Consider the following 230,686-nt stretch of genomic DNA (forward strand, 5'->3'; position numbering starts at 1 on the left):
TCATCAAACCCACTTTTTCTTCAGGGGTGAGCAGTGAAATGAGGTTTTCAACACGCTCCTCGTTGGATAACTGCGGATTGCGGAACGGATAATAGGTGGCTGGTGTCGCTCCTTCGTTTACTACGGCCTCTACCGACAGTGCGCCAAGAGTCTTGCCCTTGTCGTCGAGAAGCTCCACGCTGCGGAAGCTTTTGCCGATGGATTTGGCGGGAGTGAACACCACCATCACCTCGGCGGTGCTTCCCGGAGCAATCGGGGTGGTGGGGTATTGTGCCGATATGCATTCGCAGCTTGGTATGGCCTTGCTGATGCTTACCGGTTCCTTTGATTTGTTTTTTAACTTAAAAGTGTGGCATACAGCCCCCTCGGCTGCATTCACTTTGCCAAAGTTCCATTCATAGGAGTCGAATGAAACTGCGCTTTTTTTCTGTGCCTCCATGGGAAATGCAAGCAGCATGGCACAGGCACATGACAAAATTATTTTCTTCATTGTCGCGGTATTTATAATGATGGTTTAAAGTTAAAAGGCTCACAGGAGCGGAATGTACAAATTTAGTTATTATAACTCAATCAAACAATATTTTCATTAATTTTGTTAATCGGCGTTATGTCAAGTGCCACAATGCACTCATCGCGCAGAATTACTGCGTTGTTGTGGAGCTCGTCATGTGCCCCGTACACAAAAGTTACAATCGGATATTGCGATATTTCATTTACAAACGGAACGAAGTCGGGCGATGCCTTCAATTCATCGCGATAACGCGTCATGAATTCATTCCAACGATGGTCGGGGTCCTCGTGAAACCATTCGCGCAGATCGTTTGAAGGCGCGATGTTCTTGGCCCATTGTTTACAGTCAAGTCTTTCGTGGCTGACTCCACGGGGCCACAATCGGTCGACAAGTATTCTGTAGCCGTCGGCAGGAGCGGCTTCTTCATAGGCTCTTTTGATTTTTATATCAGTCATGGCTTATGTGTTTTAAAATTGTCCTATTGAAAAAACACTCTACGACATATTTATGTTGGAATGGGGGCAATTAAAAAAAGAGCGCAACCGCTCGTGATGCAGCTGCGCCCTTCTCTCTCTCTCTGATATTGAATTTAGATCTCTTTATAATCAATGGCAATCAATACACCGCTCTGCGCTTGGTAGTTTTGCGTTTAGGAGTGTATAGGTTTTCGTTGGGCCTGTTGGTTATGTTGGTGATTCTTGCCGAATTGCGCTGAACCGAGCCGTCGGCTGTTTCTATGGTTATAAGTCCAGTTTCGTAGTCTTGCTCCACGATAAGTCCCTCAAGGGGTTTCAATCCGGCAAATGTGTAGGTCGAAATGAGGGGGCTTTGACTCAAAATGGACTTTTCGGGGTCGAGCGGACGGCGGCTGTAGATGACGATGTCATCCCATTTCAACATGTGGACTTTGTTGTCGAGTGTCTTGAATCGGATGCCGCTTACGGGGTTGTTGCGGATGATGTAACCTACATACTCAGTGTTGTCGCCAAGCACTATTACATCGAGTATGCCGCCCAGCGAGGTGTTGCGCTCGATATAGTTTACATCGTCCCAATTCAATCGGATTTCCGACGGATTGTCAACCGCCTCGACAACTTCCACTGAATCGACCAATGAGAAATCGACAGGCTCGACGACGACCTCGGCCACGCTGTCGCACTCAACCACAGTTGAATCGGCTACCGTCATGTCAAGCGGCACTACCTCTACAACTGCCGTGTCGGCGATACACGTATCAGCTTCGACATACTGTTCCACCGGCTTGAACGTGAAGAACTCCGAGTTATTCTGACTAACAATGTAGCCCGACACTTTATCGCCGCTTTTCAATGTGATGGTTTCATAGTTGAGCGCATCGTCAAAGTCGGCGGCAAAAGCAACCGAGGTGGCCAATGCCAGTGTTATTACGGGTAATATTGTCTTCATGTTTTGAATAAGTTTAAAAATCTACAAAAAATGGAGTGACGGGATTCACCTTGAAGTACGATGTCTTTCCCTCGATGCTCACTGCTACTGTTTTGGATGAAGCCACAGTGACATTGTTGAAGGCGGTAGATATCGAGCGAGATGATTTTTCGGGGATGGTCAAAGTCTTGGTGACCGGGGTGAGATTTTCACCGGTTACCTTCACTTCGATCGTCACTTCATCGTCGGTGGGGTTGCTGATGCGTACGGTTATGGGTGCGCGGTCGTTTTTGTCGGCCTTTGAACTTTTTGAAACCGAAATGCGCATCATGTCGGCTGTTTCCATTCTGGTCTGCACATCCTCATTGGCCGACCACAGAATCAGGTTGGACGACATTAGATAGAGCTTGTAGTCAGATTCCGGAGTCTTTATCTTGAATTGTCGCGTGGCTCCTGATTCCGAGGTTTCCTCGGTCTTCTGTCCGTCGGCATCTATTACCATCGACAGCGGTGTGTCGGCATATCCGGCGGGAACGGTGACATTGTATTCAACAACTTCGTCGACATTTTTTCGGCGTTTTACGACGATGCGTTTTGTCACATCGAATTTGCCGTCGCTCAAAGCCAAAATTCCCCAAAAGGCACCGCTCTTTACGATTGCGTGGCCGTTTTCAAACGGGTAGGCGTAATTGAACTGGGGCACGACTACTACACTTCCCTTAGTCGAGCGATAGCCGTATTTACGGTTGTCGAAGAAGGGTTGCGGTCCCGAGGCCTTTACAGGTTGTGCGACATCGTCATCGCTCACTACCGAATATCGGTCGTCGAAGGTGAGATCCTCATTGCCAAGGCGCTTTATCATTCGTCCTTGTGTATTGATGACGAAAAAGTTGCCCTTTGTGTCCTCCACAACGCTTTCGCCGTTGAGAAACGTACTACCCATCGTTATGTTGCCTATGTCCTTCTGGAGCTTAAGCTCTTTTCCGTGCATGTCAATGAAGTAGACGCGTGTCTTTCGCTTTGTAATGTTATTGGCAAGGTCGCTGACCTTGTTTTTTACTGAACCGAGCATTCCTGTCGATACTTTGCTTACCGATGCAAGTCCTTCGGAAAATGGATGGATGTTGCGGTATTTGAACTCAATCGCGAGTCGACCTTCATCGTCGATGTAACCATAGTAGCCCTTTTTGTTGTAGACGGGGAGCATGCCTTCGGAGAAGAAGGGATAGTCGCCTACAAAGTATTCGCCGTCGACATTGACTATGCGCTGATTCTCGAATATAATGCTACGCAGACGGAAGTCATTGCCGTCGCGGGTGAGCAGGAGCGACTTGCCGTCGACCATGGGGGTGATGGAGTCGAGTGTCATGGGTATGACCTCCTTGCCGCTTGCATCGATTATTGCCGAGCGCGCACCTTTCTCGACGATAAACAGGTCGTCACTAAGACGGGTGATGCCGTTGTACTCGGGCAATACTGACCATACAGCAGTTTCGGCGCTGACCGAAACTGCTGCAGTTATTAGAATAGTAAAAAGTAACAGACGCTTTATCATATATTACCTACTTCTTCGTCATACAATCGCTTAAGATACTTGGCCTGGCAGGCAAGACCGTAAGTGGCACCGGTGGTGTATCCACCCCACAGTACACCTACGAGCTGGAATGTTTCGGCATTGAAGATGGGTGAGCCACTGGCTCCTCCAAGTGATTCGCCCTGGAACTCAAATGAGTATTTGCTCGGAACCTTTGAGCAAACTGTGTTGCGTATCTGAGGCTCGATTGAGTGGGTTATCTGGTCGCGAGCCATCATATTGCCGCGAGGATAGCCGATCCACATGAGCTTGTCTTTCTGTGGTTCGAGAGTGCCGGTAAAGAAGTTCTCGGGTGAGAATACAAACTTGACAATGTCGGGAGTGCGCTTCTTGTTGAGCTGCAGGATAGCTATGTCCATATCGTCGGAAGGCGACACGGCGACAACATCGCAACGGTCGTATTCATCCTCATGAGTATAGTTGATGCCTGCATATCCTACCGATATCGAGAGCATATTGCCGGTGATTGATCGCTTGCAGTTCTTAAGCTGACGAATAAGGGAGTCGATGTAGCCGTAAAAATCGGAAATCTTGCCTTGTGCGTAGAGATTCTGGGCCTGGGTATAGATCATGCCCCAAAGCATGAATTTGGTCGGACTCATCTGATAGGCCGCATTGTAGGTGTCGACAAGGTCACGTCCCACTTGGTTGATTTCAAGAGGCAGTTGCTCATTGACCATTTTCTCCATTTCGGTTCTAATCTCAGCTCTTTCACTTGCCGGGAGGTATTCAAGCTCCCACGGCGACGCTACATGGCGGTTGGTTGCCATGCGACCTTCGCGGTCAAGGAAGAACGCTGTTGCGCTATAGCTTTGAATCTGTACGGGAAGTTCGCCGGTGTCACAGTTGCCGATGTTGGGATAATGGGCCCTTATGACGGCATTCCATATTTCAGGATGTATCGGGCAGTCTTCAAAGCGGGTATTCAGCTGGAATGATGCAGTCACGTATACTACCGAGGTGCGAACATCGGCGATGGTAGGTTTGGCACCGCCAAGGCCGATCTCGGTTCCGTTAAGAGCCCTGTATCCGAAATATCCGCCTACCAGTACAGCCGCTGCGATAACCACGGCAGCTACAATCTTAAGCCATGGGCACGGAACGGGAATCACTCCCTTGATTTGGTCGGTGATGTCGATGTTGCCAAGGTTTACAGTGTCTTTATACTTTATGGGCACCCATTGATTGGCGGGTATCTTTATTCCGTTAAGCAGCACTCCGTTCTTGCTCTTGAGGTCCTTGATGTAGGGCTTGCCATTCTTGTCGATTTTCAGGATGGCATGATAACGGCTTACATAGGGATCGGTAATCTGAAGCTCGTTACGGAAGTTGGAGCCGATGTTGAGAACCTTTTTGCAATCAGTGAATTTTTCATGCTGAGGAATGGCATTCCAGTTCAAAGGCGTGTCGCCGAATACGATTTTGTCGCCTCTTACTACTGTTATTTCCTTAGCGCCTTCGATTTTTTTACCGTTTACGGTCGTTCCGTTGGTGCTGTTTTTGTCCTCCAGGATGAAGTTGCCTTCAGGTAGAGAAGTGAGTTCGGCATGAAGTCCGCTTACATAGGGCGAATTGAGCACTATGTCACACTTTGAGTTGCTGCCGATTTTAAAAAGTTTCATAGCTTTTTTATGTTATTGGTTTATTTTGTTTTTTCATTGTTACATTGTGCCGCGACGGCGCGTGGGCTCCTTCTTGGCTTTTGCAGCTTCGGCCTCTTTCTTGGCCTTTGCTTCAGCTTCCTGCTTGCGCTTGGCCTCCTCCTCTTTTTTCTTCTTCTCGCGTTCAATCTGTTCGCGCTTCTTGCGGTCGACTTCATTGAGAATGCGAGAGTCGGGAGCCAGTTTTATGTCGCTTGACGATGCTTCTTCCTGATTAGGTTTTTCAGGTTGGGCGGTTGTGCCGTCGGGCTTGGCGGTAGCATTGCCGTTGCCCTGAGCGGGTTGCTCGGTATTTTCATAGACCTCGATGCCCTGTGATGCACCTGAGTCGGATTTACTTGCCGGCAGATGCGAAACTACGATTCCTGCAATAGTAACGAGCACCGAAGCAATGAACACAATGATGATGATCATGCGAGGCTTACGTGACGGGTCGGGAATCTGGCTCCAGTCAAGGGTCTTGGCATGAGCAAATGACACTGCGTCCTTGCGATGTATCTTTAATGGGGTGTTGCTTACGATTCGGGTGCCGTTGATAAACGTTCCGTTGCTGCTATAGTCGATAATCTCGATTTTTCCGGTGCCGTGGAGGCGCAACACTGCGTGTCGGCGGCTTATTAGGTTGTCATCGAGCACGATATTGCATTCGGGGTCGCGTCCTATGGTAATTACTTTCATGATTGGATGTTGTGATTAATGAGTGCGGATAGCGCTTTGTATCTGACGCATGCGCTTGGTTATTAATGTATATTGACCCTTAACGCCTTTTTCCGACGGATTGCGGGTGCATATTTCCTTGCCCAGTTCGGTGACTACATAATTGATGTCGGCCTGAGGCACTTTCAATGCTTCGAGCTGCGGGGTGAGTTCCTTCACTTGGTTGATGGTTTTGTTTATTTCAGCCTTTTTGTCCTTGCCCGCTTTCATTTCCATGAGCGTGTTGAGCTGGGCGATAAGCTGATCGAGTTTTTCGAGCACCTTGAGGTTTTCAAGAGAGTTGCCTATTGACTTGGTGGCTTCCTCAACCTTCTTGTCCTTAAGCATCTTGTCGATTTGGTCGAGCTGCTCACGATTCTTGGCTTCAAGCTCGCGCATTCTCACCTCTATTATTGAGTCGATTGTTGCCTGCTCGATTTGTGCCGGGGCAGTTACCGTCACCGGCGTTTCCTGCTTCTCCTTATCCTTGCCTGAGCCTCGGGTAAGCAGTACGATGTTAAGTATTACGCTGACGGCCGCAATGGCGGCAAGTGCTATCAACAGCTTTTTCACAGTTGGTGACATGGGAATTTTCAATATAGAGTTAGAAGTTGTATTTACTATGGCTATTGTGAGGTTGTCGTGGTGACCGCCTTCGCTTGCGCCGATGTCGTCGATTTTCACGACTGCTTCTTCAACGGCTCCGGCAGGATTGCTCACACCTCCTATTATCTTTATAAGCTCTTTTTCGGGCATGGCTCCCCATATACCGTCGGTGCACAGCACAAAACGGTCGCCTTTAAGGTAGGGAAGCTCCTCGATGTCGGGGACGGGGCTTTCGCCGTGTCCGAGTGCACGAGTGATGACATTGGACTGCGGATGCACGCGCGCCTGCTCTTCGTTGATGCGCTTCAGCTTCACCATGTCCATTACCATAGAGTGGTCGGTTGTGCGGAATACGCGGTGTCCGTTGCGGAATTGGTATATTCGGCTGTCGCCTACGTGGGCCACCATCGCCGACTGTTCGTTGAGGAGCAGCAGCGTAACGGTTGTGCCCATCCCTTTTAGCTGTGGATTGGCCTCTACTGCATCGAGAAGTGCTTTATGCGCGGCTTTGACGGACTTGAGGATCATCAGCTCGCGGTCGTCGTCGGGCTTCGTGGCGAGGAGAGTGTCGGAAATGGTCTTGGCGGCGAGCATCGACGCTGTCTTTCCGCCGGGACCTCCGCCCATTCCGTCGCACACAAGAACCAGAAGTCCCAGCGGAGTGTCGACATAGGCACAGGTGTCCTGGTTCTCGCTGCGTCCGCCGATTCGTGACTCGGCGTAGCCTTCAGCCGGATATTTTGTGTTGAATTGTACCATTATTTACGATTGTGTATGATAATGAGTTCTATAGGATTAACTTTGAAACAGGCGAACATACCATGGCTTGGCGGGTGCGAGAGCATTGCGTAACGCTGCAATCATGGCGTCGGCCGAGGGATATCGGTCGTCGCGCGACTTGCGCAGAGCCTTGTAGAGCACTTGCATTATGGGCTTGGGGACACCGGGAATTGCCGGAGGATTGTCGTCGCCCTGACGGTTGGTCAGTGATTTGTCGCCTCCTAACAGCTCGTAATAGGTCACGGCGAGCTCGTAAAGGTCGGTGCGCGGGTCGATGTCGAGCGGCTCACCGGGTTTTACGTACTGCTCGGGCGCGGCATATCCCGGCGTGCCGAGAATGCCTGCCGATGTTATCTCGGTGGCGCTGCGCACGTTGCAAATGCCGAGGTCCATCAGTCGAATGTTGCAGTTGCCTGTTTCCACCATGATGTTTGACGGCTTTATGTCGAGATGCACGATGTTTTTCTTGTGCAGATAGGACAGGGCCTCGAGCACGGGAAACGCCGTGGCGATTATCTTGTTTATCCTGTCGGGCAGGTGATTGAGGTTGTCCACGACATGGTCGTCGAGCGTTATGCCTCTTATGTATTTGCTCACGATGAAGAGAGGGCCTTCGACCGGATGGTTTTCGCAGTAGCCGAGCATCTCGATGAGGTGGTTGTGGCCGTATTGCAGGCTTCCTTCCTGTCGGGCCCGTCGGCGCACGGTGGGGATGGATGCATATTCGGCCTTGACCAGCTTTATCGCCACAAGGTCATGGTTGTTGTTGAGGTTTCGGCCAAGGAATACCGTGCCCATGGCTCCGCTTCCGAGCGGGCGCGAGGTTATGTCATACCAGTAGATGTCGCGCCCTACCGTAAGATATATCCGATTGCCTTGTTGGACTATTGGGGTCATGGTGTCGAGATGCGTTTATTTTATCTGCTCAAGGCGTATTGTAGCTTTGTTGATAAACTCCATGTCGCCGTTTTTGCGGGCTTGGTCGATGCACTTGTTATAGAAGTAAGCGGCCTTGTCGAGGTCGCGCACAACCATGCCTCCGGTGCGGCTTTCGCCGGCGTGGTAGGCTTGTCCCATCTCAAACAGTGCACGCACATTGGTGCTGTCGAGCTGCAGGGCGAGGCTGTTCATCTCAAATGCCTTTTGCGGAGAGGCCGGTTCGGAGTAGGATTTCCCGGGGAGGGCCTTGTCGTCGCCCGCATAGAGTCGTCCTGAAATCCATGCGGCTTCCGATGCCGTGGGACCGCCGAGGGCTATGACCTGCTGCAGGGCGTTGTTGGCCTGGTCAAATCCGATGGTTTCGTCGCTCATGATTTTTTCAACTGCCTCCTGCGCGTTGTCCTTGGTCACGGGATCGTTGATGGAGTAGGGCTTGGCGGGCTTTGCCGGCTCGATGGCTGCAATATCTTCAACGGTTGTAGTGTTTTCGGCCTGCTCGTCGGAAGAACCGCCTCCCGACATAACCGCTACGCCTATGACGAGCGCAATTACGGCTGCGGCGGCCGAGCCTATCACTGCGAAATTAAGCTTGGGCTTTGGGGCGGGATTGCGAGCTATGTTCTCAAGCGCCACGCGGAATTCGGCGGCCGACTGATAGCGGTCGCTCTGCTTCTTGGCTGTCGCTTTTTGGATTATTTTGCGCAGCTCCTTGTTCCGGATGTCCTTCAACGGGATGCTCTTGTGCAGCTGCATGTCGAGGACTTCATGTGTGGCTCCTTCAAACGGGGTGCGCCCTGTGAGCAGCTGGAACAGCATTATGCCTATGGCGTAAATGTCGGTCGTAGCATTTTGGTGCACGACATCGCCCACTACGAGTTCGGGAGCAGCGTAGGCGGCTTTCCCCATGAACTGTCCGGCGGTTGTCAGCTGACGGTCCTGGGTGCCGAGTGTATTTATTTGCTTTGCTATTCCGAAGTCGATTATCTTTATCTTTCCATCGGAAGTCACGAATATGTTGCTCGGGTCGATGTCGCGATGTATGTATCCCTTGTCGTGCAGTGCCATGATTCCCGACAGTACATTTATGGAAATGTCGAGGGCAAATTTAGTGCGGTCGTTTTGTGCCAGTTCATAAAGCTGACTTGCATAGGGTACCTCTTGTCCTTGCTTGTCGACGATGTTGCCTTCAAGCAGGTCCTGGAGCATCACGCCGTTCAGGAGTTCGCTTACTACGTGGTAGCGCTTGCACACTCCGCCGTTGCCTACAGGCTCCTCGACGGTGATGAAGCCGAACATCTCGATGAGGTTCTCATTGCTTATTCGTATAGATGCTTCGCGTTGGGCGCGTTCGATTGCTCCTGCCGACAGGTCGTCAAAGAGGAATTTGATAGCTACATCGCGAGCCACTCCCGTGCGGGAGTCTATGCGCGTTCCCTTAAACACCTGGCCCATACCACCTACGCCAAGAGGTTGCTGGTTGGTGTCGACTTCGTAGTGTATCCCGTTTAGCTTGTCTTCGGAGCTTTGAATGATTATTTTTGCCATGATCGGTAATTGGGATGATGTTGGTCAATGAAATGATATGACACGTGAAGCCACATCCCGGTGGCTCATGTGCCCGCTAATGTCGTTGTGGGTTTCAGTTAGAGGAATTGGGTGCCTCCTGCGTTGAATCCTGATGTTCCGTCGTCCATGCCCACGGTGCCGCCGGTATTGCGGTTGGTGTGGTCGTAGAAGCCTCCTGTTTTGTCGCTGTTGTCACCTGGAATCGGGGGAATCGGTCCTGATGTTTCGGTCGGGATAAACTCTTCGGCCACCGACAGCCCGTGTTCCTTGGCGTTTATAAGGATAAGCAGCAGCGAGTAGTTTTTGCCTATGCGCAGGATGTTGCCGCTTTCGCACTGGAAGTAGTCAAATCGTAGCTCGTTGTTGTCGACCCATACTCCGTTGGCCGAGCCTGCGTCCTTGATTTGCGCGAGAATCTCACCGGTCGATTCCATCTGCTTGATTTGCAACAATGCGTGTTCGCCTGATACGGTGGCTTCTTTCAGCACGATGTCACATCCTTCGTTGCGGCCTATTGTGTTGGTGCCGGGGTGCAGAGGCCAGTATTCGCCCACTCCTTTACGCGATATTGAGTATAGGAATCCTACTACCGGCCTTTCATATTGAGTGTTGGCCGGTCCAATGGGACGCATCGGGTCGTTTGGATTGCTTCCGGCATTCTTATTGTGCATTTCGGGCACGATAGTGCCGTTTTGAGGGGAATTAGAGCGGCTATAAAAATTGCCGTTCCCGTTATTTGCTTTGTGGTCAAACATTTATGTGGAAATATTAATGATTAGTTTGATTTGGTAAAAAACTTCCAATAGTGTATTTAGCAAAGATAATCTAAAATATTGCAATATCATAATAATTATTATTAAAAATGGAAGCAAAAATATTTATAATCAGGAGCAAATGTTAAATTTTAGATATAATGTTAATAATTTCGGTTAGTTTTGAACTATAATATGCCGAAGTTCGTTGAAAATATTGAATTTATTTTAATGAGAATTTATTTTATAACTTATAAATACTATAGATTATGATTAAGGCGATGTTAATTGCAGGAGCGGGTGGATTTGTAGGCACCTGTGGCCGTTATCTCATAGGGAAATGGTGCTCTGGAATGTTTCATGGCGCTTTCCCGCTGGGTACATTCATGGTGAATATCATAGGCTGTTTTATCATCGGATTGTTTTTCGGTCTTCTTGAAAAGGCTCATGTCATGACTCCGGGCGAAAACGTGCTGTTGATTACCGGATTCTGCGGCGGGTTCACTACATTCTCTTCATTTGCCGATGACATGTGGGTTCTGGGCAGCAAGGGTGAGTGGTCGACATGTGTGCTTTACCTTGCAGCGAGCGTTGTACTCGGTGTGCTCCTTGTTTGGGCCGGCCGTGCTCTCATACGTTGATTTTGATTTGTACCGCTTATATATGCCGGACCGCTTTAGGGTGGTTCGGCTTTTTTTGTGCAATGACTACTGTTTGCGCCATTGGGCGAAGTGACGGCGATGACTAAGGTAGTCGAGGTCGTTGCCGTGACGGTAGGCTTCGCGTTCAAATGCGATGTTGTAGTAGGCTCTTCGTGTATTGCCTCCGTAACGCACAATGTTTATAAGCCATTCGATGACATAGATGATGTAGAAGGGCAGGTAGAGCAGCTCGCGCATCTGCCGGGAATGGATCATCTCGTGGTTGATGACTTCGGGAGTCACGGTCATGTTGTGCTTGGCAAACAGAATGCCGAACAGGTTGATGGCTCCGTAGCCTTTACCGAATGGGATTATGTCGTTACGTATTACTTTCATGCTTTTTGCAAAGTTAGCGAAATAAAATGGAACTGCTCTTAACAAACGTTTGTGGAATGAGGTCTTACTTTGTCGGCCGGTGCCTGCTGATGGGGTTAAGGTTTTGTTTTTTAACATAAAAAGTGAAGATAAGTCAATTTGCATGAATAAAATCATTACATTTGCATATTCAACCAAAATCGTTTAACCTAATAAACTAAAAAGTAAGAAACATGAAATCACTACACAGTCTTGCATTGGCACTCTTGTGCCTCTTGGCATTCGGAGCCAAGGCAGCCGACCGTCATGCGCCGACGGAGGATGAAATGAGCGCCTATCTGTTTGTATTCTTCAGCGACCCCACTCATGGCCTTTTCATGGCAACGAGCGATGACGGCTACACATTCACCGTGCTCAACGACGGCAAGCCCATAATAGCCGGTGACACAATCGCCGAGCAGAAGGGTGTGCGCGACCCGCACATCTCACGTGGCCCCGATGGCGCATTCTATCTTGCCATGACCGACCTGCACATATTTGCAAAGCAGCGTGGATTGCGTGAAACTCAGTGGGACCGTCCTGCCGAGGACTACGGCTGGGGTAACAACCAGGCTCTTGTAATGATGAAGTCCTACGACCTGATCAACTGGACACGCAGCAACATGCGCATCGACAAGACTTATCCCGAGAAGTTTGGCAATGCCGGCTGTATATGGGCTCCCGAAACTATATATGACCCGGTTGAGGGTAAGATGATGATTTACTTTACATCGAGAATGGGTAACGGAGGCTCAAAGCTCTACTATGCTTATACCGACGACGACTTCACTACTCTTGTTACCGAGCCAAAGCTTCTGATGGAGTATCCCGACGAGAACATCGAGGTGCTTGATGCCGACATTTCACGTATGCCCGACGGACGCTGGTGCATGGCTTACGTTGCACAGGAAAAACCCGGTGGAATTAAAATCGCCTATTCCGACAATGTGAACGGCCCCTGGGAATATCTTCCCGACCAGGTTGACTTTGAGGACGGTGCCTGCGAGGCTCCCAATGTGTGGAAGCGCATAGGTGAAGACAAGTGGGTGCTGATGTATGACATTTTCAGCATTCGTCCCAATAACTTCGGATTTGCTGAAACTACCGACTTCAAGACATTCAAAAATCTCGGACATTTCAATGAGGGCGTGATGAAAATCACCAACTTCACATCGCCCAAGCACGGATCGATCATCCCCATTACTGCTGAGGAGAAGGCTCGTCTTGAGAAGCACTGGAGTGCCGCCAAGTAATGGCATACCTATATAAAAAGAGCCACCTCCCCCGTAATTGGGGAAGGGGGCGGAGAAGGCTATCTTAATTTTGGGATTTGGCTTTTTAATAAAGCCAGAAAAATACCTTCTCTACATCTAATAACCTTTCTGCGATAAAATAGTTCACCGCCACCGCCGTAATCATCAATTATGGCGGTGGCTTTGTTTATTAATCGAAATTGTCAATCACGGCTATCGAAACAAAGCGTAATCGGCACATAACTTTGTTCGTGAGAATGATGTTATTTTGTGCGATTAAAAAATTTGACAGTTTATGATGACGACTAAGATTCTATGGATTGTTATTGTAGGTGCAGTCGTACTGGGATTGATTTTCTACTACCTGTATCACGAAGAAAATTTGCTTCCGGGATTGAAGCATCGTTTTATTGAGATTGAGCATAATGACCGTTACTATGATGACGACGACTGTGACGACTATGAATAACGGTGCCTCTTCACGTGACGACGATTGCCGCTTTTTAGGCGACTATGCGTCATATATGCTCGGATGCGGTGCCACGTGTGAGCGAATCACAAGAAATGTGGCCCGCATGGCAAATGCCGTGGGCGCGAAGGCCGACCTGATGATACTGCCCTCGCACATTGTCGTCACCTTGATCGATAACTGTAGCGGAGAGCGGTGTCAATGTTCCACGGCTCGCACGAGTGTGCCGGTGAGCTACAATATAAACACACGTTTGAGCAACCTTAGCTGGCGTGTCGCCGAGGGCCGTTGCTCTATGAGTCATGCCAGGCGGCTCTTCGGCCGCATCATCAACATCAAGCCCGTAAATGTGTGGCAGGTGATGTGGCTCGTGGTTATAGCCAACGCATCGTTTTGCCGGCTCTTTGGCGGCGATGTGACGGCTATGGGTATAGTGGCGTTGGCAACCATGCTGGGGTATTCGTTGAAAAACATTCTCATGTCGCATCATGTCGACGGCAAGGCGGTGTTTCTCTTCTGCTCATTCGTTTCGGCGGTCACGGCTACAGCGGGCCATGTGTTCTCGCTGTCGTCGACGCCTGATGTTGCGTTGGCCACCAGTGTGTTGTATCTGATTCCCGGGATTCCCTATATAAACAGCGTGAGCGACTTGTTGACAGGGCATTACCTCTGTTCACTGAGCCGATTCATCGACGCTGCGTTGCTGACGGCGTGCATCGCTCTCGGGTTGACGGGTGCTTTTTTCATAATGAACCTTAAGGTGTTTTGAAGCAATGAGTATCATATTGGATATATTGGAGGACGGAGTGTTTGCGGCACTCGCGGCTATCGGATTCGCTGCTATAAGCAATCCTCCCCGCATGGCGTTTAAATATTGTGCGCTTATAGCGGCAATGGGGCATGTGAGCCGCTATTGCCTGATGAACCTGCTTGGACTTGGCATTGTGTCGGCAAGTCTTTCAGGGGCCCTTGTCATCGGGCTCATGTCGATAATCATGGCTCCGCGAGTTAAATGCCCTCCTGAAACTTTCTGCTTCCCGGCACTGCTCCCTATGATTCCGGGAATATATGCCTACCGATCGGTACAAGCCTTTGTGCTTGCATTATCAACCTCATGCGAAAGCGAGTTTTCCCACTATTTTTATCTCTTTGAGTTCAACGGAGTCACGTGTGTGCTTGTTATACTCTCAATGGTAGTGGGCGAAATGTTGCCTATACTCGTTTTCAGGAAAATATCTTTCAGCGCTACGCGTTGACTATATAAGGAATGTAACATTGATCTCGTATGGAACTACGACAACTTAGATATTATGTAACGGCGGCACGCACGCTCAATTTCTCACAGGCGGCTCAGCAGCTCGCCATTTCGCAAAGCACGCTGTCGCAGCAAATTCAGCAACTTGAGGCGGAGCTTGGCGTGCAACTCTTCCGTCGAAACAGTCACAGCGTACTCCTCACCGAGGAGGGGCGTGAGCTCCTGTCATCGGCTGTCGACGCGCTTAGTGCCGCCCAGGCTTGCAAGGAGCGGCTGGCCGATATAAAAGGGCTGTCGGTGGGCACGTTGAACATCGGCGTCACCTATTCGTTCAGTCCCATCCTCACCGAAACCGTGATAACATTCATGAAGAAGTATCCACGCATAAAGTTGAATGTGTTCTACAAGACAATGGAGGAGCTGATGACGATGCTCGTTGCGCGTGATGTGGACTTTGTGCTGGCATTCAAGCCGTTGACTACACGTGACGACATCGACTCGCATGTGCTGTTTGACACGCATCTATCGGCTATAGTAAGGCCGGGGCATCCGCTGGCCGATTGTGACAGCGTGAGTCTTGCCGACCTTCAGCGTTATGAACTTGCCCTGCCGTCGTGCGGATTACAGGCACGTAACGCATTTGATTCCCTGATTTCAGGCAGGGCGCTTGACTACAAGGTGCGCATTGAGCTGAACGAAGTGAATATTCTGTTGAAACTGGTTAAGAACACCGATATCGTTACTGTGCTGTCGGAAGCTACCGTCTACGGCGACAATCAGGTGAGGGCGTTGCGCATAATGGACCAAGGCAACAACATGACGGGATGTATTCATACGTTGCGAAATTCCTATCGTAAGCGTTCGGCCGTCGAGTTTCTCAAGCTCCTTTCGGAGTCAAATGCCGTGCTTGAACGTCGAAACAGTTGGATAAACGGATAAGAAAAATCAGGCTGCGATAGCTGCCGTCTATAGCGGCTATCGATTTTGGCGATGAATGGATTGGCTGTCGTACGATCGGATGTATCGTGACATAAATCTAAAAATTATATAACGAAAGAGGGTAAATCGTCACATTCCTTCAACTTGTTTTGTGGGAGTCACCACATTTTGGTAACTTCGCAGGGTCTTGTAGATAACATTTTATGATACGATTTACTTTTTTCAGGTTGTTGCCTATTGTGGCTATGTTTATGGTGGGCCTTGATGCGTTTGCCGCCGATGAAGTCGATTACCGGCCCAATGTACACGGAACTATACGCTCACGGTTTGAAGTGGCAACGGAGTCGGGCGACTATCGTTTTCAGGTGCGTAACGCACGAGTCAGCATCGACGGCATGGTTGCGCCTTCGATAAACTACTACATCAATACCGATTTCTGCGACAGGGGAAAGATAAAGATTCTTGATGTGTGGGCGCGAATGCGCATAATGCAGGGATTGTCGATTCAGGCCGGACAGTTCAGGATGCCCTTTGGTGTCGATCCGTTCCGTGGTCCCAACAGTTACTATTTTGCCAATCGCTCGTTCATAGGCAAGGATGTGTGTAATGTACGTGCCGTAGGTGCTAAATTGTCCTACGACTTCTCCGAGATACCGCTTTTGGTAGAGTTCGGAGCCTTCAACCCCACTACCATAGGCGATCATTCGGGATGGAACAAGTCGCTTGCCTTTGCCGGCAAGGCCACCTATACACTTGGCAATGTAAAGCTTTCGACAGGCGTTCAGTCGGTAATTCCCGATTCGATACGTGCCAATCTGATTGATGGCTGCGTAAGCTGGAGTGCCAACCGCTGGATTGTGGAGGGCGAATACATGTACAAGCACTACACCAACAGCAGTCACAAGCCATGTCACGCCTATAACTTCTTTGCAAGTTACTATATGCCCATAGAGGCCGGTGTGTTCAACCGATTGTCGTTTCAGGGCCGCTTTGACGGCATGACCGCTCACAGCAATGGCAAGCGCAACGACGACGGAGTGCTCATAACCGATAATCCTCCCCGTAATCGCGTTACGGTGGGTGCTACTATAAGTTACTATCGATCCAAGAATCTATTTGTCGACCTTCGCGCCAACTATGAGTGTTATTTCTATCATCATGATGCGGTGACTACACCCGACACCGGCGACAAGGCAGTGGTAGAACTCGTATTGCGATTCTGATTTGTCACGGATTTTTAGTAACTTCGCGTAATGAACAAAACTCCATAATTAAACACAGCCGAGTTATGAAAATAGGTATAATCGTGGCCATGAGCAAGGAGCTCAACCTGCTGCTGCCGCTACTCAGCGATAAAAGTGAATTGACGGTCAATGACATCGTGTTTCATTGCGGAACCCTCCACGACAAGGATGTGGTGGTGATGCAGTGCGGCATCGGAAAGGTCAACGCTGCGATAGGCGCATTGACGATGATCGACAATTTCGGTCCCGATCTCATCATCAACAGCGGTGTTGCCGGCGGTACCGGTTCCGAGGCAAAGATACTCGATGTAGTCGTGGGCGAGCGTGTGGCCTACCATGATGTGTGGTGCGGCCCGTGTGCCGAGCGGGGCCAGATTCAGGGCATGCCCAAGTTCTTCACCGCTCCCGCCGAGATAATCGAGCTTCCGTGTCTTGAACGTGACGAGCACATAAAGCGAGGCCTTATAGCATCGGGCGATATGTTTGTCGACAATCCCGAGGAGGTGTCACGCATCAAGAGCCTCTATCCCGATGTGCTTGCAGTTGACATGGAGTCAGCTGCCATTGCTCAGGTGTGTCACATCAAGCAGGTGCCCTTTGTGAGTCTTCGCGTAATCAGCGACACTCCCGGAGAGAGCGACGACAATACCGCACAGTATGAAAACTTCTGGGAAACGGCTCCGTTGCACACATTCAACATTCTCAACACTTTGCTGTTTAATCTTTAAAGACAGCTTATCTTTATGGAAAAAATTGCAAGTTTCAAGGTTAATCACCTCACGTTGCTTCGCGGTGTGTATGTGTCGCGAAAGGATACCACGCCTTCGGGCGATGTCATTACAACATTTGATATACGCATGACCGAGCCTAATCGTCAGGAACCTCTGTCGGGAAAGGCTCTCCATGCTATTGAGCATCTTGCCGCAACTTATCTGCGCAATCATCCTCAGTGGCGTGACAAGGTGATATATTGGGGTCCGATGGGATGCCGCACCGGTAACTATCTGCTGCTTAGCGGCGACTATGAGAGTGCCGACATTGTTCCGTTGATGAGGGAAACATTCCGCTTCATTGCCGACTTCGAGGGCGACATTCCCGGTGCATCACCGCGTGACTGCGGCAATTACACCTACATGGATCTTCCCGAGGCCAAGAAGGAAGCCCTTAAGTATCTTGAAGAAATTCTCGACAATATAACTCCACAGCAACTTAACTACCCCGACTGACACCTATTGGCGTGCGATGAAGGATATAAAGGCGATTAAGGGTAAATATTACATTCACAGCCTCATCAGTGAGGGCGAACATGAGCATCAGGACTTTAAGTTTGCCATAACCGATGCGGCCAAAATCGCACATTCCATATCGGCGTTTGCCAACAACGACGGCGGACGGCTTCTGATAGGTGTAAAGGACAACGGTAACATTGCCGGTGTTCGTAACGAAGAGGACATATATGTAATCGAACAGGCGGCTCAGATGTATTGTCACCCTCCGCAGGATGTGAAGATGACAGCCTTTTCGGTCGAGGGTGGGGCAATGGTGTTGCGTGCCGAGATTATGCGTGCCGAGCGTCGGCCGGTTTTTGCACGTGACATCGATGGAAAGTTCCGTGCCTACTATCGTGTAAAGGATGAAAACATAGTGGCTCCGGCGATTATGGTTCGCGCATGGCAGCGCAAGCAGGCCGATGACGGATGCATATTCTCGCTGTCGGATGCCGAAACGGCTTTGTTGCGTTATCTTGACGAGTGGGGCATGACCACGGTTGACGACTATATGCACGGCGCTCACATAAGCCGTGAAACAGCCGAAGAAATTATCGTGCGATTGTGTGCCATGGATGTGCTGGAGTTTGTATATACCGGCTCGGAATTCAAGGTTGTGAGAGCCGAGTAATCGGAATTGATTAGATATAGTGATGAAAACGGAGTAAAATTACTTGTTTTTAGGTATGGTGAAGGTTGTATATATGGAGTAACTTTGCATCCGGATAATTATACGAATTGGCGCGGGCTTCATTTTCATTCATGGAAATCAGGTCCGCGTTCTTATTATATAGGTAATGTTTTTGCCTTAGGATGTTAGGGCATGGGTAATTTTTGTTAATGACAAAACCAATCGACGGGTAAATCCATTTTTTAATTATAAGTTTAATTTTAAATGATTGGATTTTATGGATTACAATGAAGTTATCAATAGCGAGCCCGTAGTACTTGTTGAGTTTTATGCATCGTGGTGCCCTCACTGCCAGCGCATGATGCCGGTAGTTGAGCAGGTGAAAGAGCTGCTCCAGGGACGCGTCAAGGTATATCAGTTTGACATTGACGAGAATAAATCGAAAGCAGGTGAAGCCGATGTGGAATCGGTGCCTACATTCATCATCTATCGCAACGGCAAGGAGATGTGGCGTAACAGCGGAGAGATGGAGGGCGAAGTTCTGCTGAGCAAGATTGAATCGGTTCTCTGACAGCAACTGCCATGTCACACAAGTCGGGCACTACATTATTCTCCGATTTCCTTGAAGAGTTGGGCGTAAGGCACACTGTTGAATACTCTGACCGACAATTCAACAGCATGCCCTTCAAGTCGTTGTTCGGCTTGTCGAAGCTGTTGCAGCAGTATGGTGTCGACAGCGAGGGCGTGCAGCTTGGCGACAAGAGGGAGATCATGAAGTTGTCGACCCCGTTTCTGGCTCGTACCAAGGGCGGATTTGTAATCGTGACCCGGGTCACGCCTGTTGCCGTGAGTTACGTGACGCAAGGCGTGAGCGAGTCCATGTCGTTGGGCGAATTCATGAAGGTGTGGTCGGGCATGGTGTTCCTTGCGTTTCCCGGCGACAAGGCCATTGAGCCCGATTATGCAGCTCATCACCGTGACGAGCTGCTGACAAAGGCCAAAGGATGGTTGATGTGGGGCGGTATCATAGCACTGTTCTTATATCTTGTGATAAGCAACGGCATATATCGTCACATCTCTACCGTACTATTGACTATCCTTGACATCGGGGGACTGTATCTGACCTATCTGTTGCTTCAGAAGTCGCTTAAAATCAAGAATCCCACAGCCGACCGAGTGTGCGGTGTCCTTCAGGAGGGAGGATGTGACAGTGTCCTTGAAATGAAGGCCTCCAAGTTCTTCGGCATCTTCAGTTGGAGCGAAGTCGGGTTTGCCTATTTCTCGGTAAGCCTGCTTGCTCTGCTCATGTTTCCTCAGTGGATACGTTATCTTGCGTTATGTAATGTGTGCTGCCTCCCGTTTACATTCTGGAGTATATGGTATCAGCGATTCCGCGCTCACAAGTGGTGTACGCTGTGTGTCAGCGTACAGGCTACGTTGTGGCTGTTGTTTTTCTGCTATCTTTCGGGCGGGTGGCTCAAAGGCGTTTTCCCGTTTAGGATAGAGTTCTTTGTGCTGGGCGTCACCTACCTGACGGTGCTGTTGCTGCTGAACAGGATTATGCCTCAATTTGACAATACGGTTATAAATTATGAAAGTAATGAAACGAATAGTCAAGCCTGAACTTACCGATGCCAAGGTGCTGTCGCCGCTTGAATTGAATAAGTATCGATTCTCCGACAAGCACACCGTGCTGACTCCCGATCAGCTTGAAAAACTTGCCGCCTCGGATGCTGATGTCGAGGAGAGTAAGCCGCAATAAATGCGTTACATTGCAAAAAATTGCTTACTTTTGTCACTGCATAACATTATTTATTGGAAATGATATATTTTGACAGTGACTACATGACGGGGGCACATCCCTTGGTTCTTAAGCGTCTTAATGAAACCAACAGCCTGCACACCGTGGGCTATGGGCGTGACGAGTTTACAGCCGGGGCAAGGCGCATGATTCTTGATGCTTGCGGAATTGATGACGGCGAAGTCTATTTCCTGGAGGGCGGCACTCAGACCAATGCCGTGGTAATCGATCGCCTGCTTGACCATAACGACGGCGTGATTGCAACCGATACCGCCCACATCAACGTGCATGAGGCGGGTGCGATCGAGGCTACGGGACACAAGGTGTTGGCGTTGCCTAATCATGATGGTAAACTGAGAGCCTGTGACATCCGCGACTACATTGCCGATTTCTATCGTGACGACACGCATCACTACATGGTGCGTCCCGCCATGGTCTACATATCTTATCCCACCGAGCTTGGCACCATATATTCGCGTGACGAGCTTGAAGCCATTTCAACTGTGTGCCGCGAAGCCGATGTGCCGTTATATATCGATGGCGCTCGTCTTGCCTATGGACTTGCCGCCGATGGAGCCGACCTGTCGCTGAAGGACATTGCGTCATTGTGTGATGTGTTCTATATCGGAGGCACCAAGTGCGGTGCGCTCTTCGGCGAGGCTGTGGTGACTCGCCGTCCCGAGCTGTTGCCTCGATTCGTGTCGCTTATAAAGCTTCGTGGTGCCACGCTTGCCAAGGGGCGTTTGCTCGGTGTGCAGTTCTCGACCCTGTTCACCGATGATCTGTATTGCTCAATAGGGCGTCACGCAGTGGCACTTGCCATGAAGTTGAAATCGGGATTTGTCAATAAGGGCTATCGATTGTACATGGATTCACCCACCAATCAGCAATTTTTCGTCATGCCCAATGATAAGATTGACGAGTTGAGGGAAGTTGCGTCATTTGAGCTGTGGGGCCCCAAGGGCGATGTGGAAACACCGGTGCGATTCGTTACCGACTGGGCCACTACCGAGCGTGACATAGATGAGCTGATCGCTGCGCTTTAAGCCCCCGTTCTCCAATATTTGAACTGAAAATATAATACCGGCCGACGGAGTGATTGTCACTAACCCGTCGGCCGGTATGTTTTTATTCTACAGTTAAATAGCGTTGCTATTCCACGCCAAGGTCCTTGAATGTGCGTGGTGCGGGAACGGGAGGCAGGGGCTTGCGGCTCTTAAGCTCTTCAAGTATTACTTCGATTGCCTTGTCGAGTTGCTGGTCGATACCCATCTGCTCCTTTATGGGGTCGTTGTCGATGAGAATGTCGGGGTCGACACCGTGATTCTCCACAATCCACTGGCCGGTCTTGGCATCGTAATTGGTGAAGAAAGGAACTCTTACATCGGTGCCGTCCATGTAGGGAAGCGAACCGCTGATGCCGATTATGCCTCCCCATGTGCGGGTACCTACCACCTTTCCAAGACCGGTGGCCTTGAAGCTCCACGGGAAGAGGTCGCCGTCAGATGCCGAATACTTGTTGATAAGCAGAACCTTCGGTCCCACAAGTGTTGCATCGGGTATTGTTCCCACTTTGGATGATGTGCGGCTCATGGTCATGCGGTAAGGTTCGCGCAGAAGTCGCTCGATGAGCATGGGCGACACGTTGCCGCCACCATTGGCGCGGTCGTCGATAATGAGTGCCTCTTTGTCGAGCTGAGGATAGAAGTAACGCGCAAACTCGTTAAGACCCTCGGGTCCCATGTCGGGAACATAGATGTAACCTACGCGTCCGTTGGTGGCTTTCTCTACTTTCTTGATGTTGTTTTGTACCCAGTTGTAGTGGTAGAGCGGCTCTTCGTCGGCTATAGGCTCCACTACGATTTTGTGGGCTCCATTCTCCGACGGTGTAGAGTTTACGGTGAGCTCGGTGAGCACGTTGGCTTTGCCTGTGAGCAGGGTGTAGATGTTGTCGGTTTCGGTGGTGGGCACGCCGTCGATAGCTACGATGTAGTCGCCTTCGGCTACATCTATTCCGGGTTCGGCAAGCGGTGAGCGTAACGAGCGGCTGTAGACGGCTCCGGGTATTATCTTGTCGATGCGGTAGTAGCCGCTCTTGTCACGGCTGAGCTCGGCACCGAGAAGTCCCATGGGAATGCGCTTGATAGTCTTTATCTGACCGGGGTTTACGTATGCGTGACCGCATGCGAGTTCGGCAATCATCTCGCCTATGATGTAGTTGAGGTCATAGCGGGTCTTGGCATAGGGCAGCAGCGCTGCATATTTTTTCTTTATTGCGTTCCAGTCGACTCCGTGCATGTTTTCAAGATAGAAACCGTCGCGGAAAGCACGCCATGTTTCATCGAATATCTGAGGCCACTCCTGGGCATAGTCTACAGTAGCTGTCATGTTGCTCAAGTCGACGCTCTTGCCGAGCTTGACATTTGACATCGGAAGATCGGTGATGTAGAGGTTGCCGCGTGAATAGAATGTCGCCTTCTTGCCGTCGGGTGACACTGACATCGAAGCGCCGTCGGCAATATTGGTGTTTTCACCTTTTTCGAGGTCAAACATGTTCACGCTTCCGCCGTTGCGGTACCACACCTTCTTTCCGTTGGAGTATATGGGGGTGTAGTTGCCCGACGCGAGAGGAAGCTTTACAAGTCGTGACGGGAGCCCGTCGGTATCGATGTTCACTGTAGGTGAAGCCTTGGCAGGTTCGTCGGCTTTTGCTTCGGGAGCTTTGACCGGATCCTTGTCATCCGATGGAAGCAGCGGTGACGGGGTGGACTTGTCAAGCAGTGCGATGTAGACACCTCCCATGCGGTTGTAGACATGGTTCCACTCAGTCTGGCCGTAGGTGGGGTTGAAGTCACGTTCCGATGTGAATATGATGTAACGGCCGTCGGAACTGAAAATGGGCGACGATGAGTCATACCACTTTTCGGTGACGGGATATTCCTTGCCTGAAGTGAGGTCGTAGACATAGACGACGCTCATGTTGTTGGCTCCCGATTTGGTGTAGGTTATCCATCGGCTGTCGGGGGAGTAATTTACCTGATAAAATTCGCCTTCGGGGTTCTGCATTGTTGTGCGCTTGCTTCCCGAAGCGGCGTCGACCTCCACGATGCGGTTCTTGCGGTCGGTGTAAAGAATCTTCTTGCTGTCGGGGCTCCATTTGATTGAACGAATGTAGGTGTCGTTGTCCTTGGTGAGCTGACGCGGCTTGCCGCCTTCGACATCCTGCAGCCACACTTCGGTTTCACCCGTGCGGTCGCTTATGTAGGCGATGTGCTTCCCGTCGGGACTCCATGATGCGTCACGCTCGTTGGCTCCCGGAGTGCGCGTTATGTTGCGTGTCACGCCCTTAGATGCCGGCACGTCAAATACTTCGCCACGGGCCGTTACAGCCAGTCGGTGAGCGTCGGGCGATACCGAATATCCGCTTATGAAATCCTCAACGGGCATCATCTCCTTTCGGGCGATGGTATTGTCGGAGGCAAGCGTTATGTTGATTTTCTGCGGTTGTGCGCCTGAGCGCGGGTCATACTTGTAGATGTAACCTCCGTTTTCGTATACGATTATGTTGCCGTTGCTGCTCGGGAACTTGATGTCATATTCGGTGTAGTCGGTCACCTTGCGGGTTTGTCCCGACTTTGTGTCGTAGGCAAACAGGTTCATCGTGCGGTCACGGTCGGAGATGAAGTATATCTCATCGCCAATCCACATCGGGATTATGTCCTGTGCCACATTGTCGGTGATGTTCTTTACGGTCTTGGCTGCCGGGTCGTAGATCCAAATATCGTCGGCCATGCCTCCGCGGTAATACTTCCAGTTGCGGAACTCTCTCATCACGCGGTTGTAAGCAAGTTTTTTCCCGTCAGGCGAATAGGAACAGAATCCGCCTTCGGGCAGGGGGATGGCGGTCGGCATTCCACCTTCGGGCGACACTGTCCACAGTTTCCCTTCAAATCCACTGCCGATGCGATTGCGGTACACGATGCCCTTGCCGTCGGGCTGCCATGTCATGACGATGTTGTTGGGCCCCATGCGGTCGCCGAGGTCATCACGTGAGTTTGTCGAGGTGTAGGTGAGTCTTTCGGGTTCGCCTCCGTTGGCGGGAATCAGATAGACTTCGGTGTTTCCGTCATATTGGCCGGTAAAGGCTATTGATTTTCCGTCGGGCGAGAATCGAGGGAATATCTCATATCCTTCATGTGATGTGAGTCGACGGGCTTCGCCTCCGTTCAATGGCACGGAGTATAGGTCGCCGGCGTAACTGAACACGACATCGTTGCCGTTGGTTGCCGGGAAGCGCAACAAGCGAGCTTCATCGGCTGCGTTCAGCGAAATTGATGCTGAAAACGCGATTGCAAGTAGGAGTGATTTCATTGCAGTTGGTCTTTTGGGTAAAAGTTTCCGGGTATTGGTGTTAAAATATTTTCAAATATACTAATAATATTTTTAAGAATGGTTTTGCAGGGCTATTTATGGATGTATATAGGGACATATATCGAAAAATTTGGCTAAGTTTGCACACTTAAATTGAAAAGAAGGAATGAATAAGTATGATATTTGTTGTGTAGGACACATAACGCTTGATAAGATTGTGACACCAAAACATACAGTGCACATGCCCGGAGGGACATCGTTTTATTTCGCTCACGGTATAAGCGCTCTTGACCCGTCGAAGTTTGTACTGGTGACATCACTTGCTGAAAGTGAAATGGGTGCTGTTGACGACATTCGCAAAAAGGGAGTTGAGGTAAAGGTTCTTCCGAGTCGCAATTCGGTATATTTTGAAAATATCTATGGAGAAAATCAGAATAATCGCACGCAACGTGTTCTGGCCAAGGCCGACCCTTTCACAGTGGAGGGACTGAAGGATGTCGATGCACGCATCTACCATCTCGGCAGTCTGCTTGCCGATGATTTTCCGCTTGAATTGGTTAAGTATTTGTCGACAAAGGGTGTGCTGTCGGTCGACGCTCAAGGTTATCTGCGCGAAGTGCGTGGCGACAAGGTGTTTCCTGTTGACTGGGTTGATAAGCGCGAGGCTCTTAAATACATAACGGTGCTTAAGGTCAACGAGCATGAATCGGAGGTGCTGACCGGTGAGAAAAATCCGTATACCGCCGCTCGAATACTTGCCGATTGGGGTGTCAAGGAGGTGTTGCTTACGCTCGGCAGCAACGGATCGCTGATATATGCAGGCGGCAATTTTTATGAGATTCCGGCTTTTGAACCCGAAGATGTGGTCGATGCAACCGGATGCGGCGATACATATATGACCGGATACCTGTATATGCGCAACAAGGGTGCGTCATATATGGAAGCGGGAACCTTTGCTGCAGCAATGTGTACAATCAAGCTTGGCGCCTCGGGCCCGTTCAGCGGCACCGAGCGTGATGTGCTCGATATTGTCAATGTAGCTTCCTTGGCATGACGGTTAAGGAGTACAAGAGGACGAATATATAGCCTGCGCAGGGTACAAGGAATGCAGTAGACATTGATGTGACATCGGCCATTAAGCCCATGAGAAGCGTGCCTACGGCTCCGCCAAGTGGCGACATCATGAGAAATGACGATGCAATCTTGGTCGACGATCCCGCAAGACCGCGTATGGATATTGCAAATATGGTGGGGAACATTATTGCTTCGAAGGCATAGCAGGCAAATAGGCTGATGCGTGACATCAATCCTATGTCGAGTGTCACGATCAGAGATGCGATAACAGTCATTATTGCGCAAAAGCATAGTACTTTTTCTGCTGCTATGCGGCTCATTATCCAGCTTCCTGTTACTCGGGCTGCCATAAACAGGCCAAGACCGCCGAATGACAGCACCACGGCTGCCGTTTTGGAGGTCATCCAACCGCCGTCGGTGACATAGTTGATGAAGAAGCTGTTGATGGATATTTCAGAAATCTCATAACAGAATAGTGCCGAAACACCGAAAACAAACCGCTTGTTGTGGAGCAACTTGGATATGACCGTGCCGGTTGATTGTGCATCATAATCGCCCGCTGAGGATCCATCGGTTATTTCAGGCAACTTTACACGACTGAAAATCAATGCTACTATCAGTACTACAACGCCCATAACCGAGTAGGGAAGCGCTACGTTGATGCCCTCGTCGCCGGTAAACAGTATTTGTCCCATTATCAACGGTGCGAGAATACAACCGAGGCCGTTGAACGACTGCGCGAGATTCAGGCGGCTTGCCGCTGTGGATCGGTCGCCCAGTTCGGTCACGTAAGGATTTGCGGCTGTTTCGAGCACGACGAGTCCGCATCCGATTATAAATAGCGACACGAGAAAGAAGTTAAAAGAAACAGTCAATTCGCTTGGAATGAACAATAGCGAGCCGAAGGCAAAAAACATTAGCCCTAACACAACACCACGTCTATATCCGAATCGGTTAATGAATAATCCGGCAGGAAGAGCCATTATAAAGTATCCAAGGTAGGTAGTGGCCTGAATCATAGCCGAGCGTGTTATGGTTATGTCCATCGTTGTCTGGAAATGCTTGTTGAGGACATCGAGTATGGCTCGTGCAAATCCCCACATGAAGAATAGCGATGTCACAAGTATGAACGGTATGACATATTGTCGGGCAACCAATGATTTTGTAGAATTTCTCATTTATATGATTAGTTTCAGAAGTTTGATAGCTCCAAATGATGCTGCAAAAGTAGCTATTTTATATAAAAAAGAGTATCTTTACAGTCTGATTTGTGATAGTTGAATTTCTTAATTGGAATAATTATGGACTCTCGTAAAGCGAAAGGCTATATACTTGGATTTGTTGCAGCAGCTACCTATGGTTTGAACCCGTTGTTTGCGCTACCGTTGATGAATGACGGCATGGATACCTCATCCATATTGCTGTTCCGATATTTACTTGCCATTCCTATTGTAGCTTTGATGATGGCAGTTCGCGGCCGTTCGTTTGCCGTGACATTCCGTCAGTTGGGGCTGCTTGTTGTATTTGGCCTTTTGCTCGGCATTTCATCGATTTCATTATTTGAAAGCTATCGTTACATGGATGCCGGCATTGCATCCACGTTGCTGTTTATCTATCCGTTGATAGTGGCTGTGATAATGTCGGCCTTTTTCCATGAACGCATGTCACGCCTCACCATTATTTGTCTTACTGCGGCATTGGCAGGTATAGGGTTGTTGTATAAGGGCGAAGGAGGAGGCACGTTAAGCCCGGTCGGTACGGTTATCGTTATGTTGTCGGCTCTTACGTATGCCGTCTACATAGTCGGTATAAACAAGACGCAGCTTGCCAAAGTTCCCACTCTAACCGTGACATTCTATGTGCTTATATTTGGCATGATAGTATTTGCCGTTAATTTGCTTATGAAAGGTTATGTCAATGTGCCTTCGGATATTGGCCAATGGCTTGGTGTGGGAGCGTTGGCGTTGCTGCCTACTGCTGTGTCGTTCCTGTGTACGACTATGGCTATAATATATGTAGGTTCAACTCCTACAGCTATACTTGGCGCAATGGAACCGTTGACGGCGGTTATCATAGGCATAACGGTGTTTGGCGAGCGCCTTACAGTGCGTGATGTGCTGGGGCTTTCATTGATTGTGATAGCCGTGACGCTGGTTGTGGTAGGGGGCAGCGTAAGCAAGAATCTGACCAATATAAAGCGGTTGTTTCCCCGTGGGAGAAGAAGAAACAATCGGTCGCAATAGTCATGGGTGACAGTTGCGACCGATAGGCTAATCATGGATTAGATATTATAATCAGTTGACTTTCTTGAGCAATCGCACGCAATTGCCGTAGTTGCGCGGCCGGGTTGTGACTATTACTTTAGTGCTTACTAAATCAGAGCAGGATATGCAAAGAGAATATCCGTCAGCTGTCTTTTGTTTCCCATCACTGCTGACTCTGAATACTCCGGAAGAGTTCCAATAATAGGTAGTTATATTTACATCTGTCTCATGTATTGATGCATCTTTTCCATAACCTACAATTGGAAGAAATACCGAGTTCATTGCTGTCAATTGGTCGTTGGAGTCAAGGACTATTTTGGTGTAATCGAGGGCGTCTGTCTGACCGAGTTTTATAGAAGAGATGTCATCCTGACTTATTCCGGCTGTTGACAATATCTCATTTGCCTTGGTTGCGTCACTGTTGTCGCATGGCAATATCAGCAGACCTTTTATGCCGTTGACCGTGCCGGGATGAATGAAGAAGGTGCTTAGTATCGTATTCCACTCATCTTTTGTAGGAGTCACATAGGTGCCGTCATCGACTGACAGTTGTCGGCCATAGGCGGTTCCCCAATCATATTGTGTCGCCTTGATTTCGATTATTTTCTGATTTTCGGTTTCCTGTGTTGATGGATAGAGAGTTTTGTCAGCGTCCCAGTATTCGGGTTGGCGGGCATTGCCGATTCCTGTTGCGCCCCATCCAAACAGGTCGATTATCTCGGCAGTTCCTTCGTCCCAGCCCCTTTTTGTGACATATTCGGTCTGGCTCCCAAATACGCCCCATTGACGGTTTTTGGTGTTGAAGAACAGGTTGCCTCCTGTGAAGCGGTATTTATTGTAGCCGAGAGTTATCTCAGGGCCTATAAGCGTCGCTTCGGTGGATGGTGTGTTATCATTTTCCCCGACGGCATCCATCGTCACCTCGATTCCCTCGCCTTGTGCCATGCGGAAAAAGCGGTTGGCGTTGTAGGTGCGTGATGGCAGGGTGCCCGAGTAGCTGTTGCCGTCGACGGTCACCGTGAATGTCAGTGCCATGTCACGCTCGGGAATTATTGTGAGGTATATGTCGCCGTCACTATTCTCAACTGTTATGTCACCGGGAGTTTTATCAGCAATCGAGCCGTCGAGATTGAACGTGCATCGGTTGTAAAGGTTGGTCCCTGAAACTGTGACCCGGTTGCCTGACAGCGTTGTGCCGTCGGTGAAGTTCAGCTTATAGTGGGCAAACCCCGTGCTGCGCGTGACAGTGAAACTGATTGTGGCTTCGCTGCCTGTCACGTTGGCTGAAGTTGAGGCAAACATCATATCGGTGTTACGTAACGAGGTCAGCTTGCCCTCCTGCGATGAGATGTCGAGCGACAGCAGCGATGACGCATCGGTGGCCGAAGCGGACAATGCGTCACTTGAGCCAAAGTGGTAGATGTTTATGTCGTTTCGGCCTTCATCGAGTCCGGTGAGAGTTCCTGAGAAAGTGCCCGATCGGGCATTGTCGATGTCAAGGATGCCTAATGTCGTTCCTGACGCGTCGGTGACCAGTAGCCGGTCGTCGCTGCTCCATGCAAAGGCGATTGACCCGTTTTCCTCCGACAGGGCGGAGCGTGAATCATCGCCGTGATCCACCGATGCCTTGGCCGTCACCTTTACGGTTTTGCCTGACGACGGGGTGTCGAGTGCATCGCTGGTACACGATGTTAACGCCGATAATATTGCGGCAGCAAGAAAGTTTTTTATCAAGCAGTGATTCATGACAGATGGATTTATGGGTTATCGTGTTTCGTGCTTATGATTCGGGCCCTTCGCCTGCGGCATCGGTGCCTGAGCCGCTAATGCTTCCCTGTGATTCCGGGGATTGCGGGCCGTTGATGTCGGTCGCTGTGTCTTCTCCGGGAATGAAGTCTTCGGTCGATATGTCATAGTCGATGCTTGACAATATCGATATGGGATTGGACGGATCGGGCGTGTAGCCGCCGTTGCTTCCCTTGAAGAACCTGAATGTGTAAACGTAACGCACTCCCGGCTTCCAGTCGATGGCTACGGGCACGGCAATGTAGTCGTTATAGGCCAAGGTGTTGCCGTTGTCGGTCATTTTCACTTTCACGAGGAAATAGGAGCCGATGTAGTTATCCGATTTGTTTTCGGGATTCCATGCCGTCACTTTCTGTGGAATCAGCAGCAGTGAACCGTCACCTCCTTCCGATGCGTTAACTCCCGTGAGTTCGGTCTTTTCCGATGTCACGCTTTTGGCGTTGAACGTTACCGAATAAATGGCTGTAGCCGATGATTCGACTCCTGACCAAGAGCCCGTGACATCAGTGCCGTCGGTGTCCTGTGAGGGAAAGGAGAATGTGGCTTGCTGATGGATGTTGCCTATCTTTACTTCCGAAATTTCGATGGCATATTCGGAGTTGTTGACGGCACTGAATGTCACTTGGGCAAGTGCGTGACGGAAGTTTAGTCTTACGGTTTGGCGCGATAGGTTGGTCTTTACGGCGTACATCAGGTCGAGTTGACGTGACGCTTCGGCGTCGGGCTTGAAATCCTTGAAGCGGGGAGTGCCCTCGCTGTATTCATAGAATCCGCTGCCATTTACATGGGCATGGAAGTCAAGCGTATAGGCCGGCCAGTAGCGGGTTGCCGATGATTCCCACGTGACGGGGCTATTGCTTGTCTTGTTGATGATGTCACCGTTGATGTAGACTTCCGATGTGCCGCTTTTGGCGGCATAAACTGTGAATGCAGCCGGTGGATTACTGCTGCTGTAGGATGCCTGTGAGCGGGCGGTGTTGGAAGTCGTTGCCTCAAAGGTGATGAGATTGGTGCCGTCGTGCATGTCGTCCTGTGTACAGGCGGTCATGACTACGGCAAGCATTGCAATCGTGATGGATAGACTGTGTTTCATTACATTTTCAATTAGAGGAGTCATTTATATGGTATTATTTATATGTCAATGTCGGTGTCTACTATCGGCCAGTCGTCAATGTCGGGGGTGTAGCCGGTGCCTTCGGGGTCGTGGGATTGCGGAATCTCAAGGCCGTTGACAGTCAATGTGACGCTGCCTGATTCGCCCGATTGATGCAGCTTTTCGGTCATGTCAAATCGGGTGTCGGAGCCGCCCAGGCAATGCAGCTTTCCGTCGTCGGTCCACACGTAGAGCATTAAATGGTGTGACGCATTGCAGCCATTGTCATGCCTGAATATTACAAACTCGCCGGTGATGCGTGACATGCCGTCGCTGACTGCTTCGCTTACAAGTGTCGCACACTCCGAGCCGGGATTTCCGTCACATAGGAGCAATGACGAAGTCATGCCTGAAATGGACGCAAACACCGATGTCACGCGGCCTATGTTGGTAACATCGGTTATTTCGTAACGGTAGGTGTCGGTCAATCGGCGTGGCTGCAATGCGAGCGTTACATCGTTGCTTTTGAGTGACACGTTGCTTATCGAAGTGCCCGTCATGGGGTCGGGACAGATGAGGAGCTGTTCATCCTCGGCTCCGGGTGCCACGGGGAGGTTATTGCCGTCGGGCGATTGGATGACGGTGCTTGGGCGTGTGTAGGCTTCATGGGTGTCATAACGGCCGGTGTTGCGGAAGTCGACCCCGTGAGTGTCGTTGTTGTAGCATATTACACTGTATCGGCCCGGCTTGATGTCGATTTTGCCGCCCGTTACGCCTTTGAAGTCAAAGCGTCGCGCTTCAAGGCTTTCATCAATGGGGTAGAGGAACAGACTCATCCCTGCCGGAGGCGGATTGCCGACATAACGCATGTCGAATGTCACGTTGACGGAAACCGTGTAATCCATCACATCATCGCCCGCAGCGTCACTCTTGCTGCATCCGATAGCCGACAGGATGGCGAGCAATGCGGCAATGATGGTCGCGCGACACGTAACGGCGCTTGGCATTGCCGTTACATGTGATGGTTTGAGTCCTTGACTTGCCATTGAAATGTTAATGAGCAATAGGGAAGATGAAAAACAATAGGCGGTAACCTTGAGCCGATGCGGCTACCGTGCTGGCTTAAGGATATTTTTCCATGGCGGTAAAACGACGGAAACAGGGGGAGGATATTGCCTTGCCTCCGCTGGGGCGGAGAGGTAATATAGTCGCTGCTACATGGCTAAAATAGTCGGTTGATCAAGGCCGGCTGATTACTTATTGCTACACTAATTTTCGAGAGAGCTACTTGATAATACTTTTATTTCAGCTATATAACTTATTCAGTGTGAGCCGGTCGATGTAATGGCGCAAATAATTAAGGTTTACAAGCGGAGCAGGTGCAAGACTGCATTTATCTACATAACTCACACTGCCAAAGATAGAATAAGTTTTGAAAATAAACAAATGTTTTGCGATAAATTTATACAAATATTTTCAGATTACCGCAAAATAGAGTAAATGTATGTCGCTGCCGACGGTTATTTGCCTCCTACAAGCTTGTAGAATGAGCCGGGAACGGGGGTGGTGAAGTTCATGTCGCGACGCGTTGAGGGATGTGCAAACCTCAGTGTCTGGGCATGCAGTGCAAGGCGATGTATCATCGATGCTTTTGCTCCGTATTTCCTGTCGCCCGATATGGGGTGGCCGAGTTCCTTCATGTGGACTCTTATCTGATTCTTGCGGCCTGTGTCAAGCTCGATTTCAAGCATTGTGTGACCGAGTCCGCGCTTCAGCACCTTGTAACGTGTCACGGCAAGTTCGCCCTCTTCGGGATTCTGGGTTGAGTAGACCTCATACTGTGATGTTTCGGCAAGATAGCTGCGTATCTCGCCCTCGTCCTTCTCGACTTCGCCTTCGACCACGGCGATGTACCTGCGGCTCAGCACCATGTTGTTCCAGTTGTGCTGCATGGCGTCCTTTGCCTCTTCGGTTTTGGCGAGCATCATCAGTCCCGAAGTGTCACGGTCAAGACGATGGACGATAAACAACTTGTTGCGCGGATTGGCCCACTTAACGTAGTCACGCATTATCGAGTAGGCGGTCCCGTCCTTTACGCGGTCGGTTCCCATCGAAAGCAGTCCATAGCCCTTTTCGATGACGATAATGTCGTCATCCTCATACACGAGCTTTACGCGGCGATTGGAGAAGACGCGGAATTCACGTGAGAGGTTCACCTCGACCTTGTCGCCTTCATGCAGCTCACGGTTGAATTGCGTTACGGGCATTCCGTTTACCGCAACCTGATTGTGCTTCAGCAGCTCCTTGACTGTGGTGCGCTTGCGTTGAGGCATCGAGTCAAAGAGAAATTGAAGTAACTGCGAGTCACCTTTTACGGGATATGTTTCGATTACATCGGGACGAAACGGCGCGTTATGCGCTCCCGGCTTGCTTGTATAGCGATTCTGTCGAGGCATGGCTTGATGGTTGTAATAGTTTATTTCTTGCGTGCCGATGTGCGGCGTGCAGGTTTCTTGGGCTTGGCTTCGTCATGTTCGATAATCTCACGACATTGCTCAAGAGTGAGATTTTCGGGATCCTTAACGGTGCGAGGTATCTTGTAGTTGGACTTCTTGTAGGAGATGTAGACACCATATCGGCCGTTGAGAATCATCAGGTCGGGCTCCTCGTCAAATGTCTTGACCACCTTCTTGCTCTCGGCGTCGCGCTTGGCCGTGATGAGTTCTTCGGCCTCAGTCAATGTGATGGCAGCCGGAGCGATGTCCTTGGGGATGGATACGAATTTGCCGTTATGCTTTATATAGGGGCCGAAGCGGCCTATGGCTACAGTGACTTCGGAGCCTTCAAATTCACCAAGCGTGCGGGGGAACTCAAACAGCTTCAAGGCTTCGTCAAGAGTTATGGTGCCAACCGACTGGCCTTTAAGCAGCGATGCAAACTGAGGTTTCTCGTCGCTATCGCCGTCACCTATCTGCACAAGCGGGCCGTAACGGCCTATCTTCACGCTTACGGGCTTGCCTGTGGCGGGATCGTTTCCGAGAACGCGCTCGCCCACTTTGTGTTCAAGCCTAATGTTTAACGCATGGTCGACATCGGGATGGAACAGGGCGTAGAATGTTCCTATCTCCTTGTCCCATTCAAGCTTGCCTTCGGCTATATCGTCAAACTTTTCCTCCATCTTGGCGGTAAAGTCGTAATCAAGAATTGAGGGGAAGTATTGGGTAAGGAAGTCGTTGACCACGATGCCTATGTCGGTGGGGATGAGCTTGCCCTTTTCCGAACCGGTGATTTCGGTCTTTACGGTTTCTTTTATCTTGCCGTTCTTGAGCTGCAGTACCTTGTAGTTGCGCGGTTCGCCCTCTTTTTCGCCCTTTTCCACATATTCACGAGCCTGGATGGTGGATATTGTGGGGGCATAGGTCGAGGGTCGGCCAATTCCGAGCTCCTCCATCTTCTTTACAAGCGAAGCCTCGGTGTAACGTGGCGGCTGCTGGGTGAATCGCTCGGTGGCGGTGATTGAGGCGAGCGACAGCGACTGTCCTTCGCTCATTGCGGGAAGCAGCGATGAGTCCTGCTCGTCGGCATCGTCGTCGTTACTTTCGATGTAGACATTCAGGAATCCGTCAAACTTGATTACCTCTCCGGTGGCGGTGAAGTGCTCGCTTCGTGTCGAGGGATGTATGTCGACAGTGGTCTTTTCGATTTCGGCATCGGCCATCTGTGACGCTATAGTGCGCTTCCATATCAGGCTGTAGAGCTTTTTCTCCTGTGCCGTGCCGTCGATAGTGTGCTTGTCGATGGATGTAGGACGGATTGCCTCGTGAGCTTCCTGGGCACCCTTGGAGTGGGTGTGATATTTTCGTATTTTCAGATATTCCTTGCCAAGCTTGTCGGTGATTTCGCCGGCGATTGCATTTACGGCGAGTTCCGACAGGTTGAGCGAGTCGGTACGCATGTAGGTTATGTGTCCCTCTTCATAGAGGCGTTGAGCCACCATCATGGTTTGCGACACTGTGAATCCGAGCTTGCGTGACGCCTCCTGCTGCAGTGTCGAGGTGGTGAAGGGGGGAGCCGGTGACTTGTGTACGGGTTTTACCGTCACATTGCCCACGGTGAATGTGGCGTCGGTGCAATCGGAGAGGAACAGCATGGCCGCCTGCGTGTCGGGAAGCCTGCGGCTGAGCTCGGCGCGCAATTTTGAATTGTCATCGGTTGTGAAGTCGGCGTTGATGCGGTAGTAGTTTTCGGTCTTGAAGTCCTTTATCTCCTGCTCGCGCTCAACAATGAGCCTTACAGCCACCGATTGTACTCGTCCGGCCGAGAGGGCGGGTTTTATCTTCTTCCAAAGCACGGGCGACAGCTCGAAGCCTACGATGCGGTCGAGCACGCGGCGTGCCTGCTGGGCGTCGACACGGTTCAGGTCGATAGCTCGCGGATGCTTGATGGCATCCATTATTGCGTTTTTGGTTATTTCGTGGAATACGATGCGCTTGGTGTTTGCAGGATCGAGGCCGAGTACTTCGCAAAGGTGCCATGCTATGGCTTCACCTTCGCGGTCCTCATCGGATGCGAGCCACACCGTCTGTGAGTCCTTGACCGCCTTTTTCAGGTCGGCAACAAGCGCCTTCTTGTCATCGGGAATTTCGTACACCGGAGCAAAACCATGGTCGATGTCGATGCTGAATTTCTTCTTGTTGAGGTCGCGTATGTGACCGTAGCTTGACATGACTTTATAGTCCTTTCCAAGGAATTTTTCAATGGTTTTGGCTTTTGCCGGTGACTCTACAATGACTAAATTTTTCAGCATGATTTCGGTGTTAATTCAAAATTATCGGCAAAATTAGGAAAAAGTTGCATATATTAATGTAGAAATTTACATTTTCTCGACTTTTTACTCTCCTAATTCCCCAATATAACAAATCTACACCTTAAAAGGTCGCCGGCGGTGTGCGTTACTTTAAGCAATCGGCATCACAGCATGGTGAGATGCAGGTCGTCGATGACATTGTTGAGGTAGGGATACTTGCGGCGCATCAGCGAGTAGACCTCGCCGTCGGTAAGCGAGGTGGCTGTAGCCTGACCCTTGTTTAGCGTTATGTCGAGCGTCACAAAGTCGTTGTCGAGGCGGTTGTGCAGCTCCTCGAGCAGCATGGGCATAGATTGGACGATGCTGTCGCGTATTGCCTCGCTTTCGACCGTGACACCGTAACGCGCTCCCTCGATGCGCTGCGGATGGGCCACACGCATGGCGTTGATGAGCAGGTGCTCCTTGGGGTGCGAATCGATTACGCCCTGCCATGCCGCGACAAACTGCGCGTCGGTGAAATCGGTAGAGCGGCGAGGTGTTTCACGCACGTATTCGGCTGATTGTTCGTTGGCCTGCGTCACGGTACTCTTAAGCGACAATCCGGGTGTGCGCAGTCCTTGATGACGCCGAGGGGCGGCGGGCTGGGGAGGGGCGGCTTGAGGTGCCACTGCCGGTTGCGGGTTGACAGGGGCTTTCAGCGGTTGATTACTGACGGGCTGTGGTGTCGCCTGATTAGCGGGCTGTGGTGTCGCCGGTGCTGCCTTGGGCGGTGTAGCGGTGGTTTTCAGCGGCTGATTACTCGCTGAGGCCGGTTGTGAGGCGGTGACGGCCGACAGCTTATTGCCCGAATCACCCTCGGGCTTGATTTGTTGGCACAGCTTAATCAGTGTAAGCTCGACGAGGAACTGCTTGTTGGATGCTACGCGGTAGTTAAGGTCGGCGTCATTGCACAGGTCCATTGCCTTATACAGGAATTGGGGCGTGCATTGCTGAGCCACCTTCGCCATTGCCTGCCGTGACTCTTCATCGGCTTCGAGCAGTGAGATGGTCGACGGGTCGCGCGCCACCATAAGGTCGCGGAAGTGCGAAGCCAGTCCGGTGATGAAAAATTGTGAGTCAAATCCTTTTTCGCGTATGTCCTTATATATGAGCAATGCCTGTGGCACATTGCCTGTCAGCATTGCCTCGACAAGGCGGTCGTAGTACTCGTGGTCGAGGATGTTGAGATTTTCGACTGTCGAGCGATAGGTGACATTGCCCATCGACGATGCAGCCACCTGATCAAATATGGACAGGGCGTCGCGCATGGCTCCGTCTGCTTTGCGCGCTATAACGTTGAGTGCGGCCGGTTCGGCGGTTATGCCCTCCTGCGTTGCCACGTAAGCGAGATGCTCCACCATGTCGTTGATGGTGATGCGGTTGAAATCATAGATTTGGCATCGTGACAGGATGGTGGGTATGATTTTGTGCTTCTCGGTTGTGGCAAGGATGAAAATCACATAGCTCGGCGGCTCCTCAAGTGTCTTCAGGAAGGCGTTGAAAGCTCCCGACGACAGCATGTGTACCTCGTCGATGATGAATACGCGGTAACGAGCGTGGACCGGAGGCACCTGCACCTGGTCGATGAGGTTGCGCATATCGTCAATGCCGTTGTTGGATGCGGCATCAAGTTCGATGATGTTGAGCGAGCGTCCTTCGTTGAACTCTCGGCATGAGGCACATTCGTTACATGCCTCTCCGTCGGGAGTGCGATGCTCACAGTTGATTGTCTTGGCAAATATTCGGGCGCATGAAGTTTTGCCCACTCCGCGTGAGCCTGTGAACAGATAGGCGTGAGCCAGACGCTCCTTGCTGATAGAGTTGCGGAGTGTGGCTGTCAAGGCCTTCTGTCCCACGACGCTTGCAAAGGTCGACGGACGGTATTTGCGTGCTGATACAATGTAATTTTCCATGTTCCTACAAAGATACGATAATTTCTCGTGCGACAAAGCAATGTGACGATATAAAATCACTCCCGACAACCATTCCTTAGAGGACGGTTGCCGGGAGCGTTATTATTTACGGCAAGTGGTTATGCGCCGTCAGGGATTGATTTCGGCGTATTCGTCGACTGTCGGCTCAAATTCTATTGCATCGAGCACTGAAGGATTGTTGATGGCGATGTTGTAGACATAGGAGTATCCCATTTTCCATTCATCGACATTGGATGTTTTCAACGGGAATATGATTCGTCCAAGGTCGGTTTGCGGTACAAGCATATAGGACGGAGTGTCAGACTTAGGCCACAGCTTGGCTCCGCTCGAAGTGTCGAAAATTTCACAATCGACCTGAATGAAGTTACCCACGTAGTCGTTGCCGGCAAGATCAACCTTGGAAAGTTGTTGCGGCAAGAAGAATTGTACGTTAAGCGTGCCTTCGGTGAGGTTTGCCGGATGCGAGTTCAACGTAATCTGCGATTCATTGTCGATGGCATAGAATATGAGCAACTTCTGGTTGGCCTTCAGGTCGGCCCAAGAACCCACGGCCTCAGGATCGGCAGGTGATGTAGTTGCTTGCGGGAAGAGGAATGTGCCGGTTGTGTAGATGTTGCACAATGACACGTGACTTACCTTGACCTGAATGTCGACATTGGTGCTTGACAGCATCACATCCACTTTGGAGAATGCGTGACGGAAGTTGATAGCCACTGGTGTGGGCTTCTCGTATTCTCCGATGTTGACGGCATAGAGCAAGTCGATGTCGCCGCTGTTAACGTAGCCGGGAATCATGTTGGAGCCTACGCCGGTGATTTGTGAAGAATTGGATATGTCGGGGCTGAATGCATAGAAATTTACAGGTGTTTCAGGCCAATAAGCGATAGGGGTGTAGGTCCACAATCCGCCGTCGCGTGACACGGTTACATTCTCCATAAGGGGCTTGGAACCGGTGAAGGCATATACTACGAAGCTTTTTAACGAAGCCGTGGTAGTTGCAGCCGAACGCGGTTGCTTTGATGCAACGGCGTTGAACGATATTGCATGTTGTCCGTTCATCCCGGCGGGTGCTTCATTGTCGGAGCAGGCATTTGCCGCAAGCAACAACGTAGTTAGACTTAATAATGCAAAAGCTTTCATAATCAATAGGTTTTTTTGTTAGTTTAATAACGGTGATTTATACTACAAAGTTCACAACGACATGAGTCCATCCGTCTACTGAAGGGTCGAATGTCCCTACTGATTCACCGGGAATTGACTCCGGCAATGACAGTGAATCCACCACTACATGTACGTTAAGACGATCGGGCGCATTTACGATTTGCGATGTTACATCAAACTCATAAACGTATCGGCGGCCATCGGTGAGCCATACGAAGAGATACAATAAGTTGGGGGCGCGGGCGGCACGAGGAAGCCCGAAAGTGAAGAATTCCCCGGCTATGGTGTTGTCGCCGCTTTTTACCGCTTTTATGGGAAGCGTTACGGCTTGTGAGGAGCGTAGTCCGTTGTTGACGCACAATGAGGCCGCAAGTCCGCTCATGGCCGCGCACATTCTCTTGACTCCGCTGAGATTCTCTACATTGACGATTTCATAGGAGTAGGTCGACACAATCTGCTGCGGGCGGGTGACCAACTGCATGGGATTGTTCTCGGAAAGGCGCGAGGTGTAGGTGGCGGTGGAGTCGGAGTAGGTGAGCTGGTCGTAGGTGACGATTACATCGGAGTAGGAGCCCGACCACATCATGTCGGGGCATATCAGCACCTTCTCACGCGTATAGGTTATGGTGTCGCTTGCGCTCCATCCGGGAAGGCCTTCGAGAATATGTCCCGGGCGGCTTGTGGCAACCATGGTGCCGTCGTCGCCCGACTCAAATCTTACGCCCGAGGTGTCGTCGTTATACATCAGAAACCGGTAGTCGCCGGTGGGAAGTATCACTTTGCCTGCCTCTCGCCCCGGGAAGTCAAATCGCCAATGATCCTTCACTCCGTCGATATAGAATGTATAGGCTATACCTTCGGGATCGGCATCAGGCGCCAGCGCCCAGTCGTTGACAATCGTAATGTCGACCTCCTCGCCTAAGCAGGGCTTCAGGTCGTCATATATGCAGCCGTTCATTGCCATGCTCGATGTAGCGGCAATCAATATCGAGAAGTATTTGGTCAACTGCGGATGCATTATGTTTAGTAATTGTTGCTAAAGGTTAACGCTTTTGCATCATGAATGGTTGAATTGTGGTGAAATATAGTTAAAACGGCTGATTAGGTTAACTCTTTTTGACCCTGGCGGTCGGCTTAAGGATGGAAATTTTGTTATATCAGAAATGTTTATCGCAAGTGTATTGAAAGTTATGCAGAATATAATTATAAAGAAGGCAGGTGTGGAGCAGTTGAATCTGCTGCTTGAATGGCGCATGATGGTGCTTAGAGAGGTGTTTTCATTGCCTGAAAGTTACGATACGGGCCGATTGCGTGAATCATGCAAGGCCTATTATGAGAAGGAGTTGGCCGCCGGAGGTCATGTGGCCTGCTTTGCATGGGTCGACGGACTGATTGCGGGATGCGGAGGCATGTGCCTCTATGATGAAATACCTTCGCCCGAGAATCCGTCGGGCAAGTGCGCCTATCTGATGAACATATACACGCTGCCCGAGTTGCGTCGTCATGAGATAGGGCGATGCATAGTTGACTGGCTTGTGGCGCGTGCCCGTGAGCGGGGTATAGTGAAGATATATCTTGAGTCGACGCGTGCCGGTCGCAGGCTCTATCATGATGTGGGATTCCGAAACATGTCGGATATGCTGAAACTTCCCGGTCTTCTCGCCTGACACTTAAGAGCCGTTAACATTTATTGTCGAGCCGGCTCTAAGACAATCGCATATAAAAAGCGGAAGCATCCTTCATGTGGGGATGCTTCCGCCGTTATATTATCGCTTCGTTTATGCGCGTTATTTAGCGACGATGACAAATCCGCTTGAGGGGAGTATTGTCACAGGAACTTCGGCAGGCTTCTTCACCTTCAGTTCGCGCTTCTCGATCACGCCGGGAGTCATCGATTTAAGCTTGGCCGGGTCGGCGTATATCTCGACTACCTGATCCTTGGCGAGCATGGGGAGGTCGAGCTTCAGCTTAAGAGGCTCCTGCTCGGCGCTCACGCCTGCTATGTACCATGTGTCGCCATGACGGCGTGCAAGCACTACGTAACGGCCGGGGTATCCGTCGATGTAGAGTGTTTCATCCCAAGTCGTGGGTACGGCTTTCATGAATTCTATCGCTTCGGCCGGAGCGTCGGTGAGATTGGTAGGCGACAGTGCGAAGTTCTGCACGGCGTTCTGGTAGAGAATCGATGTGGCAAGCTGGAATGCATCGCTTGTGCGGCGTGTGGTGCCGCCGTCGTTGCCACGGTTGAGGCGCTTGTTGAGCACCGTACCGCCATACTCCATACTTCCGGCTGCGTTACGGATGAAGGGGTGAAGGGTGGCGTTGTAAGCTTCCTGGTCGCAGAATCCCTGGCTGAACACGAGGTTTTCCGATGCAAGCACGGCTTCGCTTCCAGCATAGTTGGGGTAGAGGCGTTCCCATCCGCGAGGCATTGTACAGCCGTGGAATATAACGTTGATGCCGTAGTCGTTGGCGTCGCTCAGGATGTCCTCATAGAGGCGCATGGTTTCCTGCTTGTCGCCGCCGAAGAAGTCAACCTTTATGCCCTTTATGCCGAGGTCGTGGAGCCACTTCATCTCCTTTTTGCGGGGAATGGGGCGTGACATGAGGCTTGTGGGGCCTTGCACGATGTCGTTCCACCATCCGCTCGACGAATACCACATGAGCAGGTTCACTCCCTTGCTGTGGGCGTATTTAACGAGCTTCTCGATGCCTTCGCGGCCAATGTTGGTGTCCCACCAGTTGTCGACAAGCACGTTCTCGTAGCCCATTGCAGCGGCGAGGTCGATGAATTTCACCTGGTCGTCATAGTTGATGCTGTTGTCCTGCCACAGAATCCAGCTCCATGTTCCGCGACCGGGCTTGAACGGCTCGGTGGCCTCATATAGGGGTTCGACAACGCTCCAGGGAATTGTTGTTTCGACGATCGGGGCGAGGTCGGAGCCCACTGTTATTGTGCGCCAAGGTGTGGCTCCGGGAAGTGCGATGCCGGGCGATGCCGAGCCGTTGCCGTTGTTCTCTTCGGGCATAGGATAGGCTATGGTGTACATGCCGTCGGTGTAGTCGCTCAGTCGTGAGGCGCAGTAGCTTCCGTCGACACCGGTTTCGGTGAGTAGCACCCATCCGTCGTCGCCTACGTGGAAGAGAGCGGGGAAGGTATAGCCGTGTCCGTACATCGACTTTTCATTCATGGGTGCATCGGGCTTATAGGGCTCCTCGTAGCTGGGCTTGGTGCGCTTCCAGCCTATCATTGCGTGGCTCTGGGGAGTGATGAACGTAGTAGTGTAGGAGGGGAACTTGAATCCGGTAGCTTCTTTCTCCACTACGAGGCTTCCTGTTTCGCCGCCTTTCTGGCGAGGGATTATATATCGGAATGCAACATCGTTGTCGCTAACCTGCCATTCGATGCTCATCTCCTGTCCGGCTTCGTTCTTGAAGGTGGTGACGAGGGTGTTGGCGTTGTAGTCGACATGGCTCTTCTTGATGCGGTCCTGGTTGTAGCTCTTTGACACGTTGCCGGTCTTGGAGTCGGTCATGGTCATTCCGCGCGAGAAGTCGCCGATGTTGGTGACGAATCCGAGCGGCGATTGCTCGATGAGCTGCTTGCCGTCGTAGGTGACGCTATACTGGGGAACTCCGGCTGCAACATCGGTCGTTACAACGAGTTTTCCGTCGGGGCCTGTGACATTGACCGCGGCTTCGGCTGAAAATGCAGCTGCCACTGCGATGGCTGTCAGTAATAATGATTTGTTTGTCATGCGATTAAAAGTTATGTGATTTGATTAGTTTCGTCCCTTTGCCTTGGCTGAGATACCGGTAAGCCTATACGCTGTTATGTTATGCGAGGCGATGGTATTCTTGAAGTATTCAAAGATACGAAAAATTTTTGCAAGGGTCACCCTTATTGTCGCAGTAATTGAAATAGGGGCTCGAATTAATCACAATCCAAGCCGTCGTTACTTAAATGTTGTTGTACGGGGTCTTAACTTGTTTTTGTTTTATAAATTCTATAAAACGGGTGTGCTTTCCTGTGCCATGAAGTCAAAACTCCACGGCATTTTTACATGTTTTCAACAAATGTATGGAAAAATCGCTCTCTCAATTATTTAACATATATTATGATGCAAGGGCTACTTTGAGGCCGAGGTGACGGGGCTGCTCAATAGCGGCGGTAACGGCGTCCGATGACCGACAGAATGATGCCGCGGGTGAGCAGATAGCAGATGAATGCGAGCCAAAGCCCGTGATTGCCAAGCGAGGGAAACGCCAGAGCGTAGGTGATGAAGAATACGGCTGTGGCCGCGGCCATCGACAGGAGCATGGAGCGTGTGGCGGTGGCGCCGATGAACACGCCGTCCCATGTGAAGGCAAGGAATCCGGCGACGGGTATAGTGATTATCCAGTAGATGTACTCGTGAGCATGAACGATGACATTCTTTTCGGAGCTCAGGAAATTGAGAAGCAAGTCACCGCCCACGGCGTAGATGACGGTGAAGGCCACGGCGAGTCCGGCTCCCCATCGGCACAGCGCATCGATGCTTCGGCGCAGTAGGGTGCGCTCGCCTGCTCCGATGTATTTGCCGCAGATGGCTTCGCCGGCAAATGCGAATCCGTCCATGAAGAAGGAGAAGAGGGTGAAAAACTGCATGAGCAGCGCATTGACGGCAAGCATCTCGGTGCCTTGGCGTGACCCCGTGCGGGTAAACCACAACGTGACGGCAACGAGGCATAGCGTGCGCAGGAATATGTCGACATTTATGCGGAAAAAGTGCTTCAGCCCCTTTATCTCGACAATCTCCTTGAATGTCGACAGCACGATGTCGTACCTGATGAGGCATATCGAGCAGGCAAGCATGAATCCGCCCCATTGGGCCACAAGGGAGCCTACGGCCACACCGGGTATGTCGTAATTGAAGCAGTATACGAGCACCAGGCTCACCGCGATGTTGCACAGGTTGATGAATATAGATACCCACATGGGCGCGCGGGAGTTCTGCATGCCGAGAAACCAACCCGACATAACGTAGGTGCCGAGTACGGCGGGAGCGCCCCATACGAGAATTTCAAAGTAGGTGCGTGCGAGTACGGCGGTGTCGGCCTCGACATCCATGAACCATAGTACGGCTTCGCACACCTGATGTCGCAGGACTATCATTGCTATTCCGGCAAGCATGGCCACGAGCAGAGCCTGCTGCAGGATGCGTGACTGCGCAAGGTGGTCCTTGGCTCCGAAAGCCTGTGCCGTCATGCCGCTTGAACCCATGCGCAGGAATCCAAACAGCCAGTAGAGCATGTTGAACATTGAGCCGCCTATGGCTATCGCGCCTATGTAGGCGGCCGAGCCCATGTGTCCCACGATAGCCACATCCACCAGCCCCAGCAGGGGAGTGGTGATATTGGTGACTATCGAGGGCAGGGACAGTGATAGGATTTCGCGGTTTACCGATAGGTTGTGTCGTTGTTTATTCGTCGTCATTATCGGCATTTGCGATTATAGCTTCTTGGCTCGCATGCAGTCAACTATCAGATAGATGATGAGGAGCAGATACATAACGCATCCGAGTGCCTGCGAGGTTGTCATCGATAACGGATTGGTGTACTCAAATCCCATGTAGTTGGTAAGCGCGGCAAATACGCCAAACAGTGCGCCGCCGGCTATGAGGCCCGAAGCGATGAGGGTTCCGCGATCGCGGCGAGCGTCGTTGACAGCCGAGTCGGTCGAGCGGCTTGAAACGAACCATGAGATGGCACCACCGATGAGCATGGGAGTGTTGAGTTGCAAGGGGATGAACATTCCGAGGCAGAATGCGAGTGCCGGAACACCGAGCCAGTTGAGGATGAGTGCGAGGATGGCACCTACCATGTAGAGAATCCACGGAGTGTCGCCGCCCATCATCAGGGGCTCGATCACCTTGGCCATGGCGTTGGCCTGCGGAGCCACGAGTGCGTCGGGGCCTGAGAATCCGTAGACATCGTTGAGCACGAGAATTACACCACCCACTGTGGCGGCTGAAACGAGTGTGCCGAGGAACTTCCAGCTCTCCTGCTTGCGGGGAGTGGAGCCCAGCCAGTAGCCTATCTTGAGGTCGGTCACGAAACCGCCGGCCATTGAGAGCGCGGTACACACAACGCCGCCTATCACCATTGCGGCAACGATGCCCGATGTGCCCTTAAGACCTATTGCCACGAAGATTGCCGATGCGATAATCAGCGTCATCAGCGTCATGCCCGACACGGGATTGGAGCCCACGATGGCGATTGCGTTGGCGGCAACGGTGGTAAAGAGGAATGCTATCACCACTACCACGAGCCAGGCCACGAGAGCTTGCCAGAATGTGTTGATGACTCCGAAGTAGAAGAAGGCGAGCACTGCTATGAGGGCTATGGCGATGAGGTAGACGATGTGCTTCATCGATATGTCGAGCTGCCAGCGCACCTCCTTTATGTCGCTGCTTTTGCCCTTGAGCTCACGTGCGGCGAGGCCTATTGCCTGAGCTATTATCGACCATGACTTCACGATGCCTATGACTCCGGCCATGGCTATGCCGCCGATACCGATGAGGCGGGCGTAGTCGCTGAAGATGGCTCCGGGCTCCATCGAGGCTATTTCGGGTGCGCCGTAGGTTCCCATGAGGGGAATGATGATCCACCACACGAAGATTGAGCCGGCAAAGATGACGAATGCGTACTTCAGGCCCACGATGTAACCGAGTCCGAGCAGGGCGGCACCGGTGTTGACGCTGAACACGAGCTTCGTCTTGGCGGCAAGCGCCGTTCCCCATTCCGAAGCTATTGAGGTGACATTCTCGGCCCACCACTTGAACGTGGCAAGCACGTAGTCGTAGATACCTCCTATAAGTGACGCTATGATGAGTGTCTTGGCCTGTGATCCGCTCTTTTCGCCCTTGCCTTCACCGCTCACGAGCACCTGGGTGGTGGCTGTGGCTTCGGGGAAGGGGTATTTGCCGTGCATGTCCTTAACGAAGTATTTGCGGAAGGGGATGAAGAAGAGTATTCCCAATATGCCTCCGAAGAGCGAGCTGAGGAATATCTCGAAGAAGTTGACCGCAATGTCGGGATACTTGGCCTGAAGGATGTAGAGCGCGGGCAAGGTGAATATGGCACCGGCCACGATCACTCCCGAGCAGGCGCCTATCGACTGGATGATCACATTCTGTCCAAGAGCGTCCTTCTTGCCGAGTGCGCTCGATAGTCCCACGGCGATGATGGCGATAGGTATTGCGGCTTCAAACACCTGGCCTACGCGCAATCCGAGATAGGCGGCCGCCGCACTGAATATGACGGCGAGGAGCAGTCCCATGCCCACGGAGTAGGGAGTCACCTCGCGGTAGTCGCGTGCAGGGTGCATTACGGGATGATACTGCTCGTCGGCGGCGAGCTCTCTAAACGCGTTTTCGGGTAGTCCGGCCACGCCGTTGTCGTTGGTCGCCGGGTCGATGCCGTTGACGGCATCGTCTAAGTTTCGGTTGTCAGACATGTTGTAGTTTAATGTGATGGTGATAAAAGTAACGTTTTGCGAAGTTAACAATTATTATCATCAACTGCAAGAGGGCTGTGTTAAAACGCATATAACGCCGACAATGGCATTGCGTGACATGGCGTCACAGCGTGTAGCCGAGCAGCTCCAGGATGAAGGGGGTTAGCAGGGCGGTGAAGAGGCCGTTGATGGTGAGCCCGAGCGACGAGAATGCTCCGTAGCGATAGCCGGTTTCCATGGCTACCGACGTGCCCACGGCGTGGGCGGCCGTGCCCATCGAAAGTCCTTGGGCAATGGGGCTCTTGACGCGCGACAGCTTCATCATCCTGAAACCTGTCATGCCGCCGAATATGCCGGTACACACCACGACGGCGGCAGTGAGCGCCGGAATGCCGCCTATGGCTTGCGTCACCTCGATGGCGATAGGGGTGGTGACCGACTTTGATGCGAGTGACATGACCACCTCACGTGACGCTCCGAGTATCTGTGCCACGATGACAACCGACGCTATGCCCACGATGCATCCCGCGACTTCGGCAAGGAGGATGGGCAGAAACTGCTTCTTTATCGACTCGAGCTGACGGTAGAGCGGTACGCCAAGCGCCACTACGGCGGGTTTGAGCCAGAAGTCGATGAACTCGCCGCCCTTGGAGTAGGTGTCGTAATCGATGTCACACACGAGCAGAAACACGATTATCGCCACGGTCGACAGCAGGATGGGGTTGAGCATCGATATGCCGGTGCGACGCTGTAGCAACTGTGAGGCCACATAAATAATAAATGTAAGGGCCAGCAGGAAGTATTGGTTATCGAGAAAGCTCATGATGCGGTGCTGAAAGGCGGCGCACAAGCTGGTGAACCCAACCGGTGACGGCGATGATTAGAAAAGTGCTTACTATCGATGCCCCGATGATGGGGAGCCACTGGGCTTTGATGAGCCCGAGGCAGTTGATGAGGCCCACGCCTGCGGGAACAAAGAAGAATCCGAGGTTCTTCACAAGAAAGTCTGACACGCGGTCGACCCACATCAGACGCACTATGCGCAGCTTAAGGGCGGCCGTGAGCAGCAGCATCCCGATGATGCTTGATGGTACAGGCACCCCTGTGGCCCATACGATAAACTCGCCGATTGCCAGGAAAGCAAACAAGACGGCACATTGTAGAATCATAGTTCTGTAAGAAAAAAATTAAATATAGATTGTAAATCGGGCGCAAAATTAAGTCTATTTCTCAAACTGTCAATGTTTCTGTGTCGATTTAACGTTGGAAATGACTAAATTGTCACTTTGAGGCGATATCGGGCGATGATTTGCGATGCATAAATATGCGTTTATGCGACTTTTGAACAGTTTTTAACTCTTTTGGTGTCTAAAATTATACTGCTGAAAATCAATGCAATGACAAATTTTATATGTTAAAAAACATAGTTTTATTGCATTTTTCTTGAAGTTGACCTAACTTTGCAGCGTTTTCAAGTGTATATAATAGCAAAGGTCCTGAAGAGTCAGGCCAATAAAAAATTGTTTTAGGTAATTAAAAAGTTAGTATTATGAACAAGATGATTCAGTTGTTTAAGAGTGGTATCAATGCTTACGTTAAGGTTGTCAGCGACAATCAGGTGATTCGCCTCTCGGCCAATCATTCGGCTTTCAACCCCGAGAAGCAGTAAGCCACGTTGCAAACCCCGGGATTCATATTCCATGAACCCCATTTTAAAAAGATATTAAGGCCGAAGAGTCGGATGTTGAATATTGTATAATTAAAATTTTTACAGTTATGAACAAGATGATTAAGTTTTTCAAGGAGAGTGTCAACTCATACGTTGAAAATGTGGGCCGTCATCAATATTTCCGTGTGACCGGTGATTGCTCACCTGTGTTTGACGACAAGAACTGATAATGCGGATTTCTCTCTCTCTTTATAAAGAAAAGTAAAGTGGACGATTATAAAATAGAAGTGTTATGAAAAAGTTTTTGAAGAAGGTACTTACGTGGTACTTTGAAGCATCTGCAGAGATGTATCGATAAATGTAGAGTGTATCTGATTTTTTTCCATTCCGCAGGGAATGGGTGATAAGAGTAGATTAATTTTTTAGGAATCGTGAAAATAATTCACGATTTTTTTTGTGCCCGGGCGAGTGCAATCCCGAGGGCTACGTAGTTGCCCAATAAGTGTCGGCAACATGGTGTAGCGTTTTTATTGGGTAGCTAACGCAGCCCTCTTTTCTTATATATAATGCTTTTATACCCGTGCAGCGGACGCATATCAGCGTCCTTGCGCGTGCCTAACGTTGTTAAGCAGCTATCGCAGCTTTTGCGCTAACGCGGGGATTTGATAATGGAGGGAATGCGCCCTACGCTGACGCGGGGCGAGTGCCCGGGTTGCATGTCACGCGTGGGTGTCGGCGGGTGAGGAGGCCGGAGCAGACTCCGAGGGTGCGCAACCGCAGGCCGAGGCCGAGGGGCCGCAAGGGGCGGTGAGGGCGGCGTTTTCGCGGATGAGCTGTTCGATGCGCTCGTCCTTTTCGCGAATGAGCGTCAGCAGGGCTTCAATCGAGGGGTCTTCTTTACTCCCCCCTATTGTTAACAAATTTTCACATATCATGTCGCCTTCTCCGGTTATAAGCCAATGAGCGTTGAGCCAATCAAATGTTTGGACTATCTTCATGATGAAGTCAAAGCCCGGCTTGTTGCGGCGCATGGCCACCACGCCTCTAACTGTTTGGTCGCCAATGCCTATTTTACGGGCGAATGACGCGATGTTTAGATTCTCGTGCTTTATGATTTCGTTTATTCGGTCGCAAATGTCCATAAATACGTTAAGAAATTCAATTATTTATTTGGTAGATTCAAATAAATGTTTGATATTTGTACCCAAAATAGCTTTGTGCTTTTACAAATGTAGTAATTTTTGCCGATATTTTAAGGCTATTTAAAACACTTTTGAAGCGTATAAGCTTAATAATATATTATTAATTTAACAGTTTACTTAATTATGAGAAAAACTTTTTTGAAAGTTTCGCTATTCTCATTTCTTGCACTGGGAATGTCAACTGCTTTTGTTGGCTGTAAGGACTACGATGACGACATCGACCAGTTGAGAACTGAAATAGCAGCAAACAAGACTGCGATTGAGGCTATCAATCAGAAGATCTCGCAGGGAGCTATCCTTAATTCGGTTGTACCTACTGAGGACGGCAAGGGTATCGTTATCTCCGTTACTAAGGACGGTAACACTCAGACCTACACCATTAAGAACGGCGAAAACGGACAGGACGGAACTACCGCTCAGGTTTGGGACATCCGCGAAGTTGACGGAAAGGCTTACTGGTTCAAGAATGGTGAAAACACCAACATCCCCGCTCAGGGCAAGGATGGCGTTGGAACCACTGGTGAAACAGGCGCTCCCGGTAACTACTGGGCTCCTAACGAAGAGGGCACAAAGCTTGAAGAATATGCTTGGAATGCAGATGCTAAGAAGTATGAAAAGACCGGTAAGACAGTTGATATCGCAATCACTGTAGAGGGCGACAAGACTCCCGGCATCACTGCTGTTGCTGACGCTAACTACGTTTACTTGACCGGCGTTCAGACCGGTACCGACGAAGCCGGCAAGCCCGTTTTCGGCACTGTAGCTATCTCTCGCAACGGTCTTCTCCGCGGTATAGTTTTCAATCCCGATCTTTATCTTGACGGTGTTGAAGGCACACGCTATGCTTATGCTGACGGTGTTTATAAGACTCCCGGAGCAGGTGATGCAACCGGTGAAATTACTGTTAACGCAACAAAGGCTAACTTTACAATTCCCGTCGCATCTAACTGGCATTATGTAGCCGGTGCTGCAACTGATGCTTATCAGCTTGGTGAAAACGCTACTACAAGCTATGTCCTCAATCCTAACAACGCTAACATCGACGGTGTTGAGTTTAGCTTCCTCCCCATCGATAACAAGGAGCAAGTTGCTACATCACGTGCAGCTGAAGTTGCTGTTCCTGCACTCGTAGTAAAGGATAAACCCGCTATGAAGGACGGTGAGTTGAAGGTTGTTTACAATATTGTTAATCCTAAGTCGGTGGTTTACACTGAAGACAGCAAGAATACTCTTCCTGTTACCGCTCTTCAGGCAACTCTCGCCGGTAAGGATGTTGATGAAGTGATTACTTCTGACCTCTTCAGCCTTGTTATGGCTACAGTTAAGTTCACAGCTCTCAGCTATGTTCCCGCTGCAGAATCTACAGCTGATGTTCACCTTGATACTGACGGTAAGACTGCTGCTGAATCAGCTTCTGATTTCATTATAGCTTACAATCAGAATCCTGAAAATCTCTTCGATCTTTCTACTAAGATTCGCGTATGCTACACTATCGCTGACTTCGGTAAGACCACAACTACTGAAAGCCAGATGACTTTGGCTGAGGCTGCTTCTCGTTGGGGCTTGACTGCAAGCTATGATCCTATGACCTACTATGTAGGTACCAGCGAAACCGATGAGTCTAAGTATGCCAGTGTTGCTGCTGACGGTAAGGTAACTCTTAAGTACATCAAGGATGGTGCTTGGGTTAACTGCGGTGACAACGAAGCTTCTCGCTCAGCTATCGGTAAGCACCCGATCGTACGCGTAACCCTTAAGAACGGTGACAAGGTTGTCCTCGTTGGTTATGTTAAGCTTGAGATCGGTGACAAGGCTGCTGTTCCTCCCACAATCGCCAACACTCCGATAATCCTTGCTAATGGTACACTTCCTCTCCTTTGCGAGGCTAAGGACGACGCTGTAGTAAGCACTTGGCAGACTACCAGCGATAAGGTTCTTGCTGAACTCGGATTGAGCGAAGCTGAATTCAAGGCTAACTATGCAATCGAAGGTAATGCCGCTACCGGCGCAACTTATGTAGAAGGCACTACTGAAAATACATTCGTAGCTGTAACCGGCAACACTTATGGCAACCTCGAATACGACGCTGACTCTGAGGCAGGTCCTACCAACGGTTTCTTGACTTGGGACTATGCAGTTGCTAACGCTAAGGCTATCGCAGCTCTTGAAGGCCGCAAGGTTAAGCTGTTCCGTAAGTTTGTCAACAACAACGATGCAAACATCATCCTCTATCTTGGTGTTGAAATCTCTATCGCTGCTGCTCCTTCGGTAACATTCGGTACTCTTAGTCCCTTATTCCTTGCTGTAGGTAAGACCGACGAAGTAGCTATGCGTGTTCCTCAGGCTAAGAATACTCTTGGTATGGATGTTTACGACTTCTATGCACTTCTCAAGGACTACTATACCGACGATGTAATCAAGGCTTCTTACACTGTAGCTCCTGCTACCGGTTATCCCGCAATAGCTGATCTTGGTGTTGCTCAGTCTTACAAGTTTGCTGCTGCTGCCGAGCAGATGGAAGGTCTTGCTGTAAGTGCCGACGCTCTTTCACTCCTTTCAGGAACTGAAGTTATCGCAACTATCGGTGCTGCTGACGGTAAGGTTACTTACAGTAACAGCGAAAAGGCTAAGGAACTCCTCAATGCAGGTACTTCTGACTACAACGTATGGGCAAAGGTAGAAATCACTGCTACTTATGGCTCTTGCAAGCTTCCCTTCGCTGCTCTTGCAGGCAACAAGGTTCGCATCGACTTCAAGCGTCCTATCGTACTTAAGGGTACTGAAGGCTATTCAATCTATCCCAACGGTATCGATCCCAGCCAGGAGCCTCTCGGTGACTTCTTCACTATGAAGGATTCTTTCGGTAACGGTAACGCTCTCTTCGCTCTTCAGAATAACGCTTACGCCGATGTTAACGGTATCTACAGTTTCTATAAGGTAGCTACTCTTTCTATCGACTTCAGCCAGGTTGCTGTTAGCGGTGTTACATTCAAGATGATGGCTGCTGCGGGCTCAAGCGCTACTGTAACTCAGGACGCTACTAACAAGAACCTCTACACTGCCGACATCTCTAGCGTTGATGCTCTCAACGAAATCATGGTAGTATGTGACTACGGTAACGAAGTTCTTGAAAAGGATCAGGTTGTTAAGCTTCCCATCACAGTTGCTTACAGCTGGGGTACTCAGAGCGTAGAAGCTCAGGTTACTATCAAGGCTTTCCCGCAGAACTAATTTGATACGATTGTTTAATCCCTGATAACGATAAGAGCACTGATTGTAACAATCAGTGCTCTTTGTTACATAAAATCCTGTCGATATGAAAAAAATATTTGTATTCATTGCCGCATCGCTTCTCATGTGGTCGTGCTCCAAGTCGAGCAAGGAGTCAAGTGACTATGTGACCTACGAGGATGCCGAGGCCGAGTTTGCCGCCACTCTGTCGGCGAGCGACACCACCGAGGTGCTTTCGGCCGGCAACGCGTTGATGGACAGCCTGCGTGCGGGCAACATCGACTATGCCCTGTCGCAGCTCCATTCGGCCGACACCAACGGAAATGTCGCTGAGATGAGCAACGAGCTTCGCGAGCGTATGCGCGCCCGCTTCGAGCGCTTTCCCGTGGTGGAGTGGGAGATCGACTACTACGACTTCTCGCTCCCCGGACTTAACGACCTGAAATACCGCACCTACATGCGCGCCCGCGACGGCAAGAGCGGTGTTCCCGCCATGTCGCTGATGCTCAACCCGGTGAAGAAGGACGGCAAGTGGTATCTGTGTGTTAAGGATGCCGAGATGCCCGCCAAGGACGCCGCCAACGCCATCAATCCCAAGCAGATTATAGGCGAGCGATAGCGGCTCGGGCCGTGCGCCCGGTAATCGCAATACATTATATTTTATAGATTCACGGCTCCATGTCGCATTTCCCTGTCGATGGGATATGTTGCATGGGGCCTTTCTTGTAGCTGCGCTCCGGGGCGTGCGATTGTTAATCCGTTAACCTAATATCGTTAAATCGGAACGTGACAATACAAATGTTTGATTTTGTAAATAAACATTAACTCATGTTTGCAAAAATTAACTGGGGAGGGGTATTTTATCCATTACTTTTGCTTAATTTTGCATTGCAAAAGAACATTAAACGTGAAAGACTATAATCTTGATATATAGATTATCTGCCTTAGGTACAATTAAAAAGGAAAGTCGCATTTCTCAAATTCGTCGTTTTGCATTTATTTACATTCTGACCAATCATTTGCGTGTATGAACCCACTATATGTAATACTATCCGTGATGTTGGCTTTGGCCGCCAATGTCGGTGCGTCAGCTGCATCGATCGAGCATGAAGCCGCAAGCGTCACCCCCGCAGCCTCCGAAGAGGCCAAGACACAGAATTTCGCACTGAAGACCAATCTCATCTACGATGCCCTGCTCATGCCCAACGTGGAGCTTGAATGTCGAATCAACAACCGCTGGTCGCTCGCCGCTGAGGCCGATGTGGCGTGGTGGAAAAACGACGGTCGTCACAAGTACTATCAGATAATGAACTTCGCAGCCGAGGGTCGCTACTGGTTTCACTCCTACAAGCCATGGCACGGCCACTACGTGGGGCTGTCGGCCGGCGGAGGAAAGTTTGACCTCGAAGGCGGTCGCACAGGCTACAAGGGCGAGGGCTTCCTCACCGGGCTGTCCTACGGATTCATGTTCCCCGTGTCGAGCTGCCTGTCGTTTGACGCCGAGGTGGGCTTCGGCTACCTCTACGCCCAGTACAAGGTCTACAAGCCCCAGGACGACCACTATCTTTTTCAGCACAAAAGCCGCACCAACTACTTCGGCCCCGTCAAGGTGAAGTTCAGCCTCGTGTGGCGGTTTAACGCTTTCGACTCGAAAGCCGGTAAATAATCCCCCTCTTATCTTGATATAGATGAAACTTAACATTCACAATACACTCCTCGCCGCATCGGCGCTCATTATAGCCGCCTCCACATCATCGTGTCGCAAGGATTTGTGCTACAATCACTTTCCCGAGGCAGGCGTGACGCTATCCTACGAAAACGAGTGGGAGCGTGACTACGGCATGGGATGGCTGTCGGGCTGGGATGCCGACCTTTACGGCTCGACCTACGACAATCTGCGTCCCGGCAACCCCGAAGGTGTCACCATGGTGGCCTACCACCCCGACGGCATCACGGAGTTCTACATGAGCACCGCCGGCGGCAACGTGTCGTTTGGCGCAAGCGTCCACTCGCTGCTCTTTTACAACAACGACACCCAGTACATCATTCTCAACGACATGGCTTCGCTGCCCTCGGCACGCGCCACATCGACATCGCGTTCACGCGCCACTCTCGGCGAACTTCATGCCGGTGAGCGCACCATCAATCCGCCCGATGTGCTCTATGCCGCCTATTCGCCCGAAGTGCCCGAGCTGAAGATGCACGAAAATGTGCCCCTGCCGGTGCGCCTGCAACCGCTCGTCTACACTTATGTGATCCGATATGAGTTTGACTACGGACAGCAGCACGTTGCGCTTGCACGCGGTGCCGTGGCTGGAATGGCTGAGTCGGTCTATATGCGCGACGGAGTGACATCTGACGAAGCTGCCACCATCCTTTACGACTGCACGCTCACCCCCTACGGAGCACGTGCCGAGGTGGCTTCATTCGGTGTTCCCGGATTTCCCGACGAATACTACGGCCGTGACGAGTCGTCGCGTCGCGACACCCCGCGCCCCTATACGCTCAATCTTGAGGTGAAGCTTACCAACGGCACCCTGAAGAGCTTTACATTTGACATCACCGACCAGATGCAGCGTCAGCCCCGTGGCGGTGTGATAGTTGTGAAGGACATCCGCATCGAGGACGATGAAAATCTGAGTGACTCGGGATTTGATGTCGACCTCGAGGACTGGGGATTGCTTGAAGATATAATAATACCGGTGCATCCGGTGTAATAAACGATTTACATTCAATCAATTTAATTAATATTATTCATTAACAAAATTTTTCTGACAATGAAAAAAAGTTTTATTATTCTCTGCTGCTATTTTGGCATTGAGTTCATGTTCCAATACCGATGTGTTGGAAGAAGGTAACATCCAGCAGACCAACGCTATCGGTTTCCAGACATTGGTAAACAAGGAGTCACGTGCGTTGACCAATGCGTCATTTGGAAAATTCTGGGTCTATGGTACTTATCATAAATCAGGCCAAGCTGCCAACAAAGTTATTGTGTTTGACGGTGTTAATGTTTTGAAAGGCAACACTGAGCAAGGTGCCTCTACAGGATGGGGATATTCGGGTACTCGTTACTGGGTTGATGGTGCTACATACAATTTCTACGCTTATAGCTGTGACAACGAACCCTTAACTACTTATGGACGAGCTAATCTTGATGAAACTTCAAAAGCGCTAAATATAGCAGAGTTCATTTGCGATGAAACCCATCAGCACGATTTGGTTTTTGCAAAATCTACGGATATTCAAGGTAAAGCGACCGGCAATGAGGCTGTGAAGTTCAGCTTTAAGCACATTCTCTCAAAACTTAATGTTACTTTCGTCAACGAATATCCCGCCGATTACGAGCTTACTATTTCAAATGTAAGAGTAAGCAATGTGCGCAATAAAGGTAAATTCCTTGGTGAAAGCGGAGAGTGGAATAAATCGGATGTAGTTCGCTATCCTGAGATAAATTCAACGCCTGTTGTTTCATTGGCTCTAAAGAATGCTACTGATGGCAGCATTACTTTGAAAAACACTGCTGATGTAAAAGAGTCAAACGGCTCTACTGATTGGGGATATGTTATTCCTTTTGCTTATGAATCCAACAATGTGGATATAATATTTACATTGCAGGTTAAGAATCCTCTTGGCGATACAATTATCAACCAGACAATAAAGGGTAATTGGCAACCTGATTGGAAGCCCGGATACTCTTATGCCTACACTGTTAAATTGACAGGAGGAGAATCAGGACTTGAGCCTATTGTATTTGGTGTGAATGATTGGACTGAAGGCGACGGTTGGACGGCCGGATCTGCTTCTACTATTACTTTCTCTCCTGTTGCAGGCAACTAATTCCTGTGGAATGTCATTTGCAATCAAATTATCAACAATCAACTTAATTCACGGTAGCCGATCGTTTCGGTCGGCTACCTTTACTCACTATCTCGCCTCACAATCTATAACAAGCATCTCCCCTCAATCGACATCGGCCTTTAGCCGGCAACAGCTCGATGAAGCCGATGTGACAAGAAACAAAACATCCCAACCAATCCAAGCTATGTGGAAACAATCTAAATTACGACACATCCTAAGCCCAAGGCTTAACATATATACAGCCGCATGCGTTGCCGCGGCTGCCCTCGCGCTGCAGTCGTGTTCGTCGACATCGAGCGACGACGATGTAGCCGCCGGAGTCGAGTTGCGCTTCAGTGCCTCAGCTGCCGACGGCTCGCGTGCTACGACGCTCACCACCTCGGCCACGCTCAATGACTTTAAGGTGTGGGGCACCTACCGCACTAAGGTAGGCGGCTCATGGAGCGCTCAGCCTGTCAATGTGTTTGCCGGCGTTACGGTCAACAAGGGCGGTGACGGCAACTGGACCTATGCGAGCGCATCCACCCCGCTGCAGTACTGGTTTCCCGGTTGCTACTACACCTTCCGCGCCATCCACCCAGCCACGGTCAATGCCGCGTTTACGCCGGGTAGCGATGCAGCGTCCGACCGCCTTAGCGTCACCTCATTCGATGCCATCAAGGGTGTCGACCTCGTGGCCGCCACCCACACCCGTGAGTCCTTATTGCAGGGCAACACCGTTGTGAGCCTCGACTTCCGCCACCTGTTGTCGCGCGTCGACATTTCGGCCTCGGTCGACAAGGCTGTCACCGGCACCTTTGTTATTACGGGCATAAAGCTCTACGGCTTCGACACCGTGGGCTCGTGGAGCAGCGACGGCATGACCACCAACATCTACGGCAAGTGGGACAATCTGTCGGGCCGCGACAACGCCCACACCGTCAGCGGACTTGACATCACGCTCAACTCCGAGCCTCAGTCGCTGCTAAGCGGCGACAATACCGTGCTGATGCTGCCCCAGGTCATCCCCGTGGGCGCAAAGGCCGACATAACCTATACCGAAAACGGAACGGAGAAGACCGTAACCGCCGACATCTACAAGGCATCCTACAGCCTTACAGGCGGCTACCAGCCCTCGCGCACCTACCGCTACTCCTTCACCATAGGCCCCGACCAGTACATCCTGTTCAGCCTTCCCACCATTCAGGACTGGGAAGATGCCGAGGGCGGAAACTATTTGCCTCAATAAGTAAAAAACAAGTAAGATGATGAATAATTATATACGACGAATCACCGTTGCCGGAGTTGTTGCATTGACGGCTGCCGTAATGTCGGGATGCTCCGATGATTCCGACAACCTGACACCGGTCTACGACCCCGCCGATTATATAACATTCGGCACCCCTTCATTTGTGTTGAATGGCGGCGACGGGTCGGCAATGTCGCGCTCTACGCTGGTCGATAAGTTTGGCGACGGAGGCGTGACCTCGTTTAATGTGTGGGGCTATTGTGTGCCTCGCACCATCGATGGTAATAGCGATGACTGGAATGCCGCCTACAATGTCAAGTGGCCTCAGAAGTCGTCCTATTCCACTCCTGATGTGTTTAAAAATCAGGTAGTCACTGTCGACGGCTCTATGATGTCCTACACTGATCCGAAGCAATGGAAAGCAAAAAGCAACTCCACTGCCGATGTTGAAACATCTTATGGCTACACTTATACCTTTATAGCCTGTGCCAATGGCGGTAATGGCACATTTACAATGTCGCCTGCTTCGGGCATGGGTGTTCCCGTCTTGAAGTTTGAGATGCCGTTTAGAGGCGGAAGCTTGGGTGACAATCCTACGCCTCTTGACCATAAACTTATCAACGATGCACTTATTGCAGCGAAGTTTGATCACACGCGCCGCAACGGCAAGGTGGATCTGGTATTCTCCCATATATTGACCGGTATACGATTCCGCTTCCACAACCACACGAGCAATGACCTGGTTATAAAGTCGCTATCTTTTCAGGGCCGGTTTTATCGCATGGGTGAGTTCGATTTCTCAGGCGCAGATGCAAAGCGGAGTGTAAAGACGCTTAGTGAGGATTCGTTCAGCGGTCGGTTTAACTTGATGACGGAACCGCAGACGATTCCGGGCGAAAGCTCGCAATTGATGGGTTATTCGATCGATAATCCCGATGGAACCACATTGCTGTTGCTGCCCAATCCTGCTGCCAATCCCACCTCTGATGTGCTTGCTCTTGGTGATAACAAGACGATTATTGTCAACTATACATTGAATGGAGAGGAGAGGGAATGGCGATATGAGAACTTTAAGCTATCCTATGTGCCCGGTGCAAATGTGCGTCACACCGCCAATCTAAACTTCGTGGGCAATGAATTTACTCTCATATTCCAAGCCGACAATGACTTGAACTGGGAAGATGGGTCGGATAACGATATTGACATTAACTAAGCTGAATATATGAAAAACCTTATATTAAAGAACCAATTTTGCTATGCCATTGTCGCCGCACTGTCGATTGTCGCTATGACGGGCTGCAGTGATGACAATGAATTGTGGGACGAGCCTGAAATCTCGGGCCCTTTAACCATCGTGGCTCAGAGTGTCGACATGATTGAGCCGTTTTCGATGCCCGAAGTGTTGTCGAGGGCCAATGATCCCAAAAACGAGGCCGAGAAGAGAATCAACACTCTTCACCTCTTTTTCTTTGACAATAACGGCCAATTTATTACATCCAATGCCGATAACTTCAAACCCTATATTCCCAATGTGAAGAATTTCATGTTTGTGGTCAAGGATGAAGCCTATAAGACGATGACCGATGTCACAATCGTGGCCATTGCCAACATCAACGGTACCGACAACGAAAGCGCAAACTATTTTACGACCGAATATCCTGACGGTACTGTCATAACTGCAGGCGGCGAGATTGAGAGCGGAACACGAATCAATCCCGGAGAAACGCGCAATCCCAACCCATACAAAATCACATGTCTTGCCGACCTTCAAAAGTGGGTATATGCCCCGAAATTGCGAACCGCTGAGGGAACCGACATTACGCAGCTGCCCAAGGCCGGTATGCCTATGATTGGAATGTTGAAGGGCGTTGATTTAAGTAAGGCTTCCGGTAATACTATCATCCCTATGAAGGCGTTGATGGCCCGTGTCGACATACGCGTTACGCTCGACCCCAATCAGGAGAGTACCGACGGACGCCTTCCGCAGTTGACAATCAAGGAGTATGGTGTTATGAACATGCCCACTACCGTGCCTTACACCATGCCCGACACTGTTGCCCAAAAGTCAACCCCCGTACTTGGAGAGGGTGAACTTGAAAAAGAGATTAAGGTGACGCTTGAAAATCCCATAGTGATTAACAAGAACACCCACGATCAGGATGTGTTCACCTACTATACCTACGAGAATATACAGTATCCCGATAAAGGAGCTATACGCGCCGATGGCACCCATGCATATAATGATGATGGAGTATTGACCTTCCCTGCAGGAGTGACTACCGCCAAGGAGAAACAGCGTTGGAAGCCGACTATCGCCTATAAAGACCGCGCATCGGCAATGGTGCTGCGTGGCTCCTATGTAACTCATCAAGGCCTTACCTACGAAGCCGAGTTCAAGGTGTTTATGGGTCAGAATACGATTGACGACTTTAAAGTTAAACGTAATCACAAGTATGTCAACAACATCACCATTCATGGTCTTGACTATGTGCGTAATTCCGACGACAATACCTATACATTTGACGGTCGTGTAAATGTTATGACCGACAACCCCGTGTATCTTGCCATCGTAAACGAGCGTAAGGTTGATGCTCATGCATCGGTGCGCCCGATGGATGTGTGGTTCCTCCTGCGCGAGCCATCTAAGAGCGGTGAGCCATTGAAAAAAGTTGATTGGTATTCTGAGGTGGAGGTTTCGATAGTTGACCCGGATAAGTGTGGTTGGGTACGTATGGAGTTGGTGCCCCGTTCCGTTATGGAAAAGGCCGGTTTTAAGGCCGGTACGGGAACTCGTGATTATTTTACAACTGATTTGGTTACCAATACTTTAGCTGGTAATGACAGGGCAATAATCAGAGCTGACAAAGATAATAATGATCCTAACTACGAACAATCACGTTCGCGTGTCTATTTTTATATTGACGAAAATGTTACCCCTAATGCACAAGGTGAGATTCTTGATAGAATTGCAAAAGTAAAAATAGTTTATCGAAAGCGAGAAAATGAAAATGGCCCAATATTGGACGAAAGAGAAAGGATTCTTGAAATCGAGCAACGAGGATTGAAGAAGATAACCTACAGCCATCCGAGCGGTGGAACTATTGACGATACCTACATGGAGTATTATGAGGAGTATCTTGAACACTATGACCCATTGGACCAGCACACTATGCCTGGTGAACTTTATAAAGGTATGCCTTGGGGTGTAAAAGGAACAAGATATGACCGAGTGCCAACAGGAAATTTTTGGAATCCATATGATTATTATAGTGGAGAACGAGCAGATAACGGTCTGTCGACGCGTACTTTTGATTCTGTTCGTGATTATGGCCTTCAGGCTACTCAATGGGTACTGATTAGGAGAAGTGGTACTGATGGTTACGTGTCAATGAGTACGGTAAAGTTATATAATGATGCTCCTCCGGTAACTGCGTTCCATTATTGTTATGGAAAGAACAAACGTAAAGCTGATGGAACTGTTGATGGCGCATCTGATTATAACGATGTGAGTCGTGGTGGTTGGTATCTTCCCGGTATACGAGAACTTGAACGTGCGTTAACTGAATACTATTTGACATTCTCAGACTTTAAAGGGAATTTTTATTGGTCAGCATCAGCAGCTCAAAACATGGAAAATAGCGAGGCATCTCAGCTAGCTCGTGCAACCAAGGCGATAGTCGAAGGTTCTTCAGTTCGTTATGCCGAATCGGGAGGAAGTACTGATGCAAATAATTATCCCGGAACAAACAATGACAAAGGTCGAGCTGAAAGAAGTGAAACCTTTCGCGTTAGGGCATTCTATAAGTTGCCGAAATAAGCAAGTCAGGTCAACATTAACATCATAATCATGATTCGTCCCGGTGAGGTCATTTGTACAGAACGACCTCATCGGGACGAGTTGTATATGTGCATTTTTGTCGGTGCGTTACGTGAGGTGGTGCGCAAAAACGAATTTAGATGAAAACTTCAAGATTTTTGTCTAAATTTGTCCTATGACAACAACTATTGAGATCAACCGATTGAGGTTATACGCTTTTCACGGGGTGTTACCTCGTGAACGTGAGGTGGGCAACGAGTTTGAGGTGACGCTGCTCCTGGAGTGTGACATGACCGAGGCCATGACCTGCGACCGCCTCGACGGCACGGTGAGCTATGCCGATGTCATCGAGCTTGTCAAGGCCGAGATGGCTGTGCCGTCGCAGCTGCTGGAGCATGTGGCATGGCGCATAAAGTCGGCCGTGGAGCGTGACTTCCCCAAGGTGACGGGCGGATATATAAAGGTGGCCAAGCTGCGTCCGCCGGTGACCGCCCAGCTTGAATCGGCTGCCGTAACGCTAAAATGGAATAACAATGGCTGACAACTATCTTGAACGCAAAATGGAGGAATACCGCTCGGGAAAGGGCGTGACCTACCGTCATCGCACTACTCCCACCGGGGCGCGACCGGGCACCCTTAATGTAAAATTCCCTTCGCGGCGCGTGCTTGTCACGGGCGGTGCAAGCGGCATAGGCCGCGCCATTGTCAAGGCGTTCTGCGATGCCGGATGCCGCGTGGCGTTCTGCGACATCGACAGCAAGGCGGGAGCGGCTACGGCCCAGGCCACGGGGGCACAGTTTCATCCCGTCGATGTGCGTGACGCCGCCGCTCTTGAGCGCTGCATGGATCGCCTGCTGGAGGCGTGGGGCGACATCGATGTTATTGTAAATAATGTGGGCGTGAGCGCGTTCAAGCCGCTTGAGGAGAGCAGCCTCGAGGAGTGGGACGACATCATGTCGATCAACGTGCGCCCCGTCTACATCACTTCGCGCAAGCTTGCCATTCATCGTCGCGACATGGGTGGTGAACCTCATTACGGACGCATAATCAACATGGCCTCGACCCGACAGTCAATGAGCGAGGCCGGCACCGAGGCCTACTCGGCATCCAAAGGGGCCGTCGACTCGCTCACCCACGCTTTGATGATGTCACTCGCTCCGCTTGGCATAACGGTCAACTCCGTGTCGCCCGGATGGATCGAAACCGGCGACTATGACGCACTCAGCGAGGCCGATCACTCCCAGCATCCGTCACGCAGGGTGGGGCGTGTCGACGACATTGCACGAGCCTGTATTTTCATTGCTTTGCCCGACAATGACTTCCTAAATGGTGAAAACATTGTGATAGATGGCGGAATGACACGTAAAATGATATATATCTGATATGATAATCACTCAAATGTTTGTGAAATTCAATCAAATGTTGTAATTTTGATGCGTAAAACATCAAAATACAAATAGGATTGAATAAGATAAACCGAATAATAGCTTCAGCGTTGTTGCTTGTCACCGGAATGAGCGCAATGGCCGACGATGTCGCAGACAACAGAGGTCGTATGCTCTCCCCCGAGCGAACTGAGTTTGCGCCTTATTGGTCGTTGCGGCTTCAAGCCGGAATAGCCGAAACACTCGGCGAAACATCGTTCAGCGACATGTTGTCGCCTGCAGCAGCATTGAGTGCGGGCTATCACTTTGCTCCCGTATGGAGCGTGAGGCTCGGAGTTAGCGGATGGCAGGCCAAAGGCGCGTGGGTATCGCCCCGCCGTGTCTACAAGTATGACTTCATCCAGGGCAATGCCGACATCGTGATGTCGCTCTCCAACATTATAGGCGGCTTCCGCCCCGACCGGCGTGTCGACTTCTACGCCTTCCTCGGTGTGGGAGTTATCAACGCATTCAACAACGATGAGGCTGCCAACGGACTTGAATATGCCGACCAATTGAAATATCTGTGGACCGGTCACAAATGGTTTGTCGCAGGACGGGCCGGCGTGGGCGCCGACATAAACCTGAGCCGTTATGTGGCATTCAATGTCGAGGTCAACGCCAACATGATGTCGGATCACTTCAACTCCAAGCGCGGAGGCAGTGTCGACTGGCAATTTAACGCTCTTGCCGGTTTCACCTTCAAGTTTGGCAAGGGAACCCGTAAGGTTCCTGCCGTGTATGAAGAGCTGCCGCCGGCTCCCGTAGCCGCCGCTCCCGTAAAGGAGGAGCCCAAAGTAACGCCTAAACCCGTTGAACAACCTAAGCCTGAGGTGAAGGTTGAAAAAATTACTGAAAATATATTTTTCCTCATCAACTCTTCCAAGATTAGAGCATCGCAGGAGGGCAAGGTCGCAGCTGTAGTCGACTACATGAAGCGTAACCCAGGCGCGACAGTGGTAGTTACCGGATATGCCGACAAGGCCACCGGAACATCGCGCTACAACAAAACGCTTTCAGATCGTCGTGCCAAGGCTGTTGGCGATGCATTGCTTGATGCAGGAATTTCGGCCGACCGCATTTCGATGTCGGGCAAGGGCGACAGTGAACAACCGTTTGTACAGAACGATGACAACCGTGTCGTCATAATGATAGCCGAATAATAGCGACAAAATAGACTATACTACATTTTCGAGAAGAGAAAAACAATAATTTACGATTAGGCAAAGTCTGTCCGTGAGGATGGGCTTTGTCGTTTTATATAGTCCCGGCGTCAACAAATATTAGAGCCGGTTCGGCAATAAGGCGCTTTTTTTACAATTGGCAAGGTTTTTTTGGAATTTTAAGAACAATTGTCTACATTTGGTTTTATTAATATATACATAACCAAAAAACTATGCAGCAACCGATCGAAAAAGTCAATCCCGTAGTGAGAGTGTGGCATTTTTATCGCGACGGCTTCCGCGCCATGACGGTGGGCCGTTATCTGTGGGCATTGATATTGATAAAGCTGTTTATCCTCTTTTTTGTGTTTAAGCTCTTCTTTTTCCCCGATCTGCTTAAGCGTGACTACGACAACGACCGTGACCGCGCGCAGGCTGTGAGAACTACATTGACCGATGATCGCCGGTAGGCATGTTGTCGTACTATTGTTGAGATTAACCTAACAAAATTATATTATATGGATGACTTAATTAGTGTTGTAGACTGGTCGCGATGGCAATTCGCGCTGACGGCCATGTACCATTGGCTATTTGTTCCTCTCACGATAGGACTTGCGTTGATAGTCGCTATCATGGAGAGCGTATATGTGAAAACGCGTTCGGCCAAGTGGTTGGCAATGACGAAATTCTGGATGCTCCTTTTCGGCATCAACTTTGCCGTGGGTGTTGCCACCGGTATTATCCTTGAATTTGAGTTTGGTACGAATTGGTCCAACTACAGCTGGTTTGTAGGCGACATATTCGGTGCCCCGCTTGCAATAGAGGGTATTGTGGCATTCTTCATGGAGTCGACTTTCATCGCAGTGATGTTCTTCGGCTGGAAAAAGGTAAGCCCCCGGTTCCACCTCACCGCTACATGGCTCACTGCCATAGGCACCGCCTTGTCGGCGTTGTGGATTCTTATCGCCAACGCATGGATGCAGCAGCCCGCGGGAATGGAATTCGACCCGGCACAGATGCGTAACATCATGGACGACTTCTGGGCACTGGTACTGTCCGATACGGCCGTTGCCAAGTTTACTCACACCGTAGCCAGCGCATGGACACTCGCCGGAGTATTTGTAATAGGGGTGAGCTGCTGGTTCCTGTTGCGCAAGCGCAATGTCGAGATGGCCATGTCGTCGATCAAGGTAGCCGGCTGGGTGGGATTTGCAGGTATTCTTACCACGCTTGCCACCGGTGACTTGTCGGCAGTGAATGTGGCAAAGCATCAGCCCATGAAGCTTGCCGCCATGGAAGGCCTCTACGACGGAAGTCGCGGGCAGGAGCTGGTGGCCATAGGAATTCTGAATCCCGACAAGCGATATGACAACGACGAGAATCCCTATCTGTTCCATATAAGCATACCGAAGGGACTGTCGTTCCTCGCCACTCACGACTTCAATGCTTTCGTTCCCGGAATCAACGACCTTATCGAAGGTTATGAGATCGACGAGAACGGAGAAACCGTGACATGCGTAGGCTATGCCGACCGCATAGCCATAGGAAAGGAGTCGCATGAGGCACTCCGCGCCTATGACACAGCGATGGCCGACGGCGACGTGGCCGGCATGGAGGTCGCGCTCGAGAAGCTGCGCTCGACCTATAAATATTTCGGCTACGGCTATCTCGACAGCCCGGCCGAGGCTATACCTCCTGTTGCGATGACATTCTATACGTTCCGCATCATGGTTATTGCTGGAGGTTATCTGCTGCTCTTCTTCATCGTTGCCCTCTTTGCCGTCTACTATCGCGAGCAGTGGCTCCGCAACAAGGTGGTGCAGTGGATAGGCATGCTGTCGATAGCGGTAGTGTGGGTGTGCTCTCAGAGCGGATGGATAACCGCCGAAGTGGGCCGTCAGCCCTGGGTGATTCAGGATCTGCTTCCCACACGCGCCGCTATAAGCGACATCTCGTCGGCTACCGTGCAGGTGACATTCTTCATGTTTGCCGCCGTGTTCACGATTCTGCTCATCGCCGAAATAAGCATCATGCTGTCGCAGATAAACAAACATTCCAAAGAAGACATTGAAACAATCTCTAAAGACTAACGACTATGGCACTTGAACATTTACAGATATATTGGTGGCTTATCATCTCAGTGCTGGGTGCGCTGTTGGTATTCCTGCTTTTCGTGCAGGGAGGGCAGTCGATGCTTCTCGACACCCGTAACGCCATGGATCGTACACTCATGGTAAATTCGCTCGGGCGCAAGTGGGAGCTTACATTCACCACGCTCGTGGTATTTGGCGGCGCATTCTTCGCTTCGTTCCCGCTCTTCTACAGCACCAGCTTCGGCGGTGCCTACTGGTTGTGGATGCTCATCCTGTTCAGCTTCGTGGGGCAGGCCGTCAGCTATCAGTACCGTCGCAAGAGCGGTAACATCTACGGCACGCGCTTCTACGACTGGCTGCTGTTTATCAACGGCTGTGTGGGCTGCTTCCTTCTCGGCGTGGCAGTGTCGATGTTCTTCTTCGGCGCAGAGTTTACGGTGCGCATGGGCAACATCCTCGATCCCGGTTCACCCGTCATTTCGCAGTGGGTGCCGTCACATGGCTTTGAGGCCATCTTCAGCTGGCGCAACTGGATCCTCGGACTGGCCGTGCTGTTCCTCGCCCGCACTCAGGCTTCGTTGTACTTTATGAACAACATTGCCGGCGATGACAGCTTCTTCAACCTCAACAAGCGTCGCGTGCTCGTGAACGGAGTAATATTTGTGGTATTCTTCCTGGCGTTCACAGTGCTCCTGTGGACCTATGACGGATATAACTTCACCCCCGACGGCTGGGAAAGGCTTAAAGGCAAGTATTTCTACAACTACATCGAGATGTGGTGGTGCATAGTACTGTGGCTCATCGGAGTCGTAATGGTGCTCTACGGAGTGCTTAAATCGGCTTTTGCCAAGCACTACACCAAGGGTATATGGTGGTCGGGCATAGGTACGGTGCTTGTGGTGCTCACCCTTTTCTGGGTGGCCGGATACAACAACTCCGCCTACTATCCTTCGCTCATCGATCCGGCAAGCTCGCTGACAATCAACAACAGCTCGTCGACCGAATTCACTCTCACGGTAATGAGCTTCGTGTCGATACTTGTGCCGTTTGTCCTCGCCTACATCTGGTATGTGTGGTACAAAATGGACCATAAGCCCATCACTCCCTCCGAAATGGAAGGCGACGGCGAGCACGTATATTGATCATTAACATTTGTAACCTACGCCCATAATCCCTAACTTTGTAGAAAAGTCAAGGATTATGGGCGATACTTTTTATACTCTTGAATCTCCGGCCGAAGGGTGGTATAAGGAGAAGATGAGCAAGTTTCTGGCCTTTGCCGTCCCGGTTACGACGGCTGAGGAGGCCAAGGATGTGATTGTGCAGTATCAGAAAAAGTATCACGACGCCCGTCATGTGTGCTGGGCCTACATGATAGGTGCCGCACGCGAGGAGTTTCAAAGCAACGACAACGGAGAGCCGTCGGGGACGGCCGGAAAGCCCATACTCGGTCAGATAAATTCATTCAACCTCACCAATATCGTAATAGTGGTGGTGCGTTACTTCGGCGGCATAAAGCTCGGCACAAGCGGCCTTATCGTGGCATATCGCGAAGCTGCCCGCGAGGCGATAACCGCCGGAGCCATAATCGAGTGCCACGAGCAGCGGGTGATAAACTTTGTGTTTCCCTATCTCGCCATGAATGATGTGATGCGAGTAGTGAAAAATCCCGAGGTCAAAATTCTCGAGCAGGCATTTGACAATGCGTGCCGGATGAGCATAAGAATACGCGCCGACCATGCCGGGGCATTGTCAGCGCGTTTACTTGATATCGACGGCGTAACGCTGTCGGATGACGATGCGTAAGTGATTGTCAGAGAATCAGCATTGCGTCACCGTAGGCTCCGAAGCGATACTTCTCCTTTACAGCCACTTCATAGGCGTGCATCACGAGGTCGTAACCACCAAATGCGGCAACCATCATAAGCATGGTTGAGTAGGGCATGTGGAAGTTGCTTACAAGCGATGTGGCTACGGTGAAATCGTAGGGCGGGAAGATGAACTTGTTGGTCCAGCCGGTGAATGTCTTCATGTGGCCGCCCATGCTCACTGCTGTTTCTATTCCGCGAAGCACCGAAGTGCCTACGGCACACACCTGCTTGTTGTCGTCCTTGGCCTTGTTTACCATGTCGACAAGTTCGGGAGTCACTTCCATCTCCTCGGAGTCCATGCGATGCTTTGTGAGGTCCTCGACATCGATCTCGCGATAGTTGCCAAGGCCCGAGTGCACGGTGAGGAATCCTGTTTCGATGCCTTTTATCTCCATGCGCTTCATCAGTTCACGGCTGAAGTGCAATCCTGCGGCAGGAGCCACCACGGCACCCTCTTTGGCTGCGAATATGCACTGATAGCGCTCGGCATCGGTGGGAACGGGTTCGCGCTTGATATAGGGGGGCAGGGGAGTCTGTCCGAGCTTGTACAGGGCATCCTTGAACTCCTCATGGCTTCCGTCGTAAAGGAATCGGAGAGTGCGGCCGCGCGAGGTGGTGTTGTCGATAACCTCGGCCACCATCGACTCATCGTCGCCGAAGTACAGTTTATTGCCGATGCGAATCTTGCGTGCAGGCTCTACAAGGACATCCCATAGCTTGTTTTCTTCATTGAGCTCACGCAAAAGGAATACTTCAATTTTTGCTCCGGTCTTTTCCTTGTTTCCGTACAATCGAGCCGGAAACACCATGGTGTCGTTGAGGATGAACACATCGCCGTCGCCGAAATAGTTGATTATTTCCTTGAATGTGTGATGTTCGATTTCACCGGTCTTACGGTTTACAACCATGAGGCGTGACTCGTCGCGCACGGCACAGGGCTCTGTTGCGATGAGCTCCTCGGGAAGCTTAAATTTGAATTGAGAAAGTTTCATATATACCTTTTTTGGAGAAATTATCGTAGTTAATAGTTGGGAGCGGTTATTTCCGCTGTGTGTCGTCTTCGGGCATCTCAATGTCGATTACCTGAAGAATCTCTATCGCCTTGTCGAGCGGCAGGCAATCCTCGACATTTATGTCGCCCACTCTTGTACGGCGCAATGCCGTGAGGTGTCCGCCCGAGCCGAGAGCCTTGCCGATGTCGCGCGCAAGAGCCCTGATATAGGTGCCTTTGCTGCACACGACCCTGACAACGATGCTTTCGGGTGAAAATTCAAGCAGCTCAATCTCGTCGATTACGAGTGTCTTGGGCTTTATGTCGACATCGCCGCCCTTGCGTGCTATGTGGTAGGCACGCTGACCTGCTATCTTGCAAGCCGAGAAAGCCGGCGGTACCTGCTCTATGGCTCCCTTGAACTGCGATAGGGTCGACTCTACGAGCTCGCGCGTGATGTGCTCCACCGGATAGCGGGCGTCGATCTCGGTTTCGAGGTCAAATGAGGGTGTGGTGGCTCCGAGAGCTATAGTGGCAACATACTCCTTGGTGTGAGCCTGGAGGGTGTCTATAAGCTTGGTCGCCTTTCCGGTGCAGATGGCCATTACTCCTGTTGCGAGCGGATCGAGCGTACCGGCGTGACCCACTTTCAAGCGTTTCATCCTCATGCGTCGCAAAAGGGTGCCGCGCACCCGCTTCACGACATCAAACGATGTCCATCGATAGGGCTTGTCTATATAGAGGACTTCTCCGTCGATAAAGTTCATAGGCTTACCAACAGATGCAGATTATACCCATGATGACGCAGTAGACGGCAAACCAAACGAGTTTGCCCTTCTTGACGATGTTGAGCATCCATTTGCAGGCAAGGCAGCCTACGATGAAAGAGGCGATGAAGCCTATCGTGAGGGGGAGCATACCTACATTGCTCGATGCGGCAGGCTCGGAAATCATGTCCTTTATGTTGAGCAATGTTTCGCCAAGGATGGGGATTATGACCATCAGGAATGAGAATGAAGCTACTTTTTCGCGCTTGTCGCCGAGGAGTATACCTGTGGCGATGGTGGTGCCTGAGCGGCTAAGGCCGGGAAGAACGGCGATAGACTGCGCTATGCCGATGACGAATGCGTCGAGCCAGGTGATGTCGCGCGGGCGATATACGCGGCCCGTGAGCTTGTTGGTTTCCTCGGGTTTTGTGCGGAAAAAGTAGGCAAATGCCAAAAGTGCGGCCGTTATGCATAGGCATATTCCCACTGTGGTGAGATTGCCGCCAAAGAAGCTTTCGACAGTGTCCTTGAAAAACAGGCCAACGACGGCTACGGGAATGCACGAGATGAGGATTTTGCACACGTAGTAGAAATTGTCGTCGCGCTTTATGGTGAAGAAGCTGCGGCATAACGGGAAAAATTCATTCCATAACACAACGAGTGTCGACAGCACGGTGGCGGCATGCAGCATGACATCAAACTCAAGAATATCCTCATTGGGCAAGTTTATGCCGAGGATTTCACGAAATATCTCAAGATGTCCGCTGGAGCTGATGGGCAGATACTCAGAGAGTCCCTGCACAATGCCTAAAATGAGGGCGTCAAGCCATTCCATATATTATTGATTGTAGATTTACTATGTTAAAAGTTGGGTTATTTGTCGTTTTCGGTGGCCTCGGCGGCGCTATTCTCTTTTTTGCGTGGACGATATACAATGGCCACGCCCATGAATATGAAGCCGAGAAAAGCCATGGTGGGGCCGACCACGATGCGGCGAGTTGAGAATATGTCGGGATTGAACTCGTCGACGGTTGAGCTGCCGCCGAGCATAAGTAGGAATCCGAGTACGATTATCAGACCGGCAACGGCCATGAGGATGAAGTTGATCTTTACGAGCGGAAATTGCGAATAGGATTCGCGCTCGATGCCGTTGTCTTCAACGGCCGGCTTGAAATTGTTATTTGGTTTTGCCATATTCTTTATATTTCAGTGTGAGAGTTGTTTATCGGAACATGTCGTCATAGTCAAGACGAAGATACTTGTTGGTCGCAAATAGCGCTGCAACGGCGCATATTATTATTCCTATAATAAGAATTCCGGCGAATACGCACGCCGCTTGGGGCCAGGTTATGGCCGATGCGATGCCTGAGTCGATTCCTTGCAGGTAATAGAGTGTGCCCGCGAGGATTGCGCTTGCAATCAATGCCGAAACGATGCCGCTCACCACGTTGGCGTTGATGAACGGACGTCGGATGAACGATCCTGTGGCTCCTACAAGCTTCATAGTGTGTATGATGAAACGTCGCGAATATACCGTAAGACGCACCGTGTTGTTGATGAGTGCAAATGAAATGAAGAGAAGCGCACAGGTTATTATTATTAAAATCAGTGAAACAGAGTTGATGTTGCGGTTTATGGAATCGACAAGCTCGGTGTGTACATTGACTTCGTGTACGTAGGGTAGCGACTTCAATGGAGTAATGATCTTGTTGATGGAGTCGGAACTTGCATAGTCGGCTTTAACTTTGACTTCAAGCTCTCCACTGAAGGGATTTATCCCGAGAACATCCATAAGATTCTCCCCTGTTTCTTCTTCCCAATTCATGAGTGCGTCTTCCTTGGAGTAGTATCGCACGCTTGCCGTATAGGGAGATGCTGTCCATTTGCTTTTGAGCTGATTGACTTCAGCATCGGTGGCAGTATCGGTCAGCACGATGTCAAACCCGATATTTTCCTTTATATTCCGGGTTATTGAATGTGCGGCTATCCCGAGCATGGCGATTATGCCTATCAACAACAATACAAGAGCCACACTGATTGTGGCTGTAATCTGGGCAGAGAATGTAGATATGCCTTTATTCGGTCTTTTTTCCATAGAGGGTTGTTAACGGGCGTATTTGCCCAAAAGACTTACAAAGTTAATATATAAAACCCCCGTTGTCAAGTGATTGAAGTAAAAAAATATTGGCCGCAAAAACCATTGCAGGTTAATGCGGCCAATAAATATCTGGGAATAAGCTGATTATGCGAATTTAGCCCAATCGGTCTTTCGCATGTCGCCTTCGTTGGCAAATGTGGTGTGGAATGCGAGTGCGGCGTTGAGCGAGTGGGGTGTCTGACCGCCCTTGCCCATGCGCAGGTAGTCCCAAAGGAGTTCCTTGTAGTCGGGATTTACGCAATTCTCGATGATTGTTTCGGCACGCTGTACGGGGTCTTTTCCGCGCAGGTCGGCTACGCCCTGATCGGTGATGAGCACATCGACCGAGTGCTCGCTGTGGTCGAGGTGAGAAACCATGGGGACGATTGTCGAGATAAGACCGCCCTTGGCAACTGACGGACAGCTGAATATCGAGATGTAGGCATTGCGGGTGAAGTCGCCCGAACCACCGATTCCGTTCATCATCTTGGTTCCTACAACGTGGGTTGAGTTGATGTTTCCGAATATGTCGGCCTCAAGTGCTGTGTTCATTGTGATGACACCGAGTCGGCGAACAACCTCGGGGCTGTTGGATATTTCTCCGGGACGGATTAGAATCTTGTCGCGGAAGAAGTCGATGTTGTTGAACACTTCGGCCATCTTTGCATCGGAGAATGTGAGCGAGCATGTAGATGCGAATCGGCATTTTCCGTGTTCCATAAGGTCAACCACTGCGTCCTGTATGACTTCGGTGTACATGTCGAATGCGGGAACTTCATTGGATTCACCAAGGCCGAAGAGCACGGCATTGGCCACATTGCCCACACCGCTCTGCAGGGGCAGGAACGAAGGAGGTATTGCTCCGCGACGAAGTTCTTGGATGAGGAAGTTGCACACGTTGTTACCTATCATCTGAGTGGTTTCGTCAAGCGGTGAGAAACCGTGAACTCCGTCGGTGAGGTTGGTGCGTACGACTCCGACAATCTTTGCGGGGTCTACCTTCAGCAAAGTAGTACCGATGCGGTCGCTTGGCTTGTAGATGGGTATTTCGCGACGATAGGGAGGATCGAGCGGCATATATATGTCATGAAGGCCTTCGATTGTTTCGGGAATTGCCTCGTTGAGCTCAATGATGATCTTCTTTGCGAGATGGGCTACGGTGGGCGACATTCCTAAACCGGTGCCGAGAAGTATTTCTCCGTTGTCGCTTACGCGTGCGGCTTCAATTATGGCAATGTCGATGTCGCCGAATGTTCCGTAACGCACCTTTTGAGCCAGCTCCGACAAGTGAAGGTCGAAGTAGTGGGCGTCGTGAGAATTGATGCGTTTGCGTAAGTCGGGACAGCTCTGATAGGGGGTGCGAGTGCCAATGGCATTTGCGCGTGCAAGGGCGCCATCGACATGGTCGTTGGTTGATGCTCCCGAGAAAATGTTTACCTTGAAGGGGCGGCCTTCGGCATGCTCTTTTTCGGCTTTTGCTGCAAGCGCCTCGGTGACTACCTTGGGGGTACCGGCAGCAGTGAAGCCTGAGAGTCCAATGTTGTCGCCGTTCTTGATAATGTCGGCGGCTTCCTGTGGGGTGAGAATGGGAAATGCCATAATCTTGTGACGATAATTGATTATATATTTGATTTTAAGAAAAATACATGGTATGTAGCGCTTAAATCGGAAGCCTGTGGCTTGACGGTTTCGGCGGTTTTTCGTATTTTTGCACAAAAATAGCTAAAACTCTCCTACTATCAAAATTTTTTCGCATCTGCCGCCGATGTAACGCGGGGCCGATGCTATGAATACAAAAAGAGAAGATGAAACAGAATGACGATGCACGGGCGCATTCCGATAAGCGCCTGTATATAGAAACCTACGGATGCCAGATGAACGTAGCCGACAGTGAGGTCGTGGCTGCGGTGATGGATACCGTGGGATATGTGATGACCGACGATATAGACATGGCCGACGCCGTGTTGCTCAATACATGCTCGATACGTGACAATGCCGAGCAGAAGATCCATTCACGCCTTCAATATTTGGCTTCGTTGAAACGTAAGCGTCACGGCCGGCTGACAGTGGGCGTCATAGGCTGCATGGCCGAGCGAGTGAAGGATGACCTGATTGAAAACCATGGCGTAGACCTTGTGGCCGGACCGGATTCCTATCTCGACCTGCCTGCGCTGTTTGCTTCGGTGGAGTCGGGGGAGAAGGCTATAAATGTCAAACTTTCCACAACCGAAACCTATCGTGACATAATACCGATGAAGATTACGGGCAACCGTGTTTCGGGCTTCATCAGCATCATGCGCGGATGCAACAACTTCTGCTCTTACTGCATAGTGCCCTATACCCGAGGCCGTGAGCGCAGCCGCGAGGCCGAAAGCATATTGCGCGAATTGGCCGATTTGCGTGAACGTGGATTCAAGGAGGTGACGCTGCTTGGTCAGAACGTGAATTCCTATAACTATACGGGCTCCGACGGCGTTACGGTCGACTTTGCCGCATTGCTCGCAATGGTGGCCGAGGCCGCTCCCGATATGCGAGTGCGATTTACAACGAGCCATCCCAAGGACATGAGCGATGAGATAATCGCCACGATGGCCCGATACCCAAATATATGCAAGCACATACATCTGCCGGTACAGTCGGGCTCCAATGCCGTGCTGAAGAGCATGAACCGAAAGTACACGCGTGAATGGTATCTTGACCGCATAGCCGCCATTCGTCGTGCCATGCCCGATTGTGGAATATCCACCGACCTGTTTACCGGATTTCACGACGAGAGCGAGGCCGACTTCGAGATGACGCTTGACTTGATGCGTGAGGTGGGATTTGATTCGTCGTTCATGTTCAAGTACTCGGAGCGTCCCGGAACACTTGCTTCAAAAGTTATGCCTGATAATGTGTCCGAAGAGGTAAAAATAGACCGTCTTAACCGCATGATAGCTCTCCAGAACGAATTGTCGGCTGCATCCAACCGCCGCGATGTGGGACGGACTTTTGATGTGCTCGTGGAGGGCGTGTCGAAACGCTCCAAGGAGCAGATGGTAGGCCGCAACCAGCAAAACAAGACTTGTGTGTTTCCGCGTGGCACATTCCGCATTGGCGACACTGTAAAAGTAAAGGTAGTCGACTCATCATCGGCTACCTTGATATGTGAATTGGCCTGACGCTCTTGTCGCTCGGTTTTTATTCGGCTGCTGTGTTCAGTATGTCGAGCAGGCTGTCGCGTGAATTGATGCGGATTTCATTGTTGTTGTATTCGATTATTCCGCGATTACGCATGCTCTCAAGCGTGGCGAGGAATGATGTGCGTTGCACTCCGAAAAGTGAGTACAGGTCGCGTTGGCGGCATGTCAGCGCTATGTCGGTTCCTCCTCGCTGTGTTAACGAGATTATCCAGAATGCTATACGCTCTTCAAGGCTTCCGGTTGTGATGGCCAGGATACCGTCGACTGCCTTCTGGGCGTTCTTCGATAATATGTTCAGGAAATTGAACAGGAATATCTCATCGGTGTTGAGTATCTTTATGTAGTCGCTCTTGGATATCTGAAGTATTCCGGTGGCTTCTATCGCTTCGGCTGTGCACGGATAGAATGGAGCACGGCCGAAAAGGAATTCGGGGGCTATTACGTTGGGCGCTTCAAGAGTCTGCGATACTTTGAATCGGTCGTCGGAATTGGCTATAGTGAGTCGGGCTTTCCCTGAAATGATAAACTTTATATGCGTGCATTGGTCCCCCGCATTGAGAATAATCTCATTGGGAAGATATTTTAGGAAGTGGAACTTGGCCATGCCAACTATCTCCGATATTTTTTCATGGCTGACTCCCTTGAATAGCGGGAGCCCCATCAATATCTCGTACATGCTGTCCATAATGGTTGTATATTAGGTACTATTATTAACATTTGCCGTGGCGTAAAAGTTTTATTTTTAACTTATTGTTTCTCTTTTTGTCTTAAAATACAATTGCATGGAATTTATTGTATTCTGCCATGCGACATAAGCCGCCGGACCCACCGACGCAATCGGGTTAAGATAGGTCAGTGCCATCCATATAGCGAGCACGGTGTTCTTTTGTCCGAGCCCTTGCGCCCCTGATATCTTGTCGCCGAGTCGTGCGCCCACGCGTCGTCCTATCCAGAACTGTGCGCAGCACACCACAAGCGACGCCAGCGCGAGCAGCAGCATCTCGGGTATCTTCTCGGCCGGTTCTTTCATTATGAAGCTGACGGCATTGCCCACGACGATGATGAGCGCTACGGCCCAAATGTAGAACGATAGCGACTGGCGCGAGGCTATGGCGTCGTGTACGCGTGGCATGAATGCCTGAAACAGCAAGGCGAGTGCGAGCGGAGCGAGGATAAGTGGGAACACTCGTGTGCTTATGGCAAAAAACGACTCGGCAAATGTCAAGTCGGCATCGGTGCCCATATAAGTAAACAGTAACGGAGCGAGAATGGCTACCGCTATATTGCTGAACAGCGAGTAGGTGGCGAGGCGAGGTATGGAGCCACCGAGCATTCCCGTAATTACCGGTGCGGCCGTTGCCGTGGGGCAGAATACACAGATGAATGCTCCCTGGGCTATGTCGCCGCTGAATGGAAGAAGTGCGAAGTAGACACACAATGCTCCGAGTACCTGAACGGCGAGAAGTGCCCATATAAATTTTGTAACCTTGAACTCATTGACCGATACTCGGCAGTAAGTTATCAACAGCATTATGAAAATGATGTAGGGCGATAAAAATGCTATTTCACCTATTGAGTCGTGAAACAATACTCCGCACAGCATTGCGATGGGAAGCATCCAAGGTTTAAGCAACTTTTGAATTTGTGAAACTTTCATGGTGCAAAGTTACTGCAAATATTGTAAGTGTTAATCGGGCTGAAATATTTTTTTGAAAACACACAAATATTTTATATCTTTGCATTGTGTCGTTACGAAATTGGTGAAACGGCTACAATCGGAGGGCTCAAAGCAGCCCTCAAAAGGAAATAGTAATAATCAAACAAGTATATGAATACTTGTACAATTTGTCTATATTCAAAATGCCATTTTGGCTGATTATCAGACATATTTTTCTATATTGATTATGAAATTATTTAGATGCCTACTATATGAGTTGTGCGGAATAATGTATAAATGATAATTTTGCGCTACAAACGACTCAAAACAGTATAGGAAAAATAAATTGGTATTTATATATTATTTTAGGGTTAGTATAGATTGTTAGAATCATTAATGCGACGAATGTAAATAGTGCATAATAGTAAATGTGTTTTATGTTAGGTTTGGAAGTCTTTTTATTAAAAAAAAGGCAACAAAATAGGCCGCTTCGTGAGAAATGGCCTATTTTGTTGTATGTATATGGGCGATTTCCTTTCTATATTGGACTAATATACGTATATTTGTTGTGCAATATAAAAACTAATCTATAATATCCTTCAGATGCCCATCGGTCGTTTCAGTTTTTTGAACAGGATTGTTGTGTCGTTACTGCTGCCGCTCATGTTTTGCGCAGTGTGTAGGGCCGACGATTTACCGGCTACGCTTGACGAAGCCATCAATCGCCTTGACAAGGCTTTGCCCTTGCGCTATGAAAAAGTGGCTCGACGATTTGCCAGGATTGATTCGATGAGGGATGTCGTAGAGAGTGTCGGCGGCGTAAAGAATGCCGATCTTTCCGTTGTTGAAACCATCGGCGTTGAATATAGCTCGTTGAACATCGATTCGGCTTTGTCGGTCTTTGACGCGGGCTATAAGGCGGCATTGGAGCGCGGTGACTCGGCGACGGCCGTCAGGTTCCGTTTGCGAATGGCCCGTATATACCCGCTAAAATCCATTGTAAAGGAAACGATAAACATATATGAATCCATTGATGCGCTGGAACTTGACTCGGCGGAGCGGCGATTGTATTACGACAGCGGGCGCTTCTCCTATGTGCTTATGGCTTCGATGTACTCGTCAACCGAGTTTGCCGGCGAATACTTTGAGCGGGCATGCCTCTTCAATGATTCGTTGATGACGCTGATAGGTGAGAATGACAGTATTTATAAGCTCTATCTCGGTACCGATTACCTTAATAAGAAGCAATATTCGCTGTCGATTGCCGCGTTGAACGACTTGTTGGAAACGCTGGAAATGGACAATGCCGTATTTCCTGAAACTGCATTGTTGCTGTCGGCCAATTATTCCGCGCGTGGGCGTGCTGAGCAGGCGTTATATTATACCGCGCTTGTTGCCATTTCCGACATAGAATGCGGATATTTGAGCAGCGAGGCGTTGAGGCGGCTTGGCACCGGGCTCTATAGCCGTGGCGATAACAAGCATGCTCATAAATATCTGCTTGCTTCACAGGAAAATATTGCTAATTCGGGAGCTGTGATGCGAAGTAGCTTGGTGGCTAAGTCGTTGCCTATGATTGTAGGGACACATCGTGGCGAGGAGCAGCGTTTTACGCGTATGCTTATAATCATTATCGCGTGTCTGGTGCTCATTTTGGCACTCATTTTTGTAATAATGTATAACCACTATAAGAGCATAAAGCGGTTGCGCATGATGAAGGACAATCTTGAGCAGGCCAATCAGATAAAGGAAGTGTACATTGGACGTTTCCTGTCGTTGTGCTCTATTTGCATGGACAAACTCGATGATTTCAATCGCATAGTGGGACGTAAAATCGTTGCAGGTCAGGTGGATGAGCTTTTGTCTATGGTTAAGTCGGGAAAGATGTCTGATGAGTACAGCCACCAGTTTTATGAAGTATTTGATGATGCATTTGTAAATATCTATCCTACATTTGTCGATGATGTAAATAAGTTGCTTGAGCCCGACAAGGCTATATCGTTGTCGGAGGACGGGCATCTGCCACCCGAGTTGCGAATCATTGCATTGATGAGGCTTGGTCTTGATGACAGTGCGCAGATGGCAAGATTCCTCGGACTGTCGCTTAACACTGTTTACACCTATCGTAATCGAATAAAGAGCAGGGCTCGAAATCGCGATACTTTTGACAGCGACATAATGAATATTGGTATATTGAGCTAAAACTAACTCTATATTGTTTGTTTATGGGGCTATGATTAATCGCTTGTAAATCAATGAATATATTTTATATCGGTTTTGTAAGTATTTATATTGAAGTGATACTGTGTTGAAATCAATGCAGCTGTTGAGTAATTTTGCATTCAATAATTGAATATGACAATTTTTACGTATGGTTTTGGAAAAACGGTAACACAATAGGTATAGTTAATGGTAGAAGACCGAAACGTGTATTTTGCGGTCATTTAGATTAGTTTTATGTTAGTTAGTAAAGTAGAGCCCCTATTTGGAGGGTCATGGAATGAGCGGCGTCGAGAGATGTCGCTCTTTGATTTTATATGGGATGTATTGCGATTAGTCCCAATTACTCCTATTGCAATTTTGCCGGCCTGACTGATTAGTCTTTGTGATTGATGTTGTCGGTGTCGACTGATTGATTCGGGTTGGCATTACGACGCTCGTCCCTCTTGCTCTCGAAGATCTGTGGCGCACGATTATTTAGTGTGGATATCATGTGAATTTTGCTTGCATCATTCTCTAAGATTGCCTGACAAATTAATTTTTAGGCTTGATATCCTTAGAAAATGGTTTATATTTTTCGTTGGCTTGTGAATGTCTAATGTGTTGTATAATAATGATATAATTGTCATGCTCTGTCTATTTGTTTTATATCGCATCTCAATGATGTAGTTTCGGGCGTTTCGATGGCGTAAATTTGCAATGTGTAAAATAATTAATCAGTCTTTTGTAATATAGGATATAACATTAAGGTAGTTTCTTATTTAGGTTTTTAAAGTGTTTTTTGATTAATGATGTTTTAGGTTAATGGCTCGGTAATCCGAGATATAACAATAAGGGTCACTCGCGAGAGTGACCCTTATTGTTTATTGTCCTTTTATCGGTCTATCATGTCGAGAGGCCGTCGTTGAAACGCATCTACAAAAGAGCCGGGGGTCGAGTTGTAAACGTTGGCGCCTATGTGGCGTGCGTAACGCTCGATTGTGTAATAGGAGCGGAATGCAACAACCATGCTTTGCAATATCTTGTGCAGAGGCAATCCCATGCTAACTGCTTTTGTCCGGGCCAGTTCACTGTCACTGTCTTTGTAGAAATGAGGTTGTATCGACACCACTTCATTGTTATCATTGACGCTGAGTGTACGTGTCCAGGAATGGTCGGCCCCTACTATGTACACGTTTTTAAATCCAAGAGCAAGTGCTGCCATTATCGAAGGAATGAGGACGTTTCGTGGACGCGGCATCCCTCTCATTGATTTGAATGCTGCATTTTCAAGCCATTGATAACCTTCAACACCCACAGCATTGTAGGTGCGCAGGTCAATGTTGCCGTTGCCGGCTCCCGGGGCTTTGGCAGTATATTGTGTCGGAACGAGCAGTGTCATCGGCCAGTCAACTGCCGACAGATTTTCGTGAAGCCGCTTTACATTGTCATTGTCGTTGGATGTGAAGAAGTGAGGGTCGGCTAAAACGTAAAATCGAGGCTTTAACATGAAAAACTCCGGAGTGTTGGCTGCAAAGTTGACTGCCATGGTGGGGTGCTTGGTCAACAAATCGCTGTGCCGGGCTATCGTGTCGGCGAGCGATGGTCCGTTGCCCATTACGATTATCGAATCGGCATTGTCGACAGGTTTCAGTGTCGCGCGATGTGTCTGGAGGACTATTTTGGCTATTGATTTCAGCGAATCGCCTGTACGCGATGCAAAATCGGCTATGGTGTCAAATGTCATCTTCGCTGTATTTATGGGTTTTAAGATATTCGGTTGCACTCATCGGTTCCCATGCCGTATGTTTTGATATGGCGAATGAATTAAATGTAAGCGTTGTCGTCCTCGCTTTCAACTTCTTCCTGGTCCAAGGCAGTGCGCCGAAAGTAAGATCACCGAGCAATGCAAGTGCCTTGGCTGTCTTTAATCCGATGCTGAAAAGCCGTTTATTGCCCAATCGATAGGCTATTGCATCGGCCAGCTGTTCTATGGTGGCACCGCTTCGGTCGGTGAGATTGTATATGCCTTCGATGATTGAATCCTGCTTGTCGGAAACGGCTCTTACCGCTTTGGCCACATCGATTGCGTGGACAATGCTGCGCTGTGCTTCATTGCCTTTCACGTGCATATAGCTGCCGTTGTTTACATCACGTGCCAGCCGGCCTGTGAATCCTTCCATTCCCGTGCCCACCACATCGGCCGGACGCAGTATTGTGCATGCCGCACCTGTGGCTTTGCAGCGCTCCTTGATCCTCTCCTCGATTGAGGCAAGATGGCGCGAAGCATTGCCGGTGGGCTTTATCGGAGCAGTTTCGTCGATGTTTTCGCCCGACGAGAGCCCATACACGGCGGTCGACGACACTACCACTACATGCTTGGGCTTGGTGTCGTCAATCAGCTTCACGGCATCATCCTCGGTCATCTCTCCGGGATCCGATATTACTGTCAGCTGGCACAGGGCAGGAGGCTCGTAGTTGTTGCCGTGTCCCAGCTCGCGGGCTATGTATCGTCCCATGAATCCGTTGCGATGCGAGATGTACGCATCCCTTAGGCGGCGGGGCTTGCTTTCGTCATTATTTGATGTTGTCATAGAGTGTTACGTATTGTTCGGCGGCTTTTGAGGTGTCGTCGTTGCTTATTATATATGTGGGATGCCCGTCGAGTCCGTTTAGGATGGCGCATTCTGCGGTGTGCTTGCTGTCGCACACGATATGAAGCAGATCCCACGCTCTAAACGTGCTTTCGATTGTCTTGCGTCGGAATTTTCCTCGTTTTATCAGCGCGTTATGTCCGGTACCGGGTATTGTGTCCTCGGTTAATGATAATACAACGGGCATTTTGCAGCGCATCATTACGTAGGCCATAAACGGAATGTTGAGAAATGCGTTATTTGAACCTACCAGATGCACTACATCGGGATTAAGCGCTATGATGCGGTCGAGAAGCGATGCCGTCACTCTTGTCGAGTGCATGCCGTGAGTGTCGCTCAACCATCCGAGCGCATTGTGTACCGCCCGGTCGATGCGATTGCCTATCTTCAGGTCGACCACGTTATGTGGGCTATTGCAGCCGTTGCCGGTTGCAGTGGCTGTAATGAATTGATGGCCAGATTCGTTTAGCCTCGTTGATATCGCCGACATAAGCGGAGTGAAACTGTAGTTTATTAGCGCTATTTTCATACCGACCTCAAAATTAGTCAAATAATTTGAGAATAAGAAATTTGTGTTGCGGCTCGCAAATCACGCGAACCGCAACACTTTAATGCGACGAAAAATAGTTGGATTTAAGTATCTCCTACTTAGAGATACTTTTGCAATTTGCACAGTTACAACGTATTAACCTATTTATTAAATATGTTTACACAAATAGGCATATATAAATTTAAAAATGGCAAATGTTTGATTGTAATCAATTCTAAACGCTGTCAGCATGGTTAAAGAGGATTAAATTTTAATATCAACTCAAGCGAATCTTAGTTATAGCTGCTATGATATCAGATAGTTATATTGATTATAAATATTTAGCCTGACATTTTTTAACAGTGACAATGGTTAAAATGTTTTTGCCATTTCAAATAAATGTTTTATCTTTGCGAAATCTAAAAAAAAGTATCTCTAAGTAGGAGATATTTTACTATGGAGCTATCGATGTGTGGAAGGATATGTGTTTCCTTTATCTGCTTGGAAGTTAGTGTTTTATTTTATTGTGTTTATGCCGTAGGTGAAGGGAACGCACATTGTTTTTGACATGGGGTAGCTGCTATGACAGTGCTTAATATTGAATTAATATAACATAATCTTTACATCAATGAAAAAGAGGATTGCAGTAGCGTTATTGTCATTACTGGCAGTTATGCAATTCAGTGCATCAGCTCAAGAGGTGGCTGTTAAGACCAATTTGATATATGATGCCACACTGACCATCAATGCTGGAGTCGAGGCTCGCTTGGCGCCAAAATGGACTTTTGACCTGTCGGGCAACTTCAACGGCTGGAAGGTCAATGAACACTATTGGAAACATTGGCTCATTCAACCCGAAGCCCGTTATTGGCTATGTGAAACATTCCAGGGCCATTTCTTTGCCGCTCACGCATTGGGCGGACAGTTCAATCTGGGCAACATCCACAACTCAATCAAGTTTCTCGGAAGCGATTTCAGCAAGCTCACCGACCGCCGTTACCAAGGCTGGATGGTAGGCGCCGGAGTGGCCTACGGTTACTCTTGGATTCTAAACCGTCACTGGAACATCGAGGCTGAGTTTGGATTCGGTTACATCTACACCCATTACGATGTATATCCCTGCGCCAAGTGCGGAACAAAGATTGCCAAGGATCGCTCCCACAACTATGTCGGCCCCACAAAGGCGGCAATTAATCTTGTTTACACATTCTAATTCACGATTTCAACAAGCAAAATCATTTCAGCATTTACAACAATGAAACTCAAGAATATCATCATGTCATGCGTAGCGCTGTTCATGGGCCTATATGCCCAGGCTGCCGCTATATCGCTGCTTGCCGGCTCTGTGAAAATCGACGACCTTAAGGTTGAGCGCTCCGAGAGCCGTTTGTTGGTGTCGATGAATATCGATGTCGCCGCCTTGAAGCAGGGCGCGAGCAGGGAAACCGTCCTAACTCCCGTCCTCAAGGATGACGAGGGCAACCGTGTCGCATTCCCCTCGGTTACCGTTGCCGGACGCAATCGCTATTACAGCCATCTCCGCAACGACGGCAACAATCCCACCCCCAATCTATTCCGCTCGGGCAAGACTTCAGTTATTCCCTACTCGGCCAACGTGGCCTACGAGCAGTGGATGGAGCGGGCCGAGCTCGCAATTGAGGAAGATGAATGCGGATGCGCAGGCCGCACTCTCCTTTCGTCCGACGAGCTACTGCAGCAGCTCGATTTCAAGCAGCGCGTATTCGCTCCCCAGTTCGTTTTCATTACTCCCCAAGCCGAAATGGTTAAAGCTCGCGAAATTAAGGGTTCAGCCTACATCGACTTCCCCGTCAACCGCACTGAGATATATCCCGACTATCGTCGCAATCCCGAGGAGCTTGCCAAGATTCGCAAGACTATCGATGTCGTGCGCAACGATGCCGACACCCGCATAACCGCCCTCTCAATCAAGGGTTACGCTTCGCCCGAAGGCTCCTACTCCAACAACGTGCGCCTCGCCAAGGGCCGTACCGAAACATTGAAAAACTACGTGCAGAGCCTCTACGCCTTCGAGCCGGGACTCATACGCACATCTTTCGAGCCTGAGGACTGGGAAGGCCTCCGCCGTTATCTCGAAACATCAGGCATCGAAAACCGCGACCTCATTCTCGCACTTGTCGACAGCGACCTCGAGCCCGACGCCAAGGACGCCCGCATCAAGCGTGACTTCCCCAAGCAGTATGCATTCCTTCTCGCCGAAGTATATCCCGGACTCCGTCACTCCGACTACACAGTCGAATACGTAGTGCGCTCCTACACCGATGTCGAGGAGATAAAGGCCCTCATGCTCACCGCCCCGCAGAAACTCTCCCTCCAGGAGCTATTCCTCGTGGCTCAGTCAATGGAGCCCGGAACGCCCGAGTACATGGAAGTGTTTGAAATCGCCGTGCGCATGTACCCCGACGATCCCGTGGCCAATCTTAACGCCGCCAACTCCGCAATGCAGATTGGCGATTACGCGAAAGCCGCACGTTACCTCCTCAAGGCGGGCAACGATCCTCAGGCCATCTACGCGCGCGGTGTCCTTGCCGGACTTCAGGGCGATTACGATGCCGCCGAGCGCTACCTCAAGCAGGCCGCTCGCCTGAAAGTTGCAGTCGCTCCCGATGCCGTAGAGCAGCTTGAAGAGATGAAAAAGTACGACTCTAAAAAGTGACCAATCACAATTAACCCGATATAAATACTATAGCAAATAAAAAAATCAAATCATTTAACGAATCATTATAACGATGAAACACTTTAGCAAATTATTCGTAAGCGCATTCGCCGCCTTCTCAATGGTGGCTTGTAGCGAAGACCTTCCCGAGGGTGGCAACAATAATTTCTATCCCGGAAGTGAAGACGACAAGGCTTATATTCAGGTTGATGTTAAGCTTCCCTCTGCTCCCGGCAGCCGTAGTGAAACCATTCCCGGTGGTGACGGCAGTCAAAGTGATGCTGGTGTTGAAGTAGGTAAGGACTATGAAAACAACGTACACACAATCCTCCTCGTTCTTGCCACTCCCGATGGCGGGTATGTTGCCCACGGTCTTGTAGGCGGTCTTGGCACCAACGACAACAACAATCCTTCTACTGCAGTGAAGCCCAACGTAAAGGCTACTGCCTCTATTTCGCGTTCCAATTTGCAGGCTTTCTATGACAAAGATAACGTAAACCTGCTTCCTGAATATTCTGAAGGAATAAATGTATATGTTATCTGCAATCCTATGCAGGAAATGATTGAAGTTCTTAACAAGGCTACTCGCTTATCTACTGAATGGCTCGATGCAAAATATAAGATAAAGGATGATGTCAACAGTGCTATATGGGCCAAGAAATCATTCCTTATGGCAAGCCATGATGTTGCCAAGCGTAAACTTCCTGCAACATTCGCTGCATGGGACAACTATGCTTCTGAAAACTCTCCATTTGACCTTTGCGGCAATAATGAGAATGGCGTTGACAATTCTCTTAACCAGACCACAAATTACATCGATGTAGAGCGTGCTGCCGCCCGTTTCGACTTCAAGGATGGAAGTGAGCTTGGCAATAACACCTACGACCTTGGCAAAACCACTGCCGATAAGGAAGTGATGAAGGTGCAGCTCGTGCGCATGTCACTTGTCAACCTCAGCAAGGAGTTCTTCTTCCTTCGTCACACCTCAACCGACGGAACTTTGGCTGGCGCAATGATCGGCGGTCCTGAATATGGTCGTTATGTTGTTGACACCGATGCTGAATTCAAAAAGAATGAAAAGCTCATTGAGCATGCTGCTGAGTTCCCCAACTACGTTTTCTATCCTATGTTCAATTCCGAAGGTAAAATCGATGAAAATCAGCGTAACTTGTGGCATAATCACACTCTCGATGACGTACTTAACGGGGCCGAACAAGACACTGATGATTCTTGGAACAATCCTAAAGATGGTAAGAAGCCTTACGGCGATTATGTAATCTGGCGTTATGCTGTAGAAAACACTATCCCCGCAGTTGAAGATTATCAGCGCAACGGTATATCTACCGGTGTTGTATTCAAGGGTAAGCTTTTGTCAGGTAGCAATACTGCCACAAAACACCCGAAATTGAACACTGCCATTAATGGTACCTACACCGTGCCTATGAAGGACGGAAAAGTTAATGGTTACGTTTACACTGTTGACGGAAAGACCTATCCTATTATCTATGAGTTCCAGTCACAGATTTATGTAGGATGGAACGATGAGGTTATGGTACATGCCGCTGAGTACGGTCCCGGTTCTCCCCTTCACACTGCAGCTACTGTCGCTCCCGCAGGTGGCAAGAGCGTCAACGAGCTCTACCAGGCTCTTGTTGCAGCCGTACAGGAGAACGACAAGGCCAAGGAAGAAGCTGCACTTGCTGCATTCCGTGCCGGTGCTACCGCTGCCGGATTCACTCTCTATCAGGCAAGCAGTGACGATAAATTCAATTCAGGTTACTTCTTCTACTATTACTACTGGAACCGTCACAACGACAACGGTATGCCCGCAACAATGGGCCCGATGGAGTTTGGCGTAGTGCGCAACAATGTCTACAAGCTTGCCGTAACCAACATCAAGCGTCTTGGTCACCCCCGCATCACTCCCAATGATCCTGACCCCGTTACCCCCGACACCCCCGATGAAAAGGGCGATGTTTACCTGACTGTTTCTTGCCAGGTACTTCCTTGGACGGTTCGCGTCAACAACATTGAATTCTGATAAATCAATATGAATTTTTCAAAATATCGAAATAAAATGTCACGATGGCTCGGTGCGGCATGCTTTGCCGCACTCGGTGCCGCCGCTATGTCATCGTGCAGCGACGCAATCTACGACGACCTCGATCCCTGCCGCATTGGCGTGGAACTGAGATTTGTCTACGACTACAACATGGAGTGGGCCAACGCCTTCCCCGCCAAAGTCGACTGCGTAACGCTGTACATCTATGACGCCGACGGACGCTATCTGGCACAACGATCCGAAACTTCCGAAGCATTGCGCGACGAGAACTACCGCATGATTCTCGACCTTCCGCAAGGCTCCTACCGAATGGTAGCCTATGGCGGCACGACATGCGACAAACACTCGTTTTCGCTTGTCAACAAGCCCGACCAAGGATCGTTGATTACCGACCTGAGAGTCGCTATGGACGACTGGTGCATCAACTCCTCACGCGAGTCGTCAAAATCGCTGCATCCCCTTTTCTGGGGTACTCTCGACGTGACGGTAAGTGGCGACGATTACACTCAAGCCACTCTGCCGATGATGAAGGACACTAACAACCTCCGCATACTGCTCCAGCATGTTTCGGGAAAGCCCGTCGACAACCGCGACTTTGACTTCAAGGTCACCGACGACAACACTCTCCTCGGACATGACAACGCACCCCTCCCCGACGGTGGCATCACCTACCGCCCGTGGACCCGGGGTCAGGCCGTGGCCGGTTCCAACACCGACGGCTCCAATGTCGAGGTTGCCTATGCCGAGTTGTCTATGTCACGACTCGTGACTCAAAACGCTCCCCGTCTTGTCATCACCCGTCACGCCGATGGCGGTGAAGTGGTTAACATTCCCCTCATCAACTACCTGCTCCTGCTCAAAAGCGACCTTTACGCCAAGATGCCGGCTCAGGAGTTCCTTGACCGTGAAAGCGAGTGGTCGATGCTCTTCTTCCTCACCGGTGGTGACAACGAAGGCAACGGCGCCACTTGGCTGAAGACCCACATCGTCGTCAACGACTGGATTGTAAGATTGAATGACATTGACATGACGGAATGAAATCTTTGACCCGATACAAATATTATTTCACACTGATGATTGCCCTCGTCGTCGGAATGACTCTCCCGTCTTGTTCCGACGACGGCCAAGGGCCCGATGTCGTCAGCCCGCAGCAGTTGATCAACTACACGGTCACTCTACGTGTGGCAGGCGACACTCAGGGCTCTCGTGCCGATGGTTTTGACGATAACGACTACACCGGCAGAGGCGACGACGGTGATCTCGAGGATCCTGTAGGCGACTTCGAGAAGCTCGACCGCGTAAGGCTCATTGTCACCAATGAAGCCGGAGTTGTCGAGGCCAACTATGTCACCTTCTCCCACGAGATAACCGTGAAGCTCACCACCGGTAAGAAGAAGCTCTACATCATCGGCAACGAAGGCTCTTGGGACGACTTTGGCTCATTTGCCTCAGGCGTCAACTGGCTTTCGGCCGCCAAGGGCGACAACATCGGCGATGTCTACAGCGCAATGCTCAACCTCTCGGCCGATCACTCCGTGATGGAAGGCACTCGACTCCCCATTACCGGAACAGCCGATGTGGAGCTCACCGAGCCCAAAACGCCTGAGGATATCAACCAGTCCACCGAGGTTTGGCTCCACCGCGCAGCCGTGAAGTTCACCTTCCGCATGCGCAACAACACCTCGCGCAAGTACACGGTTACCGACTTGAGCCTCGGCGGAATGTCGACTGCAATGTACCTTATGCCCAAAGGAATAACTATGGGCGGTAAGGACGGCAAGACCATCACCGCATTTGACGCAGTGCCCGATGCCGCCACCTACGACATCGTGCGCACCCTCGCTGTGGAGCTGCCCGCAAAGGCCGCCGACGCCACCGACGGTGAGTGGATTCTCCTCTTCGACAAGCCCCTTTATGCCCTCGAAGGCAAGCTTTTGGAGAACAACGCCCCCAAGAACTATCCTTTATCGATAACCCTTGATGGACTTATAAGCTCTGAAATGAACTTGAAAGAGGTGCAGCTCCCCCGTGGCACACATGTATATGTCAACATCACGCTCAACAAGATTGAAGACCTCGATTTTGATTGGCAGATTGATTTGGTTCCATACGCAGGTGTGACGCTTGAACCCGATTTCGGTCTTGATGCCGATGATTGAACCCATTTATTATTGAATAGAAAACTGACTGAACAATGAGATTTAACTTCTTATATATAACGTTGGTACTCGGCTTACTGTTGGGGCTTGTGTCGTGTCAGGACGACCGCCTTTACGATGATTCGGTCATCCCCGAAGGCGAAACTCTTGTTTCGGCAACCCTCAACTTTGAGTCATTCACTCCGGCTCTTGAATCACGTGCCGCCGGCGATGCCATTAAGGCTATCAAAACGCTGAGCATACTGATTTATGACACGGAGGGTAATTTACTGGAAACACACACAAAGGATGAGTTAACTGATTACAAAGAGGAAACCAACACCAATTATCCCGAAGATTGGCCCGATAAAAACGGAGTCGACAATCCCGGTTATCCCGAGCAAGGTGTTGAAGGCTCGACACCTCGTGCCACATTCAAGTTTAAATTGCCTATGGGCCGATACTATATCTATGCCGTAGCCAATTATGATTTGACGGGAAAGGATGTTTCCACTGTGGAAAAGTTGAAAAACATTAAGCTCACGTGGGACAAAACCGCAATAGCCAACAACAGTGAGATGTTTGGTTATTTCACTTTGACCAATACTGTAGGAGCTGATAAATTTCAGCCTGACGCACCGATCACATTGAATAAGTCGGTTTCCACAATTCACTCTTGGATTAAGCGTGCTGCATCCAAGATTACCATAGCTTACGATGCCAAGAACATGAAAAACGGTGTCTTTGTTTACCTTAAAAATGCTACGATAAAGGACATCCCCGCTTCATGCTTCCTTGGCGCTGATAACACCCCCTCCTCAGCCGATGACCTTATCGCTGAAGGTGAGTCGTTTAAGTACTACAAAGGTGACACTCCTCCGGCTTATGATGAAAAATATCCTGCACGATTGACACGTGGAGGTGAAACTTCTACATTCGGTAGCGACCATGCTGAAAAGTCTGATGCTCTCTTCTTCTATGAGAATATGCAAGGTAAGGGCAAGGACAAGCGTCAGGATGCCGATGGCAACAACATTCTCGATGCTCCCGGTTTGCCCGGTGATGAGAAGTATGTCCTTAAGGATGATAAGCCTTACGGTACCTATATAGAAGTTGAGGCTTATTATGTGCAGATTAATGCCGGACATGTAAGTCGAGGCGATATCAAATATCGTTTTATGCTTGGCAAGGATGTCACCACCGATTATAATGCTGAACGAAATCATCACTACAAGCTTACTCTTAAGTTTAATGGTAACGCCAATGATGTCGATTGGCACATAGAATACAAGGAGGATAAGCCCGGTATTGAGCTTCCTGAAAGATTCTATATCTCCTATCTATACAATCATAGCACTATGCTTCCTGTCAAAATTAATACGGGTGGTCGTAAGGTTGATTGGATGCGGGCTGATATTATAGAAAATAATTGGAAACCTGATGGGGCTCCTAATGATGGATCTATATATTACGGCGGTTCTGTTAAAAATCCAGTTGCCGATGGTACGAAATATAAATACAATGGTTTCCTGTCATTGCATAAAACTACCGACACTCGATTGATTAGCACTGATGTTACTAATGGCAATAAAACATTTTATGAAAAGGCTCCTAAAAGAGGTGAGCGTATTTATGAAAATTTCGGTTTTGATAATAGCTATACAACTGAAGGGAGTGAGTCAGATGATAAATATAATGTATTGCCTGAAAATGATGACCCTAATCAGATAAATTTGGAAATACCTTTATACACTCGTGCTAAGCAGATGATAAAAGCCACAGGATATACAGGTAATAATCCATACGTGGCTTATCAGCGTACGGCTCGTGTCAAGGTATCGGTTAAGCTCTCCGGATTGGCTGATCCTATAAGTGAGGAGGTTGAGATTCGTCAGGTTCGCCGTATCGTTAATCCAAAGGGTGTCTATCGTGATGTAAACACTACTAATCCCGACTTTAAGGTCGAGCTTAAAGTTCAGGAAGGTGAGGAATCGACCGAGTTTACTAATCTTGCTTCTGAAGGTAAGTGGAAGGCTTATGTTGTTGTTGGAGATCGAGGTTTGGTAACTCTTAATGGAGCTACTGCTTTGAGTGGTGAGGAAGACGGAGCTGTGGGTGGTGACACCGGTTCCGACATCGCATTCAATATCCACTTCAATAACACTACTCCTGCCGGACAATCAAAGTTTGCCATAGTCAGGGTTGAGTACCATAACTACTCATGCTATCACCTCATATTTATCCGTCAAGGCGATGCTCCGACGGCATTGCTTAGCGGTGGTGCTAAATGGCACGCTAAAAATCTTAGAACGGCAACTGCCGAAGCTGAATCTCCCCTCGATGAAGGTTCATTGTTTAAATGGGGAAATCTTGACGAACCTATAGATGCTGAAAGTAATAAGTCAGATCTTAATTATGGTAAAATTCCGGCTCCCGGCGATTTTAAAGCTCCGGGAAATCTAACGCTTGTTGATGGAACAAGCAAAGCATGGAGTGAGATTACATCTGAAAAGGACTATAAAATAGCAACTTTTAATTATCAAGGTCCCGGGAGAATAGCTGATTTGGATGATTATGCCCAATTGTACCAAAACGAGTCCATTGAGCAAGGTTACGGTGTCCTATATGGTGATGGAGCTACTGGAACTGCTACGAATATTGATGTTGCCTATGGCTATGGATACTATCGTGCTGATAAAGCTTCATGTGGCATGAGAGGATGCTTTGTTTATAATAAGTCAGAAACCGGAGAATATAGTGGAGTCAATGTATTTTTCCCAATAGGTGCATCGGGTTATGGTAATCGTAAGTCCAGTGAATCAGGTATGTTAAGGTATTCATCAGCTCGAGTAAATTATTATCCGGAACATGCGACTTTTGCAAGGAGTGTTGAATGTCGACCGTTATTTTATGATTTATATCGTAGGCCAGGCGGTGTTTATTGGATTAATACACCTGTTCTTGTAACACAAGAACAATCCTCTACTGAAGGGAACTTATATTATTCTTTTGATGCCGACACCGAAGCCACCAAGGGTAAAAATTATACGAATGGGTGGGATTTTAATTATTTTACATTCGACTTTTTCCCGATTACTTATGCTAATGTATTTACTGGAGGATGGCTTGCTGATCTGATGAATGATTCAAATGCATTGTTTATTCGATGTGTTGATTAAATAATATACCTTTCCGATATATGTGCTGTGCCAACTAAAAATTGGCACAGTTTTTTTATCCCCGCATACCCCGGGCACACCTCCACGCTCGCGATATGCAACCCGCAAGGGGTAGCACCTTGGCATGTATCTCCCATCCACGGGTGACGCTGACGCTCACCCTCGCCCTGGATGACGCTCACCCTCGCCCCGGGTGCCGCTAACGCTTCACCACGCCCCGCGTCAGCGCCGGGCGCAAACCCCCGCACCATCAGACCCCCGCGTTAGCGCCAAAGCTGCAGAGCAGCTTAATAACGTTAGGCCCGCGCAAGGCCGCCGTTAGGCGTCCGCAGCACGGGTATAGGGTACAGGGTACATGTGTTAAAAAGTATCGGCGGCCGGATGCTGGGTGCATCCGACCGCCGGTTATGTGTCGTGTTGACGATGTGCGTCAATCAAATACGCCCTCGATGCTCTCCTCGGTGCCGCTCTCGTCGACATACTCGCCGAAGTACTCTTTGTGGCAGAGGTCGATGTCGGCCGGGAACTCAAACTTTGTGTCCTGGCTATAGGGTAGTGACGGGTCGGCGTAGACCTGCTTCATGTATAGTCCGTAGATAGGCAGGGCCATTGAAGCGCCCTGACCCATGGCCATGCCGTTGAAGTGGATATAGCGCTCTTCGCCGCCTACCCACACTCCCGACACGAGGCGCGGGGTGAAGCCCATGAACCATCCGTCGGAGTTGGAGTTGGTTGTACCGGTCTTGCCGCCCATTTGGGCCGTCAGGTTGTAGGGCGGGCGGCGCAGGCGGTTACCCGTACCGCCGTCGACCACGTTGAGCAGAATCGACAGGATCTTGTAGTAGGCTTCGCGGCTGATGACCTCGGTGTGACGCGGGGTAAACTCCGATATGATGTTGCCGTTGTTGTCGGCTATCGCGGTCACGAACAGGGGGTCGACGCGCATTCCGTTGTTGGCAAACGCCGAGTAGGCCGTAACCATCTCCTTGACCGACACATCGCACGGGCCGAGACACAGCGACACCACCGGGTCGAGATGGTTGGTGATGCCGAAGTTGTGCATGTTGCGCACAAGTGTGGCGGGCGAGAGCTGGCTCATCAGTCGGGCCGAGATCCAGTTGTTGGAGTTGGTAAGCGCCCAGCGTATGTCGACCATTTCGCCCACACGGGCGCTGCCGGCGTTACGCGGTGACCATGGATTGCCGTTCTCGTCGTAAATGGTGGGCTGTTCGTTCAGGAACTCGTCACATGGGGTGTAGCCCTCCTCCATGGCGTAGGTGTAGAGAAACGGTTTTATTGTCGAACCTATCTGACGGCGTCCGGTCGACACCATGTCATATTGGAAGAATCGGAAGTCGGGGCCTCCCACGTAGGCCTTCACATGTCCCGTCATGGGGTCCATCGACATGAATCCCGAGCGCAGGAAGTGCTTGTTGTAGAGAATCGAGTCCATGGGAGTGAGCGTCGTGTCGATTACTCCCGCGTAGGTAAACACCTTCATGTCGACAGGCGTGTTGAATGCCGTCTTGATTTCACTCTCGCTGCATCCGGCCTTTTTCATCATGATGTAACGGTCGCTCTGCTTCATCGAGTGGTCGATGAGAGCGGCGAGCTGCGATGACGACAACTCCTCGCGGTTGGTGGTGTAGGGTGCGCCCTTCACATTGCGCTTTTCGCGGAAGAATGCCGGCTGCAGTGTGCGGCTCAGGTGGGTGTTGACGGCGTTTTCGGCATATCGCTGCATGCGCGAGTCGATTGTGGTGTATATCTTGAGGCCGTCGTTGTAGATGTCATATTTTGTTCCGTCGGGCTTGGGGTTCTTTTCGATCCAGCCGAAGAGCGGGTTGGTTTCCCATGCAATGGAGTCGTCGATAAACTTCTGCTTCTCCCATCCTCGGTAGGCGCTGCGTTCGGGCTTCTTGGCACGCAGGATTCTGCGCAGCTCCTCGCGGAAGTAGGGGGCGGGGCCCTCCTTGTGGTCGACGCGGTGGAAGTCGAGCTTCAGCGGCAGTTGCTTCAGCGAGTCGAGCTCTTCGCGCGACAGCATGTCCTCCTTGTACATCTGCTCCAGCACCACGTTGCGGCGTTCGCGCACGCGCTCGGGCTTGCGCACCGGGTTGTAGTATGACGGATTCTTCACCATTCCCACAAGTGTTGCAGCCTCCTCAACGGTGAGGTCCTTGGGATCCTTGCCGAAGTACACGTAGGCCGCCGACTTGATGCCCACGGCGTTGTAGAGGAAGTCAAACTGGTTGAGATACATCTTTATGATCTCGTCCTTGGAGTAGAAGCGCTCGAGCTTCACGGCTATCATCCACTCGATGGGTTTCTGCAGGGCGCGCTGGAACAATCCCTCGCTCGACGGCGAGTAGAGCTGCTTAGCAAGCTGCTGGGTTATGGTCGAGCCGCCGCCCGCATTCTTCTGTCCCATGAAGATGGTCTTAACCATCACTCGGCCGAGAGCCTTAAGGTCGATTCCCGAGTGATCCTCAAATCGCGAGTCCTCGGTGGCGATGAGTGCGTTGATTACGTTCTGCGATATGTCGTCGATGTCGACATAGACGCGGTTGCCCGTGTTGCTGAAATAGCGGCCCAGCTCCTCACCGTCGGCCGAGTAAACCACCGAGGCAAATCGGTCCTTGGGATTCTTCAGCTCCTCGACCGGAGGCATGTAGCCGATTATTCCGTTATATACGCAGAAGAAAAATATGAATACAGCGGCGACAAGTATTGCAAATGCCGACCACATCAAAGCTATTATTGCGCGTGATTTAGTTGATTTACCCTTCATGAATGCAAAGGTATGGAATTTTGCGTTAGGGTAGGCTTTTTTTGCCTTTGATTTGCATGTCATGGACTATTTTTTCACATATATGTACAATATTGACTTCCACATTGACGAAAAATTCATTAATTTGCAACGCCAAAAATTATTATCACATGAAAATAAACCGAATTGTCACTATTTCGGCCATGCTGCTTGTCGGAGCCGCGGCCGCAATGGCGCAGGGAACTCTCGACGACTACAACCGGGCCTATTCGCTGCGCGAAAAATTCAATGCCAAGCATGTCTACTACTCCAATGTCACCCCTTCGTGGATAGGCGACAGTCACAGCTTCTGGTATGTGCGTGAAACCCCCGAGGGACGCATATACACGCTGGTCGATGCCGACAAGAAGTCGCGTCGCGACCTGTTTGACCACAAGAAGCTTGCAGCCGCTCTTGCCGATAAGAGCGGCAAGGAGGTGAAGGCCGATGCACTCTATCTTAACGCAGTGCGTCCCAACGGAGCCAAGGCCGACACCGTCGACTTTATTTGGAACAACCGTTATTGGAGCTATGCCGCCAAGAAGGGCGTGCTCACCGACCGTGGCGAGGTACCTCCGCGCGGACCGCAGCGACACTGGATGGAGGTCGACGACGAGAAGGGTGCCGGGCCTATTGCGTCGCCCGACGGCACCAAGGAGGCTTATATAAAGAACGACAACGTGTATGTGCGTGACCGTGCCACCGGCGCCGAGAAGCAGTTGAGCCTCGACGGAACGCTGGGCAACTACTATTCATCCTACATCCGTTGGTCGCCCGACAGCAAGAAGGTTGCCGCCATGAAAATACGCCCCGTGGAGAAGCGTTATGTCTACTATGTCGAGTCGTCGCCTGCTGATCAGCTTCAGCCCAAGCTACACAAGCAGGAGTATGCCAAGCCCGGCGATGAACTGCCGTTTAAGGTGCCGTGCATCTTCGATGTCGAGAGCGGCAAGGCCGTCATCCCCGACACGGAGCTGTTTGATTCGCAATACGACCTGTTCGGCCCTGAATGGAACGACGACAGCAAGGCCGTGACATTTGAGTACAACCAGCGCGGACACAAGGTGTATCGCGTGCTCGAACTGTCGGCCGAAACCGGCCGCGTGCGCCCCATTGTCGAGGAAACGAGCGACAAGTATGTCAACTATCCGCGTCGCTTCCGTCACGACCTGGCCGACGGCAAGCGCATGATATGGATGAGCGAGCGTGACAACTGGAATCACCTCTACATGTATGACCGTGACGCTGCACGCCCCACCCATCAGATAACACGCGGGGAGTGGTATGTGCGTGATGTGCTGAAGGTCGACGAGGCCAACGGCCGCATCTACTTTTCGGCCAACGGAGTTAACACCGACGAGGATCCCTATTTCATCCGTTACTATTCGATTGACTTCGACGGCAAAAACCTCACCGACCTGACTCCGGCCAAGGGTACCCACAAGGCGGGATTCTCGCGTGACATGAAATACCTGGTCGATGTCTACTCGACTGTGGCCGACGCTCCGGTGGCCGTGCTGCGTAACGCTGCCGACGGCTCGGAGGTGATGCCGCTTGAAACTGCCGACATAACCCGACTTAAGGAGAACGGATGGAAGGCGCCTGAGGTGTTCACCGCTCCCGGACGCGACGGAAAGACCCCGATGTGGGGACTTATCGTGCGACCTACCAACTTCGACCCGTCAAAGAAATATCCCATCATCGAATACATCTATCAGGGCCCCGGCGACCAGTATGTCCCCAAGGCGTTCCGCCCCTATGACTGGTACATGACATCCATCGCCGAACTCGGATTTATCGTGGTGATGGTCGACGGAATGGGTACATCGTTCCGCTCGCGCGAATTTGAGAACGTGTGCTACAAGAATCTCAAGGATGCCGGTCTGCCCGACCACATGGCGTGGATTAAGGCCGCTGCCGAGAAATATCCCTACATGGACATCGACAGGGTGGGCATATACGGTTGCTCGGCCGGCGGACAGGAGTCGACCAATGCGTTGCTGCTCTATCCCGATTTCTACAAGGCTGCCTATTCGGCTTGCGGCTGCCATGACAACCGCATGGACAAGATATGGTGGAATGAGCTTTGGCTCGGTTACCCCGTGGGCGACCAGTATAAGGAGGGTTCCAATGTCGAGAATGCGCATCTGCTTTGCCGTCCGCTTATGCTTGTCGTGGGCGAACTCGACGACAATGTCGATCCTGCGTCGACAATGCAGGTGGTCAATGCGCTCATCAAAGCCAACAAGGACTTTGAGCTCGTCGTCGTTCCAGGTGCCCACCACACCATGGGCGAGGACTTCGGCGAACACAAGCGTTACGACTTCTTTGTACGCAACCTGCTTAACGTGGATCCTCCGGCATGGAGCGACATCACTTACAAGTAAATGCCTTTATAAGTTGCATTATCTGCGAGGCGGTGCTGCGCAGGTTGCGTGACGCTGTTTCGCGTTGCATGGCCTCGTCGAGTGAAACAGGCGAGGGCTGAATTGAAAATACTCCCGACATACCGGCGCGGTCGAACTCTTCACAGTGGTCGATCGCGCCGCTTAGCGCAATGACCGGTACTGCGGCGCGGCGAGCGTGACGCAACACTCCCATCGGGACTTTGCCGTGGAGTGTCTGCGAGTCCATGCGTCCTTCACCGGTTATTACGAGGTCGGCGTCACGCAGTTCGTCGTCAAATACCGCAAGGTCGAGCACCATCTCTATGCCCGAGCGCATTTCGGCGTTGAAAAATGCGGCAAACATGGCTCCCAATCCTCCTGCGGCACCGGCTCCCGGCAATTCGGCAACATCGATGCCTAAGTCACGCGTTACGCAGCGTGACCAGTTACGTAACCCGAGGTCGAGTTGCTCGATTTGTTGAGGTGACGCGCCTTTTTGTGCCGCAAATGTGAATGCGGCTCCCGATTTGCCGTAAAGCGGATTGTCGACATCGCACATCAGCGTGAACCGACAGTCGCGCAATGCGTCATCATCACGTGACGCTACTATGCGGGCCAATTCGGAGAGTGACGCACCCGATGGCGTAAGCGTTTTGCCATTACGGTCGAGAAGCCTGTAACCGAGAGCAGCGAGTATTCCAAGGCCGGCATCGTTGGTTGCGCTGCCGCCAAGCCCTACGATGAAGTTGCGGCATCCTCGGCTGAAGGCATCGGCTATTATCAATCCCGTGCCTAATGTCGACGAGGCCATTATGTCACGCTCGTCGCGTGACACTGTGTTCAGCCCGCTTGCGGCTGCGGTTTCTATTATGGCGGTTTTACCCTCGGCAGTTTCTGCGATTGCGTATTTTGCCGTCATTTTCTTCATCAGGGGGTTCACGGTGTCGATGGTCACGATTTGTGCGTCAAGCCTCTCGGCTACGGCCTCGACACTACCTTCGCCTCCGTCGGCAAGAGGTATCTCGACCAATGTCGCGTAGGGATCTGCGTCACGTAGTCCGCAGGCTATTGCGTGAGCCGCTTCGGTTGAAGTGAGCGAACCCTTGAATGAATCGGGTGCGATGATAATTTTCATGCGTCAGATTGTTTTACCGACAAATATACCTAAATTTGTGATATAATTGGATTATATAGCCATTATATAATTATGGCAGGAATGCGCATTACACTGTTGACCGGTTGGCTCGCGGGCATCGCTATTGCGGTGATGCTCGGCGGGTGTGGTGTGTCGCGGCTCGCCGAAGCCGACATGATGATGTCACGCGGCGAGTATTACGACGCGTCACGTGCTTATCGCAAGGTCTACAACAGCCTTGCCAAGAAAGAGCAACGGGCTCTCAGGGGCGAGGTGGCATTCAAGATGGGGGCGTGTTACTTCCGCATAAACCGCATGGCCAATGCGTCGCAGGCATTTCGCAATGCCATCCGTTACGGTTACAACGATTCGACCGCGTCACTTTATCTGGGACGTGCCTTGCAGGCCGAGGGAGAATACACCAAGGCCATTGAGGCTTACAACGACTATCTTGCCACTTCACCACGTGACGCCAAGATGGCTGAGAACGGCATCGCCGGGTGTCGTCAAGCTTTGTCGACACGGTCGGTTGCGTCACGTTATGTGGTAAAGAACCCCAAGCTGTTCAATTCCAATCGTTCCGACTTCGCTCCGTTTCTTGATCCGGTGCGTGACATGCTTTATTTCACCACTACCAACGAGCGTGTCAACGGCGATGCGCGAAATGAGATAACGGGCATGAAGAACTCCGACCTGTGGATGTCACGCCGCAATGAACAGGGCGACTGGATGCGCCCCGAGCCTGTTGAGGGCGATGTTAACAGCGAGCATGACGAAGGCATAGCCGCGTTGTCGCCCGACGGCATGACGATGTATCTCACCGTAGCGAAGCGTGACATGAATCGTGACACCGCTGTCGGAATATACACTTCCCGACGAAGTGACGCACGATGGAGCCGCCCCGTGAGATTGGAAATAGATGATGACTCGGTGGCGAGTTATGGACATCCGTCACCGTCGCACGACGGAAAGTGGCTGTACTTCACCTCTGACCGTCGCGGAGGCTACGGAGGCAAGGATATATGGCGCATAAGGATTGACCGTGACGGTGCAAGACCTGAGAATCTCGGCCCGTTGATCAACACCGTTGGTGACGAGATGTTTCCTACAGTGCGTGACGACAGTCTGCTCTACTTTGCAAGCAACGGTCATTCCGGTTACGGTGGTCTTGACATATATTGCGCCCGGTTGTTGCCTTCGGGTGCATGGAGCGTTGTCAACATGGGAAAGCCTGTAAACTCAGCCGGCGATGACTTCGCGATAACGTTTGGTGAGGGTGAGAGCGGCTTTTTCAGCAGCAATCGCGGTGACCGTAGAGGTTACGACCACATATACTCATTCGTGTTGCCCGATTTACGCATATCCATCGGCGGCTATGTCACCGACCGTGATGAGGAACCTATAGGTGGCGCTGTCGTAAGGATAGTAGGTGACGACGGCACCAACCGCAAGGCCGTGGCGCGTAACGACGGTTCGTTTTCACTGCCGTTGCAGCGCGGAGTGCGTTACGTGATGCTCGCGACTGCTCCCGGATATCTGAATGCAAAGCAGGAGTTCATCTCCGATGACGCTGAAGAGGATGCCGAATATGCGGTGGATTTCATGCTTGCATCGCTTACCAGGCCCAATGTCATCGACAATATATTCTACGATTTTGACAAGGCGACATTGCGTCCCGAGTCGCGGCAGGCTCTCGATTCGTTGGCGCAGGTGTTGCACGACAATCCCAATGTAACGATTGAACTTGTCGCACACACCGACCGTAAAGGATCGGAGGAGTATAATGTCGCACTTTCGCAGCGTCGCGCTCAGTCGGTGATAGATTACCTCATAGCGTCGGGCATCGATTCCGAGCGACTGAAGCCTGTAGGTTACGGAGAGTCGCACCCTAAACGCGTGACGCGACGACTGCACCGCCTCTATCCTCAATTTGCCGAAGGCGATGTACTCGATGAAGAGTATATAGGGCGGCTTGATGAGGCGAATCAGGAGATAGCCGACCAAATAAATAGACGAACCGAATTTCAAGTATTATCCATAGATTCAAGTATTATCCATAGACTATAAAATGTATTGATTATGAATGAATTCCGCACTATAGTACAACCTCTTGAGAATCAGCAGGGCTTGATCGATCATTCCCACCCGGTGGTCATGCTCGGCTCCTGCTTCAGCGATAACGTGGGGCAGCGCCTTTGTGACGGCCTTTTTGACTGCATTGTCAACCCATGCGGTACATTGTATAATCCGGCAAGCATAGCCAATGCCGTGCTCGATCTGCTCTACGATCGTGACTACACGATTGATGATCTGTTTCAGCATGAAGGAGTGTGGCACAGTTTTTCGCATCATTCAAGATTCTCGGATACCGACCCCGACCGTGTGCTTGAATCGATCAACGAGTCGGCCGACAGAGCCCGCAAGGCGTTGTCGAGTGCATCGGCGATTATCGTGACATTCGGCACAGCCTACCTGTTCAGGTTGCGCGAAAATCATCGTGTGGTTGCCAATTGTCATAAGATGCCGGCGACGATGTTTTCACGCGAAATGCTTCCGGCCGATAAGATAACCGGATTGTGGCGCAAGATGGTAAAAGAGATAACCGCGCGTTATCCCGGAATGAAGGTTGTGTTTACAGTAAGCCCCATACGCCATCTTGCCAACGGAGCGCACGGCAATCAGATAAGCAAGTCCACGTTGTTGCTCGGGGTGGATGCGCTGGCGCGTGAAATGCCGGAATCGGTGATCTACTTCCCCGCTTACGAAATAATGATGGACGACCTGCGTGACTACCGCTTTTACACCGCCGACATGACTCATCCCTCGGATGTTGCGGTTGATTACATATACGATGTGTTTCGCCGTTCATTCATGACTGATGACACACGTGACCTCGAGCAACAGTGTCTTAAGCTGTCACGCCGCTTGAAACACCGTCACATTTCGGCAACCCCCGAAGCCGTGGCTGATTTTGATGCAGGGACACAGGCGATGATTTCGGAACTTGTTGCAGCTCATCCCGAGTTGCGTCACGTACTACATCAATAGAGAGTCGGATACAGGCACCAAAAAAGAGGGATCGCATTTCTGCGACCCCTCGGGTACCTGAAGTGGGACTCGAACCCACACAGCCGTAATGGCCAAGGGATTTTAAGTCCCTCGTGTCTACCATTCCACCATTCAGGCAGCTTACGGCGCGACAAAGATAGTAAGTAATTTTGGATTACGCAAATTGCGTATTTAATTTCAGAAGACGATAGTGTAGCCGCCGGCTGAAGCACGCACCGCGCGATAGCGGCGAAGCCCGTATTTATGCTCGTGTGCCGGACCCGACAGCGGACTTCCGTTGAACTCGCACACATCGTAGCGAGAGCCGCATTTGTGACAAACGGCTTGTAGTGTCGATGTGTCGAAAACTACACGCACATTGGGAGTACATTCTACCGGGCAGGCGAGGTCGTAGGCGAGAGGCGAGCCGCTCATGTCGGTCACCAACAGTATTCCGCCAAATCCCGTGTAGGTCATGGCCGTGTAGGGAAAATCAGCAGGCTGTTTTTCCGACTTGATGAAGTAACGGAATTGTCCCACGGTGTGTACGCCGTATGTGTCCCAGTATCCTTGATTGCCGAGGTCGATATTTACAGCCGTGACAGGAATGCGGTCGTCATTGACATCGGAGCATGACAACAACGCAAACATGGCGACAATCACTGATATATATCGGAGCATATCTATCTTCCGAGGAGCGAGTTTAAGGCGTTGTGATAAGTGGAGAAATCAAATTGCGACAGCACTTTGTCATAAAGAGCCTTTATTGCGTCATTATAAAGGTTGCCTATCGAGCCTTCGTGGGTGTGGTGTACTTCGGTAGGAGGTAAAAATTCTCCGCGCTCGATGGCGAGTCCCACCTGCTTGTAGGCGTCACGGAAAGGCACGCCCTCCAGCGTGAGGTGGTTCACTTCCTCAACCGAGAACATGAGGCTGTAACGCGGATCCTTGAGGATTTCGGTGTTTACCTTTACCTCCGACAGCATCTGCGTAACCATCGAGATTATCTCAATGAGCGAGTCAAATGCCGGCAGGAAGTTCTCTTTTATCAATTGCAGGTCGCGGAAATATCCTGAAGGAAGATTGTTGGTGATCAGCGTTATCTCGTAGGGCAGTGCCTGCAGCTTGTTGCATTTGGCCCTTGTGAGTTCAAATACATCGGGATTCTTCTTGTGGGGCATGATCGACGAGCCTGTCGTGTATTCATCGGGCAGCTTTATGAACCCGAAGTTCTGGGAGTTGAACATACAGGCGTCAAACGACAGCTTGGCAATCGTGGCGGCAATGCCTCCGAGTGCCTGTGCTACGACACGTTCAGTCTTGCCTCGTCCCATCTGGGCATATACGACATTGTAGTCCATCGAGTCAAATCCGAGCAGGCGTGTGGTCATTGTGCGGTTGAGGGGGAATGATGAGCCGTAGCCGGCAGCCGAACCGAGCGGATTTCGGTTGGTCACCGAATAGGCCGCACGAAGCACCGTGAGGTCGTCGACGAGTGATTCGGCATAAGCTCCGAACCAAAGTCCGAACGATGAGGGCATTGCAACCTGCAGATGCGTGTAACCGGGCATTAATACATCCTTGTAGCGTTCGCTTTGCTCGATCAGCACGTTAAACAGCCCGGTCATAGCCTTCGTGACATCCTCGATGCGTGAACGGATGTATAGCTTCAGGTCAACGAGCACCTGGTCGTTGCGAGAGCGGCCCGAATGGATTTTCTTGCCTATGTCGCCGAGCTTGCGCGTGAGCATCAGTTCAACCTGTGAATGCACATCCTCGATGTCGTCCTCTATCTTGAAGTCGCCTTGCTCGATGACTTTGTAGATGTTGCGCAATTCGGCGGTCAGGGTTTCCAATTCAGGTTTGGTCAACAAGCCTATTGACTGAAGCATTGTTATGTGGGCCAGTGAGCCGAGTACATCGTAAGGAGCGAGATAAAGATCCATCTCGCGGTCGCGTCCTACGGTATAAGACTCTACATCATGGTCTACAGTGACCGATTTTTCCCAAAGTTTTGATGACATTGCAGGTTGGGTTTTAGAGGTTAAAAATTAGCCTGTCTGATGTGGCCAGACAGGCTTTATCATTAGTGGTGCCGACTTTGTTATGAACGTGCAAGATTCTTTACCATGTCGCCGAACTTGTCGGCAGCTTCTTGCAGTTTCGGGCCTACCATAGGGCGAAGCATTGCTGGAATCTCAACATCGATTGCTGTGACGATTTCGGTCGACTCGGGAGTCTTGGCATCCAGATTTATCGACATAATCAGAGGCACCGGTGCGCTTTCGGCGGTGAAAGCCACTCGCTTGTCGGCTACGCGTTCGGTAATCTTGAGAACCATGTCGCCCATGGGGGCTGCGGTTATTATGATTGAGTCCTCGGTGAATCGTACGGCACCGAGCTTGGCGCGAACTTCTTCGGGAAGTGCATCGAGGCGTTCTTGGAAAGCGGCAGGATTGCTTACACGCTCATAGACTGAAGATACAGGCATAGCCACTTCAGTCGGCTTACTTGAATAAGTTGTCATAAGTCGTCAGTGGATTTTTTTTGTATGTTACCGTCGGTAATTAACGGCGCGAAATTAATCGGCCTTTGGTGCAGGTGACCACGATGCAGGATCTTTGCGCCATTGTTTCAATGTTTCGAGGTCGTCGGGCTTGATATAGTCGGTTTCAAGCGCAGCCTCAAGCATTGAGTTGTAGTTGCTGAGGGTGATGAGCTTTACGCCGGCTTCGGTGAAGCGCTTTACGGCTACGGGGAATCCGTAGGTGAATATTGCCGCCATGCCCACAACCTCGCATCCTGCGGCACGTATTGCCTCGACTGCTTTAAGGCTGCTGCCGCCGGTCGATATAAGGTCTTCGATTACAACGACCTTCTGTCCGGGCTTAAGATTGCCTTCGATGAGGTTTTCGAGTCCATGATCCTTAGGAGTGGAGCGTACATATACGTAGGGCAGGCCGAGAGAGTCGGCAACGAGAGCACCTTGTGCGATAGCGCCTGTAGCTACGCCGGCTATTGCATCGGGAGCCTCAAAGTTCTCGAGAATGATGCGGCAAAGCTCAACTTTGATGAAGTTGCGCAATTCAGGGTAGGATAGAGTCTTGCGGTTGTCGGTGTATATTGGGGAACTCCATCCTGAAGCCCATGTGAAAGGAACATCGGGTTGAAGCTTGATAGCACTGATTTTCAGAAGCTTTTCGGCTACTAAACTTTCTAACTTTTTCATCTTGACTAAAATTTGATATATTATTGTGCAAAGATAGTGCTTCTGTGCAAAAAATGCAAATGGAGATGCGCTTAAGAGCCAGTTCGACAATAAATGTTAACGGCAGGGCGGTCAATTGTTGAGTGATTTTCTTTAGCTCTTGAGGGAGCGATGGGGCTCCATCGTGACCGAAAGAGCTAAAGAAAATCACTCAACGAGTGGCCGAGGCGAAGGTAACTTTCGTCCCATCAAATATCGGGGCAGCATATTCCACTGACATCCGGTATAAACCAGATATGCAATAGCTGTGAATATCTTATATGAGGTCTGTCCGTTCCTTTCCATGGATGCCTGACAAAAACTTACGGATGCGCTTCCGCCGGCAATGCCTAAACTTTATTTTCATGGAGTCAATGATTTATGTTACTGAGATATAACACAAATCAAACCTTTTCCCCTTTTGGTTGAACAGAAATTACCATCGCCCGCACTATGCGACCCTGCCGTTAATATTTATTGTCGAACCGGCTCTAAAAAAAGCGAAATAAAAGTGTACGGCGATACGGAATTATTGCTACATTTGCACATTGGAAAAAGTTAATTACGACATGTCAGAAAACAAACTAAAGCTAAGCGATATTTATCGCGCCGCCCATGTGCTTAAGGGTGTCGTGCGTCACACCGAACTTATTGCCGCTCCCAAGCTTAACCCGGAGTGTGATCTTTATTTGAAACCCGAATGTCTTCAGCATACAGGTTCATTTAAGCTGCGTGGCGCTTATTTCAAGATTTCGCAGTTGTCGCCTGAGGAGAAGGCTCACGGTGTAATTGCATGTTCGGCAGGAAATCATGCCCAGGGTGTCGCTCTCGGCGCAAAGGCCAATGGCATCAAGTCGCTGATATGCTTACCTGAAGGTGCTCCTATAAGCAAGGTCGAGGCAACCAAGAAATATGGGGCCGATGTATGCCTTGTTCCGGGAGTTTATGACGACGCTTACAAGCGTGCGCTTGAACTGCGTGACGAGCACGGCTACACGTTTGTGCATCCGTTTGACGATCCGCTGGTTATAGCCGGACAGGGAACGATAGGGCTTGAAATCCTTGACGAAATGCCCGATGTGGAAGCGGTGATAGTGCCTGTGGGCGGTGGCGGACTTATTTCGGGCGTAGCTTTTGCCATAAAGGCTATAAGCCCTGATGTCAAGGTGTATGGTGTACAGGCTGCCGGAGCGCCCAGCATGGTCCAGTCGCTTAAGAATGACAAAATCGAGTGCCTTTCCAATGTGTCGACTATTGCCGACGGTATTTCGGTCAAGGAGCCGGGTGTGAATACATTTGAGCTGTGCCGTCAATATGTCGACGAAATTGTGACGGTGAGCGAGGATGAAATCGCCGCCGCCATATTGGCGATGATTGAAACAGAGAAGCTTGTAGCCGAAGGGGCAGGCGCTGTCGCCGTTGCAGCCGCCATGTTCAACAAGGTGCCGGTCAAGGGTAAGAAGACCGTGTGTCTTGTGTCGGGCGGAAATATCGATGTGACAATCCTGAGCCGCGTAATCAATCGAGGATTGATAAAGACCGGTCGCAACTATGCCGTGACAATCGACCTTTCAGACAAGCCCGGAGTGCTTGCCGAGGTGAGCGACATCATAGGAAAGCTCGGCGGTAATATAATATCGGTAACTCATGAGCGCATAAGCGTCGACACTCCCATCACGAGCTGTACGCTGCGCCTCGTAATGGAAACCCGTAATGCCGAACACATCGACTTCATACGCAAGGGACTGATTTCAGCCGGCTATCAGATATTGAGCTAAAGTATTTTTGAGTTTATATCCACAAATATGCCAAAAAGGAAAATTATGTGTCCTTTTTGGCATATTGTTTTCCTGCGAGTTGCATATAGTTTGGATTAGTAGTAGATTTGTTTATTAATTTCATCACCTATTATTGTTTATGAATTTTAAAGCAACGGCATGTATTGCCTTGGGGTGTATGTCGCTGACGGTGGCGGCGCAGTCGACATCGGTCGATACCCTCACTCTCTCGCTTGACCAGTGTCTTGAAATAGCTCTCAATGACAACCCGACGATAAAGGTTGCCGACATGGAGATTCAACGAGTGGATTATGCCAAAAAAGAAACGATTGGTCAGCTTTTGCCGACGATAAGCTTCGGAGCCAATTACAATCGTATGGTGGCCAAACAGGTCGCTTACATGAATATGGACAATTTTCCCGGAATGGGAGGCGGAGAAGAAGAGGGCGGTGAGGCTGAAACACAGGCGGCCTCTCGGTCGAAAGGCGCGGGAAACAATGGAATCAAAATGGGTCTTGACAACAGTTATCAGGCAGGATTCAACGCGTCGGTTCCTTTGATAGCTCCTCAGTTGTGGAAAACATTAAAGCTAAACGACAGCCAGATTCTCCAGAATGTGGAGGCTGCGCGTGCATCGCGCCTTTCGCTTGTAAATCAGGTAAAATCGGCCTACTATGCGTTGCTGTTGGCCAATGACAGCTACAAGGTCATCCTGGAGAACTATGATAACGCAAAGTTTAACCACGAGGTGTTTCTCAAGAAATTCCAAGTGGGTACCGCCTCGGAATATGACGTGTTAAGGTCGTCGGTTCAGGTAAAGAATGTAGAGCCAGAGCTGTTGCAAGCTGAAATTGCGATAAAGCAGGCCCGATTGCAGTTGGCCATATTGATGGGCATGGACGCATCGATTCCCATCAAGGCTGCTACACAGCTGTCGGATTATGAAGAGAGCATGTATGATGTGACGCTTTCAATCGACAAATCGATCGACCGTAACACCGACCTGCGCTCGCTCGACCTGCAGACACGCACGCTGCGTGATGCGCTTTCAGTGCAGAAGATGGCATGGTTTCCCACGCTAATGTTTACCGCCAATTACAACTGGACATCATCGTCCAACGGCAATGCGTTGCGTAACTTCCGCTGGAATCCCTATTCGGTAGTGGGCGTCACGTTGTCGATTCCTCTCTTTGAAGGCGCCCAGCGTTATCATCGCATAAAACAGGCCCGCATTCAAGTCGATGAAATGGCCTGGCAACGTGAAAACCTTGAACGCTCAATCAGAATGCAGGTGGATTTGGCTATGGACAATATCCAGAAAAACGTTCGTCAGATTGCAAGTAATTCCGAGAGCGTGGTGCAGGCCGAGAAGGCTCACTCGATAATGGAGAAGTCGTTTGAGATAGGCGCTGCAAGCTATCTCGACCTCCGTGACTCGGAATTGGCGTTGACGCAGGCGCGCCTCGGTTACTATCAGTCGATATATAACTTTCTGATAGCAAACAGCGAGCTTGAAAATCTGCTTGGCAATGCCGACATTGAGAAATATGAAAAATCGAAATAAAGAAATTAATCCACAATCAAAAACAATATAAAATCATGTCAATAAAACTGTACTCTGCGGCTGTGGGCGGAATGTTGAGCCTGCTTGTATTGTCGGGCGGTGTGTTAACCTCCTGCAGCGGTTCGGGAGAAAAGAAGGAAGAATCCAAAGTCGATGAACGCCCCAATGTGGAAATACGCCAGGTTCACGAACAGGAAGTGCCCCAGATTGTGTCGTATACGGCTACTGTGGAAGCTTATAAGACCAACAACATATCCACTTCAACCCCCAACCGTATAAATTCGATACTTGTCGATGTGGGATCGAAAGTGGCCAAAGGCCAGAAGGTGGTAGTGCTTGACGATGTCAACATCGACCAGCTGAAAGTGCGTCTTGACAATACCAAGCGCGAGTATGAGCGTGCATTGGAGCTATATAATATCGGAGGCGGCACCAAGCAGTCGGTCGATCAGATGAAGACCGAGCTTGATGCGGCTACCCGTCAATATGACAACATGGTTGAAAACACCATACTCGTATCGCCCATAAACGGTGTAGTCACTGCAAGGAATTACGATCCGGGTGACATGACCGGTACACAGCCCATCCTCACCATCGAGCAACTACAGCCGGTGAAGGTGCTTGTAAATGTCAGCGAAAGTGAGTTTACCAAGGTGTACAAGGGCATGAAGGTGGATGTCTACCTTGATGTGTACGGCGAGGAGCGTTTTGAGGGTGTTGTGGAATTGATACATCCTACAATCGACCCGGCGACGCGCACGTTTACCGTTGAAATCAACATCGCTAACCGTGATGAGCGCATTCGTCCGGGAATGTTTGCCCGCGTGGTCATGAGCTTCGGTGTCGAAACCCGCGTGGTGGTTCCCGACCGCTCAATCGTGAAGCAGACCGGCTCGGGCGAGAAGTTCATATATGTCTACAGCAATGGCAAGGTGTCGTTTAACCGTGTTGAACTCGGACAGCGCATCGACAACTCTTATGAGGTGCTGTCGGGTGTCGACAACGGTGCCGATGTGGTCATTGCCGGACAAAGCCGACTTGCCGACGGAATGGAGGTAAATGTAATCGGCGACAACAAGTAAGGAGTGGCTTCGTTTCAACAATTTAAAAAGAAGAATATTCAATTATGAGCATATACTCAAGTGCGGTGAAACGCCCGATCATGACGACGCTCTGTTTTGTGGCTGTAGTCATCATGGGATTGTTTTCACTCTCGACTTTACCGATTGACCTGTATCCCGATGTCGAAACCAATACCATAATGGTAATGACATCATATCAGGGAGCCAGTGCCGCCGATATCGAGCAGAATGTCACGCGTCCGCTCGAGAACAGCCTTAATGCCGTAAACGACCTTAAGCACATAACTTCAAAGTCACGCGAGAACATCTCGGTGATTACGCTTGAATTTGAATACGGCAAGGACATCGATGTGCTTACCAATGATGTGCGCGACAAGCTCGACATGGTTAAGAGCGCACTGCCCGATGCCGCCGAGAATCCTATAATATTCAAGTTCAGTTCCGACATGATTCCTATTGTGATTCTTTCGGTTCAAGCCAAGGAGAGCATGCCGGGCCTGTACAAGATTCTTGACGAGAATGTGGCAAATCCGCTTGCACGAATCAGTGGTGTGGGTTCGGTGTCTATCTCGGGAGCACCGAAACGTGAGATACACATATATGTCGACCCGCAACGACTGGAGGCTTACAACCTGTCGGTAGAAACGATTTCATCGCTTATCGCAGCTGAAAACCGTAACATTCCGGGCGGTTCGTTTGATATAGGTAGCGACACCTATTCACTGAGAGTGCAGGGTGAGTTCAACTCTACCGACCATCTGAAGGACCTGGTTGTTGGCTCACAGAACGGCCGCAATATATATCTGCGTGATGTGGCGCGTATAGAGGACTCGCTTGAAGAGCGCGCCCAGGAAACCTATAACAACGGTACGCAGGGAGCCATGATTATCGTACAGAAGCAATCGGGTGCCAATTCTGTTAATATATCGGAGGAAGTAATGGAGATGCTTCCGTCGCTTCAGAAGCGTCTGCCGACCGATGTCAAGCTCGGTGTGATTGTGGATACATCCGACAACATACGCAATACAATCGCGTCACTTGTCGAAACCGTGCTTTACGCATTGCTGTTTGTGGTAATCGTCGTGTTCGCATTCCTCGGACGATGGAGGGCTACGCTCATCATCACGATTACTATTCCTATATCGTTGATTGCATCGTTCATCTATCTTGCCATGACGGGCAATTCGCTCAACATAGTTTCACTGTCGGCGCTTTCAATATCAATCGGTATGGTGGTCGATGACGCCATTGTGGTGCTTGAAAACGTTACGACCCACATTGAGCGTGGTTCCGACCCGAAACAGGCTGCGGTTCATGGAACAAATGAGGTGGCCGTGTCGGTTATTGCGTCAACGTTGACTCTTATCGCCGTGTTCTTCCCCTTGACACTTGTTACCGGTATGACCGGAGTGTTGTTCCGTCAGTTGGGATGGATGGTGACTATCATGATGATAATATCGACAGTGTGTGCGTTGTCGCTTACTCCCATGTTGTGTTCACAGCTGTTGCGCAAGGATGTAAAGCACGGCAAGGTCTATACAGTGTTGTTTACCCCTATCCGCAAAGGCCTTGACGCATTTGACGACGGTTACGCATGGCTGCTCTCAAGAGTTGTAAGGCATAAGACCGTTACGCTGATCGTGTGTCTTGCCGTATTCCTTGGTTCGCTCGTGCTTGTGCGTTACGTGGGTACAGAGTTCTTCCCCGTGGCCGACGACGGCCGCTTGTCGGTGAAACTTGAACTCCCCATCGGCTCGAGAGTGGAACTCTCCAAGGAGGTGATGGCCCGATTGTATAAGGAGTGGAAAGAGAAGTATCCCGAAATCAAGATAATGAACTATACCACAGGTTCGGCTTCGAGCGACAATACATTCGGTTCGTTGCAGGACAATGGCCCGCACATCATATCGTCAAATGTGCGATTGCTCGACCCGGGCGACCGTGACCGCAGTATCACCGAGATTGCCGCATTGATGCGTGAGGACCTGAAGCGTTATCCCGAGTTCCGTAAGGCGCAGGTGACTGTCGGCGGCGGAATGGGTATGGGCGGTCAGTCGCAGCTCGACTACGAGGTCTACGGATATGACTTTACCGAAACCGACTCGATCGCTCAAAAGCTTGTGTCGATTCTCGGGAACATCGAGGGAACGGCCGATATACGTGTGTCACGCGCCGATTACCAGCCCGAATATCAGGTTGACTTCGACCGTGAGAAGCTCGCCATATACGGCCTGAATCTCCAGACGGCGGCCACCTATCTGCGTAACCGCATCAACGGTGCCATAGCGTCGCAATATCGTGAGGACGGTGAAGAGTATGACATAAAGGTGATGTATGCTCCCGAAAAGCGAACATCGCTTGAGGACATCGAGAACATTCTGCTCTATTCGCCCAACGGAAACGCCGTGCGCATAAAGGATGTGGGCAAGGTGGTTGAGCGTTTCACTCCACCTACGATTGAGCGCAAGGACCGTCAGCGCATCATTACCGTGACGGCGGTTGTGGCCGATGCCCCGATGAGCGAAATTGTCGAGAAGGCTCAGGTGGAGATCGACAAGCTTGAGTTGCCTTCAGGTGTCAATATCGACATATCGGGTAGCTACGAGGACCAGCAGGACTCTTTCCGCGACCTGTTGATGCTTGCCGTGCTGATTGTCATATTGGTATATATCGTGATGGCTGCACAGTTTGAGAGCTACACCTATCCCGGCATCATCATGACCTCGCTCATGTTTGCATTCTCGGGTGTGTTCATAATACTCTATCTGACGGGTCACACACTCAACATCATGTCGATGATCGGTGCCATCATGCTTATCGGTATTGTAGTGAAGAACGGTATCGTGCTTATCGACTACATATCGCTTAACCGTGAGCGCGGAATGTCGATCAGGACGGCTGTGGTGCTTGGCGGTAAGTCGCGTCTGCGTCCCGTTGTGATGACTACGCTTACAACCATCCTCGGTATGGTGCCTATGGCTGTCGGCACGGGACAAGGTGCCGAAACATGGCGCCCGATGGGTACTGCGGTTATCGGTGGTCTTACATTCTCCACCATTCTTACGCTGTTGTTTGTTCCGGCACTCTACTGTCTGTTTGCTTATGTCGGAGTAAAACGCAACCGTCGTAAGATGAGAGAAATTGTGGTGGTCGACAATAAGGTTGTAAAATCATAAAAGACTGAAAACAATGAAAGCTATATTGATAACATTTGATCAGGCCTATTATGAGCGCATAATAGATATGCTTGAGAAAAACAATTGCCGCGGATTTACTTCATGGCAGGATGTCAAAGGACGAGGCAGCGCAACCGGAGAGCCGCACTACGGGTCACATGCATGGCCGTCGCTTGCTTCGGCTATAATCACGATGGTTGAGGACGGTCGTGTCGACATTGTGCTTGACAAACTTCATAAAATGGATGTGGAAACCCCCAAACTCGGATTGCGTGCATTTGTGTGGAATATAGAGCGAAGTATATGACAAATTGCATGACAATTGCAATTTGATAAAATAATATGATAGATATACGCCGAATTTGATAAATTCGGCGTATATTTGTATCGGATTATAATAATTTTGGACTTTTAAGTGCAAAAACGGTAAAATATTAAATAAATATACAAAAATGGAATCAAAGAAATTCATACTGCAAGAAAAAGATATTCCCACAGCGTGGTACAATGTAATGGCCGAGATGCCGGTAAAGCCTCGTCCGTTGCTTAGTCCGGTGACAAAGAAGCCGCTGACACCCGAGGATCTCTATCCGTTGTTCTCGGAAGAGGTGTCCCGTCAGGAATTCAACGATACCGACAAGTGGATTGAGATACCCGAAGAGGTGCGTGACATGTATCGTATATGGCGTCCTACACCTCTTGTGCGTGCCCGTGGTCTTGAAAAGGCTCTTGACACACCGGCTCACATCTACTTCAAGAATGAAAGTGTAAGCCCGGTAGGCTCGCATAAACTCAATTCGGCAATACCTCAGGCTTACTATTGCAAGAAGCAGGGCGTCACCAACATCACGACTGAAACGGGCGCAGGACAGTGGGGTGCCGCATTGTCGTTGGCCGCCAAGCATTTCGGCCTTGAACTCGCCGTTTACATGGTCAAGGTGTCATATCATCAGAAACCTTATCGTCGTTCGATAATGCAGACCTACGGAGCCGAGGTTATAGCCTCGCCGAGTATGTCGACCAAGGCCGGACGAAAAATCATTACCGACCATCCCAACTATCAGGGCTCGCTCGGAACCGCCATATCGGAGGCTGTCGAGCTGGCAATGTCGACGCCCAACTGTAAATATACGCTCGGTTCAGTGCTCAACCATGTAGCATTGCACCAGACTGTCATAGGTCTTGAAGCTGAAAAGCAGATGGAGATGGCCGGTGAATATCCAGACATTGTGATAGGCTGCTTCGGTGGCGGAAGTAACTTCTCGGGAATTTCATTCCCATTCATGCGTCACAACTTCAGTGGAGAGCGTTCGACACGCTTCATAGCCGCCGAACCCGCGTCATGTCCCAAGCTCACACGAGGTGTGCTGCAATATGACTTCGGCGATGAGGCGGGTTACACTCCGTTGATTCCCATGTACACGCTCGGACATAACTTCTCGCCCGCCAATATACATGCCGGAGGACTTCGCTATCATGGAGCCGGTGCGGTTGTGAGCCAGCTGCGCGAAAACGGTCTTATCGATGCTGTGGACATTCCCCAGCTTGAAACGTTTGCAGCCGCAACTCTCTTTGCACAGGCCGAGGGCATAATTCCTGCTCCCGAGAGTTCTCATGCCATAGCTACTGCAATACGTGAGGCCAAGAAAGCAAAGGAATCGGGTGAATCCAAGGTTATCCTGTTTAACCTTTCAGGTCACGGACTCATTGATATGGCTGCTTATGATCAATATATAAGCGGTGACCTGCAGAACTATGAGATTCCCGAATCGGAAATTGAAACCAATGTGTCGAAGCTTGAAAAGCTGATTTGATATTATATCGGAATAGAAGACAACAACGCCCGGAATCACCATAATTCCGGGCGTTGTCCTATATTGTACCGACTGCTGTTATTCAGAGAGTTTTGCGTCCATTGCGGCTGCGGCATGTCGTCCGTCACCCATGGCAAGGATTACGGTTGCACCGCCGCGCACGATGTCGCCTCCTGCATATATGTCGCTGAGCGATGATTGCATTGTGCCTTCGTTGACTACGATTGTGCCTCGGCGTGACACTTCAAGTGCGGGGATTGCATTGGGGATTAACGGGTTTGGTGATACTCCCACGCTCACAATAACCAGGTCGACGGGGATGTCGATTATCGCGCCTTCTATGGGCACCGGTGAGCGTCGGCCTGACGCATCGGGCTCGCCGAGTTCCATTTTCTGCACTCTCATCATGTTCACGCGGCCTTTTTCATCGGCGAGATACTCAATGGGATTATGCAAAGTAAGGAACTCTACGCCTTCCTGCTTGGCGTGCTTCACCTCTTCGGCTCGTGCCGGCATTTCGGCTTCGCCACGACGATATACCACCATGGCCGATTCGGCGCCCATGCGTCGTGCGGTGCGCACTGAGTCCATTGCCGTGTTACCGCCTCCTATTACAGCTACCCGCTTGCCTTTAAGGATGGGTGTGTCGTGGTCGGGGCGGCCTGCACCCATGAGGTTGATACGGGTGAGATATTCGTTACTTGACATTACGCCGATGTAGTTCTCTCCGGGTATGCCCATGAAGCGGGGCAGACCGGCTCCTGAAGCTACGAATATGCCTTTGAAGCCCATTTCGTGGAGGTCGTCGTAACTCAATGTTTTGCCTACGATGCAATCCTTTACGAAATTTACTCCAAGAGCGGCAAGGGCGTTTATTTCGACATCGACCACTTCGTTGGGAAGTCGGAATTCCGGGATTCCGTATTTCAGTACGCCGCCTATTTCATGCAGGGCTTCAAATACGGTTACATCATAACCGCGTTTTACCATGTCACCTGCAAATGACAGTCCGGCGGGGCCCGAGCCTACTACGGCGACCTTGATGCCGTTCTTGGGTGCTGTTTCGGGCACGGCGTGACATCCGCACAGGCGTTCGTTGTCGGCGGCAAAACGCTCGAGGTATCCTATGGCTACCGGTTCTTTCTTCATCTTATGGTAGATGCAACGTGACTCGCATTGTTTCTCCTGGGGACATATACGGCCGCACACAGCGGGAAGTGCGCTTGTTTCTTTCAAGACCACGGCTGCCGCATGGAAATCTTTACGCTCGATATTCTTGATGAATCCGGGGATGTTGATGCTTACGGGACATCCGGTCACACATTGGGGATCGGGGCAGTCCATGCATCTTGTAGCTTCAAGCACTGCCGCTTCAGCCGACAAGCCTTGATTGACCTCTTCGTTGCAGGTTATGCGGTAGGCGGGGTCGAGTTCGGGCATCTTTACGCGAGGAATTGATGTGCGCTCTTTTACCGGAGTGGCTTTACGAAGTTCTTCGCGCCACTGTGCGTCACGTGGCGACGATGTGTTATTATTGTTTGCCATAGCAGTTATTGGTTAAATGAACGTAAACGCATAAGCATCTCATCGAAATCGACCTGGTGTGCGTCAAATTCGGGGCCGTCGATGCATACAAACCTTGTCTTGCCACCTACGGTCACACGACAAGCACCGCACATTCCCGTGCCGTCGACCATGATTGTGTTGAGCGAACACATTGTGGGTATGTCGTATTTCTTGGTAAGCAGTGAAACGAATTTCATCATTATGGCAGGACCGATGGTAACTACAAGGTCGACTTTCTCGCGGTTGATCACGCTTTCTACACCGTTGGTGACAAGCCCCTTGGTGCCGTAGCTTCCGTCATCGGTCATGATTATGACTTCATCGGAATAGGGGCGCACCTGCTCCTCGAGTATTATCAGCTCCTTGGTGCGTGCTGCCAATACGGTTACCACCTTGTTGCCGGCTTCTTTCATTGCTTTTATTATGGGTAGAAGGGGTGCTACTCCTACACCGCCTCCACAGCACACTACAGTGCCTACTTTCTCGATGTGGGTGGCTTGTCCGAGCGGCCCCACTACATCGGTGAGTGATTCTCCGGGTTCGAGGTTGCATATTTTGCCTGACGATACGCCTACATTCTGCACTACAAGGGTTATTGTTCCTTTCGCGGTGTCGGCGTCGGCAATTGTCAACGGAATGCGTTCCCCGTTTTCGCAAGCACGCACAATAACGAAGTGTCCGGGCTTGCGTGACCGTGCTATTGCCGGAGCTTCCACTACAAGCTTGACAACGTTCTCGGAGAAGTGTTCCTTCTCAAGGATTTTGTTCATGAGTGTTCTTTTATGAAATATGATGATGACAATTTATTTATCTACGGCAAAGATAAGTAAAAATATCTAAGAGAATACAATAATCATGAATTTATGTAAAAGCAAAGGGTGTTGTCTCGCGACGACACCCTTTTTTAATCTACAATCTATAAAAACATATATATTTTGAAAAAACGGTCAATAATTGATTTTTAGAATCAAAATTTCAATGAACACTCAAATATATGTCAAATATTTTTAACATCCAAGTAATATGTTTAAGAACATAAAGGGTCTAAAATACACTTATTTACCCGGTAATCTCACCGGACGGAGTATCCAGGGGAACGGTTCTTTCAATACTATGTTTTTATCTGATTTTATTTTATGGTAGGCAGCGGCTGCTTCTTCGGCTGTTTCATAGCTCCCTGCTATCACATAGTAGAGCGGCTCGGCTGTTTCTACTACAATGGCATTATGTTCGTTGTCACGGAGCCGGTTCATCAATGATTTGGCGTTGAACACTTGCTTGAACTGATTCACTACTATAGAATAGGGCTTGAATTGTTCGGGTGTGCCGCATCCTTCGGTTAGGCGTACATTGACCGTGCTCAATGGGATTGAATCGGTCCCTACAATAAGTCGTGAGCTTATTGCCTCTTTGCGTATGCGGTCGTATATCGTGTCGTCGATTCCGCTGTTTTCATCGGATTTTTCTTTGGCTGCCTGGTAGGCCGCTCTGTAGTTGGCTTCCGATGTCTTGCATCCCGAAAGCATTGCTATTGTAGCTATTACCGCGATTATAAGTGATGTTACTCGTGTCATGATTGTTATTGTCGTATTTTCTTACTTAGTTCTATTACTTCGAGGTCTTTTATCGTGCCGTTGTCGATGGTGAGCCTTACAAGTGTGCGCACCTGTTGCCATCCTTGCTGTCCGGCAGCTCCGGGATTTATGTGCAGCATCTCAAGCTCCGGGTCGTATATCACTTTGAGTATGTGACTGTGTCCCGTTACCATAAGTTTTATGCATTTGGCACGTAACAGGGGTTTTACTCCGCGTGCGTATTTTCCAGGATATCCGCCAATGTGTGTCATCCACACATTGACTCCTTCAATTGTGAATTCCTGAACTTCGGGACATCGTCGCGTCACTTCGCCGTGATCGATGTTGCCTGATACAGCTCTCACTACCGGGGCGATTTCCTCAAGCCTTTGCAGCAACCCGATGTCGCCGATGTCACCCGCATGCCATATTTCGTCACATCCGGCAAAGTGGACGGCATAGCGTTCATCCCAGCAAGAGTGGGTGTCTGACAGGATTCCTATACGCTTCATTGGTTATTGCCTGATAATGCGTACATATTGCAGCAGCGCCGTGTTGACAGTGCCGTTCATATTGTCGATTTCGTGTCGTAGGCTCAGTTCGTTGACGCCTTCCTTTAGCTTTATGCGCAGCATGTTGCTGAATCCGGTCGACAGCCATTCGTCAATTCCGCGTTGTGGCATGACTATCGCTCCAGCTTCCTGCCCGTTGATGTAAAGCATTCTAATGGCGCACTTATTTTCGGTGTTTATGGGGCCTTCGCCGTTGGCGTATCTTACATCAAGCAGGTAGTCGCCGCCTGAGTCCACATTGACCTTGAAGGTGACATCGGTGTTTTTTTGTGGCGACAGCTCGATGAAGCGAGATGCCTTATCCTTGTCCTTGATGAATGATGTGCCTGTTTTTCCTATTTTGTCGGCGTTGACTACGGTTAATGAGCCTGCAGGAATGTATTCAAACGGCTTGCATGAGAATCCGCTCCAAGTTTCTTTGAGCACGGGAACGATATCCATGAGCGAGTAGTTTTCATCGGGAATGAAAGTCGCTACAGGAGTGGTTATCTGGTCGAGGAACGTGCTGTTGACGGTGAGTCCGTAAGATATTCCGGGGGAGTAGTTGCGAATTTCACCTTTGTAGCCGATCCAGTCGACAATAGGTGTCGCCGGCATCCAAGCCTGAGGCTGGCTGTTGATTTCCTGAGGCTTGATGGTGTTGTCGGCCATTGTTATCAAAATCTCGATATTGCCTTTCACATTGCCTTTCAGGAAGTGATCGTCATTATTTTCTCCGTTTATTGTAAAAGATTTTATGCGGTCGCCAGTGCCTGTTACTTTGACGTTAAGTGTCGCATTGCGGTATTTTAGGTTGGTCAGAGTCTTTTCGCCGGTGAATGATGGCGGAACTACCGGAGCGAATCTTATGCCGTCGGGCTCGAATGTCATGCCCATTATGATGCGGAATATCATTGCCGCATTTCCGGCGGCACTCCATAGCTGGCTGTCGGAGTTGACTGCAGTTCCGCGATAGTCGCCGTTGGACGCTACAAAAAGCTCCTTGTTGGTGCCGAAGAATGCCGCAGCCCTGTAAAGAGCGGCAAGGCCTTTGTTAAGGGCAAGAATGTTGCCTGCTTTTGCCGCTGCGATGTTCCAATAGGCTTGTACAAACGGCCACACCGCATCGTTGTGATAGGGCTTTATGTCGGGCATTTGAGGATATACCGATGATATTCCATAAGGCGTGTAAGGAGTCTTGGAAATTATCGAGCGGGCCATTTCGGGGTTGGCGATGTCAAACACGATTGACAGCGCCTGTCCGAGATTGTCGACGGCCTGTGACTGTATGGGATATACTCCTCCGTACAGATATTCGCTATAATAGCCGAGATTGGGTATCCACAGGTTGTTGTTGATTGAGTTGGCAATCTCCTTGTCCATGCCTATCCATAACGGAGTGTAATCCGATTCCAGCTCCTTAATCATGGCATCGCGTACACGGAATGCCTCGGCATACATGACATTCGTTCCAAGACACATCGATTCATATATATCCTTGGGCTGCATCCATCGCGGATAGGTCTGCTCCCTCCAGTCGAGATAGCTTTGCTCGCCATGCATGAGCTTGAAGTTGGAGTCCCACACGACTTTCATGTCGTCGTTCAATGTATTGTCGATCGCTTCGATTGCTTCCTTGAGCATCGATTTGTCGCCTGTCACCTTGTAGACCTCCCATGCTGCCATGGCCCACACGATGCGGTCGCTTGACACGGGCCATGAACCTCCGGTGCCGGTGTCTTGCACTATTACCGTGCCGTGAGGTGTTTCCTTGAGCTTGGCCTTAAGGCTGCGATAGGAGTTTTCGGGGTCAAGCAGTGCGAGGGCAAGATATACCGAGTAGCTTACATCACGTGTCCACACTCCGTCCCATTCCTTGCCGGCACGATAGGTCGAGTCGGGGCGAAGGTTGCTTGCGATGTCGCATATCGCCATGTTATACAACGCGTCGACAAGCAATTGGTCGGAATGATACTGCGGGAACCGACTGTCGATTGAATCGACTTTCCACCCGGTGGGATTTTCGGGACGCTCGGTGGTGGGATTGAGATTCAGCGTGACTTCGTAGATGCCGTCACCTCTATCTTTCAGTTTGCGGTCGTGCTTTCCGTAAAGATTCTCAAAATCCCAGCTCAACGGGTCGACGCTTCCGGCAACCCATACGCCTTTGAAGTCGTCTTTGTATATGGTGTCGTTGGTAGGCGTTACATAGTATCCTCGTTTCTTGAAACTGTCAAGCACTGGATTCATATTGACTTTAAGAGTCCATTTTGTGTCCTTGTCGAGTTTTCCTGCCAGTTTTTCTTTTATGGAGTCAAATTTCTCAATTGCTTGTCCGAATGTAAACACTGTGTCAGACCCGATAAGTACCGTGTGGCTTTTGCCTTGAGGCAATTCATTGTCCCTGCTGTTAAGGGAGAAACGGAAGTGAAGCAGTTGGGATATGCCGCTCTCCTCGGGTGAGGTGTAGTTGCTCTCAATCTCAACAGGGCTTATGGCCCGTGCAGTGTGCGGCCCTTGCGTTACGCGGTCGGTATAGACTGTGAACATGTCCGATGAATATATCACATCTTTAGGTTGGCTGGGGGTATTGGAGCAACCTGTGACAATTGAAAATGCCATCATCGAATTGATTATTACTGTTGAGCGTTTCATTTTAGGGTGTGATTTTATTATTGTTGATTGTAGGCCCGAGTCACGCTTCGTCGCAGGTTGAATGCACGTAGTGGTGTGATGCGTGACATTCATGGATGGAGTGATCGACGATTATATGGCGGTTGGCCATGCCTGATATTGTGGACATCTCGTGTGACACAAGTATAATCGTCGTGTTGCGTGCAACATCGGCGATTATGTCATAGAGATGATGCTCAAATGCCTTGTCGATGTAGCTTAACGGCTCATCCAGCACAAGTACTTCGGGGTTAGATATCAAAGCACGCCCCAGTAGTGTGCGCTGGAGTTGTCCGCCCGACAAATCGCCTATTGACGCGTCGGAATGCGCGTCGAGCCCCATAAGTGATATTGTTTCGGCGATGCGTTTGTTGCATTCGTCACGCTGCATGTTCTTTTCGGCAAGCAATCCCGATGCTACAGTTTCCCTTACTGTTATAGGAAATCGGCTGTCGATTAGATTCTTCTGAGGAAGGTAGCCTATAGGTAGCTTCTTAACCTCCATGTTGTCGCTATGATATGTTACTTTCCCTTGTGTAGGATTTAGAAGGCGGAGTATGATGCGGAGAAGTGTGGTTTTTCCTCCTCCGTTTGGCCCGGTCACGGCTACAAAGTCACCCTTCTGGATGTCGAGATTGACATCTTTTAATATGACCTTGTTGTCGTAACGTTTCCACACATGGTCGAGCGTTATTATGCTATTGTCGGGATATTGCATCTGCAATGCTTTTCATTTCTTTATCCCACTCGTAGTTCAGCGGGTTTATGTTTATGATTTCGGCTTTTATCTGTTCATTGGCTACTTGAGCCTGTCGGGAGTCGATGTCCTTTTGGAAAAACAGAGTTTTCACGTCACGGTCGATTGCCTTGTCGATTGTCGACTGCATCATCTTTACCGACGCTTCCTTCCCCTCCGGGCTTAGGCTTATTTGTTCCAATCCATAGTCGCGTGCAAAGTAGCTTAATGAGGGATGCCACACAACGAATGCCGAGCCGCGATAGGGTTGCAGTTGCTGTGAAATTTCCCTGTCGAGGGAGTCAAGGCTATTCAGGAAGTTCTTGAAGTTGCGTGAGTAATAGGGCTTGTTTCCGGGATCGAGGGCCACTACCGCCTTGTACATGTTGGCTGCTATCGTCTTTGCATTCTTGACCGATGTCCAAGTGTGGGGGTCGATGTCGGTAGAATGCTCCACGTCACCGTGGGAATGGGTGCCGCGTATGAGCGAAATGCCTTCGGAGTTGTCAAACAGCTTCAAACCCGGGTTGTTGTTCTGCACCTTGTTTATGATTGCGCTTTCAAAGGCCACGTTGCCAATGCGGAAATAGGCTTTGCTGTTTTCAAGATTCAGCAGGTGGGTAAGGCTCGGATCGTAGGACTCAGGATTGGCACCGTTGCTCAACAGACACTTTATCTCCCATTTGTCGCCTACGATTTTTTCGAGCATGTATTTTTGAGGCTGGATGCTCACGGTTATGGTGGGCTTGGATGTGGAGGCTGATGTGCATGACCGCAGGAACAGACCCAATGCCGCCACTGTCAGCAACGATGTGATTATATACTTGAAGATTGACCTTTTCATTATAATATAAATAGGATGCAAATGTAATGATTATCGGATTTATAAACAAATTCATCCGGCACGGTACACATGCTTGTAAAGCAATGTCCGTGCGCGGTCGGGGTCGATGGTGGCCGATGACATCAGTTTCATCTCAATGCTTTGGCTTTCGGGAGTGTAGGGCGGCTGGATGTATTTGTAGTCGGAGTGGAGCATGAAGCCGTGACGTCGATAGAATCCTATGCGTCGTGACGCAAGCGGATTGGAATCCTCGGGCTCCACTTCCAGTACCACGGGCTTGTCGGCAAGTTCCATCAACATGTTGAGCGCGTCACTGCCTATACCTTGGCCTCGGAGCTCGGGGTTGGTGGCGAAGTGCTCTACGTAGAGCATGTCGTCGAAATCCCATGTGGTTATGAATCCGGCAAAGCCGTTGTCGGCTTTTATTACATAAGCGTTAAACGGACTGTCATGGTTGTCGATAAGCGACAAAATGCTGTCGACGGGTCGTCGCTCGTCGGCCGGGAACGATGTATTATAAAGAGCAAGCAATTCGTCGGGAACAGAGTTACTGTAGGGGATGTGGTATAGTGTTGTATTCATTCTGCAAAGTTATGATTCAAATTACATATTTTTTTAATTAAAAATGATAAAATAAATTTTATTATGTAAATTTGCTATTGAAATTTTAAACAAAATAAAATTTATAATAGAACAATAACCTTAAAACGTTAGTTTATGGCAAGAGCTCAATTAGATACCCTTGACTACAAAATTTTGCAAATGTTGTCGGTTAACGGTAGAAAACCGTTCTTGGAAATCGCTCGTGAATGCAATGTGTCGGGTGCTGCAATACATCAGCGCATTCAAAAACTTATGTCAATGGGTGTGCTTAAAGGGTCGGAATGCCTTATCGATCCTGCGTCGGTGGGATATGAAACGTGTGCTTACATGGGATTCTTCCTTAAAGATCCGTCACGCTTTGATGAGGTGGTGGAAAAGCTTAAAGCTATACCTGAAGTGGTGGAGATACACTTCACTACCGGACAATATGATATGTTCATTAAATTGTATGCTCACAACAATGATCATCTACTGCACATAATACATGAGCAATTGCAGGGTTTGGGCCTTGCCCGCACCGAATCACTGATATCGTTCAAGGAGGTGCTCAAGCGTCAAATACCCGTGTCGGAGCCACAGGATTAGAACAAAAGCATGGCGGTAATGCTTATAATGATATAAACACTAATTTATCATGACCGATTCTTTGTTGTTGAACGCCATATCCTGGGCTCGTGAGGCCGGGGCTGTGCATCTGAGATATTTTCGCGGTAACCAGCTTGAAATAAAGTCGAAGTTTAACGACAGTGACATAGTGACGGCTGCCGACAAGGCTGCCGAGAAACTCATCATCGACCATATAAAGTCGACATATCCCCATCATTCGATACTTTCGGAAGAGTCGGGATTGGAGAATCACGACAGTGAATACCGATGGGTCATCGACCCGCTCGACGGTACTACCAATTTCAGTCAAGGATTGCCGCAATTCAGTGTTTCGATAGGAATTGAGCATAACGGTGTCACTGAGATTGGAGTCGTTTATGCCGCTTATCTCAACGAACTGTTCCATGCCATAAGAGGGCGTGGAGCTTATATGAATGGCGAACTTGTAAAGGTGTCGGGAAAGGCTCGACTTGATCAGTGTGTGGTTGCTACCGGATTTCCTGTCGACAAAGACCGCAATCCCGATAACAATGTAGATAATCTTACTCGGGTGCTTCCGCATGTGCGCGGTATGCGGCGCCTCGGTTCGGCCGCTATTGATCTGTGCTATGTTGGTGCGGGATTCCTTGACGGTTACTGGGAGCTGAATCTGCATCAGTGGGATGTAAGCGCGGGATTATTGTTTGTGGAAGAGGCCGGGGGAAGCTATACGCATTTCCGCACCGACCGAAATGTATCGGTGCTTGCCGGAACTCCGGCAATACACGACCAGCTGCTGCCGATGTTGTCGACTGAAGCTGCAACGAAGTGATTTGGCGGTTAAAAGGTGAGTTTAATAGGTTATATTTTGTAACTTTGCACTAAAACAGAAAATTAAACAAAAATGGAAAAGATAATACTTACGGGTGACCGTCCTACCGGCAAACTCCATCTCGGACATTACGTAGGGTCGCTGAAACGACGCGTGGAGCTGCAGAATTCGGGAGAATATGATAAGATATTCGTAATGATAGCCGATGCGCAGGCTCTTACTGACAATGCCGACAACCCAGAAAAGGTGCGACAGAACATAATCGAGGTTGCGCTTGATTACCTGTCGGTGGGAATAGACCCTGAAAAGACTACGATATTCATCCAGTCGCAGGTTCCTGAGCTTGCCGAGCTTGCTTTCTACTATATGAACCTCGTTACGGTGTCGCGTGTGCAGCGAAATCCCACTGTAAAGACCGAGATAAAGATGCGTAATTTCGAGCAGAGCATCCCTGTGGGATTCTTCTGCTATCCCGTAAGTCAGGCATCTGACATAACCGCATTCAAGGCCACTACTGTGCCGGTGGGCGAAGATCAGGCTCCTATGATCGAGCTTACTCGTGAAATAGTGAACCGATTCAATAATATATACGGTGAAACTCTTGTTGAGCCTGAGATATTGTTGCCGTCCAACGCCGCATGCCTGCGACTTCCGGGAACCGACGGCAAGGCCAAGATGAGCAAGTCGCTTGGAAACTGCATCTATCTTAGCGATACCGCCAAGGAGGTTTCCAAGAAGATAAAGAGCATGTACACCGACCCCTTGCACCTGAATGTGGACGATCCCGGACACCTTGAGGGCAATTGTCCGTTCATCTATCTCGACGCATTCTGTCGTGACGAGCACTTTGAGAGATATCTGCCCGAATATAAGAATCTGGATGAACTGAAGGCTCATTATACACGTGGCGGACTTGGCGACGGTACTGTCAAGAAGTTCCTTACAAAGGTGATAGAGGAGGAGCTTGCCAAAATACGTGAACGTCGCAAGAAATATGAGCAGGACATACCTGCGGTATACGATATATTGAAGCGTGGCTCGGAAGTGGCACGTGAGGCTGCTGCGGCAACGCTTGCCGATGTGCGCAAGGCAATGCGCATCAACTACTTTGACGACGAGGAACTTGTCAAGGAGCAGGCTCGCAAATATCAAGGATAGACATTGGCATAAATGCTTAAATAAAGACGGGGCTTGAAATGATTGCCATTTCAAGCCCCGCTTATTTTGTGAGACAGTCAGCGTTACTTCTGTTCGGTGTCACGCTCGGCTTCGGTTTCTATTTTGTTTTCAAGTTCGGCGTCATACCAAGTGGAGTACATGAGATAGTTCTTCGCTATTTTGCGGTTAATCTCCTTGCTCTGCTCGGGGTCTACCATCTTGATGAATTTCGCGGGCGCGCCTCCCCACAGTTCATTGGGGCCTATTTTGGTGCGTGACAGCACGACGCTTCCGGCGGCCACGAGAGCGCCTTCGCCAACCTCGGCATCGTCCATCACCACTGCACCCATTCCTATAAGGGCGAAGTCGTGTATCTTGGCTCCGTGAATAGTTACGTTGTGGCCTATTGACACATCGTCGCCTATCTCTATGGTCGATTTCTGATAGAGGGTGTGCAGCACCGATCCGTCCTGGATGTTTACGCGATTGCCTATCTTTATTGAGTTGACATCGCCGCGCAGCACGGTGTTGAACCAGATGCTGCAGTCGTCGCCCATCACGACATCGCCTATGATGGTGCAATTGTCGGCGAGGAAGCAGTTTTTGCCGATTTCAGGGGTGTATCCCCTTACCGATTTTATTAATGCCATTATGATTGTTGATTAAAGTTGATTATTTGCGTGATATGGGCTGAGTCTTGGCTGCCAGCCATGCGGTTTCTTTCTCGTTCAATGAAGGAGTGAGCAAGTCATACACCTTCTTGTGGTACTCGTTGATCCATTTAATTTCGTCGTCATTGAGCATCGAGGTTTCGATGAGGTTGATGTCGAAGGGGAACAGCGTCACGGTGTCGAAGCGGAGGAAACGCCCGAATTCGGTTTCGCGGTCAACTACCGTAAGTATCATGTTCTCGCAACGTATTCCGTATTTGTCGGTGACATACAGTCCGGGCTCGTCGGATGTCACCATGCCGGGCGCAAACGGCACTGTTGTAAGGTGGTCGATGCGGTTTCGGAAACTCTGAGGCCCTTCGTGTACGTTCAGGAACGAGCCCACACCATGACCTGTGCCGTGCAGATAGGTTTTCCCTTCTTTCCACAGATATTGATGGGCGAGAATGTCGAGCTGTACGCCACATGTCCCTTCGGGAAATACGGCTGAGGCAAGTGCGATACAGCCTTTCAGCACGAGAGTGAAGTCGTGACGCTCGTCGGCCGTGGGGTTGCCGAGCGATACGGTGCGGGTTATGTCGGTCGTTCCGTCGAGATATTGCGCTCCTGAGTCGACAAGCAGCAGGCCGTCGGGATATATCTCGGCGTCTGATTCCTCTGTCGGTTCGTAATGTACAATCGCGCCGTGGCCCTTGTATCCGGCTATTGTTCCGAAACTGTCGTCGAAATAATCGGGTTGTAGGCTGCGGTTGCGGGTTAGTATTTTGCACACGTCGGTTTCGGTAAGGCGTTTGCCTTGCGACAACGTTTCTTCTATTTCCATGAAAGAGCGCACCAATGCTATTCCGTCGCGATGCATTGCTCGTTGTAGTCCTTCTATCTGAACATCATTGCGTATTCCTTTCAGCAAGGGTATGGGGGAACGGCCGAGCGAAATGCGTTTGCCGAGAGCCGTGACGAGTGAACCTGACGATGAACTCGGGTCGACGAGTACCTTTGTGGTGAACGGTAACGCGCCTGCAAATTTCAGCACGCTGTTGTATGGAGCGATGCTGATGTCGTTTCCTGCGAGGTATTCCCGCACGCGGTCGGTGATCTTTATGTCGTCGATAAACAGTGTGGAGCCTGTTTCACCAAGATATAGGAAAGATGTCACGACTGGATTGTAGGTTACATCCTTTCCGCGCAAGTTAAGGACCCATGCAATTTCATCCAATGCCGATATCAATATGGCGTCGGCTCCGGCTTCTTTTACGCGCTTGAGCACTTTCTCTATTTTGTCGCGAGTGCTTTCGCCGGCGTATTTCATGTCATGGATGAATGCCTTGTCGGCGGGTAGAGGAGGTCGGTCGTACCATATTTCATCGGCGGGGGTGAAGTCGGTTATGAGCTTTATTCCCACCTCGCCGAGTTTCTCTTTCAAGTCGCGCTCCGAGTTTATCGAAAACAACATGCCGTCGATACCTACTGTTGAGCCTGCTGGGAGAGTGGTGCGTATATAGTCGGGGATTGACGGTGTTATGGCAAGGCCGTCCTTCATTAATGTTATGCCGGTTTCATCGAGCTGCTGTGCCGCCTGCAGGAAGTAGCGAGAGTCGGTCCACAGCTTTGCGTCGTCAAGCGACACTACGAGTGTTCCGGCCGAGCCGTTGAATCCGCTTAGATATTCGCGAAGATGCCAGTGGTCGGCCATGTATTCGCTTTGGTGCGGGTCGACATGGGGGATGATCGTGAGGTCAATGCCCCGAGTGAGCATCGCGTTGCGCAGGGCTTCGAGTCGTTGGATAATATTGTCTTTCATTTTATGAATAATGGTTGAATAATGCAAATCTACAAAAAAAATGTCAGCTTACATTCGTGACAGACCGAAAATATGTATTACCTTTGCAACGCTGAAGAGTCAGTTGATATTGTCGCGATGTCGACCCTTGATGTTATGTCGCTGATAATTAAATAAAATGAGAATGTTTTGAAATTTTAGCATTGAAAAATTTGGAGAACTGAAAAATACTGCGTAACTTTGCACCCGCTTGACAGACGAAAAGTAGTCAAGCAACAAGATACTTAATGCCTCTTTAGCTCAGTTGGCCAGAGCACGTGATTTGTAATCTCGGGGTCGTTGGTTCGAATCCGACAAGAGGCTCAAAGGAAGAAGTAAATTTTGAATTCCCTAATCAAGAAAAGTATCTCGGGCGAATACCAGAGTGGCCAAATGGGGCAGACTGTAAATCTGCTGGCTTATGCCTTCGGTGGTTCGAATCCATCTTCGCCCACATTAATGCGGAAGTAGCTCAGTTGATAGAGCATCAGCCTTCCAAGCTGAGGGTCGCGAGTTTGAGCCTCGTCTTCCGCTCTAAAGACATTTTGCCAATGTAGCTCAGGGGTAGAGCACTTCCTTGGTAAGGAAGAGGTCGCGGGTTCAAATCCCGCCATCGGCTCAAACGATAAATCGGCAGCCTCGGATGCGTATGCGCTTTCGCGGCAGCTTTATTGAAAGAAATATTATTCAACACAAAAATAACAAAAGTTATGGCTAAAGAAAAATTCGAAAGAACCAAACCGCATGTTAACATCGGTACAATCGGTCACGTTGACCACGGTAAGACTACTCTGACCGCAGCTATCACTAAGGTGCTCGCTGAAAAGGGTCTTTCCGAAGTCAAGTCATTCGACCAGATCGACAACGCCCCCGAGGAAAAGGAGCGTGGTATCACAATCAACACTTCGCACGTTGAGTATGAAACTGAGAATCGTCACTATGCTCACGTTGACTGCCCGGGACACGCCGACTATGTAAAGAACATGGTTACCGGTGCTGCTCAGATGGACGGTGCTATCATCGTAGTTGCTGCAACTGACGGTCCTATGCCCCAGACTCGTGAGCACATCCTGCTCGCTCGTCAGGTGAACGTTCCTCGTATCGTAGTATTCCTTAACAAGTGCGATATGGTTGACGACGAAGAGATGTTTGACCTCGTTGAGATGGAAATGCGTGACCTTCTTTCGTCTTACGAATATGACGGTGACAATACTCCTATCATCCGTGGTTCTGCTCTTGGTGCTCTTAACGGTGAGCCCCAGTGGGTAGAAAAGGTTATGGAGCTTATGGCTGCTGTTGACGAATGGATTCCGCTGCCTCCCCGTGACATTGATAAGCCTTTCTTGATGCCTGTTGAGGATGTGTTCTCAATCACCGGTCGTGGTACAGTTGCTACCGGTCGTATTGAAACAGGTGTTGTTAAGGTAGGTGACGAAGTTCAGATTATGGGTCTTGGTGCTGACCTCAAGTCGGTTGTTACCGGTGTTGAGATGTTCCGCAAGCTCCTCGATCAGGGTGAAGCAGGTGACAACGTAGGTCTTCTTCTCCGTGGTATCGACAAGAAGGATATCAAGCGTGGTATGGTAATCTGCCACCCGGGAGTTGTTAAGCCCCACAGCAAGTTCAAGGCTCAGGTTTATATCCTGAAGAAAGAGGAAGGTGGACGTCACACACCGTTCCATAACCACTATCGTCCTCAGTTCTACATCCGTACACTCGATGTAACCGGTGAGATCACTCTTCCCGAAGGTGTAGAAATGGTAATGCCCGGTGACCACGTAACTATCAACGTTGAGCTCATCAACCCGGTAGCTTGCGACCTCGGTCTTCGTTTCGCAATCCGCGAAGGTGGCCGCACCGTAGGTTCAGGTCAGATCACTGAAATCCTCGACTAATTTAGGAAATACAAAATCGGTTCTCGTGTAAAAGCGAGAACCGATATATACAGGACTAGCTCAGTCGGTAGAGCACCGGTCTCCAAAACCGGGTGTCGGGAGTTCGAGCCTCTCGTCCTGTGCAAAGACAGAAAAAATGAAGAAATTAAAACTACTTACCGATATACAGGAGTCTTATACCGAACTTCGATATAGGACTTCTTGGCCTACAAAGAGTCAACTAATCAAGAGCAGTGTTGTCGTGCTGATAGCTTCCGTCATTATTGCATTGATAATACTCGTAATGGATCAGATAGTTGACCATTTAATGCACTTCATTTACGGACTTTAACGCTTAAAACGTAGTAGTACCTATGGCTGAGAGAAAAAAAGAATGGTATGTGCTTCGCGCAATATCAGGAAAGGAGGCTAAAGTCAAGGAGCTTCTTGATGCTGCAATCAAGAACACTGACTTGGGCAACTACGTATCGCAAGTGTTGATTCCCACCGAAAAAGTAGTGACTACACGTAATGGAAAAAGGGTTGTGAAGGAACGCAATCTTTATTCCGGTTATGTGTTTGTGGAGGCTGATCTTCAAGGCGAGGTGATGCACGAATTGCGCAACACCACCAATGTAATTGATTTCCTCGGCGGACGCGGAAAGGGCTCTCAGCCCGAACCCCTTCGTCACAGCGAGGTGATGAGAATGCTTGGTGCCGCCGATGAGATCAACGACTTGAACGATGACGGTTTCAACGACTTCATGGTCGGCGAGCATGTCAAGGTGACTTTTGGCCCGTTCAGCGGCTTCAACGGCGAAATCGTAGATTTGGACGCCGAGAAGCGCAAGCTCAAGGTCGAAGTCAAGATATTCGGTCGCAGCACTCCCTTGGAATTGGAGGCATCGCAAGTAGAGCGAGAATTGGCCAAATAGCGGTTACGAGCTTTTTGACCAAAATTCGCACGTTTAACCCAACAAAATTTGTATTAAGAAATGGCTAAAGAAATTGCTGGACAAATCAAATTGCAGATTAAAGGTGGAGCAGCAAATCCATCGCCCCCAGTAGGTCCCGCCTTGGGTTCTAAGGGCATCAACATCATGGAATTTTGCAAGCAATTCAACGCCCGCACCCAGGACAAGGCAGGCAAGGTGCTTCCGGTTGTAATTACTTACTACACCGACAAGAGCTTTGACTTCATTGTTAAGACTCCTCCTGTAGCTATTCAGCTCCTTGAGGCATCAAAGATCAAGAGCGGTTCAGCCGAACCCAATCGTAAGAAGGTGGCTGAAATCACTTGGGATCAGGTGAAGGCGATTGCTGAGGACAAAATGCCCGATTTGAACTGTTTTACTGTAGAATCGGCAATGCGTATGGTTGCCGGTACAGCCAGAAGTATGGGTATCACCGTTAAGGGAGCTTTCCCTGAAAATAACTAATAAACTTCAATTGACATGGGTAAACTTACTAAGAATCAAAAGTTGGCTTTACAGAAGATTGAAGCTGGGAAGGCTTACACATTAGCGGAGGCGGCTGAGAAGGTAAAGGAAGTTACTTTTACTAAATTCGATGCTTCGCTTGATATTGATGTACGTCTTGGCGTAGACCCTCGTAAGGCTAATCAAATGGTGCGTGGCGTGGTGACACTCCCTCACGGAACCGGCAAGAAGACTACTGTACTCGTGCTTTGCAACCCCGACGCGGAAACTGCCGCTAAGGCTGCCGGAGCCGACTATGTAGGTCTTGACGAATATATCGACAAGATCAAAGGTGGTTGGACTGATGTTGATGTAATCATTACTCAGCCCGCTATCATGGGTAAGATTGGTGCTCTCGGTCGCATCCTCGGTCCTCGTGGCTTGATGCCTAACCCCAAGAGCGGTACTGTTACCAATGATGTAGCAAAGGCTGTTGAGGAAGTGAAGAAGGGTAAGATTGACTTCAAGGTCGACAAGAACGGTATCGTTCACTCTTCAATCGGAAAAGTTTCTTTCACTCCCGAACAGATGAAGGACAACGCACGCGAGTTCATCAACACCTTGATTAAGCTTAAGCCTGCTACTGCAAAGGGCACCTATATTAAGAGTATTTATCTTTCAAGCACTATGAGTCCCGGCATCAAGGTTGACTCTAAGTCAATCGATGTTTAACATTTAAAGACTACGCAAAATGAGAAAGGAAGATAAAGACATTATTATTGCCCAAATTGCTGACACGGTTAAGAATTACAGCTGCTTCTATCTCGTGGAAACAGCCGGATTGAACGCTGAAAAGACAAGCGATCTCCGCCGTGCTTGCAATAAAGCCGACATTAAGCTTCTCGTCGTAAAGAATACGCTTCTTCACAAGGCGCTCGAATCACTTGAGAATGCCGAAACGTATTCTGAACTCTATCCCAGCTTGAAGGGCTCAACATCGATTATGTTCTCGAATGTTGGAAATGCTCCCGCAAAGCTCATCAAGGAAGTCTTGAAGAAGGACAAGGATGCTACACTCCCCCGTTTTAAGGCTGCTTACGTAGAAGAAACAGTTTACGTAGGTGCTGAACAGCTCGATACACTTGCAAACATCAAGAGCAAGAACGAACTTATTGCCGATGTTGTTGCAATGCTCGAAGGCCCTGTACAGGGTGTTATCTCCGCGCTTGACGCCGGAACAACCATCCACGGACTTCTGGATGCTATTGAGGAAAAGAACGCATAATGCGCGGTTGACGCCTCGATAGACAAAACAATAAAAATAATAAATAGAAAAAACAATAACTTTTAAAATTTTAAGACGATGGCAGATATTAAAGCTATTGCTGAAGAATTAGTCAATTTGACCGTAAAGGAAGTAAGTGAACTCAAGGCTATCCTCAAGGATGAGTATGGTATCGAGCCCGCAGCTGCAGCTGTAGCAGTAGCAGCTCCCGCAGCCGGTGGTGCTGCTGAGGCTGAAGAGAAGTCTTCATTCGATGTTATCCTTAAGTCGGCCGGCGCAAGCAAGCTTGCAGTTGTTAAGCTTGTTAAGGAACTCACCGGACTTGGCTTGAAGGAAGCTAAGGAACTCGTTGACGGTGCTCCCAGCACAGTTAAGGAAGGTCTAGCCAAGGCTGACGCCGAAGGTCTGAAGAAGCAGTTGGAAGAAGCTGGCGCTGAAGTTGAACTTAAATAATATTGCCTGAACCTCAGGTAATTAGGTTAAGAATCATATCTTATAATGATTCTTAACCTTTTTGTGTTATATTTTAATTTGAGTTCCCTTAACGTTTTTATTTTAAATGTCAGTTTCATTAACAAAACCCCGTATCAATTTTGCATCGGTAAAGAATCCCCTTCCTTACCCTGATTTTCTCGAGGTTCAGCTGAAGTCATTTCAGGATTTCCTTCAGCTCGACACTCCTCCTGAAAAAAGAAATAATGAGGGACTTTATAAGGTGTTCGCCGAGAATTTCCCGATTGTGGACACTCGCAATAATTACGTACTTGAGTTTCTCGACTATTACATCGACCCCCCGCGCTACACAATCGAGGAGTGTCTTGAACGAGGACTCACCTACAGTGTACCCCTCAAGGCTAAATTAAAATTATATTGTACTGACCCCGATCACGAAGATTTTGAACCTAAGATACAGGATGTATTCCTTGGGCCAATTCCTTATATGACGGCGCAAGGTACATTTGTAATCAATGGAGCTGAACGAGTTGTCGTGTCGCAGTTGCACCGTTCTCCCGGTGTGTTCTTCGGACAGAGCACTCATGCCAACGGCACTAAGCTCTATTCGGCACGAATAATCCCGTTCCGTGGGTCTTGGATTGAGTTTGCAACTGACATCCACAACGTGATGTACGCTTACATCGACCGTAAGAAGAAACTTCCCGTTACAACTCTCTTGCGTGCGATAGGTCTTGAAAGCGATAAGGACATCATCGAAATCTTCGGCCTTGCTGAAGAAATCAAGGTCAATAAGACCAATCTTAAGAAGGCAATCGGACGCAAGCTGGCTGCCCGTGTATTGAAGACATGGGTTGAGGACTTCGTTGACGAAGACACCGGCGAGGTTGTGTCGATAGAGCGCAACCAGGTCGTGATTGACCGCGAAACCGTGCTCGAGGAAGAGCATATCCAGGAGATAATTGATGCAGGTGCGCAGACCGTACTCCTCCACAAGGAAGACGCCAATACCAGCGACTATTCGATAATCTTCAACACTCTACAGAAAGATACAAGTAACTCCGAAAAGGAGGCTATTCAATATATCTACCGACAGCTGCGCAACGCGGAGCCGCCGGATGATGCGTCGGCCCGTGAGGTAATCACCAACCTTTTCTTCTCGGAAAAGCGTTATGACCTCGGCGAAGTGGGTCGTTACCGCATCAACAAGAAGCTCAATCTCGGTACTTCGATGGATGTGAAGGTCCTTACCAAGGAGGATATAATCGCCATCATAAAGTATCTCATCGAGCTTATCAACTCAAAGACCGATGTCGACGACATCGACCACTTGAGCAATCGTCGCGTACGTACCGTAGGCGAGCAGCTCTACAACCAGTTTGGTGTGGGACTTGCTCGTATGTCGCGTACAATCCGCGAGCGCATGAATGTGCGTGACAACGAGGATTTCACTCCCATTGACCTTATCAATGCGAAGACAATCTCTTCGGTTATCAACACATTCTTCGGTACAAATGCACTTTCACAGTTCATGGACCAGACCAACCCCCTTGCCGAAATGACCCACAAGCGCCGTATGTCGGCCCTTGGCCCCGGCGGTCTTTCGCGTGAGCGCGCAGGTTTTGAGGTTCGTGACGTTCACTACACTCACTATGGCCGTCTTTGTCCTATCGAAACGCCTGAAGGACCTAACATCGGTCTTATCTCGTCATTGTGTGTGTATGCTAAAATAAACGACCTCGGATTTATTGAAACTCCCTACCGCAAGGTTGAGAACTCCAAGGTCAACATCAACAACGATGAAGTCGTATATCTGACTGCCGAAGTCGAGGAGGGTCAGGTGATTGCCCAGGGCAACGCTCCTCTTAACGATGATGGCACGTTTGTTCGTGAGCGCGTTAAAGCTCGTCTTGACGCCGACTTCCCCATCGTAGCTCCGAGCGAGGTCAACCTGATGGATGTATCGCCCACTCAGATTGCTTCTATCGCCGCATCGCTCATTCCGTTCCTTGAACATGACGATGCCAACCGTGCGTTGATGGGATCTAACATGATGCGTCAGGCAGTGCCTCTGTTGCGTTCCGAAGCTCCTATCGTGGGTACAGGCCTCGAGGGACAGCTTATACGTGACTCTCGTACTCAGATTACCGCCGAGGGCGACGGTGTCATTGAGTTTGTCGATGCTACAGTGATACGTATCCGCTATGACCGCACCGAGGATGAAGACTTTGTCGCATTCGAGGATTCGGTTAAGGAATACCACATACCAAAATTCCGAAAGACCAACCAAAGCACAACCATCGACCTTCGTCCTATATGCGAGAAGGGTCAGCGTGTGACTCCGGGCCAGATTCTCACCGAAGGTTACTCGACCGAAAACGGTGAACTTGCTCTCGGCCGCAACCTGAAGGTGGCCTTCATGCCTTGGAAGGGTTACAACTACGAGGATGCTATCGTGCTCAATGAGCGCGTGGTTCGTGAGGATATCCTCACCTCGGTTCACGTTGACGAGTATTCGCTCGAAGTGCGTGAAACCAAGCGTGGTATGGAGGAGCTTACAAGCGATATCCCCAATGTCAGCGAAGACGCTACCAAGGATCTCGACGAGCGCGGTATTATCCGTGTCGGCGCCCATGTAGCTCCCGGTGACATCATGATAGGTAAGATTACTCCTAAGGGAGAATCCGATCCCACTCCTGAGGAGAAGCTGCTTCGCGCCATCTTCGGTGACAAGGCCGGTGATGTGAAGGATGCTTCTCTCAAGGCAACTCCATCATTAAAGGGTGTTGTAATCGGCACCAACCTGTTCTCTCGTGCCGCCAAGAAAAAGAAAACCAAGAGTGCCAACGCACAGCTTCCCAAGCTTGACGAAGAGTATGAGGAAAAGCAGGCCGAGCTGATGGACATTCTTGTCAACAAGCTCATGGTGCTCACCGAAGGCAAGACCTCGCAAGGTGTCAAGGACTTCCTCGGTGCCGACATTATTGCCAAGGGTGCCAAGTTTACGCCTGCCGCTCTGAAGGGTATAAATTATGACACTGTCAACCTTTCAAAGTGGACTGCCGATGCTCACAAGAACGACATGATCCGTGCCACTATTGTGAACTATCTTCGCAAGTCAAAGGAGATCGATGCCGAGCTTCGTCGTAAGAAATTCGACATCTCGATCGGTGACGAGCTTCCCTCCGGAATCATGCAGATGGCTAAGGTATATGTCGCCAAGAAGCGTAAGATCAGCGTAGGTGACAAGATGGCCGGTCGTCACGGAAACAAGGGTATCGTGTCGCGTATCGTGCGTCAGGAGGATATGCCATTCCTTGCCGACGGTACTCCGGTCGATATCGTGCTCAACCCTCTGGGTGTGCCTTCACGTATGAACCTCGGTCAGATTTTTGAAACAGTTCTCGGTTGGTCGGGAGCTATTCTCGGCGATAAGTTTGCCACTCCTATCTTTGACGGCGCAAGCCTCGACGACCTTAACGAGTGGACCGACAAGGCCGGACTTCCTCGCTACGGAAAGACCTATCTTTACGATGGCGGCACCGGTGAGCGCTTCGACCAGCCTGCAACCGTAGGTGTAATCTACATGCTTAAGCTCGGTCACATGGTAGAGGACAAGATGCACGCACGTAGCATCGGTCCGTACTCGCTCATCACGCAGCAGCCTCTTGGAGGTAAAGCCCAGTTCGGTGGTCAGCGTTTCGGAGAAATGGAAGTTTGGGCGCTCGAGGCATTCGGCGCATCCCACATTCTCCAGGAGATTCTGACTATCAAGAGTGATGATGTAAACGGCCGTAGCAAGGCTTATGAGGCTATCGTCAAGGGCGAGCCCATGCCTCAGGCCGGAATCCCCGAGTCGCTTAACGTGCTTCTCCACGAGCTTCGCGGTCTTGGATTGAGCATCAACTTAGAGCAATAATTAATCACAGTAAAGAAAGGAAACACTAAAATATGGCTTTTAGAAAAGACAATAAATCAAAAACCGATTTCTCAAAGATTTCTATCGGACTTGCTTCGCCCGAGGAAATCCTTGAAAAGTCGAGCGGTGAAGTTCTCAAGCCCGAGACTATCAACTACCGCACCTACAAGCCCGAGCGTGACGGTCTGTTCTGCGAAAAGATATTCGGTCCGGTAAAGGACTATGAGTGTCATTGCGGAAAGTATAAGCGCATCCGTTACAAGGGCATTGTGTGCGACCGTTGTGGTGTCATGGTTACCGAGAAGAAAGTGCGCCGTGAACGCATGGGTCACATAAAGCTCGTCGTTCCCGTGGCTCACATCTGGTATTTCCGTTCGCTTCCCAACAAGATCGGTTATCTGCTCGGTCTTCCCTCAAAGAAGCTCGATGCTGTGATTTACTATGAGCGTTACGTGGTCATCCAGCCCGGACAGGCCGAAAACGTTCAGACACTCGATCTTCTCACCGAGGAGGAATACTTTGAAATCCTCGACAAGCTTCCTAAGGAAAATCAGTTGCTTGACGACAGCGACCCCAATAAGTTCATCGCCAAGATGGGTGCCGAGGCTGTATATGACCTGCTTACTCGTCTTGACCTCGATTCGCTCTCTTACGAGCTCCGTCACCGTGCCAATACCGACGGTTCGCAGCAGCGTAAGACCGAGGCGTTGAAGCGTCTTCAGATTGTGGAGTCGTTCCGTGCGTCAAAGCACCGCAATAAGCCCGAATGGATGATTCTTCAGGCGGTTCCCGTGATTCCGCCCGAACTCCGTCCTCTCGTACCCCTCGACGGTGGCCGTTTCGCTACCAGCGACCTTAACGACCTCTATCGTCGTGTGATCATACGTAACAATCGTCTTAAGCGTCTTATCGAAATCAAGGCTCCCGAAGTCATCCTCCGCAATGAGAAGCGTATGCTTCAGGAGGCTGTTGACTCGCTGCTCGACAACTCTCGCAAGTCGTCGGCAGTTAAGACCGAGGCCAATCGACCCTTGAAGTCGCTCTCCGACTCTCTCAAGGGAAAGCAGGGCCGCTTCCGTCAGAATCTTCTCGGTAAGCGTGTCGACTACTCTGCCCGTTCGGTAATTGTTGTCGGTCCCGAGCTTAAGATGCACGAGTGTGGTATCCCCAAAAATATGGCTGCCGAGCTTTACAAGCCTTTCATCATCCGCAAGCTCATCGAGCGTGGCATCGTGAAGACTGTGAAGTCGGCCAAAAAGATAGTTGACCGCAAGGAACCTGTCGTATGGGACATCCTTGAGCACGTTATGAAGGGTCACCCCGTTCTGCTAAACCGTGCCCCGACACTTCACCGTCTTGGTATCCAGGCATTCCAGCCCAAGATGATTGAAGGAAAGGCTATCCAGCTCCACCCGCTCGCATGTACGGCATTCAACGCCGACTTCGACGGTGACCAGATGGCTGTTCACTTGCCTCTTGGCAACGAGGCCGTGTTGGAGGCCCAGATGCTAATGCTCGGTGCCCACAACATCCTCAACCCCGCCAACGGTGCTCCTATCACAGTGCCTTCGCAGGACATGGTACTCGGTCTTTACTACATCACCAAGCTCCGCAAGGGCGATAAGGGTGAAGGCCTTAAGTTCTATGGCCCCGAAGAGGCTCAGATTGCTTACAATGAAGGCCGCGTGACTCTCCATGCTCCCGTTTCGGTAGTTGTGGACGATGTCGATGAAAACGGCAACCCCATCACTCATCTTGTTGAGAACACTTCAGTGGGCCGCGTGCTCGTAAACCAGTATGTGCCTAAGGAAATCGGTTATGTCAACCAGATTCTTTCTAAGAAGTCATTGCGCGACATCATCGGTAAGGTTATCAACACTTGCGGTGTGACCCGTTCGGCTCAGTTCCTTGACGACATCAAGAACCTCGGATACTACATGGCATTCAAGGGCGGATTGTCGTTCAACCTCGGGGATGTGCTCATTCCGCCGGAAAAGGAGCAGCTTGTAGCTGAAGGTAACGAGCAGGTTCAGGAAGTGATGAACAACTATTCGATGGGATTCATCACCAACAACGAGCGTTACAACCAGATAATCGATATATGGACGCATGTCAACTCTCGACTCACCGATACGCTTATGAAGCAGATGACGGCCGCCAACCAGGGCTTCAACTCTGTATTCATGATGCTTGACTCGGGTGCCCGTGGTTCTAAGGACCAGATTCGTCAGTTGGCCGGTATGCGTGGTCTTATGGCTAAGCCCCAGAAGGCAGGTGCCGAAGGAGGTCAGATTATCGAGAACCCGATTCTTGCCAACTTCAAGGAGGGCCTTTCAGTGCTTGAGTACTTCATCTCAACCCACGGTGCCCGTAAGGGTCTTGCTGATACCGCATTGAAGACCGCCGACGCAGGTTACCTTACCCGTCGTCTTGTCGATGTGGCTCATGATGTCATCATCCATGAGGAGGATTGCGGTACGCTCCGTGGTCTTGTATGCACCGAAATCAAGAACAACGAGGAAGTTGTGGCATCGCTCGGCGAGCGCATCCTCGGCCGTGTATCGGTTCACGACATCATCGATCCCATCTCGGGTGAGCTTATCGTTGCCTCGGGTGAGGAAATCGATGAAGTTGCTGCCAATCGCATCAACGAGTCGCCCATCGAGTCGGTTGAAATCCGCTCGGTACTTACCTGTGAGTCCAAGAAGGGTGTTTGTGCCAAGTGCTATGGACGCAATCTGTCCAACAACCGTCTTGTGCAGAAGGGTGAGGCTGTCGGCGTGATTGCCGCTCAGTCAATCGGTGAGCCCGGTACCCAGCTTACTCTTCGTACATTCCACGTCGGTGGTGTCGCTTCAAACATCGCTGCCGTATCTACTATAACCTCACGCTATGAAGGCGTGCTTGAAATCGAGGAACTCCGCACGGTTGAAACTGCTGAGAAGGGCGCCAACGGAAAGCCCGTACATGTAGTGATTGGCCGTCTTGCCGAGATGCGTATCATCGACCCCAACACCAAGATGATGCTCACCAACGCCAACATTCCTTACGGTTCTAAGCTTTACTTCGGCAATGGCGACACTGTCACCAAGGGCGATGTAATATGCGAATGGGACCCCTTCAACGCCGTCATCATTTCGGAAGTAGGTGGTAAGATTGAATTCCAGAATCTTGTTGAGAACGTTACATATCGTGTAGATTATGACGAGCAGACAGGACTTGAGGATAAGATAATAATCGAGTCAAAGGATCGTACACGCGTTCCCGAGGCCAACATCGTCGATGCCAACGGTCAGGTGATTAAGACCTATGCACTGCCTGTGGGCGCTCACCTCATGGTTGAGAACGGTGCCGATGTCGCTCCCGGCGAGGTATTCGTCAAGATTCCTCGTTCGGCAGGTAATGCCGGTGATATCACCGGTGGTCTGCCCCGTGTTACCGAGCTCTTTGAGGCACGTAACCCGTCCAACCCCGCTATCGTTTCGGAAATCGACGGTGAGGTTAAGTTTGGCAAGGTTAAGCGAGGCAACCGTGAGATATCGGTTACTTCCAAGCTTGGCGAAGTCAAGAAGTACCTCGTTCCGCTGTCGAAGCAGATTCTCGTTCAGGAAAACGACTATGTGCGCGCCGGAACTCCGCTCTCCGACGGTGCCATCACTCCTGCCGACATTCTCAACATCATGGGTCCCACTGCCGTTCAGGAATACATCGTCAACGAGGTTCAGGATGTATACCGTATGCAAGGTGTGAAGATCAACGACAAGCACTTTGAAGTAATCGTGCGTCAGATGATGCGCAAGGTCAACATCCTCGATCCGGGTGACACTTGCTTCCTTGAGCAGCAGGTTGTCGACAAGCGTGAGTTCATGGAAGAGAACGATCGCATCTGGGGTAAGAAAGTGGTTGTCGATGCCGGTGACAGCGAAAATGTAAAGCCCGGTCAGATTATCACAGCACGCAAGCTGCGTGACGAAAACTCGGCTCTCAAGCGTCGCGACCTCAAGACTGTGACTGTGCGTGAAGCCGTTCCTGCTACATCCGAGCAGATACTTCAGGGTATCACTCGCGCTGCATTGCAGACCTCAAGCTTCATGTCGGCTGCATCGTTCCAGGAAACCACCAAGGTGCTCAATGAAGCCGCTATCAACGGTAAGGTGGACACTCTTGAGGGTATGAAGGAGAACGTTATCTGCGGTCATTTGATCCCTGCCGGTACCGGACTTCGTGAATACGACAGCCTTGTTGTTGCCGGAAAGGACGATATTGACACAGTGTTTGACTCTGCCGATGTAATCGACATTGCTCACACTGAAGTTAAGTAAGCACTTTTAATAAGTTAAACTATACGAGAAAAGGCTGTCGCATTTGCGGCAGCCTTTTCTGTGTTTAGGATTGTGCTTGGTTTATCTCGGCTCTATCTTGGGTGCCGACGGAGCAGGCATGATTGCAGCTACAGCGCCTTCAACCTCTTCCTCGGTCATGAAACCTATGTTGCGGTTGATTACGCCTTCCTTGTCGACAAAAAGGATTGTAGGCACAGATGTAACGCCATATTGCTCGGCAAGTTGAGGAGCTTTGTCAATGTCCACATATATGAAGTTGACCTTGCCCTTGTATTTCTTTGCAAGCTTGTGGAATATGGGCTTAAACTGCTTGCAGGGCGGACACCATGTCGCCGAGAAGTCGACTACTACGGGCATAGGCTGTGCACCGCCGAACTCCAGAATGTCATTGGGCCCGAGTTCTATCGGGGCGCCTTCCGATTCGTTTACTGCTTCGGCTGTGGCCTCGGCCTCTTTCACCTCCTTGGATGTCGAGTTGCCGCATCCTGTAATCATTGCTCCTGAAATCAAGATCGCTGCTGCTAAAAATGCTATCTTTTTCATTACTTATGAATTTATAAATTGAGTTAATCCTATATATAAAGAACAAGGTGTCCCAATAAATTGAAACACCTTGCGGAGAAATAAGGTTCACGCCTCATTGGAGGTGTGTCGGAATTTGCATTAGAGGGACGATGCGAGAGCGCCGTTGGTCTTGCGCACTGCTGCTGCGCTCTTGGCGAAGAGAGCTTTCTCCTCTTCGTTAAGGTTGACATCGACAATCTTCTCGATACCGTTGCGGCCAAGCAAGCAGGGAACGCCTATGCAGATGTCACTTTCGCCATATTCACCTTCTACGAGTGCCGAGCAGGGGATTACTCGCTTCTGGTCATGGAGCACTGCTGCTACTACGGCTGCCGATGCTGCACCGGGTGCATACCATGCTGATGTGCCGAGAAGACCGGTAAGAGTGGCTCCGCCTACCATTGTGTCGGCTGCTACCTTGTCAAGCGTTTCCTTGTCAAGTAGTGTGCTTACGGGAATACCGCGATAAGTTGCGTAGCGGGTCAAGGGAATCATTGTAGTGTCACCGTGACCGCCTATTACCATACCTTCAACTTCGTTGGGGTTGGCTCCGAGTGCTACGCTGAGGAAGTATTTGAAACGTGAGCTGTCAAGTGCGCCGCCCATACCGATGATGCGGTTCTTGGGAAGACCTGAAGTCTTGTGGATAAGATAGGTCATTGTGTCCATGGGGTTGGATACGCACAAGATCACTGCATTGGGTGAATATTTGAGTACGTTGTCGGTAACTGACTTAACGATACCTGCGTTTACTCCGATGAGCTCTTCACGAGTCATGCCCGGCTTACGGGGTATACCTGATGTGATTACTACTACATCTGAACCTGCAGTCTTCTCATAGTCGTTGGTCACGCCCACCATGTGAGTGTTGATGGTAAGCAGATTGGCGGTCTGCATGATGTCCATCGTCTTACCTTCGGCAAGACCCTGCTTGATGTCGATGAGTACGACTTCGTCAGCTACGTTGTTAGTTACAAGAACATTAGCACAAGTGGCGCCTACGTTTCCTGCGCCTACTACGGTTACCTTTGACATAATTATCTTGATTTATTTGGTTAAAGTAATTGTCATTCGCTTTATATAATTTCCGGTAATACAAAATTAGTGAATAATTCGATAAGGACGAACTATTAACTTAAATTTATGTCGATTGTAAATTAAAATGTCTGATTAGAGCTCAATTTCGCCAAGGCCTTGTCTGATTATTTCAGGATTTGAGCTGTCGGTGATGTCTATAACGGTCGACGGCTCGGTGCCTCCTTCACCTCCGTCGATTACGATATCCACAGTGTCGGAGTATCGCATCGCTATGGACTCGGGATTGATTGCTTCATCCTCGGTGTCCCATTGTATGGAAGTGGTAAGCAATGGCGAGTCCATGCGCATGGCTATTTCTCGGGCTATGGCGTTGTCGGGGATTCTCACACCTACGGTCTTTCGTCCTTTGAACACTTTGGGTAGTGTCGTGGAAGCCGGGAGCAGGAAGGTGAAAGGGCCGGGCAGATTGTCCTTCATGATTCGGAATGCGCGATTGTCGATGCGGGCATATTCGGACGATTGCGATATATCGTGACAGATAATCGACAGGTTGGTCTTGGCCGGATTTATTCCTTTTATGCGGCATATACGCTCAATAGCCTGATTGTTGAGCGCATTGCAGCCTATCGCATATAGCGAGTCGGTGGGGTATATTATAATACCGCCGTCGCGAAGGGTGTTGATCACGAGCTCCATGTATTTTTCATTGATGCTCGTCGGATACATTGGAAGGATTGTCATGTCTATGTCCGGTTATGCCAGCACCCCCATAGTGCTGACAAAGGCAAATTTAGCAACACTTTTCCAATAATCCAAATAGAAAATACGACACCGCCGCTACGGCATTGACGCGGTAGCGGCGGTGTCGGTGTTGTTACTGTTGTTGTCAGATGGTGTTGAGCATCTCCTTAACGGCGGTTTCAAGTTGTGTGTCACCTCCCTGAAGCTGAACTTCAGGAGTGTTGTAAACCTTGATGTCGGGTTGTAGTTCGTGATTTTCAAGATAGTTTCCGTCCATATCCTTGCATCCTACTTGAGGGATGCCGAATACCAGCGATGGATCTATCTGCGTTTCCCACCATACGGCTGTCATTGTGCCGGGAACGGGAGTGCCTATGAGTTTGCCTATGCCGAGCGTTTTGTAAACCCATGGGAAGCCGTGGGCATTGGAGTAATTGTCCTCGCACACGAGTACACATGAGGGCTTGAGCCATTTTGTGAACGGGTCGCTGCCGATGTAGCTGTTACGGGGTGTGTAACGTGCATATTCCTTACCGTCGAGCAGTGTCGCAAGGTCGTCGTGCAGCCAGCCTCCGCCGTTATGACGAGTGTCTACGATAACAGCGTCGCAGTTGCGATAACGGCCGAGAAGGTCTGAGAACACGGTGCGGAAACTCGGGCTGTCCATGCCCTTGACATGTACATAGCCAACCTTGCCGCCCGAGAGTTGTTCGACACGCTTGCGGTTGTTTTCTACCCAGCGTTTGTAAAGGAGGTCGCTTTGGGTGCCGTAGCTTATGGGCTTTACCTTCTCTTCAAATCTCTTGCCCGTAGAGGGGTCGAGCACTGTCAACATTACGCTTTTGCCTGCTTTGCCTGCGAGCATGGGGTAGTAATCCTTGCCGCGCTCGATTGTCTTTCCGTTGATTTTCTCGATTATGCAGCCTTTGGTAATTTTATTGTCGGCTTTGGTCAGCGGCCCCTGTGCTATGATTTGGGTTATCTTCAATCCGTCGCCGTCGTAGCTTTCGTCATAGAAAGCTCCGAGTGATGCTGTGGCGGGAGCTGATGTTGATGAATAGTAGCGGGCACCTGTGTGTGAGCCGTTTAGTTCGCCGAGCATTTCCGAAAGCATGTCGCGGAAATCGTAATTATTGTTGATGTAGGGTAGATATTTGCTGTAATCCTCGCGGAATGAGGCCCAGTCGATACCGTGGATTTCAGGGTCGTAGAACTTGTCGTTGACCTGTCGCCATGCATGGTTGAATATATAGTCGCGTTCTTCGGCGGGACGGTAGTTAAATTCGGCAGCGAAGGGTATTGACTTTGTATTGGCATCCTTTATATTGATCTGTGTTAGACCGCCTCTTGATATCAGAAAAGCCTTTTCTCCGTCTTTGTCGGTAAGTAACGGTCCGTAACCCACACCTTTTATCAGTAGCTTTGTCGAGTTTTCTTTAAGGTCATGCAACCATAAGTCATATCCGCCCTCAAATGAGGTACAATAATATAGTTTGTCGCCCTTCTTGGATAGCAGCGCGTCACCGAGGTTTGAAGAATTGACAGTTAGGCGCATTATGCGGTCACGTCGATTGTCGAGTTCAAGCTTGATGGGCTTGATTTCGTCCTCTTTTTCGACTTTGTCCTTCTTGCCTTTGCCTTTTTTATCTTTCTTGTCTTTTTTGTCGTCGTTTGCCGATGACTCCTTATCTTTTTTGTCCTTTTCAGCTTCTTCGGCAAGGGCGATCTCCTCCTTCGAAAGTTGGAATTTATCCCATGCTTCATCATCGAAGAACATTATGTAGACATCGGAGTGCGATCCCCAGCTTCCGTGGCTGCGGTAACCGGCTCGGTCTGAATTCCATATCATGGCTTTGCCGTCAAGTACCCATTTGGGATTGGTGTCGGAGTAACCGCTTTCGGTGAGATTTACCGTTTCACCGCTTCCATCGGCCTTGATTAGGGCTATGTCCTTGTTGTTCCATCCTCCTACGCCGATGTATTCGGTCAGGAACCAGCGTCCGTCGGGTGACCATGCAAATGATTGGTCGCCGTCGGAGTAGGAATAGTTATACTTGCCTTCCATGACTGTGCGTACATCTTTGCTTTTGCGATTGATAACTCTTATCGCCGAGCGGTCCTCGAGAAATGCAACTTCCTTGCCGTCGGGCGAATAGAGCGGCTGGAACGATGTCTTGTCGCCTGTCACAAGCGGTTTCTCCTCGATTTCCTGTGCGTAGGTGAAGTATTTGTCGTCATCGCGCACGATTGAACTTTCATAGATTCCCCATGTTTCACCACGTTCGGCCGAGTATACGAGAGAGCGTCCGTCGGGACTGAAGTCGATGTTGCGCTCCTGTTGGGGAGTGTCGGTTATCTGCTTTGTTGTGCGGTATTCCACTGATGTCACGTAGACATCGCCGTGTACTATGAATGCCACTTCTTTGCCTGAAGGCGACACTGCAATGTCGGTGGCTCCGCTGCTTATGAGCCGGTTTACGAGTTTCTGCTCGGTGATGTCCGATGTTATTGCTACGCTGACTTTGGCTGGTTGGGAGCCTTCGGTCACGGTGTATATCTCGCCGTCATATCCGTAACATAGCTTGCCGTCGTTGGAGGTGGTGAGGAATCTCACGGGATGCTTTGGATGTGATGTTATCTTTACGGTATTTTTTCCGTCGATTGTCGACTTGTAGACATTGAAGTTGCCGTCACGTTCACTCAGGTAGTAATAGGCGCTTCCGTCGGCTTTCCACACAGGGTTGCGGTCCTCGCCGTTGAAGTCGGTTAGCTTGCGATAGCTGCGGTTGCCGTCGGTGGTGCAAAGCCATATATCGCGTGTTATCGATGAAGTGTGATGCTTGCGCCATGTGTCCTCATATCCTTTCATGTCATTATAGAGCAGTTGCTTGCCGTCGGGGCTTATCGACAGATTTTCCATCGCAAGCGATGAATATAGCTTAGGCCGTCCGCCGGTAGTTGACACGCTGTATATTTGCGGGAATTGTACTGAAGGGAACTGGCTGTCATTCACATCGGGCTGTATAGATGCCGTGTAGAGCACATGTTCGTTGTCAAGGAATGTTTCGGGCATTTCACTTGCCGAGTGAGTGGTGAGTCTTGTGGGTGCTCCTCCCTCGCGTGACATTATGTAGATGTCAAAGCTGCCTTCGCGGTCGGAGGCAAAGGCGAGGCTTTTCCCATCGGGCGACCACACAGGGCGTGTGTCGTAGGCCGGATTGGTTGTCAACTGTGTGGCGCGGCCTCCCGTCGACGGGACGGTGAAAATGTCGCCTTGATAACAGAACGCGATAGTCTTTCCATCGGGTGATATGGCCGGATATCTCATCCATAGCGGTGACTCGGCTGCTTCTGCCGCAGCAGTCAAAGCAATGGCTCCGGCAATTAAAAATAACTTTTTCATTATAAGTGATAATGTAGTTGTGATGTAATTATTTACAAAGATAATTATTTATTGTTTTTTATAATGCCATTTGGACTACGAATTATTGAGATAGTAATTTAGAGCCGGTTCGACAATAAATGTTAACGGCAGGGCGGTCGATTGTTGAGTTATTTTCAATAGCGTTAAGCTTTTTAGTGAAATTTTTTATAACTTTGGGGAAGAATCCAATAAATTAAGCTTTAACCTAAATGAAAAGACCAATCATTGGTATGTTGGCGTTATGTTCGTCGGTAATTGCTATGGGCGAAACGGTGGATGTCAAGACGCTTGAGTACACGGGCCCTTATCCCGTGCAGATGCCATTAATGTTTGACAGTGTGGATGTTAATTCACGTAAGTTTGATGTGAAGTCACTGCTTGACACTCACGTGTCGCAGGCAACATTGCGTAATCCGGAGATATTTTCAGGTGATGTGGCTCCGGGAAGTGACGATGGCTATGCGTTGCATCTGCTTGGTTTTACCGTGGAAAACCGTCGTTACGCCAAGGCTTCGTTAAATGTAAAAGGGCTGAAGAATTATAATGTATATGTCGATGGCAGGAAACTTGAAGGCAATCAGCTCGTACTCACTCCTGCTACACACAAGATTACTGTTAAGTATCTTAGTGAAAAGGGGAAAAGCGACTCTGTAAAAGTGAGCCTCGACTTGGAGCATCCCGAGCTGTTGAAGGTCGGCACCGGAACATCACGCATGTACACGCTCGACGATGTGCTGCACGGTACGAGAATATCGTCTACAAGCATCTCGCCCGACGGCAAATACATGATAACATCCTACTATCACACCCGTAAGGGAGGGGCTTACGAATATGTGTACCGTATTTCCGATGTGGCTGCCGGTAATGTGGTGGCAGAAACATCTGACGCCATAAAGTGGATGCCTAAAGGAAGCCGCTACTATTATACGCGCAACACCAATGACGGTCGGGTGCTATATGCAGTCGATGTCGCTACCGGACGCCGTGACTTGATTGCTTCCGACATACCTAACGAGTGGTTCACCATATCGCCTGACGAGAGTTATCTTATAATAACATCGGTCCAGTCAGGTCCGAAGGAAAGCCCCGATGTGTATGAAATCATCCAGCCCGAGGACCGTCAGCCCGGTTGGCGTGACCGTTATATGTTGGCTAAATATGACCTTGCAACGGGGGTACAGCAGCCTATAACATTCGGACATAAAAGCGTGTCGCTCTCTGATATATCGGACGACAGTAAGAAGTTGCTTGTGCGTACATCACGCAGTCGATTAACTTCACGTCCCACCACTCTTACATCATTGTATGTAATCGACCTCGCGACAATGACCTCTACGCCAGTAGTCGAGGACGACGGTTTCATTTCGGGTGCCATGTTCTCACCCGATGCCACAAAGGTGCTTGTTTCGGGTTCACCAGAATCACTTGACGGCGTAGGACGCAACTTGCCTGAAGGACGCACTCCGAGCATGGTCGATGAGCAGCTCTATCTCATAAACATTGCCGACCGCAAGGTGACGCCTCTCACCAAGGAGTTTGACCCTAACATTCAGCAGCATGTTTGGAGCCGTGCCGACAACATGATATATTTCACAGCCGAGAACCGTGACATGTACAGCTTATACCGACTCAATCCCGCTAATGGCGACATAACCATGATTCCCGTACCTGAAGACCTTGTAAAAGGCATATCGTTGCCCGATGCAGGACGCACTATGGCTTGGTTCGGTCAGGGAGCATCCAACTCCGACCGCCTTTACAAGCTCGATACCAAGACCCTCAAGTCGACCTTGCTTGACGATCCGGTAAAGGAGCAGCTTAAGGATGTAGTGCTTGGCGAGTGTCGCCCATGGAGCTTCAAGAGCTCTCGCGGTGACAGCATCCACGGGCGTTTCTACTTGCCGCCTAACTTCGACCCCGCATCAAGTTACCCGATGATAGTTAATTACTATGGCGGTTGCAGCCCCACAAGCCGTAACTTTGAGAGCCGCTATCCTCATCATGCCTATGCAGCGTTGGGTTATGTCGTATTTGTAATCGAGCCCAGTGGTGCTACAGGTTTCGGACAGGAATTTGCATCACGTCACGTAAATACGGCAGGTGACGGTGTGGCTCAGGATATAATCGAGGGCACAAAGCAATTTTGTGCTGAACATCCCTTTGTCAATGCCCAAAAGATAGGTTGTATAGGTGCCTCTTACGGAGGATTCATGACTCAGTATCTGCAGACGCAGACCGATATTTTCGCAGCTGCCATATCACATGCAGGAATCAGCGACCACACAAGTTATTGGGGTGAGGGTTACTGGGGATATTCTTACAGCGAAGTGTCGATGGCCAACAGTTATCCGTGGACTCATCCCGACCTCTATGTGAAGCAAAGTCCGTTGTTCAATGCCGACAAGATACACACTCCGTTGCTATTCCTTCATGGCGACAAGGATAATAATGTGCCGGTGGGCGAGAGCATCCAGATGTTTACCGCATTGAAGCTTCTCGGTCGTGAAACTGCATTTGTAGCCGTTGCCGATCAGGATCACCATATAACCGATTACGGTAAGCGCATCAAATGGCAGAACACCATTTATGCATGGTTTGCAAAGTGGCTTCAGGACGACCCTGAATGGTGGAATGCAATGTATCCTGCAAAATCGTTATAAAACAGTAAAATCCGTAATGATGAAGCGTCATTGTTGGTCAAGTCGGGCGATTAAGTGTATTTCGGTGGCACTGGCATTGTTGTGTACAAGCGCGAGTGTTTATTCGCAAACCGAAGCAGCCGACAGTGTAACGCTGACATCGCGGAAGACCGATGGTAATCCTTACCGATTTTCATTGGGACAGCTGGCTGTGCCGGCTGTCCTGATAGGAGTCGGAGCTGCCGGGCTTTCTGGAACATGGTTGAAGCACAGCGGTTCGTCAAGCGGCTCTCAGACCCCCGACAATATAGTGCGTTTCGTGCCTCTTGCCGCAATGTACGGATTAAGACTTTGCGGTGTCAAGGGCTGCCACAATTATGTCGACATGACAATAGTGTCGGCTACAGCCTATGCCTTAATGGGCGTTACGGTGGCTTCGTTGAAGGGAATTGTGCGTTCGGAGCGTCCTGAAGGAAGTGACATGCATTCGTTTCCGTCGGGTCACGCGGCTGCCGCTTTCGTTGGGGCTGAACTGCTTCGACGCGAATATTGGAACGTATCGCCTTGGATTGGTGTCGGAGGATATGCCGTAGCTGTAGGCACCGCCGCTCTGCGATTGCATCACGGACGGCATTGGATTAACGATGTGCTTGCCGGTGCCGGAGTAGGAATATTAAGCGCTCAGGCTGCCTATTGGCTCTATCCGGTGATATCCCACGCTCTATTCCAGCGAAGAGATAACGCAAACAAGATGGCGGTGACGCTTGCACCCTGTTGGTATGGACGAGGAGGCGGCATTGCATGCGCGATGACCTTTTGATTAATTTGCTCCCATGAAAATTCACATTACAGTTAGAATATTAATACCAATCATATAACCAAAAAACATTAACGCACACAGTTATGAAATTAATTAAAAGTCTTATCGCGTCGGCTTTTATGGCAATGTCGGTGACGGGTTTTGCTATCGACAATGTCGGAATCACTACGACATCATTGTCGCCCGACCGATTTACATTGATACAGGATGGCAAGTCGCTGCCTGTATATGTTGATGACGCTGACGATTCAGGAGTCAAAATTGCTGTACGTAACCTTGCTGCCGACTTCGGTCGAGTAACGGGACATGACGCAGTGCTTGCCGATGCTCCGTCGGAATCGCGTATGATTATAGTTGGAACTATCGACTCTCCTGTTATGGAACGCATCGCAAAAGCGGGAAAGATAGATGCATCACAGCTTAAAGGAAAGTATGAGAAATATTTGATGTCGACCGTGCAGTCACCTCTGCCGGGAGTCGATGAGGCTCTTGTTATTGCGGGAAGTGACCGTCGAGGAGCCATATATGGTGTATACGAGCTTTCGGAGCAGATAGGTGTGTCGCCTTGGTATGACTGGGCTGATGTTCCGGTGGCACATAACGACAATATGTCGATGTCACGCGGCACTTACACTGCCGGCGAGCCTGCGGTGAAATATCGCGGCTTGTTCCTTAATGATGAGGCTCCGTGCCTTACCGGATGGGTGAAGAATACATACGGGACCGATTATGGTGACCACCGTTTCTATGCACGCGTGTTTGAACTCATATTGCGTCTTCGCGGCAATATGATGTGGCCGGCCATGTGGGGCTGGGCTTTCTATGCCGATGATCTTGAAAATAGCAAGACCGCCGATGATATGGGCGTGGTTATGGGAACATCGCATCATGAACCCATGGCGCGCAACCATCAGGAGTGGGCGCGTCGCCGCGGTGAAAACGGCCCGTGGAATTATGCGACCAACCGTGATGTGATAGACCGCTTTTTTGTTGAAGGAATCGAACGTGCCAAGAACACTGAGGACATTGTTACGATAGGTATGCGTGGTGACGGTGACGAAGCCATGAGTGCAGAGGCAGATGTAAAACTGCTTAAGGAAATCATAAATAATCAACGCAAGATCATAAGCAAGGTTACGCGTAAGAAGGCGTCGGCCACCCCGCAGGTGTGGGCATTATATAAAGAGGTGCTCGATTACTATGACAAGGGTCTGCGTGCTCCCGATGATGTGATATACCTGTTGTGTGACGACAATTGGGGCAATGTTCGCCGACTGCCCAATGCCGAGGAACGCAAACATCCGGGCGGATGGGGAATGTATTACCATGTCGACTATGTTGGTGCACCCCGTAACTCTAAATGGCTTAACGTGACTCCTATACAGAATATGTGGGAGCAGCTTAGCCTGACTTATAAATACGGTGTCGACAAGCTATGGATTCTTAATGTGGGCGACCTTAAGCCGATGGAATATCCTATAACGCTGTTTATGGATATGGCATGGAGGCCTGAAAAATATTCGGCACACAACCTCCTTGAACATACTTTGGAATTCTGTCGTCAGCAATTCGGTGAAGCACAGGCTCCCGAAGCTGCCCGCATATTGAATCTTTACAGCAAATATAACGGACGAGTGACTGCCGAGATGCTTGACCGCCGCACCTATAATCTGAGTAGTGGTGAATGGCGTAAGGTAGCCGACGAATATGTGCGTCTTGAGGCCGAGGCCATGCGACAGTATATGACGCTTGAGCCGCAATATCGTGACGCATACAAGCAGCTTATACTTTTCCCCGTTCAGGCCATGTCCAATATCTATGAAATGTATTACGCGCAGGCAATGAACCTGAAGCTGTTTGAGGAAGGCAATCCTGAGGCCAATGAATGGGCCGACAAGGTTGAACGTTGTTTCAACCGTGACGCAGAACTCATGCGCGACTACAACGAAGTGATGGCCGATGGCAAATGGAACGGAATGATGACGCAGAAGCACATTGGTTATCGTAGCTGGAACGACAACTTCAGAGCCGATACAATGCCCATGGTAAAGCGCATCGACAATCCCGATGATTGCAAGGGCGATTATGTATTTACTTCTTCCAATGGAGTTGTGAGCATGGAAGCCGAGCACTACTATTCGTTGACCGAGCCGACAAGCGATGCACGCTGGACGGTGATTCCCTACATGGGACGCACACTCAGCGGAATGTCGGTAATGCCTCCTACCGAACCGGTCGACGGTGCGTCACTTACTTATCGCATGACATTGCCCGACACCGCAACTTACGTGACCGTACGTGTCGTCGTGAAGTCGACACTTGACTTCCTTGACAAGGGCGGACTTTGCTACACGGTGGCTCTTGACGGAGGTGACGCACAATCGATAAACTTCAACAGCAATCTAAACGAGAAGCCCGAAAACATATACAGCGTATTCTATCCCACCGTTGCCGGACGCGTAGTGGAGAAAAGCGTTACGCTGCCGGTAAAGAAGGGCACCAAATATCATGACTTGGTGGTTGCGCCTTCGGATCCGGGAATCGTATTCGAGAAAATAGTCGTTGACTTCGGCGGATACACACCTTCATTCTTGTTTATGGATGAGTCGTCATGTTCACGTAATTCAAAATAACCTCATAATATAAGTATCATGAATAATATACAAGCTACAAGCGGCAAGATGACAAATTACCGTTGGGTTATTTGTACGATGCTGTTTTTCGCATTGGTCATCAACTATCTCGACCGTCAGGTGCTGTCGTTGACCTGGGTCAATTTCATCGCTCCCGAGTTTAACTGGGGACCTGATGATTACGGATTGATAACCGGATGTTTCTCGCTCGTTTATGCCGTGGGAATGTTATTTGTAGGCAAGTTCATCGACTACATAGGCACTCGTCGCGGTTATATGTGGGCGATAGGAATATGGTCATTCGGCGCTTGCCTTCACGCCTTCTGTGGCGTGCTCACCAACGGCATAGTGTCGGGCGACTGGATTCTGTCGTTCACCGGAGCGCGCGAGCACCTGATGGAGCTGCAGTCGGTGGCCAATGTGTCGATGATGATAACCACCGTGAGTGTGTGGCTGTTTCTTGTGGCACGTTGCGTGTTGTCGGTGGGAGAGAGCGGAAACTTCCCTTGCTCGATCAAGGCCGTCGCCGAGTATTTCCCCAAGAAGGATCGCGGATTTGCTACCGGTGTGTTCAATTCAGGCTCACAGATAGGTGCATTGCTCGCTCCGTTCACCATCCCCTTGATAGCTCGTCACTACGGATGGGAGATGGCGTTTCTGCTCATCGGAGCCTTGGGCTTCGTGTGGATGGGCGTGTGGGTGTTTGCTTACAAGGAGCCGCGCAAGAATCCCCGTGTCAATGAGGCCGAGCTTGCATATATCGAGCAGGACGGCATAGGCGAGGACAATCCCGAGTGTGACGCTTCGTCAAAGTGCAGCGAGCCTGAGGTTGGAGTGTTCCAGGCTTTTACTTTCCGCCAGACATGGGCGGTGATTTTCGGCCGTTTCCTTCCCGACTCGGTGTGGTGGTTCCTGTTGTTCTGGGCCCCTGCATTCATCAGCAATGTCTACGGTTATCCCACCGACTCAACCGAGGGAATGCTCGCAATATTCACCATTTATCTTATTTCGATGCTTTCGTTGGGCGGCAGTTACCTGCCTACTTTCTTTATCAACCGCAATCGTGTAAATCCATACAAGGGCCGCATGCACGCCATGCTGATATTTGCACTGTTCCCGCTGCTCGGAATGCTTGTGATGCCCCTCGGCCAGATGTCGATGTGGTATCCGGTAGTCATAATAGGCATAATGGCCGCCGCTCATCAGAGCTGGAGCGCCAATGTCTACAATGTTGTCAGCGACATGTTTCCGAAATCGGTTGTCGCTACGGTAACGGGCGCTGCGGGTCTTGCCAGCGGTCTTGGCAGCTTCACATCCAACTACGGAGCCGGAAAGCTGTTCAAGTACGCTACCGATACCGACATGCAGTTCCTCGGATTCTCGGGTGAGAATGCCGGTTACATGATTGTGTTCCTGATTGCATCGGTAGCTTATCTGGTAAGCTGGATTGTGATGAAAGTTCTTGTGCCCCGATACAAGCTTGTGGAGTTAAAAAAGAGATAAATCAATAATAAATTCATCGTCAATGAATCCTAAATTACCATTTATGAATCCCGACTTCATGCTCCAGAACGACACAGCCAAGCGGCTCTATCGCGAGCATGCTGCCAATATGCCCATAATCGACTATCACTGCCACCTGTCGCCCAAAATGATAGCCGAGGACCATCGATTTTCGACAATTACCGAGCTGTGGCTTGGCGGCGACCACTACAAGTGGCGTGCGATGCGCACCAACGGTGTCGACGAGCGTTACATAACAGGTGATGCAAGCGACTGGGAGAAGTTTGAGAAATGGGCCGAAACAGTGTCTTACGTTATGCGCAATCCGCTCTATCACTGGAGTCACATGGAGCTGCGCACCGCATTCGGGATTACCGACACGCTGAATGCACAGTCGGCTCGCCGAATCTATGATATATGCAACGAGAAACTCGCCGGACCGGGAATGACCGCCCGCGGCCTTATGGAGCATTACAATGTAGAGGTGGTGTGTACGACCGACGATCCCGTGGATACTCTTGAATACCACAAGGCGATAAGGGAGAGCGGGTTCAAGGTCAAGGTATATCCGGCATGGCGTCCCGACAAGGCCATGGCCGTGACCGATCCTGAGTCATATCGAGCCTACATCGCGACGCTTGGCAAGGCTGCCGATGTCGACATAACATCTTACGCCGACCTGATGGAAGCGCTGCGTGTGCGTCACGATTTCTTTGCTTCGCAGGGATGTCGCATTGCCGATCATGGAGTGTCGCAGTTCCCGTGGGCCGAGTGCAGCGAGGCTGAAGCTTCGGCATTGTTTGACAAGGTCATGAGCGGACAGATGCTTGCCTCCGATGAAGTAATCAAGCTGCAGACCTCGATATTGCTCGACCTTTGTCGCATGAATCATGAGAAGGATTGGGTGCAGCAGTTCCACTTCGGTGCTATGCGTAACGTTAATACGCGAATGTTCCGCAAACTGGGCCCCGACACCGGCTTTGACACGATAGGCAGCTACAACTGTACGGAGGCTATAGCACGCTTCCTTGATGCGCTCGACCGTGACAATTGCCTTGCAAAGAGCATCTTATATAATCTCAATCCGAGCGACAACGTTTGGCTGGCAGCCATGATCGGTAATTTCCAGGACGGTTCGGTGCCGGGAAAGATTCAGATGGGTTCGGCCTGGTGGTTCAACGACAACCGATTCGGCATGGAAGCGCAACTCAATGCACTGTCGATGCAGAGCCTGTTCAGTCGCTTTGTGGGAATGCTCACCGACTCCCGTTCATTTGTGTCATATCCTCGTCACGATTATTTCCGACGCATTGTGTGTACGTTAATAGGGCGTGACATCGAGGAGGGCAAGATTCCGGTGAGCGAGCTTACACGAATAGGGAAGATGGTTGAGGATATAAGCTATTATAACGCTAAGTCATATTTTAAATTTTAAATCGATATGGAGAAAACTTGGAGATGGTTTGGCCCTAAGGATAAGATAACGCTTGACATGTTGCGCCAGATAGGCGTAGAGGGCATCGTGACATCGTTGCATCACATAGCCAACGGCGAGGTGTGGAGCCTCGACGAGGTTAACAAGATGAAGGAGTACATCGAGAGTCACGGACTGCGCTGGTCGGTTGTTGAAAGTCTGCCGGTGAGCGAATCTATAAAATACGGCGGCCCCGACCGCGATAAGCTGATTGAGAACTACAAGGAGAGCCTGCGCAATCTCGGTAAGGCCGGTGTGAAGACTATATGCTATAACTTCATGCCCGTACTCGACTGGGCGCGTACCGACCTTGAGTATCCCAACGGTGACGGCACATCCAACCTATATTTCAACAAAGCTGAATTTGCCTACTTCGACATATACATCCTGAAACGCGAGAATGCCGAGAAGGATTACGATGCCGTGACGCTGTCGCGTGTTGAGGACCTTCGTCCCGTGATGACGCCCGATGCCGAGCATCGTCTTGTGGAGAACATCATCGTAAAGACTCAGGGATTTGTCAACGGTAACATAAGCGAGGATGACGAAGCTCCTGTGGCAACTTTCAGGGAGCTCCTCAAGCTGTATGAGGGAATCGACCGTGATGCGTTACGTGCCAACATGAAGTACTTCCTGGAGGCTATCATGCCGGTGTGCAACGAATATGACATCAACATGTGTGTGCATCCCGACGATCCTCCGTTGCAGATACTCGGACTTCCGCGCATAGTGACTTGCGACGATGACATCAAGTGGTTTCTTGATGCCGTTCCCGACAAGCATAACGGCTTGACATTCTGTTCGGGCTCACTGAGCGCAGGCGCTCATAACAACGTTCCCGAGCTTGCCCGCAAATATGCCGACCGCACATGGTTTGTGCATCTGCGAAGCACATCGGTGCTTCCCAACGGCGATTTCCGCGAGGCTCCGCATCTCGGCGGCCGTGCCGACATAATCGAGCTTGTGAGAGTATTCGAGAAGACCAATCCCGAACTTCCCATGCGCGTTGACCATGCTCCGCTGATGCTTGGCGACGAGAAGATGGGCTATAATGCCGGATACTCGTTCCATGGACGAATGTTGGCCCTCGGACAGGTCGGGGGTGTTATCGCAACAGTCGACCGTGACATTAAAGAAGGTAAAATATAAAAAATACGACATAAATATGAACGAATTGTTTTCAGTAAAGGACCGCGTGGTGGTAATCACCGGCGGAACGGGCGTGTTGGGCGCCTGCATAGGCGAATACCTTGCAAAGCAGGGAGCTAAAGTGGTGCTGATGGGTCGTCGTAAGGAAGAGGGCGACCGCATAGTCGATAAAATCCGTGCCGAAGGAGGTGAGGCAATGTTCCTTGTAACGGATGTAATGAATCCCGAAGTGGTGCAGAAGAACTGCGACGACATCATTGCTGCCTATGGCCGTGTCGACGCACTTCTCAATGCGGCAGGAGGCAACATGCCGGGCGCAACTATCGCTCCCACGGGCACAATATTCGACATAAAGGTCGAGGAGTTCCAGAAGGTACTTAATGTAAATCTTACAGGAACTGTAATCCCCACTCAGATATTCCTTAAGCCGATGGTTGAGGCAGGTTGCGGCGCAATAGTCAACTTCTCGTCAATGGCTGCATTCCGTCCTATGACACGTGTGCTCGGATATGCTGCAGCTAAAGCCGGAATAAGCAACTTCACCGCATTCCTTGCCAACGAAGTGGCTACAAAATTCACTCCGTCGATACGAGTAAACGCGATTGCTCCGGGATTCTTCCTGACCAATCAGAACCGTGCGTTGCTCACCAATCCCGACGGCTCATTGACCGAGCGCGGCGCCGATGTCATCCGTCAGACTCCCTTCAAGCGTTTCGGAAAGCCCGAAGAGCTTTGCGGTACGATTCAGTATCTGATAAGTGACGCTGCATCGTTTGTAACCGGAACCGTGGCCGTGGTCGACGGCGGTTTCAACGCTTTTGCGATGTAATCGTATACAATCGGATGAAAAACAAACGGCAGTCTGCATCAACGCAGGCTGCCGTTCTTTCGTTCCAATATACCTAATCAGTGCAAAAATTGCCAAGATTTAAAATTGAACAGCTCGCCGTCGTCACCTCGGAACAGGATGAGTAGGTCGTGTACACCTGTGGCCTTTCCTTTAACTTGTGACTTGAGCTGACCCTTGCTATCGGGGGTGACTTCGATTTTAGCGATGGGACGGCCTTCGAGATTGTCGAGGTAGAATTCGACAGTGCCGTTACGTTGCGCGTCGCTCACCTCTACAGTTACGGCCGAAGGAACATTGTTGCCGAAGTCGACCGAACGCACCTTAAGCCAGTCGCCGTTGTTGATGGAGGTGAGGTAGTGGTTGTCCTTTCCGGCGTTACGGTCGGTCTTAAGGCCGTAACTTTCTGCCATTGTGGGGGCCGATACCTTCTGATAGGGATTGAAGTTGCGCAGAGGCTTTGTAACGCCCTCTTTGGTGAACGGGATGAAAGGAATCTTGTCGCCGTCCCAGTTAAACTCCTCGATCGATGTCGAGCGACGGAATCCTCCGCCGTTGGGAAGAAGCCCGTCATGATAAAACATGAAGTTGCGGCCGCCGATTTCGATGCTTCCGCCATGTATGGTGAAGCTGCCTTTTGTTTCGTCCATTATTCGGCCTTGGTATTTCCACGGGCCGTTTATGCTTGATGAGGTAGAGTAGGCCATGTGTTCGGGAACGCCTCCGGCTGCATATACAATATAATATATGCCGTTGCGCTTGAACACCCACGGGCCTTCCTCATAGCCTGTCTTCATTTTGCGCTTTCCGGCCTGATAATCCATTTTCATTACTTTAGGGCCGAAACATTCGGGATCATCGAGTCCGCTCACCGGCATAACTTCGCTTCCGAGCGATATCATGTCGCGGTTTAGCTTGGCATACCACAATCCGTTGTTGCCCCAGAATATGTAAGCCTGTCCGTCATCGTCGATAAATACCGAGGGGTCGATGTAGCCGAAGCCTCCGGCAACGAGCGGCTTGCCGAGCGGGTCGATGTAGGGGCCTTCGGGAGTATCGGATACTCCGACTCCTATTCCGTGAAGGTGAACTGTGGTGTCTTCGGCGCAGATGTACCAATACCACTTTCCGTCACGCTCGATGGCTTGCGACGCCCACGCGTTGTCACCCTGCTTGGCCCACTTGAATGTGACCGTGGACATCGGGGTTCCTTCGTAGGTCCAGTTAAGCATGTCGGTAGAGGTATAGAGCTGCCAATCCTTCATTTTGAAATATTGGGCATCGTCTTCGTCATGGTCTACAAAGAGGTAGACTGTGTCATTATGCACGTAGGGTGCGGGGTCGGGAGTGTAGGAGGTCTGTATGATCGGATTATTCGCCATTGACATTGAAGCCACGGCAGCCATCGCAGCGACGGCAAGTATCTTGTTGAGATTCATCAGGTGTTTATTAAGGTTAATTAACTGAAACAAAGATAACACTATATTCGTCATCATGAAAATGATGTCGTAACGTAAATCTTTGTTTATGTTACGTTGGATAGATTAATATGTCAATCATGGCGCATAATTGTATCGGCGATAGTGGATAAATCAATCAGTTGTGGTGGTGAAATGAATTTGGCAGAATATAATCATGCGCTAATAAATGGTTATATCATAGTGATTTAAATACATGGAGTTACGTAACAAGAGAAATTTGTTACAATGCTTTTGCATGAGGTTACATGGGGAAAGATATGTGTATCATCATAGTTTTGGCGTGTTGGTGACTGTCGCTAATTTTGCCATGCAATTTAAACCATAATTAACACATTGTAATGCGAAAGCTACTAATTAACTTAACATTCCTTTTGTTAGCCGCAACAATCACAAGCAATGCCGTCGAAGTCGCCGACAAGTCGACATTTGCCAATCCCATGTTGTGGGCCGATGTTCCCGACCCCGATGTAATCAGGGTTGGTGATGATTTTTATATGGTAAGTACGACTATGCATCTTATGCCCGGTTGTCCTATTATGCGTTCCAAGGATTTGGTGAATTGGGAAGTTATCAGCTATGTATTTGATACCCTTGATGATAATTCGCGCTATCGCCTTATCGACGGAAATGTATACGGCCGCGGTCAATGGGCCACTTCGCTGAAGTATCATGACGGACGCTTCTATGTGCTTTTCTCGCCTAACGATCAGCCCTATCGCTCCTATATATATAGTACAACCGATCCTGCCGGAAAGTGGGAGCTCGTGAGCCGTACTCCGCACTTCCATGACTCTTCGCTTTTGTTTGACGACGACGGAAGGGTATATGTCTACTCGGGAACGGGTAGCCTTCGCGAACTCAACCCTGACTTGAGCGATGTCAAGGAGGGTGGCGTGGACATGGTGATATTTGAACGTGACTCCACCGAAACCGGATTGCTCGAAGGCAGCCGTGCATTGAAGCTTAACGGCAAATACTATCTGCTCATGATTTCGTGGCCCAACGGAAAGCCCCGCCGTCAGGTGTGCTATCGTGCCGACAAAATCACAGGCCCCTATGAGAAGAAGGTGATTCTTCAGTCGGAATTCGGCGGATTCCCCTATGCCGGTCAAGGTACCATCGTAGATGACGCCAAGGGCAACTGGTGGGGAGTGATATTTCAGGACCGCGGAGGTGTGGGCCGTGTGCTCACCTTGATGCCGTGCCGCTGGATTGACGGTTGGCCTATACTCGGCGATGAAAACGGAAAGATTCCTGCCGTAATGGAACGCCCCGTAGCAGGATGCCCCGACAAAAAGATTGTGACAAGTGATGACTTCAACTCCGACAAGCTCAATATAAACTGGCAGTGGAACCATTGTCCCGTCAATGAAGCATGGTCGCTCACCGACCGTCCCGGACACTTGAGGCTGACGACTTCGCGTGTTGTAGATAATCTATATAACGCACCCAACACCATAAGCCAGCGAATGGAAGGCCCTGAATGCAACGGCATAGTCAAAATAGATGTATCGCACATGAAGGATGGCGATGTTGCCGGATTCGGAGCTTTCAACGGACACTCGGGCCTGCTGTCGATTGAAAAGAGCAATGGTAAGACCGAACTGGTCATGCACACCAATGTCGTTAATATGGAACGACGCACCAAAAATGTACTTGGTGTGGACAATGAGGAGATTCAGCGTGTGGCACTGAACTCTCCGGTAGTGATGCTGCGAATAAATGCCGATTTCCGTCCGGGGCGTGACATTGCCCGATTTGCCTACAGCACCGACGGCAAGTCATGGACCAATATCGGCAGCGACTTCAAAATGCGATTTGATTACCAACGACTCTTCATGGGCACTCGATTCGCAATCTACAACTATGCGACTCGCGAAAAAGGCGGATATGTCGATGTTGATTATTTCAACTACGAGCGATTGTCCGATGACGCACACTCGTTATCTAAAAATGATACAAAATAGTAACCTATGGTAAAAAAGATAATTCGATTTAGTTTTGGGTAATACTAATGTGGCACACACATGTTTGGTAGTGAGGGGTTGCCGGCCTCGGCAACCCCATTCATTACTTTTTAGTTAAAGCACTGTGTGTCAATGATGATGTTACGTAGATAAAGAAGTCTGTTACAAAATTGAAGCGCGATGTAACGTGCGTAAAGAAAAATGAAATAACGTAACATATCGGTTAACACCTATATATCTAAATTTGTATAATCTTTCTTAACATTAAATCGTAAAAACTGTGTACCATATATGAAGTTTTATTTAACCTTAACGTTTTTTGCCGCTCTGGCCCTGTTGACACAATCTTGTGCAAGCAGCTCGGAGAAAGCTGCCGCAGTAGCTCCTCAAGAATCGTTAGCTCTTTTCGATTCATTCTCCTACAAGGGAATGGACGATTTTTATGCACAGAATACATTGCCCGATGATGGCTCATTCTATAATCCCATCCTGCCCGGATGGTATTCCGATCCTACGATATGCACCAATGGCGATGGCGATTATTTTCTTGCAACATCCACGTTCACCTATTTCCCCGGTGTTCCCCTGTTTCACAGCCGTGACCTTGTCAACTGGAAGCAGATAGGACATGTGCTTACACGTGAATCGCAACTTGTCAACATGAACGGACAGCACGTGAGCGGCGGAATCTTCGCTCCCGCGCTTAGCTATAATCCGGCCAACAAGACCTACTACATGATTACCACCAATGTAGGAGCCGGCAACTTCTTTGTAAAGACACAGGATCCCTTCGGCGAATGGAGCGATCCCATCTACGTTCCCGAGGTGCAGGGCATCGACCCCTCATTCTTCTTTGACAAGGACGGAAAGGGTTACATCGTCAACAATGACGACGCCCCCGATGGAAAGCCCGAGTATTCGGGACACCGCACAGTGCGCATCGTCGAGTTTGATCCCGCAACCGACAAGTGCGTGGGCGAACGCAAAATCATCGTCAATAAAGGATGGCGTCCCCAGGACAAGCCCATCTGGTGCGAAGGCCCACACATATATAATATAGACGGAACATATTATCTTATGACTGCCGAAGGCGGAACAGGTGACTGGCACAGCGAAGTTATATATCGCGGTAAGTCGCCTTTCGGTCCGTTTGAACCCTGGCAGGAAAATCCCATACTTACCCAGCGTACACTTGACAACAGCCGTCCCGAGCCGATTACTTGTGCCGGACATGCCGATCTCGTACAAACAAAGGAGGGCGACTGGTGGGCCGTGTTTCTCGCTTGCCGTCCGCTCGACGGTCGATTCGAGAACCTCGGACGCGAAACATTCATGATGCCCGTGAAGTGGACCGATGACGGATGGCCCTACATGACACGCGGCGAAGAGGTGGTGCCTATGGTGCTCAACCGTCCCGGCGTGAAGCGCGAAGAGAATGTGACATTCGGTAATTTCACCGATGTCGATGACTTTGACGCTGATACCCTCGGCCTCCAGTGGATGACGTTGCGCACGCCTGCCGCCGACCTTTACTCACTCACATCCAACCCCGGTTACCTGACTATCAACTGTGCCGACATCAACTCGTCGGAGAAGGTGGCTATACCTTATATAGGACGCCGTGTGCAGCATCACAAATATGAGGCCGCAACCCGACTGATATTCAACGCCGGCAATGAAAACCAGTGCGCCGGCCTGCTCGTGTTCAAGGACGAGAATCATCAGTTCCTTCTTGCCCGCGGCCGTGACGCAAAAGGCGGATGCGTGCTCCTCCATAAAATCGACGGCAAAGAAGGTGAAGAGCTTGCCAAGGAGCAGCTCAACGACTCTATCTCGGTGCTCGACCTGAAGGTGGTGTCGCAGGGTAAAACACTCGATTTCTACTATTCGACCGACAACGGTGCAAAGTGGCAGACACTTGCCACCGGAATCGACGCCCAATACACCTCGACGGCCAACGCCGGAGGTTTCACAGGTACTACCGTAGGCCCTTACGCGACCAATAAGAAATAAATAACCTAATTAATTAACCTAAAAAACCAATAAAAACTATCAGAGAGAGAGAAAATTTAACCTTACACCATGTCGCTATTTGCTCCAATCGAGAAATCACGACGCAACCTAATGAAAAAAGTAATTATTTGATTTAAACTAATAACAATGGAAAATGTAAAGAAAATATTTCGATGCATTTCGTTTCTCCTACTCTTCATCGCAGGGACTGCTTCAGTCTATGCCGATACGGTAAGAGGAACTGTGGTAGACGATACAGGCGAACCTTTGATAGGTGCCACAATCGCTCTAAAAGGCGGTAGCGCAGCTACAGCCTCCGACATTGACGGCAACTACTCGTTGCAAGTGCCCGACCTCAAGACGGCTGTCTTGAAAGTATCTTATGTAGGATATTTACCTCAGGAAATCAAGGTTAACGGACGCTCAACTGTAGATGTCACTCTTCAAACCAACGCCGAACAGCTCGAAGAAGTCGTTGTGGTTGGTTACGGTCAGCAGAAGAAAGCCTCAGTTGTGGGTGCAATCACTCAGACAACAGGTGAAGTCCTCGAACGTGCTGCCGGTATTCATGACATCAGTGCTGCTCTTACCGGTAACCTCCCCGGCGTTGTTACAATGCAGAGCTCGGGTATGCCCGGTGAAGAAAGCGCTAAGATCACCATTCGTGGTGCCAGCTCTTGGAACAACAGCGACCCCCTCGTGCTCGTCGACGGTATCGAGCGTGACATGAACAGTGTCGATGTAGGTTCTGTAAAATCAATCTCAGTTCTTAAGGATGCATCGGCAACCGCCGTTTACGGTGTGAAGGGTGCCAATGGTGTTATCCTTATCACCACCAAGCGTGGTGAAGAGGGACGCGCCAAAATCGATGTTAGCTTCACCGCTACATTGAAGTCGGCTTCAAAGCTCCCTAACAAGTTTGACTCTTTCGATGCTCTTGCAGCTCGTAACAAGGCCGTTGTTCACGAACTCGGTCTTATGCCCAGCTCTTGGAGCTACATGACTCCTTATGAAACATTGTTGAAGTACCGCAACCCCGCCAACCTCGAAGAGTTTGAGCGTTACCCCAACGTTGACTGGCAGGACTACCTGTTCAAGGATTACGCAATGGCTTACAACGGTGCGGTTTCTATCAGTGGTGGTACTCGCTTCGTGAAGTACTTCGCCGCTATCGACTTTGTTCATGAAGGTGACCTTTTCCGCAACTTCGACAACCATCGCGGTTACGAAACAGGTTTCGGTTACAATCGTATCAACGCCCGTTCTAACCTCGACTTCCAGCTCACTAAGACTACTGTTTTCAAGGTGAACTTGTCAGGTTCTAACGGTCAGAAGCGTTCTACTTGGCCTAACGACGGTTCAGGCTTCAACCAGAGCAACTGGAACGACGTTCAGGTATGGGCAGGTGCCTACAACATTGCACCTAACGTGTTCCGTCCCGTTTACGCCGACGGTTCCTACGGTTACTACCCCGCATTCTCGTCGCAGGTTACCAACTCTGCCGACCTTCTTGCCAACGGTGGTGCCTTCAAGACAACTGCAACCCGCATCAACACTGACTTCGTTCTCGAGCAGAACCTCGACTTCATCACCAAGGGCTTGAACTTCCGCGGTATGATTTCTTGGGACAACCAGTTCCGTGAACAAGGTCGTGGTGTATCCGACCTCTACAACGGTCCCCAGTACAAGTGGATCGACCCCGCTACCGGTGCCGTTACAAAGAAGAACCCCACTGAAACTACAAGCCAGTTTGACTACCTCCCCGGTTCAAAGTGGTCGACTCAGGCAGGTAGCGTTTCCGACGGCAACACTCTTCGTAACCTCAACTATCAGCTCCAGCTCAACTGGAACCGCGAGTTTGGCGTTCACAATGTAGGCTTGACCGGTGTTTGGACCCGTCAGGAAACAGCTGTCGGTTCAATGATACCTATGTATCGTGAGGACTGGGTGTTCCGTGCAACCTACAACTTCGCCGACCGTTACTTCGTTGAGTACAACGGTGCTTACAACGGTTCCGAGAAGTTCAAGAAGGGCAAGCGTTTCGGTTTCTTCAACTCAGGCGCTATCGGTTGGCGTGTTTCTCAGGAAAAGTTCTGGGAAGGCCTCCGCGACTGGTGGGAAGAACTTAAGATTCGTGCATCTTACGGTGAAATCGGTGACGACTCGGGTGGCCGTTATCTCTACATGGACGAGTGGGGCACAGGTGGTAACACCTCTATGGACATCACCGGCTATGACAACCGTTCAATGTACACATTCTACTACCTCTCTAAGCTCGGTAACCCCGATGCAGGTTGGGAAAAGGTTAAGAAGTTCAACCTCGGTATCGACTATGCATTCCTCAACAACATGTTTGCAGGTTCAGTCGAAATATTCAAGGACAAGCGTGACGGCATCTTGATTAACGGTAACGACCGTGCGATGCCCTCTTACTTCGGTCAGACTCCTCCCACCGCCAACCTCGGTAAGGCTGAGTCAAAGGGTTTTGAAGTTGAAGTTCGCTTCTCTAAGAACATCAACCGCAACATGCGTGTATGGGCTAACTTGAGCATGACTCATGCTGCCAACAAGATTATCGACCGTGACGACCCCGCACTCAAGCCCGCTTACCAGAAGCAGGCCGGATATGTGATCGGTCAGACTCACTCTTATCTTGACAAGGGATTCCTCTACTCGTTTGACGACATCTACGGTAGTCCCTCTCATGATGTGAACGACGCTTCACGCCTCCCCGGCGACTACTATATCGTCGACTTCAACGGTGACGGTGTCGTTGACAACAAGGACTCTGTTCCCTACGGATATTCAGGCACTCCCCAGAACACCTACAACGCCACTATCGGCTTTGAGTGGAAGGGATTCAGCTGCTTCGCTCAGTTCTACGGCGTTACCAACGTTACTCGTGAGGTTAGCCTCGTAAGCTTCGGCAACCACATCGACAACGTTTACAACATCGGTGACTGGTGGAGCGGTGAAACCGGTACAGGCGACATCCTGATACCTCGTTGGTACTCTACCGTCAGCGGTTACTCCAACGGTACACAGTATCTCTATGACGGTTCTTACATCCGTCTTAAGAACGTGGAACTTGCTTATACTTTCACCAACGGATGGATTAAGAAACTCGGTCTTTCCTACATGAAGCTCTACCTCAACGGTAACAACCTTTGGGTATGGTCACGTATGCCCGACGACCGTGAATCAAACTTCTCCGGAGGTTCAGGCTCTGGTGCTTATCCTACCATGCGTCGTTTCAACTTTGGTGTTAGGTTCAGTCTATAAAAAATAGAATAACTATATGAAAACAATATATAAGTCATTTTTGACCTTAGGTGCGGCTCTCACCATGATGTGCGGATTCAGCTCCTGCGAGGACTACCTCGACAAGGACCCTGACTCCAATGTCAGCCCGGAGACTCCGTTTAAGAATTTTCAAAATGCTCAGGGTTACGTAGAGGAAATCTACAACTGTATCCCCAACATTGCACAATGCGACTGGACCACATCGTGGAATCTCGGCGATGATGAGATCCAGAATCCTCAGGCCGATGACATGATGCTTCATCAGGTCGACATAGGTAACTACTATGCTTGGCAGGGTAGTGGCGGTTTCTACTTCGGAAACAAGGCTTTCGGCGGTAACCCGCGCTCCAACAGCCCATTTGATCACGGTATCTACGCTCACGCATGGTATTGTATCGCCAAGGTTAACAAGGCTCTCAACACTTTTGAGGACTACTTCACCGGTACAAAGGAAGAGCACGACCTCATTCTCGGTCAGCTCTACTTCTTCCGTGCTTGGTGGCACTTCGAAATGATGAAGTGGCTCGGTGGTCTGCCTTATGTTGACCAGGAATTTTCAGCTTCTGAAACTCCTCAGCTCGAGCGTCTTAGCTATCTTGAGTGCGCCGATAAGGTTGCCGAGGACTTCAGCCGTGCTGCCAGCCTGCTTCCCGTTGACTGGGACAAGACTACCGCCGGTAAGAAGACCATGGGCCACAACGAACTCCGCATCAACAAGATCACCGCTCTCTGCTATCTTGGCAAGAACTACCTCTGGGCTGCAAGCCCCTTGATGCAGCATGGCGCTCAGACAGGCGGTGCCCGCACCTATGACTACGATGCAGGCTACGCTTCAAAGGCTGCCGACGCTCTCGGCGAAGTTCTCCAGATGGTTGAATCGGGTTCTACCCAGTATGCTCTCGTATCTTTCGATTACGACGACATCTACAACCACAAGAAGTCAAAGACCGCTACCAACTGCTACAGCGACCTCTTCTTCACCACAGGTCAGGCTTGGTTGCAGCCCGGTAGCACCGAAGCTATCTTCCGCGGTCCTTCTACCGGTTGGTCATTCACCCGTTACAACTACTCTCGTACATTCGGCCCCAACGCACTCTGTGCTCAGGATAACAAGATCCACCAGCCCACTGCCAACTATGTTGAGTACTACGGTATGGAGAACGGTCTGCCCCTCGACGATCCCGACTCGGGCTACGACCCCAACTATCCTTTCAAGGGACGCGACCCGCGCTTCTATCACGACATCATCTTTGACGGCGTTCAGTACATCAACGGTGACCCGGGTGCCGATGCTGCCATGAAGTATGCAGGCCTTGCTACTGGCGGTTCGATGCGTGCAGTCAGCAATGCGTCACGCACCGGCTACTTCTATCAGAAGCTCGTGCCCCACACTTGCCAGAAGATCGACCAGGGTTCAGCCGACGACTACGGTCCCAACCCCCACGCTTATATCCCCTATATGCGTCTTGCCGATATATATTTGATGTATGCTGAGGCTTGTGCAGTCAAGGGCGGCCCCGCCGGCAAGTCCGACAAGTGCTCGCTCACCTCTATCGATGCTCTTAACAAGCTCCGCGACCGCGTAGGCGCAGGACATGTAAGCACCAAATTCACCGGCAACGCCTATATGGATGAAGTTCGCCGCGAACGTGCCGTAGAGCTCGCCTTCGAGGGACACCGCTTCAACGACCTCCAGCGCTGGCTGCTCCTCACCGAGCCCAAGTACACCGTTAAGACTTCGGCCGAGTTCATCCGTGTTGAGGACGAGAGCTTCTTCAAGGACAACGACCCCCGCGACGCCCGCGTCGCCGAGTATCACCAGGAGGTTATCCTTACCCGCGATTTCTCAGCCAAGCACTATTGGTTCCCCCTCATGCGTGACGACACATACATCTTTGATGGATTTGTACAGAATCCTGGATGGGAATAGTAGGCAAATATTAGTAACTATACATCACAGTCAAATATGATATCAAGAAATACAATACTTTTTCCGGCAATCATCGGAATCGTAGGCGCATCGCTCAGCGTCACGGCTGCCGAGTCGGAAGAACGGGTTGACAGCGTCAAAGCCGACGACCTGGTACAAGTAGCTTTCCGAAAGGTCGACAAGAACGAGCTGCTTGGCGGAGTGTCGGTGCTTGACATGGAAGACCTGCAGAAAACCAATTATACCTACGAGCCTCAGAATCTTGAAGGTTACATTTCAGGATGGAACGGTAATTCTATTTGGGGTATGGACGGCGACAACGACGGTGGTTATCTCGTGTTGGTTGACGGTGTTCCCCGTGACATGAACAACATCCCTTCCGATGAAATAAAGTCTATCTCTTTCCTCAAGGGCGCCCAGGCAGTTGTGCTCTACGGTAGCCGTGCCGCAAAGGGTGTGATCCTTATCACAACCAAGCGCGGTAAGGAAGGTCCCCTCACGGTGTCGGTTCGCGCCAATACCGGATGGCATGTGGCTAAGGCTTATCCCGAATATCTCGGTTCGGCCGAATACATGACTCTCTATAACGAGGCACGCCGTAACGACGGATTGAGCAATCTTTACAGCGACGAGGTTATCTACCACACCGCAGCCAAGACCAATCCCTACCGTTACTCCGATGTCAACTTCTACTCCGACGAGTATCTGAAGAAGGTGTACAACCGCACCGATGCCGACGCTGAAATCTACGGCGGTAACGAGCGCGCCCGCTTCTACACCAACATCAACTACTTCCGTCAGGGCGACTACCTCGACTTCGGCGAAGCCAAGAAGAACTACACCGACCGCTTCAGCGTTCGCGGTAATGTCGATGTCAACATCAGCAAGGTCGTTAGCGCCTACGTTGATGCATCGGCCACCTTCTACGGCTCACGCAGCGGTCACGGCAATTACTGGCAGCAGGCTGCCATGATGCGTCCCAACCGTGTGACTCCCTGGATTCCCGTTGATTTCATCAACCCCAATGTCACCGGCGCTCTTGACCTTATCAACAATAGCTTGAACATTCGCAACGGCATGTTCCCCGCCGGTACTTCAATCGACAAGACCAACATCTTCGCCGACTATGATATCGCCGGTTACACCAAGTTTACAAGCCGTCAGTTCCAGTTTGACGCAGGTGTGAACCTCGACCTCAATCCTCTTGTGAAGGGTCTTACGTTCCACACTCAGTTTGCTGTCGACTACGCTACTACTTACAACACCGCTTATAAGGACACTTACGCAGTATTCGTTCCCGTGTGGGGCAACATCAACGGTAAGGAAGAGATTGTAGGCCTCACTCAGGAAGGTCTTGACAAGCACACCGGTTCTCAGTCGGTAAGCAACTCTACCAGCCGTCAGGTGATCCACTTCTCGGGTAACTTCGACTACAACCGCACATTTGCCGATGTACACAATGTACACGCCCTTGCAGTGGTTTCGGGCTGGCAGCGCACTACCGCCGGTCAGTATCACCGCACAAGCTCGGCCAACATCGGTTTCGAGGTTGACTACAACTACGACCGTCGCTACTATGCCGACTTCGGCATCTCGGGCATCCACTCAGCCAAGCTGGCTCCCGGCCACCGTCAGGCATGGTCGCCCACCGGTACTATCGGATGGCGCATCTCCAATGAGGACTTCCTCAAGGATTCACAGGTAGTCAACGAATTGATGCTCAGCGTTTCGGGTGGCATTCTCCACACCGACCTCGACATCTCCAACTTCTACATGTACTCGGCCAACTACACTCAGGGCGGATGGTTCAGCTGGGCAGCCGGCGGTTATGCAGCCACCTATCCTCAGCGTGGTGCCAATGAGGACCTTACATTCATCAAGCGTAAGGAATTTTCGGTTAACCTGCGCGGTCAGTTCTTCAACAACTTGCTCGGTCTTGAGGGTTCATTCTTCGTTATCAACAACGAGGGTCTTCTCATCAACAACTCGACCAAGTTCCCCTCCTACTTCTCGACCTACTATCCCGAGTCGTCACTCGTGCCCTGGTTGAACTTCAACAACAACCGTCGCGTGGGCTTTGACTTCGGTGTGAAGATCAACAAGCAGATAGGTGAAGTAAACCTTATCGCAGGTGTAAACGGAACTTACTACGACACCAAGGCCACCAAGCGCGACGAGTTGAACGCCGACGCTTATCAGAACCGCGAGGGCAAAGCTCTTGACGGAATCTGGGGATATCGCTGTGCAGGCTTCTTCAACTCTGAAGACGAAATCAAGGGTTGGGCCGACCAGTCAGCTCTCGGTGGATCAAACATCCAGCCCGGTGACCTGAAGTATGTCGACATGAACGACGACGGTGTCATCGACAGCAAGGACCAGGTGTTCCTCGGCAAGGGCGGATGGTATGGCAACCCCTTCACCATGGGTATCAACATCACCGCTCAGTACAAGGGCTTCTCACTCTTCATGATGGGTATCGGCCGCTTCGGCAGCTACGCTATGAAGGGCGACACTCGAATTGACGATAACAACAGTTACAGCTACTGGTGGGTACACGGCGACCGCAAGTACTCGGCTGAAGTCCGCAATCGCTGGACTCCCGAAACTGCAGCTACCGCAACCTATCCTCGTCTGACCACGACCAACGGTGCCAACAACTTCGTTGCTTCCGACTTCTGGATGTACAGCACCGATCGTTTCAGCCTTGCTAAAGTTCAGCTCACCTACGACTTCCCGTCGCGTATGTTTACCGGCCCCATCGTTAAGGGTCTTCAGGTTTACGTTAGCGGAAGCGACCTCCTGACAATTGGCAAGAACCGCAAGATTCTTGAAATGAATGTCGGCAGCGCACCTCAGTCGCGTTTCTACAACTTGGGAGCTAAAGTAATATTCTAATGTTATGTCCAATATGAAAAATATATCGAAACTCATATTATTATCGGCCGTTACAGTATCGCTGGCTTCATGCGACGACTTGTTTGACCCGGCAATCGAGAACATCAAGGATGTTAACTCGATGTACAACGAGCCGACCTATGCCGACGGTATTCTTGGCGACGCCTACATCCTCATGCCTTACAGCAATGGTTCGGTTAACGACGTGGCCACTGACGATGCCGTTTCCAACGACAATGCCAACGGATGGCGTACGATTGCCGGAGGTGCCTGGACTTCTCAGACCGGACTCTCCAACGACAACTGGCGCGACCGTAACGCCTCTATCCAGCACCTCAACACATTCCTTGAGAATGCCGACAAGGTGACCTGGGCTGTCGACGAGAATGTCAACCAGATGTTCATCGACCGCGTTATGGGTGAGGCCTACGGACTCCGTGCGCTCAACCTCTACTTCCTCCTTCAGAACTATGGAGGCAAGACCGCATCGGGCGAGCTCATGGGTGTGCCCATCTGGACATCTTCTTTCACCGCTACTACCGACATGAATGTTCCCCGTAACACTTTTGCCGAGTGTATGCAGCAGATTTTCGATGATGTAAAGATGGCCGAGGAGCTCCTTCCCCTTGACTATGTAAACATCGCCAACGACTCGCAGGTTCCCGCCAAGTACGCCTCACTGGGTGTTAAGAACGACGCTTACAACCGCGTGTTCGGTGCTCCCGTTTGGTGCCGTATGTCGGGCCGTATCGCCAAGGCCATCCGCGCCCAGGCAGCTCTCCTTGCAGCAAGTCCCGCATTCAACCCCGGTTCAGGTGTGAGCTGGGAGGAAGCAGCTAAATGGGCCGCTGAATCGCTTAAAAGCATAGGCGGTGTGAGCGGTATGCCTCAGAAGGGTCATGTATGGTTCACCGCCGAAGAGGATGCTACTCTCGGTGCTTCGGAAAACCATCCCGAAATCATCTGGCGTGGCGGTTACGAGGACAACTGCTCGGTTGAAACCGACAACTTCCCCCCGAGCCTCTACGGTAAGGGCCGCGTTAACCCCACTCAGAACCTCGTCGATGCATTCCCCATGGCCAACGGCTATCCCATCAACGACGTTCACAGTGCCTATGACCCCGCCAACCCCTATGCCAACCGTGACCCGCGTCTTAGCGAGTACATCACCTACAATGGCGCAACTCAGGGTGTGAATGGCGATGTCATCAACACTTCGGCCGACAATACCACCAACAACGACGGTATCAACAAGGAAGCCGGTTACTCAACCCGTACCGGTTACTACATGCGCAAGCACTGCCGTAGCGATGTCAACCCCAACCAGTCGTCGCTCCTCTACAAGCGTCACTATGTTAAGCGCATCCGCTACACCGAAATCTTCCTCGCTTACGCCGAGGCAGCCAACGAGGCTTGGGGTCCCACTACAGACGGTGGCTCCAACGGTTACAGCGCCTATGATGTCATCAAGGCTATCCGCAAGCGTGCAGGTCTTGGTGTAGGCGGTTCCGACCCCTATCTGGAATCGGCTAAGGCAAGCAAGGAAGCCATGCGTGACCTCATCCGCAACGAGCGCCGTCTTGAACTCTGCTTCGAGAACATCCGCTTCTGGGATCTTCGACGCTGGAACGCTCCTCTCACCGAAACAGCCAAGGGTGTAAGCATCAAGGGCAACACCTACGACTACATTGAGGTAGAGCCGCGTAAGTACAGCGACTACATGATCTACGGTCCGCTGCCCTACAACGATGTATTGAAGTTCAGCAACCTTGAGCAGAATCAGGGTTGGTAATATTCACTATTAAACCTACGAAACATTATGAATCTCATGAAAAATTCGGTGAAATTAGGCATGGCCGCGCTGCTCGTTTTCGGTGTGTCGTCATGTAAGAACTCTGATGTCGATTTTCCCGATTATGAAGGTGGCATCACGGCTTATTTCGCCTATCAATATCCGGTGAGAACATTAACTCTCGGTACCGACCCCGAGCAGGACAACTCGCTCGACAATCAGCACAAGTGCCGCATCACCGCCACTCACGGCGGTAGCTACGACTCTCGCAACCTGAGCATCGACATCGTGGTTGACCCCTCATTGGTCGATAACCTCACTTTTGGCGACGGACGCCCCGTTAAGGTGATGCCCGAAAGCTACTACAAGCTTGAAAGCACCACTCTCACCAAGGTGAAGGACTTCCTCTTCGGTTCTGAGGTTACCCTTACCGACGCTTTCTTTGCCGATCCTCAGGCGCTCAGCGCCAACTACGTGATTCCCGTGCGCATGGTTGCCGCCCGCGGTGCCGATGCTATCCTCTCGGGTACTCCGCTTGAAGGTGTCACTTCTCCCGCCCGTTGCGATGCTTCGGCTTGGTCGGTGCAGCCCAAGGACTTCATGCTCTACTGTATAAAGTACATCAATCCCTGGCATGCAACTTACCTGCGTCGCGGTGTCGACAAGATCACTGAGAACGGTGCTACTTCTACCAACGTGCGTCACGCCAAGTATGTTGAGCAGGACGAGGTTGTTTCGGTAACTACTGCCGGACTCAACAAGAGCATCTTCCCCGTGAAGACTGTCATCACCGACGGTGACACAAAGACTACACTCACCTGTAATCTTGAACTCACCTTCACCGACAATGCCTGCACAATCACTACCTCTACTCCCGGCATGACCGCTTCGGGTTCAGGTAAGTTTGTGGAGAAGGGCGACAAGGACAGCTGGGACCACCGCGACCAGGATGTCATCTATCTTGACTACCAGGTTAACTTCGGCCCCCGCCAGTATGCCACCCTTGACACTCTCGTGGTTCAGTCACGTAACGTGATTATGGAAACATTCACGCCCACCTATAACAAATAAGTAACCGATTATGAATAAATACAGCAAATTACTTTGGGCACTCGCTCTTGCTCCTGCAATGGTGGGTTGCGCCGATGACATAGATACCACTTCCGGTTTCGAGGTCGAAAAACCCGAATCACTGGCTCAGTATGAGTATCTTAACAGCTACGGCACCCTGAAGTCTTATTTGGAATCAGCAAGCAAGGCATCTCCCGACTTTAAGTTGGGAGTGGCCCTTGCCGCCGATGATTACGCTAAGAAAGGGGCTGTCTATATGCTTGCCAACACCAACTTCATGGAAATGACGGCCGGCAACGAGATGAAGTATGCTTCAATCGTGGGCGACGACGGTTCTATGAACTTCGGTACTGTCGAGCAGTTTATCGACAATGCCAAGGCTGCAAATATGTCGATCTATGGTCACACTCTCTGCTGGCATGAACAGCAGAATCTGAAGTGGCTTAACTCTCTTATCGCCGATAAGGAAATTCCCGTTGATCCCGATGCTCCCGGACAGGAAGTTACAGTAGAGCGCCGTTGTATCGAGGTGTGCTCCGACGACATGGTCGATGCCGCTTGGGATACCCAGTTCTGGATTATGACCGATGCTACTTTCGCCGAAGGCGACAAGTGGGAATTGTCGATGAATGTTCGTGCCACCTACGAGGCTTCTATCGGAACCCAGACCCACAAGGGTGCAGGTGAATATCTGCACTGGGCAGGTTGCGGTACCGTTAAGTTCACTCCCCAGTGGACCGAGTACAAAGCCAGCGGTACAATGGACGCTTCAATGGCCGGCGGTCATTCGTTCGCATTCAACATCAATGACTTTGCAGCTGCCAATGAGTATTACTTCGACGACATCAGCTTGAAGATCAACGGTGTCGAGATGATTAAGAACAGCTCTTGCGACGACGACAACATGAAGGACAACTTCGTGTCGAAGGAGAAGCGCGGTGGCACAGTTCCCTCTCGCTTTGTCGACAGTTATAAGGAGATACAGGCTGCTCCCGGTGAATATGAAGTCACTGTTGACCGTCGTTGTATCCGCGTAGAAACCGACGACATGGTTGATGCAGCTTGGGACTCTCAGTTCTGGATTATGACCGATGCTACCTTCGCTGAAGGTGACAACTGGGAATTGTCAATGAACGTTCGTGCCGACTATGAGGCTTCTATCGGAACCCAGACTCACAAGGGCGCAGGTGAATATCTGCACTGGGCAGGTTGCGGTACCGTCAAGTTCACACCCAAGTGGACCGAGTACAAGGCCAGCGGTACAATGGACGGCTCAATGGCCGGCGGTCATTCATTCGCATTCAACCTCAATGACTTCGCAGCAGCCAATGCTTACTACTTCGACGACATCAGCTTGAAGATTAACGGTGTCGAGATGATTAAGAACAGCTCTTGCGACGACGACAACATGAAGGACAACTACATCGCCAAGGAGAAGCGCGGCGGAATGGTTCCTGCTACATTCGTCGACAGCTATACCGAACTTGTAAGCGGCAACTCTATTCCTTTGACTCCTGAAGAGAAGGCTGAAGCTCTTACCAACGAATTGGAGCGCTGGATCAAGGGTATGATGGAAGCCTGCGGCGGTTATGTCAAGGCTTGGGATGTTGTTAACGAGGCAGTATCAGGTGGCCCGTGGGGTCAGCGTTACGAACTGCAGTCGGCCAACAACACCGACGGTGCCGATAAGAAGTTCTTCTGGCGCGACTATCTGGGCGACGACTTCGTTCGCATCCCCGTTAAGTTTGCTCGTCAGTACTTCGAGGAATTCGGAGGCAACCCCGCCGACCTCAAGCTCTTCATCAACGACTACAACCTTGAAAGCGACTGGGACGACAACCAGAAGCTCAAGAGCTTGATTGAGTGGATTGCACGTTGGGAATCTGACGGCGAAACAGTTATCGACGGTATCGGTACTCAGATGCACGTAACCTACTACATGAATCCCGAAACTCAGAAGAGCAAGGAAGAGCACGTAGTGAAGATGCTTGAGCTTCTTGCATCGACCGGCAAGCTCATCAAGATTTCTGAGCTTGACATGGGTATCGCCGACGCTGAAGGCAACAGCATCAAGACCGCCGATGTAACATTTGAACAGCAGAAGGCTATGGCCGAGTACTACAAGTTCATCGTGACCAAGTACTTCGAGATAATTCCTGCCGCTCAGCAGTATGGTATCACCCAGTGGTGCATCACCGACTCACCTGACGGATCGGGATGGCGTGCCGGAGAACCTGTAGGTCTTTGGGACATCAATTATGCCCGCAAACCCGCTTACGGCGGCTTCTGCGACGCATTGACCCAGCAGTAATCTGAAAATTTTTTGATAGCATATTGTCGATTTATTGTCGACAATATGCTATTTTTGTATTCTTAAACATCATAACCAATCATTTTGCCCATGAGATTCATACCGTCAGCCTTGTTGGCTATCGCATCGCTTTTAGCTTCAGCCCAGGCTCCCGAACCTTACCGTGATGCTTCACTTAGCGCGCATGAACGTGCCGCCGATTTGTTGCCTCGTCTTACTCTCGACGAAAAGATATCATTGATGATGGATGTTTCCCCGGCCATTGAAAGGCTGGGCATTCCCGAATATAATTGGTGGAACGAAGCCTTGCACGGCGTGGGCCGCGCCGGACTCGCCACCGTATTTCCTCAATCCATAGGCATGGCCGCAACATTTGACAACGATGCCGTGCTGGCAGCTTTCAACGCAGTCAGCGACGAGGCGCGTGCAAAGTACAACGGATTCCGTCGTGAAGGCCGTCACGGCCGCTATCAGGGATTGACATTCTGGACACCCAACGTCAACATTTTCCGCGACCCGCGATGGGGACGCGGCCAGGAAACCTACGGCGAGGATCCCTATCTGGCTTCGGTAATGGGCGAAGCCGTTGTCAACGGACTCCAGGGACCCGCCGACTCAAAATATATAAAGACCATTGCCGGTGCCAAGCACTATGCCGTGCACAGCGGCCCGGAGTGGAACCGTCACTCATTTGATGCGCGTGACATCGATCCGCGCGACCTTTGGGAAACCTATCTGCCCGCGTTCAAGACCCTTGTCGACGCAGGGGTAGGGCAGGTGATGTGTGCCTACAACCGTTTTGAGGGCGAGCCTTGCTGCAGCAGCAAGAAGCTCCTCATCGACATCCTGCGCAACGAGTGGGGTTACGACAAGATTATAGTGACCGACTGCTGGGCCATGAACGACTTCCACAACAAGCGCGCCCACGCCACCCATCAGTCGGGTGTCGATGCAAGTGCCGATGCTGTGCTGTCGGGCACCGACCTCGAGTGCGGCTCCGACTTCGCCAACCTGCGCGAGGCCATCGACCGCGGCCTTATCACCGAAGAAGCCATCGACGAGAGCGTCATGCGACTTCTTGAAGCGCGTTTCAGCCTCGGCGAGATGGACGATGACGCTTCATCGCCCTGGGCGTCGATTCCCATGTCGGCTGTCGAGAGCAAGGCCAACCGCGCCCTCGCTCTCGACATGGCGCGCAAGTCGATGACGCTGTTGAAGAACAACGGCGTGCTTCCGCTTGCACGTAACGCTTCGGTAATCGTCATGGGCCCCAACGCCAACGACTCGGTGATGCAGTGGGGCAACTACAACGGATTTCCGTCCCACACCGTCACCGTGCTTGAAGGAGTGCGTGACATCACCGGGCGTGACATTCCCTATCTGCGTGGATGCGACCACGTGATCAACAATAATTTCGTGTCGTGCTTCAACCTCCTGTCATCCGACGGAAGGCCGGGAATCACCGCAACCTATTGGAACAACAAGTCACGCGACGGTCAATCGGTGGCCGTGGAGCGACTCACCGTTCCCGTCAACAAGTCGACAGGTGGTGCCACGGTGTTTGCCCCCGGTGTCAACCTCACCGATTTCTCGGCGCGTTACGTGGGCACATTCAAGCCCGAGGAGTCGGGACGCTATACCATGCAGCTGCGCACCGACAACGGCTTCCGTCGCCTTTCGGTCGACGGCACTACGCTCGTCGACAACTCGACCAAGGGTAATCGCAACACCTACACCTGCACCTTTAACGCCGAGAAGGGCAAGAGCTACGACATAGAGTTGCTCTATGGTGCCGGCGACCGCACGGCGCTGCTCAGCTTCGACATAGGCATGATAAAGGACTACGACACCGATGCAGGTGACGCTGATGTTGTGATATTCGTAGGCGGAATCGCTCCGTCGCTCGAAGGCGAGGAGATGCCCGTGAGCGTGCCCGGATTTCGTGGCGGCGACCGCGAGTCGATCGAGCTTCCGGCAATGCAGCGCAATCTGCTTAAGAACCTCAAGGCGCAGGGCAAGAAGATTGTCTATGTCAACTGTTCGGGTTCGGCCGTTGCGCTCGCTCCCGAGGATTCGATATGCGATGCCATCCTTCAGGCATGGTATCCCGGTCAGGCCGGCGGTACCGCTGTTGCCGAGGTGCTTTACGGCGACTACAATCCTGCCGGACGACTTCCCGTGACATTCTACCGCGACGACTCGCAGCTTCCCGACTTCCTCGACTACAGCATGGATGGACGCACCTACCGTTACATGAAGGATAAGCCGCTCTATGCGTTTGGTCACGGATTGAGCTATACTACATTTGACTACGAGTCGGCTTCGCTCGACCGCAAGTCGGCCAAGTGCGGCGACAATGTCAACCTCAACATCAAGCTGCGTAACGCAGGCAAGCGTGACGGCGACGAGGTTGTGCAGGTCTACATCCGCAAGGAGGGTGACTTCGGTGGTCCCGTCAAGACGTTACGTGCCTTCAAGCGCGTGACATTGCCTGCCGGAACAAGCCGTGACATCGCATTCACGCTCACTCCCGACGCTTTCAAGACCTACGACCAAAAGTCGGGACGCATGGCCGTCACTCCCGGAAAATATGAGATTCTCTACGGCGGCTCGTCGGAGAATCTGAAATCACTGCCCCTAACTTTAAAATAAATACTACACAAACCAATCAATCAATTATGAATCATCTAATTACCGCTGCGGTCATGGCGCTTATGCCAATGACCGCGTTGGCCGTAGACGACACTCCTCACGGAACTCCCGCTTCGACCAACATCCCCGAAGCGCAGTATCCCTGTGTCGATTCACAGTCACGCGCCACGTTTAAGCTTGCTGCTAAGGATGCCAAGGATGTAAAAGTCGACATCTGCGGCAAGAAGTATGACATGACAAAGGATGCCGACGGCGTGTGGACCGGAACCACCGATCCGCTTGTCGAGGGTTTCCATTACTATTTCCTTGTTGTCGACGGTGTTTCGGTCATCGACCCCGCCACCGAGGCTTTCTTCGGCTGCGGCAAGATGTCGGGCGGCATCGAGATTCCCGAGTCAAAGGAGGCTGCCGCCTACTATACATTTGACAAGAACGTGCCTCACGGACAGGTGCGCGAGTGCAAGTACTACTCCAATCTGGAGAATGCCGAGCGTCGCTGCTTTGTCTATACTCCCGCCGAGTATGAAACATCGCCTCAGAAGCGTTATCCCGTTCTCTACCTCCAGCACGGAATGGGCGAGGACGAGCGCGGATGGTCGCAGCAAGGCATGATGGCCAACATCATGGACAACCAGATTGCTGCCGGCAAGTGCGTGCCCATGATTGTGGTTATGGACTACGGCAACTGCGGTTACTCATTCGGAGCACGCAAGGGCGAAACGATGGAGCAGTTTGGCGCATCGTTCACTCCCATCATGCTTGAGGAGATTATTCCTTTCATCGACAGCAACTTCCGCACACTCACCGACCGCGACAACCGTGCCATGGCCGGCCTCTCATGGGGTGGACGCGAAACATTCCAGACAGCGCTGCCCAATCTTGACAAGTTCTCGCACATAGGCACATTCAGCGGCGCACTCTTCCTCCCGCTTGATCAGATTCCCACTCTCTACGGCGGCGTGTTTGCCGATGCCGACGCTTTCAACTCCAAGGTACACACCCTCTTCATGGGAATGGGCTCGGAGGAGAATTTCGGAAGCGACCGCATCAGCCAGGCCCTTCGCGACAACGGCATCAACTGCATCTACTATGAGTCGCCCGGCACTCATCATGAGTGGCTCACATGGCGTCGTTGCCTCAATGAATTTTTACCGTTGATATTTAAATCTGACAAGAAATGAAAAGGACATTGATATTCATAATGCTTTTGACGCTGGCACTCGGCAACACCATCGTTGCCGGGGATGCCGGCAAGCCCGAAGGGCAAGTTTCGGTAAATGCAGTGCGTCGTTCGCAGGTGCCCCGCATCCTGCCCGGCAATCGTGCCGCATTTGAAGTGAAGGCTCCCGAAGCCAAGAAAGTTCAGCTCGACCTTGGCCGCCTTTATGACATGACGCGCGACGACAACGGTGTGTGGCGTTGTGTCACCGATTCGCTTATGCCCGGTTTCCACTACTATTTCCTCGTCGTTGACGGTGCAAGGGTTGCCGATCCGGCAAGCGAGTCGTTCTTCGGCTGCGGAGTCATGGCTTCGGGTCTTGAAGTGCCCTATGCCGAGGGTGACAAGCGATTTGAGTTGGCCGATGTGCCTCACGGCGAAGTGGTGCAGCGTCGCTACCACTCGTCGGTCGACAATGCCGACAAGCGCATGTTCATATACACTCCGCCGGGCTACAACAGCTCGACCGACCGTTACCCCGTGCTCTATCTTCAGCATGGTGGAGGCGAGGACGAGCGCGGATGGTCGCAGCAGGGTCGCACCGACATAATCATGGACAACCTCATTGCCCAGGGCAAAGCCGTGCCTATGATTATCGTGATGAGCGACGGCAACAGCCGTGACTTCACCGAGGAGCTCATCAAGGAGTGCATTCCCTTGGTCGAGAGCAACTATCGCGTCATCGCAGGTCCCGAGGGTCGTGCCATCGCCGGCCTCTCGATGGGTGGAATCCATGCGTTGAACGCCGCTATCACGCATCCCGAACTCTTCAGCAATCTTGGCGTGTTCAGCTCGGGCTGGTGGGCCACTTCGGCCGCTCCCGGCGGTATGGGCAACGACACCGAGAAGTATTACGACCGCATCAAGAAGGATACCGATTACTTCAACCGTCAGTTCCGCAATGTGTGGATCTCGATGGGAGGTAAGGAGGATATCGCCTACAATAATTGTCAGGTTATGATGAAGCGTTTCGACGACCTGGGATTGAAGTATGAGTACTTTGAAACTCCCGGCGGCCACACATGGCCCGTTTGGCGCGAAAGCCTCTATCGTTTTGCACAGCGAATTTTCAAATAATAGTAATTTTTTAAAGTCACCATGAACCACCGATTTTTAACTATCATTTCTACCGGCGCGTTAGGGTTGGCCTCGATGTTTGCGACGGCCCAGAACCCCATTGTACGTGACCAGTTTACCGCCGACCCTACGGCGCGAGTTTTTAATGGAAAAATGTATCTTTATCCATCGCACGACATTCCCAGCCCCATCGAGAGCCTCAAGGAATGGTTCTGCATGGCCGATTATCATGTATTCTCCTCCGACAATCTTGTCGACTGGACCGACCACGGCATGATAATAACTCAGAACAATGTGCCTTGGGTACGCCCCGATTCTTATTCGATGTGGGCGCCCGATTGCGTTTACAAGAACGGAGAGTACTTCTTCTACTTCCCTTCGGCACCCAAGGGTGAGCGTCGCGGATTCCAGATAGGTGTTGCCCGATCGACATCGCCTACCGGCCCGTTCATGCCTATGCGTGAGCCTATCAAGGGTGTAAACGGTATCGACCCGTGCGTCCTCATCGACACCGACGGCCAGAGCTACATCTACTGGTCGGGAGGAGGCATGATGGGAGCAAAGCTTAAGGATAACATGGTCGAGCTCGCTTCCGATCCCGTGAGAATCGAAGGTCTGCCCGACGGCTTCAAGGAAGGTCCTTTTGTATTTGAGCGCAAAGGAAAATACTACTATACATTCCCCTGGGTACGCAAGGACACCGAAACTTTGGCCTATGCAATGGGTGACAATCCCCTCGGCCCGTTTGAGTTCAAGGGCACTATAATGGAAGAATCGCCTACAGGCTGCTGGACCAACCATCACTCGATTGTAGAGTACAACGGTCAGTGGTATCTCTTCTATCATCACAACGACTACTCTCCCGAGTTTGACAAGAACCGTTCGGCTCGCATCGACTCGCTTGAGTTCAATGCCGACGGCACTATCCGTCCGGTAGTTCCCACTCTCCGTGGCGTAGGTATATCCGATGCTCGTCGTCACATTGAGATTGACCGTTACAGCGACATAAGCCCCAAGGGTGTCAAGATTGACTTCCTCAATCCCGACAACAAGTTTGACGGCTGGAAGAGCTCGTTCAGCAAGGGCGGTTCATGGGTACGTTATAATAAGGTAAACTTCGGTGAGAAGCCCGTCAAGACCGTTTCGGCCCGCGTTAAGTCATCTGCAGGAGGCACGCTCAATGTGCTCGTCGACGGTCCCAAGGGCAAGAAGGTTGCTTCGATAAAGGTGCCCAAGTGCAATGACTGGCGTGTAGTTTCAGCCGACATCGTCGGCGATGCTCCTCTTGGCGTTCATGACCTCGTGGTGGCTCTTCAGAACGGCCGCGTCGATGTCGACTGGGTGGGCTTTGACGCTCTTCCCTGGACAGCGGGCGCTATGACCACAGGTCGTTACCGCAACATGTTTGCCGAGGCCGGATATTCTCAGGCCGAAATCGATGCCAAGCTTGCCGCCATCTACGACAGCGTTTTCCACGGTCCCAACAAGGTTTACTTTGAGGTGGGCGATTCGATGGCCTACATCTCCGACATAAAGAACCATGATGTGCGCACCGAAGGTATGTCCTACGGAATGATGATTGCCGTTCAGTTTGACAAGAAGGATGTCTTTGATCGCCTGTGGCGTTGGTGCCGCAAGTACATGCAGCACTCTTCGGGTGACATGGACGGATACTTTGCATGGAGCTGCAAGACCGACGGTACACGTAACTCTCAAGGCCCTGCTTCCGACGGTGAGCTCTACTACATCACATCGCTTATATTCGCCTCCAACCGCTGGGGCAATGACACCGGCATCAACTATCTTGCCGAGGCACGTAACATCCTTGACAAGTCGATGCTCAAGACAGGTCACAACCGTGTGGCTCCGTTGATCGATGTCAACCACAAGCTCATTACATTTACCCCCGATCGTTGGGGGGGACGCTATACCGACCCTTCCTATCATCTGCCCGCATTCTACGAAGTATGGGCCAAATGGGCCGGCGACAACCGTTCGGAGTATTGGCTTGAGTGTGCTCAGGCAAGCCGCGAATATCTGCACAAGTGTACTCACCCCGTTACCGGCCTAAACCCCGACTACAGCAACTACGACGGTACACTGCTCGGCCGTAACGGCATTTTCGGCGACGCTTTCCGCTTCGACTCTTGGCGTGTGCCCATGAACATTGCGCTTGATTACTCTTGGTCGTGTGCCGACGGCGATTGGCAGCGTGCCTATGGCAACCGCATTCAGGACTTCCTCTACTCACAGGGTATCGATGACTTCGTTGACCAGTACAATGTCGACGGCTCTACAGTTGAGCGCATAGCTTCAGCCGGAGGTAAGACAAAACTGCGTCACTCACTCGGGCTTGTGGCTACTTCGGCTGCGGTTTCTCTCGCATGTACCGATCCCAAGTGCTATGAGTTCATCCACAAGCTGTGGAATTCGGGTCATCAGCCCTACGATGACGGTTATTTCGACGCTTATTACGACGGATTGCTGCGACTCTTTGCATTCATGCACCTCAGTGGCAATTATCGTGTAATTTGTCCTGCTGGAAATAGCTCGGAATCAATTTAATTGTGTAACTTAGCTAAAGAAAAAAATTATCACATCGATTCTTTAGTTATGGATTACATTCTCAAATGCCTTTCGGCATTTCTATGTGCGATATACATTGCAGGCTGCACCGCAAGTGTGCCTGTCGATAATGTGACGGATGCCGGCACGGCTCCCGAAATCACTCCCGACTATACCGGGATAGTGATACCTCCCAATATCGCGCCGATGAACTTTGAGATTGTAAATCCCGGCAAAGAATACGTAACACGCATCACAGGGGCCGACGGCGGTGAACTCACTGCCGCCGGCCGTGTGGTGAAGTGGAATATCGACGATTGGCATAAACTGCTTGAAGCCAATCGCGGAAAGACACTCGACTATGAAGTGTATGTAAAGGACGACAGCGGCAAGTGGAAGCGTTACACGTTTTCCAACACTGTGGCTCCCGACGATATAGACCCTTACATCTCTTACCGACTTATCGAACCATCCTATGAGCAATATGCCCTGCTCACCATCAATCAGCGTGACTTGACATCGTTTGATGAGGATGTGGTGTTCAACAACACGTTACTTAACGACGACAGCCGAGGATTCTGCATCAACTGTCACGTGCCGCGTAACCAATATCGCGACGGCAGTTCGCAGTTTCATGTGCGTCAGTTCCATGGCGGCACGGTATTGATGACCGATGGCAAAGTGCGCAAGGTGAATCTGAAGACCGACAGCACGTTGGCGGCCGGAGTTTATCCCGCATGGCATCCTACGCTCAATCTCATTGCCTATTCGGTCAACACCACCAAGCAGCGATTCTTTTCGGTGGGCGACCGCAAGGTTGAGGTCTACGACACGAAGTCCGACATGATTCTCTACGACATCGACCGTGACGAAGTGCGCAACATCGCAGCCGACACGACTCTGCAGGAAACCTTCCCGGCATGGCATCCCGACGGCAAGCGCCTTTACTATTCGGTTGCCGCCTATCCCGAAGGTGTAGGACCCGGAAACATCATTGAAAAGTATGACAGCGTGCGTTATGACATAGTGTACCGTGACTTCGATCCCGAAACCTATCGTTTCTCCCGCCCCGATACGATTGTCAATGTAGCGTCATCGGGAAAAAGCGCGTTACTTCCCCGAGTGTCGCCCGACGGACGTTACCTGCTCTACAGCATGGCCCCGTTCGGCACATTCCATATATGGCATCCTGAGAGCGACCTCTATGTAGTTGATTTGGAAACCGGTGAGAACCGTGAGCTTACCGAAGCCAACAGTGACGACACTGAAAGCTACCATTCCTGGTCGTCCAATTCGCGTTGGATCGTGTTCAGTTCGCGTCGTGACGACGGATCTTATACGCGTCCCTATATAACCTATTTTTCTCCCGAAGGAAAGGCCTCAAAGGCATTTGTCGTGCCGCAGGAGTCGCCTGACTACTATCGTCACCTGATGAAGTCCTATAATGTTCCTGAATTTTTTGTAGCGCCGGTTGAGGTGCCGCGAGCCGAGTTGCTCGATGCCGTTCTCGGCGATGCATGTCCTGTAAAGTTCGTTTCCATCTCGGTTGAATAGCTCAATCGGCCAATATCAGTTTGGGTATTGACATGAACTCTTGGCTCTGTTTCATCAATTCGGGATTTTCGATGTAACGGTTGTAGTGTTCGGCCCAGTTGCGGTGAAACATTGTCGACATCAACAGGTCGTTGTAACGCTTGGCAAGCTTGAATTCATCGTTTAGCAGCGCACATTTCACCATGTATTTGAGGAAATACACGCGTTTGCCGTATTTCACCGAGTGCTCCATCGCCCATCGGTATGATTGGTTGGTCTTGCCGAGGTGGTAGTTCACGGGAACCTGCACGAATGCGGTCATTGTGAATGATTCATTTTTTCGGGGATTGCCGTCGGGTGTGTTTCGAGGTTTTATCGTGCTGTTGGCACCTCCTCCGAGTTTTATCAATGCAGTGTTGTTGAGCAGCGTCATGTTATAGTCGGGTTGTTCCTTCACGCGTGACATAACGTTCACTACATTGTCCCATCGGTTATGGTCGATGTGATACAACATCAACACCGTGGCACGCAGTTGTTCGCTTTTCTGTCCGGCCGAATATACGTAGAGAGCCGTCAGCACCGCACACGCGATGGTGAGATAGTTTACTCCTTTCGACGACTTGAATTTTTCGCCGATTAATTTCTGCGTCGCAGCCAATATCACCAACAGCAGGCTCGTGGCAATCAATGGAATCCACAGATACATGTCCCATCCCTTCATCATCAGCTCGGGAAGACCTTTGACATAGAGGCAGTTGTTGTCGACCGTAGTTCCCGGCATATATCTGAAGTAGAGTTGCGGAACTGCAATTATTGCTACAATCGTCACTACGACGGCCGCAATGCCTCCATAGCGGCGCGAGAGCGTTATTGTAACCGCCTCACAGGCAATGCACATTACCCCGGCGAGCAGGGCGAAGAAGCCGAAAAGCGGGTATGTTGCAACGATTATCACTCCTGTAACGGCTCTTAACAGCGGATTGCCGATGGAGCGATAGGCAAGTAACGCTGCTGTCGACAGCGTAAATCCGAATGTGTTGGAGAATAGGTAACCCGGAGTGTTGAGCGAAAGCCATGCCTCGTCGAGCTGCACTATGGTTGCAATCATCAGCAGCGGTGCTACGATGGTGAGCGGATAGGCCGATCCGTCAAGCGAAAAAGCGAGCTTGATTACCCATGACATGAAAATCCACAGCGCAACAAGTATCGTTACACCCAGCCAGGGATAGTACATTAATTGTGTGAGGAACGCGCCGATGTAACGCAATATTCCTCCCGGATAGTTCATGAATGAATCGAAGAAAATTCTGTCGGGCAGGAATAGTGACATCTCATCATACCATCGTAACATGTACCCGTTTTTCACTGCGAGCAGCATGTATGAGAATACAATGAATGCCGATAATGTGATGATATTGGGCGTTAGTGTGAATTTGACTTTATTTTTTACTGGTGACATAGCGTGACTTTTTTGCAAAAATAGTGAAATTTATTATTATCGGATAACGAATGAGGGTCAAATAGCTGCATCGTAACATGGGTAGAGATTTATGTTACATATTTAGTTGTCATATTCGCATTTTAGGCTTAATTTTGTTAAATAACCAAAGATTTTTTTTATTGCAATGGATAAATTCAGTCTATTATTTTTAGGATTGGCCACGGCGCTCTCGGCATCTGCTGCGTCAGATGTTGTGTCGAGTCCCGATGGCAAACTCAGCGTTGAAGTGACCGATGCAGCGGGCACTCCGAAATACAGTGTGAAATACGACGGAGTCGATTTCCTGATGCCGTCGCCGCTGGGCTTTGTAAGCGACTTGGGTGACTACACTTCAGGCATGACCATGACCGAAGTTACGCCCGTGACCGAAATTCATGAGAGCTATTCGCTTCCCAACATCAAGAAAAGCAACGTTGATTATAACGCCAATCAGCGCACATTCAAATTCACACGTGACGGCAAGCCGGTATATGATGTCATCTTTCAGGTAGCCGACAATGATGTCGCATTCAAGTATCACATATATCCGCAGCGCGACCGACGCAGCAGCGTCGTCAAGAGCGAGGCTACCGGATTTGTCATGCCCGACGGCACAACTACATTCCTGTGTCCGCAGAGTAAGCCTATGGGCGGTTTCGCCGGCACTTCGCCCAGTTACGAAACTTCCTATACCGTTGACGATGCACTTGGCAAGAACGGTTTTGGCGCTGGTTACTCATTCCCCTGCCTTTTCCGTAACGGCGACAAGGGATGGACTCTCATCTCCGAAACAGGAGTCGACGGCGGTTACTGTGCAAGCCGACTCATGGGAGGTAACGGCAACACCTACACCATAGGCTATCCCCAGGAAGGTGAGATGAACGGACTCGGCTCGGCTTTTGCCGGAATACCTCTTCCCGGTGAAACTCCGTGGCGCATAATCACCGTGGGAACCGACCTCGCTCCCATCGTTGAAACCACCGCTCCTTTTGATGTTGTGTCATGCAAATATGAACCGTCACAGAATTACGACTACGGCAAGGGCTCATGGAGCTGGATCATAGGTATGGACGGTGCTACAAATTACGATGAGCAGCGCCGTTACATCGACTTCTCGGCCGCCATGGGCTATGAGTCGATACTTGTAGATGCGCTTTGGGACACCCAGATAGGCTATGACAAGATTGAAGAGCTTGCACGTTACGGAAAGTCAAAGGGCGTTGACCTCTATCTGTGGTACAACTCCAACGGCTACTGGAATCACGCTCCGCAGGGACCGCGTGGCATCATGGATAACGCAATCGCCCGTCGCCGTGAGATGAAGTGGATGCACGACAACGGCATTCGCGGCATAAAGGTCGACTTTTTCGGCGGTGACAAGCAGGAGATGATGCGCATCTATGAGGATATTCTCGCCGATGCCAATGATTACGGACTTCTCGTCATATTCCACGGCTGCACGTTGCCTCGCGGATGGGAGAGAATGTATCCCAACTATGCTGCGAGCGAAGCCGTGCTTGCAAGCGAGAACCTGCACTTCTCGCAGGGTAGCTGCGACGCCGAGGCTTTCAACGCAACACTGCATCCGTTCATTCGCAACACTGTGGGCAGCATGGACTTCGGCGGCAGTGCGCTCAACAAGTTCTACAACTATAAGAACGAACCCAACCGAGGCAGCCGACGCGTGACATCCGATGTATTTGCTCTCGCTACAGCGGTGTTGTTCCAGAGTCCCGTGCAGCACTTCGCTCTTGCTCCCAACAACCTCACCGATGCTCCGGCATGGGCTATCGATTTCATGAAGAGCGTTCCCACTACATGGGACGACATTGAGTTCATCGACGGTTACCCCGGTCGTTATGTCGTTGTGGCACGCCGCAACGGCGACAAGTGGTACATTGCGGGTGTGAACGCTCAGGACGCTCCGTGTGAGCTGTCGCTTGAACTTCCCATGCTCGACCGCGAGCAGCCCGTCATGATGTATACCGACGACAAGACTCTCAACGGCACCGCCAAGGAGATGAAGCTCAACAAGAAGAAGCCTCTCAAGGTGTCTATTCCGAGCAAGGGCGGCCTCGTCGTAGTTGGCAATGCAAAATAGGTATTAACCATAAATCCATATATGCACATTTCATGAAAATTATTGATTTAATGACTTTTGGAGCACTGGTTGCTTTGGGGGCTCCATTTGCTGCGGCTCAGAATCCGCTGATTCAGACAAAGTACACCGCCGACCCCGCGCCGATGGTATATAATGACACTATTTACCTCTACACTACTCACGATGAGGATGATGCTGAGGGATTCAAGATGCTTGACTGGCTGCTTTACACTTCAACCGACATGGTTAACTGGACCGACCGGGGCGCTGTGGCTTCATTGAAGGATTTCAAGTGGATTGACAAGGATAACGGAGCCTGGGCCGAACAGGTAATCGAGCGTAACGGCAAGTTCTACATGTATTGCCCGATTCACGGTAACGGTATAGGCGTGCTCGTAGCCGATTCGCCTTACGGCCCGTTTAAGGATCCCATAGGCAAGGCGCTTGTTTGGCAGAAAGAGCATTGGGACGACATAGATCCTACGGTGTTCATCGATGATGACGGACAGGCTTACATGTATTGGGGAAATCCCAATCTTTACTATGTGAAGCTGAACGAGGATATGATTTCCTATTCGGGTGACATCGTGAAACTGCCTCATATCGAAGATTATCAGGAGGGGCCATGGTTCTATAAGAGAAACGGACACTACTATCTCGCGTTTGCGTCGACATGCTGCCCCGAGGGTATAGGCTATGCTATGAGCGACAGCCCCACAGGGCCTTGGGAATACAAGGGTCACATCATGGACCACACTCAGCGCACTCGCGGCAACCATCCCGGTATAATCGACTATAAGGGAAAATCCTATGTGTTCGGATTGAATTATGACCTGTTGCGCATTGAAACCGACCAGCACAAGGAACGCCGTTCGGTTTCAGCAGCCGAAATGCACTACAATCCAGATGGAACTATCAAGGAGGTTCCCTATTGGAAGGACAACGTTCTCGAGCAGATAGAATTCTTCAACCCCTATCGCAGAGTTGAGGCCGAAACAATGGCTTGGGGCTACGGATTGAAGACCGCTCCTCTCGCCGACGGAGGTATATGCGTCAACAACATTGACAATGGCGAAACGCTCACATTGCGCGGTGTCGATTTCGGCAAGAAAGGCGCCAAGAACTTCAAAGCGGCAACCCGCAACGCCAAGCCGGGTGCGGTAATCGAGGTGCGTCTTGACAGCGACAAGGGTCCCGTGGTAGCAACACTTCCCCTCAAGTCATCAGCCGACTTCTCTTTGTCGGAGTGCAAGGTCAAGGGAGCCAAGGGTGTACACGATGTAGTGTTCTGCTTCAAGGGCGACGGTGACAATCTGTTTGAATGGGACTACTGGCAATTCAATTAAACGCAGAATAACAAGCTTTAGATAAAAAATGAAATCTTACATTGCAATGGCTGTACTGTGCATGCTTGCAAGCTGTGCCGGTACAGGAACAAAAAAGGGTGAAGCCAATACCGAAGAGCCAAAGGACAGCACTTTCGCTTTCGTAGGCAATCCTATCGTGAAAAACAAGTTTACCGCCGACCCGGCCCCGATGGTGCATGACGGCCGTCTTTACCTCTATGTAGGACATGACGAGTACTATGCCGGTCAGGACTCGGCTTCGGGCGGCAAGGAGTTCAACATCACCGAATGGCTGTGCTACTCTACTCCCGACATGAAGGAGTGGACCGACCACGGTGTAGTGTTGCGCCCCTCCGACTTTGCCTGGTCGCAGAAGACCCGTGAAGTGGGCGATGCCTGGGCTTCGCAGGTGGTTGAGCGTGACGGTAAGTTCTATTACTATACAACTTTGCAGGGCAACGAGGAGTATCCCGGTTATGCAGTGGGTGTTGCCGTGAGCGACAGCCCCACAGGGCCGTTTGTAGATGCAATCGGCAAGCCTCTTGTATCGGATGACATGACCGACAACGGTAAGCGCGGATGGTGGAACGACATCGATCCCACAGTGCTTATCGACGGTGACGATGCATGGCTGTGCTGGGGTAACGGAACCTGCTTCCTTGCCAAGCTGAAGCCCAACATGATCGAAATCGACGGCGACATAAAGGTTGTCGATGTACCTCGTTACGTTGAGGGACCCTGGCTGCACAAGCGTGGCGACATCTACTATTTGACCTATGCTTCAATAGGTAACGGCGGTGAAACTATCGCTTATGCCACAGCCGACAGTGTCAATGGCGAGTGGACTCCGCGCGGTGAGGTGACCGGTGCTGCCAAGAACAGCTTCACAATACACCCGGGAATTGCCGATTTCAACGGTCAGACCTATCTCTTCTATCACAATGCCGACCTTACAATCGACAGCATTCCCGGTGCAATCGGTCGTCGTGCAGTGTGTGTCGACAAACTCAATTACGATGAAAACGGCTTGATGATACCTGTAGAGCAGACGATAGGTGGCGGTATCCTTGAATAATTAAAAAGTTAACGAATATGAAAAGAAGTATTTGGATTTTGTTGATGGTGATGGCTCTTGGCTTGTCGGCCAAGAGTCATCCCGACAAAAACTTTCACATATACCTTTGTTTAGGACAGTCCAACATGGAGGGTAACGCTCCCATTGAAGAGTGTGACCGACTTGGCATAAGCCCGCGACAGCTGATGATGTCGGCGGTGGATTGTCCCGAACTCGGACGTGAAAAAGGCAAGTGGTACACAGCCGTTCCGCCGTTGGCTCGTTGCAACACCGGATTGACTCCGGCCGATTATTTCGGACGCACTTTGGTTGCCAATCTCCCCGAGGATGTAAGGGTGGGCGTGATCAATGTCGCCATTGGCGGCTGCAAGATAGAGCTGTTTGACGAAGATATATGCGAAGAATATCTTTCCAAGCAGGCCGACTGGATGAAGAACTTTGCGTCATCCTACGACGGTCATCCCTATCGTCATCTTGTTGAACTTGCCCGTTCAGCTCAGAAGGATGGTGTGATCAAGGGTATATTGGTTCATCAGGGCGAGTCAAATAACGGCGAAATCGAGTGGCTCGACAAGGTCAAGAAAGTCTATAACCGACTATTGAAGGACTTGAAGCTCAAGGCCAAGGATGTGCCGTTGCTTGTAGGCGAGATGCTTCCTGCCGAATCGGGCGGCCACTGTGCCGGCATGAATACGATCATTGCCAAGATTCCCGAGGTTATACCTACGGGCCATGTCATATCGTCGGCCGGATGTCAGGGCGCTCCCGATGGACTGCATTTCACCGCTCAGGGCTATCGCAAGCTCGGCGAGCGTTATGCGCTTAAGATGCTCGAGCTTATGGGCGTTCCCGCCGAGGTGTCGATTGTACCCGGCGACATGAGGCTCACCTACAATGAGCCGGCCAAGACCTGGGTTGAGGCTCTGCCTATCGGAAACTCCAAGATGGGTGCCATGATATACGGCGGAGTTCCGCGTGACGAGATTCAGTTGAACGAAGAAACATTCTGGGCCGGCGGTCCCTACAGCAACAACAACCCTGCTGCCCGTCAGGCTCTTGACTCGATACGCGGACTGGTGTTTGCCGACAAGTTCGGCGAGGCCCAGAAACTCATCGATGCTACATTCATGACTCCGCAGCACGGAATGCGTTATCTTCCCTTCGGAAGCCTGTTCCTCAATTTCCCCGGACAAAACAACTACAGCGACTACTCCCGTACACTCGACCTTGACAACGCCATGGCGGCCACTACCTATGTTGTCGACGGCGTGCGTTATCGTCGCACTGCTTTTGCTCCATTTGGCAACGACATAATCGTTATGACAATCGAGGCCGACCGCAAGGGTGCGCTCAACTTCAATCTCGGTTACTCTTGTCAGCTCGAGCACACAGTCAAGGCTTCGGGCGACTCGCTCACGATTTCGATAAACGGGGTAGAGCAGGAAGGTGTTCCCGCGGCATTGCATGCCGCTGCAATTGTCAAGGTTGTAACCGACGGACAGCTGTCGTGCAGCGGTGACTCGCTTTCGGTAAAGGATGCGGGCAATGCCACAATCTACATTTCGGGTGCCACCAACTTTGTAAGTTACAACAACACAAGCGGCGATGCTCTTGCATCGGCTTCAAAGACTCTGGCTGCGGCCATGAAGCGTCCCTATTTCATGCTTGCGGCCATGCACGTGCGCAACTATAAAAACATGATGGGTCGTGTGACACTGAATCTCCCCAGCAGTTCCAAGTCGAAAGCCGACACACGCAGTCGCATTGCGGCCTATCGTGACGGAGGCGATGAGCAGCTTGCCGCGCTGTTGTTCCAGTATGGACGTTACCTGCTCATCAGCTCTTCCCAGCCCGGCGGACAGCCTGCCAATCTTCAGGGTATATGGAATGCAAGCTCAAATGCTCCGTGGGACAGCAAATACACTCTCAACATAAATGCCGAGATGAACTATTGGCCCGCCGAGGTTACCAACCTGAGCGAAACACATCAGCCGTTGTTTGACATGATTACCGATCTGTCGAAAACTGGTGTCGTTACCGCCTCCGAGCTATACGGCGCAAAAGGATGGGTTGCCCATCACAACACCGATATATGGCGCGCTTGCGGTCCCGTTGATGCCGCTGCCTGGGGCATGTGGCCCAATGGCGGTGCATGGCTTGCTACCCACTTGTGGCAGCACTACCTCTATACCGGCGACAAGGAGTTCTTGAAGAAGTACTATCCCATAATGAAGGGTTGTGCCGATTTCTGCATGAGCAATATGGTGGAGCATCCCCGTCACGGATGGCTCGTTACCGTCCCTTCTACATCGCCCGAGCACGGTTACAGCAGTGATGGCTCTATAATTATAGCAGGATGCACGATGGACAATCAGATAGCGTTTGACGCGATGAACAACGTTATGCTGGCTGCCGAGGTTCTCGGAGTGGATGCCGCTTACCGTGATTCGCTGCGCCGCACTATCGACCGTCTGCCTCCCATGCAGGTGGGCCGTCACGGACAGTTGCAGGAATGGCTTGTCGATGCCGATAATCCACGTGACGAGCATCGCCATGTGTCACATCTCTACGGACTCTATCCGAGCAATCAGATTTCGCCGTATGCCAATCCCGTTCTTTTCGCAGGCTCACGTAATACATTGAACCAGCGCGGTGACAAGGCTACCGGATGGAGCATAGGATGGAAGCTCAACCTGTGGGCGCGACTGCTCGACGGCAATCATGCCTACGAAATAGTGCGCAATCTCATCTCACTGCTGCCCGACGACCGCAGCGCACGCAAATATCCTGACGGACGATTGTATCCCAACATGTTTGACGCGCATCCGCCGTTCCAGATCGACGGTAACTTCGGATTTACTGCCGGTGTGGCCGAGATGCTTCTTCAGAGTCACGACGGAGCTGTGCAGTTGCTGCCCGCTCTTCCCGATGCATGGAACGCCGGAAGCGTGACCGGACTGAAGGCTCGCGGAAACTTCGATGTCAACATGACATGGAACGATGGAAAACTCAGCGAAGCGCGCATTGCCTCGCGTAACGGCGGTGTTCTGCGCCTGCGTTCCTATGTGCCGCTGAAGGGCGACAATCTGCGCAAGGCTTCGGGCCCATGCCCCAATCCGCTCTATGCAAGCGCCAAGGTGGCTAAGCCCATTGTTAACGGTAATGCTGCCGATGTCCGTGTCGACCTCCCTGAAATATATGAATACGACATTGACACCGCCCCCGGCGATGTAATAACTGTATATGCCGACCTGTAGAAGGACGGCATCGCGTTTCATTTATTTAATGAAAATTGGGATGACACCCCGCTCACTCTTCCGGTGAGTCGGGGTGTTGTTCCATATATACGGTGGGTGAAACGCCAAACAACTCCTTGAACGATGTAGCGAAGTTGTTGGGATTGCGGAATCCTGTAAGGTCGGCCACTTCGGCCACAGTGAGCTTCTTCTCGACAAGAAGTTTGGCCGCCTTGCGCAGGCGTGTGTTGCGGATGAAGTCGCGGGGCGACTGATTGGTAAGCTCTTTCAGCTTGCGGTGGAGGTGTACGCGGCTTATGCCTATCTCGTTGGCGAGTGTTTCCACCGTTATGTCGGGATTGCCGAGGTTCTTGTTGAGAACCTTCATGATGCGCTCCATGAGCTTGTCGTCGCTCGATGTCGTGTCGATGTCGTCGACCTTTTCGTCATGTGTCTGGTTGCCGCTGAAAGTGTTGCGCAACCGCTGGTGACTCTTGAGCAGGTTGTTGACTGTTTTTATGAGAATGTCGATGTTGAACGGCTTGGTCAGATAGGCATCGGCACCGGTTTCAAGACCTTCAAGGTTGTCTTCCTCGCGGCTTTTCGCCGTAAGCAGCACTACGGGTATGTGGTTGAGGTTGATGTTCTTCTTTATGCGTCGTGTCAGTTCAAGACCGTCCATTTCAGGCATCATCACGTCGCTTATCACGAGGTCGGGTTGCTGCTTGAATATTATGTCAAGCGCCTCTTTGCCGTTGGCGCACGTGTCTACCTTGTAGTGGGTCGACAACTCGTGAGCCACGTAGTTGCGAATCTCTTCGTCATCTTCGACCACCAGTACGCGTTCGCTCACCTTTACCTTCACGTTGTCGTTGTCGGTTTCATTGATGTCGGGCACGAGTACCATGTTGGTTGTGTGCTTGGGCACTGACGACTGTGCCAGGGGTATGTTGAGCTGGTTGACAGGCAGATGCTCGTGTCCGAGCGGTATTCTCACGACGAAGCGGGTGCCTTGTCCCTCGGGATTGTCCTCGATGTTGATTGTGCCGTAATGAAGCTTTATAAGCGAACTTGTGAGGTGGAGTCCCACGCCGGTGCCTCCTGTCTGATTGTTGCGCACTTGATAGAAACGCTTGAATATGTGCTGTCGTTCCGATTCGGGTATGCCTATACCCGTGTCGGTGACGCTGATTTCAGCATATCGGTGCAGCGGCCCGGTGGTGTTGTCGTCGGTTCCCGATGCCAGCTTTATGTCGATTTTACCGCCGTTGGGAGTGTATTTCACTGCATTCGACAGCAGGTTCATGATGATTTTGTCGAAGTTGGCCGGGTCGACCCACAGCTCCATGTCGTCATGTCCCTCGTGGTCAAATGTCAGGGTGATGTCCTTGCTGTCGGCTACGGGCTTGAATAGGTCGCAGAGGTCGTCGATAAACGGTACGATGGGAGTGTCGGTAAACGAAAGCATCATCTTGCCCTTGTCGATTTTCCTGATGTCCATCAGTTCATTGACAAGTCGCAGAACTCGCTTGGCGTTTCGGTTGATAGTGCGGTAATCCTTCTGGCGCGCCGGATTGTCATCGGATGCCATGAGCTTTTGCAACGGACTCATCACGAGCGTCATAGGCGTGCGTATCTCGTGCGATATATTTATGAAAAACTGAAGCTTGGCTTCATTGATTTGAGCCTCGTAGTTTCGCTCGATTGCCTCTCTCTTGCGGCGTGCACGCATCTGCATGACATAGTAAGCGTAATATATCACGCCAAGCACGATTATGAGGTAAATCAGCTTGGCCCACCATGAGTTATACCACACCGGGGCGATGCTGATTGTAATCACCGATTCATCTGACTGGATGCCGTTGTCTACGGCAACAATTCGCAGTGTGTGGCTTCCGGGCGATACATCGCTGAAATTTACGGCGTTGGTTCCGTGGGGGAGGTCGATCCACTTTTCATTATCAAGCGAATAGCGGTAGATCAGCGATTCGGGACGGTTGTACTCACGTGTTCCGAATTCAATTGAGAATGAGTTGTCGGCGTGAGAAAGCTTGAATTCCGTAGCCTTGAATACCGGATTTTTTGTTATCGTTCGAGCCCCTGATTTCATACCTGCCTTTATCGGCTTGCCGTGGATATAGAAGTCGGTTACTCTCACGGTCCACTTGCGTCCAGGAATTATCACGTTCTTGGGATTGAAGTAGGTGATTCCGTTGGTTCCACCGAAGTAGATTGTGCCGTTTTTGTCCTTGAACGACGCGTTTTTGTAGAACTCGTTGCTTTGCAGACCCTCTTCGACATAGAATGTCGTGAATGTTTCCTTTTCGGGATTAAATTGTGCGAGTCCTGCGTTCATGCTTATCCACAGCGATGACGCGTCATCCTCCTGAATTGCATAGATCACATTGCTCGGAAGCCCGTTTTCGGTGGTATAGAGCTTTTCGCTGTTGGTTTTCGGGTCGAAACGTATCAGGCCGTTGGACGACGCTATCCACATTATGCCCGATTTACTTTCAAGCATGGAGTATATGATGCTCGACGGTGAGAATTGGCTTATCTTTCGGTCACCCGACGGATTCTCTATCTTGTAGAGGCCGCTGTAGGTGCCGAGGTAGAGTACATCGTTGGCAGGAGAGTAGTGCAGGGTGCATATCCATGACTCTATTTTGCCCAACAGGTCGTCACACTGCTTGGTTGTCTTTGTGTCGAGATTGTAGCTGAACAATCCCTGGCCCATTGTGGCTATCCAGATGTTCCCTTTGTTGTCCTCCGAGAAAGCGTAGCATCGCTGCACATCGCGGTTGTAGATGTCGTGTAGCTTGATGAATTCGATCTGTCCGGTCTTGCGGTTCAGTATGCCGGCTCCGTTCAGGTAGGTGCCGAGCCACAGGTTTTGGCGTGAGTCCTCGAAGATGTTTATCACCACCTCGGGCACCGGATTGAGATAGTGGGCATACTGTGTTCCGTCGGGATTGACTCCATACACGCCGTCGTTGTCGATTCCCACCCACAGGATGCCGTTGGCGTCGCGGCACATCGTCGTGACGCAGTTGTAGCCGATGACATTGTTGGCTATCGACTTGTGGCCGATGTACTTGAATGAATTGGGATGAGCCGGCAGCATCACGAGCCCCTTCTGGTAAATTCCGAGCCACAGGTTGTTGCTGTCGTCCTTGGTCACACTGTGTACTTTCTGCTTGTGGTAGTCGAGGTCGCCGTTTCCAAATTTCACATCGCTTATCTGATTGCTCATGGGGTTGAATATTTTCAACCCTCGTCCATCGGTGGCAAGATATATTTCACCGTTTACATCGGTGTAAAGTTCTTTAACAAACGAATGGTCGTTATTGACCGTATTTACAGGTATGAATTTGTCGGACTTCTTGTCAAATTGGAAAAGTCCGTGCTTCATGCTTCCCGCATATATTACACCGTTGCGACCTATGGTAATTGAGGTGAGTACGGGGTCGCCGGGGCGTCCGAAATAGCGATATATGTTATTGTCGGAATCAAGCCTGTAGGTACCCATCTCCTCTTTCAGGAGCCACAGGTCGCCGTCAATGTCCTCGATGCCGTTGTGTACATACTCTATCTCGGGGTGGTCGGTAAATGCAGGTTCTATTACTATGCTCTTGTTGTCGGCCTTGACTATGCGACCTACTTTGTTGCCTATTACGATTATTTCACCGTTCTTGCGGAATATCAGGTCGTTGATGGCGCTTGCAAACGTTTGTCCGTCAGGTGTCTTTGCCAGCGGTGAAAATGTGTCGGTGGCCGGGTCATGCAACTGCAGACCGGCGTAGGAGCCGATGAATGTGCGACCTTTACTGTCGACATTTATGGTGTTGACAAGGTTGCTTGCGAGCGATGTCGAGTCGCCCGGTATGTTTCGGAACACAATGAATTTGGATCCGTCATATCGGTTCAGTCCGTCTTCGGTGGCTACCCAAATCATCCCGTTATTGTCTTGGCACACTTTCATGACGAGGCTGCTCGATATGTCATGGTCGGAGGTGAACAGCTTATAAGATTGACCAGAGCAAATTAGACAATTTAAGGTGATGAATAGCAAAATCACTAAAGGTCTTATCATATTTTATGTCGGTCTAAGGCTAATTTTTGCTTAATCGGTAGTTCAAAAATATGAAAATATCCCAATTAATCGGTGAAACAGAACTCTGTTTTAAGCTTTTTTAACGGCATTATGCCATTGTTAAAATCGCATTAAAGAGTTGTGACTCCATCTTTTTTCAAGTTTGGAAGGAAGTAGGCCACAAGTCCGAGCAGCGGCATGTAGGCGCATGCGTGATACACGGTTTCGATGCCGTAACTGTCGGCGAAATTGCCCAATACGGCCGAGGCCACTCCGGCTATGCCGAAGGCAAACCCGAAAAACAGTCCCGAAACGAGTCCGAGCTTGTTGGGAAGCAACTCCTGTGAGTAAAGCAGTATGGCGGGAAAGGCCGACGACAGCATGAATCCCACGCAGAAGCTGAGAACAACCGTCATTGCAAGTCCGGTGTAGGGCATGAGCATGCTGAACGGTGCCGTACCGAGAATCGATACCCATATCACGGGCTTGCGTCCGTAACGGTCGCCGATCGGGCCGCCCACGAGGGTGCCGACTGCTGTCGACACAAGGAATACGAAGAGGAATATCTGGGAGTGTTGGATGCTTACGCCGAATTTGTCGATAAGATAGAATGTGTAGTAGTTGGTGAGGCTCGCCATGTAGATGTACTTGGAGAAGATAAGCACAAGAAGCACCCCGATCACGAATATCGTGCGCCTCTTGGACAACGGCAGTGGCAGGTGGTGCTGCGTCTTGCCGTTTGTGCGTGACTTGATGCCGTTGAGGTAACTGCGATACCAGCGGCATATAGGGCGCATGGCGTAGAAAGCGAGTGCCGATATGATGAGAAACCACATCACGTGATGGCGTCCGTAGGGTGCCACGAGCAGGGCCACGAGCAGCGGGCCTGTTGATGTACCGAGGTTGCCGCCCACCTGGAATATGGATTGCGCAAGACCGCGTCGGCCGTGGCTTGCGAGCGATGTTATGCGTGACGCTTCGGGGTGGAGTGTCGACGAACCTACACCTACAAGAAACACCGACACAAGTACCATGGCAAGCGATGACGACCAGGCAAACAAGATGATGCCGAGCGTGGTGGAGCACATTCCCATGGGCAGGCTACCTACAAAGGGGCGCTTGTCAAATGCCAATCCCACAGCCGGCTGAAACACTGATGCCGCTATCTGGTAAACGAGAGTTATCAGGCCTATCTGGGCAAAGTTGAGCGACAGATCGTCCTTCAGCATGGGATACACGGCCGAGATGACGGCCTGGAGAAGGTCGTTGAAGCAGTGTACACAGCACAATGCCATGAGTATGGGGAAATTGGAGTCGGAAGCAATATTCTTAAGCTTAAGTGACAGGTTTGACATAGGTGATATCGTGAAAAAAACAGTGCAAAGTTACAAAAAAATGGGTAAATTTGCACACCCACCAATGATTGCAGGGGCTATGAATGAACGCAAGATAATTCACATTGACATGGACGCTTTCTATGCTTCGGTCGAGCAGCGCGACAATCCCGAGCTGCGAGGCCGTCCGGTTGCTGTTGGTCACGCCGAGCGTCGCGGGGTGGTGGCTGCTGCAAGTTATGAGGCGCGCCGCTACGGTGTGAGGTCGGCCATGTCGTCGCAGAAAGCCAAGCGTATATGCCCCGAACTTATTTTCGTTCATGGACGAATGGATGTCTACAAGAGCGTGTCGCAGAGCATCCATGACATATTTCATGAATACACCGACATTATCGAACCTATATCGCTCGACGAGGCGTTTCTCGATGTCACGGTCAACAAGCCGGGCATAGAACTGGGTGTCGACATTGCCCGCGAGATAAAGCGCAAAATTCGCGAGCGTCTTAATCTCGTGGCCTCGGCGGGAGTGTCCTACAACAAGTTTCTTGCAAAGATTGCGTCGGATTACCGTAAGCCCGACGGGTTGTGTACGATACATCCGTCACAGGCGCTTGACTTTATAGCCAGGTTGCCGATTGAGGATTTCTGGGGAGTGGGGCCCGTGACGGCCGGAAAGATGCACTCGATGGGCATTCACAACGGGGCGCAGCTGCGCGACTGTCCCAAGCGCATACTGACGCGTGCTTTCGGGAAGGCCGGATTGGTCTACTATGACTTTGCCCGAGGCATTGACAATCGTCCTGTCGAAGCTGTGAGAATCAGAAAGTCGATAGGGTGTGAGCACACTCTTGACGAGGATATAAACGACTCGTCGTCGGTCGACATCGAGTTTGTCAAGGCCGCCGAGGAGTTGTACAGCCGTCTTGAGCGCAAAGGATTCCAAGGCTCTACGCTGACGCTGAAGGTGAAGTTTCACGATTTTGTGCAGATAACGCGCAGTGTCACGCTGCCGGGACATGAGGCCATCGACACTCTCGAAAAGATTATCGCCAACGGACGCAAACTTGTCAATGAGGTGGACTATGCGTCACATCCCATAAGACTTATAGGACTTTCGGTTTCAAATCCGCGTGACATGACAGCCGTCGGGCCTGTGTGGCGTCAGCTGTGCTTCGACTTCGACAATCCCGACGGTGTGGACTCTTGAATGGATGTGGGGTGACTCTATACGTTGAATCGGAAATGCATTATGTCGCCGTCCTGCACTACATACTCCTTGCCCTCGATGCTCAGCTTGCCGGCTTCCTTTACGCCGCCTTCGCCTCCGAGTGTCACGTAGTCATCATATTTTATGACTTCGGCACGTATGAATCCTTTCTCAAAGTCAGTGTGTATGATTCCTGCGCATTGGGGTGCCTTGGAGCCGCGCATGAATGTCCATGCTCTCACTTCGTCGGGACCTGCGGTGAAATAGGTCTGCAGATTGAGCAGCGCGTAGGCCGAGCGTATCAGTCGGCTCACACCCGACTCCTCAAGACCGATTTCGTTGAGGAACTCCTGACGCTCTTCCCAGGTGTCGAGTTCGGCGATGTCGGCTTCGGTCTGTGCGGCAACGATGAGTATCTGGGCGTTTTCGTCCTTGACGGCTTCGCGCACGGCTTCGACATACTTGTTGCCGTTGACTGCCGATGCATCGTCGACATTGCACACGTAGAGCACGGGCTTGTTGGTGAGCAGGAACAGGTCGCGGGCAAACTTTTGTTCGTCGACGCTCTCAAACTGCACCGAGCGTGCAGGCTTGCCTTGGTCGAGGGCCTCCTTGTACTGTCGCAGTACTTCATATTGCATCTTGGCCACCTTGTCACCTCCGGTCTGAGCCTGTTTCTGAGTCTTGGCCATTCGTGCCTCCACTGTTTCAAGGTCCTTTAGCTGAAGCTCATAGTCGATTATCTCCTTGTCGCGCACGGGGTCGACGCTTCCGTCGACATGGGTTATGTTGTCGTCGTCGAAGCAGCGTAACACGTGAAGTATGGCATCGGTTTCGCGTATGTTGGCGAGGAACTTGTTGCCGAGTCCTTCACCCTTGCTTGCGCCTTTCACAAGTCCGGCGATATCAACGATTTCGACGGTGGCCGGCACCACGCTGCGGGGTTCACACATCTCGACAAGCTTGTTGAGTCGCTCGTCGGGCACGGTTATTACTCCCACATTGGGCTCGATTGTGCAGAACGGGAAATTGGCCGATTGAGCCTTCGCATTGGATAAACAGTTGAAAAGTGTTGACTTGCCCACATTGGGTAGTCCTACTATGCCGCATTGTAAAGCCATGAATATTCGATTTTAAAAATTTCTGCAAAGTTACGAAATTCAATCCTTAATATGAAATATTGGGGAACGTAGTCTTAGATGTTCAGTCCGTCGAGTAGGGCTATATATGTAGCTATGGCTTCGCGTATTTCGTCAAGAGTTATGTACTCGTCGGCTGTGTGGGAGCGTGACGAGTCACCGGGACCAAGCTTTACCGACTGCCAGGGCATAAGTGCCTGATCGCTGAGGGTTGGCGATCCGAAAGGCTCGGCTCCTAATATTGTCATACGCCTTATTATGGGGTGATCGGGCGATATTCCCGACGGGTTAAGGCGTGTTGAGCGTGGCGTGAGCCTGCATTGCGGCACCGCTTCGCGCAGCAAGGCAAGCGTTTCCTCGTTGGTGTAGGCATCGGTTGTGCGAACATCGACAACCATCTTGCACAGCGAAGGCACTACGTTGTGTTGTGTGCCGGCGTTTATCTGCGTCACGCTTATCTTTACCGGGCCGAGAGTCGCCGACTCCTTCGGCAGTCGCAGGTTGCGCAGTGTTTCGATTACGGGAATTGCCTGATAGATTGCGTTTACACCCTCGTTGCGGGCGGCATGTCCGGCTACTCCGTCGATTTCGGCATCAAGCACCATCAGCCCCTTCTCGGCTATGGCGGGATTCATCCCTGTGGGCTCACCCACGATTGCCACATCGATGTGGGGCAACAGCGGGATCGCCGCTTCAATTCCGTCACGCCCGCTGACCTCCTCCTCGCATGATGCGAGAAACACGAGATTGTAGCTGCGTTCTTTACCGCTCATGAACAGATAGGCGGCGAGGAGCGACACAAGCGATGCCCCTGCATCGTTGCTGCCGAGTCCGAAAAGCCGGTTTTCATCGTCGACTTGCGGAGTGAAGGGGTCGTGCTGCCATCCCGGGGCGGGTTTTACGGTGTCGATGTGGGAGTTTAACAGCAGAGTGGGGCGGCTCGGGTCGTAGTCGTCGGCTATTGTCCACACATTATTATTGTGACGCCGGGTTTGATGTCCCGCATTGTTGATGAATTGCTCCACGATGTCGGCTGCGGCGGCTTCGTCACGGCTTATCGAGGGAGTGGATATGAGTTGCTTGAGCAGGTCAACTGCTTGATAAAATAGTTCGTCCATGATGCAAAATTAGTCATTTTCGCTTAATATGATGTAATGTCGACTGCCTCAGTGAGCGGTGGGGGATGTCGTAACGTTGCAGACTGTCGAGGTAACGGTCGTGACGGCGCACGTGGAGGTCGGCGCTCAGCATTATCGAGTCGGGCTTCAGCCGCCGGTGTGCGTCGAGCACGTTGCCTCGGAATCCCCGGCACACTATGGCATAATCTACATGGCTGTAATCACGGTTGAGCAGGGAGTCGGCATTTATCAGCGCATACCTTATTCCGTCGATTTCCACAACTGCGTCATGTCGCGACATTCCGTTGACGGTAATCGATGCGGGAGCAAGCCGCAGCGAGTCGACTCCGCGCATGGCGAGGAAGTCACGGTGACGGTTGCGCGAGTTTTCCAGCCGGGACAATGCGTTACGTTCGCCCGCCGTGGTTATTAGCCATGCCTCGGTGCCGTTACGGTAAATTATATCGGTAGCGTAGCTGTCACGCGCTATGAAGTGTTCCGATGCCGGAAACTTGCGCTGCGTTACGTTCAACGTGATGATGATTGCTACGACACCGGCTGCCGCTGCACACCATCCTGCCGCTTTGCGGCGCCATAACGACCAGGCCAGAGCTCCTGCCGTGATGAAATAGGGAATCATGACCCATCCCGAAAAGTATATGCCGCTTACCGCCGAGTGAGGGAGGTTGCTCACCATGCGGGCGAAAGCGAATATCGCGTTATACATTGCGTCGATTGCCGAGCATAGCCACACAGGGTCGTAACCTGCCGCTTCGCACACGATCAGCAGCACTCCGGCTCCCATGATCAATGGAAGCATGAGCAGCACGGGCGTGTTGGCTATTACAAAGCAAAAGGGGAATGTGTGAAAATAGTAGGTTGCTATCACTCCCGAGCCTATCGTGGCGGCGATTGACACTACGACAAGCGACGTGATGTAATAGAGCAACCGTTGTCGCGGACTCACAGGGTTGAGCAGCGGTGTGAAGAGCAGAATTGCCGCCACCGAGGCAAACGATAGCTGAAATCCTACATTGAGCAGCTGCAGCGGGTCGAAGGCCAGGATGATCAAGGCGGCCAGGAGTAGGGCGTTCATCGACACGTAACGGCGTTGCAGGATATAGCCTATGCCGAGTGTTGTGGCCATGATGACGGCGCGCGTTACCGACGGCGACAACCCTGTGACGATGGCATATAACCACAGAATTACGATGAGCGATGTCGTCATGGCATTACGTTTTCGGGCGAGATAGAGGGGCAGCAGGGCTATGCCGACGACAACCGACAATATGCCCACATGAAGTCCGCTGAGAGCAAGGATGTGGGCAAGGCCCGATGCGGTGAAAGTGGCACGTGACTCCTCGGGCATCAATGAATCGTCGCCGGTGAGCGTGGCTGTCAGGAACTCGCATGACCTGCGGTCAAGCGAACTGCGCTTCAACAGGTTGCCCATCACGGGACGCAGTCGCTTTATGCGCCACAGCAGCGAATTGTTGGTGGAGGTAACATGTATGTCGCCGGGTCTTACGAATGCCGTAGCCGTTATACCTCTTTTCATGAGTATTGCTGCATAGTCGGGAGAGTCGGGCGAATCGTCACGACGGGGAGCAGTGAATTTTGCCGTCAACTCCACATTGTCGCCGGGGTTGATTTCCGGGATGAGCGACGGCACCGTTATCACGGCCTTGAAGCGCACCCCGGCGGAGTCGCGTGTGGTTATGTTGAGGTGCTGTCCGCTTTCATTGCACGTTACATCATCGACCGTTGCAGTGTAGACTCCTGCATCGTCAGGCAGCGACAGCTCCTGAATTTGCGGCGGCGATTGCATGAGCATGTCGCCCATTGCCAGTGCCGCGGCCAGCAGTAGCCCTCCTATAGGGCGTAACCCTCTTATGCACAGCAGTGTAATGCCGCCTACCAGTAGCGCGGCAATCCACCATGCAGGTAATCCGTAATACGCAGCCAATATGCCGACGACTACACCTGTGGTCGCCGGCAGAAGCGGAATATAGGAGAGAGGAGGACGCATAATGTGATGATGTTAGTTCCGACGGCCTGTGTCGGGATAGCCTTAGGCAGGCTCCTATAGCCAGATCGGGGCAAGATATTTGGCCAGCATATACCCGCCGAATATCAGCCAGACATATAGCCAGAACGCGAGTATAAACGGCTTTACTCCCGCTTTCTTGAATTTGTCGATGCTCGTTTCGGCACCAAGGGCGGCCATTGCCATTGTTAGCAGGAATGTATCTACGTAGTTGATGGCATCCACCACAGGAACGGGGAGCAAGTCAAATGAATTGAAGCCGATTACTGCAAGGAATCCAACCGCAAACCAAGGAACGGCGACTTTTGTTTTCTGGACGCTTCCGTCGGCATTCATTCCTGATTTTGCCTTTTTAGCAACCCAATAGCCTAAAATCAGCAATACGGGTACAAGCATCATGACGCGTATCATCTTCACGATTATTGAAACGTTGGAGATCTCTTGTCCCATTGCGTTGCCGGCACCTACGGCATGCGCCACTTCGTGCAATGTCGCCCCTGAGAATATTCCCATCTGCTGGGGAGTGAGGTCAAGCCATCCTGACCGATAGGCTATAGGATATAAGAACATGGATATTGTTCCGAATATTACGACAGTGGCCACCGCTACGGCTGTTTTATATGGCTTTGTCTGTATGGTCGATTCCGCGCCGAGCACTGCTGCGGCACCGCATATACCGCTGCCTATTGATGTAAGCAATGCGATGTCTTTATCCATCTTCATCAGCTTGCCTATGTAAATTCCTCCGAGTATTGTTACGGCCACTATGATCGAGTCGACGGCGATTCCGGCCATGCCGACATTTACGACATCCTGGAACGTAAGCCTGAATCCGTAAAGGATAATACCGAGCCTAAGGATTTTTTTTGAGCAGAATTGAATTCCGGGCACCCATGTTTCAGGCAGGTGGTTGCGAAGACTGTTGGCATACAACATACCCAAAATGATGCCTATGATCATAGGACTGAATGAAATCTCTTTTAATATCTGTGCTTCGCCTATGTAAAATGCAGCACAAGAAAATAACGCAATAAGCAATACTCCGTGGAGCATGCTGCTTCTTTTTTCGGTGAACATTGATTGTTTAAAGTTTAATTATTCTTGATTTTGGAAGCGAAAAATATACTCGTATTTTCTATACAAACAGATGTCTAATCTTGTTCATTCCAGATGTTCCACGAGGCGAATGCCTGGAGCAGCAGCATTTCAAGCCCGTTTTTTACCTCGGCTCCGTGTTCTGCCGCTTTCTTCATGAACAGGGTTATGTCGGGATTGTAAAGCAGATCATAACACAGATGCTTGGGTGTCAACAGGTTGTAGGGTATGTCGGGACACTCGTCGATGTGAGGATACATTCCAAGAGGAGTGGTGTTCACTATTATCTTATGAGCATCCATGACTTCGGGGGTAAGATCGGAATAGGTCAGTATTCCGGGGCGTGCCGTTCGAGAAACATAGGAAGGAGTAATGCCCATATTTATAAACCCTTGATAAACAGCCTTGGCCGCTCCACCCGTGCCGAGAATCAGTGCCTTTTCACGCTCGGAATTGAGTAGCGGGCGTATTGAGTCGCAGAATCCTATTATGTCGGAGTTATAGCCCTTGAACTTCAAGTCGTTTTTTTTGCGGATGAACTTTATGACATTCACCGCTCCTATCTTGGCTGCATCGTCGTCCATTTCATCCATATACGGAATCACAAGTTCCTTGTAGGGAATCGTCACGTTGAGTCCGCAAAGATTTGGATGCTCGGCAACTACCTCCATAAGGTCGCCTATGTCGGGAATCTCAAAATTTATGTACCGTGCATTTATGTTTTCCGATTCAAATTTCTGATTGAAATAGTTTTGGGAAAAAGAGTGGGTCAAAGGGTAACCTATGAGTCCGTATAGACGTTCGTTCTTATCGGCCATGTTTGTTCAAGTTTTTGTTTCCAGATTGCAAAAATACATAAATGTGGATAAATGTAAATGGTTTTTATTAATAAAATGATTAATCCAAATTATGTGCAATAATAGAGCAGGTTTTATTAAAAGTACAGAAATAACGAAAATTTGTTACGAATAGGAACGATTTTGGCTGCTATGGTGGCAAAGTGATGCTTTTTATTAAAAAATCAGTGAAAAAATGTTTATAATAAATAATTATAATTACATTTGCAGACATGGATATAATCCACGATTATAAAACGAATTAATTTCAAACATTTCTTGTGAGTATGAGAAAATTAATATTGATGCTGGTGTTGCTGCTTCTTATGGCCGGCAATGCAGTTGCGCAAGTTATGCGCACATCAGGACAAGTCCTCTCGCAGGACGACGGCTTGCCCATAATCGGCGCCACTGTAAGAATACAGGGTTCCGATATCGCGACCGCTACCGATGCCGACGGTCGATTCTCTCTTAGCGGATTCAAGACATCCAACAAATATCTTGAGGTGTCGTCGATAGGCTATGAAACAAAGATAGTGGAGATAAAGCCTGAACTGACAATACATCTGGCCGTCAAATCGGAAATGATGGATGAGGTGATGGTGGTAGCTTTCGGAAAGCAAAAGCGTGAGTCGTTCACCGGTTCGGCGAGCGTGCTTAGCGCCGATGCCATTGCAAAGCAGCAGGTGACAAATCCCATCGAGGCTCTGGACGGACTGGTGACCGGATTGCAGATGACGCAGACCAATTCATTCGGGTCCGACCCTTCGATACTCATTCGCGGTATAGGTTCGATAAACGCATCTACCGAGCCGCTTATCGTGCTTGACGGACTTCCTTACAACGGATATTGGAATGACATCAATCCCGCCGATATCCAAAATATAACGGTGCTCAAGGATGCCGCATCCAACGCGCTTTACGGTGCGCGCGGTGCCAATGGTGTCATACTAATTACTACCAAGAGCGCGCAGCGTGGCGAAACGAGAGTCAACATCACGGCAAAGTGGGGTGTGAACACCGACGGCCGCATACAGTATGACTACATAGACAACCCCGGGGAGTATTATGTCGCTCATTACACTGCATTGCGCAACTATCTTGTGAATGTAAGGAAGCAGAATCCCGGACAAGCTCACATAAATGCCAACCGCTACATAGGAGAGTCGGCATCGGCCGGTAACGGCGGTCTTGGTTATATGGTCTACAATGTTCCTGCAGGTGAGTTGCTTATCGGTACAAACGGCAAGCTCAATCCTAACGCCGTGCTTGGCAACCGCGTGGCTTATAAGGGTAACATCTACACGCTCTATCCCGACAATTGGCTTGATAACGGTACCCGCGACGGATTTCGTCAGGAATACAACATAAACATTACCGGTGGTAACGACCGCTACACCATACTTGGAAACTTCGGCTACCTTAAGGAGGACGGATTGACCTACGGAAATGATTTCGATCGTATATCGGCACGTATAAAGACCGACTATCAGGCCTATGACTTCTTGCGCATAGGAGGTAACGCAAGTTACAACCACACCGTGACCAACGTTCACAATGCAGCTTTCGGAACAACCTATACCGCGCCGATATACCCGTTGTTCATCCGTGATGCCGACGGCAATATAATGAGCGACGCTCACGGTCTTGGCTACGACTACGGTAACGGTGTCAACGGCGGTCTTACCCGACCGGTCGAAACAAATTACAATCCTATTCAGGATGACTTGCTGTCGGTAAACAACAATAGCAGTAACGCATTCAGTATTCAGGGTTATGCTACAGCCGATTTCTTGAAATATTTCAAATTTACTGTAAACGGTAGTGTGTATGTGACCGAAAACCGCATGAATACGGCTTACGACCCGTGGTACGGTTACAATGCGCTTACGAAAGGCTACGTTTGGGTAGGACATTACCGCACAACCGATACCAACTATCAGCAGCTGCTTAACTTCAATCATGTCATAGGTCTGCACAGTATCGATGTGCTGCTCGGTCATGAATATTCAATGCAGAGCCAGACATCGCTCTCGGCCGACAAGAAGAATGTAGCGCTATATGGTACAAACACCGAGCTCTCGGGTGCTATCATTAACGGTGACATGGGCAGTGACATCAGCAAATATAATGTAGAGGGATTCTTCATGCGTGCCCAGTATGACTACGACAACCGTTACTTCGGTTCGGTTTCGTTCCGCCGCGACGGTTCGTCACGCTTTGCTCCCGGTCATCGCTGGGGTAACTTCTGGTCGGTTGGCGGTGCATGGATCATGACTAAGGAGGAGTGGTTCCCCAAAAGCAACATGGTGAATATGTTGAAATACAAGATTTCTTACGGTGAGCAGGGTAACGACGGTATAGGTAACTACCGATATACCGACCGTTACAACATCACCAACTCCAATAACGAAGTGGCATTTGTGTTCAGCTCAAAAGGAAACCGTAACATCACATGGGAAACCGTTGGAAGTTTCAATACCGGAATTGAGTTTGAACTGTTTAACAGTCGATTGCGCGGTAGCGTGGACTATTACGACCGCAAGACACGCAACATGCTTATATGGTTCTCGGCTCCATCTTCAATCGGTTACAGCGGATACTATGACAATGTGGGTGACATGGTGAACCGAGGCGTTGAAATCGACCTTTCGGGTGATATATTCGCAACACGTGACTTCACTTGGACCGTGGGCCTCAATATGTCATGGCAGCATAACGAAGTTACCTATCTGCCCGAGGACAAAAAGGGCTATACCTGTGACGGATATAATGGTTACACCGATTCCTATTACTTTGTGGGAGAGGGTCTGCCCATGTACACATGGAGGATAAAGCGTTACGCAGGAGTGAACGACAAGGGTGAACCACTTTATTATAGAACAAATGCCGACGGAAACCTTGAAACAACCAATATTTATTCCAACGGCGACTATTACCTGTGTGGCACCGCTCTTCCCGACTTGTTTGGCGGATTCACCACATCATTCAAGATATTTGACTTCGACCTAAGCGCACAGTTTAATTATTCAATCGGAGGTCGAAAATGGGACAGCGGTTATCAGTCGTTGATGACTCCTCCTTACGGACAGATAGTGGGACGTTCCTATCATCGTGACATTTACAATGCATGGACGCCCGAGAACCCCGACAGCAACATTCCTCGCTGGCAGTATGACGACATGACATTCGCCAATGCATCCGACCGATGGCTGATCGACGGAAGTTATCTCTCATTGCGCAACATTACGCTGGGCTACACTTTCCCGCGCAGCATAACATCCAAGCTTAAGATGCAGTCGCTTCGCATATATGCATCATGTGAGAATCTATATTACTGGACCAAGCGCAAGGGTTTTGATCCGCGCATGTCGTTGGTGACCGGCAGCTACGGCGACAACTATTCGCCGATGCGTAACATATCCGGCGGTATATCAGTGCAATTTTAAGTAAAAACAATACATCATCCACAATGATAAATATGAAACATTATTTAAAGCTCATCATATCGGCAGGATTGCTCGGAGTAGCGATGACAAGCTGTCTTGAGGAAACATTCCCCACCGACGGTGCAACGAGCGGTCAGCTTGAAAGTGCCGACAAAAGTGCGTTCAATGCCGCGATAGCCTCCTACATGAACCACATGTCGCTCTATGGTGACGGCGGCGATGCAAGTGATGCGGGTTTTTCGTCGTTCATTATATGGCGTGACGCAATGACTGCCGATTTTGCCATAGTGAACACCGGTTACGATTATTTCTCTTATTATAACCAGCAGCTGTATATTGGAAACGACGGAATATCGGCCACATTTTGGCAGCGTTATTATTATCTGATACAGAAGTGCAACAACCTGTTAAGCATATCGGATCTCGACCCCGACGGATTCGACGCCCTGTATGTGGGAAATGCACTTTCCTATCGAGCTATGGCTTATATGGACTTGGCGCGAATGTTTGAGTTCAAGCGCACCGGAGTGGCATATCTTGATGAAGAGGCTGCCAACCGTGGAATATACGGACTGACTGTTCCCATCGTGACTGAAAATACTACCGAGCGCGAGAGCCGCGACAATCCCCGTGCGCCTTTCTATAAGATGTACAGGTTCATAATGGACGATTTGAATCTTGCCGAAGCTTGTCTTTCCGACGCACATGCCGTGTCGGCCAAGACCGATGCGTCGATAGGCGTGGTCTATGGCCTAAAGGCTCGACTTTGGCTGGATATGGGTTCGAGGTTTGAGCGTTATGTCGATGATTTGAACACGATGATAAGCCATGAGGCCGATGAAGACCTTAATGACTACGACAAGATCGGCATCACCACGGCCAATGAATGTTTTGCCCGTGCGGCCGAGTATGCCCGCAAGGCTATCAACGAAGGTTATTCGCCGTTGAGCGAGAGCCAGTGGTTTGATCCTTCCAGCGGTTTCAACACCCCGAATAATTCGTGGCTTTGGGCCAATATAATATCGACCAACGATATCGCCGCTACAACGGGAGAGTGGCAATCGTTTGTGTCGTTCCAATGCGTCGAGGCCAATTGGGGAATCGCGGTTTATCAGGATGAGATAAACTATGCTCACGGGTGGATGATAGACGCTCGTCTATTTGATAAGATTGATGAAGGCGACTGGCGCAAAACAACCTGGATCGATCCTGAAGATGCGGGAGCAAGCAACGCTTTCATCACTAAATATTCGCGGGGAACCAATCTTTCCTACAACGAGTGGCGCAACTATCGTAGTTATGTGGGAATAAAATATCATCCGGCCAACGGCGAACGCAACACAAGCACTATTGGTAATGCTGTAAGCATCCCGTTGATGCGAATCGAGGAGATGTTCCTTATCGAGGCCGAGGCTACAGCTCACACATCGGGTGTAGGTGCCGGCAAGCAACTGCTGGAGTCGTTCATGAACACTTATCGCATGTCGGCCGGCGAAAGCTACATTTGTAAAGCCGCCGACATGGAGGCGTTTACCGATGAGCTTTTCAAGCAGAAGCGAGTGGAGTTCTGGGGTGAGGGCATTGTTTATTGGGATTACCGTCGTCTTGAACTGCCTATCGAGCGCGGATACCCGGGCTCCAATCATGCCCGTCAGTACCGGTTCAACTCTTATCCCGAACATGTGGCTCCATGGACCAATTTCTATATACCCGATCGTGAGCGAGATCTTAACAAGGGTGTTATTCTTAATCCTGACCCCTCACAGGCTATACCATTGTGGGAAGGCGGCAATTAATTAATCAGTTTACTTAATAAATTATGAAATCGATATATAAATTTGCGATTGCGGTGCTGACATTGCCAATTATGCTCGTGTCATGCTCCGACAACGATGATTATGAGCCGGGACCTGCACCTGCCGAAGACTGCATGTCGGTCTATTTCCCGATTCAGGCATCATATAATTATGAATTCCTTGCCGATGAGGATTGCATCGTTCCCGTTAAGGTAAAACGCGCGGAGAGCGCCGAGGCGGCAACGATTCCGCTGACGGTCACTGCCAACGAAGATTCCCAGGGAGCATTCGTGATTCCTACTCAGGTAGAGTTTGCTGCCGGAGAAAAGGAGGCTGTATTCAATGTCGATTGCAGCAATTTGCCGTTGAGGGCTAAATGCTCGTTTACGGTGAAGATTCCCGAAGAATATGTAAATCCTTACTCTGAAGGAACTGCCGACATCACCGTATATGCATCGATAATAGGCGCTTGGGAGCTGTGGGCCGAGAATGTGCCTTTCGAGTTTCAGGATAAATACAATACGGTATACTCCGACATATACGCAATGCGTGGTACCGGTAAGTTCAAGATTGAGAATTTTATAGGTTCAGGCGTTGACCTGCCTTTTGTGGTGAATGACCCTGCAAAGGATTATGCCATCATTACTCCTACAGCCAACTATGACGACTATTCCAATTATGTGGAGCAGGATGATTTCAATTGCTGGTATTTCTATGATTCCGAGAATGATTATTGGCCCTCATGGAGTCCCGACGGAGTTACGTTCCCGGGTATATCCTATGCTCTCGTGTATGGATATGATGATTCCTACGCTTATACTTATATGCGTCTAAGCAAAAACGAAGGACGATTCTATTTCTCGATGACCTACGATGACGGCACGTTTGGTTGGAACTATGTCGACTTCAGTTATGAGCCGTTGTTTGACCCGTTTGAATGACAAATAAAAATTTTTGAGAAATGAAAAATATCAAAATAATAGCATTCGCGCTTGTAGGCCTGCTTTCATTGGGACTGGCTGCATGTAGCGATGACGATTACAAGGCGCCGCTTGAGGCGGCCAAGCCGGTTCATGACGGCGCGACCTACAATTCGCTGACATTTCATTGGGACAAGGTGCCGGGTGCGGTTCAATACGGCTATCAGCTGACAGGCCCCGGCGATGTCGAGGTTGTTACCGATGTCACAAATCTCACCGAAGTTTCAATAACCGGTCTTGAGCCTGCCACGACCTACAAGCTGAGCGTGTGGGCCTATGCATCCTTTGAAAGCGACAATACCACCTCGGTGGCTACTTTGGAGGCTACCACCGCTCCCATCATAAAGCTGTCAACTCCGGTGCTTACCGTTACTAATGAGGGTAGGGCGATAGTTGTGACATGGGATGCCGACGAGAATGCCAAGGAGTATGCCTACTCATGCATGATTGGAAATATACTGTATGACGAAGGTACGGTCACCTCTCCGTCAGTTACTTTCCGCAATCTGCCCAAGGGCGACTACTCGGTGAGCGTGACAGCAGTAACCGATGAAGGCGGTTATGAGTCGAGTGCTCCAGGCGTGGCGACATTTGCAGTTACACGTAGTGAACTTTGGCGTGTCAAAGGCACTTATGAGGCTGCATCGGGCAGCAGCTGGGATGCTACACTTGTAGCTTACGACGACAATTCCTACGTGTTGTTGGCGTGGTATGGGGTCGAAGGTTACAACCTTGAGTTTGCCATTGACGAGAACGATGCCGACGGCCCGATGATTCTCACCGGTGATTATAGCTATGACAGCAGTACGGGCTACTATTATGTGCCTGTAGATGACCAGAATGGTGTCTACGTATATCCTTGGAGCGGTTACAGTAACCTTTCGGGCGATGCTGTAGCCGGCGAGCTGACGCTGTCGGTTTATTCAAGTGATTATGGAACCGATGTATTTGTGTGGGGATTGTCTATTGATTCGCTTGTGGGTGAATACGACTATGTTACCGAAGGCAATGACATGTATCTAAGCAATCCTGATTCCGATTGGAATTCATTCAGTTATTCGGGTACGGTAAATGTTGAGAAGGTAGGCGACGATTCGCTGTCGTTTGACGGACTCTTCTGGTCGGGTTATCCCATTGTTGGGAAAGTAGATCTCGATAACCGCACTATAACATTTGAGCCGCAGTCGTGGGGAACCTACGTTTTTGCCTCCGAAATTGATTCAAATCAGGCTGTAGTTGCTACAATAGGCGATGACATGAGTGTCACGATAGCAGGTTGGTCGGCATGGTATGATGGATATCCTTATATATATGACAGCCGTTCGGTCTACACCAAGCAATAATTTATCATAGTTATACAGTTTAAGGCAGCCCGGGCATCGGTTACGATGTCCGGGCTGTGTCGTATGCGGCGGGACTAATTGCAAATGTAAACAACAGTGCTCCGAGCTAATCACTTAGACCGGAGCACTCGCATTTTCCTAAAACCAAAAGGCTTGGTTGCCGTTGGGTGGCAAGCCTTGATTAGACTATGGACTGTGCATCAACGCACAGAAAAAAGCGAATAAGTGGGAATAAAGTGATTGACGGCCATCATCGCTATCCCACGAGCGGCGATGCCTGGGTGATGAATGAGGCAGGTATTCTGACTTGCTCGGTGTGCCTGATGCCTTCCCGGTAAAGAACCAGTGGCGATGGTGTCGGGCAACCGTTTAAATGAGCTTACAGCAGCGGGACTGTTGAGGATTTTCACCTCATTCCCTTTTAATGTCGTCGGGCGGATGCCGTCGTGACAACCTCATTCGTTGCAAAATTATATAAAATTCATGAAATTCGGAAATTTTTGTGCAGGGCATTAAATAACAAAGACAGGCTCCCTCGACGGGAACATGTCTTCAACCAACTTAGAGATTATGTGAATATCTTAAAAAAGTGAATCACAGGCAATCCAAATATCCATAAACAGATAGAAAAGATAAAGGTTGTCTTATATATTCATTTTATTAACTATGCAAAGATAGGAATTTGTCTTGAAAAATGTGTTATAAAACACATAAAAAGATTGTATAAATTTATAATTTAACATCTTTCTTGTTTTTTATGAAGCGATAAAAGATGTATTGTAGCATTTCTTGCTGTATTGTTGATCGCAGTATGGCATTGATTCCCAGATATATGATTGCAGCGGCTGCAAATTGTGCGCACAAGAGAGGAATGTTGGCGGTGATTACATTGCTCAGTGTGAGCATCACGACCGTAATCAGTGTGCCTTGCATCATATAAGGCATCAGGTCGACGATGAATCGTCCAGAGCCGCGACCGGTAAGATTGGATACCATTTTCAGTGTTACCAACCAGGTTATTGCCGATGCTGCAAGCTGTCCCCACAGCATTATACGTAGTCCCTGTGTGGGGTCGTCGGGCGTTGAAAGTCCCATGTAGGGTAGTGTCGCGACTATTGCGATGATCGACGCTATGTCCTTGACAAGTTCGGCCACGATGATTTTGGAAGAGCGTCCCAGAGCTACTATGTAGTTATTGTAGAGCGAGGTCAATATGGTGAATATGCCGCGCAGCAATAGAATCTGGAACAGGGCTATCGAGGCGTCCCATTTCGTGCCGAACAGGAGGTGGAATATAGGTGTAGCCATTGCGATGAGCATGCACATGGCCGGGAAGGTCACATAGGCAGTGAAGCGGTTCATCTTGGCCGCCGCACGGTTGAATCGTTCCCTGTCGTCCTGAAATTGTGACAATACAGGCAGAAACGAGGCTGTAACGACTTGCGAAAGCGATGCCGTGCCCATTACGCTCCACTTGTCGGCTTGGGTGTAGTAACCGAGCGCACGCATTCCGGTGAATAGTCCGATGACGATCGAGCAGAGTTTCTGCGACAGTGTGTTGAGCAATGAGCTTCCCATTACACCTACGCCCACATTAAATATACTCTTGATTGATTCGAGCGAGAAGACGAGCGATGGCAGCCAATGGCTTGTAATCCACAAAATTAGCGATTTAACAGAGGCGAGTGTGATTGTCTGCCACACTACGGCCCATGCACCGAAGTCGTTAAGTGCGAGATATATGCCAACCACCGAGCTTATGATAAGTCCGATGAAGTTGGATATGGCTATCATGCGCACTGTCATCTGCTTCATAAGCCTGTTGGTCTGTACGATGGCCGTTGCATTGATGATGAAAGCCAGGAACATGACTCTTGACAGGTCGATAAGACGCATGTCGTTGAACTCTATAGCTATCAATGGCGCGGCAAGCCATAGAATTGCGTAAATGAACGTGGCTACCGTGATGTTGAACCATAGCACCGAGCTATAGTCGAGTTGCGTAGGATTCTTGCGCTGGAGCAACGCCGATGAGAATCCGCTGTCGACAAATATGTTGGCGAATGCCTGAAAAATGAGCACTGTGCCAACGAGTCCGAAGTCCTCCTCCGACAGCCGGTTGGCCAGCACCCAGCCTGTCACGGCATACAGCACCTGTGATGAAACCTTGTCAATTAGGTTCCACTTTATGGTGCGTGCCGTGCGTAATTTCAGGCTTGGTTCTTCGGCCATCAGCGTTGTGACGGATTATTGGGCGTTATCGATGGGAATGACTTTCACGCCTATGGCCCGTGACTTTATCTTGGGTGAGCCTTTGTGATAGACTTTGCCCGAGCTTGCCCCTACCACGTTAAGGGTCTTTAGGGGGTTACATTCGATGTAGCCGGTGCCGAGAAGCGAGCATTTTATGTCGTCGGCATCAAGCTCGTCGGCTTGAATCGAGCCGGTGCCTACGAGGCTCAATTTTGCGCTTGCAGCCTTGCCGTAGAGCACGAGTACTCCGTTGCCGGTGTCGAGCGAACCGTCAAGTGTGTTGGTGTCGATTCCGTGCACCGACAGTGTGCCGTTGCCTATCAGGCGTGCCTTGAATGAGGGCGAGGGGGCTACCGATAGCACTCTTACCAGTGAGTCACCGCTGTTTTCGACCTTATTCAGGAAGCGTGAGTAGACAGTGATTTTGGGCAGGCCTTGATAGTCGATTCCATCGGTGGAAATCTGAATCTCCAGCTTGTTCTTGTTGTTGGTGAACATGAGGAGCGATGCCATGTCGGGCGATGTCGTGAATACAGCCATTCCTGCTGAATCCTCGCTGCATTTGTAGTCGACAGCCAGTCCTTCGATTACTTTCAGCTCGCTGAAGTCCTTTACGTCGATTTCGTAACGCTTCAACTCCTCGGCATTTACGGCGAGGATCGAGGCGGTGATTGCGATTAATGATAGTATCCGTTTAAGCATAGGTATATTTGTGATGAAAGTGAGTTGTCGCTTACTTTATGTGGATGTTTTTAGTGCGTCCCGACAGATTTTTCTTGGAAGGATTGCCGTGACATGTGATTTCGCCTGACAATTCTGTCTTTGCGGTAATTGATACGCTTGCATGGCAAGTTATGTCGCCCGATCCTGAACAGTTTGCGTTAACGATCTTGGCCTTTAACGGGCTGCATGAAATGTCGCCCGAGCCGTTTAGTGCGTAGTTTGCCGAAGAGGTAGTGCCCGATATTGTGAGGTCGCCCGAACCGTTTACCGATGCATTTACGGTGTTGGCGGTTACCTGCTTAAGCTCGAGGTCGCCCGAACCGTTGACCGATGCGTTAATATTTGAGCTTTTCAGGGTTGAAACTTCAATGTCGCCCGAACCGTTGACCGATGCTTGAAGGCTGTTTACGGTTATGTTTGCACCGTTGATGTCGCCTGAACCGTTTACATTGAGATTCAACTCATTGATGTTCATTGAAGGCAGATCGATGTCACCCGAACCGTTGACTGATGCTGATAAGTTGGATGAGAGTGTCACCTTTTTGCACACCTTTATGTCGCCCGAGCCGTTTACAGCTACGCTCTTCACGGGAGAGTTGGCAAATATGGTGATGCGGGATATGTTTTCTTTGGTCAATTTCACTCCTCGGTCGGTGCTACATTCAAGTGTGCCGTTCTTTACAATGAAGTGAATTTTGTCTTTTATCTCGGGAGCTATATGATAGACTATCATTCCGGCCGAGTCGGGCTTTTGACACAGCTTTATGTCGGCGGCACAATTAAGGACTATCGATGAGAATGATTTGGCCTTGAGTGTGATGCGTTGTAGATTTGCTGCCGACAATGTCATTGTTGCTGTAATGGCGAGCGCGAGGGTGATTAGATACTTTTTCATAATGTCTTAGTCTTGTTTTGTTTGGGTGTTATGTGATGTATTATTCATGAAAGCCGGTATGATATCGGCTTCGATGTGTTGCAGTATGCTGTCGAGTTCATCCCACGTGTCGGCACGTAACATTGCTATGCGGGTGTCGCGGAAGTGGGGTATTCCTTTGAACAGTGGCGATGCCGCAAGGTGACGCCTTATGTGCAGTATGCCTCGATGTTCATCGATGTTGGCGATGCTCTCGGTGATTTGTCGTCGCAGAAGCTTGAATTTTTCAGCGGTCGACAGCTGACTGTCGGTCGAGCCTTTGACGAGGAGTTGCTTGATGTCGTGGAATACCCACGGCGCACCTATGGAGGCGCGACCTACCATAACGCCGTCAACGCCATAACGCGTGAACGCTTCGAGGGCCTTTTGCGGAGTAGTGATGTCGCCGTTGCCTATTACCGGGATGTGCAGTCGGGGATTCTCCTTTACGCGGGCTATCATCTCCCAGTCGGCTTCGCCGTTGTACATCTGTGCGCGTGTGCGTCCGTGTACGGTTAGAGCCTGTATTCCGCAGTCCTGAAGCTGCTCGGCAAGCTCGACGATTATGCGGCTGTCATGGTCCCATCCGAGGCGGGTTTTCACTGTCACGGGCAACTTAACGGCGTTGACCACGGCACGTGTTATCTCAAGCATCTTGGGAATGTCACGCAACATACCTGCTCCGGCACCTTTTCCGGCAACTTTCTTTACGGGGCATCCGAAGTTTATGTCAAGAATGTCGGGTGCGGCCTCCTCGACTATCTTGGCGGCCTCTACCATCGGTTCGGTTTCCCGACCGTAAATCTGTATTGCCGTGGGGCGTTCAGCCGGGTTTATGTGGAGCTTGCGTGTTGTAGCGCTTATGTTGCGTATGAGAGCATCGGCCGATACGAATTCGGTGTAGACCATGTCGGCTCCCTGTTCCTTACAGATGAGCCGAAACGAGTGGTCGGTGACATCCTCCATTGGAGCGAGCATCACCGGGCGTTCTCCTAAGTCGATTTGTCCGATTTTCATTTTCCCGATTACAATTTACTTTATTAGACGATTCTTTTGGGCGAATCGGTTTACGAAGATACTAAAAATTAGACAAATTTAAGAATTTATAGGATATAATGGTGAATTTACTGCCCAAATGTTAGAATCGAGCAGCGTGACGGCGTGAGCTTTTCGGCTGCAAGCCTTATATCCTCGGGCGTTATGCCCATTATGCGTTCAATTATTTCATCGGGATGCAGCGCGTGACGGTGAAATAGCGTTGAGCGTCCGGTGGCGAGGGCTACCTGCTCGGCGTTGGCTCCCGCAACGATGGTCTGTCCGAGATACTGCTTCTTTGCCGCATCGAGCGCGCGCGTGCTCATTGTCGACTGGGCCAGCTCGTCGAGAGTCCTGAATATGAGTCGTCGACACGGTTGTACATGGTTTTCATCGCATCCGAAGTAGACGGTGAAGAGTCCGCAATCGGTGAATGACGATATGTAGGAGTCAACTGAATACACGTAGCCGTGGCGTTCGCGCAACAACACGTTCAGGCGTGAGTTCATGCAGGGGCCTCCGATTATGTTGTTCAGCAGCGCATAGGTGTGGTTGCATTGGCTGTATAGGCCGGGTATGCGTGCGCCTATCACGGTGTGTGACTGGTGGGTGCCGAGCTCACGACGCAGGTCAAACGGCGTTACTTCACGTGGAGTGTCGTCATGAAGCTCCTTGACGGGGTGGTTGAGGAATGAGAGGTGACGCTCGATTGTCGACATGACGCGTGACGGTGGCGTGGGACCCGTGTAGAAGAATACCATGTTGCTGGGCGTGTAGTAGGTCGACAGGAAGTCACGGCAACTCTCGGGCGTGAAGGTTCCTATGGTTTCAGCAGTGCCGAGAATGTTGTGTCCGAGCGATGAACCTGCGAATATAAGGTCGTTGAAGTCGTCGAATATGGCATCGGACGGCGAGTCGAGATAGGAGTCGATCTCGTCGAGCACCACCTCACGCTCTCGGTCGATTTCGTTTTCGGGGAAGCGTGAGCAGCCTATGAGGTCGGCCATCAGCTCGACGGCTCTTGCGAGGTTGCCCTTGGGGAAGCAGGAGTAGAGCATTGTCACCTCCTCCGATGTATATGCGTTGATTTCACCGCCCACCGATTCCATACGATTTACTATGTGCCATGAGCGGCGGCGGTCGGTGCCTTTGAATATGGTGTGCTCGACGAAGTGTGCAAGGCCGTAGTCGGCCGATGATTCGTTGCGACTTCCTGCCTTTATGGCCACGCCGCAATACTCCACATCGGCAGCCGACGCACGATGCACAATGCGCAGTCCGTTAGCAAGGGTATGGTAGGTGAATATGTCGTTGCTATTGTTTGTCATTGTGTTTTAATTAAACGGGTAATTTTATTGCAAAAAAAAAATTACTCGTCATCACGACGAATAATCTTTTTACCTTAAATCTAATACCATGAAAAACTGATGCAAAGGTAATGCTTAATTTTTAAACACAAAAAATATTAGAAATAAATTAGTGTACTATTAACACTAATTAACCTAAAATGCCCGACAACGGGCATTTTAGGGATTCATAATACTTAAAACGATATTTATATTGAATAATTTCACTTAAAATTAGTGATTATTGGGGCATGACTTCTATCATGCTTCCCGACGAGTGGGCCGACAATGCCGGAGCATATTGGCTTTGCAGTGTGGCGATACCCGATGAGTAGGTACCCGAGTTGTTGACATAGAGCTCGTAGCTCAATCGGTACACACCCTTGGGAAGATGAGTAACAAACATGTTGGTCGATGCGTCACGGTTCTCGCGATAGAAGCATATTCCTTCGCTGAACAACGGCTTTGGAAGTTGCTCGACAGGCTCGAAGCATGCGCTGCGGTCGTCGGTTATTGCCACGTAGTCCATGTCACGTTTTACTGTTATGGTTAGGTTGACCTGAACTATGTCGCCGGTCTTCAGTGAGTCGGCATTCTGCCATGTCACGCCATTCTCGGTGGTGACGCGGCGATAGAGAGCCTTGTCAATGGAAACCTCGGGGCATGACGCGGCTTTTACTTCCGACATCTCGCTGCGGTACTGGCAGTATACGGCTCCCCATGAAGGTGTCTTACCTGACTTTTCGACATAGAGTGTCGCGCCTGAGGGTGACATCGAGGATATGTTTTCACGGAAATAACCGAGCAGTCGGTCGGTCTTGCCCGCGTTGACTTCGCGGTTGTTGACCGTTACGGTTGCCTTTGCAGCGGGGGTTGTCCACTTGCTGCCGGTGAGCAATATCGATGCTATAGCCTGAGAGGTCGTGACCGATGTGCCCCAATCCTTAGCCTCTTTCTGTAGAATGAGCCATTGTCGTATCTTGTCGACATCGGGACTTTGGGGATCTATGGCTGCGAATGCGTCGAGCACTATCGATGTAGCACCAATCTTGCCCATCGACCATGTTGTCATGTCATCGAGCGACGGCCACCACATGCCCTGAGAGGGATTTGACACTGAATACTCGTTGAGCGATGCTAAAACGGAGGTGGCAAGTGTGCGGTAGCCGTGATTCTTGAGGGTTATCGCATTCATTGCCTTTACGGGAATCGAGCGTTTCTTCCACTCCTTAACTATGCGCTGCACTTCGCGTGATGTGAGCGAAGAGAGTGTTGTCGATTTCTTTATATTGGGATAGAAGTCACGCAGGTACACGTAGTAATAGTAGTCGCCGTCGGGGTACTTGGCGTATTCCTCCTGGGTGACACGGTCGATGTATTTAACCGCATTGTCGAGCATTGAACGCAGGCGATTATTGTCGGGCAGGAATCCGAGCTGCTTGAGGTGTCCCATGGTGAGCAGCACGTTCTCGGTTATCCACTGTGAAGGCTCGTCGATGTTGTCAATCCATGTCCAACCGCCGTTACGCACGAGCTTAGACAGTCGGTCGATGTTGCGCGAGTAGGTGTCGTTGATTACTTTTCGGTCAAAGAGGAGCGAAAGGCGAGTCATGCGCTCGGTGTCGCTCTTGGCATCCATAACCCAGGGGGTGGAGTTGAGCAGCACCGTCTTCAGGTCGGCGTTACGTTCAAGCATCGACACGAGCGTTGAGTCGCTGCGGTCGCTTGAATTCCACTCTTTCAATGCTTCGGCAATCTCGGGGCATGTGCGCAGAATTCCGTCGGCTACGGCGGCCGAGAATATAGCTGCCGAGGCGGCCAATGCACTCTCAGAGTCATCGTTACGCAATCCGGGAAGCGCTGTTGCTACATACCACACGGGGTTTTCGCAGAATTGCAGCGTGACGCGGGCATCAGAGGGCATTTCGGGAAGTTGCATGGTAAATGTCGTCGAATCGGGCGAAATGTAGAACGGCTTGGTTTCGATGACGGGTGTGACGGAGGAAAGCACGGGAATAACCGACTGCTCTCCATCGGTGAATCGGCCGTTACCTGCCTTTATGCGATATCCAATCATGTTGGAGTCCCATCCTGCATCGACCGTCACGTTGACCACTTTCGCTTCGCCTGGAGCCATGTCGTCGGAGAAGTCGTTACGTGATATTACGGCACCTGTAGCTGGGTCGAATATCTCCACTACGGTGGTTATCGCAGTCGAGTCGTCGGAGTTATTCATCACCGATGCGCTGATCAAAGCCTTGTCGCCTGTGCGCAGGAAGCGCGGCAGGTTGGGCTGCACCATAACGGGCTTGTTGGATATGATTTCGCGTGACATGGTGGAGGTGAGCATGTCGTCGGTGAAAGCGAGTGCGCAAAGTTTCCATGTGGTGTTGGCGTTGGGGGCGGTGAATGAGAATGTCATATTGCCCTTGTCGTCGGTTGTCAGCATGGGGCGGAAGAATGCAAGCGGCATTTCGGCATCACGGTATTCATTATTGTCACGTGACGCGTCATTGTCAGGGGCTTCGTTCTCGGCATCGGCGGCTTCCTCAACCGCTTCGTCCTCAACGATGGCCAAGTCGGCGGCTCCTGCTCCCGTGTCGGCGGTCGCGGCCATTTTACTTGTTCCTCGTATCATTCTCGGGGTTGCTGATTTTTCCTCACCCATCTCTTCCTCGGTGTTTAGACTGAAATACACGTTGCTGCGAGTGAACGCGTAATTAGGGTGTAGGAACGACCGACCCCATGTTTGCAGGTCAGGCAGAGATATCGGTTCATATTTCAACCACTCGAATGGTATCTCCACACCGGACATGAACTTGCCGAGAGGCGAGTATACCGATATATTGTAGCTGTTGACATGGCCGAATCTCGGATATATTCTGAAATTGTGCATCGACAGCCGGTCGAGGGCCTTGGCATACATATCGAGCAGGATAGCGCTCTTGGTGCCCTTGCCGTTGTTATCGGTCACGTAGAATGTCCATTTTTCGTTGTCGCCCGGCGCGATTTTGTCACGGAAGCTTTCGATGGCTATATTGATTCGGTCGACTGTGCCGCTTGCTGTTGCTGTAACCTCGAAGTCGCTGACTTTATAATCGTTTACTCCGGTGAATTTCACTTTTATGCGGTCGGCGTCGGCCGGTATGTCGTAGTCGAAGTGGTGCATTCCTGCCGCAGCTTCTATCCAACCTTGCTTCAGCAGGGCTTTGTCGGTGTAGACAGCATAATGTATCCATGTAGAGTCGGCCGATGTGCCGTAGAGTATCGAGGCATGTCGACGGTCGGCGGTGTAAGTGGTCACAGGCAGCCATATCGGCATGTCGGTCACGGGTGGCTTGGCATCGGTGACGCGGTAGAGATTCACGTTGTCGACAGTGAAAGTGTCGGCGAGTGACTTGTCGGCGGTGGCAAACACCATGGAGTAGCTGCCGCTTGCCACATCGCTGAAATCGACTGTGGCCACAGGAGGTGTCATGGTGCCTTCCTTGACTACGTGACGGTCGCTCTTGTCAATGAGTTGATAGGTTATGGTGGAGTCAACCGCTTCACCGAGCAGATTGGTGAGCGAAACGTTCATGCGATAGGGCTTTGACGCGTCGATGTCGGCGGGAAGTGACGCATTTATCACACACGACGCTCCTTGCGAGAATGAGCGTGATGCCTGCTGATTCTCGCCTGTGGGCGATGTCGCTGTTAGCGATGCAGAGAATATGCCGCCGGGTATCGGTGACTGTTTAAGTAGCTCGGCCGGGAATTCGATGCTGAAGCAACCTTCGGAATCGGTTGTCACCTCGGTGGAGTAGAACGAAACACCGTTGCCTGCGCTTCTCCACCACCATATACGCGGATTTGCGCTTAGATCAACTGCTATGCGGCAGTTGGCAAGAGGGAATCCGGAGTAGGTCACGGTTTTGCCTTTCAGCGTCACGGCACCTTTGGCGGGCTTGTCAGTGAGCAGTTCGGTAAATTCTATTTCATAGGTTGGGAGCTTGTAGTCCGACACGGTGAATGATGTAGTGCCGTAGCTGTTCCAGCGGTCAGGCTTCAGTGGATCCTTTTTGCGGAACTCAATCGAGAAGTTTCCGGTAAGTCCGTCGGAGGGGAGCTTGAACGAACCCGCAATGCGGCCGTATTCATCGGTCGTGGCGACGGCAGTGTCACACGGTTCATAGTTGGCGTCACGCAACACTACCGAGATTTCGTTGCCGGGCACAACCCGTGCTTCAGCTCCGAGATAGCTTTGCAGGATGCCGACCCACTGCACTGTGTCACCGGGATGATAGATGGCAAGGTCGGTCAATCCATGCATGGCAAATTGCTTATTTTCGTTGCCCGACGGAATGTAGCCGAGGTATTTGCTCATAGAATAGCGGTCGGTGCCTTTCGATGCTGATGCGTTGAAAGCCTTGGATTCCTTTATCAATGCAGTTCCGTCCTTGTCGGTCACGTAGTTGCGCACTGTGTTGCCGTTGCGGTTAAGGGTTACGGTGAGAGTGGCATTGTCGACCGGACGGCCTGTCTTAGGATTGATTACGATTCCCCATCGCGAAGAGCCGTAATTGGCGCTCTCGACCAATAGGCCGGTGCAGTGTATTATGCTGTAGTAACCAAGATCGGCATCGCGTTTTTGTCCGGTAATGGAGGGCACAACGATGTAACATCCGGGTTGGGTGAGCACAACTTTCTCAGTCGAACTTGATGAAAAAGGCACCTGCTTGTCGGTCACCTTGCGTGATATGGTGTAGAGCGGGGCCGGAAGGTTGGTAGACGGTGTTATTTTGAACGACTCACCGTTGTTTCTGTTGTACGGTATTCTATACACGTTTATCGTGTAGTCGACAGTGTTGTTGTTCTTTATGTCAATGGTAAGAGTGTCGCCAGGTGACAGAATCTGGCTGTAACGTGCATTTATGCGCGGTTGACTTAGCGACTTGACGATGTTGTGCAACGCATTGTTGCGGAAATATTCGGGATAGCGTTTTAGTTGATTGTTGACTAATGAATAGTATTCGGCAATGCTCACGGGCATCTCCTCCTTATTGTAGTTGTCCAAATCAATAAGGTAGAAGAGCGATATGAGAGGCTCTGCAGCATATTCGCTTTGGCTGAATCGGTTGTAGAGGTCGAGCATAAGCTTGGCTTCGTTGTCGCGGACGGCATTGTAGCTCGACATGTCGCGATAGACATGCTGTGAGATGAATTTGATGCGCTCGATGTCCCACATTATGAATGGTGCAGCATTGCCGGCATGAGCATCCAACAGTTGTCGGTACAGCTTGAGGATGCGTTGTGCTGCAGGCGACTGATAGTTGAAATTCATCTTTGAGTAGACTGTGAACGGCGACAACATGTCGATGGCGAATATCGGTTGCTGTTCGCCCATGTTCGACAGTATCGCTATGGCTTTTCCTGCTATGAAGTCAAATAGTGTGGGGTAGAAAGTATAATCGTTGTTTCCGGCCTTAAGCAGTTCCTTGAAGTCGATGAGTCTTGCTTCATGGAGTGGTTTTGGATTGGCAAGCGCCGAGTCGAGCAGCGACATTATGCGGGCTCTGAACTGTCGGCCGCTCCACAGCAGGTAGTCATCGGGCAGGGGGGTGTCGGGGATTTCGCGACGGTCATATTTCCATCGGTCATCCTGATAAATGTCGTTGTAAATCCTTGCCTTAAGCAGCGTAAGCATTGCCTTGATGCACGGGTCGGTTTCCTTTGACTCCACGGTGGATATGCGTTGCAGGACTTCAGGCAGGCTGTCGTTGTCGACGGCGCATTGTGCAAGTCCGTAGTTGACCAATGCTCTCACGGCAAGTTTGCCGTCGCCGTCGGCTACAGCCTTTTCGAGCATTTCCGAAGCTTGTGACGATATCTGTTTGGGGAATGCGAAGTCAGGTTCGGAATATTGTTTCTGGGAAGCGTTGATTGACATTGTGAATAGAGCTATTAGGATGTATAGAAACTGTTGTTTCATAGCACTCGAAATTTTATAAGTTAATAAAATGTGACAGATACTCTCCCCGAGAGGAAAGTATCTGTCACAGTATCAGGGAGAAAAATAATAACTTTACAGTTTACTTATGTTTGCCCGCTCTCATGCGCGAATGTTGCATCATGAGCTCGTTGGTGAATTTCCGTTCGGCTATCTTGAGCATGAACATCTGCTTGGGAGTCAGCGCTTTCTTGAATTTCGGATAATACTTCATTTCTATATCGGCTTCCTTCCCCTTGATTTCAAACATTGCTTCGGATGCTTTTTCGTATTCAAGGTCCGATATTTCGCCTTTTGTGTTTCTTACCCGGTGTTCAATGTCGCGTGTCTGCTTTTGCAGTTGATATACACTGCTTTCCATCTCATCGTAGAGGGGGAAGAAACTCTCCTGTTGCTCCTTGGTGAGCTTCAGCTCCTTTGTTAGGAAGTCGTGCTTGTATTGACGCAGTTCCTTGAACCACTCCTTACGCTCGACAGGACGCTGGCGTCTTTCGCCGGGCTGCTGGGCGTAGCTTGAAAACGATACAAAAAGCGCTAATATTAATGAGATCAGCGTTAGACGTTTCATATAACTCGATTATTGGTTTTATTTTAAGTTCTCGAGGGTTACACCTTCGTTGTACATCTCTTCCATGAGGTCATACTCGTCGACATTATCGATGCTGTAGTAGTCGTAGAAGTGATCACTGCTTAGAACGCTTGCCATTACAGGATTGTTTTCAATCGACATATCGGCGGTGCGGCTGCCTATGTCGTTAAACACCTTCATCATGCACCATATTCCGGCAAACATGGCTGCAAGATATACATAGGGACGGCAACGCTGCCACCAAGTGCGTGGCAGAATCTTCTTGTCGGTTGATTCAAACTCTTTTTCAGGCAGCTGCTGCATCATTTGCCGAGCAAAGTTGGCAAAATAGTCATCAGGGACGGTCATTCCCGACCGCCTGTCGACTTGCTTGAGTATGTCATTGTCCGGTTTCATACCTGAGTTCTTTAAGTTATTTTAATGGTTAGACTTAGGCTGTGTCAATAGGTTTAATCATTATCGGCAAAATATTGCTCAATTTTTTTTGCAGCGAGATGATAGGAGGCTTTCAGCGCACCTACCGAGGTGCCTAAAATCTCCGACATCTGCTCATATTTCATTTCATCGTAGTAGCGCATATTGAACACCAGCCTCTGTTTTTCGGGAAGGGAGGCTATGGCTTTACGTAGTTTCAGTGCGAGCTGGTCGCCGTCGATGTAGGTGTCGGCTTCTATGAGGTTGACAAGGTGCGATTCCTCGTCGTCGATCGATATGTTCATGCGTTTGCGTTCCTTGGCAAGGAATGTTATGCTCTCGTTGATTGCAATCTTGTAGAGCCATGTCGACAGTTTGGCTTCGCCCCTGAAGTTTTCGATTGAACTCCATGCTTTCATGAATGTGTTCTGCAGCAAATCGTTGGCATCGTCATGGTTCTCGACCATGCGTCGTATCTGCCAATACAGCGGTTCGCTGTACCGGGCAATCACCTCGCCGAAAGCGGTTCGGCAAGTAGAGCTGTCGCGAAGACGCTTCACAAGTTCAGGATCATCGATTGGTGTATCTTTGCTCATTCGGGGAAGAGTAATTGCTTATTGAGTTTCAAAAGTACATAAACTTTTTATAACTTCAACCCCCGATAAGCTTAAATTGTTATAAAAAGAAAAATTTTATGGATACGGTATTGACCACGCAAAATATTTTGACGGCGTTGCTGCTCACTCTCGTGGCCGGACTTTCGACCGGTATAGGCAGCCTCATGGCATTCTTCACAAAGACCTCCAACACCAAATTCCTGTCGGGCGCATTGGGCCTGTCGGCGGGTGTGATGGTATATGTTTCATTCATGGAGTTGATGCCCGAGTCGCTTGAGGCGATGACTGATGTCTACGGCGACAAGCCCGGCACGGTCTACATGCTGCTTTCGTTTTTCGGCGGCATGGGACTTATAGCACTAATTGACTTCCTTATTCCCGAGGATGAGAATCCTCATGAACTTCACAATGTCAATGGCGGTGGTAACAGGCTTAAACGCACGGGGATTATGCTTGCGCTCGCGATAGGAGTGCACAATTTCCCCGAGGGAATTGCTACATTCGTGTCGGGACTTGAGGGGCTCGACATCGCGCTGCCCATCGTCATTGCTATAGCCATTCACAATATACCCGAGGGAATTGCCGTGTCGGTGCCTATATATCACGCTACGGGTAACCGCCGCAAGGCTTTGCTCTACTCGTTTCTATCGGGTCTTGCCGAGCCTGTGGGTGCGGTTTTCGCATTGATATTCCTTATGCCTATATGGACTCCGCTTGTCAACTCGGTGTGTCTTGCCGCTGTGTCGGGCATAATGGTGTTCATCGCCTTTGACGAGCTGTTGCCCAGCGCCGAGGAGTATGGTCATCATCATTATGCCATATCGGGGGTGATACTGGGCATGCTCGTAATGGGATTCGGATTATTGCTGTTTTGAACCTGACCCGGCGGCAGGCTGTGACGGAGCCGACGACTGTGACTGCAGTTTAGGTTCCACCGGCCAGTTTTCTGGGCCGACGGGCGATGATGCGTCCCTGTTGAAGAAGGGGTAGGGCATTCCGAACACTCGCTCGACTTTTCCGCCGGGGCTGAGGAATCCGTCGATTACGGTGTCGCGGCCTGAAGGTTGTTCGAAGCAGTAGAGCCTGAATCGTGACAACATGGCTGCGAGATGCTCGAATATGGTGTCCTGCATGGCTTCGTAGGGCAACCATGCCGAAGTGCTTGTGAAACAGTAGATCTGGAACGGAATGCCACCTCCCGTCTGCTGGAGGGTCGAAACGAAGCAGGTGCTGTTGCTGTCGACAAACTTGTTGTTGTCGAGCCACATTTTCATGTAGGCGCGGAAGAGGCCGAGATTGGTGTCGATGGTTCCGTCGGGAAGTCCCT

Annotated in this window: 168 protein-coding genes, 6 tRNA genes and 1 riboswitch (2 of these 175 cut by a window edge); of the genes, 96 read left to right on the forward strand and 78 right to left on the reverse strand. The window is 50.4% G+C overall.

The features are described from left to right. From E5354_RS03800 to E5354_RS03845, 10 genes are all read right to left on the reverse strand, one after another. Nucleotides 1-490, reverse strand: the 5' end (the start) of a protein-coding gene (locus tag E5354_RS03800; RefSeq protein WP_136419346.1) for a glycoside hydrolase family 3 C-terminal domain-containing protein. It extends 2,438 nt beyond the left edge of the window; the window shows 490 of its 2,928 coding nt (coding positions 1-490); the start codon lies at nucleotides 488-490; the stop codon falls past the left edge of the window. 80 nt (nucleotides 491-570) lie between these two features. Beyond that, the gene (locus tag E5354_RS03805; protein WP_135946487.1) at nucleotides 571-966 is read right to left on the reverse strand and encodes a DUF488 domain-containing protein; all 396 of its coding nucleotides are present in this window, start codon (nucleotides 964-966) and stop codon (nucleotides 571-573) included. Nucleotides 967-1,126: 160 nt separating this feature from the next. Next, nucleotides 1,127-1,936 carry a hypothetical protein gene (locus E5354_RS03810; RefSeq protein ID WP_123395184.1) on the reverse strand — a complete coding sequence of 270 codons (810 nt, stop codon included), beginning with the start codon at nucleotides 1,934-1,936 and terminating at the stop codon, nucleotides 1,127-1,129. Between the two features lie 13 nt (nucleotides 1,937-1,949). Further along, complete coding sequence (locus tag E5354_RS03815; RefSeq protein WP_135946488.1) at nucleotides 1,950-3,470, reverse strand: WG repeat-containing protein; 1,521 nt, start codon at nucleotides 3,468-3,470, stop codon at nucleotides 1,950-1,952. After that, a complete protein-coding gene (locus E5354_RS03820) occupies nucleotides 3,467-5,131 on the reverse strand; it encodes an FHA domain-containing protein (protein ID WP_123395186.1) in 1,665 nt (554 codons plus the stop codon). Before E5354_RS03820 ends, E5354_RS03815 begins: the two co-directional genes overlap by 4 nt. A 39-nt stretch (nucleotides 5,132-5,170) precedes the next feature. Continuing rightward, nucleotides 5,171-5,848, reverse strand: coding sequence for an FHA domain-containing protein (locus tag E5354_RS03825; protein ID WP_135946489.1), 678 nt, complete (start codon nucleotides 5,846-5,848; stop codon nucleotides 5,171-5,173). Between the two features lie 15 nt (nucleotides 5,849-5,863). Then, nucleotides 5,864-7,231 carry a PP2C family protein-serine/threonine phosphatase gene (locus tag E5354_RS03830; RefSeq protein WP_123395188.1) on the reverse strand — a complete coding sequence of 456 codons (1,368 nt, stop codon included), beginning with the start codon at nucleotides 7,229-7,231 and terminating at the stop codon, nucleotides 5,864-5,866. 36 nt (nucleotides 7,232-7,267) lie between these two features. Further along, complete coding sequence (locus tag E5354_RS03835) at nucleotides 7,268-8,149, reverse strand: serine/threonine-protein kinase (RefSeq protein ID WP_123395189.1); 882 nt, start codon at nucleotides 8,147-8,149, stop codon at nucleotides 7,268-7,270. 15 nt (nucleotides 8,150-8,164) lie between these two features. After that, entirely contained in the window at nucleotides 8,165-9,736 is a 1,572-nt protein-coding gene (locus E5354_RS03840; protein ID WP_123395190.1) for a serine/threonine protein kinase, read from the reverse strand. A gap of 98 nt (nucleotides 9,737-9,834) precedes the next feature. Next, a complete protein-coding gene (locus tag E5354_RS03845; protein ID WP_135946490.1) occupies nucleotides 9,835-10,512 on the reverse strand; it encodes an FHA domain-containing protein in 678 nt (225 codons plus the stop codon). 266 nt (nucleotides 10,513-10,778) lie between these two features. Between E5354_RS03845 and crcB the strand changes: the two genes are divergently transcribed. Beyond that, on the forward strand, nucleotides 10,779-11,150 hold the full coding sequence (gene crcB / locus E5354_RS03850) for a fluoride efflux transporter CrcB (protein ID WP_135946491.1): 372 nt from the start codon (nucleotides 10,779-10,781) through the stop codon (nucleotides 11,148-11,150). Nucleotides 11,151-11,216: 66 nt separating this feature from the next. Here the strand turns inward: crcB and E5354_RS03855 are convergent, their stop codons facing one another. After that, the gene (locus E5354_RS03855; RefSeq protein ID WP_135946492.1) at nucleotides 11,217-11,546 is read right to left on the reverse strand and encodes a hypothetical protein; all 330 of its coding nucleotides are present in this window, start codon (nucleotides 11,544-11,546) and stop codon (nucleotides 11,217-11,219) included. A 212-nt stretch (nucleotides 11,547-11,758) separates the two neighbouring features. On the opposite strand from E5354_RS03855, the gene E5354_RS03860 reads away from it, so the two are divergent. The 13 genes from E5354_RS03860 to E5354_RS03910 all read left to right on the forward strand — a co-directional run bounded on the left by E5354_RS03860 (nucleotide 11,759) and on the right by E5354_RS03910 (nucleotide 21,470). Further along, nucleotides 11,759-12,817, forward strand: coding sequence for a glycoside hydrolase family 43 protein (locus E5354_RS03860; protein ID WP_135946493.1), 1,059 nt, complete (start codon nucleotides 11,759-11,761; stop codon nucleotides 12,815-12,817). Nucleotides 12,818-13,112: 295 nt separating this feature from the next. Beyond that, entirely contained in the window at nucleotides 13,113-13,286 is a 174-nt protein-coding gene (locus E5354_RS14165; RefSeq protein ID WP_168353818.1) for a hypothetical protein, read from the forward strand. Further along, nucleotides 13,255-14,055, forward strand: a complete 801-nt coding sequence (locus tag E5354_RS03865) for a threonine/serine exporter ThrE family protein (RefSeq protein WP_246863735.1) — start codon at nucleotides 13,255-13,257, stop codon at nucleotides 14,053-14,055. The genes E5354_RS14165 and E5354_RS03865 overlap by 32 nt, the downstream gene beginning before the upstream one ends. Before the next feature lie 4 nt (nucleotides 14,056-14,059). Further along, nucleotides 14,060-14,542, forward strand: a complete 483-nt coding sequence (locus tag E5354_RS03870) for a threonine/serine exporter family protein (RefSeq protein WP_135946494.1) — start codon at nucleotides 14,060-14,062, stop codon at nucleotides 14,540-14,542. 29 nt (nucleotides 14,543-14,571) lie between these two features. After that, complete coding sequence (locus E5354_RS03875; protein ID WP_135946495.1) at nucleotides 14,572-15,480, forward strand: LysR substrate-binding domain-containing protein; 909 nt, start codon at nucleotides 14,572-14,574, stop codon at nucleotides 15,478-15,480. Nucleotides 15,481-15,683: 203 nt separating this feature from the next. Further along, nucleotides 15,684-16,703, forward strand: coding sequence for a porin (locus E5354_RS03880; RefSeq protein WP_135946496.1), 1,020 nt, complete (start codon nucleotides 15,684-15,686; stop codon nucleotides 16,701-16,703). A gap of 65 nt (nucleotides 16,704-16,768) precedes the next feature. Further along, nucleotides 16,769-17,452: a 5'-methylthioadenosine/adenosylhomocysteine nucleosidase gene (locus E5354_RS03885; RefSeq protein ID WP_123395197.1), complete on the forward strand. Its 684-nt coding sequence runs from the start codon at nucleotides 16,769-16,771 to the stop codon at nucleotides 17,450-17,452. A 15-nt stretch (nucleotides 17,453-17,467) separates the two neighbouring features. Beyond that, entirely contained in the window at nucleotides 17,468-17,950 is a 483-nt protein-coding gene (locus tag E5354_RS03890; protein ID WP_123395198.1) for an S-ribosylhomocysteine lyase, read from the forward strand. 16 nt (nucleotides 17,951-17,966) lie between these two features. Further along, nucleotides 17,967-18,623: a helix-turn-helix domain-containing protein gene (locus E5354_RS03895; protein ID WP_123395199.1), complete on the forward strand. Its 657-nt coding sequence runs from the start codon at nucleotides 17,967-17,969 to the stop codon at nucleotides 18,621-18,623. A gap of 277 nt (nucleotides 18,624-18,900) precedes the next feature. Beyond that, nucleotides 18,901-19,194 (forward strand): thioredoxin family protein, encoded by a 294-nt coding sequence (locus E5354_RS03900; RefSeq protein ID WP_123395200.1) that lies wholly within the window; start codon nucleotides 18,901-18,903, stop codon nucleotides 19,192-19,194. Between the two features lie 11 nt (nucleotides 19,195-19,205). Continuing rightward, complete coding sequence (locus E5354_RS03905; RefSeq protein ID WP_135946497.1) at nucleotides 19,206-20,246, forward strand: vitamin K epoxide reductase family protein; 1,041 nt, start codon at nucleotides 19,206-19,208, stop codon at nucleotides 20,244-20,246. After that, nucleotides 20,224-20,385, forward strand: coding sequence for a hypothetical protein (locus E5354_RS14170; protein ID WP_168353819.1), 162 nt, complete (start codon nucleotides 20,224-20,226; stop codon nucleotides 20,383-20,385). The genes E5354_RS03905 and E5354_RS14170 overlap by 23 nt, the downstream gene beginning before the upstream one ends. A gap of 59 nt (nucleotides 20,386-20,444) precedes the next feature. Then, nucleotides 20,445-21,470, forward strand: coding sequence for a threonine aldolase family protein (locus E5354_RS03910; protein ID WP_135946498.1), 1,026 nt, complete (start codon nucleotides 20,445-20,447; stop codon nucleotides 21,468-21,470). A 106-nt stretch (nucleotides 21,471-21,576) separates the two neighbouring features. On the opposite strand, the gene E5354_RS03915 is transcribed toward E5354_RS03910, so the two are convergent. Beyond that, the gene (locus E5354_RS03915; protein ID WP_135946499.1) at nucleotides 21,577-24,795 is read right to left on the reverse strand and encodes a S41 family peptidase; all 3,219 of its coding nucleotides are present in this window, start codon (nucleotides 24,793-24,795) and stop codon (nucleotides 21,577-21,579) included. Nucleotides 24,796-24,961: 166 nt separating this feature from the next. Here E5354_RS03915 and E5354_RS03920 point away from each other — a divergent pair, with 166 nt between their 5' ends. Next, on the forward strand, nucleotides 24,962-25,849 hold the full coding sequence (locus E5354_RS03920) for a PfkB family carbohydrate kinase (protein WP_135946500.1): 888 nt from the start codon (nucleotides 24,962-24,964) through the stop codon (nucleotides 25,847-25,849). Here E5354_RS03920 and E5354_RS03925 read toward each other — a convergent pair. Continuing rightward, the gene (locus E5354_RS03925; RefSeq protein WP_123395205.1) at nucleotides 25,827-27,047 is read right to left on the reverse strand and encodes a sugar MFS transporter; all 1,221 of its coding nucleotides are present in this window, start codon (nucleotides 27,045-27,047) and stop codon (nucleotides 25,827-25,829) included. The two genes, E5354_RS03920 and E5354_RS03925, sit on opposite strands and share 23 nt — an antisense overlap. A gap of 123 nt (nucleotides 27,048-27,170) precedes the next feature. Here E5354_RS03925 and E5354_RS03930 point away from each other — a divergent pair, with 123 nt between their 5' ends. Continuing rightward, nucleotides 27,171-28,112 carry a DMT family transporter gene (locus tag E5354_RS03930; RefSeq protein ID WP_135946501.1) on the forward strand — a complete coding sequence of 314 codons (942 nt, stop codon included), beginning with the start codon at nucleotides 27,171-27,173 and terminating at the stop codon, nucleotides 28,110-28,112. Nucleotides 28,113-28,163: 51 nt separating this feature from the next. On the opposite strand, the gene E5354_RS03935 is transcribed toward E5354_RS03930, so the two are convergent. From E5354_RS03935 to E5354_RS03970, 8 genes are all read right to left on the reverse strand, one after another. Next, nucleotides 28,164-29,879: a hypothetical protein gene (locus E5354_RS03935; RefSeq protein ID WP_135946502.1), complete on the reverse strand. Its 1,716-nt coding sequence runs from the start codon at nucleotides 29,877-29,879 to the stop codon at nucleotides 28,164-28,166. A 34-nt stretch (nucleotides 29,880-29,913) separates the two neighbouring features. After that, nucleotides 29,914-31,032, reverse strand: a complete 1,119-nt coding sequence (locus E5354_RS03940) for a fimbrillin family protein (protein ID WP_135946503.1) — start codon at nucleotides 31,030-31,032, stop codon at nucleotides 29,914-29,916. 38 nt (nucleotides 31,033-31,070) lie between these two features. After that, a complete protein-coding gene (locus E5354_RS03945; RefSeq protein ID WP_135946504.1) occupies nucleotides 31,071-32,078 on the reverse strand; it encodes a DUF5119 domain-containing protein in 1,008 nt (335 codons plus the stop codon). A gap of 474 nt (nucleotides 32,079-32,552) precedes the next feature. Beyond that, nucleotides 32,553-33,488: an RluA family pseudouridine synthase gene (locus tag E5354_RS03950; protein WP_135946505.1), complete on the reverse strand. Its 936-nt coding sequence runs from the start codon at nucleotides 33,486-33,488 to the stop codon at nucleotides 32,553-32,555. A 20-nt stretch (nucleotides 33,489-33,508) separates the two neighbouring features. Then, nucleotides 33,509-35,839, reverse strand: coding sequence for a type I DNA topoisomerase (topA, locus tag E5354_RS03955; RefSeq protein ID WP_135946506.1), 2,331 nt, complete (start codon nucleotides 35,837-35,839; stop codon nucleotides 33,509-33,511). A 164-nt stretch (nucleotides 35,840-36,003) separates the two neighbouring features. After that, nucleotides 36,004-37,791: a DNA polymerase III subunit gamma/tau gene (locus E5354_RS03960; protein WP_135946507.1), complete on the reverse strand. Its 1,788-nt coding sequence runs from the start codon at nucleotides 37,789-37,791 to the stop codon at nucleotides 36,004-36,006. Nucleotides 37,792-37,920: 129 nt separating this feature from the next. Continuing rightward, entirely contained in the window at nucleotides 37,921-38,952 is a 1,032-nt protein-coding gene (locus E5354_RS03965) for a fimbrillin family protein (protein ID WP_135946508.1), read from the reverse strand. 37 nt (nucleotides 38,953-38,989) lie between these two features. After that, nucleotides 38,990-39,991, reverse strand: coding sequence for a DUF5119 domain-containing protein (locus E5354_RS03970; RefSeq protein WP_135946509.1), 1,002 nt, complete (start codon nucleotides 39,989-39,991; stop codon nucleotides 38,990-38,992). Nucleotides 39,992-40,163: 172 nt separating this feature from the next. Between E5354_RS03970 and E5354_RS03975 the strand changes: the two genes are divergently transcribed. After that, nucleotides 40,164-40,640: a GNAT family N-acetyltransferase gene (locus E5354_RS03975; RefSeq protein WP_135946510.1), complete on the forward strand. Its 477-nt coding sequence runs from the start codon at nucleotides 40,164-40,166 to the stop codon at nucleotides 40,638-40,640. A gap of 120 nt (nucleotides 40,641-40,760) precedes the next feature. Here E5354_RS03975 and E5354_RS03980 read toward each other — a convergent pair whose 3' ends face one another. The 6 genes from E5354_RS03980 to E5354_RS04005 form a co-directional block, all read right to left on the reverse strand. After that, nucleotides 40,761-42,731 (reverse strand): glycoside hydrolase family 97 protein, encoded by a 1,971-nt coding sequence (locus E5354_RS03980; RefSeq protein ID WP_135946511.1) that lies wholly within the window; start codon nucleotides 42,729-42,731, stop codon nucleotides 40,761-40,763. Nucleotides 42,732-43,132: 401 nt separating this feature from the next. Next, nucleotides 43,133-44,449, reverse strand: coding sequence for an MATE family efflux transporter (locus tag E5354_RS03985; RefSeq protein ID WP_135946512.1), 1,317 nt, complete (start codon nucleotides 44,447-44,449; stop codon nucleotides 43,133-43,135). A gap of 15 nt (nucleotides 44,450-44,464) precedes the next feature. After that, on the reverse strand, nucleotides 44,465-46,471 hold the full coding sequence (locus E5354_RS03990; protein WP_123395217.1) for an OPT family oligopeptide transporter: 2,007 nt from the start codon (nucleotides 46,469-46,471) through the stop codon (nucleotides 44,465-44,467). Nucleotides 46,472-46,595: 124 nt separating this feature from the next. Continuing rightward, nucleotides 46,596-47,294, reverse strand: coding sequence for an LrgB family protein (locus E5354_RS03995; protein WP_123395218.1), 699 nt, complete (start codon nucleotides 47,292-47,294; stop codon nucleotides 46,596-46,598). Then, on the reverse strand, nucleotides 47,278-47,640 hold the full coding sequence (locus tag E5354_RS04000) for a CidA/LrgA family protein (RefSeq protein ID WP_135946513.1): 363 nt from the start codon (nucleotides 47,638-47,640) through the stop codon (nucleotides 47,278-47,280). Before E5354_RS04000 ends, E5354_RS03995 begins: the two co-directional genes overlap by 17 nt. A 1,219-nt stretch (nucleotides 47,641-48,859) precedes the next feature. Continuing rightward, entirely contained in the window at nucleotides 48,860-49,282 is a 423-nt protein-coding gene (locus E5354_RS04005) for a helix-turn-helix transcriptional regulator (protein WP_135946514.1), read from the reverse strand. 183 nt (nucleotides 49,283-49,465) lie between these two features. On the opposite strand from E5354_RS04005, the gene E5354_RS04010 reads away from it, so the two are divergent. The 15 genes from E5354_RS04010 to E5354_RS04080 all read left to right on the forward strand — a co-directional run bounded on the left by E5354_RS04010 (nucleotide 49,466) and on the right by E5354_RS04080 (nucleotide 67,965). Continuing rightward, complete coding sequence (locus E5354_RS04010; protein ID WP_135946515.1) at nucleotides 49,466-52,573, forward strand: hypothetical protein; 3,108 nt, start codon at nucleotides 49,466-49,468, stop codon at nucleotides 52,571-52,573. 85 nt (nucleotides 52,574-52,658) lie between these two features. Further along, nucleotides 52,659-53,192: a hypothetical protein gene (locus tag E5354_RS04015; protein ID WP_135946516.1), complete on the forward strand. Its 534-nt coding sequence runs from the start codon at nucleotides 52,659-52,661 to the stop codon at nucleotides 53,190-53,192. Nucleotides 53,193-53,600: 408 nt separating this feature from the next. Next, nucleotides 53,601-54,239 (forward strand): DUF3575 domain-containing protein, encoded by a 639-nt coding sequence (locus E5354_RS04020; RefSeq protein ID WP_135946517.1) that lies wholly within the window; start codon nucleotides 53,601-53,603, stop codon nucleotides 54,237-54,239. 22 nt (nucleotides 54,240-54,261) lie between these two features. Next, a complete protein-coding gene (locus E5354_RS04025) occupies nucleotides 54,262-55,290 on the forward strand; it encodes a DUF5119 domain-containing protein (RefSeq protein ID WP_135946518.1) in 1,029 nt (342 codons plus the stop codon). A 127-nt stretch (nucleotides 55,291-55,417) separates the two neighbouring features. Beyond that, nucleotides 55,418-56,413 carry a fimbrillin family protein gene (locus tag E5354_RS04030; protein ID WP_168353820.1) on the forward strand — a complete coding sequence of 332 codons (996 nt, stop codon included), beginning with the start codon at nucleotides 55,418-55,420 and terminating at the stop codon, nucleotides 56,411-56,413. A 205-nt stretch (nucleotides 56,414-56,618) separates the two neighbouring features. Beyond that, entirely contained in the window at nucleotides 56,619-57,662 is a 1,044-nt protein-coding gene (locus tag E5354_RS04035) for a fimbrillin family protein (RefSeq protein WP_168353821.1), read from the forward strand. A gap of 16 nt (nucleotides 57,663-57,678) precedes the next feature. Then, a complete protein-coding gene (locus tag E5354_RS04040; protein WP_135946521.1) occupies nucleotides 57,679-58,875 on the forward strand; it encodes a fimbrillin family protein in 1,197 nt (398 codons plus the stop codon). Between the two features lie 9 nt (nucleotides 58,876-58,884). Further along, entirely contained in the window at nucleotides 58,885-61,479 is a 2,595-nt protein-coding gene (locus tag E5354_RS04045; protein WP_135946522.1) for a DUF4906 domain-containing protein, read from the forward strand. 175 nt (nucleotides 61,480-61,654) lie between these two features. Beyond that, nucleotides 61,655-62,020: a dihydroneopterin aldolase gene (gene folB, locus E5354_RS04050; protein WP_135946523.1), complete on the forward strand. Its 366-nt coding sequence runs from the start codon at nucleotides 61,655-61,657 to the stop codon at nucleotides 62,018-62,020. Continuing rightward, on the forward strand, nucleotides 62,013-62,861 hold the full coding sequence (locus E5354_RS04055) for an SDR family NAD(P)-dependent oxidoreductase (RefSeq protein WP_135946524.1): 849 nt from the start codon (nucleotides 62,013-62,015) through the stop codon (nucleotides 62,859-62,861). The genes folB and E5354_RS04055 overlap by 8 nt, the downstream gene beginning before the upstream one ends. Before the next feature lie 80 nt (nucleotides 62,862-62,941). Next, nucleotides 62,942-64,066: an OmpA family protein gene (locus tag E5354_RS04060; protein WP_246863736.1), complete on the forward strand. Its 1,125-nt coding sequence runs from the start codon at nucleotides 62,942-62,944 to the stop codon at nucleotides 64,064-64,066. Between the two features lie 233 nt (nucleotides 64,067-64,299). Then, a complete protein-coding gene (locus tag E5354_RS04065) occupies nucleotides 64,300-64,536 on the forward strand; it encodes a DUF4492 domain-containing protein (RefSeq protein ID WP_135946525.1) in 237 nt (78 codons plus the stop codon). A gap of 48 nt (nucleotides 64,537-64,584) precedes the next feature. After that, nucleotides 64,585-66,156, forward strand: coding sequence for a cytochrome ubiquinol oxidase subunit I (locus E5354_RS04070; RefSeq protein WP_135946526.1), 1,572 nt, complete (start codon nucleotides 64,585-64,587; stop codon nucleotides 66,154-66,156). A gap of 5 nt (nucleotides 66,157-66,161) precedes the next feature. Beyond that, nucleotides 66,162-67,301 (forward strand): cytochrome d ubiquinol oxidase subunit II, encoded by a 1,140-nt coding sequence (locus E5354_RS04075; RefSeq protein WP_135946527.1) that lies wholly within the window; start codon nucleotides 66,162-66,164, stop codon nucleotides 67,299-67,301. A 58-nt stretch (nucleotides 67,302-67,359) separates the two neighbouring features. Further along, nucleotides 67,360-67,965, forward strand: a complete 606-nt coding sequence (locus tag E5354_RS04080; protein WP_210433129.1) for an IMPACT family protein — start codon at nucleotides 67,360-67,362, stop codon at nucleotides 67,963-67,965. A gap of 7 nt (nucleotides 67,966-67,972) precedes the next feature. Here E5354_RS04080 and queA read toward each other — a convergent pair whose 3' ends face one another. The 6 genes from queA to E5354_RS04110 all read right to left on the reverse strand — a co-directional run bounded on the left by queA (nucleotide 67,973) and on the right by E5354_RS04110 (nucleotide 73,524). Then, complete coding sequence (gene queA, locus E5354_RS04085) at nucleotides 67,973-69,022, reverse strand: tRNA preQ1(34) S-adenosylmethionine ribosyltransferase-isomerase QueA (RefSeq protein ID WP_135946529.1); 1,050 nt, start codon at nucleotides 69,020-69,022, stop codon at nucleotides 67,973-67,975. A gap of 46 nt (nucleotides 69,023-69,068) precedes the next feature. Further along, nucleotides 69,069-69,788 (reverse strand): tRNA pseudouridine(55) synthase TruB, encoded by a 720-nt coding sequence (truB, locus tag E5354_RS04090; protein WP_135946530.1) that lies wholly within the window; start codon nucleotides 69,786-69,788, stop codon nucleotides 69,069-69,071. 4 nt (nucleotides 69,789-69,792) lie between these two features. Beyond that, entirely contained in the window at nucleotides 69,793-70,623 is an 831-nt protein-coding gene (locus tag E5354_RS04095) for an undecaprenyl-diphosphate phosphatase (RefSeq protein WP_135946531.1), read from the reverse strand. A gap of 38 nt (nucleotides 70,624-70,661) precedes the next feature. Continuing rightward, nucleotides 70,662-70,982, reverse strand: a complete 321-nt coding sequence (locus tag E5354_RS04100) for a DUF3098 domain-containing protein (protein WP_123395239.1) — start codon at nucleotides 70,980-70,982, stop codon at nucleotides 70,662-70,664. A gap of 28 nt (nucleotides 70,983-71,010) precedes the next feature. Continuing rightward, nucleotides 71,011-71,883: a cell division protein FtsX gene (locus E5354_RS04105; RefSeq protein ID WP_135946532.1), complete on the reverse strand. Its 873-nt coding sequence runs from the start codon at nucleotides 71,881-71,883 to the stop codon at nucleotides 71,011-71,013. Between the two features lie 147 nt (nucleotides 71,884-72,030). Then, nucleotides 72,031-73,524, reverse strand: coding sequence for a succinate CoA transferase (locus tag E5354_RS04110; RefSeq protein ID WP_123395422.1), 1,494 nt, complete (start codon nucleotides 73,522-73,524; stop codon nucleotides 72,031-72,033). A 206-nt stretch (nucleotides 73,525-73,730) separates the two neighbouring features. On the opposite strand from E5354_RS04110, the gene miaB reads away from it, so the two are divergent. Further along, entirely contained in the window at nucleotides 73,731-75,086 is a 1,356-nt protein-coding gene (gene miaB / locus E5354_RS04115; RefSeq protein WP_135946533.1) for a tRNA (N6-isopentenyl adenosine(37)-C2)-methylthiotransferase MiaB, read from the forward strand. Between the two features lie 19 nt (nucleotides 75,087-75,105). Here the strand turns inward: miaB and E5354_RS04120 are convergent, their stop codons facing one another. Then, a complete protein-coding gene (locus E5354_RS04120; RefSeq protein ID WP_123395242.1) occupies nucleotides 75,106-75,792 on the reverse strand; it encodes a Crp/Fnr family transcriptional regulator in 687 nt (228 codons plus the stop codon). A gap of 57 nt (nucleotides 75,793-75,849) precedes the next feature. Then, complete coding sequence (locus E5354_RS04125) at nucleotides 75,850-76,764, reverse strand: transporter (protein ID WP_135946534.1); 915 nt, start codon at nucleotides 76,762-76,764, stop codon at nucleotides 75,850-75,852. Between the two features lie 627 nt (nucleotides 76,765-77,391). Between E5354_RS04125 and E5354_RS04130 the strand changes: the two genes are divergently transcribed. Beyond that, nucleotides 77,392-78,966, forward strand: coding sequence for a DUF6377 domain-containing protein (locus E5354_RS04130; protein ID WP_135946535.1), 1,575 nt, complete (start codon nucleotides 77,392-77,394; stop codon nucleotides 78,964-78,966). An 892-nt stretch (nucleotides 78,967-79,858) separates the two neighbouring features. On the opposite strand, the gene E5354_RS04135 is transcribed toward E5354_RS04130, so the two are convergent. The 3 genes from E5354_RS04135 to E5354_RS04145 are packed head-to-tail and all read right to left on the reverse strand — an operon-like array spanning nucleotide 79,859 to nucleotide 82,146. Further along, nucleotides 79,859-80,710, reverse strand: coding sequence for a hypothetical protein (locus E5354_RS04135; RefSeq protein ID WP_123395245.1), 852 nt, complete (start codon nucleotides 80,708-80,710; stop codon nucleotides 79,859-79,861). Next, the gene (locus E5354_RS04140; RefSeq protein WP_123395246.1) at nucleotides 80,700-81,557 is read right to left on the reverse strand and encodes an NAD-dependent epimerase/dehydratase family protein; all 858 of its coding nucleotides are present in this window, start codon (nucleotides 81,555-81,557) and stop codon (nucleotides 80,700-80,702) included. Before E5354_RS04140 ends, E5354_RS04135 begins: the two co-directional genes overlap by 11 nt. Next, the gene (locus E5354_RS04145; protein WP_123395247.1) at nucleotides 81,541-82,146 is read right to left on the reverse strand and encodes a hypothetical protein; all 606 of its coding nucleotides are present in this window, start codon (nucleotides 82,144-82,146) and stop codon (nucleotides 81,541-81,543) included. Before E5354_RS04145 ends, E5354_RS04140 begins: the two co-directional genes overlap by 17 nt. A 628-nt stretch (nucleotides 82,147-82,774) precedes the next feature. Here E5354_RS04145 and E5354_RS04150 point away from each other — a divergent pair. The 6 genes from E5354_RS04150 to E5354_RS04175 all read left to right on the forward strand — a co-directional run bounded on the left by E5354_RS04150 (nucleotide 82,775) and on the right by E5354_RS04175 (nucleotide 92,220). Further along, nucleotides 82,775-83,359: a DUF3575 domain-containing protein gene (locus tag E5354_RS04150; RefSeq protein WP_123395248.1), complete on the forward strand. Its 585-nt coding sequence runs from the start codon at nucleotides 82,775-82,777 to the stop codon at nucleotides 83,357-83,359. A gap of 42 nt (nucleotides 83,360-83,401) precedes the next feature. Then, complete coding sequence (locus E5354_RS04155; protein WP_246863737.1) at nucleotides 83,402-84,841, forward strand: DUF3868 domain-containing protein; 1,440 nt, start codon at nucleotides 83,402-83,404, stop codon at nucleotides 84,839-84,841. Nucleotides 84,842-84,914: 73 nt separating this feature from the next. Then, the gene (locus tag E5354_RS04160; RefSeq protein ID WP_210433130.1) at nucleotides 84,915-86,882 is read left to right on the forward strand and encodes an Mfa1 family fimbria major subunit; all 1,968 of its coding nucleotides are present in this window, start codon (nucleotides 84,915-84,917) and stop codon (nucleotides 86,880-86,882) included. Between the two features lie 36 nt (nucleotides 86,883-86,918). Continuing rightward, nucleotides 86,919-87,941, forward strand: coding sequence for a FimB/Mfa2 family fimbrial subunit (locus E5354_RS04165; RefSeq protein WP_238337287.1), 1,023 nt, complete (start codon nucleotides 86,919-86,921; stop codon nucleotides 87,939-87,941). Beyond that, nucleotides 87,938-89,062 carry a hypothetical protein gene (locus E5354_RS04170; protein ID WP_135946537.1) on the forward strand — a complete coding sequence of 375 codons (1,125 nt, stop codon included), beginning with the start codon at nucleotides 87,938-87,940 and terminating at the stop codon, nucleotides 89,060-89,062. Before E5354_RS04165 ends, E5354_RS04170 begins: the two co-directional genes overlap by 4 nt. 35 nt (nucleotides 89,063-89,097) lie before the next feature. Next, complete coding sequence (locus E5354_RS04175) at nucleotides 89,098-92,220, forward strand: DUF4906 domain-containing protein (RefSeq protein ID WP_135946538.1); 3,123 nt, start codon at nucleotides 89,098-89,100, stop codon at nucleotides 92,218-92,220. A gap of 430 nt (nucleotides 92,221-92,650) precedes the next feature. Here E5354_RS04175 and E5354_RS04180 read toward each other — a convergent pair whose 3' ends face one another. Continuing rightward, the gene (locus tag E5354_RS04180; RefSeq protein WP_370271124.1) at nucleotides 92,651-95,011 is read right to left on the reverse strand and encodes a transglycosylase domain-containing protein; all 2,361 of its coding nucleotides are present in this window, start codon (nucleotides 95,009-95,011) and stop codon (nucleotides 92,651-92,653) included. Nucleotides 95,012-95,160: 149 nt separating this feature from the next. On the opposite strand from E5354_RS04180, the gene E5354_RS04185 reads away from it, so the two are divergent. Continuing rightward, nucleotides 95,161-97,416 (forward strand): S9 family peptidase, encoded by a 2,256-nt coding sequence (locus tag E5354_RS04185; RefSeq protein ID WP_135946539.1) that lies wholly within the window; start codon nucleotides 95,161-95,163, stop codon nucleotides 97,414-97,416. Here the strand turns inward: E5354_RS04185 and E5354_RS04190 are convergent. Then, a complete protein-coding gene (locus tag E5354_RS04190) occupies nucleotides 97,403-98,551 on the reverse strand; it encodes a glycerate kinase (RefSeq protein ID WP_135946540.1) in 1,149 nt (382 codons plus the stop codon). The two genes, E5354_RS04185 and E5354_RS04190, sit on opposite strands and share 14 nt — an antisense overlap. 81 nt (nucleotides 98,552-98,632) lie before the next feature. Between E5354_RS04190 and E5354_RS04195 the strand changes: the two genes are divergently transcribed. Together E5354_RS04195 and E5354_RS04200 are read left to right on the forward strand one after the other, a co-directional pair. Continuing rightward, nucleotides 98,633-100,618: an OmpA family protein gene (locus tag E5354_RS04195; protein WP_135946541.1), complete on the forward strand. Its 1,986-nt coding sequence runs from the start codon at nucleotides 98,633-98,635 to the stop codon at nucleotides 100,616-100,618. 12 nt (nucleotides 100,619-100,630) lie between these two features. Beyond that, nucleotides 100,631-101,599, forward strand: coding sequence for a GSCFA domain-containing protein (locus E5354_RS04200; RefSeq protein ID WP_135946542.1), 969 nt, complete (start codon nucleotides 100,631-100,633; stop codon nucleotides 101,597-101,599). A gap of 54 nt (nucleotides 101,600-101,653) precedes the next feature. Here the strand turns inward: E5354_RS04200 and E5354_RS04205 are convergent. The 5 genes from E5354_RS04205 to pyrE all read right to left on the reverse strand — a co-directional run bounded on the left by E5354_RS04205 (nucleotide 101,654) and on the right by pyrE (nucleotide 104,828). After that, nucleotides 101,654-101,737: transfer RNA gene (locus E5354_RS04205), tRNA-Leu, on the reverse strand. Nucleotides 101,738-101,797: 60 nt separating this feature from the next. After that, a complete protein-coding gene (locus E5354_RS04210; RefSeq protein ID WP_123395257.1) occupies nucleotides 101,798-102,280 on the reverse strand; it encodes a hypothetical protein in 483 nt (160 codons plus the stop codon). A gap of 2 nt (nucleotides 102,281-102,282) precedes the next feature. Beyond that, the gene (gene argH, locus E5354_RS04215; RefSeq protein ID WP_135946543.1) at nucleotides 102,283-103,623 is read right to left on the reverse strand and encodes an argininosuccinate lyase; all 1,341 of its coding nucleotides are present in this window, start codon (nucleotides 103,621-103,623) and stop codon (nucleotides 102,283-102,285) included. Nucleotides 103,624-103,703: 80 nt separating this feature from the next. Then, nucleotides 103,704-104,126 (reverse strand): hypothetical protein, encoded by a 423-nt coding sequence (locus tag E5354_RS04220; RefSeq protein ID WP_123395259.1) that lies wholly within the window; start codon nucleotides 104,124-104,126, stop codon nucleotides 103,704-103,706. 54 nt (nucleotides 104,127-104,180) lie between these two features. Next, the gene (pyrE, locus tag E5354_RS04225) at nucleotides 104,181-104,828 is read right to left on the reverse strand and encodes an orotate phosphoribosyltransferase (RefSeq protein ID WP_123395260.1); all 648 of its coding nucleotides are present in this window, start codon (nucleotides 104,826-104,828) and stop codon (nucleotides 104,181-104,183) included. Nucleotides 104,829-105,415: 587 nt separating this feature from the next. On the opposite strand from pyrE, the gene ilvA reads away from it, so the two are divergent. From ilvA to E5354_RS04260, 6 genes are all read left to right on the forward strand, one after another. After that, nucleotides 105,416-106,624 (forward strand): threonine ammonia-lyase, encoded by a 1,209-nt coding sequence (ilvA, locus tag E5354_RS04235; RefSeq protein WP_123395262.1) that lies wholly within the window; start codon nucleotides 105,416-105,418, stop codon nucleotides 106,622-106,624. Between the two features lie 139 nt (nucleotides 106,625-106,763). Continuing rightward, a complete protein-coding gene (locus E5354_RS04240; RefSeq protein WP_135946545.1) occupies nucleotides 106,764-108,188 on the forward strand; it encodes a TolC family protein in 1,425 nt (474 codons plus the stop codon). Between the two features lie 35 nt (nucleotides 108,189-108,223). Further along, entirely contained in the window at nucleotides 108,224-109,270 is a 1,047-nt protein-coding gene (locus E5354_RS04245; protein WP_246863738.1) for an efflux RND transporter periplasmic adaptor subunit, read from the forward strand. A gap of 44 nt (nucleotides 109,271-109,314) precedes the next feature. Beyond that, complete coding sequence (locus E5354_RS04250) at nucleotides 109,315-112,446, forward strand: efflux RND transporter permease subunit (RefSeq protein WP_123395264.1); 3,132 nt, start codon at nucleotides 109,315-109,317, stop codon at nucleotides 112,444-112,446. A 13-nt stretch (nucleotides 112,447-112,459) separates the two neighbouring features. Further along, entirely contained in the window at nucleotides 112,460-112,753 is a 294-nt protein-coding gene (locus E5354_RS04255; protein ID WP_123395265.1) for a PG0541 family transporter-associated protein, read from the forward strand. 145 nt (nucleotides 112,754-112,898) lie between these two features. After that, a complete protein-coding gene (locus E5354_RS04260) occupies nucleotides 112,899-114,260 on the forward strand; it encodes a TrpB-like pyridoxal phosphate-dependent enzyme (RefSeq protein WP_123395266.1) in 1,362 nt (453 codons plus the stop codon). A 78-nt stretch (nucleotides 114,261-114,338) separates the two neighbouring features. Here the strand turns inward: E5354_RS04260 and gltA are convergent, their stop codons facing one another. The 8 genes from gltA to E5354_RS04300 form a co-directional block, all read right to left on the reverse strand. Further along, nucleotides 114,339-115,805 carry an NADPH-dependent glutamate synthase gene (gltA, locus tag E5354_RS04265; protein WP_135946546.1) on the reverse strand — a complete coding sequence of 489 codons (1,467 nt, stop codon included), beginning with the start codon at nucleotides 115,803-115,805 and terminating at the stop codon, nucleotides 114,339-114,341. Nucleotides 115,806-115,810: 5 nt separating this feature from the next. Then, entirely contained in the window at nucleotides 115,811-116,596 is a 786-nt protein-coding gene (locus E5354_RS04270) for a sulfide/dihydroorotate dehydrogenase-like FAD/NAD-binding protein (RefSeq protein WP_123395268.1), read from the reverse strand. 285 nt (nucleotides 116,597-116,881) lie between these two features. Next, nucleotides 116,882-117,400, reverse strand: coding sequence for an SPOR domain-containing protein (locus E5354_RS04275; RefSeq protein ID WP_135946547.1), 519 nt, complete (start codon nucleotides 117,398-117,400; stop codon nucleotides 116,882-116,884). Nucleotides 117,401-117,405: 5 nt separating this feature from the next. Further along, nucleotides 117,406-117,912 (reverse strand): metallophosphoesterase family protein, encoded by a 507-nt coding sequence (locus tag E5354_RS04280; RefSeq protein ID WP_123395270.1) that lies wholly within the window; start codon nucleotides 117,910-117,912, stop codon nucleotides 117,406-117,408. A 3-nt stretch (nucleotides 117,913-117,915) separates the two neighbouring features. Next, nucleotides 117,916-120,606, reverse strand: a complete 2,691-nt coding sequence (locus E5354_RS04285; RefSeq protein ID WP_135946548.1) for a glycogen debranching protein — start codon at nucleotides 120,604-120,606, stop codon at nucleotides 117,916-117,918. Between the two features lie 40 nt (nucleotides 120,607-120,646). Then, on the reverse strand, nucleotides 120,647-121,342 hold the full coding sequence (locus tag E5354_RS04290; protein WP_135946549.1) for a metal ABC transporter ATP-binding protein: 696 nt from the start codon (nucleotides 121,340-121,342) through the stop codon (nucleotides 120,647-120,649). Continuing rightward, a complete protein-coding gene (locus tag E5354_RS04295; RefSeq protein WP_135946550.1) occupies nucleotides 121,323-122,204 on the reverse strand; it encodes a metal ABC transporter solute-binding protein, Zn/Mn family in 882 nt (293 codons plus the stop codon). Before E5354_RS04295 ends, E5354_RS04290 begins: the two co-directional genes overlap by 20 nt. 51 nt (nucleotides 122,205-122,255) lie before the next feature. Further along, on the reverse strand, nucleotides 122,256-122,786 hold the full coding sequence (locus E5354_RS04300) for a GNAT family N-acetyltransferase (protein WP_135946551.1): 531 nt from the start codon (nucleotides 122,784-122,786) through the stop codon (nucleotides 122,256-122,258). A gap of 135 nt (nucleotides 122,787-122,921) precedes the next feature. On the opposite strand from E5354_RS04300, the gene E5354_RS04305 reads away from it, so the two are divergent. The 3 genes from E5354_RS04305 (at nucleotide 122,922) to trpS (ending at nucleotide 125,382) form a co-directional block, all read left to right on the forward strand. Further along, nucleotides 122,922-123,392, forward strand: a complete 471-nt coding sequence (locus tag E5354_RS04305; RefSeq protein ID WP_123395275.1) for an Lrp/AsnC family transcriptional regulator — start codon at nucleotides 122,922-122,924, stop codon at nucleotides 123,390-123,392. Nucleotides 123,393-123,441: 49 nt separating this feature from the next. Continuing rightward, entirely contained in the window at nucleotides 123,442-124,224 is a 783-nt protein-coding gene (locus E5354_RS04310; RefSeq protein WP_123395276.1) for an inositol monophosphatase family protein, read from the forward strand. Between the two features lie 72 nt (nucleotides 124,225-124,296). Continuing rightward, nucleotides 124,297-125,382 (forward strand): tryptophan--tRNA ligase, encoded by a 1,086-nt coding sequence (trpS, locus tag E5354_RS04315; protein ID WP_123395277.1) that lies wholly within the window; start codon nucleotides 124,297-124,299, stop codon nucleotides 125,380-125,382. A gap of 83 nt (nucleotides 125,383-125,465) precedes the next feature. Here trpS and E5354_RS04320 read toward each other — a convergent pair whose 3' ends face one another. Continuing rightward, nucleotides 125,466-126,032 (reverse strand): gamma carbonic anhydrase family protein, encoded by a 567-nt coding sequence (locus E5354_RS04320; RefSeq protein ID WP_123395278.1) that lies wholly within the window; start codon nucleotides 126,030-126,032, stop codon nucleotides 125,466-125,468. A gap of 22 nt (nucleotides 126,033-126,054) precedes the next feature. Next, on the reverse strand, nucleotides 126,055-127,854 hold the full coding sequence (locus E5354_RS04325; protein ID WP_135946552.1) for an aminopeptidase P family protein: 1,800 nt from the start codon (nucleotides 127,852-127,854) through the stop codon (nucleotides 126,055-126,057). Between the two features lie 268 nt (nucleotides 127,855-128,122). Between E5354_RS04325 and E5354_RS04330 the strand changes: the two genes are divergently transcribed. The 14 genes from E5354_RS04330 (at nucleotide 128,123) to rpoC (ending at nucleotide 141,143) form a co-directional block, all read left to right on the forward strand. Continuing rightward, nucleotides 128,123-128,196 (forward strand) — tRNA-Thr (locus E5354_RS04330). A gap of 47 nt (nucleotides 128,197-128,243) precedes the next feature. Next, nucleotides 128,244-128,326, forward strand: a tRNA-Tyr gene (locus tag E5354_RS04335). 7 nt (nucleotides 128,327-128,333) lie between these two features. Beyond that, nucleotides 128,334-128,406 (forward strand) — tRNA-Gly (locus E5354_RS04340). A 13-nt stretch (nucleotides 128,407-128,419) separates the two neighbouring features. Continuing rightward, nucleotides 128,420-128,491 (forward strand) — tRNA-Thr (locus E5354_RS04345). A 91-nt stretch (nucleotides 128,492-128,582) separates the two neighbouring features. Beyond that, nucleotides 128,583-129,767, forward strand: coding sequence for an elongation factor Tu (gene tuf / locus E5354_RS04350; RefSeq protein WP_123395280.1), 1,185 nt, complete (start codon nucleotides 128,583-128,585; stop codon nucleotides 129,765-129,767). Nucleotides 129,768-129,816: 49 nt separating this feature from the next. After that, a tRNA-Trp gene (locus E5354_RS04355) sits at nucleotides 129,817-129,889 on the forward strand. Nucleotides 129,890-129,903: 14 nt separating this feature from the next. Then, complete coding sequence (secE, locus tag E5354_RS14455) at nucleotides 129,904-130,098, forward strand: preprotein translocase subunit SecE (RefSeq protein ID WP_135946553.1); 195 nt, start codon at nucleotides 129,904-129,906, stop codon at nucleotides 130,096-130,098. A gap of 22 nt (nucleotides 130,099-130,120) precedes the next feature. Continuing rightward, the gene (gene nusG, locus E5354_RS04365; RefSeq protein WP_123395282.1) at nucleotides 130,121-130,681 is read left to right on the forward strand and encodes a transcription termination/antitermination protein NusG; all 561 of its coding nucleotides are present in this window, start codon (nucleotides 130,121-130,123) and stop codon (nucleotides 130,679-130,681) included. A gap of 60 nt (nucleotides 130,682-130,741) precedes the next feature. After that, nucleotides 130,742-131,185, forward strand: a complete 444-nt coding sequence (rplK, locus tag E5354_RS04370; protein WP_135946554.1) for a 50S ribosomal protein L11 — start codon at nucleotides 130,742-130,744, stop codon at nucleotides 131,183-131,185. A gap of 15 nt (nucleotides 131,186-131,200) precedes the next feature. Beyond that, nucleotides 131,201-131,896 carry a 50S ribosomal protein L1 gene (gene rplA, locus E5354_RS04375; protein ID WP_123395284.1) on the forward strand — a complete coding sequence of 232 codons (696 nt, stop codon included), beginning with the start codon at nucleotides 131,201-131,203 and terminating at the stop codon, nucleotides 131,894-131,896. Between the two features lie 19 nt (nucleotides 131,897-131,915). Further along, a complete protein-coding gene (gene rplJ / locus E5354_RS04380) occupies nucleotides 131,916-132,449 on the forward strand; it encodes a 50S ribosomal protein L10 (RefSeq protein WP_123395285.1) in 534 nt (177 codons plus the stop codon). Between the two features lie 78 nt (nucleotides 132,450-132,527). Then, nucleotides 132,528-132,902 (forward strand): 50S ribosomal protein L7/L12, encoded by a 375-nt coding sequence (gene rplL / locus E5354_RS04385; protein WP_123395286.1) that lies wholly within the window; start codon nucleotides 132,528-132,530, stop codon nucleotides 132,900-132,902. Between the two features lie 106 nt (nucleotides 132,903-133,008). Beyond that, entirely contained in the window at nucleotides 133,009-136,821 is a 3,813-nt protein-coding gene (rpoB, locus tag E5354_RS04390; protein ID WP_135946555.1) for a DNA-directed RNA polymerase subunit beta, read from the forward strand. A 32-nt stretch (nucleotides 136,822-136,853) separates the two neighbouring features. Continuing rightward, nucleotides 136,854-141,143 carry a DNA-directed RNA polymerase subunit beta' gene (gene rpoC, locus E5354_RS04395; RefSeq protein WP_135946556.1) on the forward strand — a complete coding sequence of 1,430 codons (4,290 nt, stop codon included), beginning with the start codon at nucleotides 136,854-136,856 and terminating at the stop codon, nucleotides 141,141-141,143. 81 nt (nucleotides 141,144-141,224) lie between these two features. Here rpoC and E5354_RS04400 read toward each other — a convergent pair whose 3' ends face one another. The 4 genes from E5354_RS04400 to E5354_RS04415 form a co-directional block, all read right to left on the reverse strand. Next, on the reverse strand, nucleotides 141,225-141,707 hold the full coding sequence (locus tag E5354_RS04400) for a thioredoxin family protein (RefSeq protein WP_123395289.1): 483 nt from the start codon (nucleotides 141,705-141,707) through the stop codon (nucleotides 141,225-141,227). 120 nt (nucleotides 141,708-141,827) lie between these two features. Continuing rightward, nucleotides 141,828-142,763: a malate dehydrogenase gene (locus tag E5354_RS04405; protein ID WP_135946557.1), complete on the reverse strand. Its 936-nt coding sequence runs from the start codon at nucleotides 142,761-142,763 to the stop codon at nucleotides 141,828-141,830. Nucleotides 142,764-142,898: 135 nt separating this feature from the next. Beyond that, complete coding sequence (locus tag E5354_RS04410) at nucleotides 142,899-143,507, reverse strand: L-threonylcarbamoyladenylate synthase (protein WP_135946558.1); 609 nt, start codon at nucleotides 143,505-143,507, stop codon at nucleotides 142,899-142,901. 145 nt (nucleotides 143,508-143,652) lie between these two features. Continuing rightward, entirely contained in the window at nucleotides 143,653-146,910 is a 3,258-nt protein-coding gene (locus E5354_RS04415) for a S41 family peptidase (protein ID WP_135946559.1), read from the reverse strand. Between the two features lie 230 nt (nucleotides 146,911-147,140). Between E5354_RS04415 and E5354_RS04420 the strand changes: the two genes are divergently transcribed. The 7 genes from E5354_RS04420 (at nucleotide 147,141) to E5354_RS04450 (ending at nucleotide 157,978) form a co-directional block, all read left to right on the forward strand. Then, the gene (locus E5354_RS04420; protein WP_135946560.1) at nucleotides 147,141-149,591 is read left to right on the forward strand and encodes a prolyl oligopeptidase family serine peptidase; all 2,451 of its coding nucleotides are present in this window, start codon (nucleotides 147,141-147,143) and stop codon (nucleotides 149,589-149,591) included. A 16-nt stretch (nucleotides 149,592-149,607) separates the two neighbouring features. Then, nucleotides 149,608-150,390, forward strand: a complete 783-nt coding sequence (locus E5354_RS04425; RefSeq protein ID WP_168353822.1) for a phosphatase PAP2 family protein — start codon at nucleotides 149,608-149,610, stop codon at nucleotides 150,388-150,390. Between the two features lie 83 nt (nucleotides 150,391-150,473). Next, nucleotides 150,474-153,023 (forward strand): glycosyl hydrolase 115 family protein, encoded by a 2,550-nt coding sequence (locus E5354_RS04430; protein WP_135946562.1) that lies wholly within the window; start codon nucleotides 150,474-150,476, stop codon nucleotides 153,021-153,023. Nucleotides 153,024-153,041: 18 nt separating this feature from the next. Beyond that, nucleotides 153,042-154,526, forward strand: coding sequence for an MFS transporter (locus tag E5354_RS04435; RefSeq protein ID WP_210433131.1), 1,485 nt, complete (start codon nucleotides 153,042-153,044; stop codon nucleotides 154,524-154,526). 22 nt (nucleotides 154,527-154,548) lie between these two features. Further along, a complete protein-coding gene (gene uxaC / locus E5354_RS04440; RefSeq protein WP_123395297.1) occupies nucleotides 154,549-155,961 on the forward strand; it encodes a glucuronate isomerase in 1,413 nt (470 codons plus the stop codon). 6 nt (nucleotides 155,962-155,967) lie between these two features. Then, a complete protein-coding gene (uxuA, locus tag E5354_RS04445; RefSeq protein WP_123395298.1) occupies nucleotides 155,968-157,149 on the forward strand; it encodes a mannonate dehydratase in 1,182 nt (393 codons plus the stop codon). Between the two features lie 16 nt (nucleotides 157,150-157,165). Beyond that, a complete protein-coding gene (locus E5354_RS04450) occupies nucleotides 157,166-157,978 on the forward strand; it encodes an SDR family oxidoreductase (protein WP_123395299.1) in 813 nt (270 codons plus the stop codon). Between the two features lie 77 nt (nucleotides 157,979-158,055). Here the strand turns inward: E5354_RS04450 and E5354_RS04455 are convergent, their stop codons facing one another. After that, complete coding sequence (locus E5354_RS04455) at nucleotides 158,056-159,435, reverse strand: glycoside hydrolase family 43 protein (RefSeq protein ID WP_246863739.1); 1,380 nt, start codon at nucleotides 159,433-159,435, stop codon at nucleotides 158,056-158,058. A gap of 380 nt (nucleotides 159,436-159,815) precedes the next feature. On the opposite strand from E5354_RS04455, the gene E5354_RS04460 reads away from it, so the two are divergent. The 13 genes from E5354_RS04460 (at nucleotide 159,816) to E5354_RS04520 (ending at nucleotide 185,826) form a co-directional block, all read left to right on the forward strand. Further along, complete coding sequence (locus tag E5354_RS04460; RefSeq protein ID WP_135946563.1) at nucleotides 159,816-161,444, forward strand: glycoside hydrolase 43 family protein; 1,629 nt, start codon at nucleotides 159,816-159,818, stop codon at nucleotides 161,442-161,444. A 291-nt stretch (nucleotides 161,445-161,735) separates the two neighbouring features. Next, nucleotides 161,736-163,457: a glycoside hydrolase family 43 protein gene (locus E5354_RS04465; RefSeq protein ID WP_135946564.1), complete on the forward strand. Its 1,722-nt coding sequence runs from the start codon at nucleotides 161,736-161,738 to the stop codon at nucleotides 163,455-163,457. Nucleotides 163,458-163,604: 147 nt separating this feature from the next. After that, entirely contained in the window at nucleotides 163,605-166,739 is a 3,135-nt protein-coding gene (locus E5354_RS04470) for a SusC/RagA family TonB-linked outer membrane protein (RefSeq protein WP_135946565.1), read from the forward strand. Nucleotides 166,740-166,755: 16 nt separating this feature from the next. Continuing rightward, on the forward strand, nucleotides 166,756-168,690 hold the full coding sequence (locus E5354_RS04475; RefSeq protein ID WP_135946566.1) for a RagB/SusD family nutrient uptake outer membrane protein: 1,935 nt from the start codon (nucleotides 166,756-166,758) through the stop codon (nucleotides 168,688-168,690). A 36-nt stretch (nucleotides 168,691-168,726) separates the two neighbouring features. Further along, nucleotides 168,727-171,585 (forward strand): SusC/RagA family TonB-linked outer membrane protein, encoded by a 2,859-nt coding sequence (locus tag E5354_RS04480; protein ID WP_135946567.1) that lies wholly within the window; start codon nucleotides 168,727-168,729, stop codon nucleotides 171,583-171,585. 13 nt (nucleotides 171,586-171,598) lie between these two features. Continuing rightward, nucleotides 171,599-173,377 (forward strand): RagB/SusD family nutrient uptake outer membrane protein, encoded by a 1,779-nt coding sequence (locus E5354_RS04485; protein ID WP_210433132.1) that lies wholly within the window; start codon nucleotides 171,599-171,601, stop codon nucleotides 173,375-173,377. A 27-nt stretch (nucleotides 173,378-173,404) separates the two neighbouring features. Beyond that, nucleotides 173,405-174,448 carry a DUF5627 domain-containing protein gene (locus tag E5354_RS04490; protein ID WP_123395306.1) on the forward strand — a complete coding sequence of 348 codons (1,044 nt, stop codon included), beginning with the start codon at nucleotides 173,405-173,407 and terminating at the stop codon, nucleotides 174,446-174,448. A gap of 10 nt (nucleotides 174,449-174,458) precedes the next feature. Beyond that, the gene (locus tag E5354_RS04495) at nucleotides 174,459-176,759 is read left to right on the forward strand and encodes an endo-1,4-beta-xylanase (RefSeq protein WP_135946569.1); all 2,301 of its coding nucleotides are present in this window, start codon (nucleotides 174,459-174,461) and stop codon (nucleotides 176,757-176,759) included. A gap of 90 nt (nucleotides 176,760-176,849) precedes the next feature. After that, nucleotides 176,850-179,411 carry a xylan 1,4-beta-xylosidase gene (xyl3A, locus tag E5354_RS04500; protein WP_123395308.1) on the forward strand — a complete coding sequence of 854 codons (2,562 nt, stop codon included), beginning with the start codon at nucleotides 176,850-176,852 and terminating at the stop codon, nucleotides 179,409-179,411. Between the two features lie 26 nt (nucleotides 179,412-179,437). Next, on the forward strand, nucleotides 179,438-180,592 hold the full coding sequence (locus tag E5354_RS04505; RefSeq protein ID WP_123395309.1) for an alpha/beta hydrolase-fold protein: 1,155 nt from the start codon (nucleotides 179,438-179,440) through the stop codon (nucleotides 180,590-180,592). Further along, nucleotides 180,589-181,707, forward strand: a complete 1,119-nt coding sequence (locus E5354_RS04510) for an alpha/beta hydrolase-fold protein (RefSeq protein WP_123395310.1) — start codon at nucleotides 180,589-180,591, stop codon at nucleotides 181,705-181,707. The genes E5354_RS04505 and E5354_RS04510 overlap by 4 nt, the downstream gene beginning before the upstream one ends. 21 nt (nucleotides 181,708-181,728) lie before the next feature. Further along, a complete protein-coding gene (locus E5354_RS04515; protein WP_123395311.1) occupies nucleotides 181,729-184,272 on the forward strand; it encodes a glycosyl hydrolase family 8 in 2,544 nt (847 codons plus the stop codon). 48 nt (nucleotides 184,273-184,320) lie between these two features. Further along, entirely contained in the window at nucleotides 184,321-185,826 is a 1,506-nt protein-coding gene (locus E5354_RS04520; RefSeq protein WP_123395312.1) for a TolB family protein, read from the forward strand. Between the two features lies 1 nt (nucleotide 185,827). Here the strand turns inward: E5354_RS04520 and E5354_RS04525 are convergent, their stop codons facing one another. Further along, nucleotides 185,828-187,264 (reverse strand): DUF6057 family protein, encoded by a 1,437-nt coding sequence (locus E5354_RS04525; protein WP_123395313.1) that lies wholly within the window; start codon nucleotides 187,262-187,264, stop codon nucleotides 185,828-185,830. A 166-nt stretch (nucleotides 187,265-187,430) separates the two neighbouring features. On the opposite strand from E5354_RS04525, the gene E5354_RS04530 reads away from it, so the two are divergent. Genes E5354_RS04530 through E5354_RS04545 form a run of 4 tightly spaced genes read left to right on the forward strand, consistent with a single transcriptional unit; the run spans nucleotide 187,431 to nucleotide 195,064 of the window. Then, complete coding sequence (locus E5354_RS04530) at nucleotides 187,431-189,386, forward strand: glycoside hydrolase family 97 protein (protein WP_123395314.1); 1,956 nt, start codon at nucleotides 187,431-187,433, stop codon at nucleotides 189,384-189,386. 32 nt (nucleotides 189,387-189,418) lie between these two features. Further along, complete coding sequence (locus E5354_RS04535; protein ID WP_123395315.1) at nucleotides 189,419-190,732, forward strand: glycoside hydrolase family 43 protein; 1,314 nt, start codon at nucleotides 189,419-189,421, stop codon at nucleotides 190,730-190,732. Between the two features lie 28 nt (nucleotides 190,733-190,760). Then, on the forward strand, nucleotides 190,761-191,807 hold the full coding sequence (locus tag E5354_RS04540) for a glycoside hydrolase family 43 protein (RefSeq protein WP_123395316.1): 1,047 nt from the start codon (nucleotides 190,761-190,763) through the stop codon (nucleotides 191,805-191,807). Nucleotides 191,808-191,824: 17 nt separating this feature from the next. Then, on the forward strand, nucleotides 191,825-195,064 hold the full coding sequence (locus tag E5354_RS04545; protein ID WP_135946570.1) for a glycosyl hydrolase family 95 catalytic domain-containing protein: 3,240 nt from the start codon (nucleotides 191,825-191,827) through the stop codon (nucleotides 195,062-195,064). Between the two features lie 52 nt (nucleotides 195,065-195,116). Here the strand turns inward: E5354_RS04545 and E5354_RS04550 are convergent, their stop codons facing one another. Next, nucleotides 195,117-199,136, reverse strand: a complete 4,020-nt coding sequence (locus tag E5354_RS04550; protein WP_135946571.1) for a response regulator — start codon at nucleotides 199,134-199,136, stop codon at nucleotides 195,117-195,119. 131 nt (nucleotides 199,137-199,267) lie between these two features. After that, a complete protein-coding gene (locus tag E5354_RS04555) occupies nucleotides 199,268-200,491 on the reverse strand; it encodes an MFS transporter (RefSeq protein WP_135946572.1) in 1,224 nt (407 codons plus the stop codon). 79 nt (nucleotides 200,492-200,570) lie between these two features. Here E5354_RS04555 and dinB point away from each other — a divergent pair, with 79 nt between their 5' ends. Then, nucleotides 200,571-201,677 carry a DNA polymerase IV gene (gene dinB, locus E5354_RS04560; protein ID WP_135946573.1) on the forward strand — a complete coding sequence of 369 codons (1,107 nt, stop codon included), beginning with the start codon at nucleotides 200,571-200,573 and terminating at the stop codon, nucleotides 201,675-201,677. 17 nt (nucleotides 201,678-201,694) lie between these two features. On the opposite strand, the gene ychF is transcribed toward dinB, so the two are convergent. The 5 genes from ychF to E5354_RS04585 all read right to left on the reverse strand — a co-directional run bounded on the left by ychF (nucleotide 201,695) and on the right by E5354_RS04585 (nucleotide 207,894). Then, complete coding sequence (ychF, locus tag E5354_RS04565; protein WP_135946574.1) at nucleotides 201,695-202,798, reverse strand: redox-regulated ATPase YchF; 1,104 nt, start codon at nucleotides 202,796-202,798, stop codon at nucleotides 201,695-201,697. 74 nt (nucleotides 202,799-202,872) lie between these two features. Further along, nucleotides 202,873-203,934 carry a M20 family metallo-hydrolase gene (locus E5354_RS04570; protein ID WP_135946575.1) on the reverse strand — a complete coding sequence of 354 codons (1,062 nt, stop codon included), beginning with the start codon at nucleotides 203,932-203,934 and terminating at the stop codon, nucleotides 202,873-202,875. Nucleotides 203,935-203,947: 13 nt separating this feature from the next. After that, on the reverse strand, nucleotides 203,948-205,963 hold the full coding sequence (locus E5354_RS04575) for a ComEC/Rec2 family competence protein (protein WP_135946576.1): 2,016 nt from the start codon (nucleotides 205,961-205,963) through the stop codon (nucleotides 203,948-203,950). Between the two features lie 54 nt (nucleotides 205,964-206,017). Then, on the reverse strand, nucleotides 206,018-207,058 hold the full coding sequence (locus E5354_RS04580; RefSeq protein WP_135946577.1) for a YeiH family protein: 1,041 nt from the start codon (nucleotides 207,056-207,058) through the stop codon (nucleotides 206,018-206,020). A gap of 74 nt (nucleotides 207,059-207,132) precedes the next feature. Continuing rightward, on the reverse strand, nucleotides 207,133-207,894 hold the full coding sequence (locus E5354_RS04585; RefSeq protein WP_135946578.1) for a shikimate dehydrogenase family protein: 762 nt from the start codon (nucleotides 207,892-207,894) through the stop codon (nucleotides 207,133-207,135). 305 nt (nucleotides 207,895-208,199) lie between these two features. Here E5354_RS04585 and E5354_RS04590 point away from each other — a divergent pair, with 305 nt between their 5' ends. Genes E5354_RS04590 through E5354_RS04605 form a run of 4 tightly spaced genes read left to right on the forward strand, consistent with a single transcriptional unit; the run spans nucleotide 208,200 to nucleotide 215,480 of the window. Beyond that, nucleotides 208,200-211,361 (forward strand): SusC/RagA family TonB-linked outer membrane protein, encoded by a 3,162-nt coding sequence (locus E5354_RS04590; RefSeq protein WP_135946579.1) that lies wholly within the window; start codon nucleotides 208,200-208,202, stop codon nucleotides 211,359-211,361. Between the two features lie 32 nt (nucleotides 211,362-211,393). Next, nucleotides 211,394-213,157 (forward strand): RagB/SusD family nutrient uptake outer membrane protein, encoded by a 1,764-nt coding sequence (locus E5354_RS04595; RefSeq protein WP_168353823.1) that lies wholly within the window; start codon nucleotides 211,394-211,396, stop codon nucleotides 213,155-213,157. Nucleotides 213,158-213,180: 23 nt separating this feature from the next. Further along, entirely contained in the window at nucleotides 213,181-214,098 is a 918-nt protein-coding gene (locus E5354_RS04600) for a hypothetical protein (RefSeq protein WP_135946581.1), read from the forward strand. A 20-nt stretch (nucleotides 214,099-214,118) separates the two neighbouring features. Then, nucleotides 214,119-215,480, forward strand: a complete 1,362-nt coding sequence (locus E5354_RS04605; RefSeq protein WP_135946582.1) for a fibronectin type III domain-containing protein — start codon at nucleotides 214,119-214,121, stop codon at nucleotides 215,478-215,480. 274 nt (nucleotides 215,481-215,754) lie between these two features. Then, nucleotides 215,755-215,953: riboswitch (cobalamin riboswitch) on the reverse strand. A 256-nt stretch (nucleotides 215,954-216,209) separates the two neighbouring features. Here E5354_RS04605 and E5354_RS04610 read toward each other — a convergent pair. From E5354_RS04610 to E5354_RS04650, 9 genes are all read right to left on the reverse strand, one after another. Next, nucleotides 216,210-217,712, reverse strand: a complete 1,503-nt coding sequence (locus tag E5354_RS04610) for a lipopolysaccharide biosynthesis protein (protein WP_135946583.1) — start codon at nucleotides 217,710-217,712, stop codon at nucleotides 216,210-216,212. 15 nt (nucleotides 217,713-217,727) lie between these two features. Further along, complete coding sequence (locus E5354_RS04615) at nucleotides 217,728-218,435, reverse strand: GIN domain-containing protein (protein WP_135946584.1); 708 nt, start codon at nucleotides 218,433-218,435, stop codon at nucleotides 217,728-217,730. Nucleotides 218,436-218,466: 31 nt separating this feature from the next. After that, entirely contained in the window at nucleotides 218,467-219,351 is an 885-nt protein-coding gene (locus tag E5354_RS04620) for a GIN domain-containing protein (RefSeq protein ID WP_135946585.1), read from the reverse strand. Between the two features lie 6 nt (nucleotides 219,352-219,357). After that, complete coding sequence (dusB, locus tag E5354_RS04625) at nucleotides 219,358-220,386, reverse strand: tRNA dihydrouridine synthase DusB (RefSeq protein ID WP_135946586.1); 1,029 nt, start codon at nucleotides 220,384-220,386, stop codon at nucleotides 219,358-219,360. Nucleotides 220,387-220,493: 107 nt separating this feature from the next. Further along, nucleotides 220,494-221,732, reverse strand: a complete 1,239-nt coding sequence (locus tag E5354_RS04630; protein ID WP_135946587.1) for a M16 family metallopeptidase — start codon at nucleotides 221,730-221,732, stop codon at nucleotides 220,494-220,496. A 259-nt stretch (nucleotides 221,733-221,991) separates the two neighbouring features. Further along, nucleotides 221,992-227,721, reverse strand: a complete 5,730-nt coding sequence (locus E5354_RS04635) for an alpha-2-macroglobulin family protein (protein WP_135946588.1) — start codon at nucleotides 227,719-227,721, stop codon at nucleotides 221,992-221,994. 100 nt (nucleotides 227,722-227,821) lie between these two features. Next, nucleotides 227,822-228,307, reverse strand: coding sequence for a hypothetical protein (locus E5354_RS04640; protein WP_123395336.1), 486 nt, complete (start codon nucleotides 228,305-228,307; stop codon nucleotides 227,822-227,824). Between the two features lie 18 nt (nucleotides 228,308-228,325). Then, entirely contained in the window at nucleotides 228,326-228,724 is a 399-nt protein-coding gene (locus E5354_RS04645; protein ID WP_123395337.1) for a hypothetical protein, read from the reverse strand. A 53-nt stretch (nucleotides 228,725-228,777) separates the two neighbouring features. Beyond that, nucleotides 228,778-229,338: an RNA polymerase sigma factor gene (locus tag E5354_RS04650; protein ID WP_135946589.1), complete on the reverse strand. Its 561-nt coding sequence runs from the start codon at nucleotides 229,336-229,338 to the stop codon at nucleotides 228,778-228,780. A 98-nt stretch (nucleotides 229,339-229,436) separates the two neighbouring features. Here E5354_RS04650 and zupT point away from each other — a divergent pair, with 98 nt between their 5' ends. After that, nucleotides 229,437-230,234, forward strand: coding sequence for a zinc transporter ZupT (gene zupT, locus E5354_RS04655; protein ID WP_123395339.1), 798 nt, complete (start codon nucleotides 229,437-229,439; stop codon nucleotides 230,232-230,234). On the opposite strand, the gene E5354_RS04660 is transcribed toward zupT, so the two are convergent. Beyond that, on the reverse strand, nucleotides 230,220-230,686 hold the final stretch of the coding sequence (locus E5354_RS04660) for a mechanosensitive ion channel family protein (protein ID WP_135946590.1). 1,054 nt of this gene lie beyond the right edge of the window; 467 of the gene's 1,521 nt are visible here — the last part of the coding sequence; the start codon falls outside the window, past its right edge; it ends in the stop codon at nucleotides 230,220-230,222. The two genes, zupT and E5354_RS04660, sit on opposite strands and share 15 nt — an antisense overlap.

Source organism: Muribaculum sp. NM65_B17 (assembly GCF_004793735.1).
Taxonomy (GTDB): domain Bacteria; phylum Bacteroidota; class Bacteroidia; order Bacteroidales; family Muribaculaceae; genus Muribaculum; species Muribaculum gordoncarteri.

What these genes read in the sequence shown, in the direction of transcription:
- E5354_RS03900 (WP_123395200.1), top strand. Translation starts at nt 18,901, where the DNA reads ATGGATTACAATGAAGTTATCAATAGCGAGCCCGTAGTACTTGTTGAG.
- rplJ (WP_123395285.1), top strand. Translation starts at nt 131,916, where the DNA reads ATGAGAAAGGAAGATAAAGACATTATTATTGCCCAAATTGCTGACACG.
- E5354_RS03855 (WP_135946492.1), bottom strand. Translation starts at nt 11,546, where the DNA reads ATGAAAGTAATACGTAACGACATAATCCCATTCGGTAAAGGCTACGGA.
- E5354_RS04080 (WP_210433129.1), top strand. Translation starts at nt 67,360, where the DNA reads ATGGGCGATACTTTTTATACTCTTGAATCTCCGGCCGAAGGGTGGTAT.
- E5354_RS03860 (WP_135946493.1), top strand. Translation starts at nt 11,759, where the DNA reads ATGAAATCACTACACAGTCTTGCATTGGCACTCTTGTGCCTCTTGGCA.
- E5354_RS04415 (WP_135946559.1), bottom strand. Translation starts at nt 146,910, where the DNA reads ATGAAAAAGTTATTTTTAATTGCCGGAGCCATTGCTTTGACTGCTGCG.
- E5354_RS04540 (WP_123395316.1), top strand. Translation starts at nt 190,761, where the DNA reads ATGAAATCTTACATTGCAATGGCTGTACTGTGCATGCTTGCAAGCTGT.
- E5354_RS04290 (WP_135946549.1), bottom strand. Translation starts at nt 121,342, where the DNA reads ATGCAATATCCCGACAATAGCATAATAACGCTCGACCATGTGTGGAAA.
- E5354_RS04485 (WP_210433132.1), top strand. Translation starts at nt 171,599, where the DNA reads ATGAAAAATATATCGAAACTCATATTATTATCGGCCGTTACAGTATCG.
- E5354_RS04020 (WP_135946517.1), top strand. Translation starts at nt 53,601, where the DNA reads ATGAACCCACTATATGTAATACTATCCGTGATGTTGGCTTTGGCCGCC.
- E5354_RS04455 (WP_246863739.1), bottom strand. Translation starts at nt 159,435, where the DNA reads ATGAATCTCAACAAGATACTTGCCGTCGCTGCGATGGCTGCCGTGGCT.
- E5354_RS04465 (WP_135946564.1), top strand. Translation starts at nt 161,736, where the DNA reads ATGAAGTTTTATTTAACCTTAACGTTTTTTGCCGCTCTGGCCCTGTTG.
- E5354_RS03815 (WP_135946488.1), bottom strand. Translation starts at nt 3,470, where the DNA reads ATGATAAAGCGTCTGTTACTTTTTACTATTCTAATAACTGCAGCAGTT.
- dusB (WP_135946586.1), bottom strand. Translation starts at nt 220,386, where the DNA reads ATGAAAATCGGACAAATCGACTTAGGAGAACGCCCGGTGATGCTCGCT.
- E5354_RS03980 (WP_135946511.1), bottom strand. Translation starts at nt 42,731, where the DNA reads ATGACAAACAAATCATTATTACTGACAGCCATCGCAGTGGCAGCTGCA.
- E5354_RS04175 (WP_135946538.1), top strand. Translation starts at nt 89,098, where the DNA reads ATGAGATTTAACTTCTTATATATAACGTTGGTACTCGGCTTACTGTTG.
- E5354_RS04105 (WP_135946532.1), bottom strand. Translation starts at nt 71,883, where the DNA reads ATGGAAAAAAGACCGAATAAAGGCATATCTACATTCTCTGCCCAGATT.
- E5354_RS04605 (WP_135946582.1), top strand. Translation starts at nt 214,119, where the DNA reads ATGAAAAATATCAAAATAATAGCATTCGCGCTTGTAGGCCTGCTTTCA.
- E5354_RS04410 (WP_135946558.1), bottom strand. Translation starts at nt 143,507, where the DNA reads ATGACAATCCTTCCAATGTATCCGACGAGCATCAATGAAAAATACATG.
- E5354_RS04120 (WP_123395242.1), bottom strand. Translation starts at nt 75,792, where the DNA reads ATGGACAGCATGTACGAGATATTGATGGGGCTCCCGCTATTCAAGGGA.
- E5354_RS04505 (WP_123395309.1), top strand. Translation starts at nt 179,438, where the DNA reads ATGAATCATCTAATTACCGCTGCGGTCATGGCGCTTATGCCAATGACC.
- E5354_RS04135 (WP_123395245.1), bottom strand. Translation starts at nt 80,710, where the DNA reads ATGACATTTGACACCATAGCCGATTTTGCATCGCGTACAGGCGATTCG.
- argH (WP_135946543.1), bottom strand. Translation starts at nt 103,623, where the DNA reads ATGTCATCAAAACTTTGGGAAAAATCGGTCACTGTAGACCATGATGTA.
- E5354_RS04640 (WP_123395336.1), bottom strand. Translation starts at nt 228,307, where the DNA reads ATGAAACGTCTAACGCTGATCTCATTAATATTAGCGCTTTTTGTATCG.
- E5354_RS04260 (WP_123395266.1), top strand. Translation starts at nt 112,899, where the DNA reads ATGGAATCAAAGAAATTCATACTGCAAGAAAAAGATATTCCCACAGCG.
- E5354_RS04610 (WP_135946583.1), bottom strand. Translation starts at nt 217,712, where the DNA reads ATGGCCGAAGAACCAAGCCTGAAATTACGCACGGCACGCACCATAAAG.
- E5354_RS04450 (WP_123395299.1), top strand. Translation starts at nt 157,166, where the DNA reads ATGAACGAATTGTTTTCAGTAAAGGACCGCGTGGTGGTAATCACCGGC.
- E5354_RS04400 (WP_123395289.1), bottom strand. Translation starts at nt 141,707, where the DNA reads ATGAAAAAGATAGCATTTTTAGCAGCAGCGATCTTGATTTCAGGAGCA.
- E5354_RS04595 (WP_168353823.1), top strand. Translation starts at nt 211,394, where the DNA reads ATGAAACATTATTTAAAGCTCATCATATCGGCAGGATTGCTCGGAGTA.
- E5354_RS04515 (WP_123395311.1), top strand. Translation starts at nt 181,729, where the DNA reads ATGAACCACCGATTTTTAACTATCATTTCTACCGGCGCGTTAGGGTTG.
- E5354_RS04275 (WP_135946547.1), bottom strand. Translation starts at nt 117,400, where the DNA reads ATGACACGAGTAACATCACTTATAATCGCGGTAATAGCTACAATAGCA.
- E5354_RS04645 (WP_123395337.1), bottom strand. Translation starts at nt 228,724, where the DNA reads ATGAAACCGGACAATGACATACTCAAGCAAGTCGACAGGCGGTCGGGA.
- gltA (WP_135946546.1), bottom strand. Translation starts at nt 115,805, where the DNA reads ATGGCAAACAATAATAACACATCGTCGCCACGTGACGCACAGTGGCGC.
- E5354_RS04300 (WP_135946551.1), bottom strand. Translation starts at nt 122,786, where the DNA reads ATGAATACAACACTATACCACATCCCCTACAGTAACTCTGTTCCCGAC.
- E5354_RS03820 (WP_123395186.1), bottom strand. Translation starts at nt 5,131, where the DNA reads ATGAAACTTTTTAAAATCGGCAGCAACTCAAAGTGTGACATAGTGCTC.
- E5354_RS03965 (WP_135946508.1), bottom strand. Translation starts at nt 38,952, where the DNA reads ATGAAAGCTTTTGCATTATTAAGTCTAACTACGTTGTTGCTTGCGGCA.
- E5354_RS04075 (WP_135946527.1), top strand. Translation starts at nt 66,162, where the DNA reads ATGGCACTTGAACATTTACAGATATATTGGTGGCTTATCATCTCAGTG.
- uxaC (WP_123395297.1), top strand. Translation starts at nt 154,549, where the DNA reads ATGAATCCTAAATTACCATTTATGAATCCCGACTTCATGCTCCAGAAC.
- E5354_RS03970 (WP_135946509.1), bottom strand. Translation starts at nt 39,991, where the DNA reads ATGCATCCGCAGTTGACCAAATACTTCTCGATATTGATTGCCGCTACA.
- E5354_RS04570 (WP_135946575.1), bottom strand. Translation starts at nt 203,934, where the DNA reads ATGGACGAACTATTTTATCAAGCAGTTGACCTGCTCAAGCAACTCATA.
- E5354_RS04325 (WP_135946552.1), bottom strand. Translation starts at nt 127,854, where the DNA reads ATGAAAGACAATATTATCCAACGACTCGAAGCCCTGCGCAACGCGATG.
- E5354_RS04255 (WP_123395265.1), top strand. Translation starts at nt 112,460, where the DNA reads ATGAAAGCTATATTGATAACATTTGATCAGGCCTATTATGAGCGCATA.
- E5354_RS03945 (WP_135946504.1), bottom strand. Translation starts at nt 32,078, where the DNA reads ATGGCAAGTCAAGGACTCAAACCATCACATGTAACGGCAATGCCAAGC.
- E5354_RS04155 (WP_246863737.1), top strand. Translation starts at nt 83,402, where the DNA reads ATGAAACTCAAGAATATCATCATGTCATGCGTAGCGCTGTTCATGGGC.
- E5354_RS04470 (WP_135946565.1), top strand. Translation starts at nt 163,605, where the DNA reads ATGGAAAATGTAAAGAAAATATTTCGATGCATTTCGTTTCTCCTACTC.
- rpoC (WP_135946556.1), top strand. Translation starts at nt 136,854, where the DNA reads ATGGCTTTTAGAAAAGACAATAAATCAAAAACCGATTTCTCAAAGATT.
- ychF (WP_135946574.1), bottom strand. Translation starts at nt 202,798, where the DNA reads ATGGCTTTACAATGCGGCATAGTAGGACTACCCAATGTGGGCAAGTCA.
- E5354_RS04535 (WP_123395315.1), top strand. Translation starts at nt 189,419, where the DNA reads ATGAAAATTATTGATTTAATGACTTTTGGAGCACTGGTTGCTTTGGGG.
- trpS (WP_123395277.1), top strand. Translation starts at nt 124,297, where the DNA reads ATGGAAAAGATAATACTTACGGGTGACCGTCCTACCGGCAAACTCCAT.
- E5354_RS03875 (WP_135946495.1), top strand. Translation starts at nt 14,572, where the DNA reads ATGGAACTACGACAACTTAGATATTATGTAACGGCGGCACGCACGCTC.
- E5354_RS03805 (WP_135946487.1), bottom strand. Translation starts at nt 966, where the DNA reads ATGACTGATATAAAAATCAAAAGAGCCTATGAAGAAGCCGCTCCTGCC.
- E5354_RS04220 (WP_123395259.1), bottom strand. Translation starts at nt 104,126, where the DNA reads ATGACAACTTATTCAAGTAAGCCGACTGAAGTGGCTATGCCTGTATCT.
- rplL (WP_123395286.1), top strand. Translation starts at nt 132,528, where the DNA reads ATGGCAGATATTAAAGCTATTGCTGAAGAATTAGTCAATTTGACCGTA.
- E5354_RS04070 (WP_135946526.1), top strand. Translation starts at nt 64,585, where the DNA reads ATGGATGACTTAATTAGTGTTGTAGACTGGTCGCGATGGCAATTCGCG.
- E5354_RS04185 (WP_135946539.1), top strand. Translation starts at nt 95,161, where the DNA reads ATGAAAATAAACCGAATTGTCACTATTTCGGCCATGCTGCTTGTCGGA.
- E5354_RS03990 (WP_123395217.1), bottom strand. Translation starts at nt 46,471, where the DNA reads ATGTCTGACAACCGAAACTTAGACGATGCCGTCAACGGCATCGACCCG.
- E5354_RS14165 (WP_168353818.1), top strand. Translation starts at nt 13,113, where the DNA reads ATGATGACGACTAAGATTCTATGGATTGTTATTGTAGGTGCAGTCGTA.
- miaB (WP_135946533.1), top strand. Translation starts at nt 73,731, where the DNA reads ATGAAACAGAATGACGATGCACGGGCGCATTCCGATAAGCGCCTGTAT.
- E5354_RS04620 (WP_135946585.1), bottom strand. Translation starts at nt 219,351, where the DNA reads ATGAAAAAGTATCTAATCACCCTCGCGCTCGCCATTACAGCAACAATG.
- E5354_RS04100 (WP_123395239.1), bottom strand. Translation starts at nt 70,982, where the DNA reads ATGGCAAAACCAAATAACAATTTCAAGCCGGCCGTTGAAGACAACGGC.
- E5354_RS04600 (WP_135946581.1), top strand. Translation starts at nt 213,181, where the DNA reads ATGAAATCGATATATAAATTTGCGATTGCGGTGCTGACATTGCCAATT.
- E5354_RS04510 (WP_123395310.1), top strand. Translation starts at nt 180,589, where the DNA reads ATGAAAAGGACATTGATATTCATAATGCTTTTGACGCTGGCACTCGGC.
- E5354_RS04405 (WP_135946557.1), bottom strand. Translation starts at nt 142,763, where the DNA reads ATGTCAAAGGTAACCGTAGTAGGCGCAGGAAACGTAGGCGCCACTTGT.
- E5354_RS04200 (WP_135946542.1), top strand. Translation starts at nt 100,631, where the DNA reads ATGAATGAATTCCGCACTATAGTACAACCTCTTGAGAATCAGCAGGGC.
- folB (WP_135946523.1), top strand. Translation starts at nt 61,655, where the DNA reads ATGACAACAACTATTGAGATCAACCGATTGAGGTTATACGCTTTTCAC.
- E5354_RS04615 (WP_135946584.1), bottom strand. Translation starts at nt 218,435, where the DNA reads ATGCTTAAACGGATACTATCATTAATCGCAATCACCGCCTCGATCCTC.
- E5354_RS04310 (WP_123395276.1), top strand. Translation starts at nt 123,442, where the DNA reads ATGACCGATTCTTTGTTGTTGAACGCCATATCCTGGGCTCGTGAGGCC.
- xyl3A (WP_123395308.1), top strand. Translation starts at nt 176,850, where the DNA reads ATGAGATTCATACCGTCAGCCTTGTTGGCTATCGCATCGCTTTTAGCT.
- E5354_RS04000 (WP_135946513.1), bottom strand. Translation starts at nt 47,640, where the DNA reads ATGATTCTACAATGTGCCGTCTTGTTTGCTTTCCTGGCAATCGGCGAG.
- E5354_RS04025 (WP_135946518.1), top strand. Translation starts at nt 54,262, where the DNA reads ATGAAACTTAACATTCACAATACACTCCTCGCCGCATCGGCGCTCATT.
- E5354_RS04590 (WP_135946579.1), top strand. Translation starts at nt 208,200, where the DNA reads ATGAGAAAATTAATATTGATGCTGGTGTTGCTGCTTCTTATGGCCGGC.
- E5354_RS03880 (WP_135946496.1), top strand. Translation starts at nt 15,684, where the DNA reads ATGATACGATTTACTTTTTTCAGGTTGTTGCCTATTGTGGCTATGTTT.
- E5354_RS04480 (WP_135946567.1), top strand. Translation starts at nt 168,727, where the DNA reads ATGATATCAAGAAATACAATACTTTTTCCGGCAATCATCGGAATCGTA.
- E5354_RS03930 (WP_135946501.1), top strand. Translation starts at nt 27,171, where the DNA reads ATGGACTCTCGTAAAGCGAAAGGCTATATACTTGGATTTGTTGCAGCA.
- E5354_RS03920 (WP_135946500.1), top strand. Translation starts at nt 24,962, where the DNA reads ATGAATAAGTATGATATTTGTTGTGTAGGACACATAACGCTTGATAAG.
- E5354_RS04545 (WP_135946570.1), top strand. Translation starts at nt 191,825, where the DNA reads ATGAAAAGAAGTATTTGGATTTTGTTGATGGTGATGGCTCTTGGCTTG.
- E5354_RS03905 (WP_135946497.1), top strand. Translation starts at nt 19,206, where the DNA reads ATGTCACACAAGTCGGGCACTACATTATTCTCCGATTTCCTTGAAGAG.
- E5354_RS04055 (WP_135946524.1), top strand. Translation starts at nt 62,013, where the DNA reads ATGGCTGACAACTATCTTGAACGCAAAATGGAGGAATACCGCTCGGGA.
- E5354_RS04010 (WP_135946515.1), top strand. Translation starts at nt 49,466, where the DNA reads ATGAGAAAAACTTTTTTGAAAGTTTCGCTATTCTCATTTCTTGCACTG.
- E5354_RS03845 (WP_135946490.1), bottom strand. Translation starts at nt 10,512, where the DNA reads ATGTTTGACCACAAAGCAAATAACGGGAACGGCAATTTTTATAGCCGC.
- E5354_RS04575 (WP_135946576.1), bottom strand. Translation starts at nt 205,963, where the DNA reads ATGCGTCCTCCTCTCTCCTATATTCCGCTTCTGCCGGCGACCACAGGT.
- E5354_RS04250 (WP_123395264.1), top strand. Translation starts at nt 109,315, where the DNA reads ATGAGCATATACTCAAGTGCGGTGAAACGCCCGATCATGACGACGCTC.
- E5354_RS04420 (WP_135946560.1), top strand. Translation starts at nt 147,141, where the DNA reads ATGAAAAGACCAATCATTGGTATGTTGGCGTTATGTTCGTCGGTAATT.
- E5354_RS04065 (WP_135946525.1), top strand. Translation starts at nt 64,300, where the DNA reads ATGCAGCAACCGATCGAAAAAGTCAATCCCGTAGTGAGAGTGTGGCAT.
- E5354_RS04295 (WP_135946550.1), bottom strand. Translation starts at nt 122,204, where the DNA reads ATGAAAAGGTCAATCTTCAAGTATATAATCACATCGTTGCTGACAGTG.
- uxuA (WP_123395298.1), top strand. Translation starts at nt 155,968, where the DNA reads ATGGAGAAAACTTGGAGATGGTTTGGCCCTAAGGATAAGATAACGCTT.
- E5354_RS04040 (WP_135946521.1), top strand. Translation starts at nt 57,679, where the DNA reads ATGATGAATAATTATATACGACGAATCACCGTTGCCGGAGTTGTTGCA.
- E5354_RS04045 (WP_135946522.1), top strand. Translation starts at nt 58,885, where the DNA reads ATGAAAAACCTTATATTAAAGAACCAATTTTGCTATGCCATTGTCGCC.
- E5354_RS04475 (WP_135946566.1), top strand. Translation starts at nt 166,756, where the DNA reads ATGAAAACAATATATAAGTCATTTTTGACCTTAGGTGCGGCTCTCACC.
- E5354_RS04585 (WP_135946578.1), bottom strand. Translation starts at nt 207,894, where the DNA reads ATGGCCGATAAGAACGAACGTCTATACGGACTCATAGGTTACCCTTTG.
- E5354_RS03885 (WP_123395197.1), top strand. Translation starts at nt 16,769, where the DNA reads ATGAAAATAGGTATAATCGTGGCCATGAGCAAGGAGCTCAACCTGCTG.
- E5354_RS03925 (WP_123395205.1), bottom strand. Translation starts at nt 27,047, where the DNA reads ATGAGAAATTCTACAAAATCATTGGTTGCCCGACAATATGTCATACCG.
- E5354_RS04180 (WP_370271124.1), bottom strand. Translation starts at nt 95,011, where the DNA reads ATGAAGGGTAAATCAACTAAATCACGCGCAATAATAGCTTTGATGTGG.
- E5354_RS04550 (WP_135946571.1), bottom strand. Translation starts at nt 199,136, where the DNA reads ATGATAAGACCTTTAGTGATTTTGCTATTCATCACCTTAAATTGTCTA.
- E5354_RS04305 (WP_123395275.1), top strand. Translation starts at nt 122,922, where the DNA reads ATGGCAAGAGCTCAATTAGATACCCTTGACTACAAAATTTTGCAAATG.
- E5354_RS04280 (WP_123395270.1), bottom strand. Translation starts at nt 117,912, where the DNA reads ATGAAGCGTATAGGAATCCTGTCAGACACCCACTCTTGCTGGGATGAA.
- E5354_RS04035 (WP_168353821.1), top strand. Translation starts at nt 56,619, where the DNA reads ATGTGGAAACAATCTAAATTACGACACATCCTAAGCCCAAGGCTTAAC.
- rplA (WP_123395284.1), top strand. Translation starts at nt 131,201, where the DNA reads ATGGGTAAACTTACTAAGAATCAAAAGTTGGCTTTACAGAAGATTGAA.
- E5354_RS03825 (WP_135946489.1), bottom strand. Translation starts at nt 5,848, where the DNA reads ATGAAAGTAATTACCATAGGACGCGACCCCGAATGCAATATCGTGCTC.
- rplK (WP_135946554.1), top strand. Translation starts at nt 130,742, where the DNA reads ATGGCTAAAGAAATTGCTGGACAAATCAAATTGCAGATTAAAGGTGGA.
- E5354_RS04210 (WP_123395257.1), bottom strand. Translation starts at nt 102,280, where the DNA reads ATGCTCCGATATATATCAGTGATTGTCGCCATGTTTGCGTTGTTGTCA.
- secE (WP_135946553.1), top strand. Translation starts at nt 129,904, where the DNA reads ATGAAGAAATTAAAACTACTTACCGATATACAGGAGTCTTATACCGAA.
- E5354_RS03915 (WP_135946499.1), bottom strand. Translation starts at nt 24,795, where the DNA reads ATGAAATCACTCCTACTTGCAATCGCGTTTTCAGCATCAATTTCGCTG.
- E5354_RS04160 (WP_210433130.1), top strand. Translation starts at nt 84,915, where the DNA reads ATGAAACACTTTAGCAAATTATTCGTAAGCGCATTCGCCGCCTTCTCA.
- E5354_RS04530 (WP_123395314.1), top strand. Translation starts at nt 187,431, where the DNA reads ATGGATAAATTCAGTCTATTATTTTTAGGATTGGCCACGGCGCTCTCG.
- E5354_RS03935 (WP_135946502.1), bottom strand. Translation starts at nt 29,879, where the DNA reads ATGAATCACTGCTTGATAAAAAACTTTCTTGCTGCCGCAATATTATCG.
- E5354_RS04140 (WP_123395246.1), bottom strand. Translation starts at nt 81,557, where the DNA reads ATGACAACATCAAATAATGACGAAAGCAAGCCCCGCCGCCTAAGGGAT.
- E5354_RS04285 (WP_135946548.1), bottom strand. Translation starts at nt 120,606, where the DNA reads ATGAAACGCTCAACAGTAATAATCAATTCGATGATGGCATTTTCAATT.
- nusG (WP_123395282.1), top strand. Translation starts at nt 130,121, where the DNA reads ATGGCTGAGAGAAAAAAAGAATGGTATGTGCTTCGCGCAATATCAGGA.
- E5354_RS04630 (WP_135946587.1), bottom strand. Translation starts at nt 221,732, where the DNA reads ATGACAAACAATAGCAACGACATATTCACCTACCATACCCTTGCTAAC.
- E5354_RS03895 (WP_123395199.1), top strand. Translation starts at nt 17,967, where the DNA reads ATGAAGGATATAAAGGCGATTAAGGGTAAATATTACATTCACAGCCTC.
- zupT (WP_123395339.1), top strand. Translation starts at nt 229,437, where the DNA reads ATGGATACGGTATTGACCACGCAAAATATTTTGACGGCGTTGCTGCTC.
- E5354_RS04555 (WP_135946572.1), bottom strand. Translation starts at nt 200,491, where the DNA reads ATGTCAAACCTGTCACTTAAGCTTAAGAATATTGCTTCCGACTCCAAT.
- E5354_RS04110 (WP_123395422.1), bottom strand. Translation starts at nt 73,524, where the DNA reads ATGGCATTTCCCATTCTCACCCCACAGGAAGCCGCCGACATTATCAAG.
- E5354_RS04270 (WP_123395268.1), bottom strand. Translation starts at nt 116,596, where the DNA reads ATGAACAAAATCCTTGAGAAGGAACACTTCTCCGAGAACGTTGTCAAG.
- E5354_RS04150 (WP_123395248.1), top strand. Translation starts at nt 82,775, where the DNA reads ATGAAAAAGAGGATTGCAGTAGCGTTATTGTCATTACTGGCAGTTATG.
- E5354_RS04435 (WP_210433131.1), top strand. Translation starts at nt 153,042, where the DNA reads ATGAATAATATACAAGCTACAAGCGGCAAGATGACAAATTACCGTTGG.
- E5354_RS03950 (WP_135946505.1), bottom strand. Translation starts at nt 33,488, where the DNA reads ATGCCTCGACAGAATCGCTATACAAGCAAGCCGGGAGCGCATAACGCG.
- E5354_RS03830 (WP_123395188.1), bottom strand. Translation starts at nt 7,231, where the DNA reads ATGGTACAATTCAACACAAAATATCCGGCTGAAGGCTACGCCGAGTCA.
- E5354_RS03840 (WP_123395190.1), bottom strand. Translation starts at nt 9,736, where the DNA reads ATGGCAAAAATAATCATTCAAAGCTCCGAAGACAAGCTAAACGGGATA.
- topA (WP_135946506.1), bottom strand. Translation starts at nt 35,839, where the DNA reads ATGCTGAAAAATTTAGTCATTGTAGAGTCACCGGCAAAAGCCAAAACC.
- E5354_RS03870 (WP_135946494.1), top strand. Translation starts at nt 14,060, where the DNA reads ATGAGTATCATATTGGATATATTGGAGGACGGAGTGTTTGCGGCACTC.
- E5354_RS04490 (WP_123395306.1), top strand. Translation starts at nt 173,405, where the DNA reads ATGAATCTCATGAAAAATTCGGTGAAATTAGGCATGGCCGCGCTGCTC.
- E5354_RS03985 (WP_135946512.1), bottom strand. Translation starts at nt 44,449, where the DNA reads ATGACGACGAATAAACAACGACACAACCTATCGGTAAACCGCGAAATC.
- E5354_RS04145 (WP_123395247.1), bottom strand. Translation starts at nt 82,146, where the DNA reads ATGAAAATAGCGCTAATAAACTACAGTTTCACTCCGCTTATGTCGGCG.
- E5354_RS04170 (WP_135946537.1), top strand. Translation starts at nt 87,938, where the DNA reads ATGAAATCTTTGACCCGATACAAATATTATTTCACACTGATGATTGCC.
- E5354_RS04635 (WP_135946588.1), bottom strand. Translation starts at nt 227,721, where the DNA reads ATGAAACAACAGTTTCTATACATCCTAATAGCTCTATTCACAATGTCA.
- E5354_RS04525 (WP_123395313.1), bottom strand. Translation starts at nt 187,264, where the DNA reads ATGTCACCAGTAAAAAATAAAGTCAAATTCACACTAACGCCCAATATC.
- E5354_RS04195 (WP_135946541.1), top strand. Translation starts at nt 98,633, where the DNA reads ATGCGCATTACACTGTTGACCGGTTGGCTCGCGGGCATCGCTATTGCG.
- E5354_RS04460 (WP_135946563.1), top strand. Translation starts at nt 159,816, where the DNA reads ATGCGAAAGCTACTAATTAACTTAACATTCCTTTTGTTAGCCGCAACA.
- E5354_RS04580 (WP_135946577.1), bottom strand. Translation starts at nt 207,058, where the DNA reads ATGTTCACCGAAAAAAGAAGCAGCATGCTCCACGGAGTATTGCTTATT.
- E5354_RS04005 (WP_135946514.1), bottom strand. Translation starts at nt 49,282, where the DNA reads ATGGACATTTGCGACCGAATAAACGAAATCATAAAGCACGAGAATCTA.
- E5354_RS04240 (WP_135946545.1), top strand. Translation starts at nt 106,764, where the DNA reads ATGAATTTTAAAGCAACGGCATGTATTGCCTTGGGGTGTATGTCGCTG.
- E5354_RS03975 (WP_135946510.1), top strand. Translation starts at nt 40,164, where the DNA reads ATGCAGAATATAATTATAAAGAAGGCAGGTGTGGAGCAGTTGAATCTG.
- dinB (WP_135946573.1), top strand. Translation starts at nt 200,571, where the DNA reads ATGAATGAACGCAAGATAATTCACATTGACATGGACGCTTTCTATGCT.
- tuf (WP_123395280.1), top strand. Translation starts at nt 128,583, where the DNA reads ATGGCTAAAGAAAAATTCGAAAGAACCAAACCGCATGTTAACATCGGT.
- E5354_RS03940 (WP_135946503.1), bottom strand. Translation starts at nt 31,032, where the DNA reads ATGAAACACAGTCTATCCATCACGATTGCAATGCTTGCCGTAGTCATG.
- E5354_RS04495 (WP_135946569.1), top strand. Translation starts at nt 174,459, where the DNA reads ATGAATAAATACAGCAAATTACTTTGGGCACTCGCTCTTGCTCCTGCA.
- E5354_RS03890 (WP_123395198.1), top strand. Translation starts at nt 17,468, where the DNA reads ATGGAAAAAATTGCAAGTTTCAAGGTTAATCACCTCACGTTGCTTCGC.
- E5354_RS14170 (WP_168353819.1), top strand. Translation starts at nt 20,224, where the DNA reads ATGAAACGAATAGTCAAGCCTGAACTTACCGATGCCAAGGTGCTGTCG.
- E5354_RS04015 (WP_135946516.1), top strand. Translation starts at nt 52,659, where the DNA reads ATGAAAAAAATATTTGTATTCATTGCCGCATCGCTTCTCATGTGGTCG.
- E5354_RS04125 (WP_135946534.1), bottom strand. Translation starts at nt 76,764, where the DNA reads ATGAAAGTTTCACAAATTCAAAAGTTGCTTAAACCTTGGATGCTTCCC.
- E5354_RS04430 (WP_135946562.1), top strand. Translation starts at nt 150,474, where the DNA reads ATGAAATTAATTAAAAGTCTTATCGCGTCGGCTTTTATGGCAATGTCG.
- E5354_RS04320 (WP_123395278.1), bottom strand. Translation starts at nt 126,032, where the DNA reads ATGGCATTAATAAAATCGGTAAGGGGATACACCCCTGAAATCGGCAAA.
- E5354_RS03910 (WP_135946498.1), top strand. Translation starts at nt 20,445, where the DNA reads ATGATATATTTTGACAGTGACTACATGACGGGGGCACATCCCTTGGTT.
- E5354_RS04245 (WP_246863738.1), top strand. Translation starts at nt 108,224, where the DNA reads ATGTCAATAAAACTGTACTCTGCGGCTGTGGGCGGAATGTTGAGCCTG.
- E5354_RS03995 (WP_123395218.1), bottom strand. Translation starts at nt 47,294, where the DNA reads ATGAGCTTTCTCGATAACCAATACTTCCTGCTGGCCCTTACATTTATT.
- crcB (WP_135946491.1), top strand. Translation starts at nt 10,779, where the DNA reads ATGATTAAGGCGATGTTAATTGCAGGAGCGGGTGGATTTGTAGGCACC.
- queA (WP_135946529.1), bottom strand. Translation starts at nt 69,022, where the DNA reads ATGAAACTTTCTCAATTCAAATTTAAGCTTCCCGAGGAGCTCATCGCA.
- ilvA (WP_123395262.1), top strand. Translation starts at nt 105,416, where the DNA reads ATGTCAGAAAACAAACTAAAGCTAAGCGATATTTATCGCGCCGCCCAT.
- E5354_RS04425 (WP_168353822.1), top strand. Translation starts at nt 149,608, where the DNA reads ATGATGAAGCGTCATTGTTGGTCAAGTCGGGCGATTAAGTGTATTTCG.
- E5354_RS04190 (WP_135946540.1), bottom strand. Translation starts at nt 98,551, where the DNA reads ATGAAAATTATCATCGCACCCGATTCATTCAAGGGTTCGCTCACTTCA.
- E5354_RS03810 (WP_123395184.1), bottom strand. Translation starts at nt 1,936, where the DNA reads ATGAAGACAATATTACCCGTAATAACACTGGCATTGGCCACCTCGGTT.
- E5354_RS03865 (WP_246863735.1), top strand. Translation starts at nt 13,255, where the DNA reads ATGATGACGACGACTGTGACGACTATGAATAACGGTGCCTCTTCACGT.
- E5354_RS03960 (WP_135946507.1), bottom strand. Translation starts at nt 37,791, where the DNA reads ATGGAAAATTACATTGTATCAGCACGCAAATACCGTCCGTCGACCTTT.
- E5354_RS04650 (WP_135946589.1), bottom strand. Translation starts at nt 229,338, where the DNA reads ATGAGCAAAGATACACCAATCGATGATCCTGAACTTGTGAAGCGTCTT.
- truB (WP_135946530.1), bottom strand. Translation starts at nt 69,788, where the DNA reads ATGAACTTTATCGACGGAGAAGTCCTCTATATAGACAAGCCCTATCGA.
- pyrE (WP_123395260.1), bottom strand. Translation starts at nt 104,828, where the DNA reads ATGAAAAAGTTAGAAAGTTTAGTAGCCGAAAAGCTTCTGAAAATCAGT.
- rpoB (WP_135946555.1), top strand. Translation starts at nt 133,009, where the DNA reads ATGTCAGTTTCATTAACAAAACCCCGTATCAATTTTGCATCGGTAAAG.
- E5354_RS04095 (WP_135946531.1), bottom strand. Translation starts at nt 70,623, where the DNA reads ATGGAATGGCTTGACGCCCTCATTTTAGGCATTGTGCAGGGACTCTCT.
- E5354_RS04165 (WP_238337287.1), top strand. Translation starts at nt 86,919, where the DNA reads ATGTCACGATGGCTCGGTGCGGCATGCTTTGCCGCACTCGGTGCCGCC.
- E5354_RS04520 (WP_123395312.1), top strand. Translation starts at nt 184,321, where the DNA reads ATGGATTACATTCTCAAATGCCTTTCGGCATTTCTATGTGCGATATAC.
- E5354_RS03835 (WP_123395189.1), bottom strand. Translation starts at nt 8,149, where the DNA reads ATGACCCCAATAGTCCAACAAGGCAATCGGATATATCTTACGGTAGGG.